This window comes from Arthrobacter sp. ISL-65, assembly GCF_018613795.1.
Lineage (GTDB): Bacteria > Actinomycetota > Actinomycetes > Actinomycetales > Micrococcaceae > Arthrobacter.
The window spans coordinates 80,805-311,490 of the sequence record NZ_JAGGPN010000020.1 but is presented as its reverse complement, the minus strand read 5'-3'; the positions used below and the strand labels follow the sequence as shown (position 1 = coordinate 311,490).

Genomic DNA, 230,686 nt, shown 5'->3' with positions numbered 1-230,686 from the left:
CTCAGTGTCATGACCTGCCTCAGTGCGACCTGGTCCTGATACTCCCACGGGGTTTTCCGGACGGCGCCCATGGCGAGGATCGCGGCCTCCCCCGGGTTGAGGATGGGCGTGCCGGCGTCGATGCCGAAGACACCGATGTTGGTGATGGAGATGGTGCCGCCGGAGAGGTCTTCCGGGCTGGTCTTCCCTGCCCTGGCAGTGTCCGTCAGCTCTGCGAGCGCCGTCGACAACTCGACGAGCGCCAGCCGGTCCGCATCCTTGATGTTGGGAACGGTGAGACCACGCGGGGTTGCGGCCGCGATGCCGAGGTTCACGTAGTTGAACTGCACGATCTCCTGGTTGGCCTCATCCCACTTGGCGTTGAGACCGGGATTGCGCCGCAGGGCGATCAGGACAGCCTTGGCCACGAGGGTCAGCGGCGTGAGCTTGTGGCCGGCGAACGCCTTGCTTTCCTTAAGCCTGGCCAGCAGCTCCATCGCCGGGGTGACGTCGACAGTCAGGAACTCCGTCACGTGGGGTGCCGTGAAGGCGCTGCTGACCATGGCGGCCGCCGTGAACTTGCGGACACCCTTGATAGGCGTACGCACCTCACGCTCACCCTGGGGCGACGCGGGCGGCACTTCCTGTGCTGCCAGCTCCTGGGCGGCCGCGGGAAGATCCCCGCCGCCCACGAAATTGCGCACATCGTCACGGGTGATGAGACCGCTGGGGCCGGTTCCCGCGACACTCTCAAGATCGACTCCGAGGTCCTTAGCAAGCTTCCGTACAGGCGGCGTGGAACGGGGCCGCTCGGCGGACGCGGTGTCGGCGGGCTTGGTGTCGGCGGGCTTGGTTTCGACAGGCTCAACGATCGGAGTCGCGGTGTCGGCGGGCTTGGTGTCGACAACCACCGGAGTCGCAGTTTCGACAGGCTTGCGCTGCCGTCGCACGGGACGGCCGGTGCTTTCGACGACGGCGCCGTACCCGACGAGGTTGGGTTCCCTCTTGGGGAGCGCCGCCTCAGCCGGAGCGGCAGCTGCGGTCTGGTTGCCGGCGTCGTCCTTCACCTCGAACGAGACAATCGGCTTGCCCACCTCCACAACGGTTCCCGGCTGCTCATGCAGGGCCGTGATCACACCCGCAAACGGTGAGGGCAGCTCCACCACGGCCTTGGCGGTCTCCACCTCCGCGATGATCTGGTTCAGGCTGACGGTGTCCCCCACACCCACCTTCCAGCTGACGATTTCGGATTCGGTCAGTCCTTCGCCGAGATCGGGCAGCCGGAATTCCCTGATCATGGTGGCGGTCATCCTTCCAGCCCGCTCAACGAATTCGGCCGGCCCAGCGCGCGGTCCACGCCGTCGAGGATCCGGTCCAGATTCGGAAGGTGGTGCATTTCCACCTTCGAATACGGATAAGGCACGTCAAACCCGGTGATGCGGACGGGTGCCGCCTCCAGGTGGTAGAAGCAGCGCTCGGTGATGCTGGCCGCAACCTCTGCACCGAGCCCGCCCGACTGCCCGGCCTCATGGGTGATCACCAGCCGTCCCGTCTTGCGGACCGAGGCCTCCACGGTGGCGAAATCCACCGGAGCCAGCGAGCGCAGGTCAATGACCTCAACCGAGACGCCTTCGTCCGCGGCCGCCGTGGCCGCATCGCGGGCCGTCTTCACCAGCGGCCCGTAGGCCACGAGCGTGACGTCGCTGCCGTCGGTGACCACCCGGGCCTGGCCCATCGGCGGGGCTGAATTGGGATCGAGTGACTCGTCCACCTCGCCTTTGTCGTGGTAGCGGCGCTTGGGCTCGAAGAACACCACGGGGTCATCGCAGGAAATGGCCTGCTGGATCATGGTGTGCGCGTCCTGCGGGCTGGCCGGGGTGACCACCCGAAGTCCTGCCGTGTGGGCGAAGTAGGCCTCCGGTGACTCGGAGTGGTGCTCGGGCGACCCAATGCCACCGCCGAACGGAATGCGGATGGTGATGGGCATCTTCACGGCGCCGCGGCTGCGGTAATGCATCTTGGCCACCTGGGACACGATCTGGTCGAAGGCCGGGTAGACAAAACCGTCGAACTGGATTTCCACCACCGGCCGGTACCCTCTGTAGGCCAGGCCAACGGCGGTGCCCACGATGCCGGACTCGGCCAGGGGCGTGTCCACGACCCGGTGCTTGCCGAAGTCCTTCTGCAGTCCGTCCGTCACGCGGAAGACGCCGCCCAGGGTGCCGATGTCCTCGCCCATGAGGAGTACCTTGGGATCGTTGTCGAGGGATCTGCGAAGGCCGGAGTTTATTGCCCGCGCAAAGGTCATCTGCGTCATCAGCGTGCACCTTCTTCTTGTGTTGCCCCTGCGGGATCGCCGAAGGAGGCAAGGTAACGGGAGTAGTGGTCCTGCTGGCGGTCCAGCCAGGAATTGGGGGTGCTGTAGACGTGCTTGAAGACGTCGAGGGGTTCGGGATCCGGCATGCCGACGCAGCCGGCACGCAGTTCACGGGCGACGGCGTCAGCCTTGGTCCGCACGCCGGCTTCGAACTCCGCGGTGAACAGGCCTTTCCGGTCCAGCAGTGCATGGACCCGGCCGATCGGATCCTTGGCCGCCCAGTCCTCGAGTTCGTTGGGGTCGCGGTACCGGGTGGGATCATCCGCCGTCGTATGCGGGCCCATCCTGTACGTGACGGCCTCGATGAAGGTGGGGCCGCCGCCCCGGCGGGCACGGTCGAGGGCGACGCGCGTGGCTGCCATGACCGCCAGCACGTCGTTGCCGTCGACCCGCATGCTGGGGATGCCGAATCCGGCCCCGCGGTCCACAAGCTGGGTGTGGGACTGGAGGCGCACCGGTTCGGAGATGGCCCAGTGGTTGTTTTGGCAGAAGAGCACCAGGGGCACCTGGAAACTGGCGGCAAAGACCATGGCCTCGTTGACATCGCCCTCACTGGTGGCGCCGTCGCCGAAGTACACAATCGCTGCGGAGTCGGCACCGTCGTTCTGGATTCCCATGGCGTACCCGGTGGCATGCAGCGTCTGCGCGCCGATGACGATCTGCGGGATGGCCATGTTGACCGCGTACGGGTCCCAGCCGCCAGAGGCAGCGCCGCGCCAGACGCGCAGGATGTCCGCCAGGTCCACCCCGCGGCAATAGGCCACGCCGTTCTCGCGATAACTGGGAAAAATAAAGTCGTCATCCCGCAGGGATCGCACGGACCCCACCTGCGAGGCCTCCTGGCCCAGCAGCGGCGGCCAGAGGCCCAGTTCGCCCTGGCGCTGCAGCGCAGTTGCCTCTTTGTCGATCCGCCGGATCACGACCAGGTCCTCGTAGAGCGAGCACAGTTGCTCGTCCGACACGTCCCTGACCCAGGGGTCATACTCCGGATGGCTGACGCGCTCCCCCGTAGGGGTGATCAGCTGAACCATGCTGTGGCCTGCGCCACCCCGGCGCCCTGCATTGTTGTCCTGGCCGGCGATTGTTCCGCCCTGGCCCGCATCGTCTGTCACCACTGTTGCCGCAACCTTCTGACGTCGTGTAACCATCCCGCGGCAGGACTCGTGATACCGCCGCTTTCCGGCCTCCCGGGCGCCTTTGCCCCGGTTAATTGTGACCATACTCACAATGTTCAAGTGGTACAACCACCGCGGCAGAAACTGAGCACAATGCACTGTTTGACCCCTTCTGACCGTGCTAACCTTGCGCATTATGCAAGCTTTGGATGGCACAGACACCCGGCTGCTCTCCGCCCTGGCACAGGATCCCCGCCGTACTGTGGTGGCCTTGGCCCAAAAGCTCGGCCTCTCCCGCAACACCGTCCAGGCGCGGATGGCCCAGCTCGAGAAGAAGCACGCCTTCCTGTCGTTCGAGCGGCGCATCAATCCGGTGTCACTGGGCTACCCGCTAATGGCTTTCATCTCGGTCCACGTTCAGCAGCAAAAGCTCGGTTCCCTTGCCGAGGAACTGGCGGCCGTGCCGGAGATCCTCGAGGGTTACGGCCTGACGGGCTCGGCCGACCTGCTGCTGCGCGTGGTGGCATTGGACGCCGAAGACCTCTTCCGGATCAACGGGAAGATCCTGGCCTGCGACGGCGTCGAGAGAACCGATACCGCCCTGGCGATGGGTGAACTGATACCTTTCCGGATTCAGCCGCTGCTTGATCGCAACTCGGCGGAAGACTGAGCGCCCCGGCAGGCTCTAAACGACGGGAAACATCGCGGTTCATGGCGTTTCGATGCAAAATGCGCGGGCCCCTATAGGCTATTCCACAAAAGTGACCGGGCGCCGGCTGTGCCCCGTTAGTTGGGGCGCCGCTGGTGCGGTGCCGGGAAGGCCAACCTTTGAGCAATCCCCCGCTCCCCCCGCAGCAGCCCGGCGCGCCACAGCCCGGCCCGCAGCAGCCCTACCCGCAGCAACCATCCGGCCGGCGGTCCCTTCCACCTTCTCCGTTCGGTTTGCCGGGCCTGCCTCCGGCCCGGAGCCGCAAGGGCCTCTGGATCGTCGTGGGCATTGTGGCAGGCGTGCTCCTGCTGGTAATCGTCGGGGTCCTGCTCCTGGTGAACCTCGTGGGCGGGTCCACCCGGCAGGCCGGGGACCTCGCCGATACCTTCACCAAACTGGTCATCGCCGGCGACACGGACAAGGCCTACAACGACTACATGGACCCGAGCCTCAAGGAGCAGCTGAGTCCCGAGGAATTTGCGTCAGGCGTCAAGAGCCTCCAGCTGGACCCGTCCTGCACCACGGCCTACGACGACCTCAAAGTCAGCACGCAGAACGACAACAACATTGCGGATGTCGCCGGGCTCATCAAATGCCAGGGCAAGGACATCGAAATGGTGTACCGCTTCGCCGGCAAGGACGAACTGAAGCTGGTCACCATCAAGCTCCGGCCAAAGGCCTGACTCCCATCTGATCACGCACCCATCCAAGCGCACACCGGACCCGAATTACTTCCGGGAGTCCCGACCGGGGCTCCGCAAATCTGGCCAGGGCACCTGCCCCGGCCGGTAACCGGAAGGAATTTGGGCCATGCGCAACTCACCGAACCGTCTTATCGCCACGGTCTTCGGAGCCGTCTACCTGCTGGTGGGGCTCGTCGGCTTCGCCGTGACCTCGGGTGTCGGTTTCTTCGCCACCGAAGGCTCCAACCTGATCATCTTCGAGGTCAACCCGCTGCACAACGTGATCCACCTGGCCATCGGCGCCGCGCTGCTCTACTCCGGCGTCAAGGATGTCCAGCTTGCGCGCACCGTCAACTCGGCTGTGGGTGCGGTGTATCTGCTGGTGGGCATCCTCGGTCTGTTCCTGCTCAGCTCGCCTCTGAACATCATTGCCCTCAACGGTGCGGACAATGTCCTCCACCTGGCGAGCGCCGTCTTGCTGCTCGGCGTCGGCCTGTCCCTGGACAAGGTCCCCGCCACGGCCCGCGCCTAGAAGATGATGAGCAGCCAGGCCATCACTGCAGCCCCGGCAGTCCCGGCAGCGCAGGAAACGTTCCGCCCCGATGCCGTCAGGCTCTTCGCCGGCTTTGCCGGGCTCGGCGCCGCAGCGGTCAACCTCGCCGTCGCCTCCAGCCTGTTTGCGGCCGCCGGCCCTGCCCTCCCAGTGAGGGCGGCCGGCGCCGCGGCCGCCCTGCTCTGGGGAGCGGCCCTGCTGGGGTGGACGGTTGCCGGGCTGTGCAGGAACCGTTTCCCGCTGCCGCGGACCTCCGCCCTCCTGCTGCCCGCCGCTGCCGCCGCGCACGTGGCGGCCATTGTGCTGGGCGCAGGGAGCGGCATGGCGGGCCTGGCCATCAGCCACCTCGCCGCCCTGCTGCTGACCCTGATGATCCTCGCGGCCATATCGTGGCTCAGCCGGAGGTCCCCCAATCTTTCCGGCAGTTCTGGCCAGAACGCATCGGCCCGCCTGGGTGCGGGGCCATTGATCGCCGCCGCCTTCGCCGGAGCGCTGCTGGTTGCCGCCATCACGACGCCGGGACTCGCCGCATCGACGGCGGGCCAGTTCGCGGTGCCGCACGGTGAACACACGGGAGGCCACCACTCGCCTTGAGTAGCAGGCCCCACCAGGCAGCGGCGAAAACACGTCAGGAGCCCCCGCGCACGGCGCGGGGGCTCCTGCCTGATCTCCTTGGGCTTTCCGAAGACGGCGTTTGAACGAACCGAAAGCGGCTAGTGCTCCACGGCCTTCTCGGCGCCCACCCCGGTAAGCGACCGGACTTCCATCTCGGCCTGCTTGCTGGGGTCCTCCTGCCTCTTGTCCAGGACCGTGCCGAGCCAGCCCAGCAGGAAGGCCAGCGGGATGGACACGATGCCCGGGTTGCTCAGCGGGAAGACGGCGAAGTTGGCGCCCTTGATCATGGAGGTCGCGCCGCCCGACACCACAGGTGACAGCGCGATCAGGATAATGGCCGATGCGAGCCCGCCGTACATGCTCCAGACCGCACCCTGTGTGGTGAACCGGCGCCAGAACAGGGAGTAGATGATGGTGGGCAGGTTGGCCGAGGCGGCCACGGCGAACGCCAGCGCCACCAGGAAGGCCACGTTCTGGCCGTTGGCAAAGATCCCGCCCAGGATCGCGAGAATGCCAATGACGATCACGGTGCGGCGGGCCACCTTAACTTCAGTATCGGCGTCGGCCTTTCCCTTCGCGATGACGTTGGCATAGATGTCATGGGCGAACGAGGCGGCGGCGGTGATCGTGAGCCCGGCAACCACGGCGAGGATCGTGGCGAAAGCCACGGCCGAGATGAAGCCCAGCAGCAACGGGCCACCCAGGTGGAACGCCAACAGCGGCGCTGCCGAGTTGACGCCGCCGGGGGCGCCCTTGATGGTATCCGCCCCCACCAAGGCAGCGGCACCATAGCCGAGGACCAGCGTGAAGATATAGAACAACCCGATCAGCCCAATGGACCACACGACCGACTTGCGGGCTTCCTTGGCGGTGGGCACCGTATAGAAGCGCATCAGCACGTGCGGCAGGGCGGCCGTACCAAGCACCAGGGCCAGGGCCAGGGACATGAAGTCCAGCTTGGACGTTTCTGTCTTGCCATACTGCAGGCCGGGGTTGAGCACGGCAGGGTTGTTCGCCGCCTCGGCCGCGCCGCCCAGCAGGCTGGAGAGGTTGAACCCGTAGATGGCCAGGACCCAGAGTGTCATGACGGCGGCACCGGCGATGAGCAGGCAGGCTTTGATGATCTGCACCCAGGTGGTGCCCTTCATGCCGCCAATCAGGACATACATGATCATCAGCGCGCCGACGACGATGATCACCAGGGCCTGTCCGCCCCAGTCGCTGATGCCCAGCAGCAGCGAGATCAGGCTTCCGGCGCCGGCCATCTGGGCCAGGAGGTAAAAGAAACAGACGGCCAGGGTGGAGATGGCGGCCGCGATGCGGACCGGACGCTGCCGAAGGCGGAACGACAGGACGTCGGCCATGGTGTACTTGCCCGTGTTCCGGAGCAGCTCCGCCACCAGCAGGAGCGCCACTAGCCAGGCGACCAGGAAGCCAATGGAGTACATGAAGCCGTCGTAGCCGTTGATGGCGATGGCGCCGGTGATGCCCAGGAAGGAGGCCGCCGACAGGTAGTCGCCCGCGATGGCGGTGCCGTTCTGCGAGCCGGTGAAGGAACGGCCGGCGGCATAGTAATCGGCGGCCGTCTTGTTGTTCCGGCTGGCCCGGAGAACGATGACCATGGTGACGGCGACGAACAGGGCGAAAATGCCCATGTTCAGCAGCGTGGTGTCCTTGAGTGCGGCGACGTCAACCGCTGCGGGAATGGTGATCATTTTGCTCCTCCGCCCTGTCCGCTGCTGCCGGACTTGTCATACTCGTGGCCTTCAATGCCGTGCCGGATGTCCGCGGCGATCGGGTCCAGGCGCCTGTTCGAGTAGCTGACGTACCAGCCGGTGATGGCGAAGGTGGTCACGAACTGCAGCAGCCCCATGATGATGCCGACGTTGATGTTGCCCCACACCTTGGTGGACATGAAGTCCACGGCGTAGGCGGCGAGGATGACGTACGCGAAGTACCAGAGCAGAAACGCGATAGCCATGGGGAACACAAAGCTACGGTGGCGCTTGCGCAGTTCCTGGAACTGCTGCGTGGCCTGGACTTCCTCGAAGTCCGCGGACGCCGCCGCGGCCGGGGTTCGGGCATCGTTACCCATCATTCCTCCTCGTTGAGACTGACTCGCACACGGCCGCACTTCACCAGCCAATGTGACTGCCATCACTGTGCGCCGTGGTGGGGCCGATATACCAGTGGTTGCGCGGTGCCGGTCGGCCAACGGCGTCGCTGCTGCGCCAAACGGCACGCGCTACGCTGGCAGCATGCCGGACTCCCCTCTCTGTTCCGCGGCCGCCGTGGCCCTCATCGCGCTCGCGGTGGCCGTCGTCGTCGCCGTCGGACTCAAGGTGCTGCGCTCCTTCCGCGAGCTGGGCACCGACGCCGAGCGGGCCACCTACAACACCCTCCACGCCGCGTCGAAAGCCGGACGGCACCTGCGGACGGGTTTGAACCCCGCGGGTGCCGCCAAGGCAAGCCGCCAGCTGCGGGCCCTGCTTGGCTGTGACGCGCTGGCCATTCTGGATGTATCCGGCGTACTGGCCTGGGACGGGACCGCCGAGGAGCTGCGTCCCGGTCTGATGGCGCTCGCCGCGGACGTGCTCTCCAGCGGCAGGACCCAGGTGTTCAACGCCGCCGACCTGCAGCTCCACTCCCCCAAGTCCGGATCCGTCGCCGCCGCCGTCGTGGCCCCCGTCCGGTCCGGCGCACGCGTGGTGGGAGCTGTGGCGGCCTTCGCACCGCAGGCGGGCGCAGGGCTGGTGCGCGCCACCACCGAAGTGGCCGACTGGGTGGCCGCACAGGTGGAGCTGGCCGAGCTGGACGCCTCCCGGACGCTCCTGATGGAGGCGGAGGTGCGGGCCCTCCGCGCCCAGATCAGCCCGCACTTCATCTACAATTCGCTGAACGCCATCGCCTCCTTCATCAACACCGATCCGGCCCGGGCGCGCGAACTCGTGGTGGAGTTCGCGGACTTCACCCGGTACTCGTTCCGGCGGCACGGCGACTTCACCACGCTGGCCGAGGAGCTGCGGTGCATCGATAGGTACCTGCTGCTGGAGCGGGCCCGGTTCGGGGAACGGGTGCAGGTCAGCCTGCGGATCGCCCCGGAGGTGCTGAGCACGGTGATCCCGTTTTTGAGCCTGCAGCCGCTCGTGGAGAATGCGGTCCGGCACGGCCTGGAGGCGAAGGAGGGTCCAGGCCACATCACCATCTCAGCCAACGATTCGGGCGCGTTCGCGGAGGTCACCATCGAGGACGACGGCGTGGGCATGGATCCGGTGCAGCTGCAGTCCATGCTGGCCGGCCACGTGGACGGTGAGCACGTGGGCCTGCGGAACGTCGATGCCCGGCTCCGGCAGGTGTACGGCGACGATCACGGACTGGTGATCGAGACGGCTCCCGGCGAGGGCACGCTCATCACCATGCGGGTCCCGAAGTCGCAGCCGGACCACGATGCCTAAATATGCTGATGCCTGACGAGTTTTGGCCGAAGCAGCGGGCCCGAAAGATAACCTAGGACCATGATTAACGTTCTCGTCGCCGACGACGAGCTGCCGGCAGTTGAGGAGCTTGCCTTCCTCCTGGGCCGCGACGAGAGGATCGGCACCATACTGCGCGCCTCCTCCGGCGCCGAAGCGTTGCGTGTCCTCGAAGCCGAGGCCGTGGACGCCGTCTTCCTGGACATTCACATGCCGGCGGTGTCCGGCCTGGACATCGCCCGGGCCATTTCCCGCAGCAGCCGCCCGCCCGCCGTCGTTTTCGTGACAGCCGACGAGGACTGCGCGCTGGAGGCATTCGAGCTTGCGGCCGTTGACTATCTCCTGAAGCCCGTCCGGGCCGAGCGGCTGGCCCGCTCCGTGGGCCGGATCAGTGAACTGATCCGCGACGGCGGCGGTGCCACGCCAGAGATGATTACCGTGGACCAGGGCGGCACCACCAGGATGATCCGGCGTGACGACGTCACGTACGTCCAGGCGCAGGGTGACTATGCCCGCCTCCACACCGCCGATGCCAGCTACCTGATCCGGGTTCCCCTCGCCGACCTGGAACAGCAGTGGGCGGACGCGGGCTTCATCCGCACCCACCGGTCCTATCTGGTGGCCCTCGCCCACGTCTCCCACCTCAAGCTCGCCGCGGTCCGCCCCAGCGTCTCGGTCGAGGACGCCGAACTGCCGATCAGCCGGCGGCACCTGCCGGCCGTCCGCGAGAAGCTTGAGGCAACCAGGATCCGGCCGCAGCCATGACGCGCGTCAGGGTCACGGCGCCCCGTTCGGCGTCCCGCAGTTTGGCCGACTCCTCGGCCGAGCCGCGCGAGTCCGCCGAGGACTCGGCCGTCGGCCAGGTGTTCGTCCGCTCGCTGATCCGCTCCCAGCTCCGGCTTGCCCTTGTGGTGGCCGGCGGCTTCCTGCTGATCCTCGGCGCCTTTCCGCTGCTGCTTGCCGCCACACCGGGGCTGGCGCAAACCCGGATTGCGGGGATCCCGTTCGACTGGCTCCTGCTGGGCGCCGGGATCTACCCCGTGACCGGGATCAGCGCGTGGCTGTACATCCGCAGCGCGGCACGGAACGAAGCCCGTTACCGCGACCTCGCCGGGGGAAAGTAATGCTCCGGAAAGTGACCCTCCAGTGAATCCGGCAGTGGGCATCGCGGCGGTGGCCGCCGTTTCCGTGGCGACGGCGGTGATCGGCTTCTACGGACTACGGATCTCCCGCACCACCGGTGACTTCTATGTCGCCTCCCGGACCGTGCCACCCTGGTGGAACGCGTCGGCGATCGGCGGGGAGTATCTCTCCGCCGCGAGTTTCCTGGGCGTGGCCGGCCTGATCCTGCTGTCCGGCACGGATGCCCTGTGGTACCCCGTGGGCTACACCGCCGGGTACCTGATGCTTCTGCTGTTTGTGGCCGCGCCGCTGCGGCGCTCCGGTGCTTACACCATCCCCGATTTCACCGAAGCCAGGCTCGATTCGCGGGCCGTGCGCCGTGTCACCAGCCTTGCTGTGGTCATGGTGGGCTGGCTTTACATCGTCCCGCAGCTGCACGGCGCTGCCCTCACCATCCGGACCACCACCGGCCTGCCGTCCTGGGCCGGCTCGACCGCCGTCGTGGTGGTGGTGTGCCTCACCGTGGTGGCCGGCGGCATGCGCTCCATCACGTTCGTCCAGGCCTTCCAGTTCTGGCTGAAGCTCACGGCACTGGCCGTGCCCCTCATCTTCATTTTGCTGGTCCTGGCGGAGGATGGCGCTCCAGCCCTCGCGGCAGTGGCCACGAACCCGGGTGGGGCGGCCCCGGCCAGCCCCTACCAGAGCATCTCGCTGCTCGTTGCCCTGCTGTTCGGAACGCTGGGACTGCCGCATGTCCTGGTCCGCTTCTACACCAATCCCGACGGGCACTCGGCGCGCCGGACCACGCTGATCGTGCTGGGCCTGCTGTCTGTCTTCTATCTGTTTCCGACGGCGTACGGACTGGCCGGGCGCCTGTTTGCCCCGGACCTGGCACGGGCGGGGCAGGCGGATGCCCTGGTGCTGCTGCTTCCAGGCCGCCTCGTCGGGGGCCCGGCCGGGGACCTGTTGTCCGCGCTCGTCGTGGCAGGGGCCTTCGCCGCCTTCCTGTCCACAACGTCGGGGCTCGTCGTCTCGCTGGCCGGTGTGATCAGCCAGGACGTCCTCGGCGGCAGTGTTCGCGGCTTCCGGGTGGCGGCCCTGGTCTCGATCATCGTTCCGCTGGGCCTAGCGCTCATGACGGACTCACTGGCCCTCGCCGGGAGCGTGGGCCTGGTCTTCGCCTTCACTGCGTCCACGATCTGCCCGGTCCTGCTGCTCGGCATTTGGTGGCGGGGCCTGACCGACGTCGGCGCGATCGCCGGGATGGTGACCGGCGGCCTGCTGTGCGGCGGCGCCATGGTGGCGGGGACGGTGCTCGGCATGGCGGGGACGCCGCCGTGGCTGGCACAGCCCGCCGCATGGAGCGTGCCGGCAGCCTTCACCGTGATGGTCCTGACGTCGCGTGCCACCAGTTCCCGGGTGCCGCGGACCATCACCAGGGTGATGACCAGGCTGCACACGCCCGAGCGGCCGCTGGTTACGGAACGCTGAGCGGGCAAGCCAACGCTGAGCGGCCAAGCCGTCAGTCGATGGCGGCCATCAGCTCGACGGCACGGTCGAGGAAGACGTCCACCTGGGTCTCCTCGTAGCCCTCCTTGCCGGCGGCAGGCCGGAAGACGGCCCGGCGCACGTTGTCAACGCTGAGGGGCTTGTCCTGTTCCAGGTAGCCGATCAGGTCCCGGCACAGGGCGTCCACATCTTTGGTGTTGTAGCTGCGTGCGTTTTTCTTGACCGGGCGACGGAACTTCTCGCCGTCGGGCCGGTGAAGGCGGCCGCGGAGTGTCCCGGAAAGCTGCCCGATCTGCCGGAGCCAGGCGTCCTCGCCTCGTTCGGCAATGAGGTCGTCCCGTTCCCGGCGGGCGAAGGCGTCTTCAAGCCGGTCAAGTGCGGCGTCCACGGCGATGGCCGAGTATCCGCCCTTGACGGGGTCAAAGGAGACGGACCGGACATCGGCGCTTTTGACGGGGTGGATGGCAGCTTCGGGCGTCTCCAGTGATACGCGGGCCTGCTGCAGGAACTGGTCCACCTGCTTGGCGTTGTAGCCGTAGTCCGTCCGCGCCACGCGTTCGAACGACGCCGGAATCTGCCGCTTGCTGTCCACTCTCACCATGTTTCCTTCGATACTTCTTCCGCGGGTCGTAACCGCATTATTCTAGGGCGTTGAGGAGGGCCGGGTGCCGGAGGCACCTGCCGGGAAGCCCCTGCTGGGAAAAACAAGTCCGGGGAAACTCAGGCCCCGGAAAACAGGACGAACAGCATGAAGGCCACCGGCGACGCGAACACGATCGAATCCAGCCGGTCCATCACCCCGCCGTGTCCTGGCAGGATGCTGCTCATGTCCTTGACGCCGAGTTCGCGTTTGACCATCGATTCGGCGAGGTCTCCGGCGGTGGCGGCCGCCACCATGCCGATCGCCAGCACGACGCCCACCCACCAGGGCTTGTTCAGCAGGAAGATGCTGGCCAGGATCCCGACGAGCATGGCGCCCGCGATGGACCCGGCGAACCCCTCCCAGGACTTCTTCGGGCTGATCTTTGGCGCCATGGGGTGCTTGCCCAGCCGGGCGCCCACGAGGTAACCGAACGTGTCGTTGGAAACCACCAGGAGCAGCAGGATGACGATCTGCCACGCGCCCTCCGGCACTGTTCCGCCGGGCCACGGCCCCACCGGGGAGGCGCCGCCTTCCACATGAAGCGGCAGCGCGGCAAAGCTGATCAGGAAGGGCACCCAGGCCAGGGTGAAAACCCCGGCGAAAATGCTGCGGGCCGAACCCGTCGCGCTTTCCACCGACCGCCACAGCAGCGCCGCCACACTGCTGGCGAGCATCGCGAACAGCAGGCTTTCCAGCCCGCCGAAGTAGGCCGAGAACGGCATGGCCACCGTGCCCACCATGACTGGCACGATGGGCAGGCGCGTGCCGTTCGCTTCGAGCGCGCGGAAGACCTCCCACACGCCGAAGGCTGCGAAGGCAGTGACGACGGCAACAAAGCCAAGCGGCAGGAAGAGGAGCCCGCCGAGCACCGCGAGGAGCATGGCCAAGCCCACGGCGATTGCGGCCGGCAGGTTGCGCCCGGCCCCAGGGGTGGGGTTTGGCCTTGGTTGGCGGGTCCGTGTTCGGGCCCGCACACCTGGGGCCTGCTGTGCCTGGCCCATCAGACCTCGAGCAGCTCAGCTTCCTTGCGCTTGAGGAGCTCGTCGATTCCGTCGACGTGCTGCTTGGTGATCACGTCGAGTTCCTTTTCGCCGCGGGCGCCCTCGTCCTCACCGGCTTCGCCGTCCTTGACAAGCCGGTCCAGGGTTTCCTTGGCCTTGCGCCGGATGTTGCGGATGGACACCTTGGCGTCCTCGCCCTTGGACTTGACGATCTTGACGTATTCCTTGCGGCGTTCCTTCGTCAGCTCCGGGATGGTGATGCGGATGACGTTGCCGTCGTTGGACGGGTTGGCGCCGACCTCGGAATCGCTCAGTGCCCGCTCGATGTCGCGCAGGGCGGTCTTGTCGTAGGGGGTGATGAGGATGGTGCGGGCATCGGGAACCGCGAAGGATGCCAGCTGCTGCAGCGGGGTGGGGGTCCCGTAGTACTCCACCATGACCTTGTTGTACAGGCCGGGGGTGGCGCGGCCCGTCCGGATCGAGGCGAAGTCTTCCTTGGCTACCTCAACAGCCTTGTCCATCTTGTCCCCGGCTTCGAGCAAGGTTTCTTCGATCACGGTCTCTCCTCAGAAATTGGTTCCCCGGCCAACCGGGGCATTTCACAATCCTGGTCCCGCCCAATGGGCGGAACCGTCCTAGAAATATCCTAGCTGTAACTAGGGCGTGACCAGTGTTCCCAGCTTTTCGCCGCGGATGGCCCGCGTGACGTTGCCTTCGCCTTCCATGCCGAACACCACCATGGAGAGCTTGTTGTCCTTGCACATGGTCATGGCGGTCTGGTCCATGACGCGGATGTCGCGGCGGAGTGCGTCGTCGTAGCTCAGCTTTTCCAACTTCTCAGCGCTCGGGTCCTTCTTCGGGTCGGCGGTGTACACGCCGTCCACGCCACTCTTGGCCATGAGCACCACGTCGGCGTGCACCTCGAGTGCACGCTGGGCGGCCACGGTGTCCGTGGAGAAGTACGGCAGGCCTGCGCCCGCACCGAAGATGACCACGCGGTTTTTCTCCATGTGGCGGATGGCGCGGCGCGGAATGTAGGCCTCGGCCACCTGTCCCATGGTGATGGCGCTCTGGACCCGGGTTTCAACACCGGCCTGCTCCAGGAAGTCCTGCAGGGCGAGGCAGTTCATAACGGTTCCCAGCATGCCCATGTAGTCGGCACGCGAACGGTCCATGCCGCTCTGGGACAGCTCGGCACCCCGGAAGAAGTTACCGCCGCCAACCACGATGGCAACCTCGACGTCGGGAACGGCGGCAGCGATCTGCTTAGCTACTGCGCGGACGGTGTCCGGGTCGACGCCCAGCTTGCCGCCGCCGAAGACTTCACCGGACAGCTTCAGGAGAACCCGACGCCTGCTCTTCTCTGACTGGACGGGAGTATTGACGGCTTCCATGGTGCCTTCCGGTTGGTGAACTCTGAGCTAGGTTATCGCGCATCCGGCCAGCGCTCACATTTCTTATATGGCCGGTGCATGCAAAAGGGGCGGCCACCGAAGTGGCCACCCCCTTGCGTGTCAGACTAGGAGCCGACGCGGAAACGCGTGAAGGCGGTTCCCTTGACGCCGGCCTCTTCGAGGACCTGCGCCACAGACTTCTTGGCGTCCTTGGCGAAAGCCTGGTCAACCAGGACCTCACCCTTGTAGAAGCCGGTAACGCGGCCTTCGACGATCTTGGTCATCGCAGCTTCGGGCTTGCCCTCGGCCTTTGCGGTTTCCTCGGCGATGCGGCGCTCGGACTCGACGAGCTCGGCCGGAACGTCCTCACGGGAGAGGTAGTTCGGAGCCATAGCGGCAACGTGAACGGCAACATCGTGCGCGGCGGTGGCAGCTGCTTCGCCTTCGCCGTCAACAGCGAACAGGACGCCGACCTGGGCCGGGAGGTCCTTGGACGTCTTGTGCAGGTAAGCGTCGACCGTGGCGCCCTCGATGCGGGAGATGCGGCGGACAACGACCTTTTCGCCGAGGATTGCGCCCTCTTCGACGACAACCTCGGACAGCGGCTTGCCGTCAACATCGGTGGCGAGCAGGGTTTCGAGGTCGGCAGCGCCGGACTCGACGGCGATGGCCAGGACCTTGTCGGCCAGCTGGATGAACTTGTCAGCCTTGGCGACGAAGTCGGTTTCGCAGTTGACCTCGATCATTACGCCGACGCCGCCGGCGACCTTGGCAGCAACCAGGCCTTCAGCGGTGGAACGGCCTTCGCGCTTGGTGGCGCCCTTGAGGCCCTTGATGCGGATGATCTCGATTGCCTTCTCGGCGTCGCCGTTGGCTTCGTCGAGAGCCTTCTTGACATCCATCATGCCGGCGCCGGTGCGCTCGCGCAGAGCCTTGATATCAGCGGCAGTGTAGTTCGCCATGTGAACCCCTCTGTCTAGAAAATTTTTGTGTGTACGGACCGACAGGACGGCAGCTCACTTGGTGAGCTGCCATCCTGTCAGTTGCCCGGGCGCTGCGGACAGCGCCCGGAAATCCCGATGAAGTTGTTTACTTCGCGGAGTCGGTGCCCTCGGCGGCAGCCGGGGCTTCCTCTGCGGCCGGAGCAGCCTCGGCAGCCGGGGCTTCCTCAGCGGCGGGAGCAGCCTCGGCAGCCGGAGCTTCCTCAGCGGCCGGAGCAGCCTCGGCAGCCGGAGCTTCCTCGGTCTTGCTGCCTTCGAGGAGCTCGCGCTCCCACTCAGCCAGCGGCTCTTCCGGGGTCTCGGTGGTGCCGGTTGCGCGCTGGTTGCGGGCGATCAGGCCCTCAGCAACGGCGTCAGCAACAACGCGTGTCAAGAGGTTCACGGAGCGGATGGCGTCGTCGTTGCCCGGGATCGGGAAGTCGACTTCGTCCGGATCGCAGTTGGTGTCCAGGATGGCCACAACCGGAATGTTGAGCTTCTTGGCCTCGTCAACAGCCAGGTGCTCCTTCTTGGTGTCAACAACCCACAGCACGGACGGTGCCTTGGTCAGGTTGCGGATACCGCCGAGGTTGGACTCGAGCTTGGTGAGCTCGCGGCGCAGAAGCAGCAGTTCCTTCTTGGTGTAAGCGGAGCCGGCGACGTCGTCGAAGTCGATCTCTTCGAGTTCCTTCATGCGCTGGATACGCTTGGCAACAGTCTGGAAGTTGGTGAGCATACCGCCGAGCCAACGCTGGTTGACGTACGGCTGGCCAACGCGGGTGGCCTGCTCGGCGATGGCTTCCTGAGCCTGCTTCTTGGTGCCGACGAACAGCACGGTGCCGCCGTGGGCAACGGTGGCCTTGACGAACTCGTAGGCGCGGTCGATGTAGGACAGCGACTGCTGGAGGTCAATGATGTAGATGCCGTTGCGCTCGGTGAAGATGAAGCGCTTCATCTTCGGGTTCCAACGGCGGGTCTGGTGTCCAAAGTGGACGCCGCTGTCAAGCAGCTGGCGCATAGTTACGACGGGCATGCCGACGCTCCTTCCGGCAGGTCATTCATGAGAGCGGCCGCGGCCGCTCTTACCCTGCCAATAGTTGACGGTTATTTAGCCTGGCCCGGAGGGCACAAGCTCCTGGCATCCATTGCACATCTCATCAGGACCGTTGCCGGGCCTGACCGAAAGAGGCACAATCCTCCGCAGCAGCAAGCAACTGCTTACCGGTTGTGGAGGGCTGGATACGCGTAGTCAGCTGCTGCTCCCCCGCACTCCTGAATGGGGCGTGCTGACGCTAGCCACGAAATGGAATGCGTTGAGGGCACAGCAAACTGCTCCACCAAGTGTACTACAGCGGACCGCGGCAAATGCACCGGTCCTGCCGCGCCGGGCGGCGTTTTCCACATAGGCCGGAGGCCCCGTTCCGGCCGGCGGATCGGGTGCCCATGCTAAGAACATGAGAGCTTATGTGATGGCGGCACTGCTCCTGCTCACGACGGCGGCCGCCGCACCTTCCGCTGCACCTGCACCGTTCGCTTTACCAACAGTTTCACCCGCCCGGGCCACTACGCCGGCGCCATCGGGCTGGAGCTGGCCACTTGCGCCACGGCCGGCGGTCCTGCGCCCGTTCGATCCCCCGGACAAGCCGTGGCTGAGCGGGCACCGGGGCGTGGACCTTGGATCCGCGTCCGACGGCGGTCCGGTCACCGCCCCGGAGTCCGGCACCGTCAGCTTTGTGGGCGTGGTGGTGGACCGGCCCGTCATCACCATTGATCACGGCAATGGCCTGCGCAGCAGCTTCGAACCGGTGCGGAGTACGCTCAAAAAGGGCGCTTCCGTGGCCAAGGGCGCCGTGGTGGGCACCCTGCTGGCCGGCCACTGCGGCTCTTCACCTTGCGTGCACTGGGGCGTCCGCCGCGGCGAGGAGTACCTCAATCCGCTGTCCTTCATCCTGGACCTGCGGCCCTCGGTGCTGCTGCCGCTGAACTGACTTAGACGATCGCGGAGACGCCAGTGACGGCCCGGCCGGCCACCAGCGTGTTCACCTCGTGGGTGCCCTCGTAGGAGTAGATCGCCTCGGCGTCGGCGAAGATCTTTGCCATTTCGAAGTCCGTCACAATGCCGTTTCCGCCGAGGAGGCTGCGGCCGATTGCGACGCTTTCCCGCATCCGCGCGGTGGTGAAGGCCTTGGCAAGGGCTGACTGCTCATCCTTGGCCTGGCCTGCATCCTCGAGCTGGGCGAGCCGCACCATCATGCCCATGGAGCTGACTGCATTCCCCAGGATCTGGACCAGCTGGCTCTGCACCAGCTGGAAGGAGGCCAGCGGGCGCCCGAACTGGTGCCGCTCCACGGCGTAGCGCCGGGCCACGTCGAAGGCGGCGAGCTGCTGGCCCACTGCTTGCCAGGCCACAGCGAGGCGGGTGACCTTCAGGACCTTGTTGGTATCGCGGAAGCTGTTGGCGTTGGCCAGCTTGAAGAAGTCCGGCACCACCACATTTTCGAGCGTGATGTCCGCGTTCTGCACGGTCCGCAGCGAGATCTTGTTCTCGATCTTCGTTGCACTAAACCCCGGCAGCGCCGTGTCCACGAGGAAGGCCTTGACCTGGTTGTCGGCCACATCGCGCGCATAGACCACTACCCAGTCGGAGAATGTTGCGTTGCCGATCCAGCGCTTGGCGCCGTTGAGGATCCAGCGGTCGCCGTCCCGCCTTGCAGTGGTGCGCGTGCCGCCGGCGACGTCGGAACCACCCAGGGGCTCCGTCAGCCCGAAGGCCCCGATCTTGCGCAGCGAGTAGATGTCAGGCAGCCAGGCATCCTGCTGTTCCCGGGAAGCCAGGGCTTCGATGGAGCCGGTGAAAAGCCCGTCGTGCACACCCATGAAGGTGGCGATGGACGTGTCTGCGCGGGTGACCTCCGCGTGAACGATGCCGGCGAAGAGGTTGGAATAGCCCTGGCGCCGTACCGGGCTGACGAGGTCGAGCTCGGCCAGCCTGGGAATCAGGTCCATGGGAAATTCGCCGCGGTTCCAGCAGTCCACAGCAATCGGCTTCACTTCCCGGGTCAGGAAGGAGCGGACCTCGGCCAGCCTATCCCGCTCCTTGAGACTGAGCAGCTGTTCGAAGAAGAAGAAGTCGCCATCGGCGTAGGGCAGGCTGTTGATGTCGGTTTCAACGGCGGACATGGCGCTCCTTCGCAGTGGCCGACAGCCGCGGAACAACACGACGCCGGCGGAACAGTTACTGGTGAGTAACATATCGCAGCACTGCGGAAAAGGGAAAGAGCCCTGATCCGCGTAGACGCAGATCAGGGCTCTAAAGGTAGGGCTACTCGGACTTGAACCGAGGACCTTAGGATTATGAGTCCCGCGCTCTAACCAGCTGAGCTATAGCCCCGTGCACCGGCCCCGCATACCGGGAGGGTGCGCCCGGCCAGCGGCGGCCCGCGAGGGGCCCGTCGTCGGTGGGGCAAATTCACTCTAGCAAACCGCCGGAGGGCTTCAGACCACTTCAGACACCGCTGGCCTTCAGACGACCTGGAGGCTAGACGACCTTGTCCTCGTAGTTCGCCCCGTAGTACAGATCCTCAAACGTCTGCAGCGTCCCCTGGATGCTGTGCGGTTCCACCATGCAGCGGCTGGCGTCTCCCATGGCTTTCCGCTCCTCGGCCGGCAAGCGGAAAATCCGGGTGATTTTCGCTGAAAGGTCCGCGCTGTCATTCGGCGTGAACAGGTAGCCATTTTCGCCGTCGCGCACAAGGTGCGGAAGGGCCATGGCGTCCGCCAGCAGGACCGGCGTTGATGCCGACATGGCCTCCAGCGTCACCAGCGACTGCAGTTCCGCGGTACCAGGCATGCAGAACAGGTCGGCCCGGATGTAGGCCTCACGGAGTTCGTCATCGCTGGCCAGGCCCAGGAACTTCACCCGGTTCTGCAGTCCGAGCCGTTCCACCAGGGCCTCGAGCGACGGGCGCACCTCACCGCCGCCGACGATTTCAAGATGGACATTCAGGTCGGCAGGCGTGGCGGCGACCGCCTTGATCAGCACGTCAACGTGCTTCTCCTCAGCCAGGCGGCCCGCGAACAGCACCGTCGGGTGTTCGTGGGGCTCAATGACTTCATCCGGCTTGGGCTCATACGCTGCGGAGTCGATGCCGTTGGACAGGGGCAGCACCTTGCGCAGGAAGGCATGCTGGTGCATCGCCTTCGCGGCGAGCGGCGTGGGCGTCGTAACGACGTCCGCCTGGCCCATGACCTTCCCCATGTCCTTCCAGGAGATCTTCCCGATGATGTCCTTGAACCACTGCGGGAACGGCAGGAACGGGTTGAGGTTCTCCGGCATGAAGTGGTTGGTGGCGACGATGCGGATGCCGCGCTTCACTGCCTCATACAGGACGTGCTCGCCGATCATGTAGTGGCTTTGGATGTGCACTACGTCCGGCTGGACCTTGTCAAACAGGAGGCTGATTTCCTTCTTGATCTCCCACGGGAAACAGACCCTGAAGTATTCGTGCGTGAAAACGCCGTGCGAGCGGAGGCGGTGGACAGTGGCTTCGGCGCGGAACTCCGTAAAGCTCTTGCCCTTATCCTGCCGGCAGGCCAACACGTGGACATCGTGTCCGCGAGCCGTCATGCCTTTGGCCAGCCGGTAGCCGAACTGGGCGGCTCCATTAACGTGTGGCGGGTACGTGTCGGCCGCGATAAGGATGGTCAGTGGACGCTGGGCGTCGGGCATGGTCACGTAGAAAGCTCCTGGTGGTCATGGTGGTCGGCTGCGGCTGACCACACCGGCCGGTGCCGGCACGTGATGCACCGGCACATTCTTGCCTGGTCCGCAGTAATAACCGGCTAGTGGGACGCCTTGCCCGTGGCCTTCCGAACGTCCTTCTTCCGTTTGGTGACCTCGGGATGGTGTCTTGAAAGGGCAATTACCCCCACGATAGCAAGGGTTGCCGCCGTACCCATGGCAATAGCCAAGACGGCGTGGACATCGGGGCGCAGTTCGCCAAGGATCGTGATGCCGATCGCGATGCCCACAATGGGGTCGATCACGGTGAGGCCGGCAATCACCAGATCGGGCGGACCGGTGGAGTATGCGCTCTGGACGAACCAGGAGCCCAGTCCCCCGGCCGCTACGATGGCAACCACTGAATACCACGGTACGTTCAGCAGGACCAGGCCGTTCGGGTCCAGCAGGTGTTTGCCGATGATCCGCGTCAGCACGGCCACGAAGCCGAACAGGATGCCGGCACCCAGGATGTAAATAAACGCGCTCATGCGGTGTTTGAACATGGCGGCGAGGCTGCCGAAGATGCCCACCGCCAGGGAAAGCAGCAGCACGACGGTGAGTTCGTCTTCAGGCGAGACGTGGTGGCTTTCCTGCGTGACGTTGACGGCCAGCAGGACGAACAGCGCCGATCCCGTCACGCACGCGGTGATCGCCACCACCGTGGCGCGGTTGATGGTCACTCCCTGGTCCTTGGAGTTGACCACGGTGGTGACCACCAGGGCGATGGCGCCAATGGGCTGCACCACGGTGAGGGGTGCCGTGACCAGTGCTACGGAGTTCATGGCCATGCCGAGGCAGAGCAGGAGGAGGCCGAAGACCCACCGGGGGTTCCGCAGGAGGCGCAGGAAACCGTGGGAGCTCAGCGCAAGACCGCCGGTGTCCGCCTTGACGGCGCTGCCCTGGCGCTGGGCACCGAAGGCCAGGCAAAAGGCGCCAATGACCGCAAGCAAAACCGCAACCCAGACCATCAGCCGTTCCCGCCGTCGTCAGCCGTCTGCATTTTCCCTTTGCGCCGGATCGCCCAGAAATAGTTGTAGGCAGCAATCCAGTGGCCAACGAGCCCCAGCCCCAGAACCACCCATGCCGCGACCAACCATGCTCCGGCGAACGGAATGGACAGCTTGGACAGCACCAGGAGCGGAGTTCCCAGCAGCAGCAGGCCGGTGCGGGCCTTGCCCACCAGGCTGACGGGAAGGTCGGGGTGGCTGCGGAAATAGAACAGGGACATGCCCAGCAGGACGGCATCGGGAACCACCAGCGCTGCCAGGTACCACCACTGCACGACGCCGGCGATCACCAGGGTGACCGCAACGGCTATCAGGGCCAGCCGGTCGGCGATGGGGTCCAGGACTCGCCCCAGTTTGGAGGCCTGGTTGAACCGCCTGGCGACGTAGCCGTCCACCCAGTCCGTGCTGCCCATGATTGCCAACACCAGCACGGCCAATCCGTACTCCTTCTGGGCCAGCACAAGCCAGATGAAGATCGGCACGCCCATGAAGCGCAGTACCGTAAGGAGGTTGGGGACGGTAAAGACCAGATCGCGATCGACATGCGGCCGGCCCGGACGGGAACCAGCACCGATGAATCTCATCAGGCCTCCCTCTCCACGGCCGGCGGGCCTCTTACAGTCTTCGTTCAGGGCAAGGCTCAGCTCTTGAAGAGCTTCCGCAGTAGAGCGAGCAGGACGGCGGTTGAGGCTGCGAGGGCAAGCAGCGGCTTCCAGCGTGCCTCCAACTGGCCGGGCAGCGAGGCCTCCGAAGCCCCGGAGCGGGCCGATGCCGACAGGGCGGCGAAGCGTTCGGCGGCACGTCCGCGCGCGTCCTGGAACTTCTCGTTGCCCTCCGCGGCGCGGTGCCTCGCCACGCCCAGGAGGGCTTGGGCCTGGGTCTTGACGTCCAGTTCCTCGCCAAGCTCATCCCGCACACCGGTCAGGTGTTCACGGCGCTGCTTCAGCCGGCGGCGGAGTTCAGGCTCGGTGGCCACGGGAACGTCCACTGCTTCAGCCGCCTTCTTGGCTTCTTTATCAGCCTTGGCCCTGGCCTTCTCGGCAGCCTTTGCTTCGGCCGCGGCCTTGGCCTGGGGCGAGTTGGGATCAAGCACGGCGGCGTCGAAGTCCGAGCCCTCCTTGGCAATGCCCAGGTCATGCTTGAGACCGCGGAGCGTGTCCTCCGGAATCAGCGGCATGGCGCGCTTGAACTTCCGGAGGCCGATGAGCCCGCCAATGAGTGCAATGAGCAGGAAGACCGCGCTGACCAGCAGCGCAGCCAGCCAGGCCGGCATGATGGTGGCCAGGCCCATGATGGCTGCCACGATCAGGCCGGTGACCAGCAGGGCCAGGAAAACGGCGGCCACGCCGAAGAAGGCTCCGGCGACGCCAAGCTGCTTGCCTTTGCGCTTCGCTTCGATCTTGGCCAGGGCGATCTCATCATTGAGCTGGCGCGGCGCAAGTTTGAGGGCCAGCTTCACTGTCTTTGGCAGCGCAGTGATACGCAGTCCTTGGTTGGTCCGCCCGCTGTGACGCCCGCTCATAGGTTCCGCCTTACTGGTTCCGTCGTCGATTTTTTCGCTGCTGCGGGGGTTTCCGGTACGTCCGCGCGCCCCCGCTGACAAAACTATCATTCAGGGTCAGCCTGAACTTCTGGAATTAGCCCCGGCGAGCCCTCCAACGCTGTAAAAGTCTGATCTGTCAGCCCTAGGATGGTTCTCTGTGACCACCACCAACCCGGGCGATGCGCTCAGCCGCCGGCAGAAATTCCTGTACATCCTTCTACTCGGCGCGCTCACCGCCCTTGGGCCCTTCACCGTGGACCTCTACCTGCCCGCCTTCCCTGCCCTGGAAGCGAGCCTCAACGTCTCGGAAGCTGCCGTCCAGCTGACCCTGACCGGCACCACTGTCGGCTTTGCCCTGGGGCAGCTGGTGGTGGGACCTTTCAGCGACAAGTTCGGGCGCAGGCTGCCACTGATCCTGGCCACGGCCCTGCACATCGCTGCCTCGTTCGGCGCGGCGCTCTCCACCGACATCGCGACCCTGGGCGTGTTCCGCGTCCTCATGGGTATCGGCGCGGCCGGAGGCGGCGTGGTGGCGATGGCCATGGTCCGCGATCTGTTCAGCGGGTACGCCATGGTCCGGATGTTCTCCCGGATGGCGCTGGTCAACGGGCTCGCGCCCATCCTGGCGCCCGTTATTGGATCCCAGCTGCTCCTGGTCATGCCATGGCCGGGCATCTTCGTGTTCCTGGCCTGCTACGGCACCGCGGTGATCCTCGCCGCCGTCGTGCTGGTCCGGGAGACACTGCCGCGGGAGAAACGGGGCCTGTCCGGCCTGACGGCCCGGCAGCGGTACGGTGTGCTCTTCTCCGACCGGATCTTCGTGGGGCTGCTGATGCTGGGCGGGATGAACTTCGGTGGCCTGTTTACCTACCTCTCGGCGTCCCCTTTCCTGTTCCAGGACATCTTCGGGTTCTCCCCCCAGCAGTACGGCCTCCTCTTCGGCATCAACTCACTGGGCATCGTCGCGGGGGTGCAGACAAGCTCCCGGCTGATAAGGCGCGTCCCGCCGCAGTGGATCCTTGCCTGCTCCACCGCCTGGATGTTCCTGATGGCCGTGCTGATCGTGGTGTTCGACCAGCTGGGGTTCGGGCTCTGGGGCGTCATGGTTCCGCTGTGGTTCTACATCCTGGGCACCGGGTTCACCTTCCCCTGCGTGCAGGTCCTGGCCCTGGCCAGCCACGGAGCGCAGGCCGGCACGGCCGCGTCCCTGCTCGGGGCGTCCACGTTCCTGATGGCGGGCATCATCTCCCCCGTCGTGGGGTGGCTGGGAGGTAATTCCGCCACTCCCATGGGCGCGGTCCAGGCCTACTGCATCTTCCTCGCCGCAGCCGCCCTGTGGCTTGTGGTCCGGCCCCGGACAGTGCCCTCCATCCACTGAGTTCCGCTGCGGCCACGCCGGGTAGGCTGGCACCATGACCCGCAAACCCCACCGCAACGGCCGAGGACTGTTCCTTGGAGCCATCCTCGGCGCCGTGGCCGGCTTCTTCGCCGGCAGGATGATGGGCAACGCGGCGCTGGGCATCCTGGTGGGCGCCGTCGTCGGTTCTGCTCTGCTGTACCGCGTCAATCCGGGACCGTGGAACCGGCCCTGACCCGCCGCTTCCCCTAAACCGCGCCGCACCTCCAGGCCGGGGGCGATCGACGCCGGGCCATCTGTTCGCTGGGGTACCTGCGCGATAAAGTTGTTACGTGCCCCACTGGCAGGATCACCCCCCGCTTCCGGCCACGTGGCAGCGGTGCGACTCCGGCATTCTGCCGTTGTGGTGGGACCGGCTGTGCACACAGACCAGTGCGCAGTCGGCAGCGCTCTATGCGGCGGGACTTTTCACCGAGGACCGTCGCCGGCCCATAGCCCAGTGGTTCAACCCGGCTTTCAATGCCGCCCTGCTGGTGGCCCCCGAAACCTCTCCCGAATGGCCCGTCCAGCGGTTCGGCATCTTCTACGCCCCGCCCGACGGCGGCTTCACGCGCGTGCACTCCTCGCCCCACGAATGGCACCCCCGCGAGCCGCGGAAGTCTCCCACCGAGCGGGAAGCGTTTGAAGCCGCCATAGCCGAGGCAGAGCGCTTCCTCCAGGTGGAGATGGATTTCGTCTGACGCCGCTTCGTCTGGCACCGCACTGACGACACAAAAAAGTCCCGCGGCCGGCTCTGGGGCCAACCGCGGGACTGCGCGCTCCTCCTGCTGGACTTGAACCAGCAACCCTTCGATTAACAGTCGAATGCTCTGCCAATTGAGCTAAGGAGGAATGAAGCAGGTATGACATTAGCAAACGTTCTGCCGCAATGTGAAATCGGCGCCAGCGCCGCGCACAATTACCCCTCCGGGGTATAAAAAAGTCCCCGTTCCGGAACCCGGAACGGGGACTGTGCGCTCCTCCTGCTGGACTTGAACCAGCAACCCTTCGATTAACAGTCGAATGCTCTGCCAATTGAGCTAAGGAGGAATGAAGCGGGTACTAGCCTAGCAAACACCCGGCCCGGAAACGAAATCGGCGTTTTGACTGTCCCGCCGACCCGGCCCTGGAGACGCTGGCCTGAAGACGCTGGCAGGCGCAACCTAGGCATCGGAGCGCAGCGACCGGCGCTCCATTTCAAGCATCATGAGTTCCCGGTTCAGCTGCTGGAACTCCTCGGGATGGGCGCCGGCATCGAGCCGCTGCAACTGCCCCAGCTTGTCTGCCTTCACGCGGGTGATCTGCAGCTCGAACAGCCTGGCGAGGATGTCCCGGCAGTACTTCTGTACCGCTTCGGCGGTGTTCGCAGGCAGTGGAACCACGGCGAGCTCCGAAACCAGCGGCTGCAGCGGCTCGGGAACCTCCTGACGCAAAGCTTCCACCCACTGCACGGCATCGCCGGAGAAGCCTGGAGCCGTGGCGCGGATGGCATCGTGGATGGCCTGGTAGGCGGGCGTGGCGAACCGGGCTGTCGCGAACCGCTCCCAGGCCGCACCACCCAGCATTGCCGGCTCCTGCAGCGCCACCTCGAGGGCCTGCCGCTCCATGGACGCCACCGGGTCCCGGGGGTCGGGACGGTGGAAGGATGGAAGGACGCCCGACGGCGGGAGCGCCGCTACGCCGGGCACGTTCTGGCCACTCCCCGGGGCTGAGTTGAATCCGGCGCCGTTTGATCGAGCGCCCCCGCTGGCTTGCGGTCCGCCCGCCGGCGCACCGGGAGCCTGCGACCCAGGCGCCTGTGCACTGGGTGCCCCGCGCTTCGCGGCGGCCCCCACAGCCCTGGTGACGTCCTCAATGGGCATTCCCAGCCACCCGGCCAGTTCCCGGGCATAGCCAGGCCGGAGCCCGGCATCGCGGATCTGGGCCACCACGGGGGCGGACTCCCGCAGCGCGGCGACCCGTCCCTCCACGGTGTCCAGGTTGTGCCGCCGCAGGGTGGCGCGGATGGCGAATTCGAAGAGGGGGCGCCGGGAGGCGATAAGGTCGCGGACGGCGGCGTCACCTCGCGTCTGGCGGAGGTCGCAGGGGTCGGCACCGGTGGGTTCGACGGCCACGTAGGTCTGGGCCACGAAGCGCTGGTCCTCTTCAAAGGCCCGCAGGGCCGCCTTCTGGCCGGCCGCATCGCCGTCGAAGGTGAAGATGACCTCTCCCCCGGTGCCGTCGTCGGACAGCAGGCGGCGGGCAATCTTGATGTGGTCGGCGGCAAACGCCGTACCGCAGGTGGCAACCGCCGTCGGAATTCCGGCAAGGTGGCAGGCCATGACGTCCGTGTAGCCCTCCACCACCACCAACTGCCGGTCCTTGGCGATGTTCCGCTTCGCAAGGTCAATCCCGTACAGCACCTGGGACTTCTTGTAGAGCGTGGTTTCCGGGGTGTTGAGGTACTTGGGGCCCTGGTCGTCCTCGTAGAGCTTGCGGGCGCCGAAGCCGATGGTGTCGCCGGCGATGTCCCGGATGGGCCAGATCAGGCGGCCCCGGAACCGGTCGTAGATTCCCCTGTTGCCTTCGGAGAACATCCCGGTGAGCTTCAGTTCCGGATCGGTGAAGCCCCGGCCGCGCAGGTGCTTGAGGAGCGCGTCCCAGCCCTGGGGTGCGTAGCCGACGCCGAAGTGGTCGGCTGCTGCCCGGTCGAAGCCCCGCTGCTGCAGGAACTTCCGGCCCTCGGCGGCACCGGCTGTCAGCAGCTGGGCGCGGAAGAACTCGTCAGCGATCTTGTGGGCGTCGAGGAGCCGCTGGCGCTTGCCGACTTCCTCTCGGCTGGGACCGGTGCCGCCGTCCTCGTAGCGGAGCTCGTACCCGATCCGCGCGGCCAGCTTCTCCACGGCCTCATGGAAGGAGGTGTGGTCCAGCTTCTGCACGAAGGAGATGACATCGCCGTCCTCGCCGCAGCCGAAGCAGTGGTAACGGCCTACCTGCGGGCGGATGGTGAACGACGGCGAGCGCTCGTCGTGGAAAGGGCAGAGGCCCTTGTAGGAGCCGAGGCCGGCGCCCTTGAGCGTGACGTAGCCGTCGACGACTTCCTTGATGTCCGTGCGCTGGCGGACTTCATCGATGTCTTCCCGTTTAATCAGCCCAGCCACGAAGCAATCCTAGTCTCCGGTGCACTGCCACGAGCAGCACTTCCGGGGCGTATGTGGACTGGTGCGTCCAATCTCACCACAGGGACGGAAGGCTGCCCACGAGCCGTTCGTACATGGCCAGCGCGGAGCCGTCCGTCAGCGATGCCACCTGGTCGATGACCACCCGGAGCCGGGCGGCGTCGTCGGCTGCTTCGCGCCAGTCGGCGGCGAACATGGGCTCAAGGTGGCGGTCACCGGAGGCGTTAAGCGCCGTCACCAGGGCGTGGAGCACCTCGCGCTGGCGCTCGTAGATGGGCTGCCGGTGGTCCGTAGTCATCACGAACGTGGTGGCCAGGCCCTTCATCACCGCGATCTCCATGACGGTCTCGTCGGGGACCATGAGTTCGGCGTTGTAGCGGGTCAGGTTCGCCGGGCCGTAGACGGCACGGGTGGTTTCCAGCGCGCTCTGACAGAACCTGCCGATGAGCTGGCTGGTCATGTCCTTCAGCGCCGCCATCGACTTGCGGCTGCCGTCCGCCTCGCGCACCCAGACATCGGTGGCTTCCAGCCGGGCGAGGGCCGCATCGATGGCGGCAGGATCGTTGTGCGGCAGGTACCACTGCTTGGCGTAGCCCACCACGCGTGCCCGGTGGTCCGGGTTGTCCATCCAGCGCAGCTGGAAGTGCCCGGCCACGATGGCGTCTTCAACGTCGTGCACCGAGTAGGAGATGTCGTCCGCGAGGTCCATGACCTGCGCCTCGAGGCAGGACCGCCGTTCGGGGGCGCCTTCCCGGATCCAGTTGAAGATGGGCAGGTCGTCCTCATACGCGCCGAACTTGCTGGTCCGCTGGCCGTGGATCACGGGGGCGTCCAGGGCGGACCACGGGTACTTCGCGGCCGCGTCAAGGCTGGCCCGGGTGAGGTTCAGGCCGGCGGGCCTGCCCTCCGGGTCGAGCACCTTCGGTTCCAGCCGGCTGAGCAGCCGCAGGGTCTGGGCGTTGCCCTCGAACCCGCCGATCGCGTGGGCCATCTCGTTGAGCGCCGATTCACCGTTGTGCCCGAACGGCGGGTGGCCGAGGTCATGGCTGAGGCAGGCGGTGTCCACCACATCGGGGTCGCAACCGAGGGCGCGGCCCAGTTCCCGGCCCACCTGCGCCACTTCGAGGCTGTGCGTCAGCCGGGTGCGGACAAAGTCGTCGGTGTCCGGGGCCACCACCTGCGTCTTGGCGCCGAGCCTGCGCAGCGCCGAGGAGTGCAGCACGCGGGCGCGGTCGCGCTCGAAGTCGGAGCGGTACGTGCTCTTCGGTGGCTCCTCCACCCACCGGGCGGTATCGCGGGCTTCGTAGCCCGGCAGCGCCTGCGGTGTGGTGCGGGCTTCCGCCAGCCGGCTTTCAGCCACCGGACACATCCAGTTCCGCCGCGGCGATGTCCCGCGACTGGTCCTCGTTCAGCTGGCGGCTGAGCAGCCAGTCCTTGGGCAGGGCCGGTTTCTTGGGTGAACCGGCGCGCCCGCGGGGCCCTTCGGAATCGACGCCGGGATACGGCAGGTCCGTGTCCAGCTGGTCCAGCAGTTCGCGGAGCACTTCGAGCGTGGGCACGGTGGCCAGTTTCGTCCGCAGTTCGCTGCCCACCACGTAGCCCTTGAAGTACCAGGCCATGTGCTTGCGGATCTCCCGCAGCGCCTTGTATTCGTCGTTGCCGAAGGTTTCGACCATGAGTTCGGCGTGCCGGTAGACGCCCTCGGCCACCTCGCGCAGGCCGGGACGGTGCCGCTGGTCGCTGCCATCGAACGCTGCCTGCAGGTCGCCGAACAGCCAGGGCCGGCCCTGGCAGCCGCGGCCAATAACGACGCCGTCGACGCCGGTTTCGCGGACCATGCGGACGGCGTCCTCGGCGGACCAGATGTCGCCGTTGCCCAGCACCGGAATGTCCGGAAGGGCCTCGCGCAGGCGGGCGATGGCGGACCAGTCCGCCTGGCCGGAGTAGAACTGCGCCGCCGTGCGGCCGTGAAGGGCGACGGCGGAAACCCCGGAATCGCGCGCGATCCGGCCGGCGTCGAGGTACGTCAGGTGGTCATCATCGATTCCCTTGCGCATTTTGATGGTCAGCGGGATGCCGCCCTTGGACGCCTCCTTCACGGCGGTCTGCACGATGGCCGTGAAGAGGTCGATCTTCCAGGGCAGGGCCGATCCGCCGCCACGCCGGGTGACCTTGGGCACCGGGCAGCCGAAGTTGAGGTCGATGTGGTCCGCCCGGTCCTCCTCCACCAGCATGCGGACGGCCGCACCCACGGTCACCGGGTCCACGCCGTAGAGCTGGACGGACCGGACTTTCTCGTCGTCGTCGTGCGAGATGATGCGCAGCGATTCCGGCGTGCGCTCCACCAGGGCACGGGAGGTAACCATCTCCGCCACGTACAGGCCGCCGCCGTATTCACGGCAGAGCCTGCGGAAGGCGGTGTTGGTGATTCCGGCCATGGGGGCGAGCACCACCGGGGTGTCCACGGTGATGGGGCCGAGTTTCAGCGGCGGAAGTTCCAGCCGGGGGGCGGGAGGCGTTGCTACAACAGTCACCCGTCCATTGTCTCAAAGCCGGACAAATCGGGCAGAATTCCGGGCGGGATGCCGACGGCGGCAATGAGTCCCACTGTATTTAATCCCCCTGCGCGTGATCCCGCTCTGCCCACTCCCGCTGTACTCATTCACGTGGCGCGGAACGCCGTCCCCGCCGGGTCGCCGACGGCGCATCGGCTTCGGCACGTTCCCGGCCAGCCACCGCCGCGGCCGCCGCGAGCGCGCCGGTGTCGTCGACGTCGTCGGCCGTTATGGCGGCATGGCCGCCCGGGTGGGAACCAGCATCCGACGGGCGGGGCAGTTCAGCCGACCGGACGCCCGTGGCCTTGACCACCAGCACGGCGATCAGCGTGGTGACCGGAATCGCCAGGACCAGGCCGATGGAGCCGACCAGCGTGCGGATGACCTCCTCGGACAGTTCGGCGCTGGTCAGCGCCTCCCCCAGCGGACGGTTGTAGAGCATCACGATGATGAGGATGGGCAGGGCGGCCCCCGCATAGGCGAACGCAATGGTGTACACGGTGGAGGCGATGTGGTCGCGGCCGATCCGCATGGCCGAGGAGAACAGCTTCCGCGCACTCGTGTTGGGAGCGAGTTCATACAGTTCCCACACCGCGGATGACTGGGTGATGGTGACGTCGTTCAGCACGCCGAGCCCGGAAATGATGAGTCCGCACAGGATGATGCCGGAGATGGAGATGCTGTCCGAGATGTTCACCAGCGTGGCTGCGTCGTGGCTTCCCACGCCTGCGAGATTCGCAGCGTCGGTGGCCCAGGCCGCCAGCAGGGCGGTGATGCCCAGCCCGAAAATGGTGCCCAGCAGCGCCGTCGAGGTCCGCGCCGAGAATCCGTGCGCGAAGTACAGCACCCCGATCATGATTACCGTCGAGCCGACCAGGGCCAGCAGGAGCGGCGGTTTCCCCTCCACGAGGCCCGGGAGCATGAAGCTGCCCAACACAAAGTACGCGCCGACGAGGCCAATCAGGGCGCGCAGCCCTCGCCAGCGCGCCACGGCCACCACCACGACGGCGTAGAGGATGGCCAGCAGGATGATCGGCATGGTGCGGACAAAGTCCACAAAGATGTACGACGGCGACCCCTGGGCCGCCGGAGCATCGGCACCGCTGGCAGCCGCCTGGGCGTGGGACAGGTTCAGGTAGCGGATGTTGTCGCCCACCTTGACGCCGTGCGACTTGGCGATATCCGGGTTGATCACCACTTTGACCGGGTTGCCGCCCTTGTCCGGCTCGGTGAACGCAAAGGTGCACTGCGAGCCGCCGTCCGTGTTGCCCTGGGCCGTGCCGTCTTGGGCTGTCGTGTCTCCGGGTGTGCCCTCTCCGGCTGACGCCTGCGTGCAGCTCTCGGTGACGACACGCTGGATCCGTCCCGTGTCGAAAGTGACGCCCGGAGCTGCGGCATACGGGTTGGCCAGGGTCAGGCCTTCCTTGCTGCCCGAGGGCCAGAGAGCCGCCATGGCCGCAAGGGTCAGCAGGGTCAGCGGGATTAGCACCGCAGCCAGGATCCTGTTTGCTTTCCTGCGGGCGGCCATCGCTTCAGCGGTTGGCTCCGAATGCTCTGTGTGACCGTGGGAGTGACCTGCACCCATCAGCAGCTAAACCTCATGCTTGAACTCTACGGCGGCCGCCATAGGGTTGATAAATGAACGACGAAGTGTCGGAGGATGCAGCAGTGAGCCACCACCGAACTGACCACGAAGCGGTGCTGACGGTTCTGGCCCCATCCGGTCCCACCCGCGGTGTGGCCCTGGTGCTGCATGGCGGCAAGTCGCGCAGCTTTGAGCCCGTCCAGGCCCGGCACCTGAGCCCGGCGCGGATGGTCCCGTTCGCCCGCCACCTGCACGGTGCCGGCAAAAAGCACGGCCTGGAGGTCTGGGTCCTGCGGAACAGCGTGCGGGGCTGGAACGGCGAGGACATGACCCCTTTGAAGGATGCGCGTTGGGCGCTGGCCAAAATCCGCGCGGAGCACCCCGGCGTGCCCGTCTACCTGCTGGGGCATTCGATGGGCGGCCTCACCGCCATCTGCGCGGCGGACGAACCGGCCGTGGATGCCGTGGTGGCGCTGGCTCCGTGGCTCGACGGTGCCACTCCCGCCGCCGCGGTCACCGGACGTAAAGTGCTGATCGTGCACGGGGACGAGGACCGGTGGACGAGCCCGGCGGCATCGCTGCGGTTCGCGCGTCGAGCGGCGGCGGGAGCGGCGGAGATGAGGTACGTCTCGCTCCGCGGGGCCGGGCACTTCATGTTCCGGAGGGTCTGGCTGTGGCACAGGCTGGCCACGGGGTTCCTGATGAAGGCCTTCCTGGAACGGACCGGAGTTCCCGAGGCGGGGTCCTCCGCGTCCGCCGCAGCCCTGGACAGGGTGCTGCCCCCGTCCGGCGAGGCACTGCCCGTTGTCCTCTAACAGTTGGTGCCCTGTGAGAGTTGTTACGGGCAGTTTTGAGGCGGCGGTTTTAGGGAGGCGACCACTTTCATGAGCCCGTTTCCGTTGGAGGCGTTCATGGCCAGCCTGCCGTGGACAGCACTGGGCGTGGTGCTCGTGCTTGCCGTCACGTACGCCGTTGCCATCGGTGCCGGGGCCGTCGGCCAAGCGCGGCATTCGGTGATGGACGTGGCGTGGGGTCCGGGCTTTGTCGTCGTCGCGGTGATCTCGTTTGTCCTCTCGGCCTCGGACGGTGACAGCGGCAGGCGGGTACTCCTGCTGGTTCTGACGGGTATCTGGGGAATCCGGCTCGGCGCTCATATCGGTCGCCGGGCGCGCGGCGGCCATGAGGACCCCCGCTACGTGGCGTTACTCAAAGGAGCACGCGGGTCCCGGAACGCCTATGCCCTCCGCCGGGTCTACCTGCCACAGGGCCTCGTGATGTTCTTCGTCTCGCTGACCATTCAGGTGGGCATGTTCTCGACCGGTCCGCTGGGGCCGCTGGCCGTGGCGGGTTCGGCTGTGTGGCTGACCGGGTTCGTCTTCGAGTCAGTGGGCGACCGGCAGCTGGAGCAGTTCAAGAATGATCCGGCCCGCCGGGGAACCGTCCTCAACACCGGACTGCGGCGCTATACGAGGCACCCCAACTACTTCGGCGACGCCGCGGTCTGGGCAGGGCTGTTCCTCACCGTGGCGGAGTCCTGGCCTGGGGTGCTGACTGTCCTCTCCCCCGCGCTGATGATCTGGACGCTGGCCGCCAAGACCGGGAAGCCGCTCACGGAGAGGGCCATGTCAGGCCGCCCCGGCTACCGTGAATACATGCAGTCCACCAGCGGCTTCATCCCCTGGCCGCCCCGGCGCCACTGAAGGGCGGCAGGAACCCTATGTCCTGGACCCCCGCTGCCAGCGACCGCTTCTACCGCCTCCTCGTACGGGCAGGGCTATTCCTGCGGTGGCTGTTCCGGATCCGCCTGATTGTGACCGGGCAGGAAAACCTGCCGGACGGGAAAGCCGGTGCCGTCGTCGCCATCACCCACTTCGGCTATCTGGACTTCGCGGCCGCCGAGCTTGTGTTCTGGGCGCACAACCGCGGGCAGCTGCGGTTCATGATCCATCAGGGAGCCGCAGACCACTGGCTGGCGGGTCCTTTCATCAGCGCAGCGGGCCAGGTGGTGGTGGGCTACGGTTCGGGAACTACGGCCTATGACGACGCAGTGGCCAGACTCCGCGCCGGTGAATACTTGGCCGTCCTGCCCGAGGCCGGGGTCAGCCGCAGCTTCAGGGTCCGCGAATGCAAGACCGGGGCCGTGAGGATGGCGGCCGAGGCGGGCGTGCCGCTCATTCCGGTATCCGTCTGGGGTGCCCACCGGATCCTGACCCGCGGCAACGGCCTTCCGCTGCACAGCGTCAGCCGCGCGCCGGTCCGCGTGCACATCGGTGAGCCCTTGCATCTGGCCACGGGTATCGATGCCGACGCCGAAACGGCGCGGCTCCGCAGGACGCTCCAGGCCGGAATCGACGCCGCCATCGCCAGCTTCCCCGTGGCGGTGCGGCCGGGCGACTGGTGGCTGCCGGCGGATCTCGGGGGCGGCGCAATGTCCGAGGCGGAACGCCAAAGGCTCGATGCCGCCGATCTGGCGAGGGACCGCCGTCGTACTTCCCGAACAACAGCGGCCCCGGAGGGGAACACCCCAAGTGAGTAGCAGCACAGGGCGTTCCCAAGGCTGGGAACCCCCTGTGCTGCTACTGGGTTGGGTCAGTCGGAGACGACGAACGTCTCGGAGCCCTGGCGCCGGGCCTTGCCCGCTTCCATCAGGGGCCCGACGACGGCGCGCAGCGCTGTCATTGAATCGTCCACTTCCATGAGCACCGGGTATTGGTACGCGATGAGTGCCAGCAGGTCGCGGACCGCGGCCTGCGCCTCGTCGGCATCCAGCTCCGGCTCATGGCCGACGAACACATCGGAGGGGTGATCGGAATTCCCCTGCGCATAGCTGATCGCGAAGGCCTGGATCCTGCCCTTGCGGCTTGCCGGCACGCCGGACCCGAAGGCGCTGGCTTTCGGGGCGCGCAGCACGATCGCGCCGTGCGCACCGCTGAGCTCGTCCAGGAACAGCCGCTGCACCGTGCCGATGCCCAGTTCACCCGGGCTGTCCCAGCCGTGGACGGACGAGTAGTACCGTCCCACGACGTCTGAAAGCTCCACCGAGCCGGTGGCCAGGTCCTCGATGCGCTCCGACGCCGCTTCCTCGGAACCGTCGCCGAAGACCGGCAGCTTCAGGGCCGCCGGCTCCACCACGACGAGCCGGGTGTGCTGGATCGGGGTGAGCCCCGCGGCCTCCGCGAAGGCGGCACCGGAGGTACCCGGCTCCACCTTGCAGCGCAGCCGGGTAACGCCCGACGGCGATCCCTCCGCCTCGCGGCGCAGCATCATGAGCAGCGTGGAACCGATGCCTGACCGGCGGTGGTCCCGTGCCACTTCGACGTACACCCACAGCCGCTCCGGGTGCAGGCTGGCCTCGTGGACCACGCCAGCGGCAACCGGGATGGCCACTCCGTCGACGACGTCCTCGGCCACGATGCAGCGCCGCCACGGCGCGTTGCCCGAGGGCGCGAGGGTGCCGCGGAACTGGCCCGCCTGGTCGGTTTCCGGGTCGCCCCAGACCTCCAGCAGGGCGAGGTCGTCGCCCTCGCGCCATTCACGGTATTGGATCGCCACGCCTAGGCGCCGATCAGCCGGGCGGCCAGGTAGCCCTCCACCTTGTCCAGGGACACGCGTTCCTGGCTCATGGTGTCGCGTTCACGGATGGTGACCGCCTGGTCCTCGAGCGTGTCGAAGTCCACGGTGATGCAGAACGGGGTGCCGATCTCATCCTGGCGGCGGTAACGGCGGCCGATGGCCCCGGCGTCGTCAAAGTCGATGTTCCAGTTCTTGCGCAGCTGGGTGCCCAGGTCCTTGGCCTTCGGGGAGAGGTCCTCGTTGCGGCTGAGCGGCAGCACAGCAGCCTTGACCGGGGCGAGCCGCGGGTCAAGCTTGAGCACGGTGCGGACGTCCACGCCGCCCTTGGCGTTGGGGGCCTCGTCCTCGGTGTAGGCGTCGATGAGGAACGCCATGAAGGACCGGGTCAGGCCGGCGGCCGGCTCGATCACGTACGGGGTGAAGCGCTCGTTGGTGGCCTGGTTGAAGTAGCTGAGGTCCGTCCCGGAGGCCTTGGCGTGCGTGGAGAGGTCGAAGTCCGTGCGGTTGGCGATGCCTTCCAGCTCGCCCCACTCGGAGCCCTGGAAGCCGAAGCGGTATTCGATGTCCGTGGTGCCCTTGGAGTAGTGGCTGAGCTTCTCCAACGGGTGCTCGAAGAAGCGGAGGTTTTCCTCGCGGATGCCCAGGCCGGTGTACCAGGACATGCGCTCCTTCATCCAGTACTGGTGCCACTCTTCGTCCGTGCCCGGCTCCACGAAGAATTCCATTTCCATCTGCTCGAACTCACGGGTGCGGAAAATGAAGTTTCCGGGCGTGATCTCGTTGCGGAAGGACTTGCCGATCTGGCCGATGCCGAACGGCGGCTTCTTCCGGGAGGTGGTGAGCACGTTGTTGAAGTTCACGAAGATGCCCTGGGCGGTTTCGGGGCGCAGGTAGTGCAGGCCTTCCTCGCTGGCCACCGGGCCCAGGAAGGTCTTCAGGAGACCGGAAAATTCCTGCGGCTCGGTCCATTCACCGCGGGTTCCGCAGTTGGCGCAGGCGATGTCCTTGAGTCCGTTCTCGGCGGGACGGCCCTTCTTCTCCTCGTATTCCTCTTCGAGGTGGTCGGCACGGTAGCGCTTGTGGCAGGACAGGCACTCGACGAGGGGGTCAGAGAAGACCTCCACGTGGCCGGAGGCCTCCCATACCTGGCGGGGCAGGATCACGGAGGAGTCCAGGCCAACCACGTCCTCGCGGCCGCGCACCACCGACTGCCACCACTGGCGCTTGATGTTTTCCTTCAGCTCGGCACCGAGGGGTCCGTAGTCCCACGCGGAACGCGAGCCTCCGTAGATCTCGCCGGCCTGGAAAACGAAACCTCTCCGCTTGGAAAGGGAAATGACCTGGTCGAGGACGGATTTTGCTGCCATGGGAACTCCAATTTCTACAGGGCCGCTGGGTGCGGTCCGCGGTGTCTCTGGCCCTGGACCGCGGCTGGATGCCGGGCGGGGGCGTGGGAAAGGGAAAACAGTGCAGGAAGCTGCGAGACCTAGCCTACCGGGAGCTGCCCCCGGAAGGCGCCCCTCACCTTCGAAGGGCACCCCGCGGCCAGGGCAGTGTGGCCACGACGATGGAAGCGAGGGTCAGCAGGGTCCCCAGAACGGTGGCAGCCTCCACCACGGTGCCCGGCGTCGGCACCAGCAGGTCCAGGCCGAGCGACCCCAGCAGCTGGCCGGCGATCATGCCGAGGCCCGTCACCAGCACCCCGAGGCTGCGCACCAGCAGCGCGCCGAGACCAATGAACACGCAGCCCATGGGCCCGCCGAGATAGTACCACCATTCCGCCGGCAGCGGGTTCGCCGGCCCGGCGACGGCCACCTTGATGGACCAGGCCACCCACAGCACGCAAGTGCCGGCGATGAAGTTCACCAGCGTGGCCGCGATCGGGGTGCCGTAGTGCACGGTGGCGGTGCCGTTCATGCCCTGCTGGAAGCTCATAAGGAAGCCTGCGAGAACCGGCAGGATGATCGGCAGCAGGAGTGCTGCGGGGTCGGCAGCCCCGGCGCCTGCCGCGCCACCGGACGCACCGGCCGCGCCGGAAGCGAAGCGGGGTGACACCGCCCACGAAACGGCCGCGATGGTGAGGATACAGCCAATGACCCGGATACCGGTCACGGACTTCTTGCCCGCCGGGCCGATGCCCAAGCGGTCAACAAGGAGGCCGCTGAGGGTCTGTCCGGTGACGGTCGCCACGGTGAAGAGGGCGATGCCCAGCAGCCCCACGGTGAAGGATTGCGCGAAGACGAAGAACGCACCAATGCCGCCCGCGAGCGCGTAGTACGGCGGGAAGCGGCGTTCACGCAGCGCGGGCAGGATCCGCGCGAGGCCGGCGCGCCCGCGGGGAGCCAGCAGGGACACGACGACCATCACGATCAGCCCGGTGCTGAAACTGACGACGGCGGCGGCGATGCCGTCACCGAGGCGTGCACCAAGGGCCCCGTTGATCCGCCCCTGGACGGGAATGGCAAGGCCCGAGGCCACGGCCATGGGAAGGCCCACGGCAAGGGGCAGCCGGGGTGCATGGGTCATTGGTTTCACCTTACGTCAGGCATCATTACTGGTATGAGCAACCCGGAAATCGAAGAGATCCCCATCCGCGACACCATGATCCGCCTGGGCCAGCTCCTGAAGCTCGCCAACCTCGTGGAGGACGGCGTGGAGGCTACGGAGCTGATCAAGAACGGCCTGGTCAAGGTCAACGGTGAGATCGACGACCGGCGCGGCCGGCAGCTTCACAACGGGGACACGGTGACGGTGAACGGCCAGACCGTCCGGGTCAGCGCTCCCCAGGCGTAAAAGCTTGCTTCTGTAGGAGGGCCTATTTCGCAAGTACCTCGTGGGTGAGGAACTCGGACACGTGCCCTACTTCCTGGGCGTTGATGCCGTGCCACATGCCGGTGTAGAGCACCTTGGTCAGCTTCACGTGCTTGCGGACCCAGCCCATCGTGTACTCGATCTTGTCCGGCGTGATGACCGGATCCTGCTGGTCCCGGCCCCAGAACAGCGGCACTGTTCCGTCCAGCTCGGCGTCACGGAACTCGCCGTCGGACTCAGCGTTGACCACAAAGCCTGAAAGGCCGACGACAGCGGCAAAGTCAGCGGGCCGCTGACGCAGCAGCGTGGTGGCCATGGCCATGCCCATCGAGAACCCAAGCAGGGTCACGGACGGGTGGTTGGCCTTGACCGTGTCCAGCCAGTCGAGCACGTACGCCGACGCGGCCTTCACGGCGTCGACGGAATATTCGATCGAGCCGGTCAGCGGGAACCAGGAAAAGCCCGGTCCCATGGCGATGGGTGCCCGGACCGACGCAACCGTGAACTCGTCCGGGAGCATGTCAGCCAGGCTGAGGAGGTCCTGCTCGTTCGCGCCGTAGCCGTGCAGCAGGACGAGCAGTGGCTTGCCGGCCCTGGCTTCCTCAGGCTTGGACCACAGAACAACGGGGGCGGGAAAGGAGTCGGCTAAAGTCATGGCTCCATTCTTACAGTTACCCACTGGTAACAACCTACGGTGGCGTAGCCAGGCGCTTGCGGTCCAGGATGGAAGCGCGAGCGGAAGTAGCCGGCGGGTGGCTGGGGTGAGCGGCTGTTGATTCGGCGGGTGCTGTGTCAGGCGGCTGAACCGCCCAAAGCTGACTGAACTGCTAAGGGTGACTGAACCGCCAAAGGTGAGGAGCGACGTCGGGCATGGAACCCCTTGAGGTGCTGCGGACGCGGCTCACCGGCCAGCAGCTGAGGGGGCCGCGGGCGGCCACGGCGGAGGAAGCCGTGAAGAACCTGCTGGCCGTACAGGCGCAGGAGTTCCCCTATGCGCGCTGGTCCCTGGCCCAGCGGACTGGTGGCGCGACGGCCGTCGACGTGGAGCAGGCACTTGCCGACGGTCGCATTCTCCGGACTCACATCCTGCGCCCCACCTGGCATTTTGTGCACCGCGATGACCTGCCGTGGCTGCGGGCCTTGTCCGCACCCCGGCTGCACCAAGTGAACGGCGGCACCTACCGCAGCACGGGGATCGACAATGAGGCAGCGTCCAGGAGCGCCGACGTGCTCGCGGAAGCGGTGGCCGGCGGAGTGCACCTCACCCGCGAGCAGCTGGCCGCCAGGCTTCAGGGTGCCGGCTTCGCCGCCAAGGGACTCGGCCTCGCGTACCTGATCATGCATGCCGAGATCAGCGGCGTGCTGGTGAGCGGCGCGCCCGTCCGAAGTCCCGGCGGCGCCCTGCGGCAGACGTACGCGGCGTTCGATGAGCGCGTCGCCGGGGCTGCCCCGGCTGCCGTGCTCTCCCGGGAGGAGTCGTTGGCGGCCCTGGCGCTGCGGTATTTCGGGAGCCGCGGGCCTGCCACCGTCCGGGACTGCGCGGACTGGTCCGGACTCACGGTGACTGATGTGCGCAAGGGGTTGGCGCTGGCGGAGGAGACCGCTCCGGGCGCCATCGTTGCCGCCAGCTTCGACGGCGCTGACTTCTATCTTCGGCCGCCGGATTCGGGAGGGGAGACAGTGGGGCACAGTGGCGGACCGGGGCGGGGCTTGGAAGCAGAGCGGGCCGGGGATGGGCGGCCGCAGATCGATCTGGTCCAGTGCTACGACGAATACATCATGGGCTATTCGGTCTCACGGCATTACTTCGGCGGAACCGCGCCCGCCTATCCCTTTGGCGACACTCCCATGCACGTGGTCCTGTCCGATGGAGTGCTGGCGGGCTCCTGGCGGCACTCGCTGGTCCGGCGCGGATCCGCCGCGCAGCGCTGCGAACTCGACATCCGTCTCACCCGGCCGCTCGGCCATGCCGCTGAGCAGGCGCTGGCGGTGGCAGTGGCTGAATACGGGGACTTCCTCGAAATACCGACAGTCCGGATTCCGGCGGGATCCTGACTTCCAGCGCAGCTTTCCGGTGCAGCCGTGCGCTGTGGGCATAAGGATCCCGGGCGCGTTTCCTGACAGGACTAAGCTGGAATGGACACTCACCGGGAGGCTACACCGTGTTCGACTTGTTTTTCTGGATCATCATTCTGGCCGTCCTGATTCCCATGGGCATGCGGATGTACCGGAGGTCAGTCCAACAGCGGAACCAAGGGCCCGGCCTGCCCGGACAGTACCCGGGCCAGCTTCCCAATCCGGGACCCGACCAGTTCGGCAATCAGCCGGGCAGCCCGTTCGGAGGCCCATTCCAGGGCCGTCCGGACAACCGGCCGCGGGACGGCTACACGCAGCAGGACTACTTCAGCGGCGGATTGGGATTCCCCCAGCGCGGTGGCCGGGAAGAGCTTCCGCCCCTGAATCAGCCATACCCGGATCAGCAATACCCGCCATACCCGAACCAGCCCGGCCCGAACGAGCCGTACCCTAACCAGCCCCAGCCACAGCAGAACCCGGCCCCTTCCTCTGGACCGGCGCCCTCGGCTCCCCCGCCGCCGTCGGCTCCGCAAGGGTTCCGTGCACGGAAACTGGCTGAGCTGGATCAGCAGTACAGCGACGGCCAACTCTCCATGGAGGAGTACATGGCCCGGCGCAACGACATCATGAACGGCTAGGCAGCGGCTACAAGCTCCCCGGCGCGCATCCGCAGGGCCTCAAGTGTCCGTTCGCACAGGAATGGCGACAGCCCGCGTGCCGCTGCTTGTGGCTGCGGGACGCGGGCTGAGGCCCAGACCGGTCTTGACCGGCCCGGGAACCGAGTTTCGAGGTCAGTCGATCTGCGGGAAGCCGAGGTCAATGACCGAGGTGGACGGGTCCGGCCAGCGCGTGGTGACCACCTTGCCGCGGGTGTAGAACCGGATGCTGTCCGGGCCGTACATGTGGGTGTCGCCGAACAGGGAGTTCTTCCAGCCTCCGAACGAGAAGGTGCCCACCGGGACCGGGATGGGCACATTTACGCCCACCATGCCGGCGTCGACGTCGAACTCGAACTGCCGTGCGGCGCCGCCGTCGCGGGTGAAGATGGCCGTGCCGTTGCCGAACTCGTTCTCGTTCACCAGCCGGACGGCGTCGCTGTACGTGTCGACGCGGACGACTGACAGGACCGGGCCGAAGATCTCGTCGTCGTAGACCTTCATGCCCGGCTTTACGTGGTCCACCAGGCTGACGCCGATGAAGAAGCCGTTCGAATCGAACTGCTGGGAGCGCCCGTCGACGACGACGGTGGCACCTTCGTTTTCCGCTCCCGCAACGTAGGAGGCCACGCGGTCCCGGTGCTCCGCGGTAATCAGCGGACCCATCTGGGAGGCCGGGTCGGTTCCCGGGCCGATCTTGAGGCCCGCCATGCGGCTGGAGATCGCCTGCACCAGGTCGTCGGCGATGTTACCCACCGCCACCAGGACGCTGACGGCCATGCAGCGTTCACCCGCCGAACCGTAGGCCGCGGAAACTGCAGCGTCGGCCGCCATGTCCAGGTCGGCGTCGGGCAGCACAACCATGTGGTTCTTCGCGCCGCCCAGGGCCTGGACCCGCTTGCCGTGGTCGGCCGCCCGCTTGTAGATCGACTGCGCGATGGGCGTCGAGCCGACAAAGCTCACGGCTTTGACGTCGGGGTGCTCGAGCAGGACGTCAACGGCTTCCTTGTCACCCTGGACCACGTTCAGCACGCCGGCGGGCAGCCCCGCCTCGGCAAAGGCCTCGGCGATGAAGATGGCGGCCGACGGGTCCTTCTCGCTTGGCTTCAGCAGCACGGTGTTGCCGCAGGCCAGCGCACTGCCGATCATCCACAGCGGCACCATGGCCGGGAAGTTGAAGGGGGTGATGCAGGCCACGACGCCCACCGGCTGGCGTACGGAGTGGACGTCGACGCCGTTGGAGACCTGCTCGGAGCGCTCACCCTTGAGCATGTGGGACAGGCCGGTGGCAAACTCGATGTTTTCCAGGCCGCGGGAAATTTCACCCGCAGCGTCGGAGAGAACCTTGCCGTGCTCGCTGGTGAGAATCGCCGCGAGCTCGGGCTTGCGCTGGTTCAGGATCTCGCGGACCCGGAAGAAGATGTTGGTGCGCTTGGCCAGGCTGGTGGCCCGCCACGCGGGCAGCGCCGCGCGGGCGGCTGCGATGGCTTCCTCGGTCCTCGACGCCGAGGCGAGGACAACCTGCTTCTCCTGGTCGCCGGTGGCGGGGTTGAAGACAGGGCCGAAGCGTTCGGCGTCGGTGACGCGGCTGCCGTTGATGAAATGCGGAATGGTTTCCAAGGGAAGTCTCTTTTCGTGTTTCAGAGTGGGGAAGATTCGGTGGCAGGGGCTACTTGGCGGAGTCCAGCGAGCCGTCGGCGAGCTTGATGATCATTGAGCAGTCCTTGCCCGCTTCGCCGGCGTCGATGAGCTGCTGGAACAGCTGCTGGACGTGCTTGCCGATCTCGAGCGGCGTGCCGGTGTCCTCGGCGGCGCTGATGGCAAGGCCGATGTCCTTGTTGGCCAGTTCGGTGGTGAAGGTGGGCGCAAAGTCGTTGTTGGAGGCGGCGGTGGGGACCACGCCGGGCACCGGGTACCAGGTCCGCAGCGCCCAGGAGTCACCCGAGGAAACGGACGCGATGTCCCAGAAGACCTGCTTGTCCAGGCCCAGCCGGTCTGCCAGGACGGCCCCCTCGGCGGTGGACGCCAGGTTGATGAAGAGCATCAGGTTGTTGCAGATTTTGGCCGCTTGCCCGGTGGTGGCGCCACCGGTGGGGATGATGTTGGCTGCCATCGGCCCGATGTAGCCGGTGGCGTCTGCGACGGCCCCCTCCTCGCCACCCACCATGAAGGTCAGCGTCCCGGCCTTCGCCCCGCTCATGCCGCCGGACACGGGGGCATCCACAAAGTGGAAGCCGGCGGCAGCAGCGGCGTCGTGCAGTTCCTGGGCGGACGCAATATCGATGGTGGAAGAGTCCACGAGCAGCGTGCGGGTGTCAGCGTGCGCCAGCACGCCGTCGTGGCCCAGGTATACGGCACGGGCGTGCTCACCCTTGGGCAGCATGGTGAACACGACGTCAGCGCCGTCGACGGCCTCGGCAATGCTGCCAACCGGCTTGACGCCGGCCTCCTCGGCGGCGGCAAGCGCCGGGGGGTTGAGGTCAAAGCCGCGGACGTCGTGCCCGGCCTTCGCCAGGTTCGCGGACATAAAACCGCCCATGTTGCCGAGGCCGATCCAACCGATGACTGCCATTTCGCAAGCTCCTTTGCTTCGGATCCGGCCGCACGGGCCGGAAGGGTCTGTGTCCACCATCACACCCTGCTAGAGTGCAATCAAGGGGAAAAACTACAGACGGTATGTGCACTGATGCACATGGACGAAAGGCTCGCCGTGGACCAAAGGCGCCTTCCCAGCCCGGACGACCTGTTGATCCTGCTGACAGTTGCGCGCCTGGGCAGGTTCAACGCGGTGGCGGAAACGCTGGGCACCACCCACACCACCATCTCCCGCCGGATCCTCGCCCTGGACAAGCAGCTTGGCGGGCGCACTCTCGAACGCAGCCCGCACGGCTGGGAACTGACCCAGCTCGGCGCGTCCGCCGTGGAGGCGGCGGAGGCCATCGAGAGCACCCTCGGATCGCTCTCCGGCCTGATCAGCCAGGACCAGAGCGCCCTGTCCGGGCTGGTGCGCGTGGCCACGACGGACGGTGTCGGAGCCGTGTTCGTCACGCCCGCGCTGGTCCGGCTGCAGCAGCAGAACCCGCAGCTGAACATCGAGATGCTGAGCGCCACGCGGAAGGTCAGCCAGAACAGATCCGGCGTGGACCTGGAGATCGTGGTGGGCCGGACTGACGTCAGCAACGCCCAGACCATCTTCCTGAGCAACTACTACCTGCGCCTCTACGCCAGCCCCGGCTACGCCGCGGAGCACGGTCTGCCGGAAACGCTCGACGACGTCGGGCAGCACGGCTTTGTCTCCTACGTTGAGTCCGCGCTCCAGGTGGCGGAGCTGGGGCACCGCTGGTCCTCGCAACTGCCCATGCCCAGCTCGAGCTTCCAGGCCACGAGTGTGTTCGCCCAGATGGAGGCGGTGCGGCAGGGCGCAGGCATAGGGCTGCTGCCGAATTTCATGTTGGCCGGGCAACCGGACTTCGTTCCCGTGCTCGCCGACGACTTCGAGCGCCAGCTCCCCATCTGGGCGGTGGCACGGCCGGAATCCCTCCGCTCGGCCGCGGTGCAGGCCGTCGTCGCGTCCCTCAAGGAGGAAGTGAAGGCCCGGGCAGCGGTGCTGGCGGGCTGAAGCGGGCGCAGACCGGCACCCAGCCCTCAGGCCCTGACCCAGTTCAGGCCGTGCCCCCGTCAGGCCGTGCCCCCGTCAGGCCGTGCCCCCGTCAGGCCTGGAACAGGCGCCGTACCACCTGCCCTGATGCCAGTGCGTCCAGCCCCTCGTTGATCTCGGTGAGAGGCCTGGTGTCGGTGTGCAGCAGCTCCACCGGCAGCCTGCCCTCGCGCCAGTAACCCAGGTAGAGCGGGATGTCGCGCCCGGGAACGGCGTCGCCCATGTACGACCCGAGGAGCCGTTTGCCGGCTCCGGCGAACTGAAGCGCCGGCACCGTCAGCTCGGCCGACGGATGGGGCAGGCCAACCGAAACCACGGCGCCACCCCGCGTCACGTGCCCGAGGCACGCGGCGATCACACCGGGAGAGCCAACGGCTTCGATGGCGACGTCGACGCCGTCGCCGGCGGCTTCCTTGATGAGTCTGGCCGCGTCGTCAGGCGTCCCTACGGCTGTGGCACCGCAATCGAGGGCGAGCTGGTGCTTGCCGGGATTGGGATCGATGGCGATCACGCTGCCGGCCCCCGTGAGGGAGGCGGCCATGACGGCGGAAAGGCCCACCGCCCCGAGCCCGAAGACGGCCACCGACTGGCCGGCCGTGACAACGGCCGTATTCAGCACCGCTCCCATTCCGGTGAGCACAGCGCAACCAAACATCGCCCCAACGGTGTCCGGGACGTCGTCGTCAATCACCACCACCGATTCCCGGGCCACCACGGCGTAGTCGGCGAAGGCCGAGACACCCAGATGGTGGTTGATCCGCTCCCCCGAGGGCGTCCGCAGCAGGGCCTCGCCGTGCAGCAGGTCGCCGGAGCCGTTGACCTCCGCCGCCCGGTGGCAGAGCGCAGGACGGCCGGAGCGGCACGCGCGGCAGTCCCCGCAGCTCGGGACGAAGACCAGCACCACGTGGTCGCCGACCGACACGTCGGAGACGCCGGCGCCGACGGACACGACGCGCCCCACCGCCTCGTGGCCCAGCGCCATGGGAAGGGGCCGGACCCGTGAACCGTCCACCACAGAAAGATCCGAGTGGCACAGGCTGGAGTAGGTGATGGCAACGCCCAGCTCACCGGCGCGCGGTTCCGGCCCATCCAGCTCCTGCACCACCAGGGGCCGGGCGTCCGTGTAGCTGGGCTTCTGCGGTGCAGTACCGGTCCTGGGGACGGTCGAGTAGAGGACTGCTGCTTTCATGGAAATCCTTGGGGTCGGTGAACGGGCAACTGCCCGGCCCGCGTGCATGGCGGTCCGGGCAGCTGCTGAATGCTCGTAGGTGTCTGGGCCAGGGCGCCTTGTTTATTTCTTGCCGGCCGCGAGCAGGTCCGCGGTGCCCTGGGCGTCGGCCGCGTCCACGTCGTGGAGCGAGACGCCGCGGGTCTCCTTCAGGAAGAACACCGCCACGGCGGTGATGGCGCAGGCGATGAGCAGGTAGATGGCCACCGGAACGGAGGACTTGTAGGTGGAAAGGAGCGAGGCGGCGATGATCGGAGCGAGTGAGCCGGCGACGATGGAGGTCACCTGATAGCCCAGGGAGACGCCGGAGTAGCGCATCCGGGTGGGGAACATTTCCGCCATGATCGCAGGCTGGCCGGCGTACATGAGCGCGTGGAACAGCAGTCCGATCATGATGGAAGCCAGGATGATCAGGTCGTTCTTGGTGTCCATCATCGGGAAGGCGAAGAAACCCCAAGTGGCGCCCAGGATTGCGCCGGCCATGTAGACGGGCTTGCGGCCGAAGCGGTCCGAAAGCTTGCCCACCAGCGGAACGGCCACGAAGTGCACGGCGTGGGCCATCAGCAGCAGTAGCAGGATCCGCGTCGTGTCGGCCTGGACCACGGTCTTGAGGTAGGTGATGGAGAACGTCACCACGAGGTAGTAGAGGATGTTTTCTGCAAAGCGAAGGCCCATGGCGGTGAAGACGCCGCGCGGGTAGCGCTTGAAGACCTCGGCAACGCCGTAGCCCTTGTGCCCGGCCTCGACCTCTTTGCGGGCTTCGAGGAAGATCGGGGCGTCGTTGACCTTGGTGCGGATGTAATAGCCGATCACGACGATCACCGCGGAGAGCCAGAACGCCACGCGCCAGCCCCAGCCAAGGAAGGCTTCCTGGGTCAGCGTCGAGGACAGGATGAACAGCACGGCCGTGGCGAGCAGGTTGCCCATCGGCACGGCCGACTGCGGCCAGCTGGCCCAGAATCCGCGGGACTTGCTGGGGCTGTGCTCTGCGACGAGGAGAACCGCGCCGCCCCATTCACCGCCAACGGCGAAGCCCTGCGCGAACCGCAGGAACACCAGGAGCGCGGGCGCCCAGTAGCCGATCTGCTGGAACGTCGGCAGGCAGCCCATCAGGAAGGTGGAGACGCCAACCAGGATGATGCTCAGCTGCAGCAGCTGCTTGCGGCCGAACTTGTCGCCGAAGTGACCGAAGACGATGCCGCCGATCGGGCGGGCAACGAATCCGACCGCGTACGTGAGGAAGGCGGCGATGATGCCGTCCAGCTCGGTGCCGGCGTTGGGGAAGAAGGCCTTGCCGAAGACCAGCGTGGCAGCCGAAGCGTAGAGGAAGAACTCATACCACTCCACGACGGTGCCGGCCATGGATGCCGTGACAACTTTCTTGAGGCCTGAGGCCTTGACGTCGGTTTCCTCTACACGCCTTGCGGCGGAGCTTTCCGTACTCATTGCAAACTCCTTCGGCGTCTTCCTCGACGCCACGGGGACCGGTCGATGGCGAAGGGTGTGTGATGCGCACCACTAACGCCGGATTCAACGAGTATGGTCTGCCAATGAAGCAAGCTCAACGCCGAATAGTGCAGGGCGCATCTGCATTAATGCACACATAGGGCATGGGCGTTGCCACGTTACGGTCGGCTTCGGCCGCCTGGACCGGGCCTAAAGTCAGTTGAGGAGGTGTGCCCTGAGCTGGGCGTTCAACTGGCCGATCTCCGTGAGGAAGCCGTCGTGACCGATCGGCGAATCGATCATGTGGACATCCACGTTTCCCGGCAGGGACTCGGCGAGTTCCAGCGACTGGGCGGGAAAGTACAGCCGGTCTGACTCCACGGCCGCAACGAAGAAGTCGGCGGTGGTCCGGGCGAGGGCCTCCTTGAGCGTTCCCCGCCCGCGGGTGACGTCATGGCTCATGAGTGCTTCCGTCAGGGCGATGTAGCTGTTGGCGTCGAAGCGCCGGACCAGCTTGTTGCCCTGGTGGTCGAGGTAGCTCTCCACCTGGTAGCGGCCGCGGCCCGCCAGGGCATCGGCCTGCAGCGGCTCTTCAGCGGCCTGGGCGTTCCTGCCGAACCGGAAATCGAGTTCGTAGGCAGACCGGTAGGTGATGTGTGCAATCCGCCGTGCGAGCGCCAGGCCATCCGCGGGTTCCGGTCCGCCGTAGTAGTCACCGCCGTTGAAATGGCGGTCCTGCCGGATGGCAAGCGTCTGCGCCTGGGCGAAGGCGATTTGTTCGGCCGTGCTCCTGGCGCCAACGGAGATGACACCGCAGCGGCGCACCCGCTCCGGGAAAGTGACTGCCCATTCGAGGGCGCGTGCCCCGCCCATGGACCCGCCCACCACGGCGTGCCAGCTGCTGATGCCGAGCCGGTCAGCCAGCCGCGCCTCGGCAACGGTGGAGTCCCTCAGCGTCACCAGCGGAAAGCGTGAACCCCAGGGCTTGCCGTCCGGAGCGGTCGACGACGGCCCGGTGGACCCGTAGCAGCCGCCCAGGATGTTGATGGAAATGACGAAGAACCTGTCGGTGTCCGCCGGCGCACCGGGCCCGGCGAGCTGTTCCCACCAACCTTCTTCAGTCCCCGCGCCGCCCCGGGTCACGTGCGTGTCCCCGGTGAGGGCATGCTGAACGAGGATGGCGTTGGAACCGTCCTCGTTGAGCGTTCCCCAGGTTTCGTAGGCCAGGGTCACGTCCGGCAGGAATCCCCCGGCCTCAAGTTCCAGGCTGCCGATGTTGAGGTGCTGGACAGAGCCGTCGGAAACTCGGCCGTCGGGAACAGTGCCGTCCGGAACGGTGCCTTGCGGAGCCTTGCCGGCCGGAACGTCGGTGCTGACGGAAATCGTCATAGGTAAACCTCTTCTACGCGCTTGCCCGCCGGCAGCTGTCCGGCAGGCCAGGTCCTCACCCGGGGCACCCCACCGCGGAAGGAGGGTTGCCGGCCAGCAAGCCGGGGCTGTCGCTGGCACTCATGACCTGCTGCCAGTTTACGAAACAGTCGTACGGCTGCGCGAAGATTGTGACGGCTGTGTGACTCCCGGCCCCTTCACGGGACGGGGGTCACACCGGTAGCGCGGGAAAGTCAGGCGCCTTTTGGCTGGCCCGTCCCTGCACTGGCCCGTCCCTGCACAGGCCCGCGCTTGCTGCACGGCGGGCGCCGCGCAGCCAGGTCTTCACCCTGGGCACCCCGCCGCGGTTGGAGGGTTGCCGGCCAGCGAGCCGGGGCTTTGTTCGTTGGCATTCATGACCTGCGACCAGCGCAGGAATGGGACTGTTACGCGCACAGCTTTGTGACGAACTTCGTCAAAGTATGGACTTTTCACAAGGTTAGGCAACCCTTAGCTGAGAGCCCCGTCACAAAGTGCCAAGATGAGGGCATGCGCATGGATCACGTCTCTTACGCCTGTGAACACGATGGCCTCGCGGCCACCACCGAACGTATCTCCTCTGCCCTCGGCGTCGAAGCCGTAAAGGGCGGAGTGCACCCCCGGTTTGGGACCCGGAACATGATCATTCCCCTGGCCGGACACAAGTACCTTGAGGTCGTTGAGGTTTTGGACCACCCGGCGTCGGACAAGGCGCCGTTCGGCCAGGCCGTCCGGGCCAGGTCCGCGTCGGGCGGCGGCTGGATGGGCTGGTGCGTCGAAGTTGACGACCTCGCCCCCTTCGAGGAACGCCTGGGCCGCTCCGCGGTCAAAGGCAACCGCAAGTTCCCTGACGGCCGCGAACTTGTCTGGCAGCAGATCGGCATCCTGGGCCTGATTGCGGACCCGCAGGTTCCCTACATGCTGAAGTGGGAGGGCGATCCGGAACTGCACCCGTCCAACGCCTACGACAGCAATGTGAAGATGTCCAGCCTCACGATCGCGGGCTCTGCCGAGCGCGTGACCGAGTGGCTCGGCGAGCCCGTCGAAAGGCCGCTGGAGGACGTCGCCGTGAACTGGCTCGCCCCGCACGGAACGCCGGGCATCCTCTCGGTCACGTTCGAAACCGCAGCGGGAGCCGTCACCATCTGACGCACTTTCGCCCTTCACTTCGGCCGCCATCAGCGGGTGCCAATGACGTCACCCGCCGATGGCGGCCGAATCACTTTTAAGGGCTGGCGCTGGCCCGGCACATCGGCCTCGCCGAATGGCTGATCCCTACCCCAGGCCGGCTACCCCAGGCCGGCCGCTTTGCCGAACAGGCTGAACCCGACGAACGCGACGATGTCCAGCAGGGCGTGCGCAACGACGAGCGGCATCACCCGGCGGGTCCTGGTGTAGATCCAGGCGAAGACCACGCCCATGATGGCGTTTCCAATGAAGGGTCCGAAGCCCTGGTACAGGTGGTAGCTGCCACGGAGCATTGAGGACACAAAGATCGCCAGGGGCACTGACCAGCCGAATTTGCCGAACCGGTCCAGGAGATAGCCCACCACAATGACTTCCTCCACGACCGCGTGGCGCAGGGCGGACAGGATCAGCACGGGCACCGTCCACCAGTAGGCGTCCAGGCCGCTGGGGATGATCGCCGTCGTGATGCCCAGGGCACGTCCGGCGGCGTAGAGGCCCAGCGAGGGGATGCCGATCAGGGCGGCCAGCCCGAGCCCCTGCAGCAGGTCCTTGCCCGGCCGGGCAAAGTTGAATCCTAGCTTCCGGAACGCGGAACCGGCGTCGTGCCCCGACCCCGACTTCGCCTGGCGCTGGTCGGTCAGGAAGAAGATCACCAGCAGGACCGGCACCAGGGCGAAGATGATGTCCAGCAGCTGGTAGGTCAGGTCGAAATATTCGCGCGTGCTTTGCGACCGGTTCAGCGTGGACGTCCCCTGCGACAGCGGTGCCCGGCTCATTTTGTCCAGCAGCTGCACCACAGAGTAAACGGCGGACTGGCCGAGCGACAGCCCGAGGACAATCCAGACTTCGAACCGCAGCCGACGGCGGGAGGGAACCAACATGTTCCTATCTTGCCTGCACCTGCTGGTACTTTCCTGTCAGCCAGTCGGTTCCTGTCCGGCCGCGGGCTGACCCTATGCTGGGGAACTATGAGCGCTCCCGGGAAAATCATCATGATCCGGCACGGCCAGTCGGCGGCCAACGCGGATACCTCCATCTACAACAGGGTGCCCGACTACCGGATTCCGCTGACGGAGCTTGGACTGGAGCAGGCGAAGGCCGCCGGGGAACGCATCCGGCGCGAGCTGGACGGGCGGCAGGTAAGCGTCTACGTCTCACCGTACCTGCGCGCCCACCAGACCCTCGAGGCGCTGAATCTGGGCCCCCTGACGGAGCGGGTGATCGAGGAGCCGCGGCTGCGCGAACAGGACTGGGCCAACTTCCAGATCTCAGGCGACATCGAGGACCAGAAGGAACTCCGCAACGCCTACGGCCACTTCTTTTACCGCTTCCGGGAGGGCGAGTCCGGCTCCGACGTCTACGACCGGATCTCCTCGTTCATGGAAACCCTGTACAGGCATTGGTCCAAGCCGGACTACTCCCCCAACGCCCTGCTGGTCACGCACGGGCTGACCATGCGCCTGTTCTGCATGCGCTGGTTCCACTGGTCCGTGGAATACTTCGAGTCGCTGAACAACCCCGAAAACGCCGAGGTCCGCATGCTGGTGCGCAACAGTTTGGGCAAGTACGAACTCGACACACCCTTCACCCAGTGGGTGGACCGGAGGGTGGACGAAACGGTGCTGGACGCCCCGCCGGTGATCTTCTAGGCGCCGGCCACCAGCACTTCGGTGCCGCGGGCTTCGAACGCGGCCTTGTCCGCCGCGGAGATGCCCGAGTCGGTGATGAGCCGGGTGAAGTTGTAGCCGTCCATGGTGGCGAACGCCCGGCGTCCCACCTTCGAGGAGTCTGCGATGACATAGGACTCGCTGGCGCGGCTGGCCAGCAGGGCGTTGACCGTTGCCTCGGCCTCGCCGGTGTTGGTGGGCCCCACCTCGGCGTCGACGCCGTTGACCCCGATGAAGGCGATGTCCAGCACCACCTTCTGCATGATGATGTCGGTGTACGGGCCCACGAGTTCATAGGACCGCGTGTTGAGGATGCCGCCGGTCACCATCACCTTGATGTTGGGCCGGACGGCAAGCTGCGAGGCGATGTTGATGGCGTTGGTGACCACGGTCAGGGTGGGCTGGTTCGACGGCGAGTTGAGGTCCTCGCGGGTGGCCAGGATCTGCGCCAGGGCGGTGCTCGTGGTGCCGCCGCACAGGCCGATGACCATGCCCGGGGCGATGAGCGCCGAGGCGGCCAGGGCGATCTCCTGCTTGGCCACGGCGTGGTCGTCCCGGTTGTACCTGCCGGGAAGGTCGTAGGCCAGGGCGCCGGTGGTGGCGCCGCCGCGGGTCCGCGTCAGCAGCCGCCGCTTGGCCAGGCTGTCCAGGTCCCGCCGGGCGGTTGCCGGTGACACGCCAAGCCGGGTGACGATCTCCTCGACTTCCACCTGGCCGGTCCCGGCAAGGAGGTCAAGGATGGCCGTCAGTCGGTCGGTGCGGGTCATGCAGGGCCTTTCAAGATCCAAAACGTCGGGAAAATGACGTTTTTTGATTGTATCAGACCCCAAACAATCATCTTGCGTCATCGCCAGCGAGTAAGGGCACCGCCTGACACTACCGTGCCCGCACCCCTGCACGCCAAACCGCATGGGTCAGCGGCATGCCAGGGCGGTAGGCGAGGTGGGTGGCGGACGGGGCGTTGAGGACGTGCAGGTCTGCCCGGTGTCCGACGGCGATGGAGCCCACCGCGCGTTCGCCGTCGACGTCGTTACCGGACTCGCGCTGGAGCGCCAGGGCGCCGCCGTACGTCGCCGCCCGGACTGCCTCATGGACACTCAGTCCCATCTGCAGGACCGCGGTGGTGACGCAGAACGCCATGGAACTCGTGTAGGACGTGCCGGGGTTGCAGTTGGACGCGAGCGCCACGGGCACGCCGGCGTCCAGGAGCTTCCGGCCGGGAGCCAGCGGCTGGCGGGTGGAGAGGTCGCAGGCCGGCAGGCAGGTGGCCACCGTCCCCCGCCCGCCCGTTCCTGCGGCGGCATCCCAGCCCGACCAGCCGGCGGCGAGGTCTGCGATGTCCTGCTCCGAAAGATAGTTGACGTGGTCCACGCTCGCCGCGCCGAACTCCACCGCGAGGCGGACACCGGGGCCGTGCCCCAGCTGGTTGCCGTGCACCCGCAGCCCCAGGCCGACGTCGCGGCAGGCCTGCAGCACGGCACGGGACTGCTCCGCGGAAAAGGCGCCCCGTTCGCAGAACACGTCGGCCCACGTCACGTAGGGGCGGGCCGCGTCAAGCATGGGACCGCAGACAAGTTTTGTGTACTCATCCGCATCAATCCCGGCCGGCACCAGGTGGGCGCCCAGATAGGTGACCTCGTCCGCTACCGTCGAGGCGATCCGCGCACTCCTGGCCTCCTGCTCGACGTCCAGGCCGTAGCCGGTTTTCGTCTCCAGGTACGTCGTGCCCTGCGATACTGCTTCGGCGACGCGGCCCTGGGCCAGCCGCGTGAGGTCGTAGTCCCCGGTGTTCCGGGTGGCTTCAGTGGTGACGGCGATGCCGCCGGCGCTGTACTCCTCCCCTGCCATCCGGGCCTCGAACTCCGCCGTCCGGTCGCCCGCGAAAATGAGGTGCGTGTGGGAGTCCACCCAGCCGGGCAGCACGGCGCGCCCGCCCGCGTCCACGGCGTCGTCGGCAGCCGGGGCGGCGGACGCCTGGCCAATCCAGGAGATGCGTTCAGCCTCGATCACCACTGCCGCATCCTTGAGGACACGGTGTTCCGCGTCCTGGGTCATCAGTTCGGCGATATTGGTGATCAGGGTGCTCATGGTTCCATTCTTCAGCGCCGGATGGACCAGCGCGTCGCAGCCAGCGCATCCTCCGTCCGGGATACCGGACCAATGCCGGCGCCCTGCCCGGTACCGGCGTCCTGCCCGGCCAGGATCTGGGCAGCGGCCAGTTCCGCGATTCCGGACGACGTCTGGAACCCGTAGCCGCCCTGGCCGGCGAGCCAGAAGAACCCGCGGGCTTCGGCGTCGAACCCCACGACCGGAACGCCGTCGGCCGCCTCAGTGCGCAGGCCGGTCCACGCCGTCCGGACGGGGCCGATCCCCAGCGTCGTCAGGGTGTTGAGCTGGGAGATGAGCCGCTCCACGTCCCCGGGACGGGGACGTGCGTCCTCCGCCGGGCTGGCCACGTGTTCCGACGGCGAGATCAGCACGTCGCTGCCTTCCTTGCGGAAGTAGAAGGAGTCGTCGGCGGCAGCCACCATGGGGCTGCCTTCCGGCAGCGGATGGTCGACGCCGACAATCGCCGCCGTGCGCCGGTACGGCTGCAGGCCGATCTTCTCGACGCCGCTCAGCACCGCCAGCTCGTCCGCCCAGGCGCCGGCCGCGTTGACCAAAACGCCGGCGGAGAAGCCTTCCTGCCCGGCGCCGATCTCCCAGCCGGATCCCAGCCGCTGCGCTGAGTGGACGCGGGCGCCGGTGATGATGTCCGCGCCGGCAGCCTCGGCACGCGCCCGGTGTCCTTCCAGAAGCACCGGGGCATTGCAGCCGAAGGACCCGGTGTCCAGGCCGGCGGCGGAGAAGGACTCCGGTTTCAGGGCCGGGCAGAGCCCAAGCGCTTCACCGTGGCTGAGCCGGCGCATTTGGCCGCTGGCCTCGGCCTGGACGGATTCCTCGTCCCCGATCAGCAGAAAGCTCCGCGGCGAGAGCACGGGCTCAGGACGTTGGGCATCCTCCGCCGCAATCAGTTCGAGGGTGCGGACGGTAAGTTCCTGCACCACGGGCGGACCGTAGCTGGGGATGAGCTGCCGGGCCGAGCGCGACGACGTGTGGTACGCCAGCTGCTGCTCCGCCTCCACGAGGGCCACGGTGCATTTGCCGGCCAGCGCGGAGGCCAGGGACAGACCGGCAACCCCGCCGCCCACAATGACTACGTCATACGTTGATGCCATGGGCTCAATCTTTACAGATGGCCGGACTTTACAGGTGACCGGAGCCTACGCAGCCACGGCGTCCCGGCTCTTGACGAACGCCTGGACGCAGGTTTCGACGTCGTCGGCGCTGTGCGCGGCTGACAGCTGGACGCGGATCCGGGCGGCACCGCGCGGCACCACGGGGAAGCTGAAGGCGGTCACGTAGACCCCGTGCTGGAGCATCTGGTCGGCCACCTTCGCTGCCAGCACAGCGTCGCCGAACATGACCGGCACAATGGCGTGTTCGCCGTCGAGCAGTTCGAAGCCTTCCTCCGTCATCCGGCGGCGGAACAGCTCCGCGTTCCGGAACAGCCTGTCCCGCAGCTCGCCGGAGGTCTGCACGAGCTCCAGGGCCTTGATGGTCGCCGCCACGATGGCCGGCGCGAGGGAGTTCGAGAAGAGGTAGGGGCGGGCCTTCTGCCGCAGCATAGCCACCACTTCGCTGCGGCCGGACACGTAGCCGCCCGAGGCGCCGCCCAACGCCTTCCCGAAGGTGCCCGTGAAGATGTCCACACGGTGGGAGACGCCGGCGTGCTCGGGAGTCCCGGCTCCGGTGGCTCCCATGAACCCGACGGCGTGGGAGTCGTCCACCATCACCAGGGCGTCGTGCTTCTCGGCGAGGTCGCAGATGGCCTCCAGCGGGGCAAGGTAGCCGTCCATGGAGAAGACGCCGTCGGTGACGATGATTTTCCGCCGGGCATCCTTCGCCTCGACGAGCTTGGCCTCCAGGTCAGCCATGTCCTGGTTGGCGTACCGGAAACGCTGCGCCTTGCAGAGCCGGATGCCGTCGATGATGGACGCGTGGTTCAGGGCGTCGGAGATGATCGCGTCCTCAGGGCCGAAGAGCGATTCGAAAACGCCGCCGTTCGCGTCGAAGCAGCTGGAGAACAGGATGGTGTCCTCGGTGCCCAGGAACTTTGAGACCCTGGCTTCGAGGTCGAGGTGGAGGTCCTGGGTGCCGCAGATGAACCGGACACTGGCCATGCCGAATCCGCGATCGTCCATGGCGGACTTGGCCGCGGCGATGATCTCGGGGTGGTCGGCGAGGCCCAGGTAGTTGTTGGCGCAGAAGTTCAGGACGGGCGAGCCGGTTTCACCGATCTGTCCGGCGGTGATGTGGCTGGCCTGGGCAGAGTCGATGTGGCGCTCGGTCTTGTAGAGGCCTGCGGTGCGGATGTCGTCGAGCTCGGCGCGGAGCTGGTTCTTGATGGCTGAGTACATGGCGGGTTCTCCTCGGCTGGGAAACTGTCAGAAGTGTGTGGAAGGGCAGGGGGCCGGATTTCAGGTCAGATTTCCGACCAGTCGAGCACCACCTTGCCGCCGACGCCGGCCTTCGCGATTTCGAAGCCCTTCTCCCACTGGGTGGCCGGCAGCACGTCCGTGACCACGGCGGAGATGCTGGCGTGCACCGCCGGGCTGGAGGAGAGCATTGCACTCATGGCGTACCAGGTCTCGAACATTTCGCGGCCGTAGATGCCCTTCAGGGTCAGCATGTGCGTGACCACCTTGGCCCAGTCAATATCAATGGACTGGCTGGGCAGACCGAGCATGGCGATACGTCCGCCGTGGTTCATGTTGTCGATCATCTCCGGCAACGCCGTGGGATGGCCGGACATTTCCAGTCCGATGTCGAAGCCCTCGCGCATGCCCAGCTCCCGCTGCGCTTCCCGGACCCGCGTCTTGGAGACGTCGATGGCCAGGTCCACGCCGAGCTGGCGGGCCAGCTCAAGGCGCGGGGCCGAGACGTCGGTGATGGCGATCTTGCGGGCGCCGGCATGGCGGGCCACGGCGATAGCCATGAGGCCGATCGGCCCGGCTCCGGTGATCAGCACGTCCTCCCCCACCAGCGGGAAACTCAGGGCGGTGTGCACGGCGTTGCCGAAGGGGTCGAAGATGGCACCGAGTTCCGGGGTGACGGACGGATCCTGGTGCACCCAGACGTTGGTCTCCGGGATGACGACGTATTCGGCAAACGCCCCGTCCCGCTGCACGCCAACGCTGACCGTGTGGATGCACATCTGCCGGCGGCCGGCCCGGCAGTTGCGGCAGATCCCGCAGACGATGTGGCCTTCGCCCGAAACGCGGTCTCCCACATTGACGTAGCGCACGTCCTCGCCGGTGGCCACCACCTCGCCGTAGAACTCGTGGCCGGCGATCAGCGGGGCCTCGATGATGCCCTGAGCCCAGGCGTCCCACGACTGAATGTGCAGGTCCGTGCCGCAGATGCCGGTGGTCAACACGCGGATCTTGACCTCGCCGGGTCCCGCCTCGGGTTCCGGGCGGTCGGTCAGTTCAAACCCGGCGTGTGCGCCGGCCTTGTAGAGGGCCTTCATTGGCTTCCTTACGTTCGGCATGCGGTGGCATGCGGGGAATTCTCCCTTCATTAGAGCCACCTTCGACCCATTAGCACAAGGGGAATTTTCTCAATCGACGATTAAGTGATTGCTAAGGAATAGGATGGAGCGCATGGAGATCCACCAGCTCGAAATGCTGCGGGAGCTGGGCGCGCTCGGAAGTGTCAAGGCCGTGGCCGATACCCTGCTCGTCACGCCCTCCGCCGTGTCCCAGCAGCTCGCCCAGCTGCAGAAAAGCGTCGAGGTGCCGCTGACCCGCAAGGAGGGCCGGAACCTGGTCCTCACGGAGGCCGGCCAGGTGCTCGCGGACGCGGGGGCCGCCGTCGTCAGCGCCATGGCCGACGCACGGATGGCGATCGGCGCGTACCACAGCTCCACGGTGGCTCCGGTGACGGTGAGCGGTTTCCACAGTGCGGGGCAGGCACTGTTTGCGCCGCTGGCCCGGCTTCTGGACGGCCCGGACAAGCCGAAGGTGCTGCTCTCCGACGAGGACGTGGCCCAGCAGGATTTTCCCGCGCTGACGGCGCGGTACGACCTCGTGCTGGCGCACCGGATGGACCACAGCCCGAAGTGGCCGGAGGAAAGGGTGGCGGTGATACCGCTGGCCCACGAGCCGCTGGACGTCGCGCTGCCGGCCGGCCACCGCCTGGCCGGCCAGGCGGCGCTGACCGTTTCCGACGTCGTCGGCGAACCCTGGGTGACCAGCCGCGCCGGCTACTCCCCCGCGGACGTGCTCTCCGCCGTCGCCGCGGTGTCCAGCCGGGAGCTGCACATCGTGCACCGGATCAACGACTACTCCACGGTGGCGGCGCTGGTGGCCTCCGGAAGCGTGATCGGCCTGCTGCCGCGGCATACGGCGCGGCCGGTGCTGAACCCGGACATTGTGTTGCGGCCGCTGCACGGGATCAGCACCCGGCGCCGCATCGATATTTTGGCGCGCCCGGAAAACCTGAAGCGCGCGTCGGTCCGGGTGGTGTGCGAGGCGCTGCAGGACATCATGGCCCGGCTCAGCCACGCTTGAGTTCACCTGGTTAAACCCAACTGGGTCGCAGCACAGGGGGTTCTGAGCGCTCAGAACCCCCGCAACTGCGACCCAGTTGGGTTAACAAACGGCTAAACGGTGACGCCGAGCTTCTCCAGGATCAGCTCGCGCACGCGGCCGGCGTCGGCCTGGCCGCGGGTGGCCTTCATCACGCCGCCAACGATGGCGCCGATGGCCTGCACCTTGCCGCCGCGGATCTTCTCCGCGACGTCGGGCTGCGCGGCCAGGGCTGCGTCGATGGCTTCCAGGAGCGGGCCGTCGTCGGACACCACGGCGAGGCCGCGCTTTTCGACGACCTCGGCGGGGGTGCCTTCTCCGGCGAGGACGCCATCCAGCACCGCGGAGGCCATCTTGTTGTTGATCTTGCCCGCTTCCACCATGCGGCTCAGCTCGACGATGGTGGCCGGTGTGACGCCGAGCTGGCCGGGGTCGACGTCTGCGTTCTTGGCGCGGCCCACGATCTCACCCATCCACCACTTACGGGCCACGGAAGCGCTGGCGCCGGCGGTGATGGTTTCCTCGATCTCGTCCAGCACGCCGGCATTGACGACGTCACGGAACTCAAGGTCCGAGTAGCCCCAGTCCTGCTTCAGCCGCTTGCGGCGCTCGGCCGGCGGCTCGGGCAGTGTCTGGCGGATCTCCTCCACCCATTCCCGGGAGGGAACCACGGGAACCAGGTCCGGCTCCGGGAAGTAGCGGTAGTCGTCGGCGTCGGACTTTGCCCGGCCCGACGTCGTCGTGCGCGTGTCCTCGTGCCAGTGGCGCGTTTCCTGGATTACCGGCTCGCCGGAGTCCAGGACGGCGGCGTGGCGCTGGATTTCGTAACGGACGGCGTGTTCGACGGCGCGCAGCGAGTTCACGTTTTTCGTCTCGGAGCGGATGCCGAAGCGTTCGCGGCCGTGCGGTCGCAGCGAGACGTTGGCGTCGCAGCGGACGTTGCCGCGCTCCATCTTGGCGTCCGAGACGCCGAGGTTCTTGACGATTTCACGCACAGCGGCAACGTAGGCCTTGGCGAGCTCGGGGGCGCGGGAACCGGCGCCTTCGATCGGCTTGGTGACGATCTCGACGAGCGGAACGCCGGCACGGTTGTAGTCCACCAGGGAGTATTCGGCGCCCTGGATACGTCCTGCCGAGCCGCCGAGGTGGGTCAGCTTGCCGGCGTCCTCCTCCATGTGCGCGCGCTCGATCTCAACGCGGAACACGGTGCCGTCCTCGAGCTCGATGTCCAGGTAGCCGTCATAGGCGATCGGCTCGTCGTACTGGGACGTCTGGAAGTTCTTGGGGGTGTCCGGGTAGAAGTAGTTCTTCCGGGCGAAGCGGCAGGATTCTGCGATCTTGCAGTTCAGCGCCAGACCGATCTTGATGGAGGACTCCACCGCGGTCTTGTTCACCACCGGCAGGACGCCGGGCATGCCCAGGTCCACCTCGTTGACGTTCGTGTTGGGCTCGTCGCCGAACACGTTAGGCGCGGAGGAGAACATCTTGGTCTTCGTGTTGAGTTCAACGTGGACCTCGAACCCCAGTACGGGGTCGTACTTCTCCATGGCTTCTTCGAAGCTCAGGGTTGCGTCAGTGCTCATTATTTTGCCTCCTGGGTTTCGACAAGCTCAACCAACGACGGGGCCTTGTCCAGCAGCGGACCGCCCCATTTCGCTTCCAGCAGGGATTCCAGGACAGCACCAACCCGGTAGAGGCGGGCGTCCTCGCGGGCAGGTGCCAGCAGCTGGATGCCGACAGGCAGTCCGTCCTCGTCGGCCAGGCCGCCGGGCAGGGACAGGCCGGGGACGCCGGCCATGTTGGCGGGGATGGTGGCGACGTCGTTGAGGTACATGGCCAGCGGGTCATCCAGCTTCTCGCCCAGCTTGAACGCCGTGGTGGGCGCCGTGGGGGAAATCAGGACGTCGGCCTTGGCGAAGGCAGCCTCGAAGTCGCGCTGGATGAGCGTGCGGACCTTCTGGGCGGAGCCGTAGTAGGCGTCGTAGTAGCCGGCGGACAGCGCGTACGTGCCCAGGATGATCCGGCGCTTGACCTCGTCGCCGAACCCGGCGGCGCGGGTGGCGCCCATGACACGCTCGATGGTCAGCGGCGGCTCCTCGGGGAGCACGCGCAGGCCGTAGCGGACGCCGTCGAACTTGGCCAGGTTGGAGGAGGCCTCGGAGGGCATGATCAGGTAGTAGGCGCCCAGGGCGTACTGGAAGTTGGGGCAGGACACCTCAACGATCTCCGCACCCGCCTCTTTAAGCAGCTCAAGCGATTCGTTGAAGCGGTTTTCGACGCCGGCCTGGTAGCCCTCGCCGTGGAGTTCCTTGATGATGCCGATCTTCATGCCGTCCACGTTGCCGAGGCGCGCAGCGGCCACAAGGTCGCCCAGCGGGTCCGGCAGGGAGGTGGAGTCGTGCGGGTCGTGGCCGCCGATGACCTGCTGCAGCAAAGCCGAGTCCAGGACGGTGCGTGACACCGGGCCGATCTGGTCCAGCGAGGACGCCATGGCGATGGCGCCGTAGCGGGACACGCCGCCGTAGGTGGGCTTGACGCCCACGGTGCCGGTGACGGCGCCGGGCTGGCGGATGGATCCGCCGGTGTCCGTGCCCAGGGCCAGCGGCGCTTCAAAGGCTGCGACGGCGGCTGCCGACCCGCCGCCCGAACCGCCGGGGATGCGGTCCAGGTCCCACGGGTTGCGGGTGGGGCCGAAGGCCGAGTGCTCGGTGGAGGAGCCCATGGCGAACTCGTCCAGGTTGGTCTTGCCCAGGATCGGCATCTTCGCGGCGCGCAGCTTCTTGACGACGGTGGCGTCGTACGGGCTGTACCAGCCTTCGAGGATCTTGGAGCCGGCGGTGGTGGGCTGGCCGATGGTGACGATGAGGTCCTTGACGGCGATCGGAACGCCGGCGAGCTCGTGCAGTTCCTGTGCGGCCTGCCCGCCCGCGGCGCGGATGGCGTCCACCTCGGCGGCGACGGCGAGTGCTTCCTCGGTGTTGACGTGCAGGAACGCGTTGACGCCGCGTTCTCCCCCGTCGACGGCGGCGATGCGGTCGAGGTGCGCCTGGGTGACTTCGACGGCGGTTACCTCGCGGGCGGCGAGCTTCGCGGCCAGCTGGGCAGCGGAAAGACGGATGAGTTCCGTGCTGTTGGTTTCAGTCATGTTCTAGTCCTCATCCAGGATTGCCGGGACCTTGAAGCGGTCTGCGTCCGAGTCCGGAGCGCCGGAGAGTGCCTGCTCAGCGGTGAAGGTGTGGCCCACCTCGTCCTCGCGGAACACGTTGCTCAGCGGAATCGGGTGCGAAGTTGCGGGAACACCGTCACCTGCGGCCTCACTCACGGATTTCACCGCGTCTACGATGACGGCAAGTTCGCCGGCCATCCTGTCCAGCTCTTCAGCACTCATCTCAATGTGCGCGAGCCGCGCTAGGTGCGCGACATCGTCGCGGTTGATCGCAGCCATGGATCTCCCTGCAAGTTCGGAATGGGTTTCCGGACTAGTCTACGTGGCTTGCTGTTGTGTCTCCGCACTCCTGGCGGCAGTACTGGTCACCTTCCGGCCCCGGGCCGGACGATCCTCCGCGTGCTGCTCGTACCTCGCTTTGACGCACGCTTCCGGATGTCCGTCCCGTTGCCGGCGTGCCCCTTTTCCTGTTCGTGACGATTACAGACAGCAAGGAAGCAGAGTGCGGAAATCTTCCGCACTCTGCTTCCTTTTGTTTTGTTACTAGTCGCGTTCCTGCGTCTCTAGCCGATGCCGATTGCTCCGGTCAGGACTGCTACTGCCAGCATGACGAGGGCTACTACTGCGCTCCTCCAGAGGACCTTCTTGTGGTGGTCACCCAGGTCCACCTTGGCCAGGGAGACCAGTAGCAGGATGGCGGGAACCAGCGGGCTCTGCATGTGGAACGGCTGGCCGGTGATGGAGGCACGGGCCATCTCGGCGGCGCTGATGCCGTAGTGGGCAGCGGTCTCGCTCAGGACGGGCAGTACGCCGAAGTAGAAGGCATCGTTGCTCATAAAGAACGTCATGGGGATGCTGAGGACGCCGGTGATGACTGCCATGAGCGGACCCATGCTGGACGGGATGATCTGGACCAGCCAGGCGGACATTGCCTCGACCATGCCGGTTCCGGTCAGGACGCCGGTGAGGACTGCGGCGGCCATGACCATGCTGACGACGGCGACGATCGACGGTGCGTGGGCCACGAGCTGAGCGCCCTGGTCCTTGACGTGCGGGAAGTTCACCAGCAGGGCGATGGCCGAGCCAACCATGAAGACGTACGGCAGCGGCACGAGGTCAGCGATGAGCATGCCCATGACGGCGACGGTGAGGGCCAGGTTGAACCACTGCAGCTTGGGGCGCAGGGTCTTGCGGTTGGGGTCCAGGGCGGTGTCCGCCATGGCGGTGTCGCTGTCGTCGACCAGGAGCTCGGTGCGTTCCAGGACTGCCACCGACGAACCGTCGGAGGAACCGCCGACGGCGGGGCCGCCGGTTGCGGGAACAGGTGCGGGACCCCGGCCCGAACCACCGCGGCCGGAACCGGTGCGGCCGGAACCGGTGCGGCCGCCGCCGGCGGGAGCTCCGCCGTCGAACCCTTCAGCGGTTTCCGGCACGCCCCAGATTTCCGGCTGCGTGGTGCGGAGGCGGTTGCGCTCCTGCAGGCCCAGCACCCAGGCGAAGACCAGGACGACGGCGAGGCCGGCGATCAGCGATGGGATCATCGGGACGAAGACGTCATTGACGTCGATCTTCAGGGCGCTGGCGGCGCGGGCGGTGGGGCCGCCCCAGGGCACGATGTTCATGGTGCCGTTGGCCAGGCCGGCCACACAGGTGAGGACCACAGGGCTCATCTTCAGGCGGAGGTAGATCGGCAGCATGGCGGCGGTGGTGAGGATGAAGGTGGTGGAGCCGTCGCCGTCGAGCGACACGGCAGCAGCCAGGAGCGCGGTGCCCAGGACCACCTTGGCGGGGTCATTGCCGAGCTTGCGCAGAATGAACCGGACCAGCGGATCGAAGAGTCCGACGTCGATCATCAGGCCGAAGTAGATGATGGCGAACATCAGCAACGCGGCGGTGGAGGTCATGGACTTCATCGAGTCCATAATCATGTCGCCGATGCCGAGGCCGGCACCCGCGAACAGACCGAAAACGGTGGGGACGATGATCAGCGCCAGCACTGGCGTCAACTTCTTCGTCATGATCAGCACCATGAAAACCGCGATCATGGCGAATCCAAGTAATACCAGCACAGCCGGCTCCTTCTAGTGAACAGCACCACCCCGGTGTGATGCGTACTACAGACGTTAGAGTGGCCCCGGTCACGGCAGTGCCTTTGGCTCAATTGATTGGCATACTGCTTATTGGGAGCATTTTGCTCATTCTGCTCAAACGCCCCGTTGCCAGCCCAAACCGCCCGGCAGCCCGCCCGACCCACGAAGGAGTGCCAGGATGAGCCCCGCCGGCAGGCTTCCGCTCAGGTTCTCCACCCAGACGTTGCTCCTGCAGCTGGGCGTGGTGCTCCTCGTCGTGCTCCTCAGCGGCGCGGTGCATGCGTGGCTGACGTTCGAACGGCTGGGCCGCGAGGCTGAAAACCAGGCCCTGACCCTGGCCCGAACCGTGGCCTCGGACCCCTCGGTCCGCGCCAACGTGCAGGCCATCAGCCGGCAGGCGGGCACTCCCCCGCCGGCGGAGCTGAAGGCCGGGCCGCTCATGGCGGTGGCCGAGGGCGCCCGGGCCAGCACCGGCGCCCTGTTCGTGGTGATCACCGACGAAGCGGGGATGCGGCTGGCCCATCCCGACGCCGACCGGCTGGGCGAGCGCGTAAGTACCGACCCGTCCGAAGCGCTGGCGGGCCGCGAGGTGACCACCCGCAACACCGGCACGCTGGGCCCGTCGGCCGGCGCGAAGGTTCCTGTATTCGCACCGGGTTCGGGTTCTGGTTCCGTTTCGGGTTCGGGTTCCGGGACCGTGGTGGGCGAGGTGAGCGTCGGCTATTCCACCGAGTCCATCGGCCAGAGCCTCGCCCGGGACATCGTGCCGATCGTGCTGACAGCGGCCGGCTCACTGGCCGCCGGGGTCCTCGCGTCATTCCTGCTCCGGCGCCGGCTGCAGCGGCTCACGCTCGGCCTGGAACCGGAGGAAATCGGCGCCCTGGTGCACGACCAGGTGGCGGTCCTGGAAGGGGTGGACGAGGGGGTCGTGGGCATCTCCGCTGACGGCCGGATCAGCGTGTTCAACGCCGCGGCCCAACGTCTTCTTGGCCAGCCCGACCTTTCCGGCCAGCTCTGGCAGGACGCCCCGGTACCGGCCCGGCTCAAGGCCCTCACTCTGCCCGACGCCCGTGAGGGCGAGGCCGTGGAACTGGTGGCCGGGGAACGGGTCCTCGTGGCCAGCGCCCGGAAGGCACTGCACCGCCGCGAAGATCTGGGCTGGGTGGTCATGCTCCGTGACCGCACCGAACTCCAGCACCTGACCCGGCAGCTCGACGCCGTCGGAACCATGTCCACTGCCCTGCGGGCGCAGCGGCACGAGTTCGCCAACCAGCTCCACACGATCGCGGGGTTCATGAGCATCGGCCAGCACCAGCAGGCGCGCAATTACCTCGAGCGGATCGCAGCCACAGGCCCGCTGAAGTTCCCCGTGGACCAGGCCGAACTGCTGCAGGACCCGTATCTGCAGGCCTTCATCGGCGCGAAGGGCGTGGAGGCCGACGAGCGGGGGGTATCGTTGCGGATCGGGCCGGAAACCCTGGTGCGGGGCCAGGTGACGGAGCCGCAGGACGTCACCACGGTGCTCGGAAACCTGATCGACAACGCGGTCAACGCGGCGGTGGCCGGCACGGCCGCCGAGCGCTGGGTGGAGCTTGAGCTGCTGGATGACGAGGGCGGCGGCACCCTGCACGTCGTCGTCGCCGATTCCGGCGACGGGCTGCCGGACGGCGGCAACCCCGAGGCGGTGTTCGCCGAGGGGTTTACGACGGCGGGCGGCAGTGTTCTCCAGGGACAGGGCCGCGCCGGCGGCCAGGGCCTGGGCCTGGCGTTGGCGCGTCAGCTGGCGCGGCGGCGCGGGGGCGACGTCACGGTGCTTGAACCCGGCAACGCCGGCGGACCTGGCGCCGTGTTCATGGCCATGCTGCCGGGCACCACCACGGCGCGGAAAGACTGATTGCGCGCGCAAAGACTATGAATGCCGGACGGAAGGACGAGGATGTCTGAGGATTTCAGGGTGCTGATCGTGGATGACGACTTCCACGTCGCCAAGCTCCACGCCGCCTATGTGGATTCCGTGGCTGGGTTCCTGGCGCTGCCCCCGGCGGGTTCGGCGTCGCTGGCGCTGCAGTCCATCCACAGCCTGCGCCCGGACCTGGTGCTGCTGGATGTGTACCTGCCGGACGCCTCTGGCCTTGACCTCCTGCATCAGCTGGACGTGGACACGATGATTCTCAGCGCGGCGTCGGACGCCGCGTCGCTGCGGACCGCGTTCCGGCGCGGCGCCCTCGGGTACTTGCTCAAGCCCTTCACGGCCGAATCCCTGTCGCAGCAACTCCGCTCCTATGCCCGGTACCGGCGGATCCTCGGCCAGTCCGGTTCCCTGGACCAGGACACCGTGGAGCGGGCGAAGCGGGCGCTCATTCCGGGTGACGTCTCGCCGTCGGCCAAGCCGAAATCCGCGACCGAGGCGGCGGTGCTGGAATCGCTGGTGCCCGGCGAGCAGTACTCGGCGGCCGACGTCGCCCGGCGGGTGGGCGTGTCCCGGGCCACCGCGCAGCGGTACCTGTCCTCGCTGGCGGACGACGGGGCCGTCGAGATCCAGCTCCGCTACGGCACCACCGGCCGGCCCGAACACCGTTACGGCCTCCCGGCCTCATAGCGCGGACTGGCAGCACATGCGCGGAAACCGAGCGCTCCCGGCCGGACTGCTGGACCACCGCCAGCTACCGGTGAACCGTCAGCGGCGGCAGTCTCTGAACAGCGGGCCGCCTCTTTAGGCTGCTTCACGGCCTGTCACAAGCGGCTCGCAGGTAATTGCGGTGCTTGCCCTACCTGGCTTCTGGGTCTCGTAGGGCTCAGCGGACAGACTGAGTGCCCACTCCGGAAACGGGTCCTCGGGTAGTGGATAGTCTGCCTGTTCGAGTTCTGCCAGGTCGTCTTCTATGGGCTCCGCTTCGTCCGGTTCGGTTTCGGGCAGGTGATCGTCAGCTACCACGGCGCCCCAGCCATACTCGTCCCGGTCACCATCGCGACCGGAATGGTCGGGCGAGGCGTTGGCGCGATCGTCAGGCTGTTCGGGCATGCGCGGGTCAATGCTGTTGAGCACGGCTTGGTCATTGGGCACGGCTGGGTCATTGGGCACGGCTGGGTCATTGAACACGGCCAGGTTGTTGAGTATGGCTTGGATGGGTGGTGGCCAGTGGGGTGGTTCCCAGTCGGGTTGTTCGCTGGTGTAGTGGCGGCCGGTGGGTGAGGTCCAGCCGGGCGGGTCGTTGGCGTTGGCGGCGGTGGGTGTCCAGGCTGAGTTGTGTTTGAGTCTGTGATGTTTGGGGCATGGTTGGCCGAGGTTGCTGATCCCGGTGCCGCCGCCATCGGCCCAGGCGAGGAGGTGGTCGGCGTCGTTGTCCAGGGAGTGGTTGTTGCAGCTGGGGAACGTGCATTTCGCGTCCCGAAGCCGCAGCCATTGCCGCATCGCTTTGGGAATGCGGTAGCTGGTCCGGCCGATTTCCAGGGGTGCCCCGTCGCGGGGATCTATCAGTACCCGCAGGAACGACGTGGCCTCCTCGGCAACCAGGGCACGGGCCATGGACGGCGGGATCGGCCCGTAGCCGTCCAGCATGGCGGGTTCCTCGGTCAGACCCAGCAGCGAGAACACCGGAACGGTGACGAGGACCTGGGCTCCGGGCGAGGGCACACCCCCGGCCAGCCCGGAACCGGCGATCCCGTCATCAATCACGCTGACCCGGGGGCCACCAACAGTGCTGCCGTCGCTGGTGCCGGCCGGGGTAGGTTCGAGGCCCGCCGTGAGGAGCCAGGTTGAGGTGACATCGGCGCGGAGCTGGGTGAGGGTCCTGGCCTCGCCCGGTCCCTGCATGGCCCGGGCGGTGGCGGTGGTGCGGTCCCAGATCCCGGCGGCCTGGGCCGCGGGCAGATAGACCGAAAGCCAGGCCATCCCGTCGCGGTCCGGGGCGTATTCCACCCGCCGGTCCGCCGCCGAGCGGGCGTGGCGTTTTTCGATGCTGACCGGGTGGTGCCGTTCCCGCCAATACCGGACCTTCGCCCGGAACCGGCACGGGACGAGCTCCCCGGCCGGGCAGCCCCGGGCCGGGTCCGGGGCGTCCGGGTCCAGGAAGTGCGCCTCCAACGCCGCGGCACCCGCCGGATCGAGGTTCGCGGTTTCGTCGACCATAATCCGGGCGTGCTGCCACGACATGGCCCCTGCCTGCAGCGCGAACAGCGTCAGCGGCCGGGCGCTGGTCAGTTCAAGGCGTCGAACAGCAGAGCACTCGCGGCGCGTTCGCTGATCGTCAGGACACACGCGACCTCCGAGGTCACGGCCATCTCCCTGACGGTGCGGTCCTGCGGGGACTCGGCCGGCGACGCCATGGCCTTCTCGGCGTCGGCGTACGCGGCAACGAGCTGCACCTTCAGCGCCGCGAGCTGAGCCTCCATCCGGGCCAGCTCGGCCAGCCCGTCCAGGCAGGCATCCGCCTGCTCCCGCAGCGGATCACCACCGTCCGACGCCGGGTTGTCTGTTCCTTGGAACGCAAGGCCGCCCGTCCCGCGGCGGACAAAAGCAGCCAGCACCGAAGTGGAGGCGTCAATGGCCTCCATCGTCTCGACAGCTGCACTGCTTTCCATACCCGCAGCCTTTCACGAGCCACTGACATTTTTCCGGTGGTCGCGGGCCCAATTTCATCAGGCCGCAGCCGACATCCACAGGAGGAAATCAGGTTTAAAACGAAATGGCAGCTAATGCCCGCAATCTCGTGGATGCGGGGCGTCAGCTGCCAAATCGCGCTTGGGCGGGGACGTTCTAGCTGGCGCTCTTCTGCGCGACGAGCTCGATCTCCACGAGCATTTCAGGGTCCAGGAACGGCAGCACGTGGACCAGCGACAGCGTGGGGCGGATCTCGCCGAAAACCTCGCCGTGGGCACGGCCGGCGTCCTCCCACTTGCTGATATCCGTCAGGTACAGCTTGGACTGCACGACGTCGGCGAGCGCGAATCCGGCGTCGGCCAGGACAGTCTCCAGCTTCTGCAGGATGAACTGGGTCTGCTCGTAGAAGTCACTGCCGACGATGCCGTTCTCTCCGCTGGCCGAGGTGGCCGAGATGTAGAGCGTGTTGTCCACCTGGACCGCGCGGGAGTAGCCGAGCTTCTGTTCCCAGACCGAGCCGGTGCCGAACGTCTTGCGCATGCTGCGCCTTTCACTAGGGGTTTTAAGTCGGCTCCACTCTAGGCGGGGTGGACGACGAGCCTGAAAACCAGCAGCTTTATGTCGGTGCCGGGCACATACCAGTCGCGCTCCGGTACCCGTCGGAAGCCTGTTTTCCGGTACAGCCCGTGGGCGCTCTCCCAGTTCCCGCCGGTGGTCAGTGCGACGGCACGGATCCCGTCCAGCGATTTGGCGTGCGCAATAATCGCTTCCACCATGGCCAGGCCGGCGCCGCTGCGCTGCACGGCGGGATCCACCACGAGCATGCGGAACTCAAGCTCGTCGTCCAGCGCGATATCGGCATACTTCTCGCCGGCCAGCGCCAGCGTCACCGAGCCGACGATCGTGCCGGCGCGCTCTGCCACCCAGATGGTGGCACGGGCTGCGCGGGTTCCCACGTCCTGAATCTGCTTCATGTAGGGGTGGTCCGCGCTCTCGAAGTATCCCGCCGCCAGATAGGCGTCCCGGGTGATGCGGGCGATGGCCGCATAGTCGGCTGGGGTTGCGGGACGGACGGTGATCTGCGGTTGCACCCGTCAATGGTAGTGCCAGCAGACCGATGCGCCCCGCGAAACAGCTGTTTCCGTGATTGAACTATCAGGTACGTGCTTTCACAGGATTGACTCCCTCTGCTTTGTTTTCCCTATAGACCGGCACGGTTGGCGGGACGATAATTCCTGCACCGCAAACTCCGTGGCAAGGAAGGGAATAGCCCATGAACGAGGAAGGGGCTCCGCGGCTGACCGTCGTGCAGCCCGGACAGGGCAGGGAAGCGCAACTCGGCGGCATCGGCGTCGTGTTCAAGCTCCTTGGCGAGGACACCAACCAGCAACTGTCCATCGTGGAGCATCCGTTCCCCGTTGGCGCGCTGGTACCGCCGCATATCCACACCCGTGAAGACGAGTACTCGATCGTCATCGAGGGCGAAATAGGGTTCCGCTCCGGTGACCGCGAGGCGGTCCTGGGTGCAGGCGGGTACATCACGAAGCCACGGAATGAACTTCACACCATGTGGAACGCGGGAAAGGTGCCCGCCCGCATGATTGAGGTGATTAGCCCCGCGGGATTCGAGCACTTCTTCTGGGGCCTTGCCAACCACATCGAAGCCGGACTGCCGGACCCCGAGACGGTCGAGAAACTCGCGGCCCACTTCGGCCTGCGCTTCGCCGAAGCGCCCTGGCTGCCGGACATCATTGCGCGCTACAACCTGACACCGCCGCAAATGTGAACCACCCGGGCCGCATTCGGCCCGGGCAGCGCTCCGAGCCGGCCCCGGGAAGCACCCTGTTACAGCGGGAACTTGCCGGACATCTCGAGGGTGCCCGCGCATGTCCAGGCCGAAAGCCGTTCCACCGCCGAGGGCCCTCCCTGGAGCGGGCTGGTGAGCCGCGGGCGCCGCACCCAGCATCCGGCTTCCTCCGCCACCAGCGCGCCCGCGGCGAAGTCGTGCTCGTTCAGGCCCCGCTCGCCAAAGGCGTCGACGGTTCCGTCGGCAACCATGCACAGGTCCAGGGCAGCCGAGCCGAGCCGCCGCACGTCCGCAAAGCCGTCCACGAAGCTGCCCAGCGCGGCGAACTGCTCCGCGCGCACCTCCGGGTCATAGCTGAAGCCGGTGGACAGGATCTGGCCGGCGCGGCCGGGAACAGGACCAGTGAGCTGCACCCGCTTCCCGTCCTGTTCCAGCCACGCGCCCTGGCCCCTCGAGGCGTAATACACACGCCCCAGCGCGGGCGCGTGCACGACGCCGGCCAGCCACACGCCGTCGAAATCGGCAACAGCCACTGAGGTGGCATAGTAGACGATATTGCGGATGAAGTTGGTGGTCCCGTCGAGCGGATCAATGGACCACCGCAGCCCGGTCGGTTTCTCGGGGCGTGTTGTCCCGTGCTCCTCGCCGGTGATCACGTCGTCGGGCCGCGCACTGCGGATGGCGGTGCGAACGGCTTCTTCGGCGGCCACATCGAAGGCGGTAACCCAGTCGCCGGCTTCGCCCTTGTTGGTCACAGTCCCCGAGTCCAGGGCGCCGTTGCTGCGTTCGCCAAGGACACCGGCACCAGCAGCCGCGGCGGCCTTGGCCACGGCGAGGAGCCCGGTCACGTTCAAGGTGTTTGCGGTATCCGGTGTCACTCGGAATCCTCCCCGTCGGCCGGGAGTGGCGTTGCCTCAGGATCCTCAGCCGGGGCTTCAGCTCCAGCTCCATCCTCGTCAGCCCTGGCGGGCCCGTTGGCCAGCAACTCCCGGAACCCGTCCTCGTCCAGCACAGGCACGCCCAGTTGCTCGGCCTTGTCCCGCTTGGTGCCGGCGTTGTCCCCGGCCACTAGGTAGCTGGTCTTCTTCGACACCGATCCTGCCGCCTTGCCGCCGCGGACCAGGATGGCTTCCTTGGCCTCGTCGCGGCTGAAGCCTTCCAGGGTTCCGGTGACCACCACGGTCAGTCCCTCGAGCGTGCGCGGAGTGGACTCGTCCCGTTCGTCCTTCATCCGGACCCCGGCTGCCGCCCAGCGGTCGATGATTTCGGCATGCCAGTCCTCGGCAAACCACTCCTTGAGCGCTGCTGCGATGGTGGGGCCAACGCCGTCCACACTCGCGAGCTCCTCCTCGGATGCCTGCCGGATGGCGTGCATGGTGCCGAAGTGGTTGGCCAGGGCGCGCGACGCCCGGGGGCCGACGTGCCGGATGGACAGCGCCACCAGGACGCGCCACAGCGGCTGGGTCTTGGCCTTTTCGAGTTCGTTGAAGAGCTTTCCGGTGGTGGCCGTCGGCTTAGACGGCGTCTTGGCCGTGCCCTTGCTGTAGAAGTAGGGCACCAGCTCGAACTCGCCGGTGGCAACGCCTTTGGACCGCTTCTCGCGCCGGATCTTCACCGGTTCAAGGTCCTCCGGAGTCAGGTCAAAAAGGGCCGCTTCGCTGACCAGCGGCGGGACCTCAGGCTCCGTCGGCTGGGTCAGCGCGATCGCAGCCTCCCAGCCGAGGGCTTCGATGTCGAATGCTCCCCTGCTGGCAACGTGGAACACGCGCTCACGCAGCTGCGACGGGCAGGACTTGGCGTTGGGGCAGCGGATGTCCACGTCGCCTTCCTTCCCGGGAGCCAGCGGCGTGCCGCAGGACGGGCATTCCGTGGGCATGACGAAGTCACGCACCGGCGGGTCCTGCTGGTCCCGGAGCGCCAGCACCGGGCCAACGATCTCCGGGATAACGTCCCCGGCTTTCCGGAGCACCACAATGTCGCCGATCTTGACGCCCTTGGCCTTGACGACGTCCTGGTTGTGCAGCGTCGCCATTCCCACGGTGGAGCCCGCCACCTTGACCGGTTCCATGATCCCGAAGGGCGTGACCCGGCCGGTGCGCCCGACGTTCACGGCAATGTCCAGGAGCTTGGTGTGCACTTCCTCGGGCGGGTACTTGTAGGCGACGGCCCAGCGCGGAACCCGCGTGGTGTAGCCCAGGGCACGCTGGGTGGCGAAGTCGTCGATCTTCACCACGATGCCGTCGATCTCGTGGAGCAGGCTGTGCCGCTTGTCCCCGTATTTCTCGATGAAGTCCAGCACCTCCGCCGGGCTGGCGAGAACCTCGAAGTAGGGGCTGACCGGCAGTCCCCACTCTGCCAGAAGCCGGTAGGTCTCCGACTGGCTGGCGGCCTGGAGGCCCTCGCGCGCGCCGATCCCGTGTACGAACATCTGGAGCGGGCGCTTGGCAGTCTCTGCCGGATCTTTCTGACGGAGGGAACCGGCCGCGGCATTCCGCGGGTTGGCCAGCGGCGCCTTGCCCGCCTCAATCAGCGCCTCGTTGAATTCGGCGAACGCCTTGGACGGGATAAACACCTCGCCGCGGATTTCCACTTCTGCAGGAAAACCGCTGCCGCTGAGCTGCTGCGGGATCTCCTTGATGGTGAGCACGTTGTGAGTGATGTCCTCACCGGTGGTGCCGTCGCCGCGGGTGGCGGCCCGGACCAGCTTGCCGTCCCGGTAGAGCAGGTTCACGGCGAGGCCGTCGATTTTCAGCTCGGTCAGCCAGGCGGCCTCGGGGTTCCCGGACTTGGCAACCCCGGCCTCCGCCTTCGCGATCCAGGCCTGCAGTTCCTCAAGGGAGAACACGTCCTCCAGGCTGTACATGCGCTGAAGGTGTTCGACGGCGGCAAACGCCGCGGACACTTCCCCGCCAACCTCCTGGGTGGGCGAATCATTGGAAACGAGCTTCGGATGCAGCGCCTCAAGTTCCTCCAGCCGGCGAAAGAGCGTGTCGAACTCGGCATCGGAAACGAGCGGCTCATCCTCCTGGTAGTACGCGAACCGGTACTTCCGGACGAGGTCCGCCAGGTTCTCGTACTCATCCCGTACCGACTCAGAGGGAATGGCTTCCGGCTCAAGCTGGTCAGTTCCGGTGGCTGCGCTGTCTGTGGGGCCTGATGGTGTGCTCACAGACCTATCTTGCCTTACAGCCAGGACATTTTGCCGAGGCGGCAGGCCTCCCGTGCCGGGGATGCCGGGGGTGCCGGTCAGAACCGCCGCCGGCGAAAGCCCCTACCAGTGACCGGGGCGGTTCCGGCTCCACAGGGCGAAGGCCAGTCCGCCCAGACCCACCAGGAGGACGCCGCCCATGACGGCGAACAGGCCGAAAATGCCGAGGCCGGACCCCTTGTCCGCGACTACGACGGCGGCGGCTTGGCTGGCGGCGGGGGTGGCGATCGGTTTAGTCCAGCTGGACTCCGCAGAAAACACGGACGGCGACGGGTCCGCGCTGGCGGAGGCGGTGGTCACCGGCCGTGTTGCAGCGGGGACCGCGGCCACAATCCCGTCATTCGCTGCCGGGACGACGGCGGGAGCGGGCACCGGTGTGACCGGTGCAGGAGCCATGCGGGTCGCGGGCGCCACCGGCCGCACCGGCGCCGCAGGCACCACCGGCGCAGCAGGTGCCACCGGTTGCACCGGCTGTGGGGGCGCCGGAGCCGGCGAAGGTGCCGGCGCTTTCTGGGCCGGCGGCGGCGCCGTCGCGGAGGCGGTTGGCGTCGTCATCGGCGCCGGGGAACCGGACGACGGCGGAGCGACAGGCGCGGGCGACTCCGAGCACGGTCCCTCCGGCAGGCAGGCCGCCTGGGCAGCTCCGGCGGCGCCGGTCACAACCGTGAAGGCCAGCATGGCAGCGGCAGTTCCGGGCAGAAGCGCGCCACGCAGAAGAGGAAGACGGATCATGGAGTACCTTTGCAGCCGCGCGGGACCCTCCCGCGTCGAGTTTTGTCCCGGGTATCTTCCTACAGTCCCGCCCGGCGCGCCAAATTGGCTACTGCCGGTTTTCCGGCGGCAGCGCGATCTGGAGCTTGCGCACCTTGCCCCGCCCGACGATGTAGCCGCGGCCCGGAATGAAGCCGGCGCCGACCCGTCCGAGTGACGTATTGAGGAGGCTGTCGCCGTCGATGTCGCCCGGGTTGATCAGCAGCCCCCTCCTGCCCGACTTGAACGGCTGCGCGAGCGACCAGGCCGATGACCAGGTGGACGTTTCGGATTCCCCGACCACCCACTGGTCGGCCTTGATGGACGCCGCCACGAGCCTTCCTATGCCGGACTCGGCCAGGGTGTCCGTAAACTCCGTGAGTCCCTCGATGAAGATGGCCACCTTGCCCGGATTGGCCGAGGCGTGGTCCGTGAGCGCTTCCACCGCCTCCTCGACGTCGTCGGCCCCCACCAGCGAGCGGTCCCAGACCGGCAGGGACGCCACGGCGGACTTCCTGGCGGCAAGGTAAACCAGTTCGGTGCCGGGGTTGGACCGGCGCAGCGCGTAGGCCATGGTCACCAGGGCCACGGTCCGGCCGGAGCCGGGCGGGCCGGCGAGCAGCAGCGGGCCCTTGGCCATGAGTGTGGCGGGCTGCAGCGTTTCGTCGTCCACGCCGACCACGGGCAGATCCGGCAGCCCGGCAGGCAGGATGTCCAGGTCGATCTGCTCGGGCAGCCGCTCGATGCGCGGAGCCCGTTCCACACCCTGGCGGAGCATGGCTTCGCTGAGTTTGTGGACTTCGCGCGCCTGCAGGGCCAGGTTGGAGTTGCCGCCCAGGACGGCGAGCTGCACCTCGTGGCCGCCCAGCAGCCCCCGTCCCGGAGGCGCGGCCTGGCCCAGGACGTCCTTTGGCACGTCCATGGTCAGGTAGTCGTCTTCGGCGGACAGCCTGAGTACCAGCCTTCGCTGGATGGAGGCAAGCAACGACGCCGGGACGGAGTTGGGGCGGTCACCGGTAACAACGAGGTGGATGCCCAGGGGACGGCCGTCGGTCGCCAACTGCAGGAAGAGGTCCCATAGGCCGGAGAGCTTGCTGTACTCATAAGCCTCACGGAAGGCTGACATGCCGTCGACCAGCACGAAGATGCGCTTTTCATCCGGCAGGCCGGCAAGCTTGCGGTACTCCCCGATGGTGGAGGCGCGGACCTCGGCGAAACGGGCTGCCCGGTCCTCGGCGAGGTCGCTAAGCCAGCGCAGCAGCCTGCCCACGCGTTCCACGTCGTCGCCGTTGATGATCCCGCCCACGTGCGGAAGTTCTTCGAGCATTTTGAGCCCGGCGGAGCCGCAGTCGATTCCGTAGACGTGGACGGGGCCGCCGCGCGGGGTGACGGCAGCGGCGATGGCGATGCCCCGCAGGGCCGCGGACTTGCCTGAGCCGCCCGTGCCGTAGATGGCCATGTTGCCGTCTCTGTCCGGTTCGTAGAAGACGGTGGGCTGGTCCTGGCGGGCGGGGTCGTCCGCAACGCCCAGCAGGAGCCGTTCATCGGTGCGTGGGTTCGGCAGGAGCGAGAAGTCGTAGGTGGTGGCCAGTTCGTTCAGCCACGGCTTCCGCGGCGGTTCGATGGCCAGCAGGTCCGCCGCGGCGATGACGTTGGCGGTCATCCTTGCGATGTCGTTGGGCCCGGCCGGTTCGTCCTGCACCGCAGTGTCGGGGGCCGGCGTTTCCCAGGCAGGACCGGACCCGAAGGCCATTTCCACGATGTCGATCTGCGGACGCTGCGGGCGTTCCGTGGTCCAGCCGCCGGCGTAGCCGGTCTGGAAACCCTGGATGCGGCCCGGACCGGTCTTCGCCGCGCCGCGGCCCGGGATGGAGGGGTCGAAGTACGCGGCGTCCGGCACGCCCAGGATGTCCGTGGCGTCGTCCTCGTCGGCCATCCGCAGCGCCACCCGAAGGTTCGTGTTGGCGCGCAGGCTTTCCTTGATGACGCCGGCGGGGCGCTGGGTGGCGAGGATCAGGTGCAGCCCGAGGGACCGGCCGCGGGCGGCGACGTCGACGACGCCGTCCACGAACTCGGGCACCTCGGTGGCCAGGGCAGCGAATTCGTCCACCACGATCACCAGGTAGGGCGGGGCCTCGGGATCTGCCTCGCGCTGGAGCGAGAGCAGGTCCTTGGCCTTTTTCCTGTTGAGCAGGTGTTCCCGGTAGTGGAGCTCAGCGCGCAGGGACGTCAGGGCGCGCCGCACCAGGTGCGGCGAGAGGTCGGTGACCAGGCCCACGGTGTGCGGCAGGTGGACGCAGTCAGCAAACGCGGCGCCGCCCTTGTAGTCAACGAACAGGAAGCTGACGCGGTCCGGGCTGTACGCGGTAGCCATGCCCATCACCCACGACTGCAGGAACTCGGACTTGCCGGCGCCGGTGGTGCCGCCCACCAGCGCGTGCGGCCCCTCGTTCTTGAGGTCGAGGTGGAGAGGTTCCACACCCTTGGAACCCACAAGGGCACGCAGCGAGCCGTTGTCCTTGCGGTTGGCGACAGCGGTGGAGCGGACGGAGTTGTTCTCCTGCCAGCGTTCCGCCACGGCCTGCGGATTTTCCAGGAAGTCCTTGCCGATAAGCGTCGCATAAGACACGGCGCGGGGCAGGTTCGAGTCGTCCTCCACCGGTTTACCGGCGTCGACCACGGGCGAGAGCATGCGGGCCAGCTGGCCTGCCAGTTCGGCGTCGAGGCTTTCACAGCTCACGGGGTAGGTGTGGCGTCCCAGCCGGACCTGGCCGGTGGTGTTGCCGTGCTCGCCGTCCACGGCCATGAAGTCACGGCAGGCGGCCGGAAGGGATTCGACGCCGGCAGCCACCCACAGGACGTGGACACCGGTGTCGGGTCCGCGCTCCACGAGCCGGGTCAGCCGGCCGCGGTCCACCGGCGCGTCGTCCTCGACGATTACCAGCACGGACGGCAGCACCGGCGGCGGAACATCCGCGGTTTCCACGGAGATGCCCGGCCGGTGCACGGGACCCTGCGACCGCTGGGCGGCCTCCCGGAGTTCCACGAGATCCTCGAGGCGGGACAGCAGGCTGGTGCCGCCTGCCGAGCCGGCAGCAAGGTGGTCGCCGCTGACCGGGCTGTGGCTCGAGCCGACGTGCGGCAGCCACTGGAGCCAGTTCCAGCGTTCCCGGGACCGGGCCGAGGTGATGGCGGCAACAGCTACTTCCGCCGGGGAATGCAGGCCCACGAGCTGGAGCACCACTCCCCGCGCCACGTCATCGACGAGTCCGCGCGGCCCGGCGAGGCCGAACGAGCCGGCGGTCCGCAGCTGTGAAACCACCGGCACGCCCTCGATCAGCCGGAACTGGTCCAGGCAGCCCTCAATTTCGCGCCGGTACTCTGTCTCGGTTTCCGCGGAGTTCGGCTCCTCGAACGGAATCCTGGACGGCACTGTGCCGAGCCCGAACCGGAGCGTCAGGAACCCGGAGTGCTCCGGCCGGTGGGTCCAGAGCAGCGGACCCAGCTTGTAGATGGAGTCGACGGTGTCACTGACGGACGGCGCCTCCTGGAGCCGGACGGCCCGCTCAACGCGCTGCAGCTCGGTCGTGTCCTGCCGGAAGGCGGCCATGCCCGCCCGGAACTGCTTCAGCTGTTCCTTGCGCTCGCGCTGGCTTTGCAGCTTCTGGTCCACGTAGTGGCCCACAATGAACAGCGGCATCATCAGCATGAACAGTATTGACACCAAGCTCTGGGTCACCGCGAACAGCACCGCGCCCATCATCAGCGGGGCGATCAGCATGATGTAGGGGAAGGGATGGTGGTCCTGCCGCTTGGGCCCGGCCGGGGGCACGCGCTTGGCCGGGGCGAACCGGGGGATCACCCGCGGGGAGCGGTTGAAGTCCACCAGGGGCGACGTCGGAGCTGCCGCACCGCTGCGCGCCAGCGGCACCACGGTGAGCTCGGTGTCTCCCAGCGTCACGGTGTCCGAGGAGTTCAGCGTGGCACGGGTGACCGGCAGACCGTCCATTTGGAGTCCGTTGGCGGAGTTCGTGTCGACGATTTCGATGCTCTCCCCCACGGTGATGCGGGCGTGCCGCTTCGACGTCAGGGGGTCGGTGAGCCGGACGTCCACGCCCCGGTCCCGTCCGATGTAGCTGGTGCCGGTGGGCAGGGAAAATTCCCGTCCGACGTCGGGCCCGGAGACTATGCGCAGCGTCGCCGCGGCGGGGCCGCGGTCTGCGGCCGGGCCGGCGTCGTTCGGGTTCCCGAACTGGTCGCTGACCTGGGTGAGCGAAACGACCGACCCGGGCCGCAGCCCCGACTCGAGGAGGTTGTCCGCCCGGTCCAGGACGATGCCGCGCATGCCGCCGGCAACGAATGCCTCGTCGATCCGGAGCGAGAGGTTCGGCGGGGCAGGCTGCTGCCGTCGGGCGGGGTCGGCCGTCCACAGCTCGGTGGCGATGTCGGCGACGGTGGCGCGGCCGTCCACGGTGACTGCCAGGTCCTTGGCCTCGGCGGGGTCCCGGCGCAGGGTCAGTCGGATTCTCATGCTTCGCTGTCTCCGCGCATCTTTTCCAGGAGGTGAAGGTCGCTGGCGGTGACCAGGTGCGAGGTGACGGCGTGCTCGACGAGGCGTGCCCGGCGGTTGGTGGCCAGCTTCCCGCCGCCACCCCGGAGGCCCGCCACTCCGGCACGGTCCAGTTTGTCGCACACGTTGTCGAGCTTGCGGTTGAACCGGGTGAGGGCCCAGCCCAGGGTCCGGGCCGCCTCCGAGGATGAGGGAATGGCGCTAAACCCGGTGCCTTCGCGCCGGAGCATGGGTTCGGCTAGCGCCACGATGAGGGCTTTCTGCGAGTCCGTGAAGACCACCGGGCCGATGGTGGTGTCGCCGCCGCTGGTTTCGCTGCTGGCCTCTTGCCGGAACGACGGCGTTTTCAGGTGGACGGCGAATTCATAGGTAGTGGGTCCGGCGGTGAAGATGATGCTGGTGTGGTTGAAGACCAGCGGCAGCCGGGCGCCGGGCGAGAGCCAGGCCTGCATGCCGCCGGATCCGTCGGCCACCGTGGCGGAGAGGCGGCTGCCCACGTTGCTGAGCCACCAGATGCCGTCATACCTGGCGATCTGTAGGAAGCGTCGGTGCAGGTAAGGGTTGTCGTCCACTTCCAGGTCGCCTTCGCGGCCGATGCTGAAGATGTCCTCATCGGTCGGCTCATACCACTCGCCGCAGAAATCTATGGCCAGGTCTCCCATGTTTCCCTGTCTTGTCGTCGGTGCTGGTTGATGCTGGGCAGCTGTTGACGCCTTACGCGTCTGCCGCTGCCGGGTGCTAAAGCTGCCGGGGCTAAAGGCAGGCGATGGAATCCTCGCCCGCCGGTGATGCGGTTCCGTCGCTGCGGACCAGGATCACCTGGACGCAGGTGGGTTCCGCCGGATTCGCCGTGACGTCCACCCGGGTTGCCGACGTCGACAGATAGCTTCCGCCGCCTTTGACCGTTTTGATCCGCCATTTGTAGGCGTCCCCCGGTTTCGGCTGCGGGTTGGTCCAGGTGAAGCGGACCTTCCCCTGGGCGCCTGCGCTGCCGGCCAGTTTGGCGACGTCGGGCACGGACCCGTCGTCGACGGCGTCGGCGGGCGGCTTGCTGACCGTTTCGGTGGGGCGGGCCTGCGGCTGCGGCGCAGCTGATGCCACCACAATGCCCACGATGACCGCCAGCACCAGGAGCGTTCCGCCGGAGATGGCGAGCCACAGGTTGCGCTTCCCATGATCGGCCGGCTGGTCCCCGGCCTGGCCGGGTGCATCATCCTCCGCTGCCTTGGGCTGGTTGCTTCGCAGGACCGTGGCGCCTGCCCAGTCGTCCGCAGCCGTTACCACCGCCGCAGGCTCCGGGGCCGGCGCGGTACCCGCCGTCGAAAAGGTGGCTTGGGGCGCCACGCGGGCTGGCCCTGGCGTTGGTGCAGCAGGCGCCGGCGCCCGCCCCGGCGGGGTGCCGGCGGCAGCACCTCCCCCGTCCAGCGGCTTGGTGCGGGCCGGGAACGTCGGGGCGCTTCCGGTCCGGTCCGGGTCGATGGAGGCGACGTTGCGGACGCGCGTCTCCTCGACGCCGTCGTCCAGGTCCACGTCCTCCTGGTGGCGTTCCTCGAGCACTTCGAACGGCGTAACGGACAGGTTGAGCTCGGCCTGGATCCGCTGCAGCGCGAGGGCGAAAGCGTGAGCCGACGAATAGCGTGACGCCGGCGACTTGGCCATTGCCGTGGCCAGGGCCAGTTCAAGGGATTCCGGCACGTCGGCGCGGCCCAGTCGCGGGACGGGCATGCTGGTGATGCGCGAAATGAGCTCGCGCTGGGAGTTGTCGGCCCCTGGCAGCACGAAGGGCGACCGTCCGGCGAGCAGTGTGTACAGCGTGGCGCCGAGGGCCCACACGTCCACCATCACGCCGTCGACGTTGCCATCGCGGAACTGTTCCGGCGGGGACCACGGGATGGACATCCCCGCGTCCTCATCAACGTCCCCGGCCAGCGTGCCGGAGATGCCGAAGTCGGTGAGTGCCGGGCGGTTGTAGTCCGTAACCAGGATGTTGGCGGGCTTGATGTCCCGGTGGGCTATGCCGGCCCGGTGCGCCGTCTCGACGGCGGATGCCACCTGGATGCCGACGGCCAGGACCTCGTCGACGCTGAAGCGCTGCCGGCGGTACCGCACGTCCAGGCTGGGCCGCGAGCAGTACTCCATGGCGAGGTACGAATGCCCGTCCTCGGTCACCTCGGCCTCGAAGATGGTGACGATGAAGGGGTGCGAGGACAGCTGGGCCATCAGGTTGGCCTCGGACTCAAACCGGCGCCGCGCGCCCTCCGTCTTGAGGCCGGACAGCAGCACTTTAACCGCAACCTTGCGGCGCGGCCGGTCCTGCTCGTAGAGGTAGACGTCAGAGAAGCCGCCCGAGCCGAGCAGGCTCACATAGCTGAAACCGGGGATGCGGGGCGGTGGGGCCGGCGGCCGCTTGGAACTCACAGGATCTCCTCAAAGCGCAAGGAAACGTCATCGCCGAGTTCTGCGATGTCGCCGTCCAAGATAATGGCCATTTCATTCTGGGCAAGGCGACGCGGCGGCTGCCCTTCGCGGACCAGCACGGTGCCGTTGGTAGCTTTCAGGTCGCACAGCATCACGTGCCAGCCCTCCAGCCGGACCTCCACGTGCGACCTCGAAATGTCGCCGCCGGGGCTGGCCACCTGGACCAGCCGGGGCATGGTGCCGCCCTGAACCCGCGACACGGATGGCTGCCGCCCGATCACTATCGACTCGTCCAGGTCGATCAGCTCTCCCGTGGACAGCCGCAGGCGGCCGAGCCTGGGGCGCGGCACCTGCACGGCCACGTCCGGTAACTGCATCCCGCAGGTGAAGCATTGGCTGCTGGTGGGAGGGTTGGCATGGCCGCCGGGGCACGCCCGGGCGAGCACGAGTGGTCCGTTGCCTGCCATCGCGCCCTGTCCGGGTTCTGTGCCCTGGCCACCTTCCGGTCCGTGTCCTGCCTGCTGTGCTCCGGAGGCGGGGAGATCGCTCTTGAGGATGGTCTGACCGTCGTGGTCCCCTTCGGCCGCATCACGGGAGGCGGGCATGGAGATGAACGACGGCGGGACCTGGGGGCCGGTGAACGGCGACGGGACTTGGGGCTCGGAGAATGGCGCCGGGACCTCAGATCCCGGGGCACGATCCCCTCCGGTCGCCCACGGCACCGAGTCGATCAGTCCTGCCTGTGAAGGGGCTGACGGGGGCGCCGGGGCCGCTGCTGCACGGGTAATGACGGGCTGGCGGGCTTCCTGAGATTCAGCGTCCTGACCCGTTGTTTCCTGGTCTGCTGTCTCCTGGTCCACCGTCTCCGGAACTGCCGTGTCCGGAACCGCTGTCTCCCTGGTGGCCGGAGTGCCGCCGTCGTCTTCCTCGCCGGTCCGCACGGCGGCGTCCTCAATGCTGCGCACCACGGTCTTGTCCCAAAGATGGTCGTACGAGCTGGTGAATTCGGTGGCTGAACCGGTGAGTTCGGCGGCGGGCTCGTGCTCATCCCCTTGGGCCGGCGGCTCTATCGCAGGCGCGGCAGCCTCCGGTTCCTCCGCCTCGACGGAAGCGTCCTCGGTGAGGCCCACCATGGTCTCAGCCGACACTTCAGAGTAGGGGGGCTCAGCCTCCGGCGCGGCGGAAAGGGCGGCGGCAGTCTGGGTGCCGGCAGGCAGGGCGGCGGCAGTGTGCGTGCCGCCAGGCAGGGCGCCGGCAGGCGGGGCACCGACCGGCAGGGCACGTAATGATCCGGCAACACTGACCCGCAGTGACTGCAGGAGGACGGCCCCTTCCACTACAGGCAGCTCTGACAGCCGGGATGCCGCCCCGGCCGGCGCCGAAACGCTGAACCACTCGGGGGCGTCCAGCCACCGCTCGGTCCAGGTGGTGACGTTCCGGCCGTCGAGGTTCACGGGACCCGACGGAAGCTGGACCGTCAGATCGATGTCGCCGCGCAGGAATACCCGCAGCGAGTCGCTGAAACCGATGATCCCGAACCACGGGCTGGCGGACAGCGGTGCACCGAACCCTCCCGTCACGGCGTGCAAAACCTCGGCTGCGTCCGGGCTTTTTTCCAGCAAATCCCACACCGTGCTGACCAGCGGGGCCGGAGTGGCGGGGTCGAGGATCACCGCAGTTCCCGAGCGGATGAGGCCTAGCCATCCGCCGGGGACATAGCTAGCTGCGGCCATTGACAGCATCCTCGCTTCCGGCACGCGGCAGCGTGTCCTCCTCTTCCGCGTCGGCGGCAGTCCGGGGTGCGGTCGTGGCCACGCCGGCATCGTTGAACACGTTCCTTGCATCGACGACGATCACCGTGATGTTGTCCCGGCCTCCGCGCCGCAATGCCGCCTGGATCAGGGCGTCCACCGCCTCCTGCGGGTCCTCGACAGTGCTGAGGACGTCCAGTATCTGTCCGTCCGTCAGTTCCCCGTTGAGCCCGTCGGAGCACACCATCACCCGGTCGCCTTCCTCTATGGGCAGGAGCCAGTAGTCGGCCTCGGTCTCGTCGCCCGCGCCCAGCGCGCGCGTCACGACGTGCCGGCGGGGATGCACTGCGGCCTCCTCGGCGGTGATCTCGCCGCTCTCGACGAGCTCCTGGACCTCGGAGTGGTCCACGCTGACTTGGCTGAGCCGCCCCTGGCTCAGCCGGTACGTCCGGGAATCCCCGATGTTCATGACCAGCCAGTAGGGAACGCCCATCTGTTCCACCACCACCACGCCGCTGAGCGTGGTTCCTGCCCGCGAGCCGGTGGCGGAACGGATCGATTCGTCGGCAATGGCCAGGTAATGCTGCACCACTCCCGCGGTGGCTGTCCGTTCCCCCGTGGCCAGCTGTGGCAGCTGTGCCAGTGCCCGCACGCACATGCCGCTGGCCACCTCGCCGGCTTCATGGCCGCCCATGCCGTCCGCGACGGCGAACACAGGATCGGAGGCAATGTAGGAGTCCTCATTGAGCTCGCGGCGAAGGCCACGGTCCGTTCCGTAGCCATAGCTCAGCTTGAGGCCGGGCTCGCTGCCGGTTCCTGGGGTTCCGGCCGCCTGCTGTGAATTCATGCGTGTCCTACGTTGAAGGTGCGGTCCCCGAAGTGAACTGTGGTTCCGGGGCTGACAAATGCGGGTACGCCCGGCTGCAGCGCCGTGCGCATGCCGTCGGGTGTGGTGACGGCGCTGCCGTTGGTCGAGTGGCGGTCGGTTATCCAGACGCCGGTGCCGTCCGTGAGCAGGTGGAGGTGGGTCTTGGAAATGGTCCTGCCGGGGTCCGGGACCGGCAGCAGCTGGGCCTGCGATTCTCCAGCAGCGGGGGCAGGGTTCCGGCCGATCAGGACGGTCCGTTCCAGGCGGAAGTCGCGGCCGTCGTCGAGCCTTATCCTCAGCACCGCCTCGCGGGCGTCCTGGCGCGCCCCGGCGCGCACCTGGGTGCGGTCCATGGCGTCATCCGGGTGAACGGCGTTGACTGGATGATCGGTGGCGTCCGGGGCTGCAGGCGGTGCCGGCTCAACGGTGGTGTTGGAGGCAACCGGGGTGCGGGAGGCAACCGGGGAGGCCACCTGCTGCACCGGGGGCAGGTCCAGGGGCGCGAAACTGTACGGGCCTTCAATACCCCCGGTGGCCACGGGGTTGCGGCCACGAACGACGTCGAACACGAGGGTTTTGGCCGCGCGGTCATGCCATCCGCGGAGCCTGCCGTTCCGGTCCCAGGCGCTGGAGAGCACCACCACCACAGCCCAGGCCGTCCCAAGGAGCAGCAGCGGCCCCAGGATGAGCAGGGCGGCGTCGAACCACCTGAAGACAGCCACCAGAACTGCGGCAAGGACGGCCAGCAGGATGCCGGCTCCGGTCACGATGCCCCGCAGGAACACAGCACCGAGGCCAGGGGCGTAACCGTCCTTGTCAGCACTGCGGATGCCCATGAACTGGTTGCCGATGGTGTTGCCGGAACGGCCCTCGACACTTGCGACGGCGAACGCGTAGACCAGCGCCAGTCCGGCGCCGATGCCCGCCAGGATGGCCAGCAGGCTTGTGTCGTAGATGATGAGCCCGGCGCTCCGCGTGCTGGTGATGCCAGCGAACCCGAAGGACATCAGAACGGTCAGGATGGCCACCGGGGCGAGCCAATCGAGGACGGCGGCACCGAGACGCTTGCCCGGCGCCGCTGGAACCAGCGTGAGCGTGCCTGACATATCCGTTCCTTCCCCCAGCCCTACCGGGATGCTACCGGGAATCCGAGCCGCTTGCCTCCCGCCCGGGTCGGGCGTGACTCCCGGATTGCGCGTTACTCCCCGATCGAGCCGGGGTCCACGGTTAGGCAGGGGCGTCCCGCACGCGCCGCAAAAGCTAGCCCCGGCGCGGACAGGCTGCCCGCAGCGCGGGCACGGCCCGCTTCCCCCGGCAGCCGCAGGTCCCCCGGCAGCAGCCGCGGGTCCCCCACCGGTGACATGCGAACCGTTCACCGCCGGAACCCCCGCGCGGCCAGGGCGGTGCGGGCCTCGGCCAACAGCGACCGGGGCGAGAACCGCGCCCGCTGGCGCCGCCAGAAGCCGACCGTCCCGGTCATCTCTTTGAGCGAGCCATCCACCACATCCCAGTACTCCCGGACCTCATCCTCACTCGGCTGGCCCGCCCCGAAAATGGAGGCGTCAGCCTGGTGCGCCAGCACAGTGGTGGTGGCGCCGGTGGCGGGGAACGCCTCGGCAACTACCGCCGCGGTTTCCCGCCTGGTTGCACGGCTGTCCACGGCGGCGCCCATGTCCGTTGCCAGGCTGAGGACCTCGTTCCAGCCGCCGCCGACGCGCTGGGCAGGATCGCCGCCGGTAAAGCGGGCCTTCCGGCGCCGGGACTTCAGCAGGGCGATGAGCAGCAGCGGCAGGGCGAGGATGCCTACGGGAATCATGGCGATGCCGATGGCCGTGAGGATGGGACCCCACAGAAGCCAGGGATTGTTCTTCTTCTCGTCGGCGTCGAGCGCGTCGGGAGAGGAGTCCGGCGGCAGGTCGGCGGGTTCCTGCGGCGGTGGCGGCGGCTGCAGGACCTGGGGCTTTGGCTTGGACTTGCTTTCCGGGTCGGGCGGGATGGGGATGTTGTCCTTGGGCGGTGTGGGGTCGAAGGCCACCCAGCCCACCCGGTCGAACGCCACCTCCACCCAGGCGTGGACGTCCTTGCCCATGATCTTGATCTCGCCGGCTCCGTTCTCCGGGCTCTTCGGATCGGGGTAGAACCCCATGACCACGCGCGAGGGAATGCCCAGGTGCCGCAGCATCAGGGACATCGCCACGGCATACTGCTCATCGTCGCCCAGCATCTGCTTGGAGGTCAGCAGGTCGCGGATGCGCCCCGCACCGTGCCCGGAGACGCTGGGAAGCTGCCCGTCGGCAATGAGCCCGTTGCTGAAGGCCCCCTTCTTCTGGAAATGGGCCTCGATCTGCCGGACCCGGTCCACAGCGGTGGGGGCGTCCGCGCCCAGGTCGTTGGCCTGGGCGCCCACCACCGGCGGCACGTCGCTGGTGTCAGGCAGGCTGATCCTGGCGAAATCGTATTGCGTCAGCTGCCCGTGCTCCAGCTTCACCGGGTCCGAGACCTGGACAGTGTAGGAGTCACCCCGGGACAGGCCCTGGGTGGTCACCGCGGTGTCCGTTCCTGAGTTGAAGTACAGCCCTGAAGCAGCGCCGGACGAGTCCTGGCCGAAGCTGAGTCCGGTGGTCTTCCGACCACCAGGAACGAAGTAGCCCTGGTAGTCATCAATGGTGACGTCCAGGCTGTAGTCATTCGTCGGGACCGTGTCCGTGGAGTCGGCAAGCGTGTTGATCGATTTCGCGTCACCGACCTTGCTGAAGCTGCCGGAGCCGTTCGGATCCATCGTGTAGTTGGTGCCGTTGAAGGAATCGAGTGCCCCGAGCCGGACCCGGGCGTCCTTGGGCAGCCCCTTGACCGTGAACAGGGCGTCGTCCTTCTTGTCCTTGACGAAGTTTCGGAAGCTCGCCAGCGGCGTGACGTAGTCCTTGGGATCAAAGGGCGGAACGACGACGTTGCGGAGGACGCGCCGCTCGTCACCGGCGGCGATGAGCGGCGACACGGCAGCGGTAATTCCCACCGTTGCCGCCAGGACCGCGGCTCCAGCCGCCAGGCGGCGCATGCGTGCCTTACCGGCGGTGCCCGCGTCGTACTGGGGACGGTTCACCGAGACCTTGCGGGTGTCGCGCCGGCGCAGGGCGTCCCGCCGGAAAGTGGCCCAGGCGATACCCACCACCGTCAGCGCGATGCCCCTTTCCACCGTCAGGAACCCGGCGTTGGTGCTGAAGGCGATGCCCGTGACAAACAGGACCAGGACCGGCAGCAGCGGCCAGTAAGGGCTCCGGATCCGCCAGGTCAGGACACCGGCCGCCACGGCCGTGATGAGTGAGCTCAGGAACGGAACGATCAGCACCCCGCCAGCGGTGCCCACGGGCACTCCGACGGTCAGCATGTCCTTCCACGAGAAGACGACGCCGAGCAACAGCGTCCGCAGGGATTCCAGGCTGGGGAGGAATCCCGCCACCGCGGCGTCGGGAACGGCGAGGACTGTCCCCAGCACCAGGTAACCGCCAAAGGCCGCAGCGGTGGTGATCACCAGCCCCAGCCGGAAATGGGCGTTGCAGGCAGCGATGGCCAGGCCCAGGATGATCCCGCCAAAACCGGCAATCAGGTAATACGGGTCACCGCCGAAGCTGAGGCTGAACCCGAGGACACCCAGCCCGAGCAGAACGGTGAGGGCACCGCAGTCGAGCACAAAATGCCACAGCGGCCGGCCATCGGCGAAGGCGGACTGAACGGCCGGCGTGACCGGGAGGCCGGTCCGGTTTGAGCGGCGGGGGCGGAGACCTGTGGCCTCACTCATGCTGCAGCCTTTCGCAGGACGGAGGGAAGGTCGGAGAGGTCACCCACGGTGAGGACTGTGAGGTCGCCGATGTTGGCGCGGGCCGGGGCGGCGCCCAGGTCGATGAGCACAGCGAGGCTTCGGACGCCGGGCGGCACTGAGGCGGCGGCCGAGCGCAGCTGGGTGGGCGTCACCTGGCTGCCCACCACGAAGAAGACCACGGAGGCGTTGGGTACCGTGTCGGCAAGCGTCCGGGCGAGGTCGACGGCGGTCTTCCGTAGCGGGGTGCCGACGACCCGGGTCATGTCGTCCAGCATGTTGCGGCCGGTCTCGCAGCGCAGCGGACCCGCCTGGGTCAGGACGTCCAGCTCGCGCTGCTCGCGGATGGCCTGGCGTCCGATCGACGCGGCTGCCGAGATGGCCAGCTCGAACTCCTCTTCCGAGGCGTATTCGTCGGTGTTGATGGATAGCGAAATCGCCAGGTGGGCACGGCGGGTTTCCTCGAACTGGCGGACCATGAGCTTGTTGGTCCGGGCCGTGGTTTTCCAGTGGATGTGCCGCCGGTCGTCCCCCGGGACGTAATCGCGCAGCGCGTGGAAGGAAACATCCGCGCTGGACAGCTCCGTGGTGGGCATGCCTTCCAGGTCGCGGATGAACCCCGCGGCGGAACCGGCCAGCGCCACGGTCCGGGGATGCACGTACAGGTCCTGCGGTTCCGTCCAGAGCACCTGCCGGCGGAGCAGGTGCAGCGGATCGGCACGGACGGAGCGCACAGGACCCACCACGATGACGGCCCTGCGCGCCGTCGGGATAGTGAAAAGATCCTCGTGCACCTGCTGCGGCTTCATCCGCGGGAGGTGGAAGACAGCGGTGGCTGCCCCGACGGGCAGTTCGAGGTCAGCCGGCAGGAGCGGCCGGGCAGACGTGTTGGACACCGCAATGCTTCCCACGGCGCTGTCCCCCACGGCCACCCTTGTCCGCGCGAGGTCAAGCAGGACCCCATAGGAGGACCTGCCCAGGATGAAGCCACCGGCGATGACGAAGAGAACCACCGCCGCAATGGCGGCAGCCTTGGCCTCCTGCCAGCCGTAGGCGCTCCCGGCCGCCCACAGGAGAATTGCACCGGCCAGCACGGACCAGCCCAGGACGCTGACCACGGACAGGACAGGCCGGACGCGGCGGCCCCACACGCCTTCGGCCATCCGCCAGGCGGGGCCCAGCGCGAGCCGCGCGATGCTGCTGACCTCGGACCACACCCTGGACGGGCGGATTTGGTGCTGCACCGTGGGCAGCTGCAGCCCGGGCCGCCGCACGCCAGACAGCCGCACCTTAGGCAGCCGCACCTTAAACCGCTTCACGCTAGACGGCGGCGCGCTGCTGCGGCGCTGCGACATCAGCCAGGACACGTCCCAGAACGGCTTCCGCCGTGGCTCCGGAGAACTCTGCCTCGGGGTCCATCACGAAACGGTGGGTCCAGACGACGGCGGCGAGGTCCTTGATGTCGTCCGGCAGGACGAAGTTGCGCCCCTGGCTCGCGGCCCAGACCTTGGCCGCCCGGACCATGGCAAGGGCGCCGCGGACCGACACACCCAGGCGGGTCTCCGGAGCGTTGCGGGTTTCCTCGCAGAGCCGGGAGATGTACTCCAGCACCGCGGTATCGACATGCGTGGTGGCGGCAAGGTCCGCCATGTCAGCCACGGCCTGCGTGGTGATGACAGGCTGCAGATCCCGGGACCGGTCCTTGAGGTTGGATCCGCCCAGGAGCTGGACGGTGGAGGCGTGGTCGGGATAGCCGATGGAGGTCTTAAGGAGGAAGCGGTCCAGCTGGGCCTCGGGCAGCCGGTAAGTGCCTGCCTGCTCGATCGGGTTCTGGGTGGCCAGCACCATGAACGGCCGCCCGGCTTCGTAGGTGGTGCCGTCCACTGTTACGCGGGACTCCTCCATGACTTCCAGCAGAGCCGACTGCGTCTTGGGCGAGGCGCGGTTGATTTCGTCGGCGAGCACGATGTTGCTGAAGATCGGTCCCTTGTGGAATTCGAACTTCTGGGTCTTCTGGTCGTAAATGGTCACGCCGGTGACGTCGGAGGGCAGCAGGTCCGGAGTGAACTGGATGCGGTTGTTGGACCCCTGGACGGTGGCGGCGAGGGCCCGGGCGAGCGAGGTCTTGCCGGTACCGGGTGCATCTTCAAAGAGGACGTGGCCCTCGGCAAGCATCGCGGTGAAGGTCAGGCGGATGACGTGCGCCTTGCCCAGGACGGCCTGGCCCACATTGGCGACGAGCTTCTCGAACGTCCCTGCAAACCATGCGGCCTGCTCGCTAGTCATTGTCATGATTGTTCCTCTTCTGTGTCATTGCAGGCATATTCATTCTCAGCAGCCGGCGGCGTGAAAAAGCGGTGGGGCGGAATGGTCAGCACTGCCCCACGCCCGGTCCCCTGATGTCCACCGTGACGCCCTTGACGTACCAGCCGCTGTGCGGCCCGCCGTCCATCAGATACCAGCGGCTTCCGTTGTTGTAGATGTCGGACCAGCAGGTGGTGGGAATCCAGCCGTCGGAATAGGACACCCAGTTGGCGTCGCTGCCGCCGCAGCTGCGTGTGGCGGCGTTGTACCGGTCCGGGACGCCGGGTTTGCCGGGGCAGCTGTTGTTGTCGGACCGCTTGACCCGGACCTCGGTCAGGGGCGGAGTCGGATCAGCACCTGACGTGGCAACGGCAGAGCCCGGCTGTCCGCAGTCCTTGTCGCCGTCGGTGCCGTTGCAGGCACGGACCTGAAGCCTATGGTTTTGGTTCCAGCCTCCGCCGTCACGGTTGTACTGGCGGTTCAGCCCCACCGACGTAAACCCGCCGCCGTCAAAGCTGACCTCGTAGCGGTTGATGACCCGGCCGTTGTCGTATGGCTCATTCCAGGTCCAGTGAACCCGCGGGTCCCCCTTGGCTGACGTCTCGCCGGTAACCTCAGGAGTTGCGGGCGCACCGTAGGGAACTGCAGAGCCAATGGCCTTGGCATCACCTGAAACGTTGTTCTTGGTGGAGAAGGCAATGATGTTCACCGTGATGTTCTTGCCGTTCGGCTGCCCGTAGATGGTGCCGCCGGGTGCATTGATGGGGCCGGAGCCGTAGGCAGTGGACCAGCGGTAGCCAATCTCCGATGCCTGCGATCCATTTCGCTGGGCCTGGGTCAGCGGGGTGAAAGTGACCTTCAGCTGGCCGGTGTTTCCAGGGGCGTGAACAGTACCGCTGCTGACCGAACCGGGTTTTCCCGCGGCCCGGATGGGAGCGGACTGGGCGCTGGTTCCGGATGTGCCGGCCTTGTTTGTAGCGGAAACCGTAAACGCATAGTCCGCCTCGGAGTTGTCCACGGTGACGTTCTGGGACGTGCCGGAGGCCACCTGCTGGCTCTTAACCACTGACCCACTGTGCAGCGTGGTGAGTGTGTAGGAGGAAACGGCATCCCCGTTGTTGTTCGGAGCAGTCCAGTTCACCTGCAGCTGGCTCTGGGCCCCTACCGGCGCGACGTCCGAGACGCTCGGGGCTGCCGGCGTCACCGGCACGCCGGCCGGCACCTCGGCCGCGGAGTAGGTGCTCCACTCCGAGGGGTCCTTCGCATCGTTCCGGGCGAGGACGCGTACCTTGTAGGCCACGCCGTTGGTGAGTCCCTTCCAGACGTAGCTGGTGGCCGTCAGGTTTTGGATCTGCGGGTTCTGGCCGCTGGGCGCCGGTGAGATTTCCAAATCGTAGGACTTGATCGGCGAGCCCTTGCTGGCCGGTGCCTTCCAGGCAATGGAGAGCTCCTCGTCGCCGAACTTCAGACCCGGCGCCAGCGGCATTTCGGGTTTGACGTCCGGCCGGACCTCAGCCGACGCCGGTGAGCGTTCGGACTCGCCGAACTCGTTCGTCGCCGTCACCTGAAAGTGGTATTTCGTGTTGTTCACCAGGTTGTTCAGGGTGCACGAGTTGGCCGGACAGTCCTGCTTGTATCCGCCTTCGCCGTACACGGTGTACTTGGTGATTGGCGAACCCCGGTCCGCGGGGGCCGTCCAATTCAGCAGCGCAGTCCGGTCGGCGACGCTCTGGGCCTGCGGCGTGGTGGGTGCGAGCGGCTTGTCCTTGACCGTTAGCCGGATGCGGGCGGTGGCGTACCGGGACGAGTCCTCGGTCTTGTCCCCGACGGTGTAGGACACAATCAGGGTGCCGGAGAACCCGGCCGACGGCGTGACCGTCACCGAGTCGCCGTGGATGGCGGCCGTGCCCTGGCCCGTTTCCGTGGCAACGCCGATGATCTTCAGGGTGGTATCCGGGAACGGGTTGGCATCATTTGCCAGTACGTTGACAGTCACCGGCTTGCCCGCCGCGGCGTTTGCCTCCACGTCGTCATTGGCCACCGGCTTGGCCCGGTTGGTCGCCGTAACGGCGAGTCGGAACGTGGCGGTGGAGTCAAGGCCGCGCGGGTCCTTCGCTTTCACCTGCACGGCGCCCCCGTCGCCAGGCCGCAGCCCGTCCTTGGCGGAGACGTTCAGGGACGCGCCGTCGATGGCCACGTTGAAGCCCTGGGGAACTGCGCCGGCGATCTCGTACTTCATGTTCGCGGCGTCGTCGCCATCCGGGTCGGTGGTCAGTTTGGCCAGGTCTGCGGCGGCGGGGTCACCCAGCGGAACATCCACCGCGCCGCCGAGCAGTACCGGGGGGTTGTTCCGGTTGGGGTCGGGCAGCACCCTGGTGCGGATGCTCAGCGTGGATTTGAGTCCGGCGGGGTCGTCCGGGCCGGAACCGTCCGTCACCTCGAAGGTGATGGACCCGGGGCCCACGTAGTCCTTGTCCGCGGTGTACCTGACGGCTGTGCCGTTGCCGGCCACCGGGTTGCTGCCGTCCGCTCCGATGAGCTTGATCCGGTCGGTCTGAGTCAACCGGGGCGAACGTCCGCCCCGCACCTTGACCCATTCGGCGAGGTTCGCGGTCACCGACTGGCCCGCGACCACGTCGAGGACCTCGTCCTTGGCAAGGGTGGGAACCTGCTGGCCCAGGCCAGGCACCCAGATGATCGCCGTCGACTTCTGGCCGTCGACGTCCTCAACCGTATAGGGCACCAGCTGCGGCTGGCCGGTCAGTTCGACGATCATGTTGCCCTCCGGCCCTGGCCGGGCGGTCTCGGCGGCGCTGCTGATCTTCAGGTTCTCACCGACGCCGTCAGGGTCCTCGTCATTCTTGAGGACGGGGACGTCCACGGCGGTCTTGCCCAGCGTCTGCGCGGAGGTCACACGGTCATCCCGGGCGACCGGTGCCTGGAGCGGGACGTTGCTGTCCACCACCATCCGGATGGCTGCCTGTGCGGAGGCGCCGCGTTCGTCGGCCACTGTGTAGCGGACGTTGACGGTGCCCTCGGCGGCCGGTGCCTGCAGCAGGATGCGGCCGCTTTGCTTGCTGACAGTGGCCTTCAACGCGGCATCGGCTTCGATGCCGTCGCTGACAATCCTGATCAGGTCCCCGTCCGGATCGGTGTCGTTGCCGGCTGCGTCGACGGCGATCTGCCGCCCGGGCCGGACCTTGACCTGGTCGTCGACCGGCGTGGGCTTCTGGTTGGTGTCGCTGCGCGGTGCGATGCCGACGGTGACGGTGCCGGTGTTCACGGCGCCCTGCCGATCGACTACCTTGTAGCGGAACGTATCGGTCCCGGCACCGTTGCCGGCCGCGACGAAGTCGATGAAGCTGCTGCCCGCCGTCGCGGTGCCCATGCCGGGCGTGCTGTCGATGCCCGTCAGTTGGACGGAGTCGCCGTCGGGGTCAATGCCGTCCAGCGGCACCGGAATGCGCACCGTGCCGCCAGCCACCACCCGGGCCGTCAGGTTCTTGGGCTGCGGCCGGGAGTTTTCGGCGCCCTCCAGCGGCAGGATGTGGATGGTGACGGCGGCGGCGCTCTTCTGGCCCTGCGGGTCCACGGCGTTGTAAATGGCGCGCACGGTCTTGGGCTGGCTGCCGGCGATAAACCGGAGTGTGTTCTCGGAGACGAAGCTCTTGCCGTCCGCCGCCGGGACGGCCTGCGGCAGGACCGGGTCAACCGTCAGCTTTTCGCCCTGCGGGTGCGTGTCGTTGTCCAGGACGGGTATGGTCACTACGTCGTTGACGCGGACGTTGACCTCATCAGGCTTGGGCTGCGGCGCCTCCACCACAGCCGGGGCGGGAACCGGCACCACCGAGACGCTTCCCGTGGCGGAGGATTTGCCGTTGGACATCGTGTAGCGGAACAGGAAGGGGTCCTTGGTGCTGGCGATGTCGGTGATCCGCAGGACGCTGTGGTCGATCACGCTTACCGACGCCGTCGCGTTCTCCGGCACCGCAACGGACTGCAGTACCAGGACGCCCCCGGACGGGTCCGAGTCGTTGGCCAGCGGGTCCAGCAGGACGCTGCCGCCCACCGGAAGGAGCGCCACGTCGTGGACGGCGACGGGATTTCCTGAGTCCTTGCCGGATTCCACATCAACCCGGATGAGGCCCTGGCTGCTTTGCGGTCCGTTGCTGGCCAGGTATGTCAGGTACACCGGCCCCGGCGTGCGGCTTCGGAAGGTGAAGGTGCCGCCGTCGGTGACCGGGCCCAATTCTGCGGCTCCGCTGGCTTCCACCTGGGCGAGGCGCAGCGCGCCACCGTTGGGGTCGACGTCGTTCTTTAGCGGCGCGATGACCAGGTCCTGGCCCACCACTGCGGTGACGTGGTCGGCGTTGACCACGGGAGCGAGTGCGCCCGGCGGCTGGACGTTGACCACCACCTTGCCGGTGGTGGTGGCGCGGCCGTCCCAGACGGACACGGTGACGCTTTTCTTGCCGGCCGAGGCGCCGGAGTCCTGGAAGGTGAGCAGGCCGTCGCGGCGGACCTTGACCTGGTCCTGCTCATTGTCGGCGGTGGCTGACATCAGGACGAGGTCGTCGCCGTCGGGATCGGCCCAGTCGGTGAGGATGTTCTGGCTGACGGTCTTGCCCTGCTCCACGAGGAGTGTGGTGGGGTCTCCGCGTTTGAAGGCCGGGGGCCTGTTCTCGTCCGGGCCCACGACGCTCAGGTTGACCTTGCCGCCGGCCGAGAGCCCGCGGCCGTCCGCCGCGGTGTAATCGAACGTCTCGGTTCCGGGCGCGGCATCGGCCGGCACCGTGATCTGGAAGGCGGACCCGCCATAGATGCTTTCGATGCTGCCGGCCCGCGGCCCTTCTGCGCCGGGCGAGGCGGTCAGGACGTCGCCGTCGGGGTCGGAGTCGTTGTCGAGGACGCTGAGGACAGTGGTGCGGCCGGGCCGGACGCCGACGACGTCGGGCTTCGTTTCGGGGGGACGGTTCGGCTTGGTGCGGTCGGGCAGGACGTTGATGGTGTTGTCGTCTGCCGACTCCTCGTCCGGGTCGTCAGCCTGGTTCTTGGGCGGAACAACGTCGTCCCAGTTGTTGACCAGCTGCATGTTCTGGTTGACCAGCCACACGTTTCCCGAGTTCACGTCATTCAGGACCACGAGGTCCCGGTTGACCCGGAAAACGTAGCTGGGCGAGGCGCTGGCTTTGGGCACGGCCACGTTCTTGTTGTCCGCGTCGTTCGCGCAGTCCCGGACATACTTGTTGGCTCCGGACCATGCCGCGTGGACGCAGCCGCCCAGCTGCACCGGCGCCGCCGGTACCCCCTGGCCGCCGAACGTCACGGCCTTCGCGGCGGCACCGTTCAGCGGCTGCCTGAGGAGTGCCTTGCCGGTGGCCACGGCTACTGAGTCGGACGCCGGGCCCGGCTGCTGGAGCTTCGCCTCCCGCGCGTCAGCCAGCGGCACCTCGCGTCCGCCGGGCAGGAACAGTTTTCCGGCGGCTGCATCCAGGACCACAGCCTGGTCCCCCACGACGGCGATCTGGAGGTCCCCGGCGCCCTTCAGCCCGTCCCACGTGCTGGACTCGGTGTCGATGGCTGCCCCCGCGGCGTCCACCGTGGTCACTGTCACCTGACCCGTCTTCGGATCCGCCGAATAGATCCGGTCATCGGAGCCGACGGCGGACACCAGCCCTTCGGAACCCGCCACGGCGGGCTCACTGGACTCCTCATCGAAGGCGTTGACCGTCGACGGGGACATCGCCCACATCTTCCCGGCGGCAGTGTCGGTGACCGAGATGGTGTCGGCGCCGAAGCTAACCTGCGCCGAGCCGGGAAGCTGCTTGTCTCCGCCGAGCCTCATGTTGGCGGCGGACACCTGGTTCAGGGTGGAGCCGGATTCGTCGTCGACGAATACCTTTCCGGCGTTCTGCAGGACATCGAACGTGGTGCTGGCCGGGGTTACCGCACCGTCAAGGACCCGCGAGGGGTAGTTGAGGCGGCCGACTGCGTTCCGGGCCTTGCTGACCACCCAGACGCCGCCGTCGTTAAGGTCAACCTCGGTTGTCTTGAACCCCGGGTAGATCACGGCACCGGCCACCAGCGCCGCAGCAGCAGCGGAAAAGACGGTTCCGGTGACGATCTTGTTGCGGCGGTTCCTCAGCCCCAGCTTGCCGAACAAAGTTGACACAGCGCTATTATTCCCCTGAAATCACAGCCGCCTGAGCGCGGCTTACTAGCCCCTGATGTTCATCACGGGCCGGTGACATTCCGCCACTCCCCCGTAGAGACGCCGGAACAATTCTGAGCCTCGACTATTACATGGGCGCTGGCGGCTTGTCCAAGAACAGCCGCCGGGGCCGTCCGTTACCCTGCCAGCCTACCCGCGCAGTCCTGTCCCGGCGATGGGGAGGACTGCCCACGCTGCCTCAGTCCAGGACCAGGCCCTTGCCCTGTCCCCGTGCCAGGGTGACCGGCTGGATCTCCCCGAATCCCCGGACGTTCTCCACGTCCTGGGGAATGAGCACGAACCGCTCGTCCTGGTCCAGTGCCGCCGCCGTCATCGAGTCGACCAGCACGGTCCCCGGATCGGCCAGCGTGGTGAGGCGGGCAGCAAGGTTGACGGTGGGCCCGTAAATGTCGCCCAGACGGGAAAGGATCCGCCCCCAGACCATGGCAACCCGTGCCTCGGGCAGGATCTCGTCCCGGGTGAAGGCTTCGGCCAGGGCAAGCGATATTTCGGCGCCCGCAGCCGGTGTCTCGGCGATGTAGAGGACTTCGTCGCCCACCGTCTTCACCAGCCGGCCACCACCCACCGAGATGATCTCCGCGCACTTGTTCTCGAACCGCTGCACCAGCTTGGCGAGCGTCTTCTCGTTCATCCGCCTTGAAAGGCTCGTGTAGGACACCAGGTCGGCGAAGCCAACGGCACGCGCCAGCGGAAGCGGCGCATCGTCCTCGTCGCCTTCGCGGCCCTCCTCGCTGGCCTGCAGGCCGGCTTCCGCCCGGACAGCCAGCCGCTGCACACCGGCGTTGAGCTGACGCCGCCAAGAGTAGACAAGCATCTCCTCGAGGGGATCCACCAAGGCAGGCAGTTCGTGGACCAGCCGCTTGCGGGCCTGGGCGTCGGTAAGCCCCTGTTCGTGGACCATGTCCTCAACCAGGGCCTCGATCTGCCACACCACCATGCGGTCCGTCATCTGCCCGATGGCACGGGTGACCGAGATGGCGGCCTCCTCGGTGAGCTTTCCGTTCCGGACCATGCCCACAGCCGTGGACAGGGCCGCCTGGTCGCGCTCCGTAAAGGCGACGTCGTCGTCACCGAAGTTCGGGAAGCCGAGTGCTCGCCACAGTTTGCGCGCCGAGAGCAGCGACAGGCCCACACCGCCCGCCACGTCGCGGCGGCGCAGCTTGCGTTCCCCGCCCAAGAGCCTTGATTCGAGGCTCTTGGCCGCTATGCGCTCCGCGGACAGGGTACCGGTGGCCGGATTTTCGACGACGGCGTCCGTCACCTCCCGGTGACCGGTGTCCTGCGCGCCGGACTCGTCTGTGCCAGACCCGTCTGTGCCAAACCCCTCTGTGCCGGCCTCGTGGGTGCCTGTCTGCTGGGCGCCGCGCTGATCCTCATCGTTCATCTCTTCCACCTTCTCTCACATCCCGCGGAAACCGGGCACCGGGCTCCTCCGGCGCCTGACCAAATCCAAATGGTTCGTCGTCCGGAAGCTCATCAAGGGCGTCCAGCAGGAACCTGTGGAAGGTGGCAACTTCCGGCACATCCTTCAGCACGTTGCCGAAATGGTGCCCGGCATCCAAGGATATATTCCCCGAACGCAACATCCGTTGGAGCATCGACTGGCTGATTGTGACATTACGCACCGAGGCCAGGAAAACCTGCCGGTCCCGGCGCCGGAGCATGCCGTAACGGGCCAGGACCCGCTGGCTGGTCAGGAAATACCTGGTCGCCTGCCACCGCAGCAGCCGGGGCAGGCAGTACCCCAGGAGGATCCACAGACCGGCCAGCACGCAGCCGGCCACCGCCCAGAACGTCCATTCCCCGGTGATGGCCGGGGCCAGCGCGGACAGGCCGCCGCGGATAATCCACGCGCTTGCGAATGCCGCCAGGGCGGGCACCACAATGAAAACCACCGCCGGAAGGAACAGCACCCTGGGCTGCGGGCGGGTCACCACGATGACCTGCTCGCCCGGGAGGAGTTCTTTACGCATAACCGCTTTCGCCGGACCCCTGCTGGTAAGAGCTGTGCTTCTCAGTGCTGTGCTTGGCAGCCCCATGCTTCTCAGAGCCCTGCGGGGACCATGGCCGCAGGTGGACCACATCCCCCGCAGTCACTACATGCTCGTGGGAAGAGGCATCCACCACCAGCAGGGAGCCTGAGTCATCAAGCCGGGAGGCGTGGCCGATGATTTCGTGGTCGCCGGGAAGCTGGGCGCGGACCTGCTGGCCGAGGGTGACCATCGCCGTTTCGACGCGCTTGTGCAGCGACGGGCCGCCGGCCAGGCCGGCCGTGGCATCGCCGTCGGCGTTGCAGAAGCTGCGGTAGAGCGTGCAAAAACGGGAGAGATAGCTCTTCAGGAGCGCCGTGCGGTCCACTGTTCCGGCACCCTGCAGCTGGACGGACGTGGCAGTGGGCACCGGCAGCTCGTCCTCGGTGAGCGTGACGTTCAGCCCGGTGCCCAGAATGACGGGCGGCACCGATCCGTCGCCCAGGGGGCCGAGCTGGGCGAGGATGCCGGCGATTTTTCCGCCGCGCACCAGGACATCATTCGGCCATTTCAGCTCAGCCGGAATTCCCGCCGTCTCGTCCAGCGCGTCGCGCAGCGCGACGGCGGCCAGGAGGGACAGCCATGAGTAGGTCTGGGTGGGCAGGGGGCGGCCGTCAGCATTAACGGGCCGCAGCACCAGCGAGACCAGGACGGAGCTGCGGGCGGGCGCTTCCCAGGCGCGGTCCAGCCGGCCACGGGCCGCAGTTTGGTGCTCCGCCGTCAGGACTGCCAGATCGGGGCAGGCCTTGGGGTCCACGGTCACGGCCCGCAAAAGGTCGGCGTTGGTGGACCCGGTTGTCTCCACAACCGTCAGCTGCGCGATGCCGGTGGCGGCGAGGAAGTTCGCGTCGGACAGGGCTTCCCGGTCCAGGGCGGGCCGCTCGGGCAGCCCCTTCGCTCCGGTCAGGTTTTCCTGCGGTCCACGGCTATCGTCAGGGCGTGCGGCATCCATAGTTGAATCCTAGCGACTCGCCGGGCCGCACGGCCGGGAAGGCCCGTGGTCAGAAGCCGGCGCATAGGAAGATGCCGGCTCATAGGAAGATGTCAGGGACCAGGTCCGCTTCGGCGGCCCCCAGGCTGTAGGGCCTGAAATCCGTGACGCCGGCGGCGGCCAGGACCTGCTCGTCCGTGTAGAAGTTGCCCGTGTTGATGGTGCCGGCAGTGATGTTGCCGGTACGGTTCTCAGTACCGGTGAGCACGGCATGGGCTGCGTCGGCCATGATTTCGGGTCCGCGGGCAGCCCGGACCATCAACTCACCGCCGGCCATGTTCCGGATGGCGGCCGTATCGATCAGCGTCCGCGGCCACAGCGAGTTGACGCAGATGCCATCGTTCCTGAGCTCCTCGGCAAGGCCCAGGGTGATCAGGCTCATGCCGTACTTGGCCATGGTGTATGCCAGGTGCCGGCCGGCCCACTTAGGGTCGAGGTTCAGGGGCGGCGAGAGCGTGAGGATGTGGCCGCCGGAGGATTTGCGCAGTGCGGGGAGCGCCAGCTTGGAAAGCAGGAAGGTGCCGCGGACGTTGATGTCCTGCATGAGGTCGTAGCGCTTCATGTCCACCGTGTCCGTCGGCGAAAGATCGATCGCGGAGGCGTTGTTGATGACGACGTCGATTCCCCCGAAACGGCCGACGGCGGCGTCCACGGCGCGCGCGACGTCGTCGTCGTTCCGGACGTCCCCCACCAGAGGCAGGGCACTGCCGCCGGCGGCCTCCAGTTCTTCGGCGGCGCTGTAGACAGTGCCCTCGAGCTTCGCATGCGGCTCTCCGGTCTTGGCCAGCAGCACCACGTTGGCACGGTCGCGCGCTGCCCGCCGGGCGATGGCCAGGCCGATGCCGCGGCTTCCTCCGGACATCAGGATGGTCCGGCCCTGAAGGCTGCCGGTGGCCCGGTAAGGCGTGGCCGAAAAGGAGTAAGCGTCGCTGCTCGAAGTCATAGGGACACTCTAGCCGCACTTTGTTACCCACGAGTAACATCGGCGTTTCCGTCGGCGCCACGGACGAAAATTGTAGGAACCCTACAGCGGTCCCGGAAATTGGCGTCACTAGACTAGCCATCAGGGCTTTGGATTTGTACGGATGCTACTTAAACCGGCAACCAAGGCCCGCGTCACGCTGCCGCAGCAGAACAGCCACAGCACAACAGCTACAGAGCCGGAGACACTTCATGAGCCACGATCTGACCACGACGGCGGGAAAGATTGCCGATTTCCGCGACCGCCAGGCCCGTGCTGAGCAGCCGTCCGGCCCTGAAGCCATCGAGAAGCAGCATGCGCGCGGCAAGAACACCGCCCGCGAGCGCATCGACCTGCTCGTGGACGAAGGCTCCTTCGTGGAGTTCGACGCCCTGGCGGTCCACCGCTCCACCGCCTTCGGCATGGAGAAGAAGAAGCCGCTCGGCGACGGCGTCGTGTCGGGTTACGGAACCGTGGACGGCCGGCTCGTGGCCCTCTACAGCCAGGACTTCAGCGTCTACGGCGGCTCCCTGAGCCAGGTCAACGGCGAAAAGATCGTGAAGGTCCAGGAGTTTGCGCTGCGCAACGGCTGCCCGGTGGTGGGCATCAACGACGGCGGCGGAGCCCGGATCCAGGAGGGTGTCGCCTCGCTGGCCATGTTTGCGGACATCTTCCGCAACAACGTCCACGCCTCCGGCGTGGTACCCCAGATCTCCCTCATCATGGGCCCGTGTGCCGGCGGCGCAGCCTACTCCCCGGCCCTGACCGACTATGTGGTCATGGTGGACAAGACCTCCCACATGTTCATCACCGGCCCGGACGTCATCAAGACCGTCACCGGCGAGGACGTGGACATGGAGACCCTCGGCGGCGCCCGGCAGCACAACGCCACCACCGGCACCTCCACCTATCTGGCCTCCGACGAAGCCGACGCGATCGAGTTCGTCCGCGAACTTCTGGACTTCCTGCCCTCCAACAACCTCTCCGAGGCGCCGGTGCAGGAGCACCAGCAGGAGCTCGAGCTCGACGACGACGACCTTGCCCTGGACACGCTGGTCCCGGACTCCGCGAACCAGCCGTACGACATGCGCAAGGTCATCGAGCAGATCGTCGACGACGCGCACTTCCTTGAAATGCAGTCCCTGTACGCACCGAACGTGATGATCGGCTACGGCCGGGTCGAAGGCCACACCGTCGGCATCGTGGCCAACCAGCCGCTGCAGTTCGCCGGCACGCTGGACATCTCGGCCTCGGAAAAGGCGGCCCGCTTCGTCCGCCACTGCGACGCCTTCAACATTCCCATCATCACCCTCGTCGATGTTCCCGGCTTCCTGCCCGGCAAGGACCAGGAGTTCCAGGGCATCATCCGCCGCGGCGCAAAGCTCCTGTACGCCTACGCAGAGGCCACCGTGCCCAAGCTGACCGTGATCACCCGGAAGGCCTACGGCGGTGCCTACATCGTGATGGGGTCCAAGAAGCTCGGAGCTGACCTGAACCTCGCATGGCCCACGGCCCAGATCGGCGTGATGGGCGCGCAAGGTGCCGTCAACATCCTCTACCGGCGCGATCTCGCCGCCGTTGCCGAGGCCGGCGGCGACGTCGAGGCCAAGCGCGCCGATGTGATCCGGCAGTACGAGGAAGAGCTGCTCAACCCGTACCAGGCCGCGGAGCTGGGCTATGTTGACGCCGTCATCGCCCCCTCGGATACGCGGCTGCAGATCATCAAGGGACTGCGGGCGCTACGCGACAAGCGTGCGAGCCTGCCCACGAAGAAGCACGGAAACATCCCGCTGTGAGCGCCCAGAATCCGGCGGTTGACCCCGCCCAGTCAGTTGGGCCGGCCGCGGCCCTGTTCTCCGTCACCAAGGGCGAACCGACGCCCGAGGAGCTGGCGGCGCTTACCGCCGTCGTACTTTCCCTGGAGCCGGGCGAAACAGCCGGCCCGGAGAAGCCCAGCACGCGTCACTGGGTGCGGCGCCAGCAGCTGCGGCTGGCGCCGACGCCGGGTCCAGGCGCCTGGAAGCGGAGCCGGGGCTGACGAAAATTCAGTAAGTCTTTCATAACCGGAACGCCGCGGTTAGTCTCGTGGGGTGACTACTGAATCTGCCGCCCCTGCGCGCCCCCGGACCGCCATCGACGCAGTCGCCGACGCCCACACCGAAACGCTTCTCGCCCTGGATCCGAGCCTGGCCACCACGCTCGGCATCCCGGGGCACGACACTGAGCTCCAGGACTTTTCCCCTGCCGGACTTAGCAGGTTCGCAGCGGCGGAACGAAAGACCTTGGAGGCCCTCGAGGGGCTGGAACCCGTTGACGACGTCGACGCCGTCACCCTCGATGCCCTGCGCGAACGCCTCGGACTCCAGCTTGAGATCCACGACTCGGGCTGGAGCCTCGCCGAACTGAACAACATCGACTCCCCGGCGCAGAACATCCGGTCGATCTTCGACCTCATGCCCACGGACACCGAGGAGCACTGGGCTAACATCGCGGGCCGCATGCACAGCGTGCCGGTGGCCGTCAGCGGCTACATCGAGTCGCTGCGTACGGCCAGGGACAGCGGCAAGGTCTCGGCCCGGCGCCAGGTGTCGATCGTGATCGAGCAGACCAACAAATACGCCGCGGCGGACGGCTTCTTCGCGAAGTTCGCCGCCGACGCCAAAAAAGCGGACGGCCCGCTCCCGGCGGAACTGCAGGAGAAGCTCGACGCCGGTGCTGCCGCCGCCCGGGCGGCATACGCCGGGCTGGCCGCATTCCTGCAGGAGGAGTTGCTGCCCGTCGCGCCGGAGAAGGACGCCGTGGGCCGGGAGCGCTACGCCCTCGCCTCGCGGGTGTTCCTCGGCGCCGCCGTCGACCTCGAAGAAACCTACGCCTGGGGCGTTGAGGAGCTCGAGCGAATCATTGCCGCGCAGGAACAGGTGGCTGGGCAAATCAAGCCGGGCGCCTCCATCGCGGAGGCCAAGGAGATCCTCAACAGCGATCCAGCCCGCCGGCTTATGGGAACGGAAGCCCTGACGGCGTGGATGCAGGAGCTGTCCGACCGCGCCGTATCCGACCTTGCCGGCATCCACTTCGAGATTCCCGACGTCATGAAGACACTTGAATGCCGGATCGCGCCCACCGACGAGGGCGGCATCTACTACACGGGGCCGTCGGACGATTTCAGCCGGCCCGGGCGCATGTGGTGGTCCGTGCCCGCGGGCGAGGACACGTTCACCACCTGGGCAGAAACCACCACGGTGTTCCATGAGGGCGTGCCCGGCCACCACCTGCAGATCGCCACCGCCGTTCACCGGCGCGAACTGCTCAACAGCTGGCGGCGCAACGTCTGCTGGACCTCCGGCCACGGCGAGGGCTGGGCCCTGTACGCCGAGAAGCTCATGGAGGAACTCGGCTACCTCAAGGATCCGGGCGACCACATGGGCATGCTGGACATGCAGCGCATGAGGGCCGCCCGGGTGGTGTTCGACATCGGCGTCCACCTGGAACTCGATGTTCCCGCACGCTGGGGAACGGGCACCTGGACGCCGGAGAAGGGCTTCGACTTCCTCAAGGCCAACCTGGACATCAGCGAGGGCAACCTGCAGTTCGAGTTCGCACGCTACCTCGGCTGGCCGGGCCAGGCCCCGTCCTACAAGGTGGGCCAGCGCCTTTGGGAGCAGATCCGCGCGGAGCTCGAAGCGCGTCCCGGTTTCGATCTCAAGGCCTTCCACACCAAGGCTCTCAACATCGGCTCCGTAGGCCTCGACACCCTCAAGCGCGCCATGCTCGACTAGACACCCTCCGCTCTACCCGGAGTGTCCGCCTTCCTCCGCGTGCTGCTCCTTCGTCGCTTTGACGCACGCTTCCGGAAGCCAGCCACGCCGCTGATTGAGCTTGTCGAAATCAAGTCCCGCTGGAGATGCTTGCCACACGCGTCAGGGGAATAACTTCATAAAAGTCCCGTATGACGCTGTTTTTCCGGGCATTCTCGCCTTAACCGGACTATTCGGACGCGTAATATTTCTCAATATCGAGTGGAAGCTGTATTTTGTGCGTCATACCTTGTTGTTGTGAGCAATCAAACCACTTCATCGACGGCCGGGCGTTCCGGCTTCCAGCTGCCCCGGTGGGCAGGCTCCTTCGGCTTCCAGATCATCGCCGCCCTGATCGTCGGGCTGGGCCTCGGCCTGCTGGCCAAGTACACGGGCAGCACCAAGACCAACCCCAACGGTCTCGGCGCCACGCTGCAGACCATCGGCTCCAGCTACGTGTCGCTGCTGCAGACCGCCGTCGTGCCCCTGATCTTCACCGCCGTGGTGAGCTCCATTTCCAACCTGCGTGAGGTCTCCAACGCGGCGCGGCTTGCCTGGAACACTCTGCTGTGGTTCGCCATCACGTCGCTGGTCTCCGTGTTGATCGGGATCGGCCTGGGCGTGTTCCTGCAGCCGGGCGCTAACACGGGCATCTCCGGCGACGCGGAGTACGACGGCAAGCAGGGCGACTGGTGGGCATTCCTCGTCGGGCTGTTCCCCAAGAACTTCCTGGGCCTTGGCGCCAGCTCCACGGTTACCGACTCCGGCGCCGTGACCACGTCCGTCAGCTTCAACGTCCTGCAGATCCTGGTGATCGCCATCGCCGTCGGCGTTGCCGCCCTCAAGGTGGGCAAGCAGGCCGAGCATTTCCTGGCCCTCAACGCCTCTGCGCTGGCCGTCATCCAGAAGGTGCTGTGGTGGATCATCCGCATCGCACCGCTGGGCACCGTGGGCCTGATCGGCAATGCGGTGGCCGTCTACGGCTGGGACACCATCGGCTCGCTGGGCAAGTTCACGGTTGCCATCTACATCGGCCTCGCCCTGGTGCTGTTCGGCGTCTACCCGGTCCTGGTGCGCTCCCACGGCCTGTCGGTCAAGCAGTACTTCTCCGGCGCGTGGCCGGCCATCCAGCTGGCCTTCGTTTCCCGCTCCTCCATCGGTACGCTGCCACTGACCCAGCGCGTCACCGAGCGCAACCTCGGCGTTCCCCGGGGCTACGCCTCCTTCGCCGTTCCGCTGGGCGCCACCACCAAGATGGACGGCTGCGCAGCAATTTACCCCGCCATTTCGGCAATCTTCGTGGCCCAGTTCTTCGGAATCCAGCTCGACTTCAGCCAGTACCTGCTGATCGCCCTGGTCTCCGTCCTCGGATCCGCTGCGACGGCTGGAACCACCGGCGCCGTCGTCATGCTGACGCTGACCCTCTCCACGCTGGGACTGCCGCTGGCGGGCGTCGGACTCCTACTGGCCATCGACCCGATCCTGGACATGGGCCGCACGGCAATCAACGTGGCCGGCCAGGCACTCGTGCCCACCATCGTGGCCAAGCGCCAGGGGATCCTCGACGAAACCCTCTACAACGCACCGCGCACCGGGGAGGCCTTCCGCGAGGAAGAGACACCCGCCGCCGTCGAGCGTGAGCTGGCTGAGTCGAAGGCCTGACCTTCGCAGAATGAGTGTGCCCCGAGTTTCCCGGGGCACACGCATTTAATACCGGCCGCCCAAATCGGCCCCGGCGGCAGGCAGCAAGGGTAGGGTACCGGCATGGACATCATTCTGGTTCCGGGCTTCTGGCTCGATGGTTCATCCTGGTCCGGCGTCACTCCCCCGCTGGTGGAGGCCGGCCACCAGATCCATGCGCTGACCCTCCCGGGGCTCGAGGCGAAGGACGCCAAGAGGGCTGACATCGGGCTTCGCGACCATATCAACGCCGTTGTGGAAGCCATTGACGGCATCGAGGGCCCGTTGGTCCTCGTCGGCCACTCCGGCGGAGGCGCCATCATCCATGGCGCTGTGGACGAGCGGCCGGACCGCGTGGTCCGGGCGGTCTACGTGGACAGCGGACCGCTCGGGGAAGGCGGCGTCATCAATGATGAGCTGCCTGCTGAAGGTGATGAGATCCCCCTGCCCTCGTGGGACGTCTTCGACGACGCCGACCTCACCGATCTTGACGACGGGCTGCGGGCCGCGTTCCGCGAGCGCGCCATTCCGCAACCCAAGGGCGTTGCCTGCGACAAGCAGCACCTTCAGGACGTGCGCCGGTACGACGTCCCTGCCACGGTGATCGCCTGCGAGTTCCCCTCCTCCCTGTTAACAGAGTGGATGGATGCCGGGCACCCTTACGTTGAAGAGCTGGCCCGCATCCGCGACGTCGAACTCGTGGACCTTCCCACCGGGCACTGGCCCCAGTTCACCAAGCCCGCGGAGCTCGGAGCGGCAATCCTCGCCGCCGTCGAGCGCACAGCCTGACTGCCGCCACCAACGGGCGTTGCGGCCGTGAGTAAGGCGGCTAGCGGCCGCCGATCACTCCCTTTTCCACGGCCTTCGCGACCGCGTCGGCTTCCGCCTGCGTGAGTGTGCCGTCCTTCACCGCCTGATCCAGCCGGCCTTTCAGGGCAGCCGCCCGGTCCGCCTGCGCCTGGTTGCGGAGGTCCTCAAGTGCGGCCCTGACCTTGGCCTCATCGATCCCCAGGGATCTGGCCAGCGAGGCTGCCAGTGCCGCTTCCTCGGCTGCCTTGTCCGGCTTGGTGCCGTCGGCGCGGCGGCCCGGCGGACGGTTGGCCTCGCGGAATGCCCTCAGGGCATCCTCCACCTTGGCCTGGTCCACGCCGAGCTTGGCAGCGAGCGCCGCTGCGTCCGCTTTGACGGCACCGTGGCCGCGCCCATGTCCACGCCCGTGCCTGCCGCCGTCAAAACGCGGTCCGTCATCGGGACCGCTGAATGGGCTGCTTGATGGTGGCGTGGGCGTGGGAGTGCCTGTTGTTGCGGCCGCCATCCCGGTGACACCAAACCCGGCACCCAGTGCCAAGGCAGTGGCGCCCAAGCCGAGAGCCACCTTCTTTGAACGCTCCATGGTCCGCTCCTCGCTCCGCCGGCCTTGAGGCTCCATTGCCGCCGTGCCGGCTACGACATCAGAATGCACCATCCCCCTCAAGAACTGCTTTCGGCTGGCTGTGAAGACGCTGTGAGTTTGACTGGCCAGCTGTGAACACGTGCGGTTGCGCAGAGTGCAAACTTGCACGTAGTGTAACTTGGTGCCTACTTCCAGTTCTTCCTCTACGTCTTCGTCGTCGCCGGGTTCTGTGCCGACCGACGCCGGCGGGCCCCTTTCGCGGCGCGAGCTGAACAAGGCTGCCACCCGGCAGGCCATTACCGGCTCCACGCTTGCCCTTCTGCGGCGGCACGGCCCCGGCAACTTCACGGTGGAGGACATCGCAGAAGCGGCGGGCATCTCACGCCGGACCTTCTTCAACTACTTCAGCAGCACCGAGGCCGCCATTGCGTCCGTGACCAACGGCTTCCTGGACAGCGCCCTCGAACAGTTCCGGCGGCGGCCCGCTGACGAACCCATCCTCGAATCCGCCCGCGCTGCCCTGGTGGAACTGGCAGACCCCATGACCGTGGCGCCGCTGGCCGAGCTGTTCGGCCTGACCCAGGGCAATCCGCTCATGGCGCGCTCCGAGCTTGAGGCCTGGGACCACTGCACCGAGCAGATTGTTGCTGCGGCCCGCGAGCGTTCCCCACAGGGCCCGGGCACGGATCCGGACGAGCTCTACGTCCGGGCCCTCGCAGGTTCGGTCGTCTCCTGCGGCAAGGCTGCCATGGACGTGTGGTTCCGCCGCTGCGGCCCCGACCTCTCCCCCGAATCGCTGGCGATCCTCCGCCAGCTGCTCATCGATTCGATGGGCCTGCTCGGATCCGGTTTCGCCGGGCCGGCATCGCTTCCTCCGTCGAATGAATCTTCCGCCAAACCCTCCACCCGCAACGCAGAACGGTCCTGACATGGCACTTCTCCTGTACCGCCTCGGCAAGTTTTCCTACCGCCACCGATGGCTCGTCGTCTCGCTCTGGCTGGCGATCCTGCTGGCAGTCGGCGGCGCAGCGGCAGCCTTTCACGGCGCGCTGTCCAACAACTTCCAGATTCCAGGCACGGAAACCCAGCAGATGGCCGACAAGCTCCGAAAGGAGCTGCCGGCGTCATCCGGTGGCTCGGCCGGGGTTGTCTTCCAGGCAAATGACGCCCAGTTCAGCCAGGCGGGCAAGGACGCGGTGTCCGCTGCCCTGACCAAGCTCGAGGTCCTCCCGGACGTCCGGGAAACCGTCGACCCGTTCGCCACGCAGGCCCAGCTGGACAAGGCCGCCGCGGATCTCGCCAGCGGCGAAGCCCAGGCAGCCGCGGGCAAGGCCGCACTGGACAAGGCCGTGGCCGAACTGGCCGCCGGCAAGGAACAGCTGGCCGCGGCCGAGGCGCAGATGACTGATGCCGGACTCCCGGCGTCAGCCATCGAGGCCCAGCTGGGCCAGCAGAAGGCCGCCCTGGCCGCTGGCCAGGAAAAGCTCGACGCCGGCACAAAGGAAGCGCAGGACGGCGCGGCCAGGCTGGAGCTGGCCAAACGCCAGGTCGAGGCTTCCCAGGGGTTGCGTTTCGTTTCGGAGGACGGCAAGGCGGCCATTGCACAGGTCCAGTTCAAGACCTCCATCAACGGGCTGGACCCCAAAGTGCGCCAGGAAGTCCAGGACATCGTGCAGGAGGTCTCCTCGGCTGGCGTTACCGCGCTGCCCAGCAAGGAAATCAGCGAGGACGTCTCCGAGATCTTCGGCGTGGCTGAGATCATCGGCATCGGCGTGGCGGCGCTGGTCCTGATCATCATGCTCGGCACACTGGTCGCCGCCGGGCTGCCGCTGCTGATGGCCGTGATCGGCGTGGCGGTGGGCGTTGGTGCCACCATGGCACTGAGCGGCCTCATTGACATGAGTTCCATTTCCCCGATGCTCGCGCTCATGCTGGGCCTCGCCGTCGGCATCGACTACTCGCTGTTCATCGTCAACCGCCACCGCGGGCAGCTGCTGGCAGGCATGGACGCGGAAGAGTCAGTGGCCCGTGCCACGGGAACCTCCGGCAATGCCGTGCTCTTTGCCGGCCTGACGGTCATCATCGCCCTCGCGGCACTGGTCGTCCCGGGGCTTCCGTTCCTGGGGGTCATGGGCGTGTCCGCGGCCGGGACCGTTGCGGTTGCCGTCCTCGTTGCCCTGACGCTGACCCCGGCGATCCTCTCCCTCGTGGGCAGGAGGCTGATCTCCAGGCGGGCCTGGGTCAAGGCCGAGAAGCACAACGCCGACCCTAACCGTGAGGCTGAGGACCGCGCCAAGGACGAACACCGCAGCAGCCACGGCTGGGGCGGACTTGTCACCAGACACCCCGTTCTAGCCATGTTGGCCGGGGTCCTGGCGCTGGGCATTGTGGCGCTGCCCGCTGCCCAGCTGCGGCTCGCGCTGCCCGACGGCGGCTCGGAACCTGCCGATTCCCAGGCCTTCAAGGCATACGACGCCACCAAGCGCAGCTTCGGCGAAGGCATGACGGGACCGATCATCGTGGTGGGTGACTTCCCGAAAGGCCTGAGTGCAACCGAGGCACAGGCCAAGCAGTTGGACGTTGCGGACATCCTGCGCAAGACGGAGAACGTGACTGCAGTCATTCCGGTGGCACTGAGTGAGGACCGCGGGACGGCGGTGCTTCAGGTCATCCCGAAGGAAGGGCCGGCGAGCGCCAGCACCGTGAACGTGGTGTCCGACATCCGTGCCGAGCGCGCCGAAATCGAGGACTCCACCGGAGTCCGCATCGGCCTGACCGGCCAGACGGCAGGCAACATTGACGTTTCCACTAAATTGGGCGGCGCCTTGCCGTCGTACCTGGCCATCGTCGTCGGACTCTCGCTGATCCTGCTGCTGCTGGTGTTCCGCTCGATCGTCGTGCCATTGCTGGCCACCGGCGGCTTCCTGCTCTCGCTTGCGGCCGCATTCGGCGCCGTGGTTGCGGTCTACCAGTGGGGCTGGCTGGGTGGGGTGTTCGGCGTCGACAACCCCGGCGCCGTGCTGAGCTTCCTGCCGATCATCCTGATCGGCGTGCTTTTCGGGCTGGCAATGGACTACCAGGTGTTCATCGCCTCGGGCATGCGTGAGTCCTTCATGCACGGCGAGTCCGCGAAGCACGCCGTCCGCTCCGGTTTCAGCCACGCCTCCGCGGTGGTCACTGCCGCCGCCATCATCATGGTCAGCGTCTTCGCGGGCTTCATCTTCTCGCACCTGAATATGGTCCGGCCGCTCGGCTTCGCGATGGCATTCGGCGTGCTGGTTGACGCCTTCGTGGTGCGGATGACGATCGTTCCGGCAGTCATGTACCTCCTCGGCGAGAAGGCGTGGTGGCTGCCGCGCTGGCTGGACCGCATCCTGCCGGACGTGGACGTTGAAGGGGCAAAGCTCCGCAAGCACGCATCAGCCGCCAAGGCGGCCGAGCCGGACGCCGAGCCCGCCGGGGTCGCCGCCCACTAGGAGATTGCCGCCCGCCAGAGGAACGCGGGGTCTCTTAGCGCCCACACAAGCCCTCCGATTGGGCGCTGGGTGACCCTCCCCACCCGCACCCTAGCCTCGCAAGCTCGGCCAGGGAACCCCGCGGGCGTGGGCCCCCGTTGCTTTGCCGGGATGAATTAGGCTGGAGCCGTGACCCGCCTCATCCTTGCCTCCCAGTCCCCCGCCCGCACCAAGCTCCTGACTGAGGCCGGCGTCGAACACGAGGTCCTTGTGTCCGACGTCGACGAGGACGCCGTGCAGGAACGCTACGGCGTCACCGATCCGCACGACACCGCCCTGCTCCTGGCCCGCGCCAAGGCTGAGGCCGTCGCGTCGCTGCCGGAAGCCGAGGGGGCCCTGGTGCTCGGCTGCGATTCCGTATTCGAGTTCGACGGCGAGTCGCACGGCAAGCCGTACACCGTGGACGTTGCCCGGCAGCGGATGCTTCGGATGAGCGGCAGCAGCGGGGTCCTGCACACCGGCCACTGGCTGGTGGACTGCCGCGACACGGACGACGACGGCGGCTCCGGCGCCACGCTGGGCAGCGTCGCCTCCGCGGAGGTGCACTTCATGGAGATGGAGCTCGCGGAGATCGACGCGTACATCGCCACCGGCGAGCCGCTGCACTGCGCCGGCTCCTTCACCATCGACGGCCTTGGCGGCGCCTTCATCCGGAAAGTCGACGGCGACCCGCACGCCGTCGTCGGATTGTCGGTATCCACCCTGCGCTCCCTGCTGGCCCAGGCGAACGTGAGCATCACCGAGTTCTGGCAGGACCTGCCGGACTCGGCAATTCCCGGCGAGTTGTAGCTTCCCTACAAAGACCGGGTCTCTTACCCGCGGATTCCGCCAGTAATATCGGCGGAATCCTCAAAATCAGGCTAGGCTCCCTGAAGGAAAGAAGGAGACGCCTTGTCAGTAAAGCCGGAGCAGTCCGCAGGTCCAGTGCATTCAAAACTCACCAAGGTTCTGATCGCGAACCGCGGTGAGATCGCCGTCCGCGTCATCCGCGCAGCCCGGGACGAGGGCATCGCCTCCGTCGCCGTCTACGCCGATCCGGACCGGGATGCCCTCCACGTCCGGCTCGCCGACGAAGCATATGCCCTGGGCGGGAACACGGCAGCTGAGTCCTACCTTGTGATGGACAAGCTGATCGAGATAGCCCGCCAGTCCGGCGCCGACGCCATCCACCCCGGCTACGGGTTCCTGTCCGAGAACGCCCAGTTCGCGGCCAAGGTCATCGACGCCGGCATCACTTGGATCGGCCCGTCACCGGAGGCCATTTCCGCCCTGGGCGACAAGGTCCGGGCCCGCCACATCGCCGAAAAGGTGGGCGCCCCGCAGGTCCCCGGCACCGCCGACCCCGTTGAGTCCGCCGAGGAAATCCTGGAATTCGCGGACAAGTTCGGCCTGCCCGTGGCCATCAAGGCCGCCTTCGGCGGCGGCGGGCGCGGCATCAAGGTGGCCCGCACCCGCGAGGAAATCCCTGAGCTCTTCGATTCCGCCGTCCGCGAGGCCACGGCTGCCTTCGGCCGCGGTGAGTGCTTCATTGAGCGGTTTCTCGACGCCCCCCGCCACGTCGAGACCCAGTGCCTCGCCGACGCCCACGGCAACGTGGTGGTGGTCTCCACCCGCGACTGCTCACTCCAGCGCCGCAACCAGAAGCTTGTGGAGGAGGCCCCGGCCCCCTTCCTGACGGAGGAGCAGAACCGGCGCCTCTACGAATCGTCCAAGGCCATCCTGAAGGAAGCCGGCTACCTCGGCGCCGGAACCTGCGAGTTCCTTGTCGGCCAGGACGGCACCATCTCCTTCCTCGAGGTCAACACCCGCCTTCAGGTGGAGCACTGCGTCTCAGAGGAAGTTACCGGCATCGACCTGGTCCGCGAGCAGTTCCGCCTGGCCTGCGGCGAGGAGCTTGGCTACGGCGACCCCGAGGTGCGCGGCCACTCCCTGGAGTTCCGCATCACCGGCGAGGATCCGGGCCGCAACTTCATGCCCGCACCGGGCACCGTGACTACCCTGAAGAATCCCACCGGGCCCGGCATCCGCATTGACTCCGGCATCGAAGAGGGCGATGTGATCAGCGGCAACTTCGACTCCATGCTGTCCAAGCTGATCGTCACCGGAGCGAACCGCCCGCAGGCCCTGCAGCGGGCCCGCCGCGCCCTTGAGGAGATGGTGGTGGAAGGCATTCCCACCGTCATCCCCTTCGACCTGGCCGTGGTCAGCAACCCTGCGTTCGCGCCCGCCGAGGGTCCGTTCAGCGTCCATACGCGCTGGATCGAAACCGAGTTCGTCAACGATCTTCCCGCCTGGACGCCAAACGGCGCCGCGCCGGAGGGTGAGGAAGCCGCCGAGCGCCGCACCGTGGTGGTGGAAGTGGGCGGCAAGCGCCTCGAGGTGGCACTGCCCGCCAGCCTCGGCTTCGGCGGGGCCGCAGCCGCCGGCGCGAAGCCGGCCAAGTCCAAGAAGCGCAGCCGCACCGGCGGCGCCACCGCCGCCGTGGGCGGCAACGCCCTGACCTCCCCCATGCAGGGAACCATTGTTAAGGTGGCCGTGGCCGACGGCGACGTCGTCGCCGAAGGTGATCTCGTCGTCGTACTAGAAGCGATGAAGATGGAGCAGCCGCTCACGGCTCACCGCGCCGGCACCATCACCGGCCTGTCCGCCGCGGCCGGCCAGACGGTGGCAGCAGGCGCCGTGATCGCGACGATCGAAGACTAAGGCGACTGAAGACTCAGTCGATCGAAAACTGAAACAGCGCAGGAAAATGCCCGGTGTGATCCACACCGGGCATTTTCGTTTGTGCATCTAAACCTGGGAATCAGGCCACGTTGTTCTCGTAGTCCGTGTTCTTGGTTTCGCGGGTGATCCACAGCGCGATGAACGTCAGCACGGCAGCGGCCGCCATGTAGACGCCGACGAGCCAGGTGCTGCCGCCAGTCGCCTGCCACAGGGCAATGGCAATGAACGACGCCGGAGCGGCGCCGATGACGCTGGAGAGGTTGTACGCCACGGCCGAGCCGGTGTAGCGCACGTTGGACGGGAACAGCTCCGGCAGGATCGCCGCCATCGGGCCGAAGGTTAGGCCCATCAGCGTGAAGCCGACGATGAGGCCGACGATTGCTGCTCCCGGGCCGGGGCCGAACATGGTGAACCAGAGCGCGCCGAACACAAAGATGCCTGCGGTGACGCCCATGAGGAACTTGCGGCGGCCCCACTTCTCGGCCAGCGGGCCGGACACGAGGGTGAAGATACCGAAGAAGACGACGCCGAGGATCAGCATCCAGAGGAAGTCACCGCGGGAAACACCCAGGCCGGGAACGAAGCTGGCGATTTCGGCAGCGGACATCGGCTTGCCGGCCTTTTCCGCAGCGGCCTGGGCGGCCTCAACGGAGGCGGGCTTGGTGCCGTAGGTCAGGGTGAAGGAGGTCATGATGTAGAACAGCACGTAGGTGGCCAGCATGATGAAGGTTCCGGCCAGCACCGGGCGCCAGTGGTTCTTGAAGGTTGCCGCGAACGGAATCTTTACCACTTTGTCTTCTTTCAGGACCTTCTGGAACGAGACACTTTCCACCAGCTTGAGGCGCACATACAGGCCCACGATCACCAGTACGGCGCTGAGCAGGAACGGAACTCGCCAGCCCCAGGCCGCAAATTCCTCCGGGCTGAGGGCGGCGTTGAACCAGATGAAGAGCAGGTTGGCCAGGATGAAGCCAATGGGGGCACCGAGCTGCGGGAACGTTCCGTAGATGGCGCGCTTGCCTTCGGGGGCGTTCTCCGTGGCCAGCAGTGCCGCGCCGGACCACTCACCGCCGAGCGCAAGCCCCTGGGCAAAGCGCAGCAGCACGAGCAGCAGCGGCGCCAGGACGCCCCAGCCGGCAACCGTGGCTGTGGGCAGCAGCCCGATGAGGAAGGTGGCCAGGCCCATGGTGAGGAGGGAGGCCACCAGGGTGCCCTTGCGGCCGAACTTGTCGCCGAAGTGTCCGAACAGGACCGAACCGATGGGCCGGGCGACGAACGCGACGCCGAAAATTGCGAAAGAGCTCAGGAGGGCGTTGATCTCCGTGGCCTGGGGGAAGAACAGCTTGGGGAAGACCAGCACCGACGCAGTGGCGTAGATGTAGAAGTCATAGAACTCGATCGTCGTTCCGATGAGGCTGGCAAAGATCACTTTGCCCTTGGAGTTCACCGGTTTGGCGGTGCCATGTTCCGTTGACGTTGCAGGCGATGACATGTGGGGACGCTTTCATGAGAACTGGACGGACCTCGCTCGGAAGCCCTCCAAACATAGGGATAAAACAGAGTTCAATCTTAGTTCCCGCCGTCCAAGCAACGGACAAGCGTTCCAGAATACGGACTTACTCAGTTGTCTCACCATGAGGTCGTCCGACAAGCCTAACGCCGCCCGCAGCGGGCTGATAGGCAAATGTCACAGCACGTTAACAAACGGCGACCGTCTGCGAAACGCGCCTTCCCTACCTTGGAAGGACAACATTCCCCAAGGAGGTATACCGTGACTGCTGACCGCACCGCAGACGCCGGGACCCACAATTCCCTCGATTTTGCCGCCGCCACCACCACCGAGGCACCCGCCCTTGAAGAGCGTCCCGGACGCTGGATCGCCAACTGGGACGCCGAGAACAAGCACCAGTGGGAATCCCAGGGCCGCTCCATCGCGCGCCGCAACCTCAACTGGTCCATCTTCGCCGAGTTCCTTGGCTTCGTCGTCTGGCAGCTGTGGTCCATCGTGGTGGTCCAGCTCCCCGCCGCAGGATTCACGTTCAGCACGTCCGAAATCTTTTGGCTGATCTCCATGCCGAGCCTCGTCGGCGCCACGCTCCGGATCCCCTACACGTTCATGGTTCCGCGCTTCGGCGGCCGGAACTGGACGATCGTCTCCGCCCTGCTGCTGCTGATCCCCTCGACCGGGCTCGCCCTGTGCGTCTCCAACCCGGAAACACCGTTCGGCGTCATGCTGTTCGTAGCGGCCCTTGCAGGCTTCGGCGGCGGCAACTTCGCCAGCTCGATGGCCAACATCACCTTCTTCTACCCGGCCCGTGAAAAGGGCTGGGCCCTGGGCCTGAACGCCGCCGGCGGCAACCTCGGCGCAGCTGTGGCACAGCTTGCTGTCCCGATCGCCATCACGCTGCTGGCCGCCGGCAGCGTCAACCTTCCCGTCGCCGGCCTCATGTGGACTCCGCTGATCCTGCTCGCAGCCTTCGGTGCCTACAAGTACATGAACAACCTCACGAGCGCCAAGGGCGACGTGGCCGGATCCCTCGCAGCGATCAAGGAACCCCACCTGTGGGTCATGGCACTGCTCTACATCGGAACGTTCGGCTCCTTCATCGGCTTCGCCGGCGTGTTCCCCAAGCTCATCAAGGACTACTTCCCGGCCTTCTCCTCCATCTCGGTCGGCGCTGTGGCCCTTTCCCTGGCCTTCCTCGGACCGCTGGTCGGCTCGCTGGCCCGCCCCTACGGCGGCCGCATGGCTGACCGCATGGGCGGGGCCCGGATGACCGTGTCAGCCTTCGCCGCCATGGCCGTCATCACGCTGACGATGATCTGGACGCTGCCGCTGAAGAACTTCTGGCTCTTCCTGGTCCTGTTCCTGATGCTGTTCACCGCCAGCGGCTTCGGAAACGGCGCCACCTACCGCATGATCCCGGTGATCTTCGCGACGTCCAGCCGCGCGGCCCGCTCCGGAGCCAGCTCGGTGCAGACCCAGCGACTGGCCTCCTCGGCGCTCGGTTTGATCTCCGCCATCGGCGCCTACGGCGGGTTCGTCATCCCGCAGGTGCTGAACGCCTCCAACACGGCCAGCGGCTCCTACACCCCGGCCTTCTACGGATTCGTCGGAGCGTACGCCCTGATGCTCACCGTCTGCTGGTTCTGCTACATCCGCAACGCCAACCGAAACGCGATGGGACACGTCTAACATGACCAAAAGCGCCGACACGCACTGCCCTTACTGCGCTTTGCAGTGCGCCATGACGCTCAAGTCCCCTGCGGCCCCGGCCGCAACAGGGCTGACCCCGGCTGTGCAGCCGGGGTCAGACCCCGTGCCGGCTGTGCCGGCCCTTGAAGTGAGCGGCCGCGACTTCCCCACCAACCGCGGCGGCCTCTGCCGCAAGGGGTGGACGTCGGCATCGCTCCTGCAGCACCCCGGACGCGTCACGGAGCCCATGTTCAAGGGGCCCGACGGCGTCTTCCGCCCCATCTCCTGGGACGAGGCCCTGGGCCGCGTCACCGCCGCCGTCAAGGACGCCCGTGCCAGATACGGCGCGGACTCCGTCGGCGTGTTCGGCGGCGGCGGCCTCACCAACGAAAAGGCGTACCAGCTGGGCAAGTTCGCCCGCCTCGCGCTGGGCACCTCCCGGATCGACTACAACGGCCGGTTCTGCATGTCGTCGGCGGCTGCCGCGGGCATGCGGGCCTTCGGCCTGGACCGCGGGCTGCCCTTCCCGCTCGAGGCACTGGACACCGCCAGCACCATCCTGATGCTCGGCTCCAACGTGGCCGAGACCATGCCGCCGTTCGTCCAGCACCTGCAGGGCGTCCGCGACGCCGGCGGCCTCATCGTGGTGGACCCTCGGCGTTCCGCCACCGCCGCATTCACCTCCGACGGCGGCGGGCTGCACCTGCAGCCCCTTCCCGGCACCGACCTCACCCTCCTGCTGGGCCTCTCCCACGTGGTGATCCACGAGGGCCTCCTCGACGCCGACTACATCCAGGCGCGCACCACAGGCTTCGACGCCGTGGTCCGGTCCGTCAACGCCTACTGGCCGGAGCGGGTCCAATCCATCACCGGCGTACCCGCCTACCTCATCCGCGAGACGGCCCGGCGGCTGGCCGCCGGCGCCCGCCGGGGCGGCAGCTACATCCTGACGGGGCGTGGCGTGGAGCAGCACGTGGACGGCACCGACACCGCCACGGCGGCCATCAACCTCAGCCTCCTGCTGGGCCTGCCCGGCAGCACCCGCAGCGGCTACGGCACGCTCACGGGCCAGGGCAACGGCCAGGGCGGCCGCGAGCACGGCCAGAAGGCCGACCAGCTGCCCGGCTACCGCAAGATCACCGACCCCGCCGCCCGGGCACACATGGCGAAGGTCTGGAACGTCCCCGAGTCCCTCATCCCGGGCCCCGGCCTGCCGGCCGTCCAGCTGCTCAAGTCACTGGGACAGCCCGACGGCGTCCGCTGCCTTTTCGTGCATGCCTCCAACATCGCCGTCGCCTCGCCGGACGCCAACGCAGTAATCCGCGGGCTCCGCAGCCTGGATTTCCTGGTGGTCTGCGACTTCTTCATGTCCGAGACCGCAGCCGAGGCCGACCTCGTCCTGCCGGTGCTGCAGTGGGCCGAGGAGGAAGGCACCCTGACCAACCTCGAAGGCCGCGTCCTCCGCCGCCGCCAGGCCATCCAGCCGCCCGCCGGTGCCCGCAGCGAGCTGTGGATCATGGCCCGGCTGGCCGAGGCACTCGACGCACCGTCCACCTACAGCGACGATCCGGAGACCGTCTTCGAAGAGCTGCGCCTGGCATCCGCCGGCGGGGCGGCCGACTACTCCGGCATCGACTACGCCATGCTGGACAGCGGCGCAGCCGCGTACTGGCCCTACCCCGCCGGCAGCACCGGAACGCCACGCATGTTCCTGGAGGCGTTTGCCCATCCGGACGGCAAGGCGGTCATGACGCCGGTGACGCCCCGCCGCCGTCGTACTCCAATGGCGAATCCAGACCCGGCCGCCAAGCCCATGACCCTCATCACCGGCCGCCTGCTGGAGCACTATCAGTCGGGCGCGCAGACCCGGCGGGTGGCAGAGCTCCTGGCATCCCAGCCCGAAGCCAGAATGCAGATCCATCCGGCAGCCGCCGCGGCCATGGGCATCACGGACGGCGCGGAGGTCTCGGTGGCGAACGAGCGCGGCGAGGTGGTCTGCCGCGCCGAACTCAGCACGGCCATCCGCCCCGAGACCGTCTTCCTGCCGTTCCACTTCCCCGAGCTGGAAAGCGCGAACCGGCTGACGGAAGCGGCCACGGATCCCATCTCGGGAATGCCCGAATTCAAGTTCAACAACGTCTGGGTCCGGCTGGCAGCGGCCACCCCGATCACCAGTGTTCTGCAGACATCGGAGGCCTCATGAGCGAGCAGATTGTAATTGTCGGATTCGGTCCGGTGGCCGCGCGGCTGGTCGACGAACTCCTGCCGGCACTGCGCGCCGGTCAGGTGGGGCTGACGGTCATCGGCCAGGAAGCCGAGGCAGCCTACAACCGGGTGCTGGTGGCCGACCTCGGGGTTGGACGCACCACCGCTGAGGCGCTGGCCCTCGCAGACGCCGCAGCCCTGGTGGCCGACGGCGTGGATGTCCGGCTGGGCGTGAAGGTTCGGCGCGTGGACCGCGCTCGGCAGTCCGTTATTCTTTCCGACGGCAGCTCGGCCCACTACGACCGGCTGGTCTTCGCCACCGGTTCTCGGCCCGTGATCCCGAACCTCACAGGGCTGAACCCGGACCCCGCATCCCCGGTCCTCCCGCCGGGTGTCACCGCGCTCCGCGACCTCCGCGACGCCGAGGTGCTGCGCCAGGCGGTGGCTGGCCGCAAGCGCGTGGTGGTGCTGGGCGGCGGCGTGCTGGGGCTTGAGACAGCCCTCGCGGCTGCAGAGGAAGGCGCCACGGTCACGGTGGTGCACAACGGGCCCCACCCGCTGGGCCGGAACATCGACCGCGGCGGCGGCGCCGTGCTGGCCGCCAGCCTGCGCAACTGCGGCGTCCGGGTGGCCGGCAACGCCCGTTCCACGGGCGTTGAGCATAACGCCCCCGACGGCGGGTTCTCGGCTCTGCTGCTCGACGACGGATCGGCGGTGGACGGCGACCTGCTGGTCCTGTCCTGCGGCGTCCGCCCGCGCATTGAGCTCGCCGAGGGCTGCGGGCTCTCCACCGCGACAGGCATCCTGGTGGACCACCGGCTGCGCGCCCACCACGAGCCGCACATCTTCGCCATCGGCGACTGCGCCGAGGTCCGCTGCCCGGATCCTGCCTGCATCGAGTGCCGCACCGCCCGCGGACCGTCCGGCCTGGTAGGTCCCGGCTGGCGGCAGGCCGAATGGCTCGCCGAATACCTCCTGCTCCTGTCCGAGGGTGCCGCGGAGGACGCCGATTCGCTGCCCCCGCTCCCCCAGGAAAAGCCCGGTGTAATCGTGCTGAAGGCCCGGGGCATGAACATGGCGGTGGCCGGCGAAAACTCCGCCGAACCCTGGGATGAGGAAGTCCTGACAGCCGGAGCCGTCAATGGCAGGCCGCGCCTGCAGATTGCACAGTGGGCCGACCCCGAGCACGGGCGCTACGTCAAGATGACCACCCGCGGCGGTGTGCTGGAGGGCCTGGTCAGCGTGGGCATGCCGCGCACTGCGGGAGAGCTGGTGCAGCTCTTCGAACGCGGCGCCGAACTGCCCGCGGACAGGTCCCTGCTCCTGCGCCTCGACGGACCCGACCAGCTGGCCTCGGCCGGTGCGTCCAACGACCCCGAGAGCACGGTGTGCCGCTGCGCCGGCGTGAGCGGAGGCAAGATCGCCGAAGCCGTGACCGGCGGCTGCTCCACCGTAGCCGAGGTCTCCGCTTCCACCCGGGCCGGCACCGGCTGCGGCGGCTGCCACGAGGACATCAAGGGACTGATCGAGAAGCACTTTCAGGGGGCTGCCGCCTAAGACCGCTGCCGGGTGACCGGACCTTGCACGTACCGTTGAGCTGCCGCGTCACACAAATCGGGCTGGCCGCGGTTGGCCGGTAGCATCGGTGGCATGAATGCCGACGAAGACGACGACATCACCGAAGAGCTGCTGGCTGATTCCGAAAAGCTGACCGGGCTGAGCCTTGAGCTCCTGGGGCTGGACCCGCATCCCGACGACATGACCGCCGAACAGCGGCTCCAGTTCGACCCCGAGGATCTGGCCGAGATGGCCTCCGTCGGCTCCGACGACCGGGAGCGGTCCGCGCGCCAGACGCGGCTGCTGGCCGGCCTGCTGTGGAATTCGTCCAGCATCCTCATCGACCAGCTGTTCCGCGACCTTGGCACGCTGCACGAACTGGACACTGTCACCCCTGAGGCCATCGCCGGAACGTCCGTGCTGTCCTCGCTGCCCCCGCAGTTCGCTTCCAACTATGACGCGAAGTTCACGCAACGGTTCATTGTGGTGGCAGCGGACGTCACCGCGTCCTTTGCCCGCGGCTGGGCTGCTCCCGGCTGCCTCGCAGGCGAGCTCGCCGTCCGTTGCCTGCTCGACCAGGCCAGGATCACCGAGGACATTTACGAACTGGACCTCCCCGAGGAGTGGCGGGCCGTCGTTGAGGAGGTCCTGCTGGAAGACGCCGACTCAGGAACCCTGTACGCGGACGGCGCACTCCACGCGGACGGCGCCGGCGAACAGGGTACTGGCAAGCTGGATATCCGGCACTGGTTCGAGCCCTTCGCGCCCGGCGACGCCGTTCCTCCTTACGCCTGTTCCTGAGCCACCGGCACTTACCTGCGTCCGAGCCCGGTTTCCGTGGCGGCGATGTTGAAGGAAGCGTCCAGCTTCACTGTGGCCCTCGAGCCGTCAGCCTTCGTGATGTGTGCTTCATAGACCGCGCCTTCGGCGTCGGTCTCAACCCGGTGGACCGTCGCGCCGGGGTTGGCCGCGAGCACCGCGTTCTTCACCCTGGTGGCGGTGGTCCCCGTCAGCAGCTGCTCGGTAATCCCGTTGGCCTGGTGGCCACCTTTGGCGGAGTCCGTGCTGGACTGGCTTCCGGTCGACGAGGCAATGACGGGATAGCCCATGGCGAGGTAGGCACCGCCGCCCACGAGGGCCGCGACGAGGGCGGTGTTGATTGCGGCTTTTTGAACAGTGATCATGGCATGCTCCTGGCTTCCGCGGTCCGACCGTCCGGAAGTACCCTCCGCCTGGCTGACCGCACGTGATCGGTCTGTCGCAGCCCGGTGCCGCCAACCCCGGGGATCGACAGTCTGAATTTTACTCAGCTCTGCCGGTGGCGACTAGGAGCAAGCCGCCATTCACAGGATGTGCCGCACCCCGGGTCTCGACAGGCCCGACACGCGGAACAGGCCCGACCAGCCGGCCCCGCTTAGATGTGCACGTGCAGCCGGCGTGCAGCCTCGGAGATGGAGCCGCTCAGCGACGGGTACACCGTGAAGGTGCTGGCGACGTCGTCGACGTGCAGTTTCTGCTTCACCGCGATGGAGATGGCGAAGATCAGCTCGGACGCGTTGGCGCCCACCACCACGCCGCCGATCACTGTCCCGGACCCCTTGCGGGCGAAGATCTTGACGAAGCCGTCCTTGACGTTGCGCATCTTGGCGCGGGCGTTGCTTTTCAGGGACAGCTTGATGATGTCGCCCTGGTACTTGCCGGACTCGATCTCCGCCTCGGACACGCCCACCGACGCGATCTCGGGCGAGGTGAAGATGTTGGACGCCACCTGGTGCAGCTTGATGGGGGTCACCTGGTCGCCCAGGAAGTGCGCAATCGCGATCCGGCCCTGCATGGCCGCGACGGAGGCGAGGGCCAGGACGCCGGTGCAGTCGCCGGCGGCGTAGATGTTCGGGGCGGTGGTGCGGGAGACGCCGTCGACCTTGATGTGGCCGCTTTCGGTCAGTGCGACGCCGGCTTCCTCCAGGCCGATGCCGGCCGTGTTGGGAATGGAGCCCACGCAGACCAGGCAGTGGCTGCCCGTGACCTTGGAGCCGTCACCGAGGGTGACCACCACGCCGTCGTCGGTCCGTTCCACCGTCTCGGCGCGCGAACGGGACAGCACCTTCACGCCGCGGCGTTCGAAAACCTCTTCCAGCACCTCGGCGGCGTCCGTGTCGGAACCCGGAAGCACGCGGTCGCGGCTGGAGATCAGGGTGACCTTCGAGCCCAGGCCGTTGTAGGCGGAGGCGAACTCGGCGCCGGTCACGCCGGAACCCACCACGATCAGTTCCTCCGGCAGCTCGTCCAGGTTGTAGATCTGGGCCCAGTTCAGGATCCGTTCGCCGTCCGGCCGTGCCGTGGGCAGTTCCCGCGGGTGCGCCCCGACGGTCAACAGGATGGCGTCCGCCTCGACGGTTTCCGTTCCATCGGCCGTCAGGACCTCGATGGTGTGGTTGTCCACCAGCTTGCCGGAGCCGTTCAGGATCCGGACGTTCTGGTGCTCCAGGCCGGTCTGGATGTCGAGGGACTGCTGGCGGGCGAGGCCGAGCAGGCGGTCGTTGATGTGCTTGAGATCGGCGCGCATGACCGGAACGAAGTCCCCGCCGTCGACGTCGAACTTGACCCCCAGCTCACCGGCACCGCCGACGCGGGTCATCAGGTCCGCCGTCGCGATCAGCGTTTTGGACGGCACGACGTCGGTCAGCACCGCCGAGCCGCCGAGGCCGGCCCGCTCGATGATGGTGACTATGGCTCCCAGCGAGGCGGCCACCATGGCGGCTTCATAGCCACCCGGACCTCCGCCGAGAATTGCGATTCGGGGGGCGCTGAAATCAGGATGCATAGTCACAAGAAGTCATTCTCCTGCATCCGGCGCCGGACCACCAACCTTCCGGGGCTGGCCGGGCAGCCCGCAGGGGCGCGTTTCTGCTGCCACCACAGTCTCCGGCACGGTAGCTTGGACCGGGTGAGCACAACAGAATTCCTGGACACGGACCCCTTCGAGGCAGCACGGACGGCCGCGGACTACATCGCATCGGAGACCGGCGTCCAAGCGCACGACATCGCCCTGGTCCTGGGCTCGGGCTGGGCCGAGGCTGCCGACCTCATCGGCGAGACCACTGCCACGCTGGCGGCGTCGGAGGTCCCCGGCTTTTCGGCTCCCGCCGTAGAGGGTCACGTGGGCACCATCCGGTCGGTGCTGACGCGTGAAGGCAAGCGCGCACTGGTCCTCGGCGCCCGCACCCACTACTACGAGGGCAAGGGCGTCCGGGCCGTGGCCCACGGCGTGCGCACCGCGGCCGCCGCGGGCTGCCGGACCCTGGTGATCACCAACGGCTGCGGCGGGCTCAACGAAGACTGGGCACCCGGCACCCCCGTGCTCATCAAAGATCACATAAACCTCACCGCGGCGTCCCCGCTCGAGGGCGCCACCTTCGTGGACCTGACCGATCTGTACTCGTCGCGGATCCGGGACCTGGCCCGCGAGGTGGACCCGTCCCTGGACGACGGTGTCTACGCCCAGTTCACCGGCCCGCACTACGAGACGCCGGCCGAGGTGCAGTACGCCAAGCGTATCGGTGCCGATCTGGTGGGCATGTCCACGGCGCTGGAGGCCATCGCTGCCCGGCACGCCGGCATGGAGGTCTTCGGCATTTCGCTGGTCACCAATCTCGCGGCCGGCATCAGCCCGACGCCGCTGAGCCATGAGGAAGTGCTCGAAGCCGGACACGCTGCGGGGCCGCGCATCTCCAAGCTCCTGGCGGAAATCATCGGCCGGCTTTAGTCCCGCCCCTCTAGTCCCGCGCGCCGTTTGCGGCGAGGAGTTGTGCGAGCGAGCTGGCCCGGGCCCCGGGGAACCGCCGTTCGAGGGACTGCGCAATGCCTGCCACGGTCTGGCGTGCGAGTTCGGTCCGCCAGGCCAGCTCCGCCTGGCGCATGGACTGCGAGATGATGCAGCTGCGGAAGTAGTCCTCGCCCGCATTACCGCCGGGACAGTTCGCCAGGATGCCGTCGCAGCGGAACGCCAGGTCCCGGCCTTCGATGGCCAGCACCACGTCCAGCACCGAGATCCGGTCAGGCCGCCGCGCCAGCTGGAACCCTCCCCTGGGGCCGGACACGGACTTCAGGACGCCTGCCCGCACCAGGCACTGAAGCTGTTTGTTCAGGTACGCCGGCGGCAGCTTATACAGCTCGGCCAGCCGGCCGCTGCTGATCGGTTCCCCGGCGGGCGCCCAAGCCATGTTGACGCAGCAGTGGAGGGCCCACTCCACCCCCTGGTTCAACTTCACATCCAAGACAGTACGTGTCCAGAATCTCCTGTCAAGAAGCGCTCCGGCCGCCATGAACCGGTGAGGTTGTGACCGGTCCGCAGCCCCGTCCGGCACCGCTCCGGCGCACTTTGACGATAGTTTGGTTTCCATGACGCCTTCCGAAGCCGATCTGCAGCTGCTCAACGACGCCCGGGCCTGGGCCGCCCAGGATCCGGATCCCCGGACCGCGGCAACGCTGACCGAACTCGTGAAGCTCACCGAGGCCGGCACGCCCGCCGCCCGGCAGGACCTTGAAGACAGCTTCCGGGGAACGCTGCAGTTCGGAACGGCCGGCCTACGTGCCGCCCTGGGCCCGGGGCCCAACCGGATGAACCGCGTCGTGGTCCGCCGCGCAGCGGCGGGCTTCGCCAATTTCCTGGTCCGCGCGGTGTCGGAGGCTGCGCCCGGAACACGGCCCCGCGCCGTCGTCGGCTATGACGCCCGCTACAACTCCGACATTTTCGCGACGGAGACGGCGGCGGTGTTCACTGCGGCGGGAATCGAGACGTTCCTGATGCCGGCTCCCCTGCCGACGCCGCTGCTGGCGTATGCGGTCCGGGCGCTGGAGTGCGATGGCGGCGTGATGGTCACAGCCAGCCACAACCCCCCGCAGGACAACGGCTACAAGGTGTACCTCGGCCGGCATGCGGTGGAGGAAAGCGGCCGGGGCGCGCAGATCGTGGCGCCGTACGACGCCCTGATCGCCACCGAAATCAGCAAGGTGGGCGACCTTGCCTCGATCCCCCTGGCCCAGGACGGCTGGACGGTCCTGGAGGACGGGATCGTCCAGGACTACGGGGCCGCCACGGCAGGGCTGGCCGACCGCGGGCTCTTCCCGGCGCGGGACCTGAAAATCGTCCTGACACCATTGCACGGCGTAGGCGGAGCGACGGCTGTCTCCGTCCTCCGGGCCGCCGGATTCACCGACGTGACGCTGGTCAGCGAACAGGCCGAGCCGGACCCGGACTTCCCCACCGTCAGTTTTCCCAACCCTGAGGAACCCGGCGCCCTGGACCTGGCCCTGGGTGAGGCGATGCAGGCGGACGCAGACATCGTGCTGGCCAACGACCCGGACGCCGACCGTGCCGCCGTGGCCGCGAAGGACCCGGACACGGGTGCGTGGCGGATGCTGCGGGGCGATGAGGTGGGCGCCCTCCTGGGAGCGCACGTCGTAGCGCGCCTGGCCGCCTCCAAAGCGGACTCAACCGGAGCGAACGCTTCCGGAGTGGAGGCGGGTGGCGGCGTGGAGCCGGGCGGCGGCGTGTTCGCCAATTCGATTGTTTCGTCGCGGCTGCTTTCACGCATCGCCGCCGCAGCCGGGTATGCGCACGAGGAAACGCTGACCGGGTTCAAGTGGATTTCCCGGGTGCCGGGCCTCGTCTACGGCTATGAGGAGGCGCTGGGTTACTGCGTTGCGCCGGATCTGGTCCGTGACAAGGACGGACTGTCCGCCGCAGTGCTGATCGCGGAATTGGCGGCCGCAGCCAAGGCTGAGGGCAAGACGATCTTCGACACCCTGGACGAGCTGTATCTGGTGCACGGGCTCCACGCGAGTGACCAGCTGAGCATCCGCGTGGGTGACCTCGGCCTGCTGGATGCCATGATGAACCGGCTGCGCGTGAACCCGCCCGAATCGTTTGGCGGGTCGGCCGTGGAGTCATTCGTGGATCTGGCCGAAGGCAGCGAACAGCTGCCTCCGACCGACGGGCTGCGTTACCTGACCCGCAACCTCAGCCGCGTGATCATCCGGCCGAGCGGCACGGAGCCGAAACTCAAGTGCTACCTGGAGGTCATCCAGAGCGTCGGCTCGGCCGCTGAACTGCCCGAGGCCCGGCTGGCGGCGAGGGCCGCGCTGGACCAGGTACTCACTGACGTGCGCGAGGCCCTGGGGCTGTAACTTGTCGTGGGCCTTGTTAGGGCCCGGGGGCTTTAGAGTTCAACCTCGATGAAGCCGTCCACGATGCGCGTGCTGAACGCGGCGAGGCGCAGGTCCCCGTTGCCGAAGCACTCGCCCGTCTCGAGGTCGTAGACCTCCTTGTGCAGCGGCGAGGCGATGGTGGGGCGCATGCCGCGTGATCCGAGGATGCCGCGCGCCATGACGAAAGCGCCCGTGGCCGGGTCCTCCTGCGCTACGGCGAAAACCTCACCGGGGCCCGTGCGGAACAGGGCCACCTGCCGGCCGGCCACGAGTGCCGCTTCGCCCCAGGCCAGTTCCAGGTCCTCCACCGCGCAGACGCGGTGCCAGCCTGCTGCATATCCGGTGGCGAGATCCTCAAGTTCCAGTGTTGCCGTCATGTCCGGCTCCTCTCCCTTTTTGCGTGCTTTCCGGCCGCTTGCCGGTCCTGCAAGGCGTGTAGTGCGCCCGCTGTTGCCGTCGCTGCGGCCGTATTCCAAAGCTAGGGCGACGGTGTTTCGAAGGGGTGCAGTCAATGTGTCGCGTACGTAAAAGACACCTCACATGGCCCGAAACAATCCCGTGATGCAGAAGTTAAGTTCACGAAACAATTGGGAAACTGAAGCGAAACTGCGGCTCCCTAGTCTGGATGGACAAGCTGCAGAGCACCGTCTGCGGCCCATGCGAAAGGCCCACAGTGACCGAACAGACTTCAAGCACAGAGACTCCGCGCCGCATCGTCGTCGCCGGCGGCGGCCCGGCGGCCCACCGTTTTGCGGACGCAATGCATGCCCGTGGCCTCGAAGGCTGGCAGGTAACTGTTCTGACCGAAGAAGCCCACCTGCCCTATGACCGCGTTGCCCTGAGCAAGGCCCTCACGGACAGCACCGTTGACCTGACGCTGGGTACGACTTCCATGTGGGACCACGAGTCGCTGACCCTGCAGACGGGCGAGCGCGTGGTGAAGATCGATTCCGCGGGCAAGTCCGTTGAAACCGCAGCCGGCAACACCTATGAATACGACGAACTCGTGGTCGCCACGGGTTCGGACGCCGCCCGGCTCCCGCTGCCCGGCGCCGAGCGAGTGCACGTCTACCGCACCCTCGAAGATGTCTGGGCCATCAACAAGTCCATCACCGAACTCACCGAAAAGCTCGGCCGCAAGGTCAACGCCGTCACCATCGGCGGCGGCCTCCTCGGCCTCGAATCCGCGGCCGGCACCGAACAGCTCGGCGCCACACCCGTCGTCATCAACGGCGCCCCCTGGCTCATGAACACCCAGCTCGACGAAGGCGCCGGGCAGGCCTTGGGCCGCCTCATCGAGGCGAAGGGCTTCGAGGTCCACGGCGGGGTGTTCCCCTCAGAAATCCTCGCGGACGACGACGGCCAGGTCACCGGTGTACTGATGGCCGACGGCCGCACCATCCCCGCCGACATCGTCATCGTTGCCATTGGCGTCAAGCCCCGCGACGAACTCTTCCGCACCGCGGAAGGCGAAGAACCGCTGTTTGACCTGGGCCCACGCGGCGGCGTGGTCATCAACGACTACTGCGCCACCCAGGTGCCGGGCATCTGGGCCATCGGTGAGGTAGCAAACTTCGAGGGCATGTGCCTGGGACTCGTGGCTCCGGCCAACACCATGGCCGAAATCGTGGCCGACCGCCTGCACGGCGGCGAGGCAACGTTCCCCGGCTTCGACACCGCCACGAAGCTGAAGCTTTCCGGCGTGGACGTAGCCAGCTTCGGCGACGCGTTCGCCCGGACCGAGCACGCCCTCGAAATCGTGTACGCGGACCCCGCCCGCGGCGTCTACCAGAAGATTGTCACCACGGACGACGCCAAGACCCTGCTGGGCGGCATCTTCGTGGGCGACGCAACTCCCTACACCAGCCTCCGCCCGCTCCTGGGCCGCGAGCTCCCGGCAGAGCCCGGCGCCTACCTGACCGCCGCCGGCGGCGGGGAAGCCCCCGAGACCGAGCTGCCGGACGACGCCACCCTCTGCTCCTGCAACAACGTCACCGCCGGAACCATCCGCGACGCCATCAACGGTTGCGGCGCCTGCGACGGCAACGCCCCGGTCCAGGAACTCGGCGAACTCAAGGGCTGCACCCGCGCCGGCACCCAGTGCGGTTCCTGCGTGCCGATGCTCAAGAAGCTGCTGGAAACCGAGCTGACCAAGTCCGGCGTCGAGGTCTCCAAGGCCCTCTGCGAGCACATCGAACTGTCCCGCCAGGAACTGTTCGACGCCATCCGCGTCCTGGAGCTGACCTCCTTCGAGGAGATCATGGCCAAGTACGGCACCGGCGCAGGCTGCGACATCTGCAAGCCGACCATCGGCAACATCCTCGCCAGCCAGAACAGCGCCTACGTGCTGGACGCGGGCCGCGGCACCCTGCAGGACACCAACGACCGCGCGCTGGCCAACATGCAGAAGGACGGCACCTACTCGGTGGTCCCCCGCATCGCCGGCGGCGAGATCACCCCGAAGAAGCTGGGCGTCATCGCCGCCGTCGCCGAGAAGTACAACCTGTACACCAAGATCACCGGCGGCCAGCGCATCGACATGTTCGGCGCCCGGCTGGAGGAGCTCCCGGAAATCTGGAAGGAACTGGTGGACGCCGGCTTCGAGTCCGGCCAGGCCTACGGCAAGAGCCTTCGCACGGTGAAGTCCTGCGTCGGTTCCACCTGGTGCCGCTTCGGCGTCCAGGACTCGGTGGCCATGGCCATCCAGCTGGAACTCCGCTACCGCGGCCTCCGCAGCCCGCACAAGCTCAAGATGGGCGTCTCCGGCTGTGCCCGCGAATGCGCCGAGGCCCGCGGCAAGGACGTCGGCGTGATCGCCACCGCGGACGGCTGGAACCTGTACGTCGGCGGCAACGGCGGTGCCACCCCGGCCCACGCCCAGCTCCTGGCCAAGGACCTCGATGACGAAACCCTGATCAAGTACATCGACCGCTACTTCATGTACTACATCCGCACCGCCGACCGCCTGCAGCGCACCGCACGCTGGCAGGAAGAGCTCGACGGCGGCATCAAGCACGTCGAGGACGTGGTGGTCAGGGACACCCTCGGCATCGCCGAGGACCTCGAGGCAGCCATGGCCAAGCACGTCGACACCTACAAAGATGAGTGGGCAGACACCCTGAAGGACCCCGAGCGCCTCCGCCGGTTCCGCTCCTTCGTCAACGCCCCCGACCAGAAGGACGATTCCATCACGTTCGTCCCGGACGAGCGCGGCCAGATGCGCCCGGCCACGGCTGAGGAAAAAGGCAAGGTGCTGATCGGGGCCTCCATCCCCCTGCGGCCCCGCGATGAGAACGAGGTATAGGCATGCAGCTCAGCATTGATCTCACCGGCCGCGAGGTCCTGGTCACCGGCTCGGATTTTGCCGCCCGCCAGGCCGTCCGCCGCTACGAGGCAGCCGGCGCCGTCGTCTCCCGCCTCAGCACCCCGCAGGGTGCCGGGCACGACGGTCCCCTGCCCGAGCGCCCGTTCCTGGTCGCGGCAGTCGACGACGGCCAGACCGGCTGGGAGCCGCTGCTGGACCGCTGCCGCGCCGCCGGCATTCCGGTGGCGGCCGAGCCGGCCGCCGGCCGGGCCGGCCACGTCACGCTGGTTGGCGGCGGCCCGGGCACCGGCGAGCTGCTGACCGTGGCGGCCGTCAAGGCCCTGCGCGATGCCGACGTCGTGTTCTACGACCGGCTGGCCCCGTACCAGGAGCTGGCGTCGCTCACCTCCGCCGAGCTCGTCGACGTCGGTAAGCGCCCGGGACACCACAAGGTGAGCCAGGGCGACATCGAGAAGCTCATGGTCGCTTCCGCGTTGGAAGGTAAGAACGTGGTGCGCCTCAAGGGCGGCGACCCGTACGTCTTCGGCCGCGGCGGCGAGGAAGTTGCCTCCTGCGTCGCCGCCGGCGTCCCCGTCCGGGTGATTTCCGGCGTCACCAGCGCCATCTCCGTGCCGGCTGCCGCCGGCATCCCCGTGACGCACCGTGAAGTCAGCCACATGTTCACCGTAGTGTCCGGCCACGCGCCGCTCACGGAGAAGGAACTGACGCACCTGGCCGGCCTGGGCGGAACCATCGTGGTGCTGATGGGCATCGGCACGCTGCACCACCTCGCCGCCGGCCTGCGCCGCGCCGGGATGCGCACCGACATGCCCATGGCTGTGGTGGAGCGCGGCTACCGGCCGGGCCAGAAGACCACCATCGCCGAACTGGGCACCATCGCAACTGCCGCCGCCGGCTGCAGCAATCCCGCCGTCCTGGTGATCGGCGAGGTGGTGCGGGTGGCTGAGGCCAACCGCGGGCATGCCGAGGCCGAGGCGGAACTCGACCGTCTGGCGGCCTCGCTGCTGGGTTCGTGATAGGCATGAACGCAATGAATGTACTAGCCCCCACTGAAACAGCACCCACCGAGACCGCGCTCACCGAGCCAGCGCCGGAGGCGGCCGCAGAGGCCCCGCTGGAGGGTTTCCGGATCGGTGTGACGTCCCACCGCCGTTCGCGGGACCTCATCGAGGCCCTGGAACGCCGCGGCGCCGAGATCCTGCATGCCCCGGCACTGAAGATCGCCCCCGTGAACGAGGACATCAGCCTCATCGAGGACACCAAGGCGATCATCGCGGCCAAGCCCGACCTCTGCATCGCCACCACCGCCTACGGCATGCGCCGCTGGTGCGAGGCGGCGGACGCTTCGGGGATCGGTGAGGAGCTGCTGGAAACGCTGGGCGCCTGCCGGATGTTCGTCCGCGGACCCAAGGCCCGCGGCGCCGTGCGCGCGGCCGGCCTGGCCGACGTCGGAATCAGCAGCGACGAGACCACCGCAACGCTGGTGGACATGCTGCTGGCCGAGGGCGTGCGCGGCAAGACCGTGGCAGTGCAGCTGCACGGCTACACGGACGTCCGCCAGCTGGAACGGCTGCGGATGTCCGGCGCCACTGTCCTCACCGTCACCCCGTACCGCTGGGTCAAGCCCGACGGCGCCGACCGGCTCCCCCGCCTGATCGAGGCCGCGTGCAGCGGCAACCTGGACGTCCTGACCTTCACGAGTGCCCCCGCCGTGGACGCCATGTGGAGCACGGCCCACGAGATGGGGCTGTACAAGCAGCTCGTGGAGAGCCTCAAGACCACCGTGACAACCGCCGTCGTTGGTCCGGTGACGGCGCAGCCGCTGCTGGACGCCGGCATCACGCCCCTGGTGCCGGAGCGGTTCCGGATGGGCGCGCTGATCAGGCTGGTGTGCGAGCACCTCGCGCTGAACCATGTGCGCCGCCTCGACACGCGGTCCGGAAACGTGGAACTTCGTGGCCGGTCGCTGCGCATTGACGGCGAGCCGGTGGAGATCGCCCCGGCGCCGCTGCTGCTGCTCCGCGCGCTCCTGGGCGCCGGCGGTGCGGTCCTTTCCCGGGAGTCCCTCTCCGAACTGCTGGAACTCCGCGGCTCGGTGCACGCGCTGGACATGACGGTCAGCCGGCTCCGCTCGTCCCTGCCCGACGGCAAGCTCGTGGAAACCGTGGTGAAGCGCGGGTACCGCATCCGCGTCTAGCGGCCGGAGAACACCCCGGTGTCATGCAATTACGCGTGTGATGCGAATAACAGAGGGAGTTTTTGTACAGATATTGGCCTCAAAACGTGGTTTAGGGCGCGATATCTGTACAAAAACTCCCTTTTGTTACCGGGTGGTAAAAAGCAGCGAACAGCCGGGGATTATTCCGCAATGGCAGGGAAACACCCGCGAAAAACGTTCCCCCTAGGCTGGGTCCCATCAGCACAACAGGGCCCCCGATCGGCCCGCCTGGTGCAGCATTCGAAAGGGCCCGCACATGTCCGCTCCGGCACAGTTTCCGTCCACCGCCACCCCTGCCGCCAAGATCCTGATCGCCGGGGCAGGCCCCGCCGCCCAGGCCCTCGTGGCCCAGCTGGCCGCAGCACAGTTCCCCGGAACCGTCACGGTGCTGAGCAGCCGGGACGACGCCCCCGCCGATCTGATGGAACTGGCCGCACTGCCGTCCGTCTCCGTGCGCTTCGGCCAGCCTGCCAGCCACATCGACGCCGCCGCCAAGGTGGTCACCACCGCCGACGGCATGGAGTTCGGCTATGACCAGCTGGTCATCGCTACCGGCTCGGCCCCGGTGGACTCCCCTGTCGATGGCTCCGGCCGCTGCCTCAGCTACTCCACCATCGATGACGCCGCGAAGATCGGCCGCGCCGTCAAGGAAGTCACCCGGGTCCTCGGCCGCAGGCCGCTGGGCATCCTGGTGGGCACCGGCCCCGCCGCCGGGCAGGCCGAGGCGGTGCTCCGCGCCCGCGGCGTCCGGCCGGTCCGCACCACCGCTCGGCCCGCCGCCGTGGTACCAACTCTTGCCGGCTCAGTGCTGCCGGCTGCCGGCGTCGTGTTCGAGGACGGCAGCCGCATGAACGGCGACCTCGTGGTCCTCGCCGAGGACCGCACGCCCCGGGACGGCCTCGCAGCCGCCGCCGGCGTGCAGACGGCGGCGTCCGGCGGGATCGTCGTCGGCCGTGACTTCCGCTCCTCCATGCCAGGCATCTGGGCCATCGGGGATGCGGCAGCGTTCGACGGCGTGCGGCTGGGTCTGCTGGTGGCGTCCGGGTCCGCTGCCGGAGCCTGCGCCGCCGAGCTCATGGCGGAGCTTTCCGTGGGGCAGCTGGCCACGGCCGCGTAGCTTTCCTGCTGTGGCAGGATGGTTCGCAAGGGCGCCGCGACACCCGGGGCGCCTTCGGCCAAAGTCCCATGGAAAGGACCAGCATGAGCAACGAAGCCAGCCCCGGAACGGGCACCGCGACCAGCCCCGCAGGATCTCCCGGGGAGGGTAGCGGGGCGACGGGCATCGCTTCCTTTATCGACCACACGCTGCTGAAGCCGGAGGCCAGCGAGGCGGAAATCCTCAAGGTCTGTGCCGAGGCCGCCGAGTACAAATTCAAGTCGGTGTGCGTGAACCCGGTGTGGGTCAAGACGGTGAAGACAGCGCTCAAGGGCACCGGTGTGCTCACGTGTTCCGTGGTGGGTTTCCCGCTGGGCGCCACGCCCGGCGACGTCAAGGCGTTCGAGGCCCGCGGGGCCGTGCTGGACGGCGCCGACGAAGTGGACATGGTCATCAACATCGCCGCGGCCAGAGCCTCGGACAAGGGCGCCCTGGTGGACGACATCAAGGCTGTCGCCGAGGCCGTCCACCAGGGCGAGGCGATCCTCAAGGTCATCATCGAGACTGCCCTGCTCAGCGATGACCAGAAGGTCCTGGCCTGCGAAGCGGCCGTGGAGGCCGGCGCCGACTTCGTCAAGACCTCAACGGGCTTCAACGGCGGAGGCGCCACCGTCGAGGATGTTGCCCTCATGCGGAGCACCGTGGGCCTGGATTTAGGGGTCAAGGCCTCCGGCGGCGTGCGTTCCCTCGAGGACGCACAGGCTATGATTGCTGCAGGTGCAACACGTATTGGCGCCAGCTCCGGTATTGCAATCGTCAAAGGCGAACACGGTTCGTCTGCGTACTGACCGGCGGCAGCCACAGTTTGAGCCCCGCGGGGCCGAGGAGGAATGAATGTCCAGCAAGATTGACCAGCAGGTAAAGACGCCCCAGAACGAGAACGCCCTGGCCGGCAGCATCGTTCTCTTCGTGGTGCTCATGGCCCTGTTCCTGGGTGCCATCTACTCGCTGTCCTTCCTGACGCTGGGCAACCCGTGGCCTATGGCAGTGTGCCTCGGCCTGTTCGCCCTCGCCTTCTGGATCCCGCAGACCATCACCGGCCGCTCGGATTCGGCCGGCGAGTACTAAACGCCACGCAGACTTTAAAGCTGAAGCCCCGGAACGTTCCGGGGCTTCAGCTTTTTAACAGGAAAGGAACGCCGTGCCGTGCGTTCTGAGGAACTCATCCTGGGCGGGCTGAGCAGTGGCTGATCGAGGCCCCTCCCAGGCCAGCAGCATCGACTCTTCCCCCACCAGGGTTAGCCTCCTGCTCGGAACCGAGCCGGTATGGGCAGCGGTCATCGGCTTGACCCTGGCCGACACGATGTGGGGGCAAAGGCTGCAACTAATGACTCCACGGCGAGCACCGGACGCAGACCGTGAACCACGGAAAGTCCGGGTCTCAGGTTAGTCCGAGCAGGCTGCTGGCCAGCCGGCCGGCCAGGGCCAGCGCCGCAGGAAAGTGCGTGCCGGCCAGCGACCAGGCCGCCAGGCACATTCCCACCATGGCGTAGCCGCTCACCGGGATCAGCACCAGCCACTCCCGCCGCGACCCGGCCCGGCCCAGCAGCGGGATGGAGAAGGCGCCGTTGGGCCGCCAGAAGTTCCTCAACACCCACAACCGGCGCAGGAACCTTGGCGGTTTGATCACCAGCGGCCAGAGAAGCGGAACACCCCCCGTGGTCACCATGTCACCCACGATGTGGACCACGACGCCGATCAGCATGGACATGGGCAGCCAGGTCCACTGGTGCGGTGCAAACCAGGTCACCAGGCCGGCCATGACCAGGGCGAAAACCCAGTTGGTGATCCAGCCGGACTTCGGAAACAGCTTCAGGGCCTTTGCGGCGATGTTGATCATGAACATGCACAGCAGCCCGGCGCCGACGGACAGCACGCCCCACGGCGTGTCCACCTGGATCTGCGCCGCAACCGCGGCGAGCAGCACGAACATGGCCGCCCCCAGTACCGAATGCGTGCCCTGCCGGTGGCCGCCGCTGGCATTCTCGATGCCCACCGCGATCATGTTGGACAGCGGCGGCAGCGAGTGCGCCACGGTGCTGGAGCGGTGGTCCCAGTCGCACACGAGGGCGGTGCCCGCCGTCGCCATGCCGCCGATCAGCACTCCGGCGGCGTCCAGCGGATACCAGCCCAGGGTGTACGGCCCCGTCGAGGCAATAGCCACCCACGCCGCGGCACCTGACGCGGCGTGGTGTCCTCCCATCACGGCTAGCCTTTCGTGGCTTCGGCCGGGACAGGGGCGTCCGAGAAGATATTGCGGATGACGCCGTCGGCCCATGCCAGGATTTCGGCGTCCTGCAGGTCACGGCCGCCGATCCTTGCCGTCTTCGGCTTGGGGATCAGGACGGCGTTGAGGGCGGGCTTGGACTGCGCGCCCGGGTACATGCGGTTGAGCCGCATCGTCTTCGATTCGGGCAGCTGCGCCGGGGAGAACTTGATGAAGTTCCCCTGCAGGGCGACGTCGGAGAGCCCGGCTTCGCGGGCACCCACCCTGAAGCGTGCCACGGCGACGAGGTTCTGTGCGGGCAGTGGCGGCTCGCCGTAGCGGTCCACCAGTTCGGCGAGGACTTCGTCGATGGCTTCGTTGGTGAGTGCCGACGCCAGCTTCCGGTAGGCCTCCAGCCGCAGCCGCTCCCCTGGCACGTAGTCGTGCGGCAGGTGCGCGTTCACGGGCAGCTCGATCTTCATCTCGGCTGCCTTCTCCTCGGCTTCACCGCGGTACTCTGCCACGGCCTCGCCCACCAGCCGGATGTAGAGGTCGAAGCCGACGCCCTGGATGTGGCCGGACTGTTCACCGCCCAGCAGGTTGCCGGCGCCGCGGATCTCCAGGTCCTTCATGGCCAGCTGCATGCCCGCGCCGAGTTCGTTGTGGGTGGCCACGGCCTTCAGCCGTTCCAGTGCCACCTCGCCCAGGGGCTTCTCGGAGGGGTAGAGGAAGTAGGCGTAGGCACGTTCGCGTCCGCGGCCGACGCGTCCGCGCAGCTGGTGGAGCTGCGACAGGCCGTACTTGTCCGCGCCGTCCACAATCAGGGTGTTGGCGTTGGAGATGTCCAGGCCCGTTTCGATGATGGTTGTGCACACGAGGACGTCGAAGCGCTTCTCCCAGAAGTCCACGATCATCTGCTCCAGGCGGCTCTCGGACATCTTGCCGTGTGCCACCTCGACCCTGGCTTCGGGGACAAGTTCGCGGATTTTGGCTGCGGTCTTTTCAATCGTGGACACGCGGTTGTGGACGAGGAACACCTGGCCCTCCCGCATCAGTTCGCGGCGGATGGCGGCGGAGGTCTGCTTGTCCGTGTACGGGCCCACATAGGTGAGCACGGGGTGGCGCTCCTCCGGCGGGGTGGCCAGCGTGGACGTTTCGCGGATGCCGGTCAGGGACATCTCCAGGGTCCGTGGAATCGGGGTGGCGCTCATGGCCAGGACGTCGACATTGGTGCGCATCTTCTTCAGCGCTTCCTTGTGCTCGACGCCGAAGCGCTGCTCCTCGTCCACAATCACCAGGCCCAGGTCCTTGAACTCAAAGTCCTTGGACAGCAGCCGGTGCGTGCCGATCACCACGTCCACGGAGCCGTTCTTCACGCCCTCGGCCGTTTCCTTGGCTTCCTTCGACGCCTGGAACCGGGACAGCGGCTTGACGCGCAGCGGGAAGCCGCTGAACCGCTCGGTGAACGTTTCATAGTGCTGCTGGGCCAGCAGCGTGGTGGGCACCAGCACCGCCACCTGCTTGCCGTCCTGCACCGCCTTGAAGGCCGCGCGGACGGCGATCTCGGTCTTGCCGTAGCCGACGTCGCCGGAGACCAGCCGGTCCATGGGAATCTCCCGCTCCATGTCGGCCTTGACCTCGTTGATGGTGGTGAGCTGGTCCGGGGTCTCCACGTAGGGGAAGGCCTCCTCCAGCTCGCGTTGCCACGGCGTGTCCGGCGCGAAGGCATGGCCGCGAGAGGCCATCCGGGCCGAGTAGAGGCGGATGAGCTCGCCGGCGATTTCCTTGACCGCCCGGCGTGCCTTGGACTTGGTGCTGGCCCAGTCCGCACCGCCCATCTTGCTGAGCACGGGAGTGTCGCCGCCGACGTAGCGGGTCACTTGGTCCAGCTGGTCGGTGGGGACGAACAGCTTGTCCCCCGGCGCCCCGCGCTTCGATGCCGCATACTCCAGCACGAGGTACTCGCGGACGCCGTCACCGCCGCCGGCCACCTTGCGCTGGATCAGTTCCACGAACCGGCCGATGCCGTGCTGTTCGTGCACCACATGGTCGCCGGCCACCAGCTGCAGCGGATCCACGGCGTTCCGCCTCTTGGACGGCATGCGGCGCATGTCCTTCGTGGAGCCTGCGGAGGTGCGGCCCAGCAGGTCGGCCTCGGTCAGGAGACCGAGTTTCAGCCCGTCCAGGACAAAACCGCGTCCGACGGCGGCAGTGGTCACCTCGATGATCCCCGCCTGGGGTTCGTGGTCCAGTGTGTCCACCCGGGCGCAGGGGATGTCGGCGTCGTGGAACAGTTCGGCCAGGCGCTGCGCCGGGCCCGGGCCTTCGGTGGCCACCACGATCCGCCACTGGTCCCGCACGTGCGAGCCGATGAAGTCCATCATCTCCGCCACGTCCCCCTGGTAGCCGCGCGGTTCGCGGGCGTGGAGGTTGAGCACGTCGATGTCCGGCGTCAGTTCCTCGTCCGTGGCCAGCGACGTGATGGACCACCAGGACACCTCGTGCCCCAGCGCCGCAGAGCGGGTCTCGGCCAGCGACCGGAAGCTGGCTGAATGCAGGGCTGCCGAGGCCTGCGAACTCAGGTCCAGCGGTGCGCTCCCGCCGTCGGAGGCCGTGGACCACGCCGCTTCCAGGAACTCCTCGTTGGTGGCCGCGAGGTCGTGGGCGCGGGTGCGGACCTTCTCAGGTTCGATGACCACCGAGATGGAGCCCGCGGGCAGCTGTTCCATGAACGGGACCATCGCGTCCACCAGCACAGGCGCCAGGGATTCCATGCCCTCCACGGCAATGCCGCCGGCGATCTTCTCCAGCATGTCCGCAGCCGAGGGCAGCTGGGACTTCAGTGTGGCAGCCCGGGACATGACCGAGGGGGTGATGAGGATTTCGCGGCAGGGCGGGGCGTGGAGTTCGGTGGGGTGATGCACGCCGGGGGCGGACAGCGAGCGCTGGTCGGCGACGGCGAACCAGCGCATCTGGTCCACCTCGTCACCGAAGAACTCCACCCGGATGGGGTGGTCCTCAGTGGGCGGGAACACGTCCAGGATGCCGCCGCGGACGGCAAATTCGCCGCGGTGCGTGACCATGTCCACCCGGGAGTAGGCGGCGGCCGCAAGGTTCCGGATCACGTCATTGAACGGGACCTCCTGGCCGACCTTCAGCGTCACCGGAACCAGTTCCCCCAGGCCGGCCACGATCGGCTGGACCACGGCGCGGACGGGAGCCACCACCACGCGAAGGGGGCCAGCTGCGTTTTCCGGGTGGGCTGCGCTATCAGGGTGCCTTGCGCTATCACTGCGGGCTGAGTCTTCAGGATGCGCCAGGCGCCGCAGGACCGACAGTCGGCGGCCCACCGTGTCCGAACGCGGGGACAGTCGCTCGTGCGGGAGGGTTTCCCAACTGGGGAACTCGGCCACTGCGTTGGCCGGCAGGTAGGCGCGGAGCGCGGCGGCAAGGTCCTCGGCCTCGCGTCCCGTGGCGGTGACGGCCAGGACCACCCCCGGAGCGGCGTGATCCGCGGCGGGGCCGTCATTTTCCGCTGCGTTCAGCAGGCCGTCCGCCATCTCCGCCAGGAGCACGGGCCGCAAACCTGCCGGGGCGCTGATCTGGTAGTCCTCGCTGCGGACGCTGAAGCTCCGCGCCGCCTCGGCCTGCACCCGGGCGAACGTCCTGTCCGCATGAAGGGCGCCGCGCAGGCCGGTGAGGGGCAGGCCGTTGGAGGGCTGGCCGGTGGGGCGCTGGCCTTTGGAGCTCATGGGCAGGATCTCCTGGAATCTCATTCGAATGCAGGCAACACGAAAAGCCCAGATTCTTGCGAATGCCGGGGCTTCCAGCCTACCCCTGCGGGCACGCACGCGGCAGCCGGGCCCCGGGTGCCGCATTGCTAAGCTTGCTGAGCAGGTGAAGTTCAGCACATCTTGAAGTTCAGCACAGCCATGCCGCCGCCCCAAGGAGACTCCAGTGAGCGACCAGACCGGAAATGACAGCAGCGGAAATGACAGCAGCAGTGGCGGCACGGCAGGGGCCGGCGCCAATCCCGAGGCCCGGGCAGCCGAGGCCCGGACAGTGCTTGTCACCGGCGCCACTGGGTACATCGGCGGGCGGCTGGTCCCCCGGCTGCTGGACGCCGGCCACCGCGTCAAGGTGCTGGTCCGGTCCCCGGAGAAAATCGCCGGCGTGCCGTGGTTCGACGACGTGGAGGTGGTCCGCAGCAGCCTCGACGACTCCGCGGCACTGGAGGAAGCCCTGCAGGGCGTAGACGTGCTGTATTACCTGGTCCATTCCATGGCGGCGGGCTCCGGTTTCGAGGCCAAGGAAAAGGCCATGGCCGAGCTTCTCGCCGGTGCCGCCGCGGAGGCCTCCGTCCGGCGAATCGTTTATCTGGGCGGCCTGCACCCGCGCAACACGGCACTGTCAACGCACATGCGCTCCCGTGAGGCGGTGGGCGAGGTATTTCTCTCCGGCCCGGTGGACGCCATCGTGTTCCAGGCCGGGGTGGTCATCGGCTCTGGCTCGGCGTCGTTCGAAATGATCCGCCACCTCGCCGAAACCCTGCCCCTTATGCCCGCGCCCAGCTGGGTCCGCAACCGGATCGAAGCCATCGCCGTCCGGGACGTGCTCTATTACCTCGTCGGAGCCGCCGCACTGGCGGAAACCCTCAACCGCACCTTTGACATCGGCTCCCGGGATGTCCTGACGTACGCCGGCATGATGAAGGAATACGCGGCCGAGGCAGGCCTGCCGCCGCGGCCGGTCCTGGCACTTCCAGTGCCGGCACCCAGGCTGGCCGGATTGTGGGTTGCACTGGTGACTCCGATTCCGCTTTCCATGTCCGTCCCGCTGGTCCAGTCCCTGCAGCACGATGCCGTCTCGGCCGAACATGACATCGACGCCTACATCAAACAGCCCGACAGCGGTCTTACCGGCTACCGCAGGGCCGTGGCCCTGGCGCTCGGCAAGGAACGCGACGGCCAGGTGGAAACCATCTGGGCCAACGCCGGAGCGGATGCCGACCCGCTGCCGAGCGACCCGGGCTGGGCCGGGCACAGGGTGTATGTCGACGAGCGGACCTTTGCCAGCGATGTGGACCGGGCACATGTGTGGACGATCATCGAGGGGATCGGCGGCCTCAACGGCTGGTACTCGCTCCCACTGGCGTGGAGCGTACGCGGCTGGCTGGACAAGCTTTCGGGCGGAGCGGGCCTGCTCCGTGGCCGGCGGCATCCGCACCATCTGGTGGCCGGTGAGGTGGTGGACTGGTGGCGCGTGGAACGGATCGAGCGCGGCCGCCTGCTCCGGCTGCGGGCAGAAATGCGCGCACCGGGACGCGCCTGGCTGGAGCTCTGCGTGGAGCCCGACGGCTCCGGTTGCCTTTACCGCCAGCGGGCGATTTTCTTCCCCAAAGGACTCAGCGGGCGGCTCTACTGGCTGGCCGTTCTTCCGTTCCACAGCATCATCTTCCCGGCCATGTCCCGCAACATCACCGCGGCGGCCCGGAGGCTGTCCGCCGAGGAGAAGTCCGGCGTCGCAGAGCCCGATGCCCGACGTCCCGGTGCCGGGGAAGCGCGGCCGACCCCGTAGGATGTGGTGAGCAAAAAGCGTTCTGACCCCACAACGACGGAGGATCAATGGCACTGAGTGCATCCACCACCCTTCCCCACGGCGTCGACAGCGTCACCGCAGTCTTCGCGAACGAGGACTTCCAGCGCCATACCAGCGAATACGTCGGCGGCACCCTCGAGTCCTTCACGGTGGCGGGCGACATCGCCGGGGAATTCAGCACCACGTCGGTGCGCACCCTCCCCACGACGCGCCTGCCGGAAATCGCCCGCAAGTTCGTCGGCGAAAGCCTGAAGGTGACCCAGGTGGAAAACTGGGACGCCCCTGCAGCCGACGGTTCGCGCCAGAGCACCATCTCGCTGAAGATCGCCGGCGCGCCGATCGACGTGGCCGCGGTGCAGCGTCTCGTGGCGGACGGCGGCAGCACGCGGGTTGAACTGGAAGGCAACGTCACGTCCTCCGTGCCGTTCCTGGGCGGCAAGATTGCCGACGCCGCCGAGCCCGTTGTGGGCAAGGCACTGAACATCCAGTCGCAGCAGGCCCAGGCCTGGCTCGAAAGCCACTAGTCCCGTGGACGTCCCTGCCTTCCTTGCCCTTGTCTTGATCGGCTCGGGCGTGTGGTCCCTGCTGGTGTGGCCGCAATTCCTGCGCCGCGTCATGAAGGACCCGCGGGCACGGGACGCCGCCGGCAAGGCCACGAAGTTCCTCACCGTCCATATTGTCCTGGTGACGGTATCCATGGTGCTGGGTGCTGCCACGGCCGCCATCGGAATCGCGGCGCTCGTCAGCTGACGAGCGCGGGCTCACTGGCACGGGCTGGGTCCGCCGGTTGAGCTTGTCGAAACCTGATTTCGACAAGCTCAACCACCGGAAACACGTCAGGCTGCCTGGTTCAGGGCATCCTCGGCCGCAACCCAGGAGATCATGGCGCATTTCACCCTCGCGGCGTAGCGGGCCACGCCTTCAAAGGCAGCGGCATCGCCCAGGATTTCCGGGTCGGCAGGGATCTTTCCCCGGGACCGCAGGACGTCGCGGAAGTTCCCGATCACCGAGCGGAGTTCGTCCACAGTCATGCCCTCGGCCAGCTCGCTCAGCACGGAGGCGGAGGCCATGGAGATCGAGCAGCCAGCCCCGTCCCACGCCAGCTGAGTCACCGTGCCGTGGTCCACGGCCACGCGCAGGGTGACCTCGTCGCCGCACACCGGATTGAGCTGGTGTGACTGGCCGGTGGACGCGCCGTCCGGGGCAGCCGTAGCGGCCAACCCGCTGCCGTGCCGGGCCTTGGAGTGGTCCAGGATGATCTGCTGGTAAAGCTGGTCGAGGCTCATGCTCAGGTACCTGTCGTCGGGGATCCGGGCTAGGCCCGGAAGTAGGCGCGGACTCCGGACACTGCGTCCAGGAATTCGTCCACGTCGTCGGTGGTGTTGTACAAGTAGGCACTGGCCCGGGTGGTGGCCGTCAGGCCCAGGCGCCGGTGCAGCGGCTGCGCGCAATGGTGGCCCACGCGGACCGCTATGCCCCGCGCGTCAAGGAACTGACCGACGTCGTGCGCGTGGACACCGGCGACGTCAAAGGCCGCCAGCCCGATGCGGTCCTGGCCGGCGGCCGGACCCAGCACGCGGACGCCGTCGATGGCTTCCAGGCCCGCCACCATCCGCTGGCCGAGCTCGGACTCCCAGCGGTGCACCCGGTCGATGCCGGTTTCGGTCAGATAGTTGACCGCGGCGGCAAGGGCCACCGCCTGCGAAATTTTCTGGGTGCCGGCTTCAAACCGCTGCGGCGCGGGAAGGTACTCCGCGCGTTCCATGGTCACGGTGGTGATCATGGAACCACCGGTCAGGACCGGTGGGAGCACGTCCAAGAGCTCCTGCTTGCCGTAAAGCACGCCGACGCCGGTTGGCCCCAGCATCTTGTGGCCGGAAAAAACGGCGAAGTCGACATCCAACTGCTTGACGTCCAGGGCAAGGTGCGGTGCCGACTGGCACGCATCCAGCACCACCAGGGCGCCTGCCCGCCGGGCGAGGGCCACAAGATCGCTGACCGGGTTGATGGTGCCCAGCACGTTCGAGGCGTGGGTGAACGCCAGCAGCCTGGTACGCTCCCCCACGATTTCCGCTGCCTCATCCATCCGCAGCACCCCGGCGTCGTCCAGCGGGATGTGACGCAGCGTGGCACCTGTCCGGTAGGCCAGTTCCTGCCAGGGAATCAGGTTTGCGTGGTGCTCCATTTCGGTGACCACGATTTCATCGCCGGGTCCCAGTGCCAAGTCCCGCAGCCGGGAGTCGCCGCGTCCCTGGGCTGCCCACAGCGCGGCGTTGGACAGCGCATAGCTGATGACGTTCAGGCCTTCGGTGGCGTTGGAGGTCCAGACGATCTCCTCGTAGGCCGCCCCGACAAAGTCGGCCAAAGTCTGCCGGGCGTCCTCGAACACCTCGGTGGCCTCCACGGCAAGGTGGTGCGCGCCGCGGTGCACGGCAGCGTTCCGCTGCTCGTAGAATTCCTGCTCGGCCTCGATGACGCTCAGCGGATTCTGCGAGGTGGCGCCGGAATCCAGGTAGATGAGCGGGCGGCCGTTGACCGTCTGGTTCAGCACGGGAAAGTCGTTGCGGATCCGCAGGACCTCGGCATTGTCCATCGCAGAAAGGGCACGCGTCAGCGTGGTTGGCGTTGATACTACGGCCAATGGGACTCCTTGGGTGCCTTGAGGTACGTCTCAATTGTCCCACAGCACCTTTGGCCGCAGCAGGGCAGGTGCGGAGCCTGCCTGATCGGGGCGCGTGACAAGGGCGGCCCTCGTCGCTGCGGGCCGCCCTTATCATGCCGTCAGATATTCGCTTGTTGCGGACTTACTACTTGAGAGGGCCGGCGACGGCTGGGGGGAGAGCCTCGGTCTCAGAAGGCTCTGACGTCGCCGGCCCCGCCTTACCCGAACCCTGGGGCCGGAAATCTGATGCGAGACCTGGAAAATCTGGTGGCAGCTTCGGAGGGGAGATCAGCCCGGCTTCCGCTGCCACTATTAGTTAATCGCGTACTGGCGCCCGCTGCACCAGTATCAGGTACTCGTTTTTCTGAGTACTCAACTACTGGTTCCCGCAGGTAGTGATGTCCGGCGCGCAACCGCGCGGATCTTGCCCGGAGGGGGCCAGAAAAAATCAGTCTGGGGAAGTGCTACTTCTTCGGAAGGGCGAGCGCGAGCTCGTCGCGCCGGCGGACGCCGAGCTTGACGTAGCTGCGGTACAGATGGCCCTCAACGGTCCGCACGGACACCATCAGGTGCTGGGCGATCTCGCGGTCGGAGAGGCCCTGCACCGCCAGCTCCACGATATCCCGCTCGCGGCGGGTCAGGTGGACGCTGGGGACGGAAGCGACAAACGGGCTTTCGCGGAACCGCTCGCCGAGCTCCTGGTCGCATTTCTCCCGGTGCGCGATTGCCTGGCGGGCGCGTCGCCGCTCCCCCGCGGCATCCAGCAGCGCGCCGGCCCGGGCGTATGCCTCGCGTGCCAGGTTCAGCAGGCCCGCTTCCTCCAGGGCGGCGGCTGTGTCCATGAGGACGTCGGCGTCCTCCGAAACCCAGGCCAGGGCCAGCTGCCGCCAGCCGGCCGCCCACCGGCCCTCGACGGTGGTGGCGAGCGTGGCGAGCTCCTGCACCAGCGACTGCTCGCCAAGATCCGAGCAAAGAATGAGGCACTCCATCCTGGTTCCGGGATGGTCCGTCACGGACTCGGACGCCGCGAGCTCACGGAGCCTGTCCAGGCCGCTGCCCTTCCGGTCGAGGTATTCAGCCGCGGCGGCCGCATAGGCCTCCGCGACGGCGTCGCAGCCGGGTCCGCTGGCGTGCCTGGCCGAGATGAAGTCCTGTTCGAGCCGCTTCGCCTGGGCCGTGTCGCCCAGGCGTGCTGCGGCGTAGAAGGCAAGCGACGAGCCGAACCTGAACTCCTGCAGCGGGTCATTGACCCGGAGTGCCTCAACGGCAGGAAGGAGGACCTGGTAGGCGCGCTCCAGCTGCCCCTGCCGCAGCAGTCCGAGGCCGCGCAGTGCCTGGATCCCGCCGCCGAAGGTCGAAGCACCCTCGGTGCGCTCCGCCGGATAACCGGACAGCTCATGTTCGGCCGACTCCCAGTTGCCGGCAGCGAGGGTGCTGATGGCCAGCCGGGTCAGGACAAACTCGTTGAAGAAGTACAGGCCGCCGCTGAGCGCGGGCAGGAAAGGGCCGGCGGCCGCCGCGGCGGCGTGGGCCTGGTGTGACCTGCCGGCGGCGACCAGCGTCTGCGCAAGAAGGGCCTGCGCCACGGCATGCTGTGTCGCTTCGACACCCGAGGCAGTGTCCGGATCCGTGGTCCCCAGCGCCGTGATGACAGCGTTAATGCCATCGTGATCCCCGGCGGCCGCCATCTCCAGCAGCCCGTGGATCCTGTCCTGCCAGGCATCGTCCGGGACTATCCCGGCCTCCTCCAGCTGGTGGCGTGATTCAGCCCTGAGCGACGGCACGGACTTGCCCAGCGCCATGTGGGATGACGCCCTCAGCATGAGGACCTGAGGAGCTTCCGAATCCCCCGCCAGATCGAGCCAGCAGCCGTCAAGGAGTTCGGCGGCCTCGCGGTACTTCCCCTCATTGAAGTTGGCCCGCGCGGTGATTGATTGCGCAGGGGCCTGCAGCTCCGGTGCCCGCACATGACCGGCCATGAGCCGGGCGCCGGCGTTGTTAAACGTCGTCGCGGCCAGCAGCCCCGCGTCCAGCAGGTCCCGGTCGGGAACTTCCATGCCGCATTCCAGCGACCATTCGACCAGCCGCAGCCTGCCTTCGGCGCTTGCGGCGGCGGGATCCAGATGGGCATCAAGCTTCTGCCGCAACTGCAGGCTCCGCGAGACGGACACCTGGCGCCGCGTTGATTCGCCCAGGATGGCATGGGTGAGCCGCAGCTCGGTATGCCTTGCGGCGGATTCGCTCACCACCTGGTTGTCCAGCAGGGAACGCACGACGCCGGCGCCGCAGACGTCCTCGATCAGGCTCCTGGGCACCGGCTCGGCCAAGGCGATCACCTTGAGCGCATCCTGCTCCTCCGGCGTTCTCCGGAGGAGATCCTTCACCACCAGATCCGACAGCCTGGGTCCGTCGGCCGGCAACGGTCCGAGCAGCACCCAGATTCCGTTCCGCTGGACCAGGGTTCCGGCGGCTGTTGCATCACTCAGCAGGCAGTCGAGGAGCAGCGGGTTGCCGCCCGAAGCAGACCACAGCGACTGGACGGTGCTGACGGGAACCGTCCCCTGCAGGGTGTGTTCCACTACCTCCCGGACCTGCTCGCCGCTGAGCGGTCGGAGATCGATGCGTTCGGCGAGGCCGTCATACCAGAGCTGGTTCAGGGCCTGGGGCAGCCCCGGCCGCGGCCGCCCGGCTGCCAGCACGGTCGCCCAGCCGGCCGAGGTCATGTCCACCACCATGCTGGCGGTGGCGTCATCGAGGTGGTGGGCGTCGTCCACCACCAGGAGCACGGGGGCGTCGGTGCCCCCGTTGAGGTCGCTGATTCCCTTCAGCTCCTGGAAGTGGGCCCAGACGGCCCGTAGCACCGCCACCGGGGAGTCGGCTTCCTCGGGGGCGAGCCCGGAGGTGTAGGGCGCCAGCACACCGTAGGGGACCTTGGCCAGCGAGGAGCTGCCGTGGATGCGGAGCACGGTCATCTCTGCCGCCAATTTCTCCCGCACGGCGTCAGTCACGGATGTCTTTCCGACACCGGGGCCTGCCATGAGGTAGACCGCCTGGCTGGCACGGCTGCGGATGACGGTGCAGACATGCTCTATCGCCTCACCGCGGCCGGTTAGCTGCCGGAGTTCGGATTCCGGTTTAGCGCCCCCGCCATTGGACGCGACGCCGTGGGACGAAGTGTTGAACGAAGCGCTGTGTGCTGAGGAGCTATTAGACGAGGCCAGGCAGATCACCTCTGGATGTCACGCCGAGCTTGGTGAAGACCTGGTAGAGGTGACCCTCCACCGTTCGGACTGATACGCCCATCTCCAGGGCGATGTCCCGGTTGGAGACGCCCCTTCCGGCCAGCCTGGAGATCTGGCGTTCGCGGGCGGTAAGGAGCGGGCTTCCGCTGCTGGGAACGATCGGAAGGCTGGGCACCGTGGCGGTGAGGCTGTCCAGACGGGCCTGGGCAACGCGGGCGGAGGCGGAATCGCCGGAGTGGCGGGCAAAGTCGACGGCCAGCGCAACGCACCGGGCCTCCACGGCGTCGAGTTCCAGTTCCGCGCACAGGTGCGCGCCTTCCAAGAGAACCTTGCCGTCCTTGGTGCGGGTGCCTACGGCGATGAGGCGTGAGATCTCGGCGAGGGTCCCCTGGCGGTGGCCCGCCACCTCCTCCATCAGGCGGAAGTCCTCATCGGTCCCGTTCACGGTCGCTCCGAGCAGGCTGATGCCCGCCAGGGTGTACCGGCCCGCATCGATGTCGCGGCGTGCTGCCCCGAGCAGACGTTTCACGGCGTCGGTGTCGCCCAGCCAACGTCCGGCCATGTCCGCGCAGAACTCGGTGAGGAACATGGTGCCGAAGTTGCAGTGCCCGCGCACCCCGCGGAGCTTGTCGAGATACTTGTGCGCCTGCCCGGCGTTGCCGATCTGGGCGTAGGCGAAGGCGGTGGCGGCATAGGCGGCCTGCAGCATGTTCAGTACAGGGCGGAGCTCAAGCTGGGCGACAGCGGACAGCAGCGAATCCAGGGCCACAGCGCCGCGGCCGGAAAAAAGGTAGGCGATGCCGGCGGCCAGTTCCGTGGCAGACGTCCGGTAGGCCAGCCGGCGCTCCTCCTGTCCTTTGGGCGGGCCGACGAGTTCCAGGCACCGCTTCCACTGGCCGGCCTGCAGCAGCACGTTGAACGCCGTCATGGCGAACCGCTCCCGCAGTCCAGTCAGCGGCTCTGCGTCCGAGAGCTGTCCTCCCACGCGGCGCATCAGCTGGAGGGCGTCCATTTCCCGGCCGACCGCCGACAAGGCGTGCATCAGGATCAGAGCCGCCTGGATCCTGAAGCCGGGGTCCTTGTTGACCGCGGGGTCGGTGGCTTCCTCCAGCTCCCCGACCATGGAGGCGTAGTCGCCGATGAACGATTTGTATTCGAATTCGGCCAGCGTGATGATGTTGGCTGCCGCGCCAAGCGGACCGGCCCAGCTGGATGCCACTCCGGTGGCAACGTCCAGCCGCTTGCGGGCAGCTGCCAGCTCGTCCGGCACCTTGTCGCACAGCTCCGGCAGCCAGACCATGACCCGGGTCTTGGCTGCCACGACCCGGGCGAAAGCCTCCTGCTCGAGCGCGTCCAGCTGTACCCGGGAAATATCCTCCAGCGCGGCCATGGCCTGCACCGGCAGGTCGAGCAGCAGGTAGGCGGTTGCCTTGTGCAGCTGTGCTTCGACCCACATGTCATCGGTTTTCTTGATGCCTTCAACGCAGGAGATCGCGAACCGCGGGTCAAAGAGCTGCACCGCCGCCTCAGCAGCCGCCACCGCCATGGCGGGGCTCAGTTCGGCCTGGCATTCCCTGGTCCAGGCGGCGAACTCTATGCGCTCCTCCATGCTCAGCACGGACAACTCGGGTTCGTGGCCGCCCAGCAACAGGGTCCGGAGTTCACGACGGCGGGAGATGCTCAGCCAGGACCGCACCACGTCCCCGAGGTACTGCTCCCGCAGGGAGACCCAGCGGTCCCCTGTGACGCCGACCGTGAGCAGCCCGGCGTCCTCCATGTCGGCCACGGTGGCGGTGCCGTAAACTTCGGTCAGCCTTGCCAGAGAGACACGCCGCGCACAGGAAAGCATCTCGATGACCTCGCGGGTTTCCGGTTCTTCCCGGGACCAGCGGGACCGGACGATGTCATCCAGCCCGGTGGCGCCGTCGAGCACCACCCTGTCCCGCAGGGTCCAGACGGAATCCGACAGGACGAGGTTTCCTGACTGCCGCTGCTCGGTGACGAGCGCCTTGAGCAGGAGCGGATTGCCGCCCACGATGGCGTGGTAGGTGCTCACGAGCGAGGCCGAGACCCGGTGGCCCAGCAGCGTCAGCAGCACCTGCCGGGTCTGCAGTTCGTTGAGGTTGTCCAGCCGGACTTCCGTCAGCCGCCGGTCGGTGAGCAGCCAGTGGAAGTCCGCCGGAAGGTCGCTGGTGCTGGGGGCGATGGCGATGACGCGGGCGGTGTGCGTCAGCATGATGTTCAGGATGACGCCGGCACTCATATCATCGATCTGGCCGGTTGTGTCCAGCGTGATGACGCAATCCCGGCCCGCGGCGTCGGACCGGATCAGGGAGGTGATGCCCTGGAGGATGGCGGTCGGGGAAGCCAGCGCCGACTGCGGAAGCCTGGCCAGGAGGAAGGCGAGGCAGCCGTACGAGGTTTGTGAGCCGGTCAGGGGGCTGCGCAGCTGAAGCGCCCAGGCGTCGGGACCCAACTCAGCCACGGCGGTGCGCGCGAGCGAGGATTTCCCCACACCGCGGGCACCGGTGATAACTACGCCCAGGGACTCGGGATCTGTCAGGGCAGTGCGGATGGATTCAAGGTCTGCGCTGCGCGCCGGAACCGACCATCGTTGGAGGTCCGTTCCGCCCGCGACGCCCGACGGTCCCGCAAGCACGCCCGCCGTAGACCCACGTCCCCAGCTCAGTGGCTCAATTGACATGAACTTTTTCCTTACATCCCGCCCGGCAGGATAAAGGCTCCATCGCCTCCCCCGCTTAGAAAGTAGACTACCCCGTTACTTTGCAGGGATACAGGGCACTGCGTTCACATTTCGCAGACCTTGATGCGACCTTGAGGAGTCGTGCGGCGGGGAGGAAAACCCGAGGCGGGGGGCGCTAGACCTTGGCGGTGTGGAACTGCTGCTGCGCGGCCGTCAGGCCCTCCCTGATCAGGAGCTCGACGGCGTCGGCGGCGTCATCGAGCAGGAAGGGCAGTTCCTTCTTTTCCGCAGTGCCGAAATCCCGGAGCACGTAGTCGGCGGTGTCCATCCGGCCCGGCGGCCGTCCGACTCCCACCCGCACGCGGAGGTAGTCCTTGGTGGCGAGGGCCTTGGACATGTCCCGGAGACCGTTGTGCCCTCCCTCGCCGCCGCCGATCTTCAGCTTCACAGTATTGAAGGGAATGTCGATCTCGTCATGGACGGCCACCACCCGGGACGGCTCGACGTCGTAAAACCTGGCAAGCGCGGACACCGGGCCGCCGGAGACGTTCATGTACGTGCCCGGCTTCGCCAGCACCACCCGCGGACCGCCGATACCCAGCCGGCCTTCCAGGACAAGGGCCCTGGCCTTATGCGCCTTGAACTTCCCACCGATGCGCCCGGCCAGCCCGTCCAGCACCATCTGGCCGACGTTGTGCCGGTTGCCGCTGTACTCGGGTCCGGGGTTGCCAAGGCCTACGATCAGCCAGGTGTCAGTCATGAATCAATCCTAAGGCGGGGGTTTTGCACACAAGCGGGGCCGGGACGGCAGTGGCCGGGCCCGAAAGGACCCGGCCACCGGTCCGCGCCGTGTGTGGCGCGGGAAGGGTTGTGCCCGTATTACTCGGCAGCAGCTTCTGCGGCCGGAGCCGCTGCCGCGGCACCTTCCTCGGCTTCGCCCTCTTCGGCCGTGGCTGTAGCCTCGGAGATGTGGACAACCAGGGCCTCTGCGTCGGCCAGCAGGACCGAGCCCTTGGGCAACACGAGGTCGGAGGCGTGGATGTGCTGGCCGGCGGAACGGCCTTCGATGTCGACTTCGACGGCTGTGGGGAGGTGGGTTGCCTCGGCTTCGAGGGAGATGACGGTCATTTCCTGGTTGTAGGCGTTGCCCGGAGCCAGCTCGCCGACGAGGTGAACGGGAACGTCCACGGTCACCGTCTCGCCCTGGCGGACGGTCAGGAGGTCGATGTGCTCGATGATCTGCTTGATCGGGTCGCGCTGGATGTCCTTGACCAGGGCCAGGTGGCCTTCGCCGTTGAGGTCAAGGGACAGCAGGGCGTTCGCGGTGCGCACGGCCAGGGTGGTGGCCTTGGCGGGGAGGGTGATGTGGATGGGCTCTGCGCCGTGGCCGTAGATCACGGCGGGGATCTGACCGGCCATGCGGGCGCGGCGGGCGAAGCCCTTGCCGAATTCGGTGCGGGCTTCTGCTGCGAGCTTCTGCTCAGACATATGAATCTCCTGGTAGCAATTATTGTTTCAGCAAGGGCGGAGGTCTGGAGTGACCTTCAACGCCGGGCGGCCCGAAGGCGGCCCCACCAGAAGGGTGATTCAGACCCAGTCGATAACGGAGACCAGCAGTCCGGTGTTCCGCGCATACGGATTTCCGGTGCTCTCCCTCGCCAAGGTATCGGGAAAAGTTTACCAGTGCCCGGCCCGTTTACTGAAAACGGGCCGGGCGCCGGCGCGGGCCCAGCTCAAGCAGGGGCCTTACGCGTTGCCGTCGAACAGGCTGGTGACCGAACCGTCGTCGAACACTTCCCGGATGGCCCGGGCGATGAGCGGCGCGATGGACAGGACGGTGAGCTCGGGGAAGCGCTTGTCGGCGGGGATGGGCAGCGTGTTGGTGACAACTACTTCGCGGGCTCCGGACTCGGAGAGGCGCCTGCCGGCGGGGTCGGAGAACACCGCGTGCGTCGCGGCGATGATGACGTCCTTGGCACCGGCGTTCTTAAGCACCTGCACGGCGCCGGAGATGGTTCCGCCGGTGTCGATCATGTCGTCGATCAGCACGCAGGTACGGCCCTCGATCTGGCCTACCACGGTCTTGGACACGGCCTGGTTGGGCACGGTCAGGTCGCGGCTCTTGTGGACGAATGCCAGCGGAGCGCCACCGAGGCGCTCGGCCCACTGTTCGGCCACGCGCACGCGGCCGGTGTCGGGCGAGACCACGGTGATGTTGTCGGCACTGACCCGGGTACGGATGTAGTCCGCGAGCAGCGGGATGGCCATGAGGTGGTCCACCGGGCCGTCGAAGAAGCCCTGGATCTGCGAGGTGTGCAGGTCCACGCTCATGATGCGGTCGGCGCCTGCCGTCTTGTACATGTCGGCCACGAGACGGGCGGAGATCGGCTCGCGGCCGCGGCCCTTCTTGTCCTGGCGCGAGTACGGGTAAAACGGCGAAACAACGGTGATCCGCTTGGCGGAGGCACGCTTCAGCGAATCAATCATGATCAGCTGTTCCATGAGCCAGTTGTTCAGCGGCGCGGGGTGCGCCTGGATGACGAAGGCATCGGTTCCGCGGACGCTCTCCCCGGCGCGGACGTAGATCTCGCCGTTGGCGAAGTCGTAGGCGTCCACAGGCAGCAGTTCCGTGCCCAGCTCCTTGGCGATCTCCCGGGCAAGCTCCGGGTGTGCACGCCCTGCGGCGAGCACCAGTTTCTTCTCGCCGTGAGCCGTAATTTCGGTCATGGTTGCTAGCCCTCTTCTGTAGATGCGGGGGAATTTGAGGTCTCAGTGCGGCCTTCGCGGGCCGCGGCGGCTTCTGCCAGTTCCGCGGACAGCGAGCCGGGGCGGTTGGCCGCGACCCAGCCTTCGGCGTTGCGCTGTGCTGCCATGGACAGCGCCAGGGCACCGGCGGGCACGTCCTTGCGGATCACGGCTCCGGCGCCGCTGTAGGCACCGTCCCCCACCGTGACCGGAGCGACGAATACTGTGTTGGAGCCGGTGCGCACGCCCGAGCCGATCACCGTGCGGTGCTTCTTCTCGCCGTCGTAGTTCGCGGTGATGTTGCCGCAGCCGATGTTGGTGTCCTCGCCAATCTCGGCGTCCCCGGCGTAGCCCAGGTGGGACAGCTTGGAGCCGCGGCCGATCCTGACGTTCTTGGTTTCGTAGAAGGCGCCGATCTTGCCTGTCTCGCCCAGGACAGTTCCCGGGCGCAGGTAGGTGAAGGGGCCAACGCTGGCCCCCGCGCCGATCTCCGCACCGGATCCGTGGGTCCTGGTCACCTTGGCGCCCTCGCCGATGCTGACATCCGTCAGTGTGGAGTCGGGGCCGACGACGGCGTCCCGCGCCACCGTGGTGGCGCCGTGCAGCTGGGTGTTGGGCAGGATCCGGACGTCCTCCGCCAGGGTCACCGTGGAGTCGATCCAGGTGGTGGCGGGGTCAACGACGGTAACACCGGCGCGCATCCATGCTTCCACGATCCGGCGGTTGTGCTCCGCGCCGAGGGCGGCCAGCTGGACGCGGTCGTTGGCGCCTTCCACCTGCCAGCGGTCGGCGGTGACGACGGCGGCCACGCGGCCGCCTGCCTCGCGGGCCAGCCCGAGGACATCGGTCAGGTACTTTTCACCCTGCGAGTTGTCGGTGGTGACGTGGCCGAGGGCGACCCGGAGGACAGCGGCGTCAAAGGCGTAGATGCCGGAGTTGATCTCGCGAATCGCACGCTCGGCGTCGGTGGCGTCCTTGTGTTCGCGGATGCCCGTGACCGTGCCGTCTTCGCCGCGGAGAATGCGGCCGTAGCCGGTGGCGTCGTCCAGGATCGCGGTGAGCACCGTGACCGCGTTGCCTTCGCGCTCATGCGTGGACACGAGTTCGGCGAGCATTTCGCCGGTCAGCAGCGGCACATCGCCGTAGGTGACTACGACGGTTCCGGCCACAGGCTCCTTGGCGTCCAGGGCTTCGAGGGCAACTTCGACGGCGCGTCCGGTGCCGGGGACCTCGTCCTGGTCCACGATCACGGCGTCGGGATCAAGTTCCGTGAGGTGGGCTGCGACGCGGTCCCGCTCGTGCCGGACCACGAGGGCCAGGCGCTCGGGGCTGATGCTGCGGGCGGCGAGCAGGGCATGGCCCACCATGGAGCGGCCGCCGATTTCGTGGAGGATTTTGGGGGTACGGGATTTCATCCGGGTACCGGCACCTGCAGCTAGGACGATAACGGCGGCTGGGCCGGACTTCTCGGGGCTCACGTACGGGCTCTCCTTGCTCGGTTGCGCTGTACTGCATCCGCGGCTGCCTGCGCGGCGGTGTCCGGGCCCGTGCCCGGAACCGGCAACAGGGTTCATCCTACTGGACGCCTCTGATGCAGCTGTTCCGCCCATAGGATTCGAACCTATACTCCACGGCTCCAAAGGCCGGGGTGCTGCCATTACACCAGGGCGGACCATACCCGGCGCTAAGCCCGGGCACGAGAACCAATTCTGCCACGAACGTTGACGCTCGTGCGACCTCGGCGCTTCGGGTGCACCGGCGCCGGTCGGGGCACCGCGCCGGGACCCGCCGCCACCCCTGCCCACCGCTTGACATAAGGCATGATTGGACCGTGAGCAACAGCACAGGGACAACTGACGGTCCGGGGAACCTGCCAGCAAGGCCCGACGCAGCCGCGGGCCGCATCCCCCGGTCGCGGATGACCGGACCCCAGCGGCGGTCCCAGCTCATCGAAGTAGGGCGGGCCCTTTTCGCGGTGCGGGGGCTGGACGGCACCACCATCGAGGAGATTGCGGCCGCCGCCGGCGTCTCCAAGCCCGTGATCTACGAGCACTTCGGCTCGAAGGAAGGCCTGTACACGCAGGTCGTCGAGTACGAGTTCCGGATCCTGCTCGCCGCCATCAATGACGCACTCACCCAGGAAGCCAAGCCGAGGGTCCTCGTGGAGCGCGCTGCCCTGGCCCTGCTCACCTACATCGAGGAACGCACCGACGGCTTCCGCATCCTTATGCGGGACGCTCCCCCGTCCCAGCCGGAAGGCGCCTTCTCCACGCTGCTTTCACACGTGACCGCGCGCGTTGAATACATCCTGTCCGACGAATTCGCCCGCCGCGGGTTCAGCGCAGCCGACGGCGCCATGTACGCGCAGATGCTCGTGGGCATGGTGGCGATGACGGGCCAGTGGTGGCAGGACGCCCGCCAGCCCGACAAACGGGCCGTGGCCGCGCACCTCGTCAACCTCGCCTGGAACGGCCTGACCGGCCTCAAAAAGGACCCGGAACTCCGCAGCGAGGCTTAGGCTCCCGCGCACAATAACCGCCGGAGGCGGTTCTTCCGAAAGGAGCGCATCGCGGCACATCGGAGCGCGCAGGTCGCCCAGCGACCGGAATGCTCCCTATGTGTCGTCAGCGGCGTCCCGAGGGACCCGACACGAGCTTGCGAGTGTTGGGAAGGGACCTACGCGCTAAGCGACGCGGAAGGGCCGGCTGCGGCGCCCAAAAGCGAGCACAGGACCCTACTCGCCGAGGACTTCCAGGGCCTCGAGCCACTCGAGTTCCAGGGCTTCGCGGTCTTCGGCCAGGGCCTTCAGCTTCTTGTTCAGCTCGGCCATGGCGTCGAAGTCGTTGTCGGCCGTGCTCTTGACCATCTGGGCGTGGATCTTGTCTTCCTGCTGCGTCAGCTTGCCCAGCTGGCGGTCGATCCGGTTCTTAGCTTTCCGGGCGTCGCGCTTCTCGGCTTCGGATGCGCCGGAGGTGGCGGCCGGTGCCGAACTGCCGCTGGCACCGGTGACGGGATTGCCGCCGCCGGTGATGGTGGAGCCGGCCAGGGTGCCTTCGCGCAGTTCGAGGTACTGGTCCACGCCGCGGGGCAGGGCGCGGATCTTGCCGTCGCCCAGCAACGCCATCTGGTGGTCCGTGACGCGCTCCAGCAGGTAGCGGTCGTGGCTGACCACAACGAGCGTGCCCGGCCAGCCGTCCAGGACGTCTTCGACGGCGGCCAGGGTGTCCGTGTCGAGGTCGTTGGTGGGTTCGTCGAGCATGAGCACGTTCGGCTCGCCCACCAGGAGGCGCAGCAGCTGGAGCCGGCGGCGTTCGCCACCTGAGAGGTCCTTGACCGGGGTCCACTGCTTCTCGTTGGTGAAGCCAAGCTGTTCCACGAGCTGACCGGCGCTGAATTCCTTGCCCCCAACATTGAAGGACCGCTTTTCGCGTTCGATCACTTCGATGACGCGGAGATCCTCGACGTCGTCGAGCTCCTTGACCTCCTGGGTCAGTACGGCGGTGACAACCGTCTTGCCGCGCTTAACCTTGCCGGAGGTGGGCTGAATTTCGCCGTTGAGGAGTTTCAGGAGTGTGGTCTTGCCGGCGCCGTTGACACCGACCAGCCCCAGCCGCTCGCCCGGTGCGAGGCGAAGGGTGATGTTGTCGAAAAGCTTCTGCCCGGCGTCGCCACCCAGGAAATCCAGGGAAACGTGCTCGAGGTCGAGCACATCCTTGCCCTGGCGCGCCGTGGCCATCTTGCTCAGCGCCATCGAGTCGCGCGGCTCCGGGACGTCGGCGATCAGGGCATTGGCTGCCTCGATCCGGAACTTGGGCTTGGCAGTGCGGGCGGGGGCGCCTCGGCGCAGCCAGGCGAGTTCCTTCTTGACGAGCTGCTGGCGCTTGCCTTCCATCACCGACGCGGCGCGGTCACGTTCGGCCCTGGCCAGGACGTAGGCTGCGTAGCCGCCCTCGAACGGGTCCATGATGCCGTCGTGGATTTCCCAGGTCTTGTTGCAGACTTCGTCGAGGAACCAGCGGTCGTGGGTAACCACGAGGAACGCGCCCTGGTTGGCCCGCCACCGGGTCTTCAGGTGCCGGGACAGCCAGGCGACGCCTTCGACGTCGAGGTGGTTCGTGGGCTCGTCGAGCATGATCACGTCATGGTCTTCGATCAGCAGCTTTGCCAGGGCCACGCGCCGTTTCTGGCCACCGGAGAGTGCGTGCACATTGGCGTGCCAGTCAACGTCGGACACCAGTCCGCCCATGACCTCGCGGATCTGCGGATTACGCGCCCACTCGTAGTCAGCCTGGTCGCCGACGATGGCGGCACCAACCGTCAGGTCGCCGTCGAGTACGTCACTCTGGTCCAGGTATCCGATATTGACCTCGCTGCGCTTGGTCACGCGCCCCGAATCAGGGGTGGACCGCAGCGCCAGCAGCCGCATCAGCGTTGACTTGCCGTCACCGTTCCTGCCGACCATCCCGATCCGGTCACCCTCTTCGAGTCCAAGGGTGATGCCGTCAAGAACGGTGCGGGTTGCGTACGAGACTGTGAGGTTCTCGCCGCCGAGCAGGTGTGCCACGGGGAACTGCTTTCTGATGTGTTGGTTGGAAGGTATTAAAGGAGCGTATCGGAGATGATGCGCGCGCCGGGCACGGGGCCGTGGACGGCCAGTGCGTTGAGCCCCTTGTGCTGCAGCTCCCCGGCGAGGTTCTCCGCCGCTTCGGGATTGTGCGCCAGCAGGGCCACGGTGGGCCCGGAGCCGGAAACGATCCCGGCAATGGCTCCGCAGGACTCGCCCAGGCCCAGTGTGTCCCGGAGCCCGGGGGCAAGTTCGATGGACGCCCGCTGGAGGTCGTTGACCAGCACCCGGCTCAGGGCATCGGCGTCACCACTGCGCAAGGCCTGCAGGATCTTGGGGTCCACAGCCGTGGGCTCGTCGCCGTCCACGCCCTCGGCATCGCGGAGCCGGTCCAGCGTACGGAACACCTCCGGCGTGGACAGCCCGAACTCGGCCGTCACCAGCACCCAGTCCGTCTGGGCCTTTGCCAGCGCGGGCGACAGTTCATCACCCACGCCCAGCCCCACGGCCGTGCCGCCCAGCAGGGCGAACGGAACGTCCGCTCCGAGCTCGGCGGCGAGCTGGGCGAGTTCGTCCCGGGACAGGCCGCTGTTCCACAGCGCGTCGCAGGCCAGGAGCGTGGCGGCAGCATCCGCGGAACCGCCGCCCATGCCACCTGCCACGGGCACCCGCTTGGTGATTTCAAGATGCACCCCGGTGGAGTGTTCCGACACATCGGCCATGATGGCGGCTGCCCTGTAGGCGAGGTTCCGTTCGTCGAGCGGGATGTCCACGCCGTCGAGGTCCAGCGTGCTGTCCGGGCTGATGCTGACCGTGATGCCGTCGGATGTTGTGCTGGTGGCCGCAACTTCCTCGTACAGCGACACAGCAAGGTAGACGCTGGCCACTGAGTGGTAGCCATCCGGCCGCAGCGGCCCGACATCCAGCGAGACGTTCACTTTGCCCGGAGCCTTGACCCGGACGGTCCGTGCCGCGAAGCGCCCCCGCACGCCCTGGACCGCCATCAGGCGTCCGCGGCCGCGCGGGCTTCGGCGATCCTCGAGAACGCGGCGATGTCGATCACTTCGCCCCGCGCGGTGGGGTCGACCCCGGCCGCTACCAGGCAGCGTTCCGCTTCGGCGGCGCTGCCGGCCCACCCGGCCAGGGCTGCACGGAGCGTCTTGCGGCGCTGCGCGAACGCAGCATCAATGACGGCAAAGACCTCCTCGCGGCGGGCGGTGGTGGCCGGGGGTTCACGCCGGGTGAAGGCCACGAGCCCGGACTGAATTTTGGGCGCGGGCCAGAAGACGTTCATGCCGATGATGCCGGCCTTGCGCATGCTGCTGTACCACGCGGCCTTGACCGAGGGCACGCCGTAGATCTTGGAGCCGGGGCCGGCGGCGAGCCGGTCCGCCACTTCGTCCTGCACCATCACAAGGCCGTGCCGGATCGACGGGAAGTGCTGCAGCAGGTGGAGCACCACCGGCACCGCGACGTTGTACGGCAGGTTGGCGACGAGCGCTTCGGGCTCGGCCGGCAGCTCAGTCACCTTCATGGCGTCGGCGAGGACCAGGTGGAAATCACCGGCGGAGTCGGGCCGCCACTGCCGGATGGTCTCCGGGAGCTTCGCGGCCAGGACGGGGTCAATTTCGACGGCGACCACCGCCTTGGCGGCGTCGAGGAGCCCCAGCGTCAGTGACCCCAGCCCGGGTCCGATTTCGAGGACCGTCTCGTCGGGTCCGACGCCGGCGGTTGCCACGATCCTGCGGATGGTGTTGCCGTCGATGACGAAGTTCTGGCCAAGTGTCTTGGTGGGGCGGACGCCGATCTCCCCGGCCAGCCTGCGGATATCGGAGGCACCGAACAGTGGAGCGGGCGCAGTGCCGGAGGCGTAGGGGGTCGGGTCAGTCACCTAGGTATCCTATCCCGGCGTCGCATATGGCACGGGACCCATGTTCGCGGGGACGGCGAAGGCCGGGCCCGGAGGTTCCGGACCCGGCCTTCGCGGCCGCCGCGGCTGTGGTCAGCTGCCGCAGCGGCAAGGCTTTACTTGCGCCAGTGGTTGTTGCTGCCGGCAGCTAACTGCTGGCTGCCCAGCCGCAGCCCCACGGCTGAAGGCCGCGGTCGGCATAGACACGGTTGGCGATGTCGATCTGCTGTGCCTTGGTAGCCTGGCTGGCGTTCGGAGCATAGGCGCCCCCGCCGGAGCCAATCCAGGTCTGGACGTCGAACTGCAGGCCGCCGTAGTACCCGTTGCCGCTGTTGGTGGACCAGTTGCCGCCCGATTCACACTGTGCGATCTTGTCCCACATGGCCACGTTCATCATTGCGGGGGCCGCTGCCCCGGTGTTCCCGCTTTCGGCCTCGGCGGCGGCTGCTGCCGGCTTGGGCTCTTCCTTGGTGCCGACCGTGATCTTTTCGGTTACCGGCTCGCGGGTGGTGGTCTTGGAGACGAGCGTCCGGGAGGCTTCACGGCCATCGACCAGGACGAGTTTATAGGTGAGGGTGGTCTCACCGGGCACGCCGGCCTGGGTCACCTTCTCCTCACCCTTGGGGAGGGTGGCGCTGTCCGCGGTGAGCGTCTGGAACGCGACCTTTTCGGTGACGGTAGTGGTCTTGCCGGCAACGCGGGACACCTTGATGACCATGTTGTTGACCACCGGGGCGTGTGCCGGCTGCGACGTCCGGTCCGCGGCGGCGAGTCTGATTCCGGCGTCCTTGAGGACCTCACCGACGTTGGCGGCTGTGGTGGTGGTTTTCTTGGCCTTGCCGTCGGCGATGATGCTGACGGTCTTCGGCGTCGAGATGGCCACGAACGAACCGTCCACGGCCAGCTGCGCGTCCTTCGGCACGGAGAGCTCCGAGGCACTGGCAACGCCGAGCTGGGTCACAAGCCCCGCCACGTCCTGCGCCGTGGTGCTCACGGTCTTTTCTGCACCGTCCAGGCTGACCTTCACGGCCTTCGCCATGTTCACGTTGATGACGGAGCCGTTCGCAACACTGGAGTCCAATGCAGGAGACACGCGGTCGGCTGGGTGCAGCTCCACATTCGCGCTCTTCACCACCTGTTCGACGGTGCCGCCGAAGGTCTGGACGGAGCTTACTTTCCCGTCGACGTTCAGGGTGACTGTCTTGTTGCTGCCCACAAAGGCAACGAGCCCCAGTACGAGGGCCGAGAGCACCACCAGTTGCGTGCCGACCTTGATGAAACTGAACTTGCCGTCTGACGAGAAGAAGTTGACCACGATTGCCCGTAACTTTTGAGCCATCCGGGCACGGGGAAAAACGCACAGGGGGACCCGCGGCGGTCACCGGGATGGTGGGCTCCGGACAGGCCGGAGCACGCCGCAGGCTTGTGCGTCGCCATACTCACATGGCAGGGCATCCAGGGGCGCCCTGCCTGTTACGAAAGTGAGTTACATCATCCGGAGGCCTTCCCCGACCCCGGCTAATAGTTTTTTCACTGTAACCGAAGCGTTATAAACCCTCCAAAATACATGCATACCAGGTATGCATACTATGGCCCAGTTTCCGCCGTGGCTCACACCCAGGATCCGTACGCCCGCACGGTATTTGCACTCACTTGGCCGCACAGCGCGGCCAGGTCCGTTTCTGTCAATTCCGCCATCGCCCGCACGGTGTACGGCACCGTGTAACTCGCGTTGGGGCGGCCGCGGTGCGGGTGCGGGGTAAGGAACGGCGAGTCGGTTTCAACCAGCACCAGCTCCGGATCCGCCACGGCGAGCGCCTCCCTGAGGTTGGTGGCGTTCTTGAAGGTGAGTGTCCCCGCGAAGGACATGAACCACCCTTCGTTGTTGCAGATACGGGCGAGCTCCCCGTCCCCGGAAAAGCAGTGGAAAACCACCCGCTCCGGGGTGCCTTCCTCGCGCAGGACCTGGACCACGTCCTGGTGCGCGTCGCGGTCGTGGATCTGCAGGGTCCGGTCCAGCCGCTTCGCGATGTCGATGTGGCGGCGGAAGGAGTAACGCTGATGCGCCAGCCCCTCCCCTTCCGTGCGGTAGAAATCCAGGCCGGTTTCGCCAATGGCGCGTACCCGGGGGTGGCCCGCGAGCTCCTCGATCTCCGCCAGGGCGTCCTCAAGCTCACCGCGGACCGCATAGCCCGGCGCGTCATTCGGATGGAGGGCCACGGCCCCCAAAAGGCGCGGATCCAGGTCGACGGCGCGCACGGTAAACCTCGAGGATTCGAGGTCGCAGCCCACCTGCACCGCGCCACAGACACCCACCGCTTCGGCTGCATCGAGGGCAGCCGCGATGTCCACCCGGACATCATCAGTCGGGAAGTCCAGGTGCGTGTGGTTGTCCATCACGGGAACGGGCAACGGTTCGGGTGCCGGTGGGAACCCGCGCTTGCCGGAACCGTCGCTGCCGGGCGCCCGGTAGGGCCGGGGAGTCAGGGAATGCCGCATTCCTCCAGCCTAGCGGCCACCCGGTTGCGCCTTTCCCACCGCCCCGCCCTGCCTCTTCCCGCCTGGCACCACCCGGAGATTACGCTTGGGATTACCGGGAGATTTACAGGGAACTCTCTGTTAGCCACGGCAGTTGTGTTAGTACGCTGGTATGGACGGATGTGAGCGCCCAACGAGGGCAACGGCAGGCTTCCGCCGCTTCGTTCCGCTTCACTCTGGGCTGAAAGGTTGCCGATGGAACCGCACCGACGCATCACAATCGACGAAGCACTTCCGGGCGGACAGGGCTTCAGTGGAAGTACTGCGCGCGGCGTCAACCCCTATAACGGCCACAAGTCTGTTCCCCTGGAAGCTCCGGCCTTCCGCGCCGCGAGCGAGCGCATCCTCTCGGCCATTAATACGGTCATCGACGGCAAGGCCGAGGCTGCAAAGCTGGCGCTGACGGTCCTGCTCGCCCAGGGCCACCTGCTGCTGGAGGATGTCCCCGGGGTGGGCAAGACGCTGCTGGCCAAGACCCTGGCCCGCACCATCGACTGTTCCGTCAGCCGGATCCAGTTCACACCCGACCTGCTCCCCTCGGATGTCACCGGCGTCTCCATTTACAACCAGTCCTCGCGCCAGTTCGAGTTCCGCCCTGGCGCCGTGTTCGCGAACATCGTCATTGGCGACGAGATCAACCGGGCCTCCGCCAAGACACAGTCTGCCCTGCTCGAATGCATGGAGGAGCACCAGGTCACGGTGGACGGACACTCCTACAAGCTCGGCGAGCCGTTCATGGTGGTGGCCACCCAGAACCCCATCGAGATGGAGGGGACGTATCCGCTCCCTGAGGCCCAGCGGGACCGCTTCATGGCCCGGATTTCCATGGGATACCCGGACAAGGACTCTGAGATCGAGATGCTCGAGACCCACCAGGCCACGTCGCCGCTTGCCCGGGTCAAGGCGGTCGTCACGGCAGCGGATGTGGCTGCCATGATCGCCACAGTCCAACAGGTGTTCGTCTCCGAAGCCGTGAAGGAGTACACCGTGGCCGTCGGCCGGGCCACGAGGGACAGCGCCATGCTGCGCCTGGGCGCGAGTCCGCGCTCCCTGCTGCAGCTGCTCCGGGCCGCGAAGGCGACGGCGGCGCTGGACGGCCGGGATTTCGTGCTGCCGGATGACGTCGTCGCCGTTGCCGAGGCGGTGCTGGCGCACCGGATCATCCTGGACCGCAAAGCCGCCAGCACTGGCGAGACCCCGCAGGGCGTGATCCGCGGCGTGCTTGCCAGGATCCCCGTCAGCCAGGAGATGACGGACACGGCAAACTCTGGGCGGACCGCACCCGAACTCCGCCCTAGCCGTTAGTCAGGACCATCACCGTGGCACTGCTGGACAGCCTCCCCCGACATCTCTTCAGCTCCCGGGGCTGGGGACTCCTGGCGGCCGGCGCCGTCTCGCTGCTCTGCGCCCAGGTCATGGGCCGCCGCGACCTTCTTGCCCTCGGCGTCCTGCTGCTTGTCCTGCCGCTCGTTTCACTGGCCGGCATCAGGGTGGTCAAACCTCGGTTCCGGGTGTACCGGGAGTTCAGCCCTTCCACGGTCGAGACAGACTCGGTCACCACGGTCCGGCTTGCCGTCGCCCGGACCGGGCTGGGCACAGGCCGGGTCATCATGGAGGAGCGGTTGCCGCCACGGTTCGGTGAATCCCCGGCCTTCCGCTTCCCCGCCAGGTCCGCCTCGGGCGGCACCAGCCGGTATGAGTACCACCTGCGGTCGGGAAAGCGCGGACAGTTCACCATCGGCCCCGTCACCGCCGAGTTTACGGATCCGTTCGGGCTGTCACTGCACCGGCATTCGATCGACGACGGCGACACCCTCACCGTGACGCCGGCCGCCGTCGAACTCCCGTCCACCGGCCTTGCCGGCGCGCGCGGCAACGACGGCATCACGGCCACCCGGACCAGGGCCAATCCCAGCGACGACGACGTCATGACACGCGAGTACCGGCACGGCGATCCGATGCGCCGGGTGCACTGGCCGGCCACCGCCCGGCACGGCGCCCTGATGGTCCGGCAGGAGGAATCGGTCACCACCCCTGAGGCCACGGTCATCCTGGACCATCGGTTCGTGGCACATTCCTCGGGCTACGGCTCGGTGTTCGGCGGCCCGGCTGACGACGGAAGCGACCTCGTCACCAGCGACACCTTTGAGTGGGCTGTCACGGCGGCCATGTCCGTGGGCGCCCACCTCGCCGAACTCAATTACTCCTTGCGGTTCCTGGACGCGGCGGGCGAGCCTGCCTTCCACCGTTCGTCCTCGGCCCCGGAGCCTGACAACGAAGAGTACAGTGGCGCGGCCGGCCTCCAGTCCATCGCCGAAAGCCTCGCGGCGATCCAGCTGACCGGCCCGCACCACCCGCGCAGGGAACACGACCCTGCCCGCCGCGAACATGCAGGAAGTGCCGATCCGGCCCAGTCCGTCTTTGATGACCGGCTCATGGACAAACTCGCGGCCCACCGGATGCGCGGCCCGCTCCTGGCGCTCCTCGGGAAGATTCCACTCGCGGAGGCGCGGGCCCTCGCCCCCGCAGCCGGCTACGCCGCCAACGCGTTTGCCGTGGTGATTACGGACAAACCCGCCGAGTGCCACGATGTGCTCGAGGCCCTGCGAGCCGGCGGCTGGCGCGCTGTTGCCGTCGAAGCCTCCACCTCGCTGCCGGCCGCCTGGATGTATTTCGACGAGGGCGAGGCCGCTATGTGGACGGCTGCGGCGGACGTCCGCCGCGGGGCGGCGGTGGGGCGATGACGCTGACATCACAGCCGCAGGCGGGAACCGGAGTGCAGCCGCAGCCCGTTCCGGACTCCCCCGGCAGCGGAAGGTTCGGGGCCGGTGGTTTTCCTTGGGTCATGTCCGGCGCAGTGGCGCTGTCCGTCTGCGGCGCGTCACTGTCCCTCAACGGGGTCCTGAGGGGCTGGGCATGGTTCCTCCCTGTCCTGACCACTGTGGTGGTGGTCTCGCTGACCATGGCCCTGCTCCGCACGTTCCGGGCCCAGCCCTTGCTGGTGGCCGCGGGAGGCCTTGCATCCCTGGCCCTCATCCTGACGTTCACCTTCTTCCGGCGCGACAGCATTGCCGGCTTCCTCCCTTCGCAGGCCACCTTCGACGCGCTGGGCAGGCACCTCCGCCGGGCCAGCGAAACGGTGCTGGCCGAGAGCTCGCCGGTAGCACCCAATGCCGGCATCGTCCTGGTGGCATGCGCCGCGCTCGGACTCGTCGTCATCCTCGTGGATGCGCTGGCCCTCCCCTTGGGCATGCCGGCCACAAGCGGACTTGGCCTGCTGGCGGTGCTGGTTGTTCCAGCCATGATCAAACCGCAGAGCGTCGGATGGCTGGGATTCGTGACGACGGCGGCCGGCTACCTGGTGATACTCGCATGCAGCCAGTGGTTTGCCCCCGATGCCCGGACGCAGGCGGACACGGCCCGCAACCCTGGCCAGGTCCGGCGCGCCGCCCTAACCGGAGGCGTGGCGCTGGTGGTCACACTGCTGCTGCAGCTTGTGGTTCCCGGCTTCGACCAGGGCATGTTCCCCCAGGGCTCCCGGCTGAACCCCTGGGGCACAGCCACAGGACTGAACCCCATGATCAGCCTCGGCAACAGCCTGCGCACCCCGACGGGCGAGGGCAGGATCACCTACGCCACCAACTCCACTGCACCGCTCTACTTGCGCTCCGTCACGGTGGACCGCTTCGACGGCGAGTCCTGGTCCCCGGACGACCGCAATGCGAACCGCCGGGCAGGCACCGGACGGATGGACGCGGGACACGAGATCCTGGCACCCGAACAGACCCGGCAGGTGACGGTGGTCAACACCGGGGATTTCACCAGCCCTTACCTTCCCGCCCCGTACGCCCCCGAATCCGTCAACGGGCTGACCGGGCGGTGGAGCTGGGACCCTGCGACCCTGAGCATCAAAGGCACCGACACCAACTCCCGGGACCAGCAGTATGTGGTGCAGTCCTCGGTGCCGAAGCTGACCACGGAGCTGCTGGATGCGTCCTCCGCTCCCGTCCAGGGCGTGCCGGAGGAGTTCATCCGGCCGCCGTCGAATGTTCCGGACATCGTCCGGACCACCGCCGAGTCCGTCACCGCAGACAGCCGCACGGCCTATGCCAAGGCGATGGCGATCCAGAGGTTCCTGCGCGGCCCGGACTTCACCTATTCCCTGGAGTCACCCGTCCAGGGCGGGTATGACGGAAACGGGTTGTCGGTCCTGGCGGATTTCCTGACCCAGAAGAGCGGCTACTGCATCCACTTCGCCTCCGCCATGGCGGTGATGGCCCGGCTTGAAGGCATCCCGAGCAGGATCGCAGTCGGCTACGCGCCGGGCAGGCAGACCGGCGCCACGGTGTCCGTCGCCGGCCAGGGAGCACTCCCGGAGTACGAGGTCGACGCCCGCGACGCCCATGCCTGGCCCGAGCTGTACTTCCAGGGCCTCGGCTGGGTTCCGTTCGAGCCCACTCCCTCACGGGGCGTAGTGCCGCCCTATGCGCAGGACTCCTCGGCGTCCGGCGGAGCCAGCACCAACGAACAGAACAATGACGGCCTGGTGCCGAGCAGCGGCGCCACAGCACCGTCGTCGGCGCCGGCTCCGGCCCCCCTCCCCCTTCCGGGGAGCGGAACCGCCGACGCCGGGAACCAGCTGGCGCCCGCTCTCTACACCGCCGCCGGGGTTCTGCTCCTGGTCCTCCTGGCCGCCTCACCCCGGCTGGTGCGCGGTGGCATCCGGGCAAGGCGCCTGAGGGGAACGGACACCGGCAGGAACCGGCTGGCCGAGCCGCCGCTCGTCTGGTCGGAGCTCCAGGACCTGGCCACTGACTACGGCGTGCGTCCTGAGCCTAGCGAGACTCCGCGGACATTCTCGGCCCGGCTGCGCGGCTCCCCGGCCATGCGCCTGCGGGACGAGTCAGACCCCGGCGGCGCACCAGACACCGGCAGCGGACCCGGGGACGACGCCGGGACTTTCCATGCCCAGTTTGTCCATGCCGTGACGGTCCTGACGGATGCCTACGAACGGCATCAGTACGGCCGGCCGGCGGGCCAGGACGCCACGCGCTACGGCCTTCCGGAGGAAGCCGCCGTCGAACATATCGGCCAAGTGCGGCAGTCGCTGCGCCGCAATGCCGGCATAGTCGGCCGGCTCCGCGCCGACTGGCTGCCGCCGTCGGTCCTCTCCCGCTGGGGATCCGTGGCCAGATGGCCTTTCGGCGTCCTGGGCCGGGCGGCGTCCCGGGTGGGACACGCCGCATCGGTGCTGTGGCGCAGGACCCGCAGCGGACTCCGCCGCCTCCGGGCAGGCTAGCCGCCCGCGCAAAGGCTTAACGCCTACGGAACGCCCTTAGGTCATTCCCCGCGGAGGCACCGCCTGCCACCACACCATCGACGTTTGACATGTGACCGGCGCCACCTTATCTTTGAGAGACGGGAAAGCGCATTCCAAACTGTTTCCAAGGTGTGGCGCCCATACAAAATGCCTGCGGACCGCAACGGCTTTGGCGACGCGAGCGCGACCTTCCCGCCTGATCCGACACCCAGCGACGGGGTTGATACGGCGGAGCACACGATTGTCCAAAGGAGGACGACATGAAGAGCGACACACACAAGCCGCGGACTTTGGCTGAACCGCAACAGTCCGGCTCGCGCCGGTCGAGCAGCACCAGGAAGGCTGCCGCCAGCGGCTGGGTGGGCAGCGCCCTTGAGTACTACGACTGGTTCATTTACGCCCAGGCCGCCGCCTTGGTGTTTCCCACCGTCTTCTTCCCCGCCGGAAACCCGACCGTCGCGCTGATCGCGTCGCTCGGCACCTACGCAGTGGGATACATCGCCCGCCCGATCGGAGCATTCGTCCTCGGCCAGTGGGGCGACAAGCACGGCCGCAAGAACGTCCTGGTCCTGGCCATGCTGCTAATGGGCGTCTCAACCTTCGCGGTCGCCCTGCTGCCTACCTACGACCAGGTTGGCATCCTGGCCCCGGCCCTGCTGCTGGTCCTTCGCCTCATCCAGGGATTCGCAGTGGCCGGGGAGCTGAGCGGGGCCAGCGCCATGATTGTGGAACATGCACCGTTTGGCCGCCGCGGCTTCTATGCAAGCTTCGCCCTCCAGGGCACCCAGGCCGGACAGATCATCGCCGCCGCCGTCTTCCTTCCGCTCTCAGCTGTGCTGTCGAATGAAGACTTCCACGCCTGGGGCTGGCGCATCCCGTTCCTCCTCAGCGCCCTGGTGGTGTTCGCCGGTTACATCATCCGCCGCCGGGTCGAGGAGACGCCCGTCTTTGTGGAGGAGAAGGCGCACCGGGACGTTCCCAAGATGCCGGTGGTCCAGGTGCTGCGGGAAAGTGGGCTGAACGTCGTGCGGGCGGTCTGCATGACGCTGGTCAACGTCGTGGGCGTCACCGTGGCCGTCTTTGGCGCAGCCTACGCCACGCAGCCGGGGTACGGCATCGGCATGGGCACCACGGTTTACCTCTGGATCCCGGTGCTTGCCAACGTCGTCGCGCTGGCCCTCATCCCCTGGTTCGGGGACCTCTCGGACCGCTTCGGACGCCGGCCGCTGATGATCGTCGGCTCGCTGGGCTCCGGCGCGCTGGCCTACGGGTACCTGTATGCGGTCAGCCAAAACAATGTGCCGCTGACCATCGTCCTGGCCATCCTGATGTGGGGCACGCTGTACCAGGTCTGGAACGCCACCTTCGCCAGCTTCTTCCAGGAGCTCTTTCCCTCCCGGACGCGGGTTACCGGGTTCGCCATCTCCCAGAACATCGGGCTCCTGATCACGTCCTTCCTGCCGAGCCTCTTCGCGGTGGTCGCTCCCCCGGGTTCGGCAAACGTTCCGCTCACCGTCGGGTCCATCTGCTTCGGCATCACAGTTATCGGGGCAATCGCGGCCTGGTCCGCCAGGGAGACGCACCGGATTCCGCTCAACGAGCTGGGATCACCGGACGCCACTCCGGTCTCCCGCGAGGAGTACGCAAGCGTCCGGGCCGCGGCCCGCTAAACGCCGCGGCAACTACCCGTCATAGAAAACGCACTGGCCCGCAGGATTCCAGCGGGCCAGTGCGTTGTGTTGTTGCGCTCGGTGTGTCCGGTGTATGCGGCGCCTGCCTTGTTAGCCGGCGTAGGGGTCGGCGATGCCGATGTACTGGGTGTAGAGGTATTCCTCGATGCCCTCGAGGCCGCCTTCACGGCCCAGGCCGGACTGCTTGACGCCGCCGAACGGTGCGGCGGCGTTGGAGATGACGCCGGCGTTCAGGCCCAGCATGCCGGTCTCGAGCCGCTCGCCCATCCGGATGCCGCGGTTCAGGTCCCTTGTGAAGACGTAGGCCACCAGCCCGTATTCGGTGTTGTTGGCCAGGCGCACGGCCTCGTCCTCGGAGGAGAACGTGATGATCGGGGCGACCGGGCCGAAGATCTCCTCGGACAGGATCCGGGTGCCCTCCGTGACGCCCTTGAGGATGGTGGGCTGGTAGAAGTAACCCGGTCCGTCCACCGGCGCGCCGCCCAAGACAGCCTTCGCGCCGGAGGCAACGGCATCGGTGACGAGCTCGTGGACCTTGTCCCGGCTCTTGGCGTCGATCAAGGGGCCTACCTTGGACTCGGGTTCGGTCCCGCGGGCGGTGGTCATCTCCTTCATTTTCGCGGCGAACTTCTCCGCGAACTCGTCCGCGACTGACTCGTGCACGATGAAGCGGTTGGCCGCGGTGCAGGCCTCGCCCATGTTCCGCAGCTTCGCCAGCATGGCGCCGGCGACGGCGGCATCGACGTCGGCGTCCTCGAACACCACGAACGGGGCGTTACCGCCGAGCTCCATCGAGGTCCGCAGGACCGTCTCCGAGGCATCGGACAGGAGGCGCCGGCCAACCTCGGTGGAGCCGGTGAAGGAGAGCTTCCGCAGCCGGGAATCCTTGATCAGCGGGCCGGTGGTGGCACCGGCAGTGGAGGTGGGGATGACGTTCAGGACGCCTGCGGGCAGGCCGGCTTCCATCATGACGGCGGCAAACAGCTGGGAGGTCAGCGGGGTGAGATTCGCGGACTTCAGCACCATCGTGCACCCGGCAGCGACGGCCGGGGCGATCTTGCGGGTGGCCATGGCCAGCGGGAAGTTCCACGGCGTGATCAGCAGGCACGGGCCCACCGGCTTCTTGGTCACCAGCAGGCGCGACTTGCCGTCCGGGGAGACCGAGTAGCGGCCGAATGCACGGACGGCTTCCTCGGAGAACCAACGCAGGAACTCGGCGCCGTAGGTGACCTCGCCACGGGCCTCCGCCAGCGGCTTGCCCATCTCCAGTGTCATCAGCAGCGCGAAGTCCTCGGCCCGCTCCGTGACCAGTTCAAACGCGCGGCGCAGGATCTCCCCGCGCTCCCGCGGGGGCACCTTGGCCCAGGACTCCTGGGCAGCGGCGGCCGCGTCCAGCGCCGCCTTGCCGTCCTCAGGACCGGCGTCGGCGATGCTCAGCAGCGTCTTCCCCGTGGCCGGGTCCTCGACGTCGAACGTCTTGCCGGACGCCGCTGGACGCCACTCGCCGTTGATGAGCAGGCCGGTGGGAACAGACGCGAGCAATTCGCTTTCGCGTTCTGCGGTAGCAGTGGACTGTGTAGTAACAGACACGGTGACTCCCTCGTCAGCAATCGGATTGCCGGTTATGTGCAGCTCCTGCACACGGCGTGCCGCCGCCTGCCGCCCGCTGCTCGCTTGGCTGGATTAACAGCCACGGTACTGCCCGTGTCTCGGCAGTGTCTACGCATCGGCGCACTGCCCGTCCCGCCATTCGTTGTGCAGCTGCACAGCCCCTGCGGCGGCGGCTCCGCCCGTCTCGCCGGGCGGTTGGGAGCGTGGCGCAGGGCCGCTGGGAGCGCACCGCCGTTCAGCTGCAACGGGCTCATCAGAGCGGGTATGTCACCGCGCCGCGAGGACGGCGGAGTACAGTTCCCGCTTGCTCACGCGGGTTTCTTCGGCGACGGCAGCGACGGCTTCCTTGAGCCGGACACCCTTGGCCACGAGTTCATTGACGGCGGCGACGCCGTCCTCCGGCGAGCCAGGCGCACGCTCCGGCGCACCTGCCACCACCACGGCGATCTCGCCGCGCACCTCGTTGGCCTCCGCCCACTGCAGCATCTCGCGGAGCGGGCCGCGGAGGACCTCCTCGTAAGTCTTGGTGAGTTCCCGGCACACCGCCGCGCGCCGGTCCGGGCCGAAGCGCTCGTGCAGCGCCCGCAGCATGGCCTCAAGCCGGTGCGGCGCCTCGAAGAAGACCATGGTGCGGCGTTCGGCGTCGAGATCCGCCAGGCGGGCGGCGCGTTCGCCGGCCTTACGGGGCAAGAACCCTTCGAAACAGAACCTGTCGGTGGGCAGGCCGGACAGTGCCAGGGCGGTGAGCACGGCCGACGGCCCGGGTACGGCCGTGACGGTGAGGCCCGCCGCCACCGCGCCTTCGACCAGCCGGAAGCCGGGGTCAGACACTGCGGGCATGCCCGCGTCGGTGACCATGACGAGGGTCTTTCCGGAGCGGACCTGCTCCAGGAGTTCCGCGGTCTTCGTGGCCTCGTTGTGCTCGTGGTAGCTGATGATCCGCCCGCTCACGGCGACGTCCAGGCTCTGCACCAGGCGGTGCAGGCGCCGGGTGTCCTCGGCAGCCACGATGTCCGCCGTCGCCAGCAGCTCCACGAGCCGGGCGGAAGCGTCGCCCACGTTGCCGATGGGTGTTGCCGCCAGGACAATCCGTCCCGGACCCCCGCTGCGGAGGTCCTGCTCCCTTCTGCCGGCGGTGTCGGCAGCCTCTGAATTGCTGGCGGTGTCGGAACTGCTGTCAGGGGCGGTGCTCGCTTCATGGTCCACGGATCCAGCCTACTGCCGTCCGGCGTTCTCCAACCGCAAACGGTAGCATGGGCTCGTGACGCAGACCTCCGTGCGGCCTGACGGGGCCGAACCAGCAATTACCCCGGCTTCCGCACCCGCCACAGAAGACCGTGGCCCGCACGGGAAGCGCTGGATCAGCCGTCCCTCGGAGGCATTCACGGCAGACGCCCTCACCCGGCGCCTGATCGGCGGCATGCGCACCTGGCGGGACTACCCGCCGTCGCTGCGGCTCTGGTTCTGGCTGGTTCCCGCCCTGACGGCCGCCGTGGCCGGTGTCCTGAGGTTCGTCCGGCTGGATGTGCCCCGCGGCCTCGTGTTTGACGAGACGTACTACGTCAAGGACGGCTACTCGCTGCTGGTGAGCGGCTACGAGCGGAGCTGGCCGGACAAGGCCAACGACGCGTTCGTGGCCGGCAACCCCAACGTGCTGCTGAACACGCCCGAATACGTGGTGCACCCGCCCGTGGGCAAGTGGATGATCGCCGCAGGCATGTGGCTCTTCGGGGCCGACAACCCCTTCGGCTGGCGGTTCGCCGCGGCGTTGACCGGCACCCTGTCCGTGGCCCTCCTCGCGCTGATAGCCCAGAAGCTTTTCGGCTCCCTGATCCTTGGCAGCGCAGCCGGGCTGCTGCTCGCCGTCGACGGGCACCACCTGGTCATGTCACGCACGTCGTTGCTGGACATCTTCCTGATGTTCTGGGTCCTGGCGGCGTTCGGCGCGCTGTTGCTGGACCGCGACGACGGCCGGCGCCGGCTGGCAGCCCGGCTCGGCAGGCAAGCGGCCGCCTCCACCACCGGCAGGCCATCCCCGCTCCAGCTGCTGTCCGGCCCGTGGCTGGGCGTCCGCTGGTGGCGGATTGTGGCGGGTATCTGCCTGGGCCTGGCAGTCGGCACCAAGTGGTCGGCGCTGTTCTTCGTGGCCGGTTTCGGGCTCCTGACGGTGGTCTGGGACCTGAGCGCCCGACGGACCGCCGGCGTCCGCGGCTGGATCAGCGCCGGAATCATCAAGGACGGGCTCCTGGCATTCGTCAGCATCGTGCCGGTGGCCGCCGTGACGTACGCCGCCAGCTGGACCGGATGGTTCCGGTCCACGGATGCCTACTACCGGCGGTGGGCGGAGACGAATCCCAGCGCGGAATGGGGCTGGCTGCCGGACTCCCTGCGGTCCCTGGCGCACTACCACCTTGAGGCCTACAAGTTCCACCAGGGGCTCAGCTCGGAGCACCCCTATGAGGCGAGCGCCTGGAGCTGGCTGGTGATGGGCAGGCCCACCTCGTTCTTCTACGAGTCCCCCAAGCAGGGCACCCCCGGCTGCGATTTCGCCGGCTGCACCTCGGCCATCCTGTCCGTCGGCAACCCGCTGATCTGGTGGAGCGCCGCCATTGCACTCGTCATCCTGCTGTTCTGGTGGGCGGGCAGGCGCGACTGGCGGGCCGGGGCCGTGCTGGCCGCCGTCGGCTCCGGCTACCTGCCGTGGTTCATGTACCCGGAACGCACCATGTTCTTCTTCTACGCGGTCTCCTTCGAACCCTTTCTGGTCCTGGCGCTCGTGTACTGCCTGGGCCTGGTACTGGGGAAAACCACCGACCCGCCGTGGCGCCGGCGCTCGGGGCTGTACGGCGTCGCCCTGTTCCTGGTGGCTGCGGTCCTGATCTCCTCCTTCTTCTACCCGGTCTGGACCGGGGAAATGATCACCTACCAGGACTGGCGGCTCAGAATGTGGATGCCTTCCTGGATCTGAGGCACGATTGCAGGTGGAGCCCGGACGTGATCATCAACGAAATGGAGACCCGCCTGTGAGGGAAGCAAGCACGGAACTGATGGTTGCACTGGAGGCCAGCAGCAACGTCACCGACCTGCTCCTTGACTGCTACCGGCACAATCCTTCGCACGCCGTCTACGCCCGCCGTGACGCCAGCGGCTGGCAGAACATCACCGCCGGGCACTTCCTTGACCAGGTCACAGCCCTGGCCAAAGGCCTCATTGCGGGCGGTCTGGCCCCGGGGACACCGTCGCCGTCCTTTCTGCCACCCGCTACGAGTGGCCGCTGGTGGATTTCGCAATCTGGTTTGCCGGCGGCGTGACCGTGCCCATCTACGAAACCTCCTCGGCAAGCCAGGTGGAGTGGATCCTGTCCGACTCCGGCGCCGGGCGGGTCTTCGTCGAAGACCGCCAGAAGGCGGCGCTGCTGGACCAGGTCCTGTCCGCCTCCAGCGTCCTGGCCGGCCGCCTGGTCCCGGTGGTCCGGATGGATTACGACGGCGAAGCCCCCAACCTTGCCAGCCTCGCCGCCGCGGGGGCCGGGGTGACGGACACCGAGCTGGAGCGGCACCGCTCGGCAGCCGCGCTGCAGGACGTGGCGTCCCTCGTCTATACCTCCGGCACCACCGGCAGGCCCAAGGGCTGCGAGATCACGCATGGAAACTTCGCCCTGGTTGCCAGGAACATGGTGGCCGTCCTCCCCGAACTGCTGCAGCGGGAGGACGCCAGGACACTGATGGTCCTGCCGCTGGCCCACGTCCTGGCCCGGGCCGTCCAGGTGGTGTGCCTCACTGCCGGGGTGACTCTCGGCCACACCTCCGGAGCCAGCCAGCTGCTTGATGATCTGGGAACCTTCAAGCCGACCTTCCTGCTGGCTGTTCCCCGCATCTTCGAGAAGGTCCACGCCGGAGCGGAGCAAAAGGCGAGGAATGCCGGAAAGTCGCGGCTCTTCAGCGCAGCCACGGGGGTGGCGGTCCGCTACTCGGAGGCACAGGATGCCGCCCGGCGCGGGAAGGGCAGCGGGCCGGGCACCATGCTGCGGGCGCAGCACGCACTGTTCGACCGCCTCGTGTATCCCCGGCTGCGCCAGGTGTTCGGCGGGAACATGGAGTACGCCGTTTCCGGCGCGAGCCCGCTGAACGCCCGCGATACGCACTTCTTCAGGGGTGCGGGGATAGCTGTGCTCGAAGGCTACGGCCTGACGGAGACCACCGCGCCGTGCACCGTGAACACTGCCGGCCTCACCCGAGTGGGCACGGTAGGAATCCCGGCGCCGGGCACCACCATCCGCATCGCCGAGGACGGTGAGGTTTTGGTCAGGGGCATCGGCGTGTTCAAGGGCTACCACGCCAACGAGGCGGCCAACGCCGAAGCCTTCAGGGACGGCTTCTTCCGCACCGGGGACCTGGGCTCCCTGGACGCCGACGGGTTCCTCACCATCACGGGCCGCAAAAAGGACCTGCTGGTCACGGCCGCCGGTAAGAACGTCGCGCCGGGCCCGCTCGAGGAGAAGATCCGCGAACACCAGCTCGTGGGCCACGCCGTGGTGGTGGGTGACGGGAAGCCCTTCATTTCTGCCCTGGTCAACCTCGACCCCGAGGGCCTCGAGCATTGGTGCACGGCGCGCAGCATTCCGCTGCTCAGCCCCGCGCAAGCCCGCACGGACCCTGCGGTGCGCAGTGCCATCCAGGAAGCGGTGGACCAGGCCAACGGCCTCGTGTCCAAAGCCGAATCCATCCGCAAGTTCCGGGTCCTGGATGCAGCCTTCACCGTGGAGTCCGGGCACCTGACGCCGTCCCTCAAACTCAAGAGGGCGGCCGTCGTCAAAGACTACGAATCGGAAATCGAGGCGCTGTACGGCTGAACAGTCGTCCCTGCCGAGAGGCCGCTACAGGTTCACGGGACGGACGTTGCCTGTCTGCGGAGCCTCATCGGCGCCGGCGTCGTCCTTCATGTCGCTGCCCTCTGCACCGCCCTCACCATCGGCGCCCTTGCGGCCCTTCCTGGCCGGGGCCAGCCCGCGGCGCCTGCGGGTGGGCCAGGTCAGGATCAGCGTCACCGCCGCTGTGATCAGGACAAGCGCGGCGATGACCAGGCCCGCGTCGATCCAGAACTGCCCGGGGAAGAGCCGGATCAGCGTATCCTCAAGCGCAAACGTCCAGGAGCCGGCAGCGAAGAAGATCCGGTGGAACTCGGTGAAGAACTGCTGCCACCCGAGGGCGGCGAGGGTGCCCAGGCCGATGATGAGCACCAGCGTCACAATCGAGCCGGCGAACAGCCCTCGGCGCACTCCGCCGGGCGTGCGCCGCCGCAGGTAGATGATGGCGATGATGCTGATCAGGATCAACAGTGCCCCGGCTCCGAACGCGGACAGGAAAACGAGCTTCACGTCGGCCATGTGGCTGACCTCGCCGTCCTTGAACAGTTTTTCACCGCTGCGGTTAACCAGTTCGCCCAGGTAGCGCGGACCGGACCAGTTGCTCAGGTAGTCCACGGCGTAGGAGCCGTAGGTCATGCGGTCGTCCGCGTTGAAGCCGTAGCCGTCCCCGGGGAAACCGGGCCGGTGGTACTCCACCCAGAGGAAGAGCGGGCTGGTCACGGCGCGCACGGCCAGGACCAGGAGGATGACGGGATAGAAAATGGCCAGCAGTACCTGGAGGACCCGGGGCAGCACGGGCTTGGCCCTGGCTGCCTGCTCGCGCTCGGCGTTGCGTCGTTCCACTTCCTCCTGCGGAGGGCGTACTTGCAGGGCGGAGGTGGGAAGCGGCTCGCTGTAGTGGGTGCCCATGGAGGAGGAGCCGGCCGCAGACGGTTGGCGTGACTCCGTCTTCCGGTCTGTCGCAGCGTCCTGGCCTGCCTCCGCGTTCCGGTCTGTCCCGGCACCCTCAGCGGCGGCCGCCTCCGCCGCCTTGCGGTCGGCACGGCTTTCCGGCTGGGCCGCTGCAGAACCGGCGGCGCCCTCCCCCTCGGCGGCGCGTGCTGCAGGCGCGGACTGCATCCATTCAAACGCCGGCTCGTCGGTGTCCTCCGCGGGATCCAGAGCGGGGCGCGCCGCCGGATCCAGCCGCGGATCAAGGCGTCCGGACGGGGTCGGAGTATTGTCTTTCACTGCAGCTTCACTTCCGTAGGCGTCCACGCTCCGTGACCACCGGGAACACCGGGGCCGGGCAGCGCTTTGTATCTCCCCAAGAGCCTACCGTCAGCCACTCCGGCACCGCGATGTGCCACCCCGCCACCCCAGGAATAATCAGCTGGCGGTAATAATCAGGCTGCAAGTTCTGTATAGCCGGCGTCCTGGCTGCCCAGGTCGCCGCGGGCGCCGGCACGGTAAGCCCGTCCCCCGCAGACCAGCACATACAACCAGTATGCCGCCAGCACCGCCGCGCCGATACTGATCTTCGCCCACACCGGCAAAGTGCTGGGCGTAACGAAACCCTCCACGAGGCCTGAGACAAACAGCACCAGGACGAGGCCAAGCGCCACCGTGATCATCGACCGGCCTTCTGCTGCGACTGCGCGGGACCGGGTCCGGTTGCCCGGCGACACCATCGCCCAAAAGATTCTCAGCCCTGCCGCGCAGGCCACGAATACTGCCGTCAGCTCCATGAGCCCGTGCGGCAGGATGTAACTGAAGAACACGCCCGTCTTTCCCACCGCGGCGAACATCCCGGCGGCCACCCCCACCCCCTGGGCGTTGGCGAACAGGATCATGGGCACCCAGAAACCGGTGATGCCCAGGGCCACGGCCTGCGCACTGATCCAAGCGTTGTTGGTCCAGACGGCGCCGGCAAACGACGCCGCCGGGTTCTCCGAGTAGTAGTCAATAAAGTCCTGCTCCACATACCGCTGGACTTCCGATTCCGTGGCAACGGCGCGCAGGGCCTCGGGCGAAGTGCCGATCCACAGGGCGAAGGCGCAGCCAACGAGGCAGAATGCGGCGCCACAGGCCACCGTCAGCCAGCGGATCCGATACAGCGCGGCCGGGAGCGCCAGCACGAAGAACTGCGCCAGGTCCGCCATGAAGTTCGACCGTGCCCCGGTGAAGCGGGTGCGCGCCTGCGCCAAAGTGGCAGACAGGGATGCGGACAGGCCGCTTTCCGGCCCGGTGGAACGGAGCAGGGAGAGGTGGGCGGAGGTCACCTGGTACAGGCGCAGCAGTTCATCGGCGTCGGCACCGCTCAGGCGCCGCTGGTGCGCAAGGTGGTGCAGCCGCGACCATGTGTCAGAGTTGACGGCGGAGAAGGCGTCCATGTCCACGCTGCTAGCCTAGCCTGCGGCGAACTAGACTTTAGGCGACCGGTGGCCGGAACGACGTACGGGGCAGGAATTGAGTCCACTCATCACAGGCGAGGCAGTCGTCCTTGAACTCCGTCCGGCGTCCTTCGCTGCCCGCTCCCTCGGCCTGTTGCTCGACGTCGTGGTGCATTCCTCGCTGCTGATAGCGGTACTCATGGCATTGGGCGCCGCCCGGGATGAACTGGACGAGGCGGCAGCCGGGGCACTCACCCTGGTCAGCGTGGTGCTGTGTTTCGTCATTGTCCCGGCGACGGTGGAGACCCTGACCCGGGGCCTGTCGCTCGGGAAACTGGCGGCCGGGCTGAGGATAGTGCGTGACGACGGCGGGGCCATCCGTTTCCGCCACGCGGTCATCCGGGCGCTGATCGGCTTCCTGGAGATCTACCTGACCTTCGGCGGTGTTGCCATCGGCGTCGCCCTCTTCGACGGCAGGTCCCGCCGGCTGGGCGACATTGTGGCGGGCACCTATTCGCTGCGGCGCCGGGTTCCGGTGGAACCCTCAATCGTCCCCGTCACCCCGCGGCACCTGGCCGCCTGGGCTGAAGCCGCGGACATCGGCCGGATTCCGGACGCCCTGGGACGGCGTGCCGGGCAATTCATGCGCCAGGCGCCACGGATGTCGCCACTGTCACGCAGCGGCATGGCTGCAGCCCTCGCCACCGAAATGTCCGGGTATGTGGCACCGTCACCGCCGCCAGGAACCACTCCCGACGACTACCTGGCGGCGGTCCTGGCTGAACGCCGCATCCGCGAACTCCGCCGTCTCGGCGCGGCACGCACACAAAGCAACAGGATCGGGGAACGGCTGCACCGGCTGCCGTTCACGGCGTCGCGCGACAGCTAGTCCCGGGTCAATACAGCTAGCGTTTGGCGGACTGGGCCTAGCGTTTGGCGTACTGGGCCCAGGGAATGTTCCAGTCGCCGTAGCCCTCGAGCGGCTCCACCGGCGCGGCGCCCGTGTTCAGGACCTGGACGACGTCGCCGGACTTCATGTTGTTGAAGAACCAGGCAGCGTCCACGGGCAACAGCCCAACACAGCCGTGGGAGACGTTGGATACGCCCACGTAGCCCCATGCCGACTCGAGCGCCTGATGGACATAGACGCCCGAGGACGTGAGCCTGTTGGCATACTCCACGGTCAGCGGCGGGTAGTACCCCTTGTCGCCGGGCTTCAGGCCGATGCTCCCTGCGTTGAACTTGGAATTCCGTTCCTGCTCCATGATCACGGCGTAGCCGGACGGGGAGAGCCAGTCGGAACCGCCCAGGGTGACGGGTGCGGTCCTGACCAGCTTGCCGTCGAAGTAGACCTGCATGGTTTTGGTGTTGTCGTCCACCACTGCCAGGCGCTGCTGGCCCACCTTGAACTGCACCTTGGCGTCGAAGTTGCCGATCATGCCATTGCCGAAGTCCACTCCGAACAGCTTCATGTCCACGGTGACCTGGCTGTTGGATGCCCAGAACTTCTCGGGGCGAATGCGCACCTTCTGGTCCGAGTACCAGTGCCAGGCGACGGGCTGCTTGGAGGAGACGGTGATCTTAACGGCCTTTTCAACCGCCGCTTTGTTGGTGACGGGTTCGCTGAACACGATGTCGATGGGCTGCCCTGCGCCAACCGTGGAGCCGTCCTCCGGGTAGACGGCGGCATCCGCCTCATTGGCGGGCTCCACGGTGGTGAAGGTCTGGACCTTCTTGGTCTCCCGGCCCGCCTCGTCCACGATGGTGTAGCTGTAGTCATAGGGGGTGTTGAAGAGCAGCGGGTCCACGGCTGTCCATGTGCTGCCGTCGGCGCTGACAGTGCCCTTGACGGCCTCTCCCCCGGCGGTCGGCACCAGCACAACGTCCTGGACGCGGCCGTTGACCGCCTTGACGGAGGGCGCCACCGCGGGGTTTACGCTTTTGGCGCCATCGAGCGGTGTCACACCCAGTTCCACGGCCTTGACCACGGGGGTGGCTAGGCCCGGCTCGTTGCGCACGGGGCTGGAGGCCTCGGATTGGGGCGCGGGGTTGGCCCAGCCAGGAGCGGTGGCGACGCCGATTCCGCCGGCGGCAACCGCAGCGCAAATAGCAACGACGGCGGTGATCTTGCCGGTTTTCCGGTTATTCTTTTCCGTCATGACTGGTTTCTCCGTGTCCCACCGGGCTGCCGATCGGCAGCCGTCCGTGTGCCCAGCGGCAACGCTGACCAGTTGATTTTATCGCACGACGGTGCTGCCCCTGACGCGGAGACCCACGGCGCGCCGGGTTGCCATGAAGCGCAGCGGCGGCCACGGCGCACTGCGGTGCGCCGTGGCGGGCCACTTTTAGTAGCGGTAGTGCTCCGGCTTGAACGGGCCGGCCACGTCCACGTCCAGGTACTCGGCCTGGTCCTTGGACAGCTCGGTCAGTTCAACACCCAGGGCGCCGAGGTGCAGCCGCGCCACCTTCTCGTCCAGGATCTTGGGCAGCACGTAGACCTGGTTTTCGTATTCCCGCTCGCCTTCGGGCTGGTCCTTTTTGGTGAACAGCTCGATCTGGGCGATGGTCTGGTTGGCGAAGGAGTTGCTCATGACGAACGACGGGTGGCCGGTGGCGTTGCCCAGGTTCAGCAGGCGCCCTTCGGACAGGACGATGATGGACCGGGTGTCGTCGGCCTGGTCTCCACCGAAGACCCATTCGTGGACCTGGGGCTTAATCTCGACCTTCCGGATACCGGGGATCCTGGCGAGGCCCGCCATGTCGATTTCGTTGTCGAAGTGGCCGATGTTGCCCACGATGGCCTTGTTCTTCATGCCGGCCATGTGCTCGGCCATGATGACGTCCTTGTTGCCCGTGGTGGTGATGAAGATGTCGCCCTGGTCCAGCACACTCTCCAGCTTGGCCACCTGGTAGCCGTCCATGGCGGCCTGCAGTGCGCAGATGGGATCGATTTCGGTGACGATCACGCGGGCGCCCTGGCCGCGGAGCGCCTCGGCGGCACCCTTGCCGACGTCGCCGTAACCGCAGATGACAGCGACCTTGCCGCCCATGAGGACATCGGTGGCGCGGTTGAGGCCGTCCGGCAGGGAGTGCCGGATGCCGTACTTGTTGTCGAACTTGCTCTTCGTCACGGAGTCGTTGACGTTGATGGCCGGGAAAAGCAGCTTGCCCTGTTCCGCGAGCTGGTAGAGGCGGTGCACGCCCGTGGTGGTTTCCTCGCTGACGCCGTGGATGCCGGCGGCGAGCCGGGTCCACTTCTTCGGGTCCTCGGCGAGCGTCCGGCGCAGGACGTCAAGGACAATCCCGTATTCTTCGGGGTCGTTGGCGGCGGCGGCCGGAACGGCGCCGGCTGCCTCAAACTCCACGCCACGGTGCAGCAGCAGCGTGGCGTCGCCGCCGTCGTCGAGAATCATGTTCGGGCCCAGCTCAGGATTCGTGTCAGCACCGGGCCAGGTGAGGATCTGCTCAGCGGTCCACCAGTATTCCTCCAGCGTTTCGCCCTTCCAGGCGAACACGGGAACGCCCTGCGGGTCCTCCGCGGTGCCGGTGCCCACAACGACGGCGGCTGCGGCCTCATCCTGGGTGGAGAAGATGTTGCAGGAGGCCCAGCGGACCTCGGCGCCGAGTGCCGTGAGGGTCTCGATGAGCACCGCGGTCTGCACGGTCATGTGCAGCGACCCGGCGATCCGGGCGCCCTGGAGGGGCTGGGTGGGTCCGAATTCCCGGCGCAGCGACATGAGTCCCGGCATCTCGTGCTCGGCGAGGCGGATCTGGTGGCGCCCGGCTTCGGCCAGGGAGATGTCGGCAACCTTGTAATCGAACGTCATGGGAATCCTTTGCTGTATCCGGCGTCTAGCCTTCTGCGGTGCTGGCTGGGTGTTAGGCGGTGGGGGCGGCCGCTGCGGGGCCGGCGTCGTGCTGGTCAGACCGGGCGGCCGTGGCTGCGGCGCGGAGCTCCGGGGGAAGCAGCAGCGGAATGCCGTCTTCGATGGCGTACCGCAGCCGTTCGCCGCTCTCCGCCGCCGATGTCGAGACGAGTTCCTCGCCTTCCTGGGTCAGATCCGATCCGGTGACCGGGCAACGCAGAACGGACAACAGTTCAGGACTGATCTTTGGCATGGTGGATGCTCCCTGCTGGGCACAAGCGCTGTGGCTGACGGATTTCAGCTTCCAGCCTACCGCCAGTTCGGTACGGGGAAGCTTTGTGCAGAATTAGGACGGTTCGCGCAGGACGCGCAGGTGGCCGCGGCGGGTGCCTTCGGTTGCGGCGGGCGCTTCCAGCGCCGAGTGGGCGGCTCGCTGCCCCGGGGCCGGGGACGCCGGGCGGGACGCAGCCTCACGGACGGCGTCGGCCAGGGCGAGGAGGTCGTCGGGACCGGGCTGGGGCGGCTGCGAGGGCATGGCGAGGCGGAGCACTTCCCAGCCGCGCGGGACGGTCAACGAACCGGCGTGCTGCGCGCAAAGGTCGTAGCAATGCGGCTCCGCGTAGGTGGCCAGCGGGCCGAGGACGGCGGTGGAGTCTGCGTATACGTACGTCAAAGTGGCCACCGCTGACTGGCGGCAGGCTGATCTGGAACACTGACGTATGGCACCCACGAAAACACAGAATACTCCGCCTCCGGCCGTTTTCCCGACATTGACGCCGGCCCACGCCACGGCAGCGGGGCTCCGGTCCGGTTATGTCGCGCAAATCATGCGGCGGGTTTAGAGTCTGTATATGCAGTCATCGCACCATTCGTCGGGTTTCACGGTCCGGTTGGCTGACCCGGGTGCGCCCCGGGACGCTGCCGGCACTCCGGCTGGCCGGAGCTTCGCTCAACGCCGCCGCAACCGGCACGGCCGCGGCCTGCGGGGCGAACTGCTGTTGCCCACCCTCCCCGGCTACCGGAGCCGGTCGGACAGGTTTGATGAACTCGTCATGGACTCCGCCCAGCGGCTCCATGACATCTGGGGCAAGCCACTCGACGGCGTCCGGTTCGCCGTTGATGAGATCCCGCCGAACCTGGAACAGCTGCTGGCCGAAGGCTCGCCCGCTCCCCTGGGCTGCTACACCCCCGCCACCGAGGAGGAGGGCCCCACGATCACGCTGTACCGCCGCGTGGTTGAACAGGCCTGCCCCGTCAAGGAGGAACTGCAGGACCTGGTGCATGATGTGGTGGTGGAGCACACCGCCGAGATGCTGGGTGTGGCACCGGAAACGCTGGACCCCGTCTACCGCCGGCGCTATTAGGCCGGGCACCAGCAGTTCCAGCCCACGGCGAAATCCGCGGCTAGTAGCCCAGCGTCACCGGCACTTTTTCCTGTCCTTCTGCGCCCGGGGCGATGGCCACGGTGGAGACATCGTTCCGGCCTTCCCGTTCCAGCAGCACCGTGCCGTAGGCGGCTCCGCCGGAGGCGGACACCAGATAGCCAACGACGGCGGAGTTCCCGATACGGTCGGCTGCCTTGAGGGTGGTGGTGGTGCCGGCGGCGATGTCCGCGGTAGCTGCCGTACGGAGTTTCCCGTCGGCCGTAACCGGGGCGTAGGAAATGGTGGCTCTGCCGTCAAGGGCTCCGAAGACCAGCAGCCGCTCCCCGCCTTGGGGAAGGGGGACCACGTGCTGGCTGCCCAGCTGGGCCGTGGCGGGCGACCATGCGAAGTCCAGGCTTTGGCTGGCTTTGAGCCCCCGACTCACGCGCGCGGCGGCCACGATGCTGACGTCCGACGTGGCCGAAACGGTGTACTGGCCGGCTGGAACGCCGGACAAGGGAACCTCGGTGACGGTGCCGGCCTTGGCCGTGACAACGCCTCCTCCCGGAAGGGCCTGCTGGCCGGCGCGGCCAAACAGCTTCACCTCCACCACGGCGTCCGACGGCCCGGGAACAGTGATCTGCAGCGACGGGCCGGCGTCGCCAAAACCGGATTCGCCGGTCAGTGACTTCACGTCCCCGGCGTCCTGGATGTCGATGCCAGTCATCACCTGGGACGGAGCCGCGGAAACCCCCGGTGCGATGAAATCTACGCCGCCGGAGGTCAGCCCGCGCAGCACGCTCTGCTGGATGAAGGCGCTGACGGGCCCGCCCGTACTCCGGACGTGCACACTCAGCCGTTCTTCCCCGGGAGCGAGACCGGCCAGGATGATGGCGCGCGTCGACTTCGGTCCCACCAGCAGGCCGCGGCTGCCGGAGGCCTTGACCTGGCCGGTCTTCCCGTAAAGCTCGAGGTTCACCGTTGCAGGGGTGGTGGAGGCATTGGTGAGATTGAGGACGCTGCTGCGGCCCACCGCAGTGTTGGCGCCACCGAGCCAGAGGTCGTTCGAGGGCGTCTGGCAGGCGGCTGCCGCCGAACCCTGCAGGTCCCCATCGGTTGCCGTGTAGGCCATGAGGGCTGCCGCCGCCGGCTGCCGGTTGGCCAGCGCGTCCGCGGACAGCACGCTGACGCCGTCCACGGCTTCCCCTTCTACAACCCCGGCAAGTACTCCGGAGGAGCCTCCGGGAGCCGTCGCCGAGCCCGGTGCCTTGGCGATCCGCCTCAGCTCGGGCCCCTTCAGGGCGGAGAGCGCGCTGCCGGGAAGACTGCCGCCCGCCGAGCTGACCACGGCTGCGGACACGGCGCTCTTGGCCGTGGCGGATTCGGGGCTGAACTGCGGGTCGGTCCCTACCGGCGTTCCTTCGAGGAGCCGCGCCGGAGCAGGGCAGACGTCCTGGACGCTTCCGGCCGGCACAGCCGCTTCCGCAGCGTCGAGCGGCTTGGCTGCCGACGGCTGCGGCGCGAGGGCGGTTGCGGCAGCAAGGCCTCCGCCGGCGGCGAGGATGGCCACACCGGAGAGCACTCCGGCCACGATGCCGCGGCGGCCGGCGATCCGGCTGGCACCGCTGGACCTGGTTCGGGTTCCGGAGGCGCGGGTTCCGGAAGCGTTGCTTGCAGTCGCCGGGACTACCGGTCCGCTGCCCCGCTTCGCCGGCGTCCCGCCGTCGTTCTCTTCCTCATGCATTCTGGTATTCCTTACGCAGGGAGCCTTCGTCCCTGGACAGGCCGGTGTTGGGGCGCCGTGCCGGCATCGGGAGCGCCAGCAGGACCGTCAGGCCAATGACGGCGGCCTGGAGGATCCCGGACCAGAGCGCCCAGGGGCTTTCATACCGGACTGTCACCTGGCCGGCCTGCGGAGGCAGCGTGAAGGCCTGGGACCAGCCGGAGGTGGTGGAGGTCAGTTTGCGGCCGTCGAGCCAGGCAGTCCAGCCTGGATCTGCCCGCTCAGCGAGCACCAGCAGCCGGCCCTCAGGCCCCTTGGGCACCGAGGCTTGGGCTCCGGTCAGGTCCGACCGGACCAGCCCGATCGTGGCGCCCTTGCTGTCCACAATGCGCACACGGTGTGCGACGTCGGCAGGCTGCAGGACGGCGTCGTTCAGCGGCGTCACGCGCCAGAGCCAGCCCGAGTCAGTGGGCCCTACGGCTGTCAGCCCGGGGACCGCGTCCATCCGGCTGGCGGTCAGCTGGGCCGCAGTGTCAGCGGCGCGCAGGACGACGAATCCGACGCCGAGCCGCTCCAGTTCGGGCCGCGGGTCGACCCCGCGGGCAGCCACCAGGGTTGCCACGCTGGTGCGCAGCGCCGCAGTGACCTCGTCGTCGTCGCGGACCGATTCCTGCCCGGGGTTGCCCAGGATGTCCCGGGCGGCCGCGATGGTTGAGAGGCTGTCCAGCGTGGTGCCGCCGCCGCGCATAAGGGTGGCGCTGTACGTTCCGTCCTCGCCGGTGCTTATCAGCAGCGTCCGGGTCTGCTCCGGTCCCTCACCGCGGTCCACAGCGGTGGCGGGCAGCATCCGCGGGTCCGTGGGACCCACGAGCCGGGGCGCCCCGAGGTCGGCAGTGTCAGCGTGCACCGCGGCGTCGGCCGGCTGCACGACATTCTGCACCGTCCAGACCGCCAGCCCGGCCAGCGGTCCGGCGAGCAGGAGCACCAGCGCCAGCGCCGCGGCACCGCGGGCGGCGGCGGCGTGCCGCACTCCCCCGCCGCGGGACACGTTGTCAGATCCGGACCCGGCAAGCGCCAGGAGGCCGTCGCCGCCGATGATGGCCGCTCCAAGCAGCCCAAACACGGCGGCCGAGACTGCCGGACCGGTGAAAGGCGCCACGAGGGCCTCTGGGCCGGCCCCGGTGGCGACGTGGGCTGCCAGCCATCCGCCGGCCAGCACCACCAGCGCTGCGACCCAGAGGGCCCTGGCGACACGGCCGCGGCGGTCCGGGCGGATCCGGAGCGGAATGAAGAGCGCGGCTATAGCCAGCGCCAGGAGCGGGGCTCCGATCAGGAGGGCCAGCAGCAACGCCCAGGGGACGGAACCGCCGGAAAAGAGCGCCAGCCCGGAGAGACCGCCGGCCGGGTCGAAACCGAGCGGCTGGCCCAGGATCTGCTGCCACACCGCAGCGGCCTCGAAGGGCAGCGGCAGTCCGGGGTCGGCAAGCAGGGCCCTGGGCCGGTCGAGGGTGGACAGCGCAAACGGCACAAACAGCGCAGCGCTCGGCAGCAGTGCCCACCAGAGCGTGCGTCCGCGCTTGCCCAGCAACAGGCTCAGGACAATGATCACGACGGCGGCCGGCAGCAGGAGCGACGGGGCTGCGGCGGTGATGACCGCCAGCGCCAGCCCGGCAGCTGCGGCTGCCGTCCAGGACGGCGTGCCATTGACTCCGGGCTTGGCCGGCGGCTGGTCCGCGAGGCTGCCGGCCGGAACGGGGGCGAAGCGGCCGCGTCCGAGAGCGGAACCGGTGGCCCGCAGCAGCGCCAGGACCAGCAGCGGCATCATGACGTGCGCCAGCAGGGCCCCGAGGCGCCCCTGGTTGACAGCCACCTGCAGGGCGGGCGCTGCTGCCCAGACCAGCGCACCCGCCAGCCGGAACCGGCGGTAGGAGGTCAGGGCGCCGGAGGCGAACCAGGCAGCCAGGCCGGAGAGCGGCATGGCCAGCAGGAGCAGCCAGATAACGGCGCCGTTCGCGTTGCCTCCGCCCAGCAGTCCGAGGATCCAGAGGACATAGCCGAAGGGGTCGCCGTGCCCCGGAAGTCCGGCGCCCAGTCCGATCCACCAGCTGGAGGCGTGGTGCCAGATGTCCTCCAGCCGCGCTGAGACGGGCAGGAGTGCGCCTCCGGCGGCAGCGTCGGCCTGGAAGAGCGCTGCAAGGCCGGCGAAGGACGCCACGGTGGCGAGAATCACCGCGGCGACGGCACCGTTCCCCACCCAGCCCCGCTCGTTCGTCGACAGCGCCGCGAAGTCGTCCGTCGAGTCGCCGCTGGGCTGTTCCTCCAGCGGATCATTGCTGTCCTCGGAGCCCTGGGCGTCGTCTGCGCCCAAGGCCTCCATCAGGGAGCGCCGGTGGCCCCACACTTCGCGCCGTTCGGTCTGCAGCGCTTTGACCACGGAGCGGCGGACACGGCGGGTGCGGGCAGCGTTGCGCCGCCCCCGGGCGAGGGCTGCGGGCCTGGCGAGGGCTGCGGCTGTTGCCAGGAGCTGCGAGAAGCCGTATCCGGGGTCCTTCACGGCGATGCTGAAGATCAGCCGGAGGAGGCTCCCGAAGAGGGCCCCGACAGCGTGCAGCGGCAGCGCCAACAGCGGGGCGTGCTTGAGCCGCAGGTGCACCTGCGCCTTGCGCGCGGCCGAGGCCGTGCCAAGGGCATGCGGCCGGTGGGACACATGGAACATCCTCGCGCTGGGAACCACCACCACCCGGTGTCCGGCCAGCCGGTTCCGCCAGCAGAAGTCGACGTCGTCGCCGGTGCCGGGGAGAGCCGGGTCAAACCCTTTGAGGTGCTCCCAGATGTCGCGCCGGACCAGCATGCCGGCGGAGTTGACCGCGAAGGTGTCGGAACGTCCGTCGTATTGGCCCTGGTCGAGTTCGTCCGCCTCGATGAGCGTGAGCCGCTCGGCCCAGCGGCTGGTGGAAAGCCCGACGTCGATCAAGCGCCGCCTGGCGTTCCAGTCCAGCTGCTTGCAGCCCGCGACAGTAACGGACGGGGCGCGCTCCACCGCATACAGCAGTTCGGCCAGCGCTTCGGGGGCAGGTGCCGCATCGTCGTGCAGCAGCCAGATCCATTCGGACCGGTCTCGTGTGCCCTGCCGGCTCCATGGAGCCAAGGCGGCGAGTCCGGCCCGCACTGCAGCACCCATCCCTGCCTTGCCGCCATTGACGGTGATGACATTGGCATCGCCGACGGCGCGCTGCAGGAGGGCAGCCGAATTGTCCTGTGAGCCGGTATCCACCCCGATCACGGTGTCCGCAGGCCGGGTCTGGGCGGCCAGCGCTGAAAGTGTCCTGGGCAGATAGTCACTGCCGTTGTGGGCTACCACAACGGCAGTGACGTGTACTTCCTGAAGAATTAGACTGCTCGCTTCCTCAGCCGTCGGCGCTCACGCTCGGAGAGGCCACCCCAAATCCCGAACCGTTCATCATTAGCCAGGGCGTACTCCAGGCACTGCGACCGCACGCTGCACGCTCCGCAGACTTTCTTGGCGTCCCGTGTGGAACCGCCCTTTTCCGGGAAAAAAGCCTCCGGATCGGTCTGGGCGCAGAGGGCATCAGTCTGCCACCCGAGCTCGCCTTCGTCGTCGAAATCCTGCTGCAGCGGCAAGCCGATCCACACCGGCTGGGCCAGCGTGGAGGATGCCGGGTTCCGGATCTCCATGGGGGGATCGAGATCGTCGTCGTCCTGCCGCGGCTGTCCGGCCAGCAGGGATTCGTTCTGTAGGGCGTCATGCTGGGCCAGGAAGGCTGTGGCCTGGTCCTGCAAAGAGGCAGACGTGTCCAGGTTGTACCGCTCTGCGGCGTCCGGATCAGCCGGATCTACGTACCAGTCACTGGGTACCCCCCGAGACCTGTACTTTGCTGTGGCCTGGCCGGCCACAACGGCATCATCATGCATACGCTCCGCTTGCCCCATGGCGTCCCCTCCTGAGTAGTGCGGCCCCCGGCCCGACGTTCAGGGACACTACGTGGTGTCCCTGAGAGTTCGCCGCGGCTTTTCAATATCTAATTACACGCGTGTAAGTAGTGGGGAGTCAAGCCGGGACGGAATAATAATCAATGTCCGAGCCAAACAGCAGGCGCGCCACGCCCGGGAATTTTTCGCCCGCGCCGCCCGGCGCGCGCCTGGAATTCGACAGCAACCTTAGTATCCTTCCCGGCGCGCGCACAATTCCGGCAATTCTGCCGTCAGCGGGGGCGTTAAGGCAAACGACCTTACAAACTGTTGTGCCGGAGATCACGCAAGAAGGCGTGGCAAGATGAAGCCATGAACATCCCGGCCACTGACCTGATGACTGCCCTGCGCTCGGGCCACTCCACCTCACCGCGTTTGACCTGGTACGGCCCCGACGCGGAGCGCGTGGAACTCTCCGGCCGCGTGCTGGACAACTGGGTCGCAAAGACCAGCAATTTGCTCCAGGACGAACTCGACGCCGAACCGGGCATGCGGCTGCGGCTGGACCTGCCCGCGCACTGGAAATCCATCATCTGGGCCCTCGCCGCCTGGCAGCTGGGCATGGAGGTCGTCCTCGGATCCGGTGAGGCTGACCTGCTCGCCACGTCCGAGCCGGACACCGCAGAGGACGGATTCGACGCCGTCATCGCCGTTCCGCTGCCCGCCCTGGCTATGCGGTGGCCCGGCGACTTGCCCGCCGGAGTTCTCGACTATGCCGCGGAGGTCCGGTCACACGGTGACGTGTTCATGGCCCACAACGACCCCGATCCGGGGGCTCCCGCGGTTCAGAATTCGGACGGTGCAGCCGTCCGGCATGAAGCCCTCCTGGCCGAGTTTGCCGCGGGACACGAGCCGAGCGCGCGGCTCCTGGTGCTCGCCGCCGACGGTCTCGAGGCGGCGCTGGCCAACGCCCTGGGCGCGTGGAAGAGCGACGGCTCAGTGGTCCTGGTCCATGGCGACGTGGAACTGACGGAGAAGCTTCTCGCAGCGGAGCGCATCCACGGCGACTGAGTGACGCCTGCCCGCCCTGGAGGGGGCCACCGGGACTAGCTTGGCCGGACGGGCCGCTCGGGATCGTCCACGTCCGGTTCCAGGACGCGCTCCGCCGGCTGGGCGGAGTGGTGGTGTACCTCGATGATCTCGTGGTCGTGGGAGAACTCCGGCTCCTGGTCCAGCTCCTGGTTGAACACGAGGAACCGGTAGGCAAAGAAGCGGACCACCGTGGCGACCAGAATGCCCACCACACCCGCAGCGAAGAGCATGTTCTTGTCCGTGACGCCCAACGAATACTTCGCCAGGGCCGTAAACCCTGTGGAGATGCCGATGCCGATGCCGTTGATGAGGATGAACATCAGGAATTCACGCACGACGTTGGCCTGGCGGCGGTGCCGGAACGTCCAGAGACGGTTGGCGATCCAGGAAAACATGGTGGCGACGGTGGCACCCACAAAGCGGGCTTTGGCCTCGCTGTCCGTCATGGGCCCGTGCATCAGGTAGTAAGTCAGCCCGTTGTCAATGACAAACGCCACACCGCCCACGGCACCGAACTTCGCCACCTCGCGCCAGAAAAGCGAGGCGAGTCCCCGGATGCGCTCTGCAAGTGTGTAAATCATGACCCTCCGTGGCCGTCTGAATAGTGGGGGCCGATGGGCCAAGCTCCCATTTTAGCCCCGTTTTCCGGGAGTAACCTCAAAGCGGCCCTGCACCGGACGGTCCGATCGGCAGCCGTGCCACCAAAATCGTGCGACTCCTGGACCTTCACAGCCATGAAAGACGGCAACCGCGCTCCTTTTCTGTAGGCTGGATGATGTGACTTTTCCAGTAATCGGCGTGGTTGGCGGCGGCCAGCTTGCGCGCATGATGGCCCCTGCCGCCACTGCCCTGGGCTTTGAACTCCGTGTTTTGGCCGAGGGCGAAGACGTATCCGCGGTCTCCGCTGTCCCCCACGCCCCCGTGGGCGACTACAAGGATCTCGCGGCCCTGATGGAATTCTCCAAGGGCCTTGACGTGATGACCTTTGACCACGAGCACGTTCCGGGCGATCACCTCTATGCCCTGATCGAAGCCGGAGTGAACGTCCAGCCCGGCCCCGACGCCCTGGTCAACGCCCAGGACAAGCTCGTCATGCGCGCGGCCATCGACCGCCTCGAACTGCCCAACCCCGAGTGGGCCGCAGTGGACGACGTCGCCGGCCTGGTCAGCTTCGGGGACCGGATCGGCTGGCCCGTGGTGCTCAAGACCCCGCGGGGCGGCTACGACGGAAAGGGCGTGCGCATCGTCGGCTCGCCGGAGGAAGCCGCGGAAACCGCCGACTGGTTCGAGGCCATGAGCCCGCTCCTCGTCGAGGCCAAGGTGGAGTTCAGCCGCGAGCTCTCTGCGCTGGTGGCCCGCACCCTGGACGGGGCGTCCCGTGCCTGGCCTGTTGTCCACACCATCCAGGTGGACGGCGTCTGCGACGAAGTGATCGCACCGGCACAGAACATTTCCGTTGAGGTGGCTGCAGCCGCCGAAGAGGCTGCCCTCCGGATCGCCAATGAACTCGGCGTTACCGGCGTCATGGCCGTGGAGATGTTCGAGACGCCCGGCACCGGCGCCGGATTCCTGATCAATGAATTGGCAATGCGCCCCCACAACACCGGACACTGGACACAGGACGGTTCCGTCACCAGCCAGTTCGAACAGCACCTGCGGGCTGTCCTGAACTTGCCGCTCGGCGCTACTGACGTCCTGGGCCCGGTTACCGTGATGAAGAACTTCCTGGGCGGCGACAACCAGGACCTCTTCTCCGCGTTCCCCGCCGCGCTGGCGGCGGAACCGGCCGCCAAGGTCCACTGCTACGGCAAGTCCGTGCGTCCGGGCCGGAAAATCGGCCACGTTAACCTGGTGGGCGCGTCTGCCGCGGACGTCGACTCCCTCCGGCAGCGCGCCACCACCGTGGCAAACATCATCCGTGACGGCAGACTGCCGTCCGTGGCAGGCACCACCGAGGAGACCCCATGAGCCCCGAATCCGCTGCAGCACCGGAAACCGGCGCCCCCTCTCCCCTGGTAGGCCTCGTCATGGGCTCGGATTCAGACTGGCCCGTCATGGAGGCGGCGGCTGATGCCCTGGCCGAGTTCGGCATTCCGTTCGAGGCGGATGTTGTCTCCGCCCACCGCATGCCCACCGAGATGATCCGCTACGGACAGACGGCGCACGAGCGCGGCCTCCGCGTGATCATTGCCGGCGCAGGCGGTGCCGCGCACTTGCCGGGCATGCTGGCTTCCGTCACTCCCCTGCCCGTGATCGGTGTTCCGGTCCCGCTGAAGACGCTGGACGGCATGGATTCCCTGCTCTCCATCGTGCAGATGCCCGCCGGGGTTCCGGTGGCCACGGTCTCCATTGCCGGGGCCCGGAACGCAGGCCTGCTCGCCGTCCGCATGCTGGCTTCCGGCACCGACGACCTCTCCGTCCGTCTCCGCACGGAGCTCCTGGACTTCGCCCAGGAACTCAACGACGTCGCGAGCCGGAAAGGTGCCAACCTCCGCCAGAAAGTCAACGAAGTCTTCTCCGAGGCAAACGTGGCTCTCCGGAGCAGCCGATAGGGATCTGCCATGTCCAATACCGAACTGCCGTCCCAGGGCCTCCTGACGGACCCCGTCCGTAACCCGTCGAGTGCCGCCGAACCTGTGCGGACCAAGCGCGCGTTCCTGCTGATCCTGCTCACGCTGCTGGTGCCCGGCAGCGCGCAGATCGTGGCCGGGGACCGCAAGATCGGCCGGATCGCCCTGCGCGTGACACTGGGCGCCTGGCTGCTCGCGGTCATTGCCCTGGTACTGCTGTTCACCAACCGGACCCTGCTGATCAACATCATCACCAATCCGGTGGCCTCGCTACTCATCGTCCTGGCCCTTGCCGCGCTGGCGGTGGGTTGGCTGGTGCTGTTCGTCAACACCCTGCGTCTCATCCGGCCGGTGCTGCTGCCCGCCCGGATGCGGCCCGCCGTCGTAATTGCGCTTGTTCTGGCAATGGTGGTGAGCAGCGGATCACTGGGCTACGCCGCCTACCTGCTCAATGTCAGCCGGAATGCGATTGGAAGCATCTTCAATGCCGGACCGGCCATTGACCCCGTCGACGGCCGCTACAACTTCCTCATGATGGGCGGCGACGCGGGTGCCGACCGCACCGGACGCCGCCCGGACAGCCTGTCCGTGCTCAGCGTCGATGCCAAGTCCGGCCAGACCGCCATCATCTCGGTGCCGCGAAACCTGCAGAACGCCCAGTTCAGCGAGGGCTCGCCCATGCGGCAGATCTATCCTGAGGGCTACAACTGCGGCGACGAATGCCTCATCAACGCCATCAACACCGAGGTCACCAACGAGCACAAGGACCTGTACCCCGGCGTTGCCGACCCCGGAGCGCAGGCAACCCTGGAAGCGGTGTCCGGCACTCTCGGCATCACGGTGCAGGCCTATGTGCTGGTGGACATGGACGGCTTTGCGAAGCTGATCGACGCGATGGGCGGCATCCGGATCAAGGCCGGCGGCTGGGTGCCCATCAGCGGCGACATGGTCGACGAGGCCAATGGCATCCACGGCATGCCCCTGGGCTGGATTCCGGCCGGCGACCAGAAGCTGGACGGATATCACGCTCTCTGGTACGGCCGGTCCCGCGAGTTCGTGGACGATTACGCCCGGATCGCGCGGCAGCAATGCGTCCAGCAGGCCATGCTGAAACAGCTGGACCCGGGAACCCTGCTGGCAAAGTTCGAGGACATCGCCAACGCCGGCACCAAGGTGGTTGATTCCAACATCTCCTCCAGCCAGCTCGGCAGTTTCGTGGACTTGGCCATGAAGGCCAAGGGCACGGAAGTCAAGAGGCTCACCATCGGGCCGCCGGACTTCGATGCGTCCTTCTCCACGGTGCCCGACTTTGGCCAGATCCATGACCGCGTCAAGAAGCTGCTCGCTTCCGCCAGCTCCGAATCGCCGCCGGCCGCCGCGGCGGATGACACCGGGCTCCAGGACACTGTGCTGCAGCCCAGCTCCGTGCCAGGCAGCGGTCTCTCCGCTGCGGGCCGGGCAGCAGGTCCCCTGGCGGGCCTTCCGGCCACCACCCCCTCACCGTCACCATCGTCGTCGTCGGACTTCACCCCGGTGACCACCACCCCTGAGGGGGAACCAATCACGGAGGAGATGCTGAACCAGTTCAAGCGCGAGGGCAACGAGCAGGCCATCCGCGACCTTGTGGCCACCAACGGCCAGTGCGCTGCCCTTTAAGCCTTAAGCCCCACCTGCTGCAAGAGAGAAGGACACCTGGCTTTGTACGAAATCGACAACGTCCTGCGGCCGTATGCCTGGGGATCGACGACGGAGATCGCCGGCCTGCTTGGCCGGCCGGCGTCGGGCGGACCGGAAGCTGAGCTGTGGATCGGCGCGCACCCTGACTCGCCGTCGGTGGCCAGCCGGCCGGACGGCACGACGGCACCGCTGAACGTGCTCATCGGCGAGGACCCGGAACATTTTCTGGGATCTGAGTCGGTGGCCGAATTCGGACCGCGCCTGCCGTTCCTGGCCAAGATCCTCGCCGCGGCCAAGCCGCTGTCGCTTCAGGTCCACCCGAGCCTTGACCAGGCGAAGGCCGGTTTCGCGCGCGAGAATGCCGACGGCGTGCCGGCCGACGCTGCGCACCGCAATTACCGGGACGACAACCACAAACCGGAGATGATCTTCGCGTTGACCCCGTTCGATGCACTGTGCGGTTTCCGTGCACCGGAGAAGTCCCGCGACATCTTCCTCCACCTGGCAGGCTGCCTGGAGCTCCCGGGCAACGGTGTGCCGCAGCTCTTGAAGGACGTCATCGAGGACCTCTCGCAACCCGAGGAGGCCACGGCGCTGAGGTCGGCGTTCGAACGGCTGATCGCCGGGGGCGGGGAAATCCAGGAAGCTACGTCCCGGGTGGTGGATGTGCTGGCCTCGGGTGCACCCATGGCGCCCTACCAGCAGGAACTTTCCACGGTGCTGAGCCTTCACGGCGAGTACCCCGGCGACCCCGGCGTCCTGATCTCCCTGCTGCTGAACCGGCTGTCACTGGAGCCGGGCGAAGCGGTGTACCTGCCCGCCGGAAACGTGCACGCATACCTGCACGGCCTCGGCGTCGAGGTGATGGCGTCCTCGGACAACGTGCTCCGCGGCGGACTGACGCCCAAGTTCATCGACATTCCCGAGCTGCTGAACACCGTCGCCTTCGAATCGGTAGGCGTCCCCATGCTCCGGGCGGAGACCTCCGGACTCGGGCAGGAACTGTACTGCCCGCCGTTCCGCGAATTCCAGCTCCAGCGGATCGAACTGCTGCCGGACGGCGAGCCCGTTCCGCTGGCACAGTCGGGCGCCGCGGTGATTATTGTCGTGGCCGGGTCCGTGATCCTTGACTCGCCGAAGGGCGACCTGCAGCTGGACCGCGGCGCGAGCGCCTTCCTGCCGGCCGCCGACGCGCCCGTCAACGTCCATCCCGTGTCCGGGGCCCTGGAGAACGCCGTGGCCTTCGCCGTGACCACCTCGATGAAGGCCTGATCGCGGTGGAGTACTTCCTGCAAACGAAGGCCTGGGAGGATTTCCAGAAGTCGCTTGGACGCCACGTGCACCGGCAATCCGGTCCCGGCTGGAGCTTCCTGGCCATCGAGGAAAAGAATCCTGCGGGCAAGGTCCTGTATGCGCCCTACGGCCCGGTGGCGGAGTCAGTCGAGGCGTTCGACGCCGCGCTGGCGGCTCTCCGGGGCCTGGCGACGTCCTGCGGCGCCGTCTTCATCCGGATCGAGCCGGTCACTGCCGGCCTGGATGCGGATTCGGCGCCGGACGCCCTGCGGCGCCGTGGCCTGCAGCCTGCCCCGGTCAACCAGCAGCCCGAACTCAGCTGGATCGTGGACCTGGACCGGGACTTCAAGGAGGTCCTGGCGGAGATGAAGCCGGTCAACCGCAACCTGTACCGGAACATCCACAAGAAGGGCGTTACGTTCCGCGCCACGCAGGACCCCGAAGACATCCGCGTGCTCCTGAACTTCCTCCATATGACGGCGCGGCGGAACGGGTTCAAACCGCAAAGCGACGAGTACCTGACGCAGGTGGCCGAGTCCCTCATGCCCGCGGGCGCGGCGACGCTGTTCATCGCCGACCTGCACGGCGGCCCGGTGGCGGCAGCGCTGGCCTACGATTCGGCGGACACCCGGACGTACGCCCACGCGGCCATGGATGACACCCACCGCAAGCTCAGCGCAGGCATCCCCCTCCTGGTGACGCTCATGGCCGATGCCCAGGAGAAGGGCTTGAAGCACGTGGACCTGTGGGGCGTGGCCCCGGCCGAGGAGCCCGACCACAAGTGGGCAGGGTTCACCGCGTTCAAGAAGTCGTTCGGCGGGCGCGAAATCGCCTACCCCGGCACCTGGGACTTGCCCGTCAACCGGCCCCGCTACGCGGCCTACCAGGTGGCACGCAAACTCCGCGACGGCATCAAGGCCCTCACTAAGCGCCCCACCCGCTGAGCGCGAACGGACACTTAGGCCCCGCGGTGCAGGGCCACAAGTGTACGTTCGCGCTCTACCCGAGCTTTGCGCCCGTGGATAACCTCCCCGCGGCCCTTTGCCCGGTACAAACTGGAGCATGGGTCTCAAACCACTGCCCCAGGATCTCGTAGCAGGATCGTTCACTTCTTCGGACGCTGCCGCCTGCGGTGTGTCCCGGAAACGCCAGCGGCAGCCGGACCTGGCCATTCCTTCCCGCGGGATCCGCGTTCCACTGGGACGGGATGCCACCACGTGCGCGAACCTGCGTGCCTATACCGCTCTGGATGATGCTTCCATACTCACTCACCACTCCGGAGCACGGGTCTGGGGTTACGGCCTTCCCGCGTGGATGCAGGAGGATTGGCGAATCCACGTCGCGCGCGAGAGAGACGGCAGCAAGCCGCGCCGGCGGAACGTCGTGACTCTCCGCAGGAGACCAGAATGCGCCTGGTTCTTGCCCGCACCAAGCTCGGCGAACCAGTCCTGAACCATGTCATCCACAATAGTTGGGGCCAACCGGCGGTGTGGCCGGACGCCGCGTATCCGGAACACCGCCTAGCGCTGCAATACGACGGCGGGCACCATTCGGATCCGGTCCAGGCCGCACATGACAGGAAGCGCAAGGAAACCACGGAGCACCTTGGTTGGACGGAGCTCAGAATATTCAAGGACGATCTTGACGGCGAAAAGCCCTTCGTTCGCTAGAAGGTCAGGGCAACGTTGCAGGGACGGCTTCAGCGCCAGGCATCGGAAACCTGGGACACCGTCCGCTGAAAACAGCGCGAACGGACAGTTGTGGCCCCGGATCCGGTCGGATTCGGGGCCACAAGTGTACGTTCGCGCTAAAAGGCGCTGGGAAAGCCGTAAGGGCTAGCTCTTGCGGGCGTAGCCTTCCCACTTGCTGGCCTGGTGCTCGCCGTCCACGAAGCGGATGGTGCCGGACTTGGAGCGCATGACGATTGACTGCGTCAGGACCTTGTCCTTGGAGTAGCGCACGCCCTTGAGGAGGTCGCCGTCGGTGATGCCGGTGGCGGCGAAGTAGCAGTTGTCGCTGGTGACGAGGTCGTTGGTGGACAGGACCCGCTCGAGGTCGTGGCCGGCGTCGATCGCCTTCTGCTTCTCGTCGTCGCTGGTCGGCCACAGCCGACCCTGGATCACGCCGCCGAGGGACTTGATGGCGCAGGCCGCCACGATGCCCTCCGGGGTTCCGCCGATGCCCATGAGTGCGTCCACGCCGGTGCCGGAGCGGGCAGCCGCGATGGCACCTGCAACGTCGCCGTCCATGATGAATTTGGTGCGCGCGCCGGCATCGCGGATCTCCTCGACCAGCGGGCGGTGGCGGTCACGGTCCAGGATCATGACGTTGAGCTGGTTGACCTTCACGCCCTTGGCCTTGGCGATCAGGTGCAGGTTCTGCTTGACGGGTAAACGCAGATCAACCATGTCGGCGGCTTCAGGTCCGGTGACCAGCTTCTCCATGTAGAACACGGCGGAGGGGTCAAACATGGAGCCGCGCTCGGCGACGGCCAGGACGGCCAGGGCGTTGTTGATGCCCAGCGCGGTCAGGCGGGTTCCGTCGATGGGATCGACGGCGACGTCGCACTCAGGACCGGTGCCGTCACCAACCTGTTCGCCGTTGAACAGCATCGGGGCTTCGTCCTTTTCGCCTTCACCGATGACCACGACGCCGTTGAAGTGGACGGTCTGGAGGAAGGAGCGCATGGCATCGACGGCGGCGCCGTCGGCCTTGTTCTTGTCGCCGAATCCAACCCAGTGGCCGCCGGCGATCGCCGCGGCTTCGGTCACGCGGACAAGTTCAAGGGCGAGGTTGCGGTCCGGCTCGTCTATTCCGACGGCGAGCGACGGGGAAAGCGTTGAGTACTTCTGGGTCATGGACGCTGGTGACACGTGAACCTCTTCTTCGAGTGGCGATCATTGGACCCGCGAGGCCTGAGCCGGCCATCGCGGTGATTCCTCTGTAACTGATCATAGTCGCCACCGCGGTGCCCGGGGGTGGGATGACCACGCCGCGTAACGGACGGCGGGCCTCACCGCCGTCGGCTCGAATGTGAGTTCGGGCCCCGCATGGGCGACTATAGAAGGGTGAGTGATACGCAGGACCAGTCCGCCCCCTCGAGCCGCGTGCAGGCTTCCGCCCCCTCCCCCTCGCCGGCCGGCCAGCCCGTCAAGCCCGTAATCCCCGCGGCAGCCGCGAAACGGGCCAATGCCTCGGTGATCGGAATGATCATCGCCCTGCTGGTGAGCATCGCAGCGTTCCTGCCCATCGTCCTGATGAATCCGTCCCCGAAGTCGGACGGCTTCCGGCCCAACGTCAATGTCAGCGCCGTGGCCGAAAACGCCGCGGGTGTGGCGGGATTCACACCGGTGGCCCCCGCGGCGGGCGACACATTCCACCCGAATTACGCCCGCTGGGCGGCGGCCGCCGGCACGGGCGTTGCGGCCTGGGAGGTCGGATACGTGACCCCGAAGGAAAAATTCATCGGCCTGACCCAGACCAGCAAGGCCAACCCCAGCTGGCTCGTGCAGCAGACCAAGAACGCTCCGGTGACCGGCACGCGCGACGCCGGCGGCAGGGAGTGGGAACTCCATGACACGGGCAAGGGCGAGAAGAGCATGGTGCTCGCCTACCGCGGAACCACCGTGGTCCTGGCCGGCGACGCCAACCTGGAGGAATTCGCAGTCCTGGCTGCCGCCGTCGTCAAATCCCTGGAAAGTAACCCCGCTGTCACCGTTTCCCCCTCAGCAAGCCCCGCGCCGTAAGGTGGGGCCGTGACCACTTATCTGACCCCTGCCCTGGCCTGGCGCCGTCTGCGCGAAGGCAACGAACGCTTCGTTAACAGTGAATCCTCGCACCCGAACCAGGACGCTTCCCGGCGCTCATCCCTGGTGGAGACCCAGCATCCCTTCGCGGTGATCTTCGGCTGCTCCGACTCGCGGCTGGCCGCCGAGATCATTTTCGACGTCGGACTAGGCGACGTCTTCGTCGTCCGGACCGCGGGCCAAGTCATTGACGACGCCGTCTTCGGCTCGCTCGAGTACAGCATCGGCGTGCTGGGCGTGCCGCTGATCGTGGTGCTCGGCCATGACAGCTGCGGCGCGGTCACCGCTACGAAGTCCGCCGTTGAAACCGGCCAGATGCCGACGGGCTTCATCCGGGACCTCGTCGAGCGCATCACGCCTTCAGTCCTGACATCGCTCCGCAATGACCAGACCGAGGTCAATGAGATGGTGGTGGAGCACGTCAAGCAGACCTCACAGCGCCTCGTGGACAGCTCGCGTGTGATTTCGGACGCAATCGAGTCGGGCCGGGCAGCGGTGATCGGCCTCTCCTACAGCCTCGCTGACGGCCGGGCGGAGCTTGTTTCCGGAATCGGAGACCTTTAGAAGCTCCCCCAAAGCGCCCGGGCGGGCCGCCTGTAGCAAGCCGTTCACGGTTTTCGATGCGGCGCCCGGGCGTCCTAAGCTAGCCCCATGACTTCCACTGAAGAGTTCCGCATTGAACATGACACGATGGGCGAAGTCCGCGTCCCCGTGAACGCCCTGTACCGCGCGCAGACGCAACGTGCAGTCGAGAACTTCCCGATCTCCGGAAAAACCCTGGAACGTGCGCACATTGAGGCGCTGGCCCGGGTCAAGAAGGCCGCTGCCCAGGCCAACGCTGAACTGGGTGTGCTCGACGGCGAGCTGGCAAAGGCGATCGCGGAAGCTGCCGACGAGGTGGCCACGGGCAAGTACGACGGCGACTTCCCCATCGACGTTTTCCAGACCGGCTCCGGCACGTCCTCGAACATGAACACCAACGAGGTCCTCGCTGAACTGGCTACGCGCGCCCTGAAGGCGGCCGGCAGCGACAAGGTGGTCCACCCCAACGACCACGTCAACGCCTCGCAGTCCTCCAACGACGTGTTCCCCACCTCCGTCCACGTTGCAGCCACCTCGGCACTGATCAACGACCTCATTCCGGCCCTCGGCTACCTCGCCGAATCGCTGGAGCGCAAGGCCGCCGAGTTCAAGGACGTCGTCAAGTCCGGCCGCACGCACCTCATGGACGCCACCCCGGTCACCCTGGGCCAGGAATTCGGCGGCTACGCGGCGCAGGTCCGCTACGGCATCGAGCGCATCAACGCCGCACTCCCCCGCGTCGCCGAAGTGCCGCTGGGCGGCACCGCCGTGGGCACCGGCATCAACACCCCGGCCGGCTTCCCGGAGCGCGTCATCGAACTGCTCGCCACCGACACCGGCCTGCCCCTGACCGAGGCCCGCGACCACTTCGAGGCCCAGGCCAACCGCGACGGCCTCATCGAAGCCTCCAGCCAGCTGCGCAACATTGCCATCTCCTTCATGAAGATCAACAATGACCTGCGCTGGATGGGCTCCGGCCCCAACACCGGCCTCGGCGAAATCGCCATCCCGGACCTGCAGCCGGGCTCCTCGATCATGCCGGGCAAGGTCAACCCCGTCATCTGCGAAGCCTCCATCATGGTCTGCGCCCAGGTCATCGGCAACGACACCGCCATCGCCTGGTCCGGCACCAACGGCGCCTTCGAACTGAACGTCGGCATCCCGGTCATGGCCGCGAACCTGCTCGAGTCCGTCCGCCTGCTGGCCAATACCAGCCGCGTCATGGCAGACAAGATGGTCGACGGCATCACCGCCAACGTCGAGCGTGCCCGCTTCCTCGCCGAGGCTTCACCGTCGATCGTTACCCCGCTGAACAAGTTCATCGGATACGAAAACGCCGCCAAGATCGCCAAGACCGCCGTCAAGGAGGGCCTGACCGTCCGCCAGGCCACCGAGAAGCTCGGCTTCGTCGGAGACGGCGAAGGCAAGGTTTCCGAAGCCGACCTGGACAAGGCACTGGACGTCACCACCATGACGGCTCCGGCGCACAAGGCATAGGTCCCCACCGCCTCCCTTAAGTACGACGGCGGCCGCCCACCTTCCCAGCGAAGGCGGGCGGCCGCCGTCGTTCTTGTTTGGAGTCTTTGTCCAGATATCGCCCCTTGGAGGCTCCCGAAGCTTGATCCAGGAGGTCAGCGCCTATGCCCAATCTGCCCGTCGTAGCAGCAGAACACGTCCGCTAAATTGCACTAAAACAATGATAGTGCAAAAATGTACTATGTGAATGACAGTGCAAATATTGGCGGTGGGCTCCGCGAGCGCAAGCGGGCCGCGACGCGGGCGGCGATTACCGCCGTCGCCCGTTCCCTGACGTCCGAGCGCGGCCTCAGCGGCTACACCGTGGAGGATGTCTGCGAACAGGCGGGCATCTCCCGGCGGACCTTCTTCAACTACTTCCCCACCAAGGAAGACGCCATCCTGGGGCACGTGGACGACGAGATGCCCGAGGAAATCTTCACCGATTTCATCCGCGGCGGCGCCAGATCCACCTCCACGCCCGGCGGGATCTCCAACACCTTGCTGCAGGACCTGGTGACGCTGGCGCTGAGGATGTCGGAACGGATGAGTTCCTCCGAAGAGGAAACCCGCCAGCTGATCGGCGTCATCAAAAAAGAACCACAGCTGATGCTCAAGATCATCGGCGCCACCGAAGAACGCGAAGCCCACTTTGGCCGCGTGCTCGCCGCCCGCGAAGGCGTGTCCCCGGACCACCCGGTCGTCCGCATGGCCGTTGTCGCCATGGGCAGCATTGCCCGGCACACCAGCATCGCCTATTTCTCCGAAGGCAACACCCGCTCCTACCAGGACCTGCTGACGGAAAACATCTCCTCCGCGTGCCTGCTCTTTTCACAGCCCCTCAATTTTTCTGAATCATCTTCCGCAGAAGGACAGCCATGAGCACCGCCGTCAGTTCCAAAGCCGCAGCCGGACCGCTGCTGCTGACCCAGAAACGCATCTGGATTATCTTCTCCGCGCTGATCGCCGGCATGCTGCTCTCCAGCCTCGACCAGACCATCGTCTCCACGGCCATGCCCACCATCGTCGGCAAGCTGGGCGGCGTCGAGCACCAGGCCTGGATCACCACCGCGTACCTCCTCGCCACCACCATCGTCATGCCGGTCTACGGCAAGTTCGGCGACATCCTCGGCCGCAGGAACCTCTTCCTCGTCGCCATCGCGCTGTTCACGCTTGCGTCCGTAGGCTGTGCCTTCGCCACGGATTTCTGGGGCTTCGTCGTCTTCCGGGCTATCCAGGGCCTGGGCGGCGGCGGCCTGATGATCCTCTCGCAGGCCATCATCGCGGACATCGTTCCCGCCAAGGAGCGCGGCAAGTACATGGGACCGCTGGGCGCCATCTTTGGCCTCTCGGCCGTGGCCGGACCGCTGCTGGGCGGCTTCTTCGTTGACCACCTCACCTGGGAGTGGGCCTTCTACATCAACATTCCCATCGGCATCGCCGCCTTCACCATCGCCTGGTTCACCCTGACGCTTCCCAACAAGAAAGCCGAAAAGCGGATCGACTTCCTGGGCGTCCTGTTCCTCTCCGTTGCCACCACCTGCCTGATCTTCTTCACGGATTTCGGGGGCAAGAAGGACGAGGGCTGGGATTCGCCCCTGACTTGGGCCTTCGGCGCCGGTCTGGTCCTCGCCGCAGCGGCCTTCGTCGCCGTCGAACGCCGTGCGGAAGATCCGATCATCCCGCTGAGCCTGTTCCGGAACCGGATCTTCGTGAACTCCACGGCCATCGGATTCACCCTGGGCCTGGGCATGTTCGCCGCCATTGCCTTCGTGCCCACGTTCCTGCAGATGTCATCGGGCACCTCCGCCGCGGAGTCCGGGCTCCTCATGCTCCCGATGATGGCCGGCCTGATGGGAACGTCCATCTACTCCGGTGTACGCATCTCCAAGACCGGCAAGTACAAGATGTTCCCGATTCTCGGCGCCAGCCTGACCATCGCCGCCATGCTGTGGTTCACCACATTGTCGGCCGAGACGCCCATCTGGGTCATCTGCGTCCAGCTGTTCCTGTTCGGGTCCGGCCTCGGCCTGATCATGCAGGTCATCGTCCTCGTGGTGCAGAACTCCGTTCCGGCGGACCAGATCGGCACGGCCACCAGCACCAACAACTACTTCCGCGAAGTGGGGGCTGCCCTGGGCGTGGCGGTGTTCGGCTCGATCTTCACCAGCCGGCTGGCGGAGTCCCTGACGAACGCCTTCACTGGCGCCGGAGCGTCGGCCGACCAGGCCTCCCAGTCAACCAAGACGCTGGATCCGCAGACCCTGGGCCAGCTTCCCGGGCAGCTCCGCGACGCGATCGTCAACGCCTACGCCGATTCTCTGGCACCGGTGTTCTGGTACCTCGTCCCGTTCATCGCCGTTGCACTGCTCCTGGCCATCACGCTGAAGCAGATCCCGCTCTCGGACACCGCCGGCATGGTGGCCCGCGGCGAGGCGGTGGGCGGCGAGGAGGCCGAGCTTCTCGAGGCACAGCGGCAATCCGCCACGGTCCAAAAGAGCTGCCGGGGAACTCAGGGCTCGTAGTGGACTGAGTCCCCCGGCAGCAGTGCACGGCGGATGCATTCCCGGTCTCCAGGCTGCAGATCCGGTAACCCGTCCAACGCAAACCAGCCCACGGCCACGGACTCGTCGTCGTTCACCCGCGCCTCACCGGAGACGTGGCGGCAGCGGAACACGATGTCCAGGAAATCGCACACGTCGCCGTTAGGAAACGTCACCGGCCCTACTACGCCGACGGACACCATCCGCTCCGTTTCGGCCACGACGGCGGTCTCTTCGAAGATCTCCCGCAGCAGTCCGGGCGCGGGATGCTCACCGGGCTCGAGCATCCCTGTAATCAAGGTCCACCTGCCGTTGTCGGACCTCTGGCCCAGCAGGATGTGGCCGTCGTCGTTGAACACCACACCCCGCACAGCAGGAACCCACAGCGGGTCGTGTCCGATTTTTTCGCGGAGCTTCAGGACAAATTCGGGTGCCGGCATGGGTTTAGCCTAGCCGGACCGGTGCCCGCGCCGCGCCGGGACCAGTGCCCCTGCCCGCAGCTAACCCGCGGGCAGCAGGACCATCGCCGCGGCTGCCCCCGCCAGCATGAACGGCCCGAATGGTATGGCCGATTTGAGCGTCCCGCGCCGCAGTGCCAGCAGGCCGATGCTCCAAAGGCCGCCGAGCAGGAACGCTGCGAACGTCCCGGCGAAGACATGCGGCCAGCCGAGGTAGCCCAGGTACAGCCCCAGGACGCCGGCGAGCTTCACGTCCCCGAAGCCCATGCCGGGCGGATACACCAGCCGCAGCACGAAGTAGAAGAGCCACAGTACCGCTCCCCCGGCCGCAATCCTCAGCGCGGGCACCCCGAAAAGGCGGGCCGCGCCGTCGGGCAGTCCGGACGGTTCCACCGTCGCGAGGGTGAGCACCGCCCCCAGCAGCAGCACACCGGCGATGCCATAGGAGGGAAAGACAATCCGGTTCGGCAGGAGGTGGTGCCGCACGTCGATGACCGTGAGCCGCACCGCCATCACGGCGAAATAGGCGCACGCGGCCAGCAGCAGCCAGAACGCGAGTGGTGCCGCTTCCCACAGTCCGCCAAGTCGTTGGATCACTCTCGGATGCTACTGGATTGGCCCCGCCGGCCGCTTCGGGCCGCGCGTAAACTGTGGATATGGGGACCTGGGACGCCAAACACCGGCAGGAACACGGCGGCGGTGCGACGCCCACGTCGGCCGTCTCCTTTCGCAACCTTTGCCGCTCGTCCCCGTGGAAATGGCAGTCCCTGCGCTTCGAATACGCCGAAGCTCCCGGCAGCGCCACCGTACGCGCCTGGCTGCGCCGCCCCGGCGCGCTGCGCCTGGAGTCCGACGACGGCACGCTGCTGGGCAGCACCACGGGCATCAATGATTCCCGTGACGGCCTGTACATCAGCGCCACCCGGAAGTCGTGGCTTCTTCCCGCGCACCTGGTGACGCCGGTCTACGACGACGGCGGGCTGGTGCGGCGCCGCCCGGAGGCCGCGTACGGCGAACCCTCGTTCGGAAACGGCCGGTTCGCTGCTGCACTGGATCCGGTGGAGCTGGCGGGAAATGCCCCGGTACCGCTCGAGTTCCCCAACGCCAACGCCGTCGAACTCTTGGAGCCGGTTCAGCAGTTGGCGCACGAAGGCCGCCCGGCGCTGGAAACCGTGGTCTCACCGAATGCGGGGTACCGTCCGCTGGATCCGGCAGCACCCCTGTGCGGACCGGGCCGGACCAGAATCCGCATTGATGCAGGGACCGGAGTGTGTGTCTCCGCCGAACCGCTCGACGCCGAGGGGCAGCTTCCCGGGCACCGCATCCGCATCCTGGCCGTGGATGAGTACATGCTGGACGATCTTTTCGTGGCGGAACCGATGAACCTCACGGATGTGCGCGATCACATCCAGTGGCCGCTGCGTCCCAACCCCGCCTGACGGGCCCCGCCTGACGGGCCACCCGGAATGCGGGGTGCCGCGCAGGTTTTTTCCAACCTGTCGGCCGCAAACTCGTGCCATGTCAACCATGGCTCCAGACGTATCGACACCTGACACGGCCGCCACCGGCAGGACCGGTACCCGGCGCCGTCGGAAGCTGCTGGTGATCCCGCTTTCCCTGCTTTGCGCCCTGGGGTTAGTGCTGGGATATCTCTTCCTTACGGCCAAGCCGGAGGCCAGCACCCCGCTGGGCGCGAGCGCGGTGATCCCCGGCGGAACGGCGCGGGTCAACGGCATCATCCCGCTGGAAAAGGACGGCTGGCTTCCGCCGGAACGCGTCCAGGTCCTGGACGAGGGCCCGTCCGCGGGGACCCACCGGGTGAGGATTCTGGTGCAGTTCACCGCTCTCGAGGGTGAAGGCATCACGCTGGACACGTCGCAGTTCTCGGTGACTGGGCTGGGCGCCAACAGCATTCATCCACTCTGGACGTCACCGGCGAAAGCGCAGCTCCGGCAGGGAGATACAGCGGACGCCACCATGGTCTTTGAGCTTCCCAACCAGGCGATTGCCCTGGTGCTGGAAGGGCCCGGCAACACCCGGCTGTCCCTCGGCCTGTCGCACCACACCAGCTGACGGCGGCGCCGCAGCGGCATAGGCGGGGCCCACATCGGCTAGGCTTCCGGAATGACCGAGCTGATCTCCGTGTGGCCTCCATTCGCGCTCACCTTGGCCACTCCCCGGCTCACGCTGCGGCCACTGCGCGACGACCACATCCCTGCCGCGGTTGAAGCGGCGGCCAGCGGCATCCACGAACAGGGCCGCAACCCGTTCAGCACACCCTGGACCGCTGTCCCGGCCGGCGACCTGGGAGCCAACATGGCCCGCTGGTACTGGCAATGCCGTGCCGCCTCCATCCCCCAGTCCTGGACGCTGACGCTGGGCGTCTGGCACGAGGACACCTTCCTCGGCTGCCAGGACATCGCGGCGAGGGACTTTACGGCGCTCCGCACAGTCGCCACCGGGTCATGGCTGCGGAAGAGCGCGCAGGGCCGCGGCTTCGGCAAGGAGATGCGGGCCGCTGTGGTGCTTTACGCCTTTGACTGGCTTGGCGCAGAAGTCGGCGAATCTGACGCCGCCGACTGGAACGCCGCCTCCCTGGGCGTCTCCCGGTCGCTCGGCTACGAACTGAACGGCGTCACCCGCGTGTCCTGTGGCGGCAAGCAGGAGACGGTTCAACGGGTCCGCCTCACCCCGGAAGGCTTCCGCCGGCCCGACTGGCACCTGAAGGTGGAAGGCCACGAACCCACGGCAGGCTTCCTCCTTGGGGTCGCCGCTGGTTGAGCTGGCCACATTTGGCGAACCGACGTCGGTTCGGCAGTCTCACAAGCTAACCAGCGACGGCGGGGCGCCGTCGCCGCGGAACGCAGCGCCGGCACCCCGCCGGAAGTTACGCCCCTTCGAGCAGGTCCGTGACGAGTGCCGCGATGGGCGAGCGTTCGGAGCGGGTGAGGGTGATGTGGCCGAAGAGCGGGTGGCCCTTCAGGGTTTCGACGACGGCTGCGATGCCGTCGTGCCGTCCGACCCGGAGGTTGTCGCGCTGGGCGACGTCGTGGGTGAGGACGATCTTCGAGTTCTGCCCGATCCGGCTCATAACGGTCAGCAGGACGTTCTTTTCGAGCGACTGGGCCTCGTCCACGATCACGAAGGCGTCGTGCAGTGAGCGTCCGCGGATGTGGGTCAGCGGCATGACCTCCAGCATGCCCCGGTCCATAACCTCCTCCACGACCTCCTGGCTCACGAGCGCGCCCAGGGTGTCGAAAACCGCCTGCGCCCAGGGGTTCATCTTTTCCTGCTCCGAGCCCGGCAGGTAGCCGAGCTCCTGGCCGCCTACGGCGAAGAGCGGGCGGAAGACGATCACCTTACGGTGCTCGCGGCGTTCCAGCACCGCCTCCAGGCCGGCACACAGGGCAAGGGCCGACTTGCCGGTGCCCGCGCGCCCGCCCAGGGACACGATGCCCACCGCGGGGTCCATCAGCAGGTCGATGGCGAGCCGCTGCTCCGCGGAGCGCCCGTGGAGGCCGAAAATGTCGCGGTCCCCCTTGACCAGGCGGACCTGCTTGTCGGCACCGACACGGCCCAGAGCCGAGCCACGGCTGGAGAGCACCACAAGGCCGGTGTTGACCGGCATCTCTGCAGCCGCCGGGATGAAGACCGGTTCGTGTCCGTAGAGCGTGGAGATCTCCTCGTCGCTCGCATCGATCTCGGCGACGCCGGTCCAGCCGGAGTCCTTAACGAGCTCGTTGCGGTATTCGTCGGCCAGCAGGCCCATGGCCGAGGCCTTGACCCGCATGGGGAGATCCTTGGACACCACGGTGACGTTGCGCCCCTCATTGGAGAGGTTCTTGGCGACGGCGAGGATGCGGCTGTCGTTGTCCCCGCCGCGGAACCCGGCCGGCAGGACTTCGGCCGAGATGTGGTTCATCTCGATCATGAGCGTACCGCCGGCTTCGCCCAGCGGGATGGGCTGGTTCAGCCCGCCGTGCTGGATGCGAAGGTCATCAAGGAGCCGGAGCGCCTTCCGTGCGAAGTAGCCGAGTTCGGGGTCATGCCGCTTCCCTTCAAGTTCGGTGATCACCACGATCGGCACAATGACTTCGTGCTCCGCGAACCGCAGCAGGGCGCGGGGGTCGGAGAGCAGCACCGAGGTGTCGATGACGAAAGTGGAGACTGATGGCTGGGATTCAGTCTGTGGGCCGGAAACAGCATGACCGGCTGCGGCGTCTTTCGTGTCCGCACCGGTCTTTGAATTGGCTCGCTTGGCGCGAGAGGTAGCCTTCTCACCCTTGTCCGTGATGACGTCGGGCAGTTGTTCAGAAATAGCCACATCGACTCCAGCCCCGGGGCGCTGCCCGGAATTGTTATTGGTGAGGCGGCTCGGCCACGAGGCCGGATCCGGCCTCCCATACAACCGGTGCGAAGAATCGCTCCATGTACTGGCCTCCCCGATCAGCCGGCGGTTTGCCTGCTGATGGATTCAACGTAATTCGCCCCGAACTAATTTCCAACGTCTTCTTCCGGCGATTCCTGTTGCCGGCGTGTGAATTCGGCGTGAACGGCGGCGGCTGAACGACGGCGGCGGGGGCGGATGCCAACAGACGCCAACAACGCTACGAACCGAAGCGCCGCTGCCTGCCCGCGTAGTCCCGCAGGGCGCGAAGGAAATCCACCTTCCGGAAGGCCGGCCAAAGGGCCTCGCAGAAGTAAAACTCGCTGTAGGCGCTCTGCCACATCAGGAAGCCGGAGAGGCGCTGCTCGCCGGAGGTCCGAATGACCAGGTCCGGATCAGGCTGGCCACGGGTGTAGAGGAAGCGCGAGATGTCCTCCACGCTCAGGGAGTCGGCAAGTTCACTGATGTCCGCCTTGTGCGCCACGGCGTCGTGCAGCAGCTCGCGTACCGCGTCCACGATCTCGCGCCGGCCGCCGTAGCCAACGGCCACATTCACGTGCAGCTTCTCCCGCACCGGCGTCCGGGCCGTGAGCGTGGTCAGGCGGTCCGCCAGGTAATCCGGGAGCAGCTCCGGGGCGCCCATGGCGTGGACCGAAATGTCGGCGTCGTCATCGAGTCGGTCCAGCGTGTTGGCGATTATGCCCATGAGCAGGTCCAGCTCCTCGCCGGAACGGTTCATGTTGTCCGTGGAGAGCATATACAGCGTGACCACCCTGACGCCCAGCTCCTGGCACCAGCCGAGGAACTCATGGATCTTGTCCGCGCCGGCTTGGTGGCCCTGGCTGGTGGGGGCATTGAACTGCCGGGCCCAGCGCCGGTTGCCGTCGACCATCACGCCGATGTGCCGGGGGATCCGCTCCGGCTCCAGGGAGCGGAGAAGCTTGCGCTCATAGAAGCCATAGAGGAACCCGGGCCATTCCATCCGGAGACTCACCTGACTTCCTCTGTCCGACTTTTGTGCAAGTCCTAGGCTACCGCTCGAAGGCTGCGGCCGCGTGCAGGTGGCTGCCTGAATCCCCACCGAACGAGCCGCAACGACCCGGCAATCAAGATGTTACCGGAAAGTAACTTACTGAGCCGTAGGTTATTCTGGATGACATGAAAAGCAACGCCCAGAACGGCGGACCGGAGCCGTCGAAGGCAGAACCCACCCCCGTGGACGACGCCGCGGCACGCATCGCGGACCTGCTGACGATCAAGCCCAAGTGGCGGGGATGGATCCACACGATCACCGCGCCGTTCGCCCTGGCTGCCGGTATCGTCCTGGTTGCGGTGGCGCCAACCGCAGACCGCAAGATCACGTCCGCCATCTACGCCCTCACCGGTGTCCTTCTGTTCGGCATCAGCGCTGTGTACCACCGCGGCAACTGGTCCCCCGGCGTCAAACGCGTCCTCAAACGGCTGGACCATACCAACATCATGCTGGTGATCGCCGGCAGCTACACGCCGCTCGCGTGGAGCCTCCTGGACAGGACGACGGCGGAGTTCCTGCTCTGGCTGATCTGGTCCGCCGCAATCCTGGGCGTGCTGTTCCGGCTGTTCTGGACCGACGCCCCCCGCTGGCTGTACGTGCCCATCTACATCGGCCTCGGCTGTGGATCCCTCTTCTACCTGCCCGCCTTTTTCGCGGCGAGCGTTCCGGCGGCGCTGCTGATCTGCGTCGGCGGGGCCCTGTACATTGCCGGGGCAGTGTTCTACGCCCTCAAGAAGCCCAATTTCAGCTACCGGCACTTCGGCTTCCACGAGCTGTTCCACGCGTTCACGGTGCTGGCCTTTGCCGCGCACTTCGCGGCCATCCTCATTGCAGTGCTGAGCTGACGCGTTTCAGCGCCGCCTCGACGGTCGCCACGGGCCGGTCGCAGACCATGCCGCGGCAGACGTAGACGAGCGGCGCACCGCCGGGCCCGGCCGGCCTCTGCCGCAGCAGCGGCACGTCGGCCGGCTTCCCGCCGTCGTCCGCCTCAGCCTCCCCTACCGCCACCACCAGCCCCGGACTCGGGGACAGCAGCAGCGCGCGGTGGAGGGCATCCCGTTCGGGACCGGCAGGTCCGACGACGGCGGCCTCCAGCGGTCCGGCCAGCGCGGCCTGCGCTGTGGCCAGCAGCCAGCCCGCCACCCGCGGTGCCCGCGTTGCGAGCGGGGGCACCAGGACGAGGATGCTCCCGGCCATGGTCCGGTGTTCCGCGGAACCGGACAGGGCAGCATAGCCAAGCACGGCCCCGGCAAAGGCCGCAACCCCGCTGGGCGTGGCGTTGTCAAAGAAGTCCAGCCCGGGCTTCCCACCCTGGGCGCTGACCACCTGCGCCGATTCCCCAGCCGAGTCGGCGAGCCGCCCGCCGTCCACGAACCGGGTGCACGCCGCCTGGATCACCGCCTCGGCCAGCGTGTACCAGCGCGGCGAGCCCGTGGCCGAATACAAAGCCAGGGAGCCGTCCGCGCAGAACGCATAGTCCTCCAGCAGGCCGCCGATCCCCCGGGCCGCGCCGCCATGTGAAACCCGGACCAGCTTCCCTGTTGCCCGCACCCCTGCGGCCGACTCCTCCGGCGCCGGCCGCCAGTGGACCCGTTCCAGATATCCGGCGATCCGGCCGGCTGCCGTCACGAGGTCCGGCCGGTCCAGGACTGCCCCGGCTTCCGCGAGCGCAGCCACGGCGAGCCCGTTCCAGCCCGCCACCACCTTTTCGTCCCGCGCAGGCTGCGGCCGGCGCGCCCGGGCTTCCCGGAGCCTGGGCATCACGTCCAGCCAGAGCCGTGCCTCGTCACCGTCCAGCGCCCGGCCCGGGTGCAGCGGCGAGCCGAGCTCCGAGACGGTGCCCCGGCTACCGACGTTCATCATCCAGGCGACGGCCGCGGCGTCCTCCGCGCCAAGCTCCCGCTCCAGCTCATCGGGGGTCCAGAGGTAGCTGGCCCCTTCGTGGTGCTCCCCGTGCACCACGGTGTCGGCATCCAGCGAGGATGCCAGGCCTCCTTCCGGCAGCCCCAGCGCGGAGAGCATCCAGTCGGCGGTGCGCGCCGCAACGTCGGCGGCCTCGGCGGCCGGGAACCCGGCCGTTCCGCCGAGCCTGACCCAGTGCACGTAGACGCGCAGCAGCTGGGCGTTGTCGTACAGCATCTTCTCGAAGTGCGGAACGGACCAGTCACGTGCCACCGAATAACGCGCGAAGCCGCCGTCGAGCTGGTCGAAGAGCGCCGAGCGGGCCATGGCCGCGAGGGTGCGCCCGGCCATCTCCCTGGCCTCTTCGGCGGTGTCCGAGGGCACCGCCGCGTGCCGGACCAGGAACTCCAGAACGGCCGACGGCGGGAACTTGGGGGCGGTGCCGAACCCGCCGTCGTCGGGGTCTTCGGACCCGGCCAGGGAGCGCACGGCGGCGGCCAGCAGTCCGGCGTCGAGCAGTTCCGGCGGGCGGGAGACGTCCACGGCCGCAGCCAGCTGCACCTGGCCCATGTTCTGCGCGAGGGAGCGGGCGTTCTCCTCCACGGCGCCGCGGCGCTCCGTCCACGCCTCATGCACGGCCTCGAGGAGCTGGCGGAAGGAGGGCCGCCCGGGCATGGGCCGCGGCGGGAAGTAGGTGCCGGCATGGAAGGCCCGGCCCTCCGGGGTCAGGAACACGGACATGGGCCAGCCGCCCTCGCCGCTGATGGCCTGCGTGGCGGCCATGTAGACGGCGTCGACGTCCGGACGCTCCTCGCGGTCCACCTTGACCGCCACGAAATGGCCGTTCAGGTAGTCAGCGGTGGCCTGGTCCTCGAAGGATTCCCGGGCCATGACGTGGCACCAGTGGCAGGCGGCGTAGCCGATGGAAAGGAACACGGGGACGTCACGGGACGCGGCACTCGCAAAGGCGGCGTCCCCGAAGGGCTGCCAGTGCACCGGGTTGCCGGCGTGCTGGCGCAGGTAGGCAGAGGGTTCCGTGCCAAGGGCATTGCGCTCCCCCGGCCTGGACTCCCGTGACCCGGGCTGCCCTGATCCGGGCTCAGGTGTCGGCGCGGCCTGCATTGCCGTTGGCGGCATCGTCGCGGGAGATGTCCGCGGCCTCGGCGGCAGCCATCCGTTCCTCCTCCACCTGGGCGCGGTACCGCACCCGGCGGATGCGGCGCACCATATCCACGATCAGCAGCGCGGTGAGCACCACAATGAAGGCGGTCAGCAGGAATCCCAGCAGGCCGGGCGTGACCTGGTCCTGGGACAGGCCGGGGCGCAGCGACGGCGATGGTGCCGGGGACGATGCCAGGGCGATGAGCAAATGGTGCACTGTTCAAACCTTCTCAAGGCTGGGGCCGCCGTCCGCCGCGTGGGCTAACGCCTGGCCCGTTGGTACGCGCGCAGCCGCGGCCGCTTCGGCCGCCACGCTGTCTTCTACGCGGGATAGAAAATGTCTCTTGTCTCTATCTTAGCCCCGCGAAGAGGTCCTTTTCCGGCAGCTCCGAGGCTACCTTCGACTGGATCAGCGTGTAGTCCTCCCAGGGCCAGGCGCGCGCCTGCATCTCCGCTGACACGGCGAAGAAGAAGCCCAGCGGGTCCACCTGGGTCCGGTGGGCCCGGAGGGCGTCGTCGCGGGCTGCAAAGAAATCGCCGCAGTCCACCTGGGTGGTTGTGTCATGGGCGGGCGGCGGCGGCGTGTGCCCTTCAGCGTCGGCCTCGAGCCAGGCGGCAAGGCGCTGGGCGTAGGGCGACTGGAGCCCGGCCTCCTCCAGGGCAAAGTGCAGGGCACGGAAGCGTTCCGGGCTGAAGGCGCGGTCGTAGTAGAGCTTGCTCGGCTCCCACGCATCACCGGTGCCGGGATACCTGTCGGGGTCCCCTGCGGCCTCAAAGGCCTCCACCGCAACCCGGTGCGCCATGATGTGGTCCGGATGCGGGTAGCCGCCATTTTCGTCATAGCTGACGATGACGTGCGGCTTGAAGTCCCGGACCAGCCTGACGAGGGGGCCCGCGGCCCGTTCCAAGGACTGCAGCGCGAAGCAACCGGCCGGCAGGGGCGGGAGCGGATCGCCTTCGGGCAGGCCCGAGTCCACGAAGCCCAGCCAGCGCTGCCGGATACCCAGGATCCGGGCGGCCTCGTTCATTTCGAGGCGGCGGGCTCCGGCCATGTCGCGCTTCGGATGGGGCTCGCCCTCCATGGCCGGGTTCTGGATGCCACCGCGTGAGCCGTCCGTGCAGGTGGCGACCATAACGTCCACACCGGCCGCGGCGTACATTGCCATGGTGGCTGCGCCTTTGCTGGATTCGTCATCCGGGTGGGCGTGGACGGCCAGCAGGCGAAGCTCTGACGACTGGTTGGTGGACGCTGTCATCTGGGACTGCTCCTCTTTCTCCTGGGACTCACTGCAATGCTGACGCCGGATATTTCCCCGGGGGAATCGCCACTAAACTGGAAGGGTGACTACCGAGGACAAGTCGGGCACTGCCCAGCCTGCAGACATTAGCCTAGCCAATCGCTATGGCCGTCCCAAGCGCAGGATGTCCGGAACGGCCAAGCGCTGGGCGGGTATTGCGGCGGTGGCAATCGGGATGGGCTTTCTGGCCTGGGTGTCCACGTCCAATGCCACCGCGTCGGTGACGTTCAAGGACATCGGCTACCGGACCACGGATGCCACCCAGGCCGAGGTGGACTTCCAAGTGACGAGGGAACCCGGCACGGCAGTCAAGTGCGCCATCAAGGCGCTCGATTCCAAGTTCGCCGTGGTCGGCTGGAAAGTGGTCGACATTCCGCCCATTGAGCAGGACGCGCAGGGGCAGACTGCCGACGGCGGGCGCACCCTCGCCCAGCGGGTTGTCCTGCGCACCGAATCGCAGGCCGTCTCGGGCGTCGTGGACAGCTGCTGGATCCCGAAGCCCTCGGCCTCCTAGGGCCCGCCTGGAGCCCGCAGGAAAACGGGCAGCAGAAGAAGGTTGTGACCCACGCCGCTTTGCTGTTGGGTTTACTCCACGGGATTGACTACAATGGATCAATACCTTTACCCCGCTGAGATGGTTACTGAGTTCCACAGGTGGCCACCGTGGCGGGGTGTTTGTTTGTATGACCGCTTGTACACCCACTAGAGGAGAAGTCCGTGTCTACCACTAACAGCGCGCCTGCAGCTTGGCTTACCCAGGAAGCTTTTGACCGCCTGAAGGCAGAGCTGGACCACCTTTCCGGCCCCGGCCGTGCGGAAATCGTCCAAAAGATCGACGCCGCGCGCCAGGAGGGTGACCTCAAGGAGAACGGCGGATACCACGCTGCGAAGGAAGAGCAGGGCAAGATCGAGGCCCGCATCCGCCAGCTGACCGTCCTGCTCCGCGACGCCCACGTCGGCGAGTCACCGGCCGACGACGGAATCGTTGAGCCCGGCATGATCGTCGTCGCCCGCATCGCCGGTGACGAGGAGACCTTCCTGCTCGGCTCCCGCGAAATCGCCGGCGACTCCGACCTGGACGTCTTCAGTGATAAGTCCCCGCTCGGCGCCGCGATCATGGGTCACAAGGAGGGCGACAAGCTCAGCTACACCGCCCCCAACGGCAAGGACATCCCGGTGGAGATCATTTCCGCCAAGCCCTACTCGGGCTGACACCGCATCCGTCCGCGGTCGCAGCAAACGCACGACGCCGGCCTCCCCGCTTTCGGGGACGGCCGGCGTCGTGCTTTAAGACGCGCTAAAGGCATTCAGCGCCGGGATGCCCGCGCCCGCAGCACGACGGCGGCCAGGACGCCGCCTGCGGCGCCGCCGACGTGGGCCTGCCAGGACACGTATCCTGCCATGTTCGGAATGATCCCGAAGAGGATGCTGCCGTAGGCCAGGAACAGCACCACCGAGAGAAGGATCTGCCACCAGCTGCGGTTGAAGAATCCGCGCACCAGGAGAAACGCGAACAGGCCAAAGACCAGGCCGGACGAGCCCACGGTGACCCCGCCGGCGCCAATTAGCCAAACGGCCAGCCCGGAGCCCAGCCAGCTGCAGGCAACGGCCGTGAGGAAGACCCGGATCCCGGACAGAAACACCAGGAACCCGAAGACGATCAACGGCAGCGCATTGGACAGCACGTGATTGAGGTTGGCGTGCAGCAGCGGGAAGGTGAACACGTCCAGGATCCCGTCGGCGCTTCTGGGCCTGAGCCCGAAGACACGTTCAGCGAGTGCAGCAGCACCGTGTTGAGCAGCTCGACGGCGAACAGGAGCGCCACGAACGATCCCACCACCAGCAGCCCGCCCTTGGCACGGGCGGCAGCCGTTTCCCTGGTGGCGGGTGCCTCTCCCGGGCTGTCCAGCATGGTGGCTCCTAGTGCACCACGATTGGCTGGAAGCCCTCGGCGCGCAGGGCGCCGAGGACCTGTTCGCCGTGCTCGTGGCCCTTGGTCTCGAGGTTCACGGTGATGGAGACGTCGCCCATGCTGATGGAGCCGCCCACGCGGGTGTGGTCGAGGCCGGTCACGTTGGCGTCGTTCTCGGCGATGATGCGGGCAATGGTGGCCAGCGAGCCCGGGCGGTCATCAAGCATCATCCGCACGGTCATGTACCGGCCGGCGGCGGAGAGCCCGCGCTGGATCACCTTGAGCATCAGCATGGGGTCGATGTTGCCGCCGGACAGGACGACGGCGGTTGTTCCGGGGTTCTCGATCTTGCCGTCCATGAGGGCCGCCACCCCCACCGCACCGGCGGGCTCGACGACCATCTTGGCGCGTTCCAGCAGGAAGATCAGGGCCCGGGCCAGGGAGTCTTCGCTGACGGTGACCACATCATCCACCAGTTCGCGGATGATGCTGAACGGCAGCTGCCCGGGCCGGCCCACGGCGATGCCGTCGGCCATGGTGGAAACCTTCTTGAGCGGCACCAGGGCGTCCGCTGCCAGCGACGGCGGGTACGCGGCCGCGTTTTCTGCCTGGACGCCGATGATGCGGATGTCACGGCCGAGTTCCTTGGCGCGGGCCTTGACGGCCACCGCGACGCCGGCCAGCAGGCCACCGCCGCCGACGCCCATCAGGATGGTGTCGACGTTGGGTACCTGCTCGAGGATCTCCAGCCCCAGGGTGCCCTGGCCGGCCACGACGTCCACGTTGTCGAAGGGGTGGACGAAAACTGCGCCGGTATCGTCGGCATAACGCTGGGCCTCTGCCAGGGCCTCATCGACGTTGTGTCCGTGCAGGACCACCTCGGCGCCGTGGCTGCGCGTCGCGGCGAGTTTGGGCAGTGCAACACCGAGCGGCATGTAGATGCGGGCTTTAATGCCCAGGCTCTTCGCGGCGACGGCCACGCCCTGCGCGTGGTTGCCGGCGGAAGCCGCCACCACGCCGCGCTTCTTGTCCGATTCGGAGAGGCGCGCCATCCGCACGTAGGCGCCGCGCACCTTGAAGGAGCCGGCGCGCTGCAGGTTCTCGCACTTGAAGTAAACCTCGCCGCCCACCATGGCGCCCAGGGCCCGGGAAGACTCCACCGGGGTCCGCGCAATAATCCCGTCCAGCAGCTTCTGCGCCTCAAGGACATCGTCCAGCGTGACGGGAAGGCTTTCGGGGGTGTTCACGAACTATTCTCCTTTGGGTGATTCGACGTCGGCACCGGGAGCGGCCTTGCCGCCCGGGGTGCCGTGTGCAGTGCCGGCAGCGTTGCCGTGGCCGGACTGCGAGCCCGGCAGCGGGACATCCTTGAAGGTGTTGTCCTCGTCGGCTGGGGTCGGGCCTGCGGTACCCGCGGCAGCCGGCACAAGTTCATGTTCCCACGTTCTGCCAGCAATATACCGAATCGCCGAATTTGCTACGGCCAGGATGGGGACCGAGAACAGCGCCCCGGGGATGCCGGCGAGGTAGGAACCGGCGGCAACGGACAGAATCACGGCCACCGGGTGCAGGGCGACGGCCTTGCCCATGACCAGTGGCTGCAGGATGTGGCTTTCCAGCTGCTGCACCAGCAGCACGATGCCCAGCATGATCAGTGCGTTGACCGGGCCGTTGGCCACGAGGGCCAGCAGCACCGCGATGGCACCCGTCACGAGCGCACCGACGATGGGGATGAAGGAGCCGATGAAGACCAACACGGCCAGGGGCAGTGCCAGCGGTACCCCGATGATCGCCGCGCCCGCGCCGATGCCGACGGCGTCCACGAAGGCCACGAACATCTGGATCCGCGCATAGCTGACCATGGACGCCCAGCCGCGCCGCCCGGCGCCGTCAGTGGCGACGCGGGCCCGACGGGGCAGGAGCCGGACCAGGAACGCCCAAATGCGGCTGCCTTCGAGGAGGAAGAAGATCAGGATGAACAGTGCCAGGACCATACCGGCAGCGAAGTGCCCGGCCGTGCTACCGAAGGAGAGCGCTCCGCTGAGGATGCTGCTGCTGTTGTTCTGCAGCGCCGCCGTGGCCTCCTTGATGTACTGGTCGATCTGCGCCGCACTCAGGTGCAGCGGCCCCTGGGACAGCCAGTCCTGAATCTGCTGGATTCCGGTCAGCGCCTGGTTCCACAGCTCCTGGAAACCGAGGGCCAGCTGCCGGCCCACCAGGGCAAGGGAACCGGCGATGAGCCCGATGAAGCCCAGGACCGTGATGGCGACGGCGCCCCCGTTGGGGACACGCGACTCCCGCAGCCTCCGCACCACGGGGCTCAACAGGCCGGCAAGCAGTGCCGCCACCATGACGGGAATGATGAGGAAGCTGACCTTGGCCAGCAGCCAGACCAGGGCACCCGTGATCAGCAGAATCAGCCCCAGCCGCCAGGCCCATGCCGCCGCAATGCGCACGCCGTAAGGAATGTCCTGCTCAAGGTCACGGTCGGTCCTGATGCGCCGCGGCTCCAGGCGTCCGAAGGGCCGGGCAGCGCCTGGTGTGCTCGCCCCGCCCGTGGCACTGCCACTGCCTGTCGTGTTGGCTGCGTCCTCTGGTGTGGCGTCCTTTGCTGGCGTCATAGCCCAATACTTCCCTAGCCGCCCGGCTATGGGAAACGCGCCACGGCCCGACTGTGCACTGCCCAGGTCGGTCACCGCGCAGGTCGGTCACCGCGCGGGTCAGTCACTGCCCAGGGCGGGCACTCCTCGGCTTAGGCACCAGCGAGGTCAGCGCGGATACCCCAGGTGATGGTGAACGAGTCCCCCGGCGTCAGCCAGCGGAGGCTGTCCCCGGAGTTGAAGGCATTGGCCGGACCCGTCATCGGTTCCACTGCCACGGCCGCGGACCGGCCCGGGTAGATGCGGCTGACAAACACGTGGACGAACGCGCAGGTTTCGTCCTGCCACAGGCTGACGCTGCGGCCGTCCGGCGCGGTCAGCGTGTGGCGGGCGATCCCGCCGTCGAACGCCAGATCCGTCAGGGCGGCGTCGAGATCCAGGTCCCCCACCGTCCTTCCCTGCCGCAGGTCGCTGTCCGCGGACACGGGTTCGGAGCTGCGCGGGATGAGCCGCTCATCCGCCACCAGCCGCGTTGCGGCGTCCACCGTCAGCGTGAGGTCCTCGGAGGGGACATCGCCGATCCGGAGGTACGGGTGCGCGCCCAGCACGAACGGCGCCTCGGCCTCGGAATCGTTGACCAGCGTTTGCCGCACCTCCAGGCCCAGGTCCTCGGCCAGGGCGTACTCTACGCGGTGCCGCAGCAGGAAGGGGTAGCCGTGCTGGGGGAAGACGGTCGCCTCGAGGGTCACGGCAAACTCGGATTCGGCGACCAGCGAGTACGACGCGTTGCGCAGGAGCCCGTGGCTGGCGTTGTTTTTGGAAACCTCGGTGATATCCAGCTGCTGCTTCTTGCCGTTCAGGTGCCAGACGCCGTCCTCTATCCGGTTGGCCCACGGCGCCAGGGTGATGCCCGTGGCGCCGGGCGGAATGACGGAGTCCCCGTAGGACTCCGTCAGCTGGACATCTCCGCGGCTGTACCACCGCAGCCCGGCAGCCAGCTCGGTGACCACGGCGAGCGCATCGCCGCGCCTGAGCTCGTACTGCCTGCCCGTGGCGTAGCGCTGCTGGGTCGTCGGGGCATCGCTGGCCGTCGGGGAATCGCTGGTTTCGGAAGTCGCGCCGGGAGTCATGGACCTACCGTACAACGCCCGCCCCACAACGCATGCACCACCTCGAAGGAGCAGCTCCTGTTATCTTTTGTTAGAAAGTATTTGTTTTTGATCGCTTTGTGCCACAATGGGAAGAGCCATAAACAGTGACCGGGCGCACAGCCAGCTGAGCTCGCAGGGAAAGGAGGATCAACATGCTCGCAACGCAGCGCCAGCACCGCATCCTCCAGGAACTCGACGCCGAAGGCACCGTCCGCGTGGCGGCACTGGCGGACCTGCTCCGCGTGTCCGAAATGACCGTCCGGCGCGACATCGACGCGCTCGACGCCGAAGGCCAACTGCTGCGGGTTCATGGCGGCGCCACACGCGCTGCGGCGTTCAGTGCACTCGAGCCGGGGTTCGGCGCCAAGTCGGCCCGGGAAACGGAGGCGAAACGGGCCATCGCCGCGGAGGCCCTCACGCTGCTCCGCCCCGGCATGACCCTGCTGGTTTCCGGCGGCACCACCACCCATGAGCTCGCGCGGCTGCTCCCCCGGGACCTCGGGCTCACGGTGGCCACCAACTCCCTCATGGTGGCTAGCGCCCTGGAGTCGGCAGGCGACGGCGGCATCCGCACCGTGGTCCTGGGCGGCCAGCGGACACCCTCCGAGGCCCTTGTGGGCCCGGTAACGGTGCACGCACTGGACACCCTGCATGCCGACCTGTGCTTCATGGGCGTGCACGGCTTCGACCCGAAGGCCGGCATCACCTCACCGAACCTCCTCGAGTCCGAGGTCAACGCCGCCATGATCGCGGCGTCGGACAAGGTGGCAGTGCTCGCAGACGCCACGAAGTACGGGAGCGTGGGGCTCGCCGGGATCTCCCCGCTGTCAGCTGTCGGCATCCTCATCACCGACGACCGGATCAGCACAGGCTCCGCCGGCCCGGCCGCCGAGGAGCTGCTCCGGCAGTCCGTTGGCGAGCTGCGGCTGGCACATATAACTGCTGCCCCCGGGATCCCCGCTCCCGCAACACCAGACCCCTTAAGACCAGCCCCCTCCACTCCCCGCCTCCCGGACGGCCAGACGCCGTCGGCTACCGCGTACAAAGGAAATGACGCATGACCCACATCACCAGTACCCAGCTCGCCGACGGCCGCGAATTGCTCTATTTCGACGACGCCGGTTCGCCCCGCCCGCGCTCCGTCGAGGCGAGCCAAGACCAAAGGGACCTTCCGCCCCGCGGGGAGCCCGGCGAAGTCCGGTACGACGCACTGACCGGCGAATGGGTGGCCGTGGCCGCGCACCGGCAGACGCGCACTCACCTGCCGCCCGCTGACCAGTGCCCCATCTGCCCCACCACGGGCGCCAACCCGTCGGAGATCCCTGCCCCGGACTACGACGTCGTGGTGTTCGAGAACCGCTTTCCCTCCCTCGGCCCGGCCCTGGGCCCGGTCCCCGCCAACCCTGGCTGGGGCACCACGGGCCCCGCCTTCGGACGGTGCGAGGTTGTCACCTTCACCCCGGAACACACGGGATCCTTCAGCGGCCTGAGTGAAACCCGCGCCCGCACCGTGGTGGAGGCGTGGGCGCACCGGACGGCAGCCCTCAGCGCCCTTCCAGGCATCAAGCAGGTCTTTCCGTTCGAGAACCGGGGCGCGGACATCGGCGTCACCCTGCACCACCCGCACGGCCAGATCTACGCCTACCCCTACGTCACGCCGCGCGCCTCCGTCATGGGCGCCGCTGCGCGCAGGTTTTATGACGACGCCGGCGGGCGGCAGACGCTGACCGGCTCGCTGCTGCGCTCCGAACGGGAGGACGGCAGCCGGATGGTGCTGGAAAGCGACAGCTTCAGCGCGTACGTTCCGTTCGCGGCCAGGTGGCCGCTGGAAATCCACCTCGTTCCGCACCGCCAGGTCCCCGACCTGGCCGGACTGACCGGCGAGGAGAAGGACGAGCTGGCCCACGTCTACCTGGACCTGCTCAAGCGCCTCGACGCCCTCTACCCCACCCCGACGCCCTACATTTCGGCCTGGCACCAGGCCCCGGTGGATGACCTGCTGCGCCCCGCCGGCTACCTGCACCTGCAGCTGACCTCCCCGCGCCGCGCGGCAGACAAGCTCAAGTTCCTGGCCGGCTCCGAGGCGGCCATGGGCGCCTTCATCAACGACACCACCCCCGAACAGGTGGCGGAACTACTCCGCTCGGTCACCGTTCCGGCATCCCCGGCCGAGGCGCTCGCTCCGGCCGCCCCCGGCCTCATCGAAGGAGCCCACGCATGACCGCCCCCGCCACCACCGGCCTCGCTGCCCAGTTCAACTCGGCGTTCGGCCGCCAACCCGACGGCGTGTGGCAGGCCCCCGGCAGGGTCAACCTGATCGGCGAACACACTGACTACAACGAGGGCTTCGTGCTGCCGTTCGCGATTGACAGGACCGCCCGCGTGGCCGTGGGGGTCCGCCCCGACTCCACCCTCCGGCTGCTCTCGACTTACGGCGACCAGGGAATCACGACGGCGGACACCTCTTCGCTGGCGGGCCCGGCGGCCAAGGGCTGGACCAAGTACCCGCTGGGCGTCATCTGGTCCCTGCAGCAGCGCGGCATCGACGTCCCTGGCCTGGACCTGCTGCTGGACTCCGACGTACCCCTCGGCGCCGGCCTGTCCTCCTCACACGCCATTGAATGCGCGGTGATTTCGGCACTCAATGACCTCACCGGCGCAGGCCTGGGACCGGAGGACATGGTGCTGGCCACGCAGCGCGCGGAGAACGACTTCGTCGGTGCACCCACGGGCATCATGGATCAGTCCGCCTCCCTGCGCGGTTCGAAGGGCCACGCTGTGTTCCTGGACTGCCGCGACCAGAGCGTCCAGCTGGTCCCCTTCGAGGCCGAGGCTGCCGGCCTCGTCCTGCTGGTCATCGACACCAAGGTTTCCCATTCCCATGCCGACGGCGGCTACGCCTCCCGCCGTGCCTCCTGTGAACTGGGCGCCGAGGTGCTGGGCGTCAAGGCTCTGCGCGATGTCACGCCGGGGGACCTGGAGGAAGCCAGCGGGCTGCTGGACGAGGTCACCTTCCGCCGTGTCCGGCACGTCGTCACCGAGAACGACCGCGTGCTGCAGACCGTGGAACTCCTGGGGCAGCAGGGCCCGTCGGCTATCGGCGCCCAGCTCGACGCCAGCCATGCATCCATGCGCGACGACTTCGAAATCTCGTGCGCCGAACTCGATCTCGCCGTCGAGGCCTCCCGGGCAAACGGCGCCATTGGCGCCCGGATGACCGGCGGAGGTTTCGGCGGCGCCGCCATCGCCCTGACCCCGGTGAGCGAGGAGCAGCAGGTGCGTACCGCCGTCGTACGGTCCTTTGCCGAGGCGGGGTACACCGCGCCGGACATCTTCACGGTCACTCCGGCGGCCGGGGCCATGCGGCTGGCGTAGCTGTTCATGCGGACGTACGGGCGTAGGCTGGTCGCATGCCTGAAGCAGTCATTGTTTCAACCGCCAGGAGCCCGATCGGCCGCGCCTTCAAGGGCTCGCTGAAGGACGAGCGGCCGGACGATCTGGCCGCGGCCATGGTCAGGGCGGCGCTGGCCAAACTGCCGGCATTCGACCCTACCGGGGACAGCGGGCCGGGCCTGGACGACCTGTACCTCGGCTGCGCCGAACCGAGCGGCGAGGCCGGTTCCAACATGGCCCGCGTCGTCACCATTCTCGCCGGTTTGGACAACGTGCCCGCCGCCACCGTCAACAGGTTCTGCGCCTCCAGCCTGCAGACGCTCCGGATGGCCTTCCATGCCATCCGGGCGGGCGAGGGCCAGGCGTTCGTGGCGGCCGGCGTCGAAGCCGTGTCGCGCTACCAGGACTGGGCCGGGGCGGGCGAAACCGGAGCAGGGAACCACAACCCGCTGTTCGAACCGGCCCGCCACCGGACGGCCGCGCGCGCCGAGTCGAACACGCCCTGGACGGATCCCCGGCTGGGCGGCCGGATGCCGGACATCTATATCGCCATGGGCCAGACGGCCGAGAACGTGGCCACCTCCTACGGGATCAGCCGCGCGGACCAGGACGAATGGGCGGTGCTGAGCCAGAACCGTGCCGAGGCCGCGATCCACTCCGGCTTCTATTTCCGCGAAATCACGGCCTACGAGCGGCGGGACGGCACGCTGGTGGACCGGGACGATTCGCCGCGGCCCGGCGTGACCCTCGGCGCCGTCAGCGCCCTGCAGCCGGTCTTCCGGCGGGAGGGCACTGTCACCGCAGGCAACGCGTGCCCGCTCAATGACGGCGCCGCCGCCCTGGTCGTCATGAGCTACGACCTCGCCCGGGACCTGGGGCTCGAGCCGCTGGCAAAAATCGTCTCCACTGCCGCCACCGCCCTGTCCCCAGAGCTGATGGGGATGGGGCCGGTGGAAGCCTCCCGGCAGGCGCTCGCCCGCGCCCGCCTGGACATCGACGACATCGATCTGGTGGAGCTCAACGAGGCCTTCGCCGTCCAGGTGGTGGCCAGCGCCCGCGAACTGAAAATCGACCCCGCGAAGCTCAACGTGCACGGCGGCGCCATCGCGCTCGGCCATCCGTTCGGCATGACCGGCGCACGGATGACCACCACGCTGCTCAACGGACTGCGCGAGACGGACGGAACGCTGGGCCTCGCAACTTTGTGCGTCGGCGGCGGGCAGGGCATGGCCGTGGTGCTGGAGCGCCTCACCTAGCCTCCCCGTTGGAGTTTTTGTACAGATAATGGCTCCAAAAATGGCCCCTCAAGTCCCAATAAGTGGACAAAAAACTCCAGCCTTAACGCGAGAGTGGGCCCCGCCGGTTGGCGGGCCCACTCTCTGTTGGTGCTGTTAAGTTGCTGGTGCTATTGAATTACGACGGCGGGATGCCGGCTAGTCGTCGCCCCGGAGGATGGCCAGCAGGCGGATGATTTCCACGTACAGCCACACGAGCGTCACGGTAAGGCCGAAGGCGGCGGTCCAGGAGAAGCGCTCCGGCGCTCCGCTCCGGACGCCCGCCTCAATGCTGGTGAAGTCCATGATCAGCGAGAACGCGGCGAGGCCGATCGCCAGCAGGCCGATGAAGACGCCCAGCGGAATGCCGAAGATCTGGAAGCTCGTGCGCAGGCCGAAGGGGGAATCCACGGCACCGGTCCACATCATGATCATGTTGATCAGGGCGAAGACCGCGTAGCCGATGGTGGCGATCATGAAGAAGCGCATCGCCTTGGGCGTGGCGCGGACCTTGCCGCTCTTGAAGAGCAGCAGCGTCACGGCGAAGACGGACAGCGTGCCGATGACCGCCTGCAGGCCGACGCCCGGGTAAAGACCGTCAAGGATGCGGGTCAGGCCGCCGAGGAACAGTCCTTCGAGGGCCGCGTAGGCCAGGATGAGGGCCGGCGACGGCTGCTTCTTGAACGTGTTGACGAGAGCCAGCACAAAGCCGCCCAGCGCGCCGACGATCATGAGCAGGCTGGCGAGGGACTGGCCCACGACCAGGGTGACGGCGGCACCGGCCACCACTGCCGCAAGGCAGATGGCGGTCTTGACGATGACGTCGTCGAAGGTCATTCGTCCGGTTTCGGCGGGGCTAGCTGCAGGCCGGTTGTACATCTGCTGCAGCTGGTCGTTGGTCATGTTCTGCTGCTGCGACATCCAGCCGGACTGGGCGTCCATGACCTGGCCGGGACCGCGGCCCTGGCCGAAGTTGTTGTGGCCGTACGCCTGCGGGACAGGCGGTGCCTGGGTGGCTCCACGGAAATTCTTTCCGTTGAAGATCGGGTTTCCGCCAAGTGCCATTGCGGGTGTCCTCCATGTATGGGGTTGAGTGATGAATCTACAGCTCACGCTACCAATTCCTACGCGCCAGCGGCAGGGAAAGTTCCGCCCGGGCAGCGGGCTTTTGAGTTGTTACCGGATCGCTATCTGATGGCCAGCTCCGCCCACGCGGTTTGTACTGCCTGCGCTGTACGATAAGCGGGTCAGGGTGACGGATATCACAGTTAGTCAAGACCCGCTCCACCAGCACCGATATCCGCCACCCTCCGTTCGCAGCGGCTGCAACGAAGCAGACGCAACCACCCCCACGTGGAGGTTTTCAATTTGAGACGCACACCGAGAGGCCTGCCTATCCGGCGGCCGGCCGGGCTGCTGAAGGTATGGGGGGCCATTGCCTCCGCCGTCGTGGCACTTCTGCTGGCCGCAGCGCCGGCATCGCAGGCCGGCACTCCAGCTCCGACGCCACCCCCGTCGAACCAGCAGTTTCAGAACAGCATCAGCGGCTTCCTCCGCGACGACGCACGGCGCCCCCTCGAGGGCGTCAAGATCACCGCCAAGAGCGGTGACTTCACCGGTGAGGCAACCTCGGGCGCCAACGGTTCCTGGCGGATAGGCGTTCCCAACCAGGGCGCCTGGGAAATCGAACTGGACGAATCGACGCTCCCGGAAGGCATCAAGCTCGCCGAGGGCCAGGCCAATCCCCGCAATGTCACGTTCGGCCAGACCTCAAACCTCTCGGTTATCTTCGCCTTCGGCAAGGGCATCGTGGTGCAGCAGCAGGACTTTGGCCAAAACCTGCTCAACAGGCTCGTGGCCGGCCTCAGCTTCGGGCTTCTGCTGGCCCTCGCCTCGGTGGGGCTGTCCCTGATCTTCGGCACCACAGGGCTCACCAACTTCGCACATGGCGAGATGGTGACCCTCGGCGCCGTCCTGGTCTTCGGATTCAGTGCCATGAACCTGCCATTCTGGCTGGCCGTCATCCTGGCGCTCGTCGGAGGCGGACTCCTGGGCTACGTGCAGGACGCGGGGCTGTGGCGTCCCCTGCGCCGCCGCGGCACCGGTCTGGTGCCCATGATGATCGTCAGCATCGGCCTGGCCCTGGCGGTCCGCTACATCATCCAGTTCTTCTTTGGCGGAGCCACCCAGCAGCTGCCGTTCGCGCAGAGTGCGGAAATCCAGATCGGCCCGGTCTCCATCTCCCCCAACAACCTGTGGTCACTGATTATCAGCGCCGTCGTGATTGCCCTCATCGGCGTTGTGCTGCTGAAGACGAGGCTGGGTAAGGCAACCCGGGCGGTGGCCGACAACCCGGCCCTGGCCGCCGCCTCCGGCATCGACGTCGACTCCGTGATCCGGATCGTCTGGATTACAGGCGGTGTACTGGCCTCGCTCGGAGGCATCCTCTGGGCCTATTACCGCCCGGGCGTCACCTTCGACATGGGCTCGCAGATCCTACTGCTCATCTTCGCCGGTGTGACCCTTGGCGGTCTCGGTACCGTATTCGGCGCCCTCATCGGATCCGTAATCGTCGGCATCTTCGTCGAACTGACCACCGTCTTCGGCCTGGCCGCCGACCTCAAATACGTGGGAGCACTCTTCATCATGATTGTTGTCCTCTTGTTCAGGCCCCAGGGCATTCTGGGCCGTCGCGAGCGCGTGGGTTAGGAGACAGCCATGGACTTCGGATTCATCCTTTTTAGCGCCGCGGCGGAACTGTTCAGCCCCACGACGGCGGCCTACGCCCTCGCGGCGCTCGGCCTCGCCGTGCACTTCGGCTACTCGGGCCTGCTGAATTTCGGCCAGGCCGGCTTCATGGCGGTGGGGGCCTACGGCTTCGCCATCTCCACACTCAGCTTCCGCGTGCCCTTCTTTGTGGGCCTCCTGATCGCCGTCGTCTGCTCCGTACTCTTTGCGCTGGTGCTGGGCATTCCCACCCTCCGCCTGCGGGCGGACTATCTGGCCATCGTCACCATCGCGGCGGCGGAGATTGTCCGCTACGTCGTCACCACCAACCAGCTCACGTCCGTGACCGGTTCCGCCAACGGGCTCGCCGCCTTCGAGGGCGGGTTCTATACGATGAACCCCTTCCCTGAGGGCACCTACTTCGGCATGAATAACAGGGACTTCTTCATCCGGATCGTTGGCTGGGGCCTCGTGGCGGTCGGCTGCGTTCTTGTCTGGCTCCTGATGCGGAGCCCCTGGGGACGCGTGCTGAAGGGCATCCGCGAGGACGAGAACGCGGTGCGCTCGCTCGGAAAGAACGTCTACGCCCACAAGATGCAGTCGCTGGTGATCGGCGGCATCTTCGGCGCCCTGGCCGGAATGATCTTCACGCTCCCCCGCGGTGCCGTGCAGCCTGCCAACTACGGCACCGAGCTGACGTTCTTCCTGTGGACCTGCCTGCTGCTGGGCGGCATGGCCACGGTCCTGGGGCCGGTGATCGGCGCCATGATCTTCTGGGTGGTCCTGTCCCTTACGCAGGGCGTCCTGTACGGTCTCATCGAATCCGGCGCGGTGACCTGGCTGACCACGGTCCAGGCCGGCCAGCTGCGCTACATCCTGGTGGGTGTCGCCCTGATGCTGCTGATGATCTTCCGGCCGCAGGGCGTCTTTGGCAATAAGAAGGAGCTCGCGTTCGCATGAGCAAGCACAGCGAAGAATCCATGGAAGAGGGCGTCGACTACATGACGGACACCCGGCCGATCGCCGTCGGGGACAACACCCCCGGCTGCAAGAAGCGGGACCCGATCGTCGTCGCCGAAAACGTGACCCGCAGCTTCGGCGGCATCAACGCCGTCGATGTCGAATACCTCGAAATCCCGCGGCACAAGATCACAGCGCTGATCGGCCCAAACGGGGCCGGCAAGACCACCCTGTTCAACTTGCTCACAGGCTTTGACACGCCGAACTCCGGCAAGTGGCAGTTTGAGGGCCACAGCATCGCCGGTGTTTCCTCTTACAAGGTGGCCCGGATGGGCATGGTCCGCACGTTCCAGCTCACCAAGGTGATGGGCAAGCTGACGGTTATGGAAAACATGCGCCTCGGCGCCGCGAACCAGCCGGGCGAGCGGCTGTCCAAGGCCCTGTTCAAGAACATCTGGGGTGGCCGCGAGAAGGAAATCACGGAGCACGCAAACGTCCTGCTGGAGAAGTTCAAGCTCGACACAAAGAAGGATGACTACGCGGCGTCGCTGTCCGGCGGCCAGCGCAAACTCCTGGAAATGGCCCGTTCCCTGATGGTCCGCCCCAAGCTGGTGATGCTGGATGAACCTATGGCCGGGGTCAACCCGGCGCTGACGCAATCACTCCTGGACCATGTCAAGAACCTCAAGTCCGAGGGCATGACCGTCCTCTTCGTGGAGCACGACATGCACATGGTCCGCCACATCGCGGACTGGGTGGTGGTCATGGCGGAAGGAAAGATCGTGGCTGAGGGACCTCCGGGCGAGGTCATGAAGGACCCCGCCGTCATCGACGCCTACCTTGGCGCGCACCACGACGTCGACCTCGGCGCCACCGAGGGGATCAAGGCTCTGGAGCGGGAACTCGCGGCGGACAAGGAATCCATCGTCGGCACGGAAAATGCGGGCATCATTGCCGTGGACGCCGTCCTGCCGAAGTTGAGCGGGCCGGGTCCCGATGACGGACGGACAACTGCCGGACGCACAGACAAGGACAAGGAATGAGTGCCACGAGCGCGGCCGCGGCCGCAAGCAGCGCCGTCGAGGACGGCGTCGTCGTCAAAGTAACCGATCTGGTGGCCGGCTACCTCCCCGGCGTCAACATCCTCAACGGGTGCAGCATCGAGGCACGTAAGGGCGAACTGATCGGGATCATCGGCCCGAACGGGGCCGGCAAGTCAACACTGCTGAAGGCCATGTTCGGCCTGGTGAAGGTTCACTCGGGTTCTGTGATGGTCAGGGGGCATGACCTCACGGGGCTGAAGGCCAACAAGCTCGTGACCCAGGGCGTCGGTTTCGTGCCGCAGACCAACAACGTCTTCGCCACCCTCACCATCGAGGAAAACATGCAGATGGGCATGTTCCAGCGGCCCAAGGACTTCGCCGAGCGCTTCGACTTCGTCACTAGCCTGTTCCCGGAGCTGGGAAAGCGCCGCGCACAGCGTGCAGGCTCCCTCTCTGGCGGCGAGCGGCAGATGGTGGCGATGGGACGGGCCCTGATGATGGAGCCGGCAGTGCTGCTGCTGGACGAACCCTCGGCAGGCCTCTCCCCCGTCAAGCAGGATGAGACCTTCCTTCGGGTGCACGAGATCAACCGAGCAGGCGTGTCCGTGATCATGGTGGAGCAGAACGCGCGCCGCTGCCTTCAGATCTGCGACCGCGGCTACGTCCTGGACCAGGGCAGGGATGCGTACACCGGCACGGGCCGCGAGCTGATGAAGGACCCCAAAGTCATCCAGCTGTACCTGGGAACGCTCGCCGACGAGGACTGAAATCCTCACTCACACAAAAGCCCCCGTCAGGCTCGACGGGGGCTTTTGTGTGATGTTTTTTTGGAAGCAGGCTTACAGCTTGCCGAACTCCTCTTTCGCGGGCTGGGGCTTGTTTGTGTCGTCATACTGGTAGATGCCGATGTAGGCTTCCGTGGGGTCGCCGGCATCCGAGAACGTGATCGGACCGGACTGGCCGTCGTAGTCGATGTCCTTGCCATTGCGGAGCAGCGTGATGCAGGACGGGAAGGTGTTGCACTTCTCGCCGCCTTCGGAGACTGCCTTGAGCTGCTTGGCGATGTCCGTTCCCTTTGTGCTCTTTGCCGCCTCTGCGGCAAGCGCGGTCATGTTGACTGCGTCATAGGCCTCGCCTGCATAGTTGAACGTTCGGAGGGCGGGGTCAAGTGCAAGGAGTGACTTCTTGAAATCTTCCTTGGCAAAGGTCCCGGGCTGCGTTCCGCGGGCACCCTTGAGCGTGCCGGCTTTAAAGTCCTTGCTGTAGTCGAAAAGGTTTCCGTCAACGAGGAACAGCTGTTCCGGCTTGATGCCCTTGCCCGTGAGCAGCGGAATGATGCTCTTGGCTTCATCGAAGGTGATGAGTGCGATGGCGTCCGGCTTAGCCGCTACGAGCGCATCAACCTGGCTGCTGAACTGCGAATCGCCGGTGTTGTAGAGCTGCTCAGCTACGACCTGGCCCCCGGCAGAGGTGAAGGCCGCCTTCACGTTCTTCTGCAGGCCGGTGCCGTAGGCGTCGTTCAAGACCATCATGCCCAGCGTCTGGGCGCCGCAGGTGGCCATGTAGTTACCCAGGACTTGACCCTGCAGGACGTCAGAAGGAGCCGTACGCCAGTACAAGCCCTTGTCGTCCCAGGTGGTGAAGTCCGGAGAAGTGTTGGCCGGCGAAAACTGCAGAACACCGGCTCCGGTGATCTGGTTGATGACCGTCTTTGACACGCCTGAGGAGGCCGCCCCGATGACGGCGCTGACGCCCTGGCCCAGCAGAGCCGTAGTCGACTGGGTGGCGATGTCGGTCTTGGTGTCGCCCGAGTCGCGGTGGACCACCTGGACGGGCTTGCCGAGCACGCCACCAACGGCATTGATTTCCTTGATGCCGAGGTTAACGCCTGCGATCTCGGGCGGGCCAAGGAACGCCAGCGACCCCGTCGTCGGCAGAAGCGATCCGATTTTCAGCGGAGTGGGGGTGGTTGTTGTTGCTGCCGGCACGGCGCCGGCCTCGGTGGCGGTGCTGGACGCCCCGGCCGTATCACTGGGTGCAGGGCACGCGATGCCGCCGGCCGCTGCGGAGGATTCTGTCGCGCTCGGGGTGGAACCGCCACCGCAAGCCGTGGCCAGAAGGGCGACGCCGATGCTAAGCACTGTGAGCTTAGCGACCCGTGGCGCCGTCTGGGGGAGTGAAATCATTTAGAGTCTCCTCGATCGAAAGGTGCGAACGGCCTTTGATGCGATTTTGGTCAGGGGTTCCTGAGTTAAGTTCAAGCTAGTGCAATTCGGGCGTGAAAATAAGTGACTAAGGTCACATCCTCATAACACTCGTTGCATATTGGAACACCGGCGACG

The 230,686-nt window shown here is 67.3% G+C and carries 187 protein-coding genes, 4 tRNA genes, 3 pseudogenes and 2 riboswitches (1 of these 196 running past the window's edge); of the genes and pseudogenes, 84 read left to right on the top strand and 110 right to left on the bottom strand.

Going from position 1 to position 230,686, the window contains the following annotated elements:
- The 3 genes in view from J7I85_RS09695 to pdhA are tightly spaced (each overlapping or abutting the next) and all read right to left on the bottom strand, a layout consistent with a single transcriptional unit that may run on beyond the window.
- Window positions 1-1,289 carry the 5' portion of a dihydrolipoamide acetyltransferase family protein gene (locus tag J7I85_RS09695; RefSeq protein WP_214850610.1) on the bottom strand. Its footprint begins 106 nt before the window's first position, so 1,289 of the gene's 1,395 nt are visible here — the first part of the coding sequence; its start codon is at window positions 1,287-1,289; the stop codon falls past the left edge of the window.
- Window positions 1,286-2,296: an alpha-ketoacid dehydrogenase subunit beta gene (locus J7I85_RS09690; RefSeq protein WP_214850607.1), complete on the bottom strand. Its 1,011-nt coding sequence runs from the start codon at window positions 2,294-2,296 to the stop codon at window positions 1,286-1,288. Before J7I85_RS09690 ends, J7I85_RS09695 begins: the two co-directional genes overlap by 4 nt.
- Entirely contained in the window at window positions 2,296-3,471 is a 1,176-nt protein-coding gene (gene pdhA / locus J7I85_RS09685) for a pyruvate dehydrogenase (acetyl-transferring) E1 component subunit alpha (protein WP_214851261.1), read from the bottom strand. Before pdhA ends, J7I85_RS09690 begins: the two co-directional genes overlap by 1 nt.
- 196 nt (window positions 3,472-3,667) lie before the next feature.
- On the opposite strand from pdhA, the gene J7I85_RS09680 reads away from it, so the two are divergent.
- The 4 genes from J7I85_RS09680 to J7I85_RS09665 all read left to right on the top strand — a co-directional run bounded on the left by J7I85_RS09680 (window position 3,668) and on the right by J7I85_RS09665 (window position 6,010).
- Window positions 3,668-4,141: an Lrp/AsnC family transcriptional regulator gene (locus tag J7I85_RS09680; RefSeq protein WP_214850604.1), complete on the top strand. Its 474-nt coding sequence runs from the start codon at window positions 3,668-3,670 to the stop codon at window positions 4,139-4,141.
- Window positions 4,142-4,299: 158 nt separating this feature from the next.
- Window positions 4,300-4,863 carry a hypothetical protein gene (locus J7I85_RS09675; RefSeq protein ID WP_214850601.1) on the top strand — a complete coding sequence of 188 codons (564 nt, stop codon included), beginning with the start codon at window positions 4,300-4,302 and terminating at the stop codon, window positions 4,861-4,863.
- A gap of 127 nt (window positions 4,864-4,990) precedes the next feature.
- On the top strand, window positions 4,991-5,395 hold the full coding sequence (locus J7I85_RS09670) for a DUF4383 domain-containing protein (protein WP_214850598.1): 405 nt from the start codon (window positions 4,991-4,993) through the stop codon (window positions 5,393-5,395).
- Window positions 5,396-5,401: 6 nt separating this feature from the next.
- Window positions 5,402-6,010, top strand: a complete 609-nt coding sequence (locus tag J7I85_RS09665; protein WP_251024111.1) for a hypothetical protein — start codon at window positions 5,402-5,404, stop codon at window positions 6,008-6,010.
- 119 nt (window positions 6,011-6,129) lie between these two features.
- Here the strand turns inward: J7I85_RS09665 and J7I85_RS09660 are convergent, their stop codons facing one another.
- Entirely contained in the window at window positions 6,130-7,746 is a 1,617-nt protein-coding gene (locus J7I85_RS09660) for a cation acetate symporter (protein ID WP_214850595.1), read from the bottom strand.
- Window positions 7,743-8,126 carry a DUF485 domain-containing protein gene (locus tag J7I85_RS09655; protein WP_214851256.1) on the bottom strand — a complete coding sequence of 128 codons (384 nt, stop codon included), beginning with the start codon at window positions 8,124-8,126 and terminating at the stop codon, window positions 7,743-7,745. Before J7I85_RS09655 ends, J7I85_RS09660 begins: the two co-directional genes overlap by 4 nt.
- A gap of 163 nt (window positions 8,127-8,289) precedes the next feature.
- Here J7I85_RS09655 and J7I85_RS09650 point away from each other — a divergent pair, with 163 nt between their 5' ends.
- The 4 genes from J7I85_RS09650 to J7I85_RS09635 are packed head-to-tail and all read left to right on the top strand — an operon-like array spanning window position 8,290 to window position 12,117.
- The gene (locus tag J7I85_RS09650; protein WP_214850592.1) at window positions 8,290-9,486 is read left to right on the top strand and encodes a sensor histidine kinase; all 1,197 of its coding nucleotides are present in this window, start codon (window positions 8,290-8,292) and stop codon (window positions 9,484-9,486) included.
- A gap of 60 nt (window positions 9,487-9,546) precedes the next feature.
- Window positions 9,547-10,269: a LytTR family DNA-binding domain-containing protein gene (locus tag J7I85_RS09645; RefSeq protein WP_214850585.1), complete on the top strand. Its 723-nt coding sequence runs from the start codon at window positions 9,547-9,549 to the stop codon at window positions 10,267-10,269.
- On the top strand, window positions 10,266-10,628 hold the full coding sequence (locus J7I85_RS09640; RefSeq protein WP_214850583.1) for a hypothetical protein: 363 nt from the start codon (window positions 10,266-10,268) through the stop codon (window positions 10,626-10,628). Before J7I85_RS09645 ends, J7I85_RS09640 begins: the two co-directional genes overlap by 4 nt.
- Before the next feature lie 22 nt (window positions 10,629-10,650).
- Window positions 10,651-12,117 (top strand): cation acetate symporter, encoded by a 1,467-nt coding sequence (locus J7I85_RS09635; protein ID WP_214850580.1) that lies wholly within the window; start codon window positions 10,651-10,653, stop codon window positions 12,115-12,117.
- Between the two features lie 31 nt (window positions 12,118-12,148).
- Here J7I85_RS09635 and J7I85_RS09630 read toward each other — a convergent pair whose 3' ends face one another.
- From J7I85_RS09630 to rpsB, 6 genes are all read right to left on the bottom strand, one after another.
- Window positions 12,149-12,736, bottom strand: coding sequence for a DivIVA domain-containing protein (locus J7I85_RS09630; protein WP_251024110.1), 588 nt, complete (start codon window positions 12,734-12,736; stop codon window positions 12,149-12,151).
- Between the two features lie 119 nt (window positions 12,737-12,855).
- Window positions 12,856-13,779, bottom strand: a complete 924-nt coding sequence (locus J7I85_RS09625) for a phosphatidate cytidylyltransferase (protein ID WP_214850577.1) — start codon at window positions 13,777-13,779, stop codon at window positions 12,856-12,858.
- Entirely contained in the window at window positions 13,779-14,336 is a 558-nt protein-coding gene (frr, locus tag J7I85_RS09620) for a ribosome recycling factor (RefSeq protein ID WP_003805927.1), read from the bottom strand. The genes J7I85_RS09625 and frr overlap by 1 nt, the downstream gene beginning before the upstream one ends.
- 99 nt (window positions 14,337-14,435) lie before the next feature.
- On the bottom strand, window positions 14,436-15,173 hold the full coding sequence (gene pyrH, locus J7I85_RS09615; RefSeq protein WP_190606905.1) for a UMP kinase: 738 nt from the start codon (window positions 15,171-15,173) through the stop codon (window positions 14,436-14,438).
- Between the two features lie 125 nt (window positions 15,174-15,298).
- A complete protein-coding gene (tsf, locus tag J7I85_RS09610) occupies window positions 15,299-16,135 on the bottom strand; it encodes a translation elongation factor Ts (RefSeq protein ID WP_214850573.1) in 837 nt (278 codons plus the stop codon).
- Between the two features lie 127 nt (window positions 16,136-16,262).
- Window positions 16,263-17,186 carry a 30S ribosomal protein S2 gene (rpsB, locus tag J7I85_RS09605; protein ID WP_214850571.1) on the bottom strand — a complete coding sequence of 308 codons (924 nt, stop codon included), beginning with the start codon at window positions 17,184-17,186 and terminating at the stop codon, window positions 16,263-16,265.
- A gap of 421 nt (window positions 17,187-17,607) precedes the next feature.
- On the opposite strand from rpsB, the gene J7I85_RS09600 reads away from it, so the two are divergent.
- Window positions 17,608-18,141 (top strand): M23 family metallopeptidase, encoded by a 534-nt coding sequence (locus tag J7I85_RS09600; RefSeq protein WP_251024109.1) that lies wholly within the window; start codon window positions 17,608-17,610, stop codon window positions 18,139-18,141.
- Between the two features lies 1 nt (window position 18,142).
- Here the strand turns inward: J7I85_RS09600 and J7I85_RS09595 are convergent, their stop codons facing one another.
- The 6 genes from J7I85_RS09595 to J7I85_RS09570 all read right to left on the bottom strand — a co-directional run bounded on the left by J7I85_RS09595 (window position 18,143) and on the right by J7I85_RS09570 (window position 23,465).
- The gene (locus J7I85_RS09595; protein WP_214850568.1) at window positions 18,143-19,333 is read right to left on the bottom strand and encodes an acyl-CoA dehydrogenase family protein; all 1,191 of its coding nucleotides are present in this window, start codon (window positions 19,331-19,333) and stop codon (window positions 18,143-18,145) included.
- A gap of 137 nt (window positions 19,334-19,470) precedes the next feature.
- Window positions 19,471-19,544, bottom strand: a tRNA-Ile gene (locus J7I85_RS09590).
- Window positions 19,545-19,691: 147 nt separating this feature from the next.
- Window positions 19,692-20,888, bottom strand: a complete 1,197-nt coding sequence (locus tag J7I85_RS09585; RefSeq protein WP_214850566.1) for a glycosyltransferase — start codon at window positions 20,886-20,888, stop codon at window positions 19,692-19,694.
- Between the two features lie 107 nt (window positions 20,889-20,995).
- Window positions 20,996-21,904, bottom strand: a complete 909-nt coding sequence (locus tag J7I85_RS09580) for a DMT family transporter (protein WP_214850565.1) — start codon at window positions 21,902-21,904, stop codon at window positions 20,996-20,998.
- Window positions 21,904-22,527 carry a CDP-alcohol phosphatidyltransferase family protein gene (locus J7I85_RS09575; protein WP_102970805.1) on the bottom strand — a complete coding sequence of 208 codons (624 nt, stop codon included), beginning with the start codon at window positions 22,525-22,527 and terminating at the stop codon, window positions 21,904-21,906. Before J7I85_RS09575 ends, J7I85_RS09580 begins: the two co-directional genes overlap by 1 nt.
- 56 nt (window positions 22,528-22,583) lie before the next feature.
- The gene (locus J7I85_RS09570) at window positions 22,584-23,465 is read right to left on the bottom strand and encodes a phage holin family protein (protein ID WP_214850563.1); all 882 of its coding nucleotides are present in this window, start codon (window positions 23,463-23,465) and stop codon (window positions 22,584-22,586) included.
- Between the two features lie 178 nt (window positions 23,466-23,643).
- Between J7I85_RS09570 and J7I85_RS09565 the strand changes: the two genes are divergently transcribed.
- From J7I85_RS09565 to J7I85_RS09555, 3 genes are all read left to right on the top strand, one after another.
- The gene (locus J7I85_RS09565; RefSeq protein WP_214850561.1) at window positions 23,644-24,864 is read left to right on the top strand and encodes a multidrug effflux MFS transporter; all 1,221 of its coding nucleotides are present in this window, start codon (window positions 23,644-23,646) and stop codon (window positions 24,862-24,864) included.
- A 34-nt stretch (window positions 24,865-24,898) separates the two neighbouring features.
- Window positions 24,899-25,078, top strand: coding sequence for a hypothetical protein (locus J7I85_RS09560; protein ID WP_102970802.1), 180 nt, complete (start codon window positions 24,899-24,901; stop codon window positions 25,076-25,078).
- A 97-nt stretch (window positions 25,079-25,175) separates the two neighbouring features.
- Entirely contained in the window at window positions 25,176-25,583 is a 408-nt protein-coding gene (locus J7I85_RS09555; protein WP_076798221.1) for a hypothetical protein, read from the top strand.
- Between the two features lie 78 nt (window positions 25,584-25,661).
- On the opposite strand, the gene J7I85_RS09550 is transcribed toward J7I85_RS09555, so the two are convergent.
- From J7I85_RS09550 to J7I85_RS09525, 6 genes are all read right to left on the bottom strand, one after another.
- A tRNA-Asn gene (locus J7I85_RS09550) sits at window positions 25,662-25,734 on the bottom strand.
- A 125-nt stretch (window positions 25,735-25,859) separates the two neighbouring features.
- Window positions 25,860-25,932: transfer RNA gene (locus tag J7I85_RS09545), tRNA-Asn, on the bottom strand.
- A 113-nt stretch (window positions 25,933-26,045) separates the two neighbouring features.
- A complete protein-coding gene (gene dnaG / locus J7I85_RS09540; RefSeq protein ID WP_214850559.1) occupies window positions 26,046-28,022 on the bottom strand; it encodes a DNA primase in 1,977 nt (658 codons plus the stop codon).
- A gap of 73 nt (window positions 28,023-28,095) precedes the next feature.
- Entirely contained in the window at window positions 28,096-29,409 is a 1,314-nt protein-coding gene (locus J7I85_RS09535; protein ID WP_214850557.1) for a deoxyguanosinetriphosphate triphosphohydrolase, read from the bottom strand.
- Window positions 29,393-30,574, bottom strand: coding sequence for a tRNA dihydrouridine synthase DusB (gene dusB, locus J7I85_RS09530; RefSeq protein WP_214850555.1), 1,182 nt, complete (start codon window positions 30,572-30,574; stop codon window positions 29,393-29,395). Before dusB ends, J7I85_RS09535 begins: the two co-directional genes overlap by 17 nt.
- 124 nt (window positions 30,575-30,698) lie before the next feature.
- A complete protein-coding gene (locus tag J7I85_RS09525) occupies window positions 30,699-32,123 on the bottom strand; it encodes a YibE/F family protein (protein WP_251024108.1) in 1,425 nt (474 codons plus the stop codon).
- Window positions 32,124-32,233: 110 nt separating this feature from the next.
- On the opposite strand from J7I85_RS09525, the gene J7I85_RS09520 reads away from it, so the two are divergent.
- The 3 genes from J7I85_RS09520 (at window position 32,234) to J7I85_RS09510 (ending at window position 34,716) form a co-directional block, all read left to right on the top strand.
- On the top strand, window positions 32,234-32,995 hold the full coding sequence (locus J7I85_RS09520; protein WP_214850548.1) for an alpha/beta hydrolase: 762 nt from the start codon (window positions 32,234-32,236) through the stop codon (window positions 32,993-32,995).
- Window positions 32,996-33,064: 69 nt separating this feature from the next.
- Window positions 33,065-33,880, top strand: a complete 816-nt coding sequence (locus tag J7I85_RS09515; protein WP_214850545.1) for a DUF1295 domain-containing protein — start codon at window positions 33,065-33,067, stop codon at window positions 33,878-33,880.
- Window positions 33,881-33,897: 17 nt separating this feature from the next.
- Window positions 33,898-34,716 carry a 1-acyl-sn-glycerol-3-phosphate acyltransferase gene (locus tag J7I85_RS09510; protein ID WP_214850542.1) on the top strand — a complete coding sequence of 273 codons (819 nt, stop codon included), beginning with the start codon at window positions 33,898-33,900 and terminating at the stop codon, window positions 34,714-34,716.
- Between the two features lie 53 nt (window positions 34,717-34,769).
- Here the strand turns inward: J7I85_RS09510 and J7I85_RS09505 are convergent, their stop codons facing one another.
- The 3 genes from J7I85_RS09505 to J7I85_RS09495 form a co-directional block, all read right to left on the bottom strand.
- Window positions 34,770-35,732: a GNAT family N-acetyltransferase gene (locus J7I85_RS09505; protein WP_214850539.1), complete on the bottom strand. Its 963-nt coding sequence runs from the start codon at window positions 35,730-35,732 to the stop codon at window positions 34,770-34,772.
- 2 nt (window positions 35,733-35,734) lie between these two features.
- Entirely contained in the window at window positions 35,735-37,120 is a 1,386-nt protein-coding gene (locus J7I85_RS09500) for a glycine--tRNA ligase (RefSeq protein ID WP_214850536.1), read from the bottom strand.
- Between the two features lie 154 nt (window positions 37,121-37,274).
- The gene (locus J7I85_RS09495) at window positions 37,275-38,279 is read right to left on the bottom strand and encodes a DMT family transporter (RefSeq protein WP_214850534.1); all 1,005 of its coding nucleotides are present in this window, start codon (window positions 38,277-38,279) and stop codon (window positions 37,275-37,277) included.
- A 33-nt stretch (window positions 38,280-38,312) separates the two neighbouring features.
- Here J7I85_RS09495 and J7I85_RS09490 point away from each other — a divergent pair, with 33 nt between their 5' ends.
- Entirely contained in the window at window positions 38,313-38,546 is a 234-nt protein-coding gene (locus J7I85_RS09490) for an RNA-binding S4 domain-containing protein (protein WP_003802087.1), read from the top strand.
- A gap of 22 nt (window positions 38,547-38,568) precedes the next feature.
- On the opposite strand, the gene J7I85_RS09485 is transcribed toward J7I85_RS09490, so the two are convergent.
- Window positions 38,569-39,219, bottom strand: coding sequence for an alpha/beta hydrolase (locus J7I85_RS09485; protein ID WP_214850532.1), 651 nt, complete (start codon window positions 39,217-39,219; stop codon window positions 38,569-38,571).
- A 215-nt stretch (window positions 39,220-39,434) separates the two neighbouring features.
- Between J7I85_RS09485 and J7I85_RS09480 the strand changes: the two genes are divergently transcribed.
- Together J7I85_RS09480 and J7I85_RS09475 are read left to right on the top strand one after the other, a co-directional pair.
- Window positions 39,435-40,619 (top strand): winged helix DNA-binding domain-containing protein, encoded by a 1,185-nt coding sequence (locus J7I85_RS09480; RefSeq protein WP_214850529.1) that lies wholly within the window; start codon window positions 39,435-39,437, stop codon window positions 40,617-40,619.
- A 107-nt stretch (window positions 40,620-40,726) separates the two neighbouring features.
- Window positions 40,727-41,278, top strand: coding sequence for a hypothetical protein (locus tag J7I85_RS09475; protein WP_214850526.1), 552 nt, complete (start codon window positions 40,727-40,729; stop codon window positions 41,276-41,278).
- Window positions 41,279-41,431: 153 nt separating this feature from the next.
- On the opposite strand, the gene J7I85_RS09470 is transcribed toward J7I85_RS09475, so the two are convergent.
- Both J7I85_RS09470 and mmsB read right to left on the bottom strand, forming a co-directional pair.
- The gene (locus tag J7I85_RS09470; RefSeq protein ID WP_214850523.1) at window positions 41,432-42,916 is read right to left on the bottom strand and encodes a CoA-acylating methylmalonate-semialdehyde dehydrogenase; all 1,485 of its coding nucleotides are present in this window, start codon (window positions 42,914-42,916) and stop codon (window positions 41,432-41,434) included.
- Between the two features lie 49 nt (window positions 42,917-42,965).
- Window positions 42,966-43,868 (bottom strand): 3-hydroxyisobutyrate dehydrogenase, encoded by a 903-nt coding sequence (gene mmsB / locus J7I85_RS09465; protein WP_214850520.1) that lies wholly within the window; start codon window positions 43,866-43,868, stop codon window positions 42,966-42,968.
- Window positions 43,869-43,982: 114 nt separating this feature from the next.
- Here mmsB and J7I85_RS09460 point away from each other — a divergent pair, with 114 nt between their 5' ends.
- A complete protein-coding gene (locus J7I85_RS09460; protein ID WP_214850516.1) occupies window positions 43,983-44,915 on the top strand; it encodes a LysR family transcriptional regulator in 933 nt (310 codons plus the stop codon).
- Window positions 44,916-45,006: 91 nt separating this feature from the next.
- Here the strand turns inward: J7I85_RS09460 and J7I85_RS09455 are convergent, their stop codons facing one another.
- From J7I85_RS09455 to J7I85_RS09445, 3 genes are all read right to left on the bottom strand, one after another.
- Window positions 45,007-46,143: an alcohol dehydrogenase catalytic domain-containing protein gene (locus J7I85_RS09455; RefSeq protein WP_214850513.1), complete on the bottom strand. Its 1,137-nt coding sequence runs from the start codon at window positions 46,141-46,143 to the stop codon at window positions 45,007-45,009.
- Window positions 46,144-46,245: 102 nt separating this feature from the next.
- Window positions 46,246-47,628 (bottom strand): MFS transporter, encoded by a 1,383-nt coding sequence (locus tag J7I85_RS09450; RefSeq protein ID WP_214850506.1) that lies wholly within the window; start codon window positions 47,626-47,628, stop codon window positions 46,246-46,248.
- A gap of 216 nt (window positions 47,629-47,844) precedes the next feature.
- Complete coding sequence (locus J7I85_RS09445; protein WP_214850503.1) at window positions 47,845-49,017, bottom strand: homoserine O-acetyltransferase; 1,173 nt, start codon at window positions 49,015-49,017, stop codon at window positions 47,845-47,847.
- Between the two features lie 12 nt (window positions 49,018-49,029).
- Window positions 49,030-49,145: riboswitch (SAM riboswitch) on the bottom strand.
- Between the two features lie 154 nt (window positions 49,146-49,299).
- Window positions 49,300-49,417, bottom strand: a riboswitch (SAM riboswitch).
- Between the two features lie 128 nt (window positions 49,418-49,545).
- On the opposite strand from J7I85_RS09445, the gene J7I85_RS09440 reads away from it, so the two are divergent.
- Window positions 49,546-50,184 carry a VOC family protein gene (locus tag J7I85_RS09440; protein ID WP_214850497.1) on the top strand — a complete coding sequence of 213 codons (639 nt, stop codon included), beginning with the start codon at window positions 49,546-49,548 and terminating at the stop codon, window positions 50,182-50,184.
- A 140-nt stretch (window positions 50,185-50,324) separates the two neighbouring features.
- On the opposite strand, the gene J7I85_RS09435 is transcribed toward J7I85_RS09440, so the two are convergent.
- Window positions 50,325-51,104 carry a CPBP family intramembrane glutamic endopeptidase gene (locus J7I85_RS09435; protein ID WP_214850495.1) on the bottom strand — a complete coding sequence of 260 codons (780 nt, stop codon included), beginning with the start codon at window positions 51,102-51,104 and terminating at the stop codon, window positions 50,325-50,327.
- A gap of 87 nt (window positions 51,105-51,191) precedes the next feature.
- On the opposite strand from J7I85_RS09435, the gene J7I85_RS09430 reads away from it, so the two are divergent.
- Entirely contained in the window at window positions 51,192-51,872 is a 681-nt protein-coding gene (locus J7I85_RS09430; RefSeq protein ID WP_251024107.1) for a histidine phosphatase family protein, read from the top strand.
- Here J7I85_RS09430 and J7I85_RS09425 read toward each other — a convergent pair.
- The 5 genes from J7I85_RS09425 to tdh all read right to left on the bottom strand — a co-directional run bounded on the left by J7I85_RS09425 (window position 51,869) and on the right by tdh (window position 57,462).
- The gene (locus J7I85_RS09425; protein WP_214850493.1) at window positions 51,869-52,657 is read right to left on the bottom strand and encodes a DeoR/GlpR family DNA-binding transcription regulator; all 789 of its coding nucleotides are present in this window, start codon (window positions 52,655-52,657) and stop codon (window positions 51,869-51,871) included. The genes J7I85_RS09430 and J7I85_RS09425 overlap by 4 nt on opposite strands.
- A 109-nt stretch (window positions 52,658-52,766) precedes the next feature.
- On the bottom strand, window positions 52,767-53,978 hold the full coding sequence (gene hutI / locus J7I85_RS09420) for an imidazolonepropionase (protein WP_214850492.1): 1,212 nt from the start codon (window positions 53,976-53,978) through the stop codon (window positions 52,767-52,769).
- A gap of 11 nt (window positions 53,979-53,989) precedes the next feature.
- The gene (locus J7I85_RS09415) at window positions 53,990-55,108 is read right to left on the bottom strand and encodes an FAD-binding oxidoreductase (RefSeq protein WP_214850490.1); all 1,119 of its coding nucleotides are present in this window, start codon (window positions 55,106-55,108) and stop codon (window positions 53,990-53,992) included.
- Between the two features lie 45 nt (window positions 55,109-55,153).
- Window positions 55,154-56,350, bottom strand: a complete 1,197-nt coding sequence (locus J7I85_RS09410) for a glycine C-acetyltransferase (RefSeq protein ID WP_214850488.1) — start codon at window positions 56,348-56,350, stop codon at window positions 55,154-55,156.
- 65 nt (window positions 56,351-56,415) lie between these two features.
- The gene (gene tdh, locus J7I85_RS09405) at window positions 56,416-57,462 is read right to left on the bottom strand and encodes an L-threonine 3-dehydrogenase (RefSeq protein ID WP_214850486.1); all 1,047 of its coding nucleotides are present in this window, start codon (window positions 57,460-57,462) and stop codon (window positions 56,416-56,418) included.
- 133 nt (window positions 57,463-57,595) lie between these two features.
- On the opposite strand from tdh, the gene J7I85_RS09400 reads away from it, so the two are divergent.
- The gene (locus J7I85_RS09400) at window positions 57,596-58,504 is read left to right on the top strand and encodes a LysR family transcriptional regulator (protein WP_214850484.1); all 909 of its coding nucleotides are present in this window, start codon (window positions 57,596-57,598) and stop codon (window positions 58,502-58,504) included.
- A 92-nt stretch (window positions 58,505-58,596) separates the two neighbouring features.
- On the opposite strand, the gene gatB is transcribed toward J7I85_RS09400, so the two are convergent.
- The 4 genes from gatB to J7I85_RS09380 all read right to left on the bottom strand — a co-directional run bounded on the left by gatB (window position 58,597) and on the right by J7I85_RS09380 (window position 63,757).
- Window positions 58,597-60,105: an Asp-tRNA(Asn)/Glu-tRNA(Gln) amidotransferase subunit GatB gene (gene gatB, locus J7I85_RS09395; RefSeq protein WP_214850481.1), complete on the bottom strand. Its 1,509-nt coding sequence runs from the start codon at window positions 60,103-60,105 to the stop codon at window positions 58,597-58,599.
- Window positions 60,105-61,667: an Asp-tRNA(Asn)/Glu-tRNA(Gln) amidotransferase subunit GatA gene (gene gatA, locus J7I85_RS09390; RefSeq protein WP_214850476.1), complete on the bottom strand. Its 1,563-nt coding sequence runs from the start codon at window positions 61,665-61,667 to the stop codon at window positions 60,105-60,107. The genes gatB and gatA overlap by 1 nt, the downstream gene beginning before the upstream one ends.
- A gap of 3 nt (window positions 61,668-61,670) precedes the next feature.
- Complete coding sequence (gatC, locus tag J7I85_RS09385; RefSeq protein WP_003802035.1) at window positions 61,671-61,967, bottom strand: Asp-tRNA(Asn)/Glu-tRNA(Gln) amidotransferase subunit GatC; 297 nt, start codon at window positions 61,965-61,967, stop codon at window positions 61,671-61,673.
- A gap of 284 nt (window positions 61,968-62,251) precedes the next feature.
- The gene (locus tag J7I85_RS09380; RefSeq protein WP_214850468.1) at window positions 62,252-63,757 is read right to left on the bottom strand and encodes a CitMHS family transporter; all 1,506 of its coding nucleotides are present in this window, start codon (window positions 63,755-63,757) and stop codon (window positions 62,252-62,254) included.
- Between the two features lie 199 nt (window positions 63,758-63,956).
- On the opposite strand from J7I85_RS09380, the gene J7I85_RS09375 reads away from it, so the two are divergent.
- Window positions 63,957-65,672, top strand: coding sequence for an ATP-binding protein (locus J7I85_RS09375; RefSeq protein ID WP_214850465.1), 1,716 nt, complete (start codon window positions 63,957-63,959; stop codon window positions 65,670-65,672).
- 42 nt (window positions 65,673-65,714) lie between these two features.
- Complete coding sequence (locus J7I85_RS09370; RefSeq protein ID WP_214850458.1) at window positions 65,715-66,377, top strand: response regulator; 663 nt, start codon at window positions 65,715-65,717, stop codon at window positions 66,375-66,377.
- Between the two features lie 525 nt (window positions 66,378-66,902).
- On the opposite strand, the pseudogene J7I85_RS09365 reads toward J7I85_RS09370, so the two are convergent.
- The 3 genes and pseudogenes from J7I85_RS09365 to J7I85_RS09355 form a co-directional block, all read right to left on the bottom strand.
- A pseudogene (locus J7I85_RS09365) lies at window positions 66,903-68,359 on the bottom strand (DUF222 domain-containing protein); the annotation flags it as partial.
- 175 nt (window positions 68,360-68,534) lie between these two features.
- A complete protein-coding gene (locus tag J7I85_RS09360; protein WP_214850445.1) occupies window positions 68,535-68,918 on the bottom strand; it encodes a RidA family protein in 384 nt (127 codons plus the stop codon).
- 38 nt (window positions 68,919-68,956) lie between these two features.
- Complete coding sequence (locus tag J7I85_RS09355) at window positions 68,957-69,469, bottom strand: GNAT family N-acetyltransferase (RefSeq protein ID WP_214850442.1); 513 nt, start codon at window positions 69,467-69,469, stop codon at window positions 68,957-68,959.
- 182 nt (window positions 69,470-69,651) lie between these two features.
- Between J7I85_RS09355 and J7I85_RS09350 the strand changes: the two genes are divergently transcribed.
- Entirely contained in the window at window positions 69,652-70,164 is a 513-nt protein-coding gene (locus J7I85_RS09350; protein ID WP_214850439.1) for a cupin domain-containing protein, read from the top strand.
- Window positions 70,165-70,223: 59 nt separating this feature from the next.
- Here the strand turns inward: J7I85_RS09350 and J7I85_RS09345 are convergent, their stop codons facing one another.
- The 17 genes from J7I85_RS09345 to J7I85_RS09265 all read right to left on the bottom strand — a co-directional run bounded on the left by J7I85_RS09345 (window position 70,224) and on the right by J7I85_RS09265 (window position 100,064).
- Window positions 70,224-71,063, bottom strand: a complete 840-nt coding sequence (locus tag J7I85_RS09345) for an inositol monophosphatase family protein (RefSeq protein ID WP_308159437.1) — start codon at window positions 71,061-71,063, stop codon at window positions 70,224-70,226.
- Entirely contained in the window at window positions 71,060-73,354 is a 2,295-nt protein-coding gene (gene ligA, locus J7I85_RS09340) for an NAD-dependent DNA ligase LigA (protein WP_214850428.1), read from the bottom strand. The genes J7I85_RS09345 and ligA overlap by 4 nt, the downstream gene beginning before the upstream one ends.
- Before the next feature lie 102 nt (window positions 73,355-73,456).
- Window positions 73,457-74,125 (bottom strand): hypothetical protein, encoded by a 669-nt coding sequence (locus J7I85_RS09335; RefSeq protein ID WP_214850426.1) that lies wholly within the window; start codon window positions 74,123-74,125, stop codon window positions 73,457-73,459.
- 88 nt (window positions 74,126-74,213) lie between these two features.
- On the bottom strand, window positions 74,214-78,674 hold the full coding sequence (locus J7I85_RS09330) for an FtsK/SpoIIIE domain-containing protein (RefSeq protein WP_214850424.1): 4,461 nt from the start codon (window positions 78,672-78,674) through the stop codon (window positions 74,214-74,216).
- Window positions 78,671-79,375 (bottom strand): hypothetical protein, encoded by a 705-nt coding sequence (locus J7I85_RS09325; RefSeq protein ID WP_214850415.1) that lies wholly within the window; start codon window positions 79,373-79,375, stop codon window positions 78,671-78,673. The genes J7I85_RS09330 and J7I85_RS09325 overlap by 4 nt, the downstream gene beginning before the upstream one ends.
- A gap of 91 nt (window positions 79,376-79,466) precedes the next feature.
- Window positions 79,467-81,131 carry a serine/threonine-protein kinase gene (locus tag J7I85_RS09320; protein ID WP_214850413.1) on the bottom strand — a complete coding sequence of 555 codons (1,665 nt, stop codon included), beginning with the start codon at window positions 81,129-81,131 and terminating at the stop codon, window positions 79,467-79,469.
- Window positions 81,128-82,864 carry an FHA domain-containing protein gene (locus J7I85_RS09315; protein ID WP_214850404.1) on the bottom strand — a complete coding sequence of 579 codons (1,737 nt, stop codon included), beginning with the start codon at window positions 82,862-82,864 and terminating at the stop codon, window positions 81,128-81,130. The genes J7I85_RS09320 and J7I85_RS09315 overlap by 4 nt, the downstream gene beginning before the upstream one ends.
- Window positions 82,851-83,729, bottom strand: coding sequence for a PP2C family serine/threonine-protein phosphatase (locus J7I85_RS09310; RefSeq protein WP_214850402.1), 879 nt, complete (start codon window positions 83,727-83,729; stop codon window positions 82,851-82,853). The genes J7I85_RS09315 and J7I85_RS09310 overlap by 14 nt, the downstream gene beginning before the upstream one ends.
- Window positions 83,726-85,126, bottom strand: a complete 1,401-nt coding sequence (locus J7I85_RS09305; protein ID WP_214850391.1) for an RDD family protein — start codon at window positions 85,124-85,126, stop codon at window positions 83,726-83,728. The genes J7I85_RS09310 and J7I85_RS09305 overlap by 4 nt, the downstream gene beginning before the upstream one ends.
- On the bottom strand, window positions 85,123-87,546 hold the full coding sequence (locus J7I85_RS09300) for a transglutaminase domain-containing protein (protein WP_214850389.1): 2,424 nt from the start codon (window positions 87,544-87,546) through the stop codon (window positions 85,123-85,125). Before J7I85_RS09300 ends, J7I85_RS09305 begins: the two co-directional genes overlap by 4 nt.
- On the bottom strand, window positions 87,543-88,847 hold the full coding sequence (locus J7I85_RS09295) for a DUF58 domain-containing protein (RefSeq protein ID WP_251024164.1): 1,305 nt from the start codon (window positions 88,845-88,847) through the stop codon (window positions 87,543-87,545). The genes J7I85_RS09300 and J7I85_RS09295 overlap by 4 nt, the downstream gene beginning before the upstream one ends.
- Window positions 88,848-88,884: 37 nt before the next feature.
- Complete coding sequence (locus tag J7I85_RS09290) at window positions 88,885-89,856, bottom strand: MoxR family ATPase (protein WP_214850386.1); 972 nt, start codon at window positions 89,854-89,856, stop codon at window positions 88,885-88,887.
- Between the two features lie 79 nt (window positions 89,857-89,935).
- Window positions 89,936-96,040, bottom strand: coding sequence for an Ig-like domain-containing protein (locus J7I85_RS09285; RefSeq protein WP_214850384.1), 6,105 nt, complete (start codon window positions 96,038-96,040; stop codon window positions 89,936-89,938).
- A 238-nt stretch (window positions 96,041-96,278) separates the two neighbouring features.
- A complete protein-coding gene (locus tag J7I85_RS09280) occupies window positions 96,279-97,484 on the bottom strand; it encodes an adenylate/guanylate cyclase domain-containing protein (protein ID WP_214850376.1) in 1,206 nt (401 codons plus the stop codon).
- Complete coding sequence (locus tag J7I85_RS09275) at window positions 97,474-98,073, bottom strand: PH domain-containing protein (RefSeq protein WP_214850374.1); 600 nt, start codon at window positions 98,071-98,073, stop codon at window positions 97,474-97,476. The genes J7I85_RS09280 and J7I85_RS09275 overlap by 11 nt, the downstream gene beginning before the upstream one ends.
- The gene (locus J7I85_RS09270) at window positions 98,066-99,082 is read right to left on the bottom strand and encodes a biotin--[acetyl-CoA-carboxylase] ligase (RefSeq protein WP_214850366.1); all 1,017 of its coding nucleotides are present in this window, start codon (window positions 99,080-99,082) and stop codon (window positions 98,066-98,068) included. Before J7I85_RS09270 ends, J7I85_RS09275 begins: the two co-directional genes overlap by 8 nt.
- Window positions 99,083-99,161: 79 nt before the next feature.
- The gene (locus J7I85_RS09265) at window positions 99,162-100,064 is read right to left on the bottom strand and encodes an NAD(P)-dependent oxidoreductase (RefSeq protein ID WP_214850357.1); all 903 of its coding nucleotides are present in this window, start codon (window positions 100,062-100,064) and stop codon (window positions 99,162-99,164) included.
- 230 nt (window positions 100,065-100,294) lie between these two features.
- On the opposite strand from J7I85_RS09265, the gene J7I85_RS09260 reads away from it, so the two are divergent.
- The 5 genes from J7I85_RS09260 to J7I85_RS09240 all read left to right on the top strand — a co-directional run bounded on the left by J7I85_RS09260 (window position 100,295) and on the right by J7I85_RS09240 (window position 106,345).
- Window positions 100,295-101,878, top strand: coding sequence for an acyl-CoA carboxylase subunit beta (locus tag J7I85_RS09260; RefSeq protein WP_214850355.1), 1,584 nt, complete (start codon window positions 100,295-100,297; stop codon window positions 101,876-101,878).
- On the top strand, window positions 101,875-102,120 hold the full coding sequence (locus J7I85_RS09255) for an acyl-CoA carboxylase subunit epsilon (protein WP_214850353.1): 246 nt from the start codon (window positions 101,875-101,877) through the stop codon (window positions 102,118-102,120). Before J7I85_RS09260 ends, J7I85_RS09255 begins: the two co-directional genes overlap by 4 nt.
- A 52-nt stretch (window positions 102,121-102,172) precedes the next feature.
- Complete coding sequence (locus J7I85_RS09250; protein WP_214850351.1) at window positions 102,173-103,858, top strand: DUF885 domain-containing protein; 1,686 nt, start codon at window positions 102,173-102,175, stop codon at window positions 103,856-103,858.
- A 276-nt stretch (window positions 103,859-104,134) separates the two neighbouring features.
- Window positions 104,135-105,538, top strand: coding sequence for a dicarboxylate/amino acid:cation symporter (locus J7I85_RS09245; protein WP_214850342.1), 1,404 nt, complete (start codon window positions 104,135-104,137; stop codon window positions 105,536-105,538).
- A 102-nt stretch (window positions 105,539-105,640) separates the two neighbouring features.
- The gene (locus tag J7I85_RS09240; RefSeq protein WP_214850339.1) at window positions 105,641-106,345 is read left to right on the top strand and encodes an alpha/beta fold hydrolase; all 705 of its coding nucleotides are present in this window, start codon (window positions 105,641-105,643) and stop codon (window positions 106,343-106,345) included.
- A 40-nt stretch (window positions 106,346-106,385) separates the two neighbouring features.
- Here the strand turns inward: J7I85_RS09240 and J7I85_RS09235 are convergent, their stop codons facing one another.
- Entirely contained in the window at window positions 106,386-106,949 is a 564-nt protein-coding gene (locus tag J7I85_RS09235) for a hypothetical protein (protein WP_214850337.1), read from the bottom strand.
- A 229-nt stretch (window positions 106,950-107,178) separates the two neighbouring features.
- Here J7I85_RS09235 and J7I85_RS09230 point away from each other — a divergent pair, with 229 nt between their 5' ends.
- The 4 genes from J7I85_RS09230 to J7I85_RS09215 all read left to right on the top strand — a co-directional run bounded on the left by J7I85_RS09230 (window position 107,179) and on the right by J7I85_RS09215 (window position 113,167).
- Window positions 107,179-107,877, top strand: a complete 699-nt coding sequence (locus tag J7I85_RS09230; RefSeq protein WP_214851237.1) for a TetR/AcrR family transcriptional regulator — start codon at window positions 107,179-107,181, stop codon at window positions 107,875-107,877.
- Window position 107,878: 1 nt separating this feature from the next.
- Window positions 107,879-110,425, top strand: a complete 2,547-nt coding sequence (locus J7I85_RS09225; protein WP_214850334.1) for an MMPL family transporter — start codon at window positions 107,879-107,881, stop codon at window positions 110,423-110,425.
- Window positions 110,426-110,593: 168 nt separating this feature from the next.
- Entirely contained in the window at window positions 110,594-111,253 is a 660-nt protein-coding gene (locus tag J7I85_RS09220; RefSeq protein ID WP_214850331.1) for a nucleoside triphosphate pyrophosphatase, read from the top strand.
- 102 nt (window positions 111,254-111,355) lie between these two features.
- Window positions 111,356-113,167, top strand: a complete 1,812-nt coding sequence (locus J7I85_RS09215; RefSeq protein WP_214850328.1) for a biotin carboxylase N-terminal domain-containing protein — start codon at window positions 111,356-111,358, stop codon at window positions 113,165-113,167.
- Between the two features lie 100 nt (window positions 113,168-113,267).
- Here J7I85_RS09215 and J7I85_RS09210 read toward each other — a convergent pair whose 3' ends face one another.
- Window positions 113,268-114,680, bottom strand: a complete 1,413-nt coding sequence (locus tag J7I85_RS09210) for an MFS transporter (protein WP_214850311.1) — start codon at window positions 114,678-114,680, stop codon at window positions 113,268-113,270.
- 279 nt (window positions 114,681-114,959) lie between these two features.
- Here J7I85_RS09210 and J7I85_RS09205 point away from each other — a divergent pair, with 279 nt between their 5' ends.
- The 4 genes from J7I85_RS09205 (at window position 114,960) to J7I85_RS09190 (ending at window position 120,947) form a co-directional block, all read left to right on the top strand.
- Window positions 114,960-116,384, top strand: a complete 1,425-nt coding sequence (locus J7I85_RS09205) for an MFS transporter (protein WP_214850308.1) — start codon at window positions 114,960-114,962, stop codon at window positions 116,382-116,384.
- A 1-nt stretch (window position 116,385) separates the two neighbouring features.
- Window positions 116,386-118,587 carry a molybdopterin oxidoreductase family protein gene (locus J7I85_RS09200; RefSeq protein WP_214850305.1) on the top strand — a complete coding sequence of 734 codons (2,202 nt, stop codon included), beginning with the start codon at window positions 116,386-116,388 and terminating at the stop codon, window positions 118,585-118,587.
- Complete coding sequence (locus tag J7I85_RS09195) at window positions 118,584-120,146, top strand: FAD-dependent oxidoreductase (RefSeq protein WP_214850301.1); 1,563 nt, start codon at window positions 118,584-118,586, stop codon at window positions 120,144-120,146. The genes J7I85_RS09200 and J7I85_RS09195 overlap by 4 nt, the downstream gene beginning before the upstream one ends.
- A gap of 93 nt (window positions 120,147-120,239) precedes the next feature.
- The gene (locus tag J7I85_RS09190) at window positions 120,240-120,947 is read left to right on the top strand and encodes a hypothetical protein (protein WP_214850293.1); all 708 of its coding nucleotides are present in this window, start codon (window positions 120,240-120,242) and stop codon (window positions 120,945-120,947) included.
- A gap of 11 nt (window positions 120,948-120,958) precedes the next feature.
- On the opposite strand, the gene J7I85_RS09185 is transcribed toward J7I85_RS09190, so the two are convergent.
- Window positions 120,959-121,330 carry a PepSY domain-containing protein gene (locus J7I85_RS09185; RefSeq protein ID WP_214850289.1) on the bottom strand — a complete coding sequence of 124 codons (372 nt, stop codon included), beginning with the start codon at window positions 121,328-121,330 and terminating at the stop codon, window positions 120,959-120,961.
- Between the two features lie 230 nt (window positions 121,331-121,560).
- Window positions 121,561-122,976 (bottom strand): NAD(P)H-quinone dehydrogenase, encoded by a 1,416-nt coding sequence (locus tag J7I85_RS09180; RefSeq protein WP_214850286.1) that lies wholly within the window; start codon window positions 122,974-122,976, stop codon window positions 121,561-121,563.
- 117 nt (window positions 122,977-123,093) lie between these two features.
- On the opposite strand from J7I85_RS09180, the gene J7I85_RS09175 reads away from it, so the two are divergent.
- A complete protein-coding gene (locus tag J7I85_RS09175) occupies window positions 123,094-123,912 on the top strand; it encodes a purine-nucleoside phosphorylase (protein WP_214850275.1) in 819 nt (272 codons plus the stop codon).
- Between the two features lie 10 nt (window positions 123,913-123,922).
- Here J7I85_RS09175 and J7I85_RS09170 read toward each other — a convergent pair whose 3' ends face one another.
- Complete coding sequence (locus tag J7I85_RS09170; RefSeq protein ID WP_214850271.1) at window positions 123,923-124,417, bottom strand: Rrf2 family transcriptional regulator; 495 nt, start codon at window positions 124,415-124,417, stop codon at window positions 123,923-123,925.
- Window positions 124,418-124,547: 130 nt separating this feature from the next.
- Here J7I85_RS09170 and J7I85_RS09165 point away from each other — a divergent pair, with 130 nt between their 5' ends.
- On the top strand, window positions 124,548-126,335 hold the full coding sequence (locus J7I85_RS09165; protein ID WP_214850268.1) for a phospho-sugar mutase: 1,788 nt from the start codon (window positions 124,548-124,550) through the stop codon (window positions 126,333-126,335).
- A 32-nt stretch (window positions 126,336-126,367) separates the two neighbouring features.
- Here J7I85_RS09165 and nirD read toward each other — a convergent pair whose 3' ends face one another.
- Window positions 126,368-126,733: a nitrite reductase small subunit NirD gene (nirD, locus tag J7I85_RS09160; RefSeq protein WP_214850265.1), complete on the bottom strand. Its 366-nt coding sequence runs from the start codon at window positions 126,731-126,733 to the stop codon at window positions 126,368-126,370.
- A gap of 296 nt (window positions 126,734-127,029) precedes the next feature.
- On the opposite strand from nirD, the gene nirB reads away from it, so the two are divergent.
- The 6 genes from nirB (at window position 127,030) to J7I85_RS09130 (ending at window position 134,123) form a co-directional block, all read left to right on the top strand.
- On the top strand, window positions 127,030-129,660 hold the full coding sequence (nirB, locus tag J7I85_RS09155; protein ID WP_214850263.1) for a nitrite reductase large subunit NirB: 2,631 nt from the start codon (window positions 127,030-127,032) through the stop codon (window positions 129,658-129,660).
- 2 nt (window positions 129,661-129,662) lie between these two features.
- Window positions 129,663-130,697 (top strand): uroporphyrinogen-III C-methyltransferase, encoded by a 1,035-nt coding sequence (gene cobA / locus J7I85_RS09150; protein ID WP_214850256.1) that lies wholly within the window; start codon window positions 129,663-129,665, stop codon window positions 130,695-130,697.
- 14 nt (window positions 130,698-130,711) lie between these two features.
- A complete protein-coding gene (locus J7I85_RS09145) occupies window positions 130,712-131,878 on the top strand; it encodes a uroporphyrinogen-III synthase (RefSeq protein ID WP_214850254.1) in 1,167 nt (388 codons plus the stop codon).
- A 277-nt stretch (window positions 131,879-132,155) separates the two neighbouring features.
- On the top strand, window positions 132,156-133,016 hold the full coding sequence (locus J7I85_RS09140; protein ID WP_214850252.1) for an FAD-dependent oxidoreductase: 861 nt from the start codon (window positions 132,156-132,158) through the stop codon (window positions 133,014-133,016).
- An 83-nt stretch (window positions 133,017-133,099) separates the two neighbouring features.
- On the top strand, window positions 133,100-133,843 hold the full coding sequence (gene deoC, locus J7I85_RS09135) for a deoxyribose-phosphate aldolase (RefSeq protein ID WP_214850238.1): 744 nt from the start codon (window positions 133,100-133,102) through the stop codon (window positions 133,841-133,843).
- A 46-nt stretch (window positions 133,844-133,889) separates the two neighbouring features.
- Window positions 133,890-134,123, top strand: a complete 234-nt coding sequence (locus J7I85_RS09130) for a DUF4407 domain-containing protein (RefSeq protein WP_214850235.1) — start codon at window positions 133,890-133,892, stop codon at window positions 134,121-134,123.
- A gap of 313 nt (window positions 134,124-134,436) precedes the next feature.
- On the opposite strand, the gene J7I85_RS09125 is transcribed toward J7I85_RS09130, so the two are convergent.
- Both J7I85_RS09125 and mfd read right to left on the bottom strand, forming a co-directional pair.
- Complete coding sequence (locus tag J7I85_RS09125; RefSeq protein WP_214850232.1) at window positions 134,437-135,258, bottom strand: metal-dependent hydrolase; 822 nt, start codon at window positions 135,256-135,258, stop codon at window positions 134,437-134,439.
- A gap of 5 nt (window positions 135,259-135,263) precedes the next feature.
- Window positions 135,264-139,013, bottom strand: a complete 3,750-nt coding sequence (mfd, locus tag J7I85_RS09120) for a transcription-repair coupling factor (protein ID WP_214850229.1) — start codon at window positions 139,011-139,013, stop codon at window positions 135,264-135,266.
- A 310-nt stretch (window positions 139,014-139,323) separates the two neighbouring features.
- Here mfd and J7I85_RS09115 point away from each other — a divergent pair, with 310 nt between their 5' ends.
- From J7I85_RS09115 to J7I85_RS09105, 3 genes are read left to right on the top strand one after another with little or no spacing between them, the layout of a single operon-like run.
- The gene (locus tag J7I85_RS09115; RefSeq protein WP_214851235.1) at window positions 139,324-140,838 is read left to right on the top strand and encodes an SDR family oxidoreductase; all 1,515 of its coding nucleotides are present in this window, start codon (window positions 139,324-139,326) and stop codon (window positions 140,836-140,838) included.
- A gap of 47 nt (window positions 140,839-140,885) precedes the next feature.
- Window positions 140,886-141,383: a DUF2505 domain-containing protein gene (locus J7I85_RS09110; RefSeq protein ID WP_214850226.1), complete on the top strand. Its 498-nt coding sequence runs from the start codon at window positions 140,886-140,888 to the stop codon at window positions 141,381-141,383.
- Window positions 141,384-141,387: 4 nt separating this feature from the next.
- Window positions 141,388-141,609: an SCO4848 family membrane protein gene (locus J7I85_RS09105; RefSeq protein WP_214850223.1), complete on the top strand. Its 222-nt coding sequence runs from the start codon at window positions 141,388-141,390 to the stop codon at window positions 141,607-141,609.
- 86 nt (window positions 141,610-141,695) lie between these two features.
- On the opposite strand, the gene sufU is transcribed toward J7I85_RS09105, so the two are convergent.
- From sufU to J7I85_RS09060, 9 genes are all read right to left on the bottom strand, one after another.
- Window positions 141,696-142,145 (bottom strand): Fe-S cluster assembly sulfur transfer protein SufU, encoded by a 450-nt coding sequence (gene sufU / locus J7I85_RS09100; protein ID WP_102970713.1) that lies wholly within the window; start codon window positions 142,143-142,145, stop codon window positions 141,696-141,698.
- Window positions 142,146-142,174: 29 nt separating this feature from the next.
- Complete coding sequence (locus tag J7I85_RS09095; RefSeq protein ID WP_214850220.1) at window positions 142,175-143,500, bottom strand: SufS family cysteine desulfurase; 1,326 nt, start codon at window positions 143,498-143,500, stop codon at window positions 142,175-142,177.
- Window positions 143,501-143,985: 485 nt separating this feature from the next.
- Window positions 143,986-146,751 carry a LuxR C-terminal-related transcriptional regulator gene (locus J7I85_RS09090; RefSeq protein ID WP_214850217.1) on the bottom strand — a complete coding sequence of 922 codons (2,766 nt, stop codon included), beginning with the start codon at window positions 146,749-146,751 and terminating at the stop codon, window positions 143,986-143,988.
- Entirely contained in the window at window positions 146,729-149,467 is a 2,739-nt protein-coding gene (locus J7I85_RS09085) for a LuxR C-terminal-related transcriptional regulator (protein WP_214850214.1), read from the bottom strand. Before J7I85_RS09085 ends, J7I85_RS09090 begins: the two co-directional genes overlap by 23 nt.
- A gap of 175 nt (window positions 149,468-149,642) precedes the next feature.
- Window positions 149,643-150,227, bottom strand: coding sequence for an aminoacyl-tRNA hydrolase (gene pth, locus J7I85_RS09080; RefSeq protein WP_214850211.1), 585 nt, complete (start codon window positions 150,225-150,227; stop codon window positions 149,643-149,645).
- 119 nt (window positions 150,228-150,346) lie between these two features.
- On the bottom strand, window positions 150,347-150,955 hold the full coding sequence (locus tag J7I85_RS09075; RefSeq protein ID WP_214850198.1) for a 50S ribosomal protein L25/general stress protein Ctc: 609 nt from the start codon (window positions 150,953-150,955) through the stop codon (window positions 150,347-150,349).
- Between the two features lie 258 nt (window positions 150,956-151,213).
- Window positions 151,214-152,194 (bottom strand): ribose-phosphate diphosphokinase, encoded by a 981-nt coding sequence (locus J7I85_RS09070; RefSeq protein ID WP_102970707.1) that lies wholly within the window; start codon window positions 152,192-152,194, stop codon window positions 151,214-151,216.
- Window positions 152,195-152,199: 5 nt separating this feature from the next.
- Window positions 152,200-153,690, bottom strand: a complete 1,491-nt coding sequence (gene glmU, locus J7I85_RS09065; protein ID WP_214850196.1) for a bifunctional UDP-N-acetylglucosamine diphosphorylase/glucosamine-1-phosphate N-acetyltransferase GlmU — start codon at window positions 153,688-153,690, stop codon at window positions 152,200-152,202.
- A gap of 122 nt (window positions 153,691-153,812) precedes the next feature.
- A tRNA-Gln gene (locus J7I85_RS09060) sits at window positions 153,813-153,884 on the bottom strand.
- Between the two features lie 246 nt (window positions 153,885-154,130).
- Here J7I85_RS09060 and J7I85_RS09055 point away from each other — a divergent pair.
- Window positions 154,131-154,730, top strand: a complete 600-nt coding sequence (locus J7I85_RS09055; protein ID WP_214851233.1) for a TetR/AcrR family transcriptional regulator — start codon at window positions 154,131-154,133, stop codon at window positions 154,728-154,730.
- Between the two features lie 216 nt (window positions 154,731-154,946).
- Here the strand turns inward: J7I85_RS09055 and J7I85_RS09050 are convergent, their stop codons facing one another.
- The 5 genes from J7I85_RS09050 to J7I85_RS09030 all read right to left on the bottom strand — a co-directional run bounded on the left by J7I85_RS09050 (window position 154,947) and on the right by J7I85_RS09030 (window position 161,184).
- The gene (locus tag J7I85_RS09050; RefSeq protein WP_214850194.1) at window positions 154,947-156,776 is read right to left on the bottom strand and encodes an ABC-F family ATP-binding cassette domain-containing protein; all 1,830 of its coding nucleotides are present in this window, start codon (window positions 156,774-156,776) and stop codon (window positions 154,947-154,949) included.
- Between the two features lie 35 nt (window positions 156,777-156,811).
- Complete coding sequence (locus J7I85_RS09045) at window positions 156,812-157,780, bottom strand: 4-(cytidine 5'-diphospho)-2-C-methyl-D-erythritol kinase (protein ID WP_214850192.1); 969 nt, start codon at window positions 157,778-157,780, stop codon at window positions 156,812-156,814.
- Window positions 157,780-158,667: a 16S rRNA (adenine(1518)-N(6)/adenine(1519)-N(6))-dimethyltransferase RsmA gene (gene rsmA, locus J7I85_RS09040; RefSeq protein ID WP_214850189.1), complete on the bottom strand. Its 888-nt coding sequence runs from the start codon at window positions 158,665-158,667 to the stop codon at window positions 157,780-157,782. The genes J7I85_RS09045 and rsmA overlap by 1 nt, the downstream gene beginning before the upstream one ends.
- Before the next feature lie 166 nt (window positions 158,668-158,833).
- Complete coding sequence (locus tag J7I85_RS09035; protein WP_251024106.1) at window positions 158,834-160,024, bottom strand: resuscitation-promoting factor; 1,191 nt, start codon at window positions 160,022-160,024, stop codon at window positions 158,834-158,836.
- A gap of 272 nt (window positions 160,025-160,296) precedes the next feature.
- A complete protein-coding gene (locus tag J7I85_RS09030) occupies window positions 160,297-161,184 on the bottom strand; it encodes a TatD family hydrolase (protein ID WP_214850185.1) in 888 nt (295 codons plus the stop codon).
- A gap of 234 nt (window positions 161,185-161,418) precedes the next feature.
- Between J7I85_RS09030 and J7I85_RS09025 the strand changes: the two genes are divergently transcribed.
- From J7I85_RS09025 to J7I85_RS09010, 4 genes are all read left to right on the top strand, one after another.
- Window positions 161,419-162,528 carry a MoxR family ATPase gene (locus J7I85_RS09025; protein ID WP_214850182.1) on the top strand — a complete coding sequence of 370 codons (1,110 nt, stop codon included), beginning with the start codon at window positions 161,419-161,421 and terminating at the stop codon, window positions 162,526-162,528.
- A gap of 14 nt (window positions 162,529-162,542) precedes the next feature.
- Window positions 162,543-163,967 carry a DUF58 domain-containing protein gene (locus J7I85_RS09020; RefSeq protein WP_214850181.1) on the top strand — a complete coding sequence of 475 codons (1,425 nt, stop codon included), beginning with the start codon at window positions 162,543-162,545 and terminating at the stop codon, window positions 163,965-163,967.
- Window positions 163,964-166,522: a DUF3488 and transglutaminase-like domain-containing protein gene (locus J7I85_RS09015; RefSeq protein WP_214850173.1), complete on the top strand. Its 2,559-nt coding sequence runs from the start codon at window positions 163,964-163,966 to the stop codon at window positions 166,520-166,522. The genes J7I85_RS09020 and J7I85_RS09015 overlap by 4 nt, the downstream gene beginning before the upstream one ends.
- Window positions 166,523-166,803: 281 nt before the next feature.
- Complete coding sequence (locus J7I85_RS09010; RefSeq protein ID WP_214850171.1) at window positions 166,804-168,213, top strand: MFS transporter; 1,410 nt, start codon at window positions 166,804-166,806, stop codon at window positions 168,211-168,213.
- A gap of 111 nt (window positions 168,214-168,324) precedes the next feature.
- Here J7I85_RS09010 and J7I85_RS09005 read toward each other — a convergent pair whose 3' ends face one another.
- Together J7I85_RS09005 and rsmI are read right to left on the bottom strand one after the other, a co-directional pair.
- Window positions 168,325-169,824: an NAD-dependent succinate-semialdehyde dehydrogenase gene (locus J7I85_RS09005; protein ID WP_214850168.1), complete on the bottom strand. Its 1,500-nt coding sequence runs from the start codon at window positions 169,822-169,824 to the stop codon at window positions 168,325-168,327.
- A 288-nt stretch (window positions 169,825-170,112) separates the two neighbouring features.
- Window positions 170,113-170,934 (bottom strand): 16S rRNA (cytidine(1402)-2'-O)-methyltransferase, encoded by an 822-nt coding sequence (gene rsmI / locus J7I85_RS09000; protein ID WP_214851229.1) that lies wholly within the window; start codon window positions 170,932-170,934, stop codon window positions 170,113-170,115.
- Window positions 170,935-171,106: 172 nt separating this feature from the next.
- Here rsmI and J7I85_RS08995 point away from each other — a divergent pair, with 172 nt between their 5' ends.
- Both J7I85_RS08995 and J7I85_RS08990 read left to right on the top strand, forming a co-directional pair.
- Complete coding sequence (locus J7I85_RS08995; RefSeq protein ID WP_214850166.1) at window positions 171,107-172,813, top strand: dolichyl-phosphate-mannose--protein mannosyltransferase; 1,707 nt, start codon at window positions 171,107-171,109, stop codon at window positions 172,811-172,813.
- 55 nt (window positions 172,814-172,868) lie between these two features.
- A pseudogene (locus tag J7I85_RS08990) lies at window positions 172,869-174,697 on the top strand (long-chain fatty acid--CoA ligase).
- Between the two features lie 24 nt (window positions 174,698-174,721).
- Here J7I85_RS08990 and J7I85_RS08985 read toward each other — a convergent pair.
- The gene (locus J7I85_RS08985; protein ID WP_214850157.1) at window positions 174,722-175,942 is read right to left on the bottom strand and encodes a TIGR01906 family membrane protein; all 1,221 of its coding nucleotides are present in this window, start codon (window positions 175,940-175,942) and stop codon (window positions 174,722-174,724) included.
- 155 nt (window positions 175,943-176,097) lie between these two features.
- On the bottom strand, window positions 176,098-177,090 hold the full coding sequence (locus J7I85_RS08980; RefSeq protein WP_214850154.1) for a stage II sporulation protein M: 993 nt from the start codon (window positions 177,088-177,090) through the stop codon (window positions 176,098-176,100).
- A gap of 70 nt (window positions 177,091-177,160) precedes the next feature.
- On the opposite strand from J7I85_RS08980, the gene J7I85_RS08975 reads away from it, so the two are divergent.
- Window positions 177,161-177,973, top strand: coding sequence for an RDD family protein (locus J7I85_RS08975; protein WP_214850152.1), 813 nt, complete (start codon window positions 177,161-177,163; stop codon window positions 177,971-177,973).
- A 37-nt stretch (window positions 177,974-178,010) separates the two neighbouring features.
- Here J7I85_RS08975 and J7I85_RS08970 read toward each other — a convergent pair whose 3' ends face one another.
- The 4 genes from J7I85_RS08970 to J7I85_RS08955 all read right to left on the bottom strand — a co-directional run bounded on the left by J7I85_RS08970 (window position 178,011) and on the right by J7I85_RS08955 (window position 181,680).
- Window positions 178,011-179,243 (bottom strand): Ig-like domain-containing protein, encoded by a 1,233-nt coding sequence (locus J7I85_RS08970; protein WP_214850150.1) that lies wholly within the window; start codon window positions 179,241-179,243, stop codon window positions 178,011-178,013.
- Between the two features lie 186 nt (window positions 179,244-179,429).
- Window positions 179,430-180,911 carry an adenosylhomocysteinase gene (gene ahcY / locus J7I85_RS08965; RefSeq protein WP_214850138.1) on the bottom strand — a complete coding sequence of 494 codons (1,482 nt, stop codon included), beginning with the start codon at window positions 180,909-180,911 and terminating at the stop codon, window positions 179,430-179,432.
- A gap of 52 nt (window positions 180,912-180,963) precedes the next feature.
- Complete coding sequence (locus tag J7I85_RS08960) at window positions 180,964-181,203, bottom strand: Trm112 family protein (RefSeq protein ID WP_214850136.1); 240 nt, start codon at window positions 181,201-181,203, stop codon at window positions 180,964-180,966.
- Between the two features lie 93 nt (window positions 181,204-181,296).
- Window positions 181,297-181,680 carry a DUF3499 domain-containing protein gene (locus J7I85_RS08955; RefSeq protein ID WP_214850134.1) on the bottom strand — a complete coding sequence of 128 codons (384 nt, stop codon included), beginning with the start codon at window positions 181,678-181,680 and terminating at the stop codon, window positions 181,297-181,299.
- A 121-nt stretch (window positions 181,681-181,801) separates the two neighbouring features.
- Between J7I85_RS08955 and J7I85_RS08950 the strand changes: the two genes are divergently transcribed.
- Window positions 181,802-182,314 (top strand): metallopeptidase family protein, encoded by a 513-nt coding sequence (locus tag J7I85_RS08950; RefSeq protein WP_214850132.1) that lies wholly within the window; start codon window positions 181,802-181,804, stop codon window positions 182,312-182,314.
- 40 nt (window positions 182,315-182,354) lie between these two features.
- On the opposite strand, the gene J7I85_RS08945 is transcribed toward J7I85_RS08950, so the two are convergent.
- The 3 genes from J7I85_RS08945 to J7I85_RS08935 are packed head-to-tail and all read right to left on the bottom strand — an operon-like array spanning window position 182,355 to window position 187,988.
- Window positions 182,355-184,058 (bottom strand): DUF5719 family protein, encoded by a 1,704-nt coding sequence (locus J7I85_RS08945; protein ID WP_214850130.1) that lies wholly within the window; start codon window positions 184,056-184,058, stop codon window positions 182,355-182,357.
- On the bottom strand, window positions 184,051-187,398 hold the full coding sequence (locus J7I85_RS08940; protein WP_214850127.1) for a glycosyltransferase family 2 protein: 3,348 nt from the start codon (window positions 187,396-187,398) through the stop codon (window positions 184,051-184,053). Before J7I85_RS08940 ends, J7I85_RS08945 begins: the two co-directional genes overlap by 8 nt.
- A gap of 29 nt (window positions 187,399-187,427) precedes the next feature.
- A complete protein-coding gene (locus J7I85_RS08935) occupies window positions 187,428-187,988 on the bottom strand; it encodes a WhiB family transcriptional regulator (protein WP_214850118.1) in 561 nt (186 codons plus the stop codon).
- A 351-nt stretch (window positions 187,989-188,339) separates the two neighbouring features.
- On the opposite strand from J7I85_RS08935, the gene J7I85_RS08930 reads away from it, so the two are divergent.
- Window positions 188,340-189,038 (top strand): TIGR03089 family protein, encoded by a 699-nt coding sequence (locus J7I85_RS08930; protein ID WP_214850115.1) that lies wholly within the window; start codon window positions 188,340-188,342, stop codon window positions 189,036-189,038.
- A 35-nt stretch (window positions 189,039-189,073) separates the two neighbouring features.
- On the opposite strand, the gene J7I85_RS08925 is transcribed toward J7I85_RS08930, so the two are convergent.
- Window positions 189,074-189,640 (bottom strand): GtrA family protein, encoded by a 567-nt coding sequence (locus J7I85_RS08925; protein WP_214850112.1) that lies wholly within the window; start codon window positions 189,638-189,640, stop codon window positions 189,074-189,076.
- Between the two features lie 196 nt (window positions 189,641-189,836).
- On the opposite strand from J7I85_RS08925, the gene J7I85_RS08920 reads away from it, so the two are divergent.
- The 6 genes from J7I85_RS08920 (at window position 189,837) to J7I85_RS24985 (ending at window position 196,269) form a co-directional block, all read left to right on the top strand.
- Window positions 189,837-191,027 carry a 5-(carboxyamino)imidazole ribonucleotide synthase gene (locus J7I85_RS08920; RefSeq protein WP_214850110.1) on the top strand — a complete coding sequence of 397 codons (1,191 nt, stop codon included), beginning with the start codon at window positions 189,837-189,839 and terminating at the stop codon, window positions 191,025-191,027.
- Complete coding sequence (gene purE, locus J7I85_RS08915) at window positions 191,024-191,611, top strand: 5-(carboxyamino)imidazole ribonucleotide mutase (RefSeq protein ID WP_214850107.1); 588 nt, start codon at window positions 191,024-191,026, stop codon at window positions 191,609-191,611. The genes J7I85_RS08920 and purE overlap by 4 nt, the downstream gene beginning before the upstream one ends.
- Window positions 191,612-191,620: 9 nt before the next feature.
- Window positions 191,621-193,285 (top strand): LCP family protein, encoded by a 1,665-nt coding sequence (locus tag J7I85_RS08910; protein WP_214850103.1) that lies wholly within the window; start codon window positions 191,621-191,623, stop codon window positions 193,283-193,285.
- 42 nt (window positions 193,286-193,327) lie between these two features.
- Entirely contained in the window at window positions 193,328-194,578 is a 1,251-nt protein-coding gene (gene manA, locus J7I85_RS08905) for a mannose-6-phosphate isomerase, class I (protein ID WP_214850101.1), read from the top strand.
- A gap of 5 nt (window positions 194,579-194,583) precedes the next feature.
- Window positions 194,584-195,543 carry a peptidoglycan bridge formation glycyltransferase FemA/FemB family protein gene (locus J7I85_RS08900; protein WP_214850099.1) on the top strand — a complete coding sequence of 320 codons (960 nt, stop codon included), beginning with the start codon at window positions 194,584-194,586 and terminating at the stop codon, window positions 195,541-195,543.
- A gap of 462 nt (window positions 195,544-196,005) precedes the next feature.
- Window positions 196,006-196,269, top strand: coding sequence for an endonuclease domain-containing protein (locus J7I85_RS24985; RefSeq protein WP_251024103.1), 264 nt, complete (start codon window positions 196,006-196,008; stop codon window positions 196,267-196,269).
- Between the two features lie 165 nt (window positions 196,270-196,434).
- Here J7I85_RS24985 and glpX read toward each other — a convergent pair whose 3' ends face one another.
- Window positions 196,435-197,457 carry a class II fructose-bisphosphatase gene (gene glpX, locus J7I85_RS08890; protein WP_214851222.1) on the bottom strand — a complete coding sequence of 341 codons (1,023 nt, stop codon included), beginning with the start codon at window positions 197,455-197,457 and terminating at the stop codon, window positions 196,435-196,437.
- A gap of 192 nt (window positions 197,458-197,649) precedes the next feature.
- On the opposite strand from glpX, the gene J7I85_RS08885 reads away from it, so the two are divergent.
- The 5 genes from J7I85_RS08885 to J7I85_RS08865 all read left to right on the top strand — a co-directional run bounded on the left by J7I85_RS08885 (window position 197,650) and on the right by J7I85_RS08865 (window position 203,027).
- Entirely contained in the window at window positions 197,650-198,345 is a 696-nt protein-coding gene (locus tag J7I85_RS08885) for a DUF4245 domain-containing protein (protein ID WP_214850090.1), read from the top strand.
- A 9-nt stretch (window positions 198,346-198,354) separates the two neighbouring features.
- A complete protein-coding gene (locus J7I85_RS08880; RefSeq protein ID WP_214850086.1) occupies window positions 198,355-198,969 on the top strand; it encodes a carbonic anhydrase in 615 nt (204 codons plus the stop codon).
- Window positions 198,970-199,056: 87 nt separating this feature from the next.
- Window positions 199,057-200,484, top strand: a complete 1,428-nt coding sequence (locus tag J7I85_RS08875) for a class II fumarate hydratase (RefSeq protein ID WP_214850083.1) — start codon at window positions 199,057-199,059, stop codon at window positions 200,482-200,484.
- 222 nt (window positions 200,485-200,706) lie between these two features.
- A complete protein-coding gene (locus J7I85_RS08870; protein WP_214850075.1) occupies window positions 200,707-201,384 on the top strand; it encodes a TetR/AcrR family transcriptional regulator in 678 nt (225 codons plus the stop codon).
- Window positions 201,381-203,027, top strand: coding sequence for an MDR family MFS transporter (locus J7I85_RS08865; RefSeq protein WP_214850073.1), 1,647 nt, complete (start codon window positions 201,381-201,383; stop codon window positions 203,025-203,027). The genes J7I85_RS08870 and J7I85_RS08865 overlap by 4 nt, the downstream gene beginning before the upstream one ends.
- Here the strand turns inward: J7I85_RS08865 and J7I85_RS08860 are convergent.
- The gene (locus J7I85_RS08860; protein WP_214850070.1) at window positions 203,015-203,485 is read right to left on the bottom strand and encodes an NUDIX domain-containing protein; all 471 of its coding nucleotides are present in this window, start codon (window positions 203,483-203,485) and stop codon (window positions 203,015-203,017) included. The two genes, J7I85_RS08865 and J7I85_RS08860, sit on opposite strands and share 13 nt — an antisense overlap.
- A 60-nt stretch (window positions 203,486-203,545) precedes the next feature.
- Window positions 203,546-204,100: an A24 family peptidase gene (locus J7I85_RS08855; RefSeq protein WP_214850067.1), complete on the bottom strand. Its 555-nt coding sequence runs from the start codon at window positions 204,098-204,100 to the stop codon at window positions 203,546-203,548.
- Window positions 204,101-204,159: 59 nt separating this feature from the next.
- On the opposite strand from J7I85_RS08855, the gene J7I85_RS08850 reads away from it, so the two are divergent.
- The 3 genes from J7I85_RS08850 (at window position 204,160) to J7I85_RS08840 (ending at window position 206,284) form a co-directional block, all read left to right on the top strand.
- Window positions 204,160-204,942 (top strand): hypothetical protein, encoded by a 783-nt coding sequence (locus tag J7I85_RS08850; protein ID WP_214850064.1) that lies wholly within the window; start codon window positions 204,160-204,162, stop codon window positions 204,940-204,942.
- 79 nt (window positions 204,943-205,021) lie between these two features.
- Entirely contained in the window at window positions 205,022-205,576 is a 555-nt protein-coding gene (locus J7I85_RS08845; protein WP_251024101.1) for a hypothetical protein, read from the top strand.
- 51 nt (window positions 205,577-205,627) lie between these two features.
- A complete protein-coding gene (locus J7I85_RS08840; RefSeq protein WP_214850061.1) occupies window positions 205,628-206,284 on the top strand; it encodes a GNAT family N-acetyltransferase in 657 nt (218 codons plus the stop codon).
- A 106-nt stretch (window positions 206,285-206,390) separates the two neighbouring features.
- On the opposite strand, the gene J7I85_RS08835 is transcribed toward J7I85_RS08840, so the two are convergent.
- Both J7I85_RS08835 and J7I85_RS08830 read right to left on the bottom strand, forming a co-directional pair.
- On the bottom strand, window positions 206,391-207,827 hold the full coding sequence (locus tag J7I85_RS08835) for a PhoH family protein (protein WP_214850058.1): 1,437 nt from the start codon (window positions 207,825-207,827) through the stop codon (window positions 206,391-206,393).
- A gap of 283 nt (window positions 207,828-208,110) precedes the next feature.
- Window positions 208,111-208,872 carry an isoprenyl transferase gene (locus J7I85_RS08830; protein WP_214851212.1) on the bottom strand — a complete coding sequence of 254 codons (762 nt, stop codon included), beginning with the start codon at window positions 208,870-208,872 and terminating at the stop codon, window positions 208,111-208,113.
- Between the two features lie 254 nt (window positions 208,873-209,126).
- Here J7I85_RS08830 and J7I85_RS08825 point away from each other — a divergent pair, with 254 nt between their 5' ends.
- Window positions 209,127-209,768, top strand: coding sequence for a hemolysin III family protein (locus J7I85_RS08825; protein ID WP_214851210.1), 642 nt, complete (start codon window positions 209,127-209,129; stop codon window positions 209,766-209,768).
- Here the strand turns inward: J7I85_RS08825 and J7I85_RS08820 are convergent.
- The 3 genes from J7I85_RS08820 to mca all read right to left on the bottom strand — a co-directional run bounded on the left by J7I85_RS08820 (window position 209,749) and on the right by mca (window position 213,242).
- Window positions 209,749-211,947, bottom strand: coding sequence for a thioredoxin domain-containing protein (locus tag J7I85_RS08820; RefSeq protein ID WP_214850046.1), 2,199 nt, complete (start codon window positions 211,945-211,947; stop codon window positions 209,749-209,751). The genes J7I85_RS08825 and J7I85_RS08820 overlap by 20 nt on opposite strands.
- Window positions 211,925-212,203 (bottom strand): hypothetical protein, encoded by a 279-nt coding sequence (locus J7I85_RS08815; protein WP_214850043.1) that lies wholly within the window; start codon window positions 212,201-212,203, stop codon window positions 211,925-211,927. Before J7I85_RS08815 ends, J7I85_RS08820 begins: the two co-directional genes overlap by 23 nt.
- Window positions 212,204-212,336: 133 nt before the next feature.
- On the bottom strand, window positions 212,337-213,242 hold the full coding sequence (mca, locus tag J7I85_RS08810) for a mycothiol conjugate amidase Mca (protein WP_214850041.1): 906 nt from the start codon (window positions 213,240-213,242) through the stop codon (window positions 212,337-212,339).
- An 85-nt stretch (window positions 213,243-213,327) separates the two neighbouring features.
- Here mca and J7I85_RS08805 point away from each other — a divergent pair, with 85 nt between their 5' ends.
- Window positions 213,328-213,798: a DUF4307 domain-containing protein gene (locus J7I85_RS08805; protein ID WP_214850028.1), complete on the top strand. Its 471-nt coding sequence runs from the start codon at window positions 213,328-213,330 to the stop codon at window positions 213,796-213,798.
- Between the two features lie 203 nt (window positions 213,799-214,001).
- A complete protein-coding gene (gene greA / locus J7I85_RS08800) occupies window positions 214,002-214,496 on the top strand; it encodes a transcription elongation factor GreA (RefSeq protein ID WP_214850024.1) in 495 nt (164 codons plus the stop codon).
- Window positions 214,497-214,591: 95 nt separating this feature from the next.
- Here greA and J7I85_RS08795 read toward each other — a convergent pair.
- The 4 genes and pseudogenes from J7I85_RS08795 to J7I85_RS08780 form a co-directional block, all read right to left on the bottom strand.
- Window positions 214,592-215,196 (bottom strand): annotated as a pseudogene (locus J7I85_RS08795) (rhomboid family intramembrane serine protease).
- 8 nt (window positions 215,197-215,204) lie between these two features.
- Window positions 215,205-216,443 (bottom strand): threonine ammonia-lyase, encoded by a 1,239-nt coding sequence (ilvA, locus tag J7I85_RS08790; protein ID WP_214850020.1) that lies wholly within the window; start codon window positions 216,441-216,443, stop codon window positions 215,205-215,207.
- A gap of 3 nt (window positions 216,444-216,446) precedes the next feature.
- Complete coding sequence (locus tag J7I85_RS08785; RefSeq protein WP_251024099.1) at window positions 216,447-217,817, bottom strand: AI-2E family transporter; 1,371 nt, start codon at window positions 217,815-217,817, stop codon at window positions 216,447-216,449.
- A gap of 131 nt (window positions 217,818-217,948) precedes the next feature.
- On the bottom strand, window positions 217,949-218,926 hold the full coding sequence (locus J7I85_RS08780; RefSeq protein ID WP_214850017.1) for an aldose 1-epimerase family protein: 978 nt from the start codon (window positions 218,924-218,926) through the stop codon (window positions 217,949-217,951).
- Window positions 218,927-219,099: 173 nt separating this feature from the next.
- On the opposite strand from J7I85_RS08780, the gene J7I85_RS08775 reads away from it, so the two are divergent.
- Genes J7I85_RS08775 through J7I85_RS08760 form a run of 4 tightly spaced genes read left to right on the top strand, consistent with a single transcriptional unit; the run spans window position 219,100 to window position 223,596 of the window.
- Complete coding sequence (locus J7I85_RS08775; protein ID WP_214850014.1) at window positions 219,100-220,008, top strand: DeoR/GlpR family DNA-binding transcription regulator; 909 nt, start codon at window positions 219,100-219,102, stop codon at window positions 220,006-220,008.
- The gene (gene galT / locus J7I85_RS08770) at window positions 220,005-221,168 is read left to right on the top strand and encodes a galactose-1-phosphate uridylyltransferase (protein ID WP_214850011.1); all 1,164 of its coding nucleotides are present in this window, start codon (window positions 220,005-220,007) and stop codon (window positions 221,166-221,168) included. The genes J7I85_RS08775 and galT overlap by 4 nt, the downstream gene beginning before the upstream one ends.
- Window positions 221,165-222,322, top strand: a complete 1,158-nt coding sequence (gene galK, locus J7I85_RS08765; protein WP_214850008.1) for a galactokinase — start codon at window positions 221,165-221,167, stop codon at window positions 222,320-222,322. Before galT ends, galK begins: the two co-directional genes overlap by 4 nt.
- A gap of 35 nt (window positions 222,323-222,357) precedes the next feature.
- The gene (locus J7I85_RS08760; RefSeq protein WP_214850006.1) at window positions 222,358-223,596 is read left to right on the top strand and encodes an acetyl-CoA C-acetyltransferase; all 1,239 of its coding nucleotides are present in this window, start codon (window positions 222,358-222,360) and stop codon (window positions 223,594-223,596) included.
- 177 nt (window positions 223,597-223,773) lie between these two features.
- On the opposite strand, the gene J7I85_RS08755 is transcribed toward J7I85_RS08760, so the two are convergent.
- A complete protein-coding gene (locus tag J7I85_RS08755; RefSeq protein WP_214850003.1) occupies window positions 223,774-224,679 on the bottom strand; it encodes a Bax inhibitor-1/YccA family protein in 906 nt (301 codons plus the stop codon).
- A 348-nt stretch (window positions 224,680-225,027) separates the two neighbouring features.
- Here J7I85_RS08755 and J7I85_RS08750 point away from each other — a divergent pair, with 348 nt between their 5' ends.
- From J7I85_RS08750 to J7I85_RS08735, 4 genes are read left to right on the top strand one after another with little or no spacing between them, the layout of a single operon-like run.
- Window positions 225,028-226,323 (top strand): branched-chain amino acid ABC transporter permease, encoded by a 1,296-nt coding sequence (locus J7I85_RS08750; protein ID WP_214851201.1) that lies wholly within the window; start codon window positions 225,028-225,030, stop codon window positions 226,321-226,323.
- A 9-nt stretch (window positions 226,324-226,332) separates the two neighbouring features.
- A complete protein-coding gene (locus J7I85_RS08745) occupies window positions 226,333-227,301 on the top strand; it encodes a branched-chain amino acid ABC transporter permease (RefSeq protein WP_214850001.1) in 969 nt (322 codons plus the stop codon).
- On the top strand, window positions 227,298-228,344 hold the full coding sequence (locus J7I85_RS08740; protein WP_214849998.1) for an ABC transporter ATP-binding protein: 1,047 nt from the start codon (window positions 227,298-227,300) through the stop codon (window positions 228,342-228,344). The genes J7I85_RS08745 and J7I85_RS08740 overlap by 4 nt, the downstream gene beginning before the upstream one ends.
- Window positions 228,341-229,111, top strand: a complete 771-nt coding sequence (locus tag J7I85_RS08735; RefSeq protein ID WP_214849995.1) for an ABC transporter ATP-binding protein — start codon at window positions 228,341-228,343, stop codon at window positions 229,109-229,111. Before J7I85_RS08740 ends, J7I85_RS08735 begins: the two co-directional genes overlap by 4 nt.
- Before the next feature lie 72 nt (window positions 229,112-229,183).
- On the opposite strand, the gene J7I85_RS08730 is transcribed toward J7I85_RS08735, so the two are convergent.
- The gene (locus tag J7I85_RS08730) at window positions 229,184-230,530 is read right to left on the bottom strand and encodes an ABC transporter substrate-binding protein (RefSeq protein ID WP_214849992.1); all 1,347 of its coding nucleotides are present in this window, start codon (window positions 230,528-230,530) and stop codon (window positions 229,184-229,186) included.
- Window positions 230,531-230,686 lie beyond the last annotated feature (156 nt).

Bases quoted from the DNA above. Each gene is read 5' to 3' on its own strand.
- J7I85_RS09690 (WP_214850607.1), bottom strand. From the start codon at position 2,296: ATGACGCAGATGACCTTTGCGCGGGCAATAAACTCCGGCCTTCGCAGA.
- J7I85_RS09680 (WP_214850604.1), top strand. From the start codon at position 3,668: ATGCAAGCTTTGGATGGCACAGACACCCGGCTGCTCTCCGCCCTGGCA.
- J7I85_RS09670 (WP_214850598.1), top strand. From the start codon at position 4,991: ATGCGCAACTCACCGAACCGTCTTATCGCCACGGTCTTCGGAGCCGTC.
- J7I85_RS09665 (WP_251024111.1), top strand. From the start codon at position 5,402: ATGAGCAGCCAGGCCATCACTGCAGCCCCGGCAGTCCCGGCAGCGCAG.
- J7I85_RS09660 (WP_214850595.1), bottom strand. From the start codon at position 7,746: ATGATCACCATTCCCGCAGCGGTTGACGTCGCCGCACTCAAGGACACC.
- J7I85_RS09655 (WP_214851256.1), bottom strand. From the start codon at position 8,126: ATGGGTAACGATGCCCGAACCCCGGCCGCGGCGGCGTCCGCGGACTTC.
- J7I85_RS09650 (WP_214850592.1), top strand. From the start codon at position 8,290: ATGCCGGACTCCCCTCTCTGTTCCGCGGCCGCCGTGGCCCTCATCGCG.
- J7I85_RS09645 (WP_214850585.1), top strand. From the start codon at position 9,547: ATGATTAACGTTCTCGTCGCCGACGACGAGCTGCCGGCAGTTGAGGAG.
- J7I85_RS09640 (WP_214850583.1), top strand. From the start codon at position 10,266: ATGACGCGCGTCAGGGTCACGGCGCCCCGTTCGGCGTCCCGCAGTTTG.
- J7I85_RS09630 (WP_251024110.1), bottom strand. From the start codon at position 12,736: ATGGTGAGAGTGGACAGCAAGCGGCAGATTCCGGCGTCGTTCGAACGC.
- J7I85_RS09625 (WP_214850577.1), bottom strand. From the start codon at position 13,779: ATGGGCCAGGCACAGCAGGCCCCAGGTGTGCGGGCCCGAACACGGACC.
- pyrH (WP_190606905.1), bottom strand. From the start codon at position 15,173: ATGGAAGCCGTCAATACTCCCGTCCAGTCAGAGAAGAGCAGGCGTCGG.
- tsf (WP_214850573.1), bottom strand. From the start codon at position 16,135: ATGGCGAACTACACTGCCGCTGATATCAAGGCTCTGCGCGAGCGCACC.
- rpsB (WP_214850571.1), bottom strand. From the start codon at position 17,186: ATGCCCGTCGTAACTATGCGCCAGCTGCTTGACAGCGGCGTCCACTTT.
- J7I85_RS09600 (WP_251024109.1), top strand. From the start codon at position 17,608: ATGAGAGCTTATGTGATGGCGGCACTGCTCCTGCTCACGACGGCGGCC.
- J7I85_RS09595 (WP_214850568.1), bottom strand. From the start codon at position 19,333: ATGTCCGCCGTTGAAACCGACATCAACAGCCTGCCCTACGCCGATGGC.
- J7I85_RS09580 (WP_214850565.1), bottom strand. From the start codon at position 21,904: ATGGTCTGGGTTGCGGTTTTGCTTGCGGTCATTGGCGCCTTTTGCCTG.
- J7I85_RS09575 (WP_102970805.1), bottom strand. From the start codon at position 22,527: ATGAGATTCATCGGTGCTGGTTCCCGTCCGGGCCGGCCGCATGTCGAT.
- J7I85_RS09570 (WP_214850563.1), bottom strand. From the start codon at position 23,465: ATGAGCGGGCGTCACAGCGGGCGGACCAACCAAGGACTGCGTATCACT.
- J7I85_RS09560 (WP_102970802.1), top strand. From the start codon at position 24,899: ATGACCCGCAAACCCCACCGCAACGGCCGAGGACTGTTCCTTGGAGCC.
- J7I85_RS09535 (WP_214850557.1), bottom strand. From the start codon at position 29,409: ATGTGTCCGGTGGCTGAAAGCCGGCTGGCGGAAGCCCGCACCACACCG.
- J7I85_RS09525 (WP_251024108.1), bottom strand. From the start codon at position 32,123: ATGGCCGCCCGCAGGAAAGCAAACAGGATCCTGGCTGCGGTGCTAATC.
- J7I85_RS09520 (WP_214850548.1), top strand. From the start codon at position 32,234: ATGAACGACGAAGTGTCGGAGGATGCAGCAGTGAGCCACCACCGAACT.
- J7I85_RS09515 (WP_214850545.1), top strand. From the start codon at position 33,065: ATGAGCCCGTTTCCGTTGGAGGCGTTCATGGCCAGCCTGCCGTGGACA.
- J7I85_RS09510 (WP_214850542.1), top strand. From the start codon at position 33,898: ATGTCCTGGACCCCCGCTGCCAGCGACCGCTTCTACCGCCTCCTCGTA.
- J7I85_RS09500 (WP_214850536.1), bottom strand. From the start codon at position 37,120: ATGGCAGCAAAATCCGTCCTCGACCAGGTCATTTCCCTTTCCAAGCGG.
- J7I85_RS09495 (WP_214850534.1), bottom strand. From the start codon at position 38,279: ATGACCCATGCACCCCGGCTGCCCCTTGCCGTGGGCCTTCCCATGGCC.
- J7I85_RS09490 (WP_003802087.1), top strand. From the start codon at position 38,313: ATGAGCAACCCGGAAATCGAAGAGATCCCCATCCGCGACACCATGATC.
- J7I85_RS09485 (WP_214850532.1), bottom strand. From the start codon at position 39,219: ATGACTTTAGCCGACTCCTTTCCCGCCCCCGTTGTTCTGTGGTCCAAG.
- J7I85_RS09480 (WP_214850529.1), top strand. From the start codon at position 39,435: ATGGAACCCCTTGAGGTGCTGCGGACGCGGCTCACCGGCCAGCAGCTG.
- mmsB (WP_214850520.1), bottom strand. From the start codon at position 43,868: ATGGCAGTCATCGGTTGGATCGGCCTCGGCAACATGGGCGGTTTTATG.
- J7I85_RS09460 (WP_214850516.1), top strand. From the start codon at position 43,983: ATGCACATGGACGAAAGGCTCGCCGTGGACCAAAGGCGCCTTCCCAGC.
- J7I85_RS09455 (WP_214850513.1), bottom strand. From the start codon at position 46,143: ATGAAAGCAGCAGTCCTCTACTCGACCGTCCCCAGGACCGGTACTGCA.
- J7I85_RS09450 (WP_214850506.1), bottom strand. From the start codon at position 47,628: ATGAGTACGGAAAGCTCCGCCGCAAGGCGTGTAGAGGAAACCGACGTC.
- J7I85_RS09445 (WP_214850503.1), bottom strand. From the start codon at position 49,017: ATGACGATTTCCGTCAGCACCGACGTTCCGGCCGGCAAGGCTCCGCAA.
- J7I85_RS09440 (WP_214850497.1), top strand. From the start codon at position 49,546: ATGCGCATGGATCACGTCTCTTACGCCTGTGAACACGATGGCCTCGCG.
- J7I85_RS09435 (WP_214850495.1), bottom strand. From the start codon at position 51,104: ATGTTGGTTCCCTCCCGCCGTCGGCTGCGGTTCGAAGTCTGGATTGTC.
- J7I85_RS09430 (WP_251024107.1), top strand. From the start codon at position 51,192: ATGAGCGCTCCCGGGAAAATCATCATGATCCGGCACGGCCAGTCGGCG.
- J7I85_RS09425 (WP_214850493.1), bottom strand. From the start codon at position 52,657: ATGACCCGCACCGACCGACTGACGGCCATCCTTGACCTCCTTGCCGGG.
- hutI (WP_214850492.1), bottom strand. From the start codon at position 53,978: ATGAGCACCCTGATCACCAATATCGCCGAACTGATGACCCAGGACGCG.
- J7I85_RS09415 (WP_214850490.1), bottom strand. From the start codon at position 55,108: ATGGCATCAACGTATGACGTAGTCATTGTGGGCGGCGGGGTTGCCGGT.
- J7I85_RS09410 (WP_214850488.1), bottom strand. From the start codon at position 56,350: ATGTACTCAGCCATCAAGAACCAGCTCCGCGCCGAGCTCGACGACATC.
- tdh (WP_214850486.1), bottom strand. From the start codon at position 57,462: ATGAAGGCCCTCTACAAGGCCGGCGCACACGCCGGGTTTGAACTGACC.
- J7I85_RS09400 (WP_214850484.1), top strand. From the start codon at position 57,596: ATGGAGATCCACCAGCTCGAAATGCTGCGGGAGCTGGGCGCGCTCGGA.
- gatB (WP_214850481.1), bottom strand. From the start codon at position 60,105: ATGAGCACTGACGCAACCCTGAGCTTCGAAGAAGCCATGGAGAAGTAC.
- gatA (WP_214850476.1), bottom strand. From the start codon at position 61,667: ATGACTGAAACCAACAGCACGGAACTCATCCGTCTTTCCGCTGCCCAG.
- gatC (WP_003802035.1), bottom strand. From the start codon at position 61,967: ATGGCTGCGATCAACCGCGACGATGTCGCGCACCTAGCGCGGCTCGCG.
- J7I85_RS09375 (WP_214850465.1), top strand. From the start codon at position 63,957: ATGAGCCCCGCCGGCAGGCTTCCGCTCAGGTTCTCCACCCAGACGTTG.
- J7I85_RS09370 (WP_214850458.1), top strand. From the start codon at position 65,715: ATGTCTGAGGATTTCAGGGTGCTGATCGTGGATGACGACTTCCACGTC.
- J7I85_RS09360 (WP_214850445.1), bottom strand. From the start codon at position 68,918: ATGCGCAAGACGTTCGGCACCGGCTCGGTCTGGGAACAGAAGCTCGGC.
- J7I85_RS09350 (WP_214850439.1), top strand. From the start codon at position 69,652: ATGAACGAGGAAGGGGCTCCGCGGCTGACCGTCGTGCAGCCCGGACAG.
- J7I85_RS09335 (WP_214850426.1), bottom strand. From the start codon at position 74,125: ATGATCCGTCTTCCTCTTCTGCGTGGCGCGCTTCTGCCCGGAACTGCC.
- J7I85_RS09330 (WP_214850424.1), bottom strand. From the start codon at position 78,674: ATGAGAATCCGACTGACCCTGCGCCGGGACCCCGCCGAGGCCAAGGAC.
- J7I85_RS09325 (WP_214850415.1), bottom strand. From the start codon at position 79,375: ATGGGAGACCTGGCCATAGATTTCTGCGGCGAGTGGTATGAGCCGACC.
- J7I85_RS09315 (WP_214850404.1), bottom strand. From the start codon at position 82,864: ATGGCCGCAGCTAGCTATGTCCCCGGCGGATGGCTAGGCCTCATCCGC.
- J7I85_RS09310 (WP_214850402.1), bottom strand. From the start codon at position 83,729: ATGAATTCACAGCAGGCGGCCGGAACCCCAGGAACCGGCAGCGAGCCC.
- J7I85_RS09300 (WP_214850389.1), bottom strand. From the start codon at position 87,546: ATGAGTGAGGCCACAGGTCTCCGCCCCCGCCGCTCAAACCGGACCGGC.
- J7I85_RS09290 (WP_214850386.1), bottom strand. From the start codon at position 89,856: ATGACAATGACTAGCGAGCAGGCCGCATGGTTTGCAGGGACGTTCGAG.
- J7I85_RS09280 (WP_214850376.1), bottom strand. From the start codon at position 97,484: ATGAACGATGAGGATCAGCGCGGCGCCCAGCAGACAGGCACCCACGAG.
- J7I85_RS09275 (WP_214850374.1), bottom strand. From the start codon at position 98,073: ATGCGTAAAGAACTCCTCCCGGGCGAGCAGGTCATCGTGGTGACCCGC.
- J7I85_RS09270 (WP_214850366.1), bottom strand. From the start codon at position 99,082: ATGGATGCCGCACGCCCTGACGATAGCCGTGGACCGCAGGAAAACCTG.
- J7I85_RS09265 (WP_214850357.1), bottom strand. From the start codon at position 100,064: ATGACTTCGAGCAGCGACGCTTACTCCTTTTCGGCCACGCCTTACCGG.
- J7I85_RS09260 (WP_214850355.1), top strand. From the start codon at position 100,295: ATGAGCCACGATCTGACCACGACGGCGGGAAAGATTGCCGATTTCCGC.
- J7I85_RS09240 (WP_214850339.1), top strand. From the start codon at position 105,641: ATGGACATCATTCTGGTTCCGGGCTTCTGGCTCGATGGTTCATCCTGG.
- J7I85_RS09235 (WP_214850337.1), bottom strand. From the start codon at position 106,949: ATGGAGCGTTCAAAGAAGGTGGCTCTCGGCTTGGGCGCCACTGCCTTG.
- J7I85_RS09225 (WP_214850334.1), top strand. From the start codon at position 107,879: ATGGCACTTCTCCTGTACCGCCTCGGCAAGTTTTCCTACCGCCACCGA.
- J7I85_RS09210 (WP_214850311.1), bottom strand. From the start codon at position 114,680: ATGTCATCGCCTGCAACGTCAACGGAACATGGCACCGCCAAACCGGTG.
- J7I85_RS09200 (WP_214850305.1), top strand. From the start codon at position 116,386: ATGACCAAAAGCGCCGACACGCACTGCCCTTACTGCGCTTTGCAGTGC.
- J7I85_RS09195 (WP_214850301.1), top strand. From the start codon at position 118,584: ATGAGCGAGCAGATTGTAATTGTCGGATTCGGTCCGGTGGCCGCGCGG.
- J7I85_RS09190 (WP_214850293.1), top strand. From the start codon at position 120,240: ATGAATGCCGACGAAGACGACGACATCACCGAAGAGCTGCTGGCTGAT.
- J7I85_RS09185 (WP_214850289.1), bottom strand. From the start codon at position 121,330: ATGATCACTGTTCAAAAAGCCGCAATCAACACCGCCCTCGTCGCGGCC.
- J7I85_RS09165 (WP_214850268.1), top strand. From the start codon at position 124,548: ATGACGCCTTCCGAAGCCGATCTGCAGCTGCTCAACGACGCCCGGGCC.
- nirD (WP_214850265.1), bottom strand. From the start codon at position 126,733: ATGACGGCAACACTGGAACTTGAGGATCTCGCCACCGGATATGCAGCA.
- cobA (WP_214850256.1), top strand. From the start codon at position 129,663: ATGCAGCTCAGCATTGATCTCACCGGCCGCGAGGTCCTGGTCACCGGC.
- J7I85_RS09145 (WP_214850254.1), top strand. From the start codon at position 130,712: ATGAATGTACTAGCCCCCACTGAAACAGCACCCACCGAGACCGCGCTC.
- J7I85_RS09140 (WP_214850252.1), top strand. From the start codon at position 132,156: ATGTCCGCTCCGGCACAGTTTCCGTCCACCGCCACCCCTGCCGCCAAG.
- deoC (WP_214850238.1), top strand. From the start codon at position 133,100: ATGAGCAACGAAGCCAGCCCCGGAACGGGCACCGCGACCAGCCCCGCA.
- J7I85_RS09130 (WP_214850235.1), top strand. From the start codon at position 133,890: ATGTCCAGCAAGATTGACCAGCAGGTAAAGACGCCCCAGAACGAGAAC.
- J7I85_RS09125 (WP_214850232.1), bottom strand. From the start codon at position 135,258: ATGGGAGGACACCACGCCGCGTCAGGTGCCGCGGCGTGGGTGGCTATT.
- mfd (WP_214850229.1), bottom strand. From the start codon at position 139,013: ATGAGCTCCAAAGGCCAGCGCCCCACCGGCCAGCCCTCCAACGGCCTG.
- J7I85_RS09110 (WP_214850226.1), top strand. From the start codon at position 140,886: ATGGCACTGAGTGCATCCACCACCCTTCCCCACGGCGTCGACAGCGTC.
- sufU (WP_102970713.1), bottom strand. From the start codon at position 142,145: ATGAGCCTCGACCAGCTTTACCAGCAGATCATCCTGGACCACTCCAAG.
- J7I85_RS09085 (WP_214850214.1), bottom strand. From the start codon at position 149,467: ATGTCAATTGAGCCACTGAGCTGGGGACGTGGGTCTACGGCGGGCGTG.
- pth (WP_214850211.1), bottom strand. From the start codon at position 150,227: ATGACTGACACCTGGCTGATCGTAGGCCTTGGCAACCCCGGACCCGAG.
- J7I85_RS09075 (WP_214850198.1), bottom strand. From the start codon at position 150,955: ATGTCTGAGCAGAAGCTCGCAGCAGAAGCCCGCACCGAATTCGGCAAG.
- J7I85_RS09070 (WP_102970707.1), bottom strand. From the start codon at position 152,194: ATGACCGAAATTACGGCTCACGGCGAGAAGAAACTGGTGCTCGCCGCA.
- J7I85_RS09055 (WP_214851233.1), top strand. From the start codon at position 154,131: ATGACCGGACCCCAGCGGCGGTCCCAGCTCATCGAAGTAGGGCGGGCC.
- J7I85_RS09045 (WP_214850192.1), bottom strand. From the start codon at position 157,780: ATGGCGGTCCAGGGCGTGCGGGGGCGCTTCGCGGCACGGACCGTCCGG.
- J7I85_RS09035 (WP_251024106.1), bottom strand. From the start codon at position 160,024: ATGGCTCAAAAGTTACGGGCAATCGTGGTCAACTTCTTCTCGTCAGAC.
- J7I85_RS09030 (WP_214850185.1), bottom strand. From the start codon at position 161,184: ATGCGGCATTCCCTGACTCCCCGGCCCTACCGGGCGCCCGGCAGCGAC.
- J7I85_RS09025 (WP_214850182.1), top strand. From the start codon at position 161,419: ATGGAACCGCACCGACGCATCACAATCGACGAAGCACTTCCGGGCGGA.
- J7I85_RS09015 (WP_214850173.1), top strand. From the start codon at position 163,964: ATGACGCTGACATCACAGCCGCAGGCGGGAACCGGAGTGCAGCCGCAG.
- J7I85_RS09010 (WP_214850171.1), top strand. From the start codon at position 166,804: ATGAAGAGCGACACACACAAGCCGCGGACTTTGGCTGAACCGCAACAG.
- J7I85_RS08970 (WP_214850150.1), bottom strand. From the start codon at position 179,243: ATGACGGAAAAGAATAACCGGAAAACCGGCAAGATCACCGCCGTCGTT.
- ahcY (WP_214850138.1), bottom strand. From the start codon at position 180,911: ATGACGTTCGATTACAAGGTTGCCGACATCTCCCTGGCCGAAGCCGGG.
- J7I85_RS08960 (WP_214850136.1), bottom strand. From the start codon at position 181,203: ATGCCAAAGATCAGTCCTGAACTGTTGTCCGTTCTGCGTTGCCCGGTC.
- J7I85_RS08950 (WP_214850132.1), top strand. From the start codon at position 181,802: ATGCAGTCATCGCACCATTCGTCGGGTTTCACGGTCCGGTTGGCTGAC.
- J7I85_RS08945 (WP_214850130.1), bottom strand. From the start codon at position 184,058: ATGCATGAGGAAGAGAACGACGGCGGGACGCCGGCGAAGCGGGGCAGC.
- J7I85_RS08935 (WP_214850118.1), bottom strand. From the start codon at position 187,988: ATGGGGCAAGCGGAGCGTATGCATGATGATGCCGTTGTGGCCGGCCAG.
- J7I85_RS08930 (WP_214850115.1), top strand. From the start codon at position 188,340: ATGAACATCCCGGCCACTGACCTGATGACTGCCCTGCGCTCGGGCCAC.
- J7I85_RS08925 (WP_214850112.1), bottom strand. From the start codon at position 189,640: ATGATTTACACACTTGCAGAGCGCATCCGGGGACTCGCCTCGCTTTTC.
- purE (WP_214850107.1), top strand. From the start codon at position 191,024: ATGAGCCCCGAATCCGCTGCAGCACCGGAAACCGGCGCCCCCTCTCCC.
- J7I85_RS08910 (WP_214850103.1), top strand. From the start codon at position 191,621: ATGTCCAATACCGAACTGCCGTCCCAGGGCCTCCTGACGGACCCCGTC.
- J7I85_RS24985 (WP_251024103.1), top strand. From the start codon at position 196,006: ATGCGCCTGGTTCTTGCCCGCACCAAGCTCGGCGAACCAGTCCTGAAC.
- glpX (WP_214851222.1), bottom strand. From the start codon at position 197,457: ATGACCCAGAAGTACTCAACGCTTTCCCCGTCGCTCGCCGTCGGAATA.
- J7I85_RS08885 (WP_214850090.1), top strand. From the start codon at position 197,650: ATGGGCGACTATAGAAGGGTGAGTGATACGCAGGACCAGTCCGCCCCC.
- J7I85_RS08875 (WP_214850083.1), top strand. From the start codon at position 199,057: ATGACTTCCACTGAAGAGTTCCGCATTGAACATGACACGATGGGCGAA.
- J7I85_RS08865 (WP_214850073.1), top strand. From the start codon at position 201,381: ATGAGCACCGCCGTCAGTTCCAAAGCCGCAGCCGGACCGCTGCTGCTG.
- J7I85_RS08860 (WP_214850070.1), bottom strand. From the start codon at position 203,485: ATGCCGGCACCCGAATTTGTCCTGAAGCTCCGCGAAAAAATCGGACAC.
- J7I85_RS08850 (WP_214850064.1), top strand. From the start codon at position 204,160: ATGGGGACCTGGGACGCCAAACACCGGCAGGAACACGGCGGCGGTGCG.
- J7I85_RS08845 (WP_251024101.1), top strand. From the start codon at position 205,022: ATGTCAACCATGGCTCCAGACGTATCGACACCTGACACGGCCGCCACC.
- J7I85_RS08840 (WP_214850061.1), top strand. From the start codon at position 205,628: ATGACCGAGCTGATCTCCGTGTGGCCTCCATTCGCGCTCACCTTGGCC.
- J7I85_RS08830 (WP_214851212.1), bottom strand. From the start codon at position 208,872: ATGGAATGGCCCGGGTTCCTCTATGGCTTCTATGAGCGCAAGCTTCTC.
- J7I85_RS08820 (WP_214850046.1), bottom strand. From the start codon at position 211,947: ATGCAGGCCGCGCCGACACCTGAGCCCGGATCAGGGCAGCCCGGGTCA.
- mca (WP_214850041.1), bottom strand. From the start codon at position 213,242: ATGACAGCGTCCACCAACCAGTCGTCAGAGCTTCGCCTGCTGGCCGTC.
- J7I85_RS08785 (WP_251024099.1), bottom strand. From the start codon at position 217,817: ATGACGCCAGCAAAGGACGCCACACCAGAGGACGCAGCCAACACGACA.
- J7I85_RS08780 (WP_214850017.1), bottom strand. From the start codon at position 218,926: ATGACTCCCGGCGCGACTTCCGAAACCAGCGATTCCCCGACGGCCAGC.
- J7I85_RS08775 (WP_214850014.1), top strand. From the start codon at position 219,100: ATGCTCGCAACGCAGCGCCAGCACCGCATCCTCCAGGAACTCGACGCC.
- galT (WP_214850011.1), top strand. From the start codon at position 220,005: ATGACCCACATCACCAGTACCCAGCTCGCCGACGGCCGCGAATTGCTC.
- galK (WP_214850008.1), top strand. From the start codon at position 221,165: ATGACCGCCCCCGCCACCACCGGCCTCGCTGCCCAGTTCAACTCGGCG.
- J7I85_RS08760 (WP_214850006.1), top strand. From the start codon at position 222,358: ATGCCTGAAGCAGTCATTGTTTCAACCGCCAGGAGCCCGATCGGCCGC.
- J7I85_RS08755 (WP_214850003.1), bottom strand. From the start codon at position 224,679: ATGGCACTTGGCGGAAACCCGATCTTCAACGGAAAGAATTTCCGTGGA.
- J7I85_RS08745 (WP_214850001.1), top strand. From the start codon at position 226,333: ATGGACTTCGGATTCATCCTTTTTAGCGCCGCGGCGGAACTGTTCAGC.
- J7I85_RS08740 (WP_214849998.1), top strand. From the start codon at position 227,298: ATGAGCAAGCACAGCGAAGAATCCATGGAAGAGGGCGTCGACTACATG.
- J7I85_RS08735 (WP_214849995.1), top strand. From the start codon at position 228,341: ATGAGTGCCACGAGCGCGGCCGCGGCCGCAAGCAGCGCCGTCGAGGAC.
- J7I85_RS08730 (WP_214849992.1), bottom strand. From the start codon at position 230,530: ATGATTTCACTCCCCCAGACGGCGCCACGGGTCGCTAAGCTCACAGTG.